We start from the raw sequence: 230,686 nt of genomic DNA, 5'->3' as shown, positions 1-230,686 counted from the left end.
AGTCGCTGCCCGGCGACCCACAGCGCGACGGCACACCCTGGCAGTACGTGAGCGCTGAAGTACGTCCGGACGCCCCCGGCGCCCACACCTACGCCACCCGCTGCGCCTCGTGCCATGGGGCTGACGGCAAAGGCCAGCCCGAGTGGATGCCACCTCTGGCGGGCGCCACTTCGGCCTTGGTCAAGGAAACGGCGTCAGCGATCAACATCACCCTCAATGGCGCACAACGCGTGGTCGCCGCTGGCGTACCGGATGCCTACCGCATGCCAGCGTTTCGCGAGCAGTTGTCCGACCAGGAAATCGCTGACGTGCTGACGTTTGTACGCAGTACCTGGGGCAATCAAGGAGGTGCGGTGGACGCCAAGGCAGTAGGCAAACTGCGCGGGCACACGGACCCGGCGAGCAGCAGTCCGATTATTTTGCATATGCGTTGAGGGTTGCTCTTGTGGCCCTTTCCCCGACATCCAGATCGGTGGATTGACCAAGGCCTGTACCGAAGAATGGGCTTTCAGAGCGCCTCAGGCAGAAAAAGCCTGCGGGCGCTCTGCGGCGTGGGTGTGTGCCGGAGCGGTTGCTGACGGGCAAGCTGGGCCTGAAGCTGCGCGACGGCGTCCAACACCCGCTGCGCCCAGTGCTCGTCCTGGGGGTCTACCACCACCACGCGAAAACCGTGGTCCTGGCCTTCACTGCGCACACCTTCGGAGTCATCCACGTGCAGGTCGATGTCGAACGCCGGTGGGAATTTCGAAGGCGCATTGGACAGCCCGTGCGCCGTGAGGGCGTGGTTATGCAGCACGCTGTTGACCACGCCGTCGACGCGGATGCCGTACAGCATCAGCCAGCGCCGGATATAGGACGGCGTACGCCCGGACGAGGTATAGACCCAGATGCTGCAACCCTGGCGGCGCAGTTCGCGGGTCAGGGAGCGGGTACCGATGCGCAGCGGCTCACCCAGCCAACGGTGCACGCAGGCCGGCAGCCGGCTCGGCTCGACGTCACAATGGTGGAGCTGGCAGGCCAGGGTGTCGTCGATATCGAACGAAATGCGGATACGCGCAGGCTTGAGCAGTTGCGTCGGCAGCAGGCGCTGCACGGCCTGCCCTGCCCTGGCGAACAGGCGAGAACCGCTCATCAATGGCCCCCTTGATAGACGGGCACTGGCCTATCGTTGAGAAAAAATTTCATCGGGTCCGGCGCCTGTTCTTCCAGGAAAGCGGCGTATTTTTTCTTGATCTTGGGCAATTCGTACAACGCCTTGACGCCATGTTTGGCTGAGTTGCGGATGACCGACGAAGGGTTGAAGTAGCCCTCGGCGTTCTCCAGCGACAGCACGAACGGCGGCAACCCCGCACGCATCAGCAAATAGCTGACGATCAGCGAACCGCTGCGGTTGTTGCCTTCAATGAACAACTGCGGCTTGCTGAGGATGCGCACATACACCCCGGCGGCACGCTTCCAGACTGACTCACTGCGGTACGCGCAGTACCAGTTGTACAAGTCCTTGATGCCGCCCTCGACGTTGTTGAAGAAGTGCTCTTCGGTCGCCGCCAGGTGCTGCGCATATTCCAGGCGGCGCGCCGGGTCGCGGCCACAGAGTACGGTGGCGTTGATCTCCAGCATCAGGTTCAACTGCTGAAGGTCAAACAGGTCGACGCCCCGCGCGACATAGTCGTCAATCAGCGCGTAGCCTTCAAGCACGTTGTGCAGCACTTCGTCAGTCAGTGGGTCACGTGGCTCGGTGAAGCCCTGGCTGAGCTCGGCAAAGCGCTGCTGCACCTCACGCAGGGCACGTTCGATCGCAGGCAAATCAAGGCGTTGTGTTGCAGGCATTGGCATTCCCATAAACAGGTAGGCATGCGCGAGCGTCCGTGCCCGCGCAGGATTCAGCTGAACTTGCCGGTGATGTAGTCCCCGGTCATTTGCTCGCGCGGGTTCTCGAAAATCTGCGCCGTTGGGCCCATCTCCACCAGATAGCCAGTGCGCGTGCCCTGGGAAATGTCCACCGAGAAAAACGCCGTGGTGTCGGCCACACGGATGGCCTGCTGCATGTTGTGAGTCACCAGGGCGATGGTGTAGTCCTTCTTGAGCTCCACCATCAACTCCTCGACCCGGCGCGTGGCGATCGGGTCAAGCGCCGAGCAGGGTTCGTCGAGCAACAGCACTTCCGGCTCGGTGGCGATGGCGCGGGCGATGCACAGGCGTTGCTGCTGGCCCCCGGACAGCGACAGGCCGCTGACCTTGAGTTTGTCCTTGACCTCATCCCACAGCGCCGCGCCTTGCAGGGCGTGCTTGACGCGGTCGCCCAGGTCGCCTTTGTAGCGGTTCAGGCGCAGGCCGAAGGCCACGTTGTCGAAGATGCTCATGGAGAACGGGTTCGGCTGCTGGAACACCATGCCGATATAACGGCGCACGACCACCGGGTCCACACCCTTGCCGTAGACGTCCTGCCCGAGGAAATGCACATGGCCCTCGAAGCGGAAACCTTTGACCAGGTCGTTCATGCGGTTGAGGCTACGCAACACGGTACTTTTACCGCAGCCGGAAGGCCCGATGAAGCCGGTGATCTTGTTCTTTTCGATCGGCACATGGCTGTCACGCACGGCCATGAAGTTGCCGTAGAAGATCTTGTCCAGCTTGCAGTCCATGACCACAGGCGCCTGGGTGACAAACGGAGCGGCTATTTGCGCAGTTGATACGTTCAAGATTCAGGTGCTCCCGTTTTCAATACTTTGGCTTGCCGAAAATACGGCTCACGATATTCACGACCAGCACGATCATTACCAGTACCAGCGACGCCGCCCAGGCGAGTTCAAGCTGGTTGTCGAAGGGCATGCCGGAGAAGTTGTAGATCAGCACGGCCAGCGAGGCTGTCGGGTTCATCACCGCCAGGCTGCCGTCGTGGTAGATCCAGTAGTTGCTGAACAGCGCGGTAAACAACAGCGGCGCGGTTTCGCCGGCGGCGCGGGCCACGGCGAGCATCACGCCGGTGAGAATGGCCGGCAGGCCGGTGGGCAGGACGATTTTCCAGATCACCTGGGAGCGGGTGCAGCCCATGCCGTAGGCGGCGTCCTTCATGATCTTGGGCACCATGCGCATCGACTCTTCGGCGGTCAACACCACGATGGGCAGCATCAGCACCGCCAGCGCCACGCCACCGGCCGGGGCCGAGTAGGTGCCGGTGGTCATCACTACCAACGCGTAGGCAAACACACCGGCCAGGATGGACGGCAGGCCGGTGAGCATCTTCGCGGCAAAGCGCGCGGCGTTCGCCAGTTTGCTCTCAGGGCCCAGTTCGGCGAGGAAGATCGCCGCCATGATGCCAACCGGCACCGCAATGGCTGCGGCGATGCCGACCATCACGAAGGTACCGGCCATCGCGTTGCCAAAACCGCCACCGGTCTCAAAACCGGTGGGCGGCAGCTCGGTGAACACTTCAAGGCTCAGGCGTGCCCCGCCGCGCATGATCAGCATGTAGAGCACGGAAATCAGCGGCACGCTGGCCAGCAACGCGCCCGTCCACACCAGGGTGGTCAGCACCAGGCTGCGCAGGGCACGGCCTTCGAACCGGCGTTGCAGGCTGGGCAGTGCGCCGGCGGGGGACGTCAGGTCGGTTGCAGCAGAAAGATCAGTCATCACTTATTACCCCGTTGGGCGTACATCATGATCATGGAGCCGAAGATGTTGACGATCAGCGTGATCAACATCAGCACCAGTGCGGCGTACATCAGCACCTCGATCTCGTTCGGCCCGGCTTCGGGGAAGTTCAGCGCCAGCAACGCCGCCAGGGTGTTGGCCGGTGCGAACAGCGAAAGCGAGATGTTGTTGGCATTGCCCACCAGCATGGCCAGGGCCATGGTTTCACCGAGTGCGCGGCCCAGGCCCAGCACCAGCGAACCGAAGATGCCGGTAGACGCCGAGGGCACCATCACCTTGAGAATCGCTTCCCAGTGAGTAGTGCCCATGCCGTAGGCGGCCTGCTTGGTTTTCATCGGCACGGCGGTGAGGGCGTCCTGGGACACGGCGGCGATGGTCGGCAAAATCATGATGGCCAACACCAGCGCTGCCGGGAGCAAACCCGGACCGCTCAAGGACGTGCCGAAAAAAGGGATCCAGCCGAGTTCGGTGTTCAACCATGCGGTCAACGGCCGAATCGCTGGGATAACCACGTAAATGCCCCACAGGCCATAAACGACGCTGGGGATAGCCGCGAGCAGTTCGACGATGGTACGAAACACCGCCGCCAGCTTCGCCGGCAAAAAATCCTGAGTGAGGAAAATCGCCATGCTGACGCCAAAAACACCGGCGATCAGCAACGCGATAAAGGCACTGTACAGCGTGCCCCAAATGGCCGGCAAAATGCCGTACTTGCCTTGGTTGACATCCCAGACGCTGCCGAACAGCACGTCAAAGCCGTGCTTCTCCATGCCTGGAAGGGCCTTGCGTCCGACTTCGAACACCAGGGCAAACACCAACGCCAGCACCAGGACCACGCCAATCCGCGCAAGCGCACGGAAGGTGCGATCAACCAGGAAATCCTTCGTAGAAGGTGGCTGGCAGGCAGAGTCCGGGTTACCCGGTACGACAAACGGTGTGTTCATTGGCTGATTCCGGAACAAGGGGGTAACTCTCCCGGCTGGGCTGACAGCGCCCGCCGAGAGAGGCCGCACGAGCGTTACTGAATGTTGGCGGACGCTTTGCGAACCTGATCAACCACCGATTGCGGCAGCGGGATATAGCCCATCGAGTCAGCGATTTTCTGCCCTTCGGTCAGGCTGTATTCGACCATTTCACGCATGGCCTTGGCCTTGGCCGGGTTGCCGTTGTCCTTGCGGAAGATCATCCAGGTGTAGGAGGTGATCGGGTAGGACTTGGCGCCGTCCGGGTCCGGCAGCCAGGCCACCAGGCTTTCCGGCATCTTCACCGCAGCCAGCGCTTCGGCACCGCTTTCGGCGTTAGGCACCACGTACTTGCCGGCCTTGTTCTGCAGTTGGGCGAAGTCAACCTTGGCCAGCTTGGCGAAGCCGTATTCGATGTAGCCAATCGCACCTGGGGTCTGGCGTACGGTGGCGGTCACGCCGTCGTTCTTCGGCGATTTGATGAATTTGTCGCTGGCAGGCCAGTTGACGGTGTTGCCTTCACCCAAGTCTTTCTGGAACTGTGGGTTGATGGCCGCCAAGTGCTTGGTGAAGACGGCAGTGGTACCGCTGGAGTCTGCACGCACGACCACGGTGATCGGCATATCCGGCAGTTTCAGGCCAGGGTTGGCGGCGACGATCTGCGGATCGTTCCACTTGGTGATCTTGCCCAGGAAGATGTTGGAGTACACATCGCGTGGCAACTTCAGCTCTTTGGGATTGCCCGGCAGGTTGAACGCCAGCACGATTTCGCCCGCAGTCATCGGCAGCAACTGCACGCCTTCGGCGACCTTGGCGATGTCTTCATCCTTCATGGCCGAGTCACTGGCGGCGAAGTCCACGGTTTTGTTCAGGAAGTCCTGGACACCCGCGCCACTGCCTTTGGATTGGTAGTCAACCGTGACGCCCTCGGTCTTCTTGCTGAAATCCTTGAACCAGGTGAGGTAGATCGGCGCGGGGAAACTGGCGCCAGAACCTGTCAGACGGACGTTCTCGGCAGCAAATACCGAGGTGGCACTAAGAGAAACCGCAACGGCGAGTGCAGCTGACTTCATCAGACGTTTCATTCAGGGAAATCCTTGTGATTACGGGCTCCCGGAACTCTGCATCAGCATTGTTACGCTTTTATGAAAATTGAATGGCAAACCGCTATTTTGTCCCTTCTTTCTGCCACAGCCGCACATTTTGATGTCAGTGGCGCCGGTAACTTTTCTGCCCGGAAGGCGTGAGGCAGAAGACCCCGCCCCGTGGACCGGTGCAGTACGCACCGCTGCCACAACTGCAACTCTGCGAGCGACCTTGCAGCGGCTGCACGGCCGGGCGTGCCAAGCGGTTGCCGGTGTAGGCGGTGCAACTTTTTTTCGAGGCGCTGATAGAGCCGTCGTTGCACAGGAATACATCACCGTCACAACCGGCAATGCCCCCCTTGCGGCCGGAGCAAGGCGTATTGGCCGCCAGCGCGGACAGGCTCGACAGCGTCAAAATGAGGCCCAGGACAAGTACGCGGATAAGGCCAGGAAACATAAGCAACACTCAAGACAAGTGGCCTAATGCTATCACCCCCTATACATAACTGCTGCCCAATATGTTGCCGACCCACAACCCTGTAGTGAGCGAGCTTGCCCCGCGCTGGGCCGCGAAGCGGCCCCAAAACCACCACCTCGATTAATTCTGGCACTCCGCGGCGACCTTATTGGGGCTGCTGCGCAGCCCAGCGCGGGGCAAGCCCGCTCACCACAAGAATGTGGTGGCTCAGTTACAGATGATCCGCTGACAAGCCCATGAGGCACAGGTGAAGGCCGACACCTAACCCTGTAGTGAGCGGGCTTGCCCCGCGCTGGGCCGCAAAGCGGCCCCAAAACCACCACCTCGATTAACTCTGGCACTCCGCGGCGACCTTATTAGGGCTGCTACGCAGCCCAGCGCGGGGCAAGCCCGCTCACCACAAGAATGTGGTGGTTCAGTTACAGATGATCCGCTGACAAGCCCATGAGGAACAGGTGAAGGCCAACACCTAACCCTGTAGTGAGCGGGCTTGCCCCGCGCTGGGCCGCAAAGCGGCCCCAAAACCACCACCTCGATTAATTCTGGCACTCCGCGGCGACCTTATTGGGGCTGCTGCGCAGCCCAGCGCGGGGCAAGCCCGCTCACCACAAGAATGTGGTGGTTCAGTTACAGATGATTCGCTGACAAGCCCATGAGGCACAGGTGAAGGCCAACACCTAACCCTGTAGTGAGCGGGCTTGCCCCGCGCTGGGCCGCGAAGCGGCCCCAAAACCACCACCTCGATTAATTCTGGCACTCCGCGGCGACCTTATTGGGGCTGCTGCGCAGCCCAGCGCGGGGCAAGCCCGCTCACCACAAGAATGTGGTGGTTCAGTTACAGATGATTCGCTGACACACCCCCAAGGCACGTATGGAGGCCAACACCTAACCCTGTAGTGAGCGGGCTTGCCCCGCGCTGGGCCGCGAAGCGGCCCCAAAACCACCACCTCGATTGATTCTGGCACTCCGCGGCGACCTTATTAGGGCTGCTGCGCAGCCCAGCGCGGGGCAAGCCCGCTCACCACAAGAATGTGGTGGTTCAGTTACAGATGATTCGCTGACACACCCCCAAGGCACGGGTGAAGGCCGACACCTAACCCTGTAGTGAGCGGGCTTGCCCCGCGCTGGGCCGCGAAGCGGCCCCAAAACCACCACCTCGATTAATTCTGGCACTCCGCGGCGACCTTATTGGGGCTGCTACGCAGCCCAGCGCGGGGCAAGCCCGCTCACCACAAGAATGTGGTGGTTCAGTTACAGATGATTCGCTGACAAGCCCCCAAGGCACGGATGGAGGCCAACACCTAACCCTGTAGTGAGCGGGCTTGCCCCGCGCTGGGCCGCGAAGCGGCCCCAAAACCACCACCTCGATTAATTCTGGCACTCCGCGGCGACCTTATTGGGGCTGCTACGCAGCCCAGCGCGGGGCAAGCCCGCTCACCACAAGAATGTGGTGGTTCAGTTACAGATGATTCGCTGACACACCCCCAAGGCACGGGTGGAGGCCGACACCTAACCCTGTGGTGAGTTCTTTGCGTTCAAGGTGTCGGTTGCACGTCCTTGAAGACCAGCCCTTGGCTACCGCTCACTTGCCACGGATTGGCGCCGCCGGTCTGACTGAACACCACGTGTTCGAAGCGTGAGTCTTTCAACCCATCGATACGCGCCTTGGCCGCGCCGCTAAAGCGCACGCGTTCGAACACCAATCCCTGATGGTAGGCGTTGTGCACGGCATCGCCCTTGACCTCGATGGCCGCGCCCTGGGCGTTTTCTACGCTGACGTCACTCACGCGGATGTCCTTGAACTGCCCGGCAATCGTGGAGCGTTGGTAGTCCAGTTTGGCGTTGGGGTCGTTGTAGTCGAGGGTGAAGATAAACGCCTGCTTGACCGTGTTGCGAATCGCCGAATCGCGGAACGTCACGTTGCGCGCGCCACCGCCCATGAAGTTGGTGCTTTTCATGCGCAGGCCCGCGTCGGTGCCGTCGGAGACGTTGTCTTCAGCGAGGATGTTCTGGATCCACGCGCCGGTATGACTGCCCGCCACCACCATGCCGTGGCCTTTGCGGAAGTAGTTGTTGAAAATCCACGCGTCTTCCTGAGGCGGCTGGTGCACGGCATTCGCACCGGTGCCGGCGGCGAAGTTGACGCAGTCGTCGCCGGTGTCAAAGAAGTTGTTGAAGACCATCGCGCCTTTGCTGTTGGCGAATTCGATGCCGTCGCCGTTGTTGGCGTCGTAGGTCTTGTGGGTGGTGTTGGCCAGCACCACGTTTTCGGTCTCCAGGTTCATGATCCCGTGGAACGCCGGGTTGAGCACGGTGAAGCCGCCGTAGAACACGTTCTTGACGTTGCGCAGGGTGATCAGCGAAGAACGCATTTGCCCATAGGCATCCTTGACGTTCATGCCCCGCGCCACGGCTTGTTCCACCTGGGCCTTGGCGAGGATGCCGTCCTGGGCATAGCGGGTGTTGTCGCTGGGCAGGTAGAACGGCAGCGGCTGGCCGCGCTCATCAACGACGTCGGCGTTGCGCTTCCAGCCGTTGCCGTCGAGGGTGCCCTTGCCGACGATGCGGATGTTTTCGAATGACTGATGCTGGCGCGGATCGCGGGGCAACGCGTTGATCAGCGAGGCCGGGCGCACGGTGGTGGAATACGGGTATTGGATGTAACCGGCCAATGGGTAATCTTCGGCGCGCTCGGAGCCAAGCAGGGTCGCGCCTTCGGCGATCTCCAGGGTCATGTTGCTCTTGAGGTACAGCGCGCCGCTCTTGTAGGTGCCCTTGGGCAGCAGGACTTTGCAGCCTGGGGTGCAGGCATCGATGGCGTTCTGAATCGCCAGGGTATCGAGGTGGCTGCCGTCGCCTTTGGCGCCGTATTTTTTCACGTCGAACAGCGCCGCGACCTTAGTGGTGCGTTGCTGTACGGGGGCGCTGTCTGCCGATTCCTTGCCGTTGCCGTCCACTGCACGCACGGTGAATCGGTAGGCCGTGTCGGGCTTCAGGCCTTGGGCGGTGTAGCTGTGAATGCCGATGCGATGGTGGAAGTTGGCGGTGTCCTGCCGGTAGAACTGGTCGATATAGGGCTTGGCCGGTGAGACCTGATCGTTGTTGGCGTTGGCGCTGCCCATCAACACGCCGTTGGCGTACACCCGGTAATCCTGGATGGCGCCATGATCGGCAGGCTTGTCCCAGACCAGGATGATTTGCTGATCGTCATAAGCCAGGGTCGGTACTTGCAGTTTCGAGGGTGCTTGCAGCGCCCAGGACAGAGGGCTGCAGCCGAGGGCGATAAGGGCGAGTGCGCAACGCGCTGAGGTTTTTTGCGAGGGTTGATACGGCATGTTGTTCTCCTTGTTTTTGCCGGTATTCACATTGAGGGCTACATCGGCCGCCCGGTTTCTTCGAGGTATTGGCTGCGATTGATGAAGGTTTCGCGGGGCATTTCGCGCACGTCCATAGACAGTGCCTCGACCTGCGGCAGCAACTCGATCAGGGCCGCCAGTGTTGCCGAAGCCAAGCTGCGACGTTGTTCGACCGTGCGCCCGGCGAACAGGTACAGCGCGACATGCACGAAGTCGTCTTCAGTGGAGCCGCAGCGGTAATGGCTGAAGCCGTTGAGGCGCACCTTGATGTCGCCGGGCTTGAACACGCCGAACCCGTCGAGGGTGTCGTGCACGGTGGCCAGCAGACGTTGTTCGCCGATGCGCTGGGCCAGGGTTGCGGGGCAGTCGATGATGCAATGGGGCATTGCGGATACTCCGGTTAATAAGGCTTGTTGCAGGAGCGGGCTTGCCCGCGAAAATCGTCAACGAAAACGCAGCGCCACCCAGTGGCCCGGGCCGTCTGGGCTTTTTTGCGAGCAAGTTCGCTCCTACAGGGGCTTATTGAGCGCCGAGGGACTTGATCAGCACCGCCAGTTGCTCCACTTCATCGGGCAACAGATCGGTCAGTGGTGCACGTACCGGGCCTGCGTCATGGCCCACCAGGCGTGCGCCGGCTTTGACGATGCTCACGCCATAACCTTCACAACGGTTACGAATCGCCAGGTACGGCAGGAAGAAATCGTCGATCAAACGGCCCACCGTCGCGTGATCGTCGGCAGCCACGGCGCGGTAGAAGTCCATCGCGGTTTTCGGGATGAAGTTGAACACCGCCGAGGAGTACACCGGCACGCCAAGGGCCTTGTAGGCGGCGGCATAGACTTCGGCAGTCGGCAGGCCGCCGAGGTAAGTCAGGCGGTCGCCCAGGCGACGGCGGATGCTGACCATGGATTCGACCTCACCAATGCCGTCTTTGAAGCCGATCAGGTTCGGGCAGCGCTCGGCCAGCTGTTCCAGGCTGTCGGCGTTGAGGCGGCAGAGGTTGCGGTTGTACACCACCACGCCGAAATCCACCGAGTTGCACACTTGCTCAACGTGCGCCACCAAGCCCTTCTGGCTGGCTTCGGTGAGGTAATGGGGCATCAGCAAAATACCCGCAGCGCCCAGGCGCTCGGCTTCTTGGGCATACGCAATAGCTTGGCGTGTTGGGCCACCGGCACCGGCGAGGATCGGCACCTGGCCTTTGCAGGTGTCCACGGCAGTCTTGATGATCTGCGTGTACTCCTTGGACTCCAGGGAGAAGAACTCCCCCGTGCCGCCCGCTGCGAACAACGCACTGGCGCCATAAGGCGCCAGCCATTCGAGGCGGCGTGCGTAGGTGTCGGCGCGGAAGTCGCCGGCGGCATCAAAGTCGGTGACCGGAAACGAGAGCAAGCCGGAAGACAGGACTGTTTTTAGTTCTTGTGGCGTCATGTTCGCAAACCTCAAATCGAAAAATGAATGGAATACCTTAAGAGGTACGTCATCGTACAACTATAAAAATATTAATGCCAACCTCTAAACGCCCTTCATGGTGAAAATGGATATAAACCCAATGAAATAGGCGCTTTATCACAACAAACAATAAATAAATCAAAACATAGTCATACGATGACTATGTTTTTTTAGCCAACACGGCGCCGCTCAGACTCCTGACTGAAGTCACGGCTGGCCTGCACCAACATGCGCGTGTAGTCGTGCGCCGCCTGGTCCTGGCTCAGGGCATGACAGTCAAGCAACTCAACGATCTTGCCGTGCTGCATCACCGCCACCCGGTCGCACAAGTGAGTCACCACACCCAGGTCATGGGTAACCAGCAGGTAGGTGAGTTTCTCGCGCTGACGCAGGTCCGCCAGCAGGTTGAGGATCTCGGCCTGGACCGAGACATCCAGCGCCGACGTCGGCTCATCCAGCAGCAGCACCCGTGGTTCCAGGATCAAGGCGCGCGCAATCGCCACTCGCTGACGCTGGCCGCCGGACAACTGGTGTGGGTAGCGAAAGCGAAAACTGTCGTTCAGGCCGACCTTGAGCAGGATCTCGTTAATACGGTCGTCCTTGTCCCCTACCCCGTGGATAATCAGCGGCTCGCGCAGGGCGGTGTCAATGGTGTGCCGAGGGTGCAAGGAACCGTAGGGGTCCTGGAACACCATCTGCACCTTGCGAAAGTGTTCCTTGGGAATCTTGTGCTGCAACGGCGCGCCGGCAATGCTCAGTTCGCCATTCCAATGCCGGTATTGCCCGGCCAGGCAGCGCAGCACGGTGGTCTTGCCCGAGCCGGACTCCCCCACCAGGCCGAACGATTCGCCGTCGGCGACACTCAGGCTCACATCGTGCAGCACTTGGTTGATGGCAGCACCGGTGCCGAAGCTCAGGTTCAAGGCGTGCGCTTGGATCATGGGCATGGTCAGGTTCCTTATTGGGTCAGCCAGAGGGGGTCGCGCTTGAGCACCGGCAGGTGCGCACGGCGGTTATCCATGCTCGGCAACGCGGCCAGCAGGCCACGGGTATAGGGGTGCTCGGCGTAGTGCAGGTCACAGGCGGCCAGGGATTCGACAACACGCCCGGCGTACATCACCAGCACGCGGTCGCAGTAGTTGCGCACCAGGTTGAGGTCGTGACTGACAAAGATCAGCCCCATCTGCTGCTGGTCCACCAACTCTTCCAGCACGTTGAGCACTTGCTGGCGCACCGAGACATCCAGCGCCGAGGTGGGCTCGTCGGCGATGATCACTTCAGGGCGGGTGATCACCATCATCGCGATCATGATGCGCTGCCCCATGCCGCCGGAGACTTCATGGGGGTACAGGTTGTAGACGCGCTGCGGGTCGCGGATGTGCACCTGCTCCAGCATCTGCAACACGCGCTCGCGGGCATCGCTGCGGCTGGCCTTGTGGTGGGCCAGGTAGGCTTCGGCGATCTGGTCGCCGACCTTGACCACCGGGTTCAGCGAGTATTTGGGGTCTTGCATGATCATCGAGATGCGCTGGCCGCGAATCTTCTGCATGGCCTTTTCGCTGGCCGACAACAGGTCGACTTCACCAAACGCCATAGCCTTTGCGGTGATTTTCGCGCTGGGCGGATGCAGCTTTAGCAAGCTGCGGCCCACGGTGGATTTGCCGGAGCCGGACTCACCGACGATCGCCAGCTTCTCCCGGCCCAAGGTAAAGGACACGTCGCGCACGGCGTGGGTTTCTTTCTGGCCACTGACGAAGCGCACGTTAAGCCCTTCGACATTCAGTTTGATGGCGGACATAAGGTGTTCTCCGATTATTCGCTGCGCGGATCAAGAATATCCCGCAGGCCATCGCCCAGCAGGTTGAAGGCCAGGCTGACCAGCATGATCGCCGCCCCTGGAACCGCCACCAGCCACCAGCATTCGAGCATGTAGCGGCGACCGGTCGAAATCATCGCGCCCCACTCCGGCAGCGGCGCCTGGGCGCCCAGGCCGAGAAAGCCCAGGGCCGCCGCGGTCAGGATGATCCCCGCCATGTTCATGGTCAGGCGGATGATCACCGAGGACAGGCACATCGGCACGATATGGCGCAGGATAATCCGCGCGGGCGACGCGCCTTGCAGCTCCACCGCGACGACAAAATCGGCGTTGCGCAAGGACAGGGTTTCAGCCCGCGCCAGCCGCGCAATCGGCGGCCAGGAGGTCAAGGCAATCGCCACCACCGCGTGCTCCAGGCCAGGGCCGAGGGCCGCGATAAACGCCAGCGCGAGGACCAGGCTGGGAAAGGAGATGAAGATATCGGTCAAGCGCATGAACACGGTGTCGACCGCACCACCGAAGTAGCCCGACACGGTGCCGATAAACAGGCCGATAGGCCCCACGATCACCGTCACCAGGCCAATGATGTACAGCGTGATTCGCGAGCCGTAGACCAACCGGCTGAAAATATCCCGGCCATATTCATCGGTGCCGAACCAATGCGCCGAGCCCGGCGCCTGCAAGGCGTTGGCGAGGTTCTGCGCGACCGGGTCGTGGGTGGCGATCCACGGCGCAAAGGCCGCGACTACCACCAACAGCATTGCCACCAGCAGGCCTGCCAGGGTCATGGGGTTGCGCAGCAAGTGGCGCAGCACCCGCAGGCCACTCTTGCAAAAAGCATCGAAGCTGGAGCCTGGCGAGCGATCCACCGGGCGTTTCGCCGCCGATTCGATGGAAGACAGATTGGCATTCATAAGCATCTTCTCTGTGTGAATTCTGGAAGCACTCAACGCTGCTTGTAGACACCCAGGTAACGGGTGGCCTCGGCATCGTCACCGCTGAAGCCCTTGACATCGGCAGCGCTGACCACGGTGTCGGTCATCTGCGAAATCATCAGGATCGGCCCCACTTGCTGGTCGTAGAGGTTCTGTGCCTGGTGGTACAGGCTGACCCGCTGCGCCGAATCACGCGTCACGCCGGCCTGGTCGATCAGGCTGTTGATCTGTGGGCTGAAGAACGAAGCGCGCCAGCCCTGGAAGTTCGGCAGGCCGGCGTCGTCGCTGTTGTTGGGGTTGTAGGCGAACGTGCGCAGGCTGAAATACGGGTGCGGGTAACGCTCGGCGCCCCGGGCCACGATGATCTCGAAATTGCGCGCACGCATCGCGCCGTACACCTGGTTGCCGGTGCCGGTGACAATGCTGGCCTTGATCCCGCCTTCGGCCAGGGTCGCTTGCAGGCGTGCGGCGATATCAATGAACGGCGGCTCCGACAGCGTGCGGATGGTGGTGTTGAACCCCTCGGGGTAACCCGCCTGCGCCAGCAGGGCTTTCGCCTTGGCCACGTCCATGTGATAGCCCGGATCCGGCAGGCGCGCCTCCAGGCCCAACTGCATCGGCTGCTGGTTGAGCTTGCCGTAATACGGCATCACTTGTTGGTCCAGGCCTTTGTAGTCGATCAGGTTGCGCACCGCTTCACGCACCTTGGGCTTGGCAAATTCCGGCTGCTTCATGCTCATGGCCACGTAGTACATGGTGCCGCGTGGCAGCGACTGCACCTGGATCTTGTCCGAGCCGTCGATGGCACGAATGTCCGGCGCGGCCATGCCGTAGGCCAGGTCGAGGTCGCCGCGTTCGAGCATCAGGCGCAGGGACTGGGATTCGGTCATGTGCCGCACCACCACGCGCTTGAGCTTGGCCGCGCCGCCCCAGTAGCCGTCGAAACGGGTCAGCAGCAGTGAATCGTTGGCACTCCATTTGGTCAGCACGAAGGGGCCACTGCCCGCCTCGTTCGTCACCAGCCAACCGGCGCCAAGGTCGCCGTTTTTTTCATGGGACAAGGCGGTCTTGCGGTCCACGATCACGGCGCTGGGCGAGATGGCCAGGGAGTCCACCAACAGCAAGGGATCCATCGTCTGCGGCAGATCGACCACCAAAGTGTGGGCGTCGGTGGCGCGGATCAGCGCCTGGATGTTGTCGACGCTGTAGCCATAAGCCTTCCAGGTGGTGGCCAGGCCGAAGTTGAGTTTCATCACGCGGTACAGCGACCACGCCACGTCCTCGGCGGTCAGCGGGTTGCCCGAATGGAATTTCACGTCCTGGCGCAGATGGAACGTCACCTGCTTGCCGTCCTCGCTGATGTCCCAGCGTTCGGCCAGTTGCGGCAGGTGTTTTTCCGGGTTGCCCTGGTCACGCTTGATCAGGGTGTCGTAAAGGTTGGCGTTGACACCGGACGCATCCAGGCCGGGCGCATTGGCCGGGTCTATGGAGAACAGGTTGACCATGCTCATGCCGACGATCAGTTGATCAGCCGGGGTCTTGGCGTTGGCCAGGGTCATCGGGCCGAGGGCGAGAACAGCGCTCAGCAGGCCAAGGTGCAGTTTCGAAAATGTCATGAAAAATTCCTTCTTCTTATAGTTTTATCGGTACTGCGCTGCGCATTAACGGGTGCGCGGATCGAACACCTTGTACAAGGCATCGCTGATCAGGTTGAGCGCAACGAAAATCAGGCCGATCACCAGCACGCAGCCCATCACCGCATTCATGTCACCGAGCATCAGGCTGCTGGTGAGGTATTGGCCGAACCCCGGCCAGGCGAACACGGTTTCGATCAGCACCGCACCTTCGAGCAGCGAGCCGTAGGCCAGCGCAACCACGGTGAGCAACTGCACGAGGATGTTGCGAAACGCATGCCCCCACACCACTTGGCGCCGGGACAAACCCTTGACCCGCGCCGTGATGATGTATTCCTGGGACAGCTGCTCCAGCATGAAGCTGCGGGTCATGCGGCTGATGTACGCCACCGAGTTCAGGCCCAGGATCAGCGCCGGCAACACGATATGCCGCAGGGCGCTGGCGAAGGCGTCCCAGTCACGGGCAAGCGAGGTGTCGATCAGCAACAGGCCAGTGACCTCGGGCACCATGCCGTCGTAGGCCAGGTCGATGCGCCCCGCGCCACCGGCCCAACCGAGCCAGGCGTAGAACACCAGCAGGCCCATCATGCCCAGCCAGAAAATCGGGGTGGAGTAGCCGAACAGGGTGATCACCCGTGCCACGTGGTCGCCGAGCCGACCTTGGTTGCTGGCCGCACACACGCCCAGCGGCAAACCGATCAGCACGCCGAACAGGATCGCCAACGTCGCCAACTCGATGGTCGCCGGGAACACCCGCAGGATGTCATCGAGCACCGGGTGGCCGGTCAGCAACGCGTTGCCGAAATCACCGTGGAGCAGGTCGTTGAGGTAAAGGCCGAATTGGGTCCAGATCGGCTTGTCCAGGCCCATCGACCGGTACACCTGGTCGTAGGTGGAACTGTCGGCATCCGGCCCGACTACCGCCAGCACGGGGTCAAGCGGCATGACCCGGCCGATGATAAAGGTCAGCGCCAACAGGCCGAGCAACGTCACCAGCACCGTGCTGGCACGCCGCAGGGTATTGGAAGCGCGAGCGCCCATGACAGAGGCAGTCATAACAAACATAGTGAGCTCCTGGTAAATCGATCAGCGCTTTTTGTAGACGTCTTTGTAGCGCGTGGTCGCAGCGGTGTGGCCCTGGAAGTCGGCCACGTCGGTGTACACCACCACGGTGTCGGTCATCTGCGAGACCGGCAAAATAGCCCCGACCTGTTGATCGACCTGCGCCTGGATCTCGCGGTACTGCGTCAGTTGTTTGTCGGCATCCGGTTCGACTTCTGCATGCTCAATCAACTGGTTCAGTTCAGGGCTGTAGAACGAGGTGCGCCAGCCCTGGAAGTTGGTGAGTTTGGCTTCGTCGCGGTTATCCGGGTTGTACACCAGGGTGCGCAGGCTGGAATGGGGGTGACGCTCTGCCCCGCCACCGCCGCGACCGACGATGATGTCGAAGGTACGCTCGCGCATCGCGCCGTAGATCTGGTTACCGGTGCCGGTGATGATGCTGGCTTGGATGCCGGCCTGGGCCAGGGTCGATTGCAGGTTGGAGGCAATGTTGATGAACGGCGGTTCGGCCAGCACACGAATGGTGGTTTTGAAACCATTCGGGTAACCCGCTTCAGCCAGCCAGACCTTGGCTTGCTCGACGTTGAGTGTGTAACCCGGATCCGGCAGGCGCGCCGCCAGACCCAACGGCATCGGGCGTTGGTTGATCACGCCGTAATGGGGCATGACCGTCTGGTTGATGCCTTGGTAATCGATCAGCGACCGCACGGCCTTGCGCACCCGCGCATCGGCGAACATCGGTTGCTTCACACTCAGCGCCACGTAATACAGGGTGCCGCGTTGCAGGGTCTGGGTGCGCACCTTGTCGCTTTTCTGCAGGGCTTCGATGTCCGGCGCGGACATGCCTTTGGCGATATCCAGGTCACCGCGCTCGATCATCAGGCGCAACGACTGCGACTCGGTCATGTTGCGCATCACGATGCGCTTGAGTTTGGCCGGGCCACCCCAGTAACCGTCGAAACGGGTCATCAGGATCACGTCGTTGGCGCGCCAGTCATTGAGCGCGAATGCGCCGCTGCCGGCCGCGTGAGTCACCAGCCAGGCGGCGCCCATGTCGCTGCCTTTCTGGTGTTCGAGGACTTTTTTGCGGTCGAGGATGAACGCACTCGGCGAGGTCGCCAGGGTGTTGAGCACCAACAGCGGGTCGGTCGGCCGTGGCAGTTCGATCACGAACGTGTTGGCATCCGTGGCGCGCATGTAGCGCTCGACGTTTTCGGCAGTGAAGCCGTAGGCCTTCCAGGTGGAGGCCAGCGCGAGGTTGAGCTTGAGCACCCGGTGCAGCGACCAGGCTACGTCTTCGGCGCTCAAGTCATTGCCGGACTGGAACTTCACCCCACTGCGCAGGTTGAAGGTCAGGGTCTTGCGGTCCTCACTGACCTGCCAGCGCTCGGCCAGCGCAGGTACCAGGCGATCTGGCTGGGCGACATCCTGCACGAGCAACATGTCATAGAGGTTGGCGTTGATTTCCGACACGTCCAGGCCGGTGGCGGCCGCCGGGTCGAGGGACAGCAGGTTGATCATGCTCATGCCGACGATCAGTTGATCGGCCGGGGTTTTGGCAAAGCTTGCCGGTACGGCGGTGACGGCCAGGGCGGCGACGAATACCCGCGCCCACAGCGAAGGAAATATGTTCATAGCGAGAGTGCCTTTTTTATATTTATAGGGCTCTCGGCCAGCTCAACGTATGCCGAGCTGACCGTTTACACGTCAGAAGCTTTTAAGCGTATTGGTCTCGATGTAATTGAAATTGATGTCTTCGCCCAGGCCCGGCGAATCGGACAGGTGCACAAACCCATCGTTGTCCATCGGGTCCACCAGGCGGTTGAGGTAGGCCGGCACTTCGTCGTAATCCAGGTACGGGTGCAACAGGCCGCGCTCATACCACGTGCAGTTCTTGATCGCGCCGACCACCGCCAGGTTGGCGGCGCCGTTGCCGTGGATTTCGCAATCCATGCCAAACGACTCGGCCAGGTGGGCGACTTTCAGGCACGGCGCAATACCGCCGACGCCCGCGACACCGGCACGCAAGATATCGCACACATCGTGCTTGACCCAACTGGCGCGGGCCAGGTGTTTGCCGGACAAGGTTTCCGGGCCGAGCACCGGAATATCCAGCTGCCCCGCGAGCCAGGCATAGGACTCGGCGGACTCTTCCATCATCGGCTCTTCAAACCAGGCAAAGTCGAGTTTTTCCAGCTCGCGGCCGATGTACAGCGCCTCGGTGCGGCTGTACCAGTGGTAACCGTCGAGCATCAGTGCGATGTCCGGCCCCACCGCTTCACGCACGGCCGCGCAGGCTTTGACGTCGATGCGCGGGCTCGGGGCGAACGACACCGGCGGCATCCAGGTGTGCAGCTTGATGGCCTTGTAGCCGCGCTGCACCAGGGTCTCGGCGAAGCGCCCGTAATCTTCGGGGGTAGCGAGGCCGCCGGGCAGCTCGTCGCCACACATGGTCGAGCCGTAGGCCGGCACCTTGTCGCGGAAACCACCGATCAACTTGTGCACCGGCACGCCGAGTTTGCGTCCCGCCCAATCCCACAGCGCCTGCTCAACCAGGGCCAAGGCACGGTCGGTCAGTTGGCTGGCACTGCCACGCTGCCAATGGGCGAGGTCTTGCCAGATTTTTTCGCGATCAAAGGCGTTCTGCCCCACCAGCACTTTGCGCACGAACCCATCCAACACATACGGGCGGATCAATTCAGGGGCGCCGAACGCGAAACCCTCCTGGCCGTCTTCAGTCTGGATGCGCAGCAAAGCCATCTGCGCCTGGGTGACATCACCGGGGTGGGCATGGCCAGCGCTGTCGACTGCGCGGCGGGTCGGGTAGGAAAACACCTGGACGTTGACTGCTGTGATTCTCATGGACGTCTTAAGCCTTCTTATTGGATTTGAGACAGGAATGTCGTCTGTTGCGACCGATCATAGGTCATCGTACAACACTTGAAAAGACCCAATAACCCACCCCGCTTCACCATGCATTTCCCGCCAAACCCGGTAAAACCCTTATTTTTAAAGACAACCAAGGAATAACAGCAATTGCTGTAAAGCCCTATTCATATGGCACATATGTTTCAAAGTGTTTCAAATCGACCGATAACCGCTAGACGAGTCATCTTGTCGTACGATAACGTATATCGGCACCTTAGATGAGAGCCACACGCAACAACGCATCGCCGTAGCAACCGTCAAACGACCCTAACAAAAACAAAAAAAAGAAGACCGTATGAACACCACCCTACGCACGCTCGTTACTGCCCTGACCCTCGGCCTGCCGCTGTATGTCAGCGCTGACTCTGCCAGCATCAACTACCGCCACCAGTTCACTGAGGAAGACAGCGCCCACGCTGACCGAATCAAGCTCAACTACCGCCTGGACAGTGGCCTGGGATTTGAAGCGGAAATGAAATACCGCACGGCCGGGGACCGTGAAGACGTGGCCTACGACAACATGGTCAACAACGGACATGAGTTCACCGTGAGCTACAACTACAAGCTCAGCCCGCAATCGACGTTGACCCCGGCGTTCCAGATGGACAGTTCAAAAGACTCGACCACCTACAAGCTGGGCCTCAAGTACAACTACAAGATCAACGACGCCTTCTACGCCGCCACGCGCTATCGCCTGGACACCAAGAAGCTCGACCGCGATCAGGTCAACGAGGACTTGCCCGACCACATCAAGGATGACCAGACCACCCACCGTTTCGAGGGTTGGCTCGGCTACACGCCGGCCAGTAAGTGGGCGTACGAATATCAGTTCATCTATTTCAAGACCGACTACATCCGCTACGACAACAAGAAGAGCGACTACGAACAGAACCTGATCGTCAAATACAAGCTCACCAAGGAATGGGCCCCGTTCATGGAGATTGGTGATGTGAAGGTCAACTCCACCACAGAAGACCGTCAGGCGCGGTGGCGCCTGGGCATCCAATACAACTTCATGTAACGCCCCCCTCCCTGCGACTTGCCTGGCGAACGCGCATCGCTCGCCAGGCAAACCCTTTGCATCCAGCGCTCAATGGAAGACCTGACCATGACCACACAGCCCAAACCCTTCACTCGCATTTTGCTCACCGGCGCGGCCGGCGGCCTGGGGCAGATCCTGCGGGAAACCTTGCAGGCCCATGCCGACATCGTGCGTGCCTCGGACATCAGCGCCATGGCGCCCAGCGCAGGTGCACACGACGAAGTGATCCAGTGCAACCTGGCCGACAAGGCTGCCGTGGCGGCGCTGGTCGACGGCGTTGACGCGATCGTGCACCTGGGTGGGATTTCAGTGGAGCGGCCGTTCGAGGAAATTCTCGACGCCAATATTCGCGGCACATTCCATATTTACGAAGCGGCGCGGCAACAAGGGGTCAAGCGGATTGTGTTTGCCAGCTCCAACCACGTCACCGGTTTTTACCCCCAGGACGTGGAACTGGATGTGCACGCACAGCGCCGCCCGGATGGTTACTACGCGCTCTCCAAGGCTTACGGCGAAGACCTCGCGGCGTTCTATTTTCATCGCTATGGGATTGAAACCGTGAGCTTGCGCATCGGCTCGTCGTTCCCCGAACCGCGCAACCGGCGGATGCTGCACACCTGGCTGAGCTACGCAGACCTGGACCACCTGGTGGCCCGCGCCCTGCTGGCCAAGGACGTGGGGCACAGTGTGGTGTATGGCGTTTCAGACAATAAGGAGCGCTGGTGGAGCAATCGGCATGCCGAGCACCTGGGCTTTGCACCGCAGGACAGCTCGGAGCAGTTTCGCGCCAAGGTCGAGCAGCAACCGCAACCGCCTGCGGATGAGCCCGGTGGCCGGCTTCAGGGCGGCGCGTTCACCGCAGCCGGGCCGTTCGACAATTCGGCGGCGGCCGCTTCATAGGCCCGGCGCATACGCTCGCGGCTGTTAGACAGGTGCAGGCGCATCGCCGCCCGTGCGGCGTCGGCATCACGGCGCAAAATGGCCTTGTAGATGTCCTCGTGCTCGCGACTCAAACGCTCCAGGTAAGGCTCTTTATTGGCGTTGGCCAAGCGCTTTGAGTGCAAGCGCGTACGCGGCAGGATGTTGACCCCCAGGTGCAACATGATGTCGGTGAAGTAGCGATTGCCGGTGGCCAGCGCGATCTGCTGGTGAAACTGAAAGTCTGCCGTCACCGCATAATCGGCGCTCACCGCCCGCGAGTTGAGCGCATCCAGCGAGTCACGCATCACCTGCAATTGCTGGTCGGTGCGCCCCAGGCAGGCCAGGCCGGCAGCTTCTACTTCCAGGCTGATGCGCAATTCCAGCACCGCCAGCACATCCTGCAAGGTCACGATGGTGTCGGGGTCGATCCGAAACCCGCTGGGGCTGGGAATATCCCTCACAAACGTGCCGACACCGTGCCGGGTTTCCACCAGGCCCGAGGCTTGCAGGCGCGAAATGGCCTCACGCACCACCGTGCGACTGACGCCGTGCTCGGCCATCACCTCGGATTCGGTGGGCAGCTTGGTGGCACGCGCCAATTCCCCAGTGCAAATGCGCCGGGAAAGCTCGGTGACCAGTTCTTCGGCCAGGCTGCGGTGCCGGCGGCGAACGGTGGGCTGGACGTTCGGGTAGTCCATCAAGAACACAAATCTCGGTTTGCAAGGGAATGCGTATCATAGCGCATTCAGTTGTACGACAACGTAGACACTCAAACGAATGCCTTCACCTTTCACACGATGGTGACTCAACGGGCAGGAACTGCGGCGTAATAACGCACGGATGGACCTGTACTTCGCGCCCCAGTTACGGCTAAATATCCGCCCCTTTGCGTCGGCGTCATTCATGGCACTGTTCAAACGCATCAGCCCTTGGGTCGCCTGCCTGGCCCTGTTGCTGAACATGCTGGCAATGCCACTCAGTCGCGCCATGCAGACGCCGGATATCGGCTTGATGCTGTGGGGCGGGTTCTGCTCCGGGGGCACGGCACAAACACTGCCGCCCGGCTTCGATAAGCTGCTCGACCCGCTCAAGTCCGGCCCTTCGACCCCCGCGATGAAGCACGGCGATTGCTGCTGTGGCCATGCCGGGCTGGCGGCGCTGCCGAGCGACTATTACCGGCATTTGCTGCCGCGCTACGCCCCCGACACCGCCCTCGACAACCCTGTGTTGCCAACGCTGCACCCCAGGGTGCGCTGGCCCAGCCTGAGCCCCCGCGCCTCCCCTGTCGCCTGATCGTCCCAGAAACCCTGTGTATTTCGCCGCCCCGTGGGGGTGGCTGAACGTCCTTGAAGTTTTTTGTTCATCAGGAAGCGTGCCCTATGCCTGCTCCATTGACTCTGCCTCGCGCAAAGCGCGTCGCTGCGCCTTATTCATTGTTACCCCTGCTTTCGGCGGGCCTGTTTGCAGTCCACCCGTTGCTTCACGCCAGCGAGAACCCGGCCCTGACCCTCGGTACCGTGTCCGTCCAGGGCACTTCCGACGCCAGTGGCCCGCTGAGCACCAGCAGCGTGCTCAGTTCCGTGGATATCCTCGGTGCCGACATCCTGGAAAAGATGCCGGTCAACTACAGCTGGGAGCTGTTCAGCCGTGCGCCGGGGGTGATGCTCACGCAGTTCAACCAAGGCACCACCTCCGGCAAGATCTCCTTTCGCGGCTTCAACGGCGAAGGTGAAGTGAATGCGGTGAAGCTGTTGATCGACGGCATCCCCAGCAACAGCAACGACGGCAACATGCCGTTCATGGACATGATTTTCCCCCTGGAACTGGACAGCATCGAGGTGGTACGTGGCACCAGCGATCCGCGCTATGGCCTGAACAATATCGCCGGCAACGTCAACATGCTGACCCGCACCGGTGGCGAGTACACCAAGGCGCGGGTGCGTTATGGCAGCTACAACACCCAGGAAACGCAACTGGCCAAAGGCATCGAAGGCAGCAATTGGACGCAGAACTACTTCTTCGCCTACCAGAAATCCGATGGCTACCGCGATCATGGCGTTGCAGATAAATTTTCGATGTCCGGCAAATGGTTCTACACCCCGGACGACAACCGTTACCGCATCGGCCTGATTGCCCGCCACTACGAAACCGAGGCGCAAGAGCCCGGCTACTTGAGTGAAGACGACGCCCGCCACCACCCGACCATGACCAACAGTTACAACGCCACCGACAAAGGCACCCGGCGGATGAACCAGCTCAGCCTGCACCTGGACACGGAACTGGCCGACACCCTGTCCTGGTCGGCAAAAACCTACGTCAATACCTTTGACGACCGACGCTGGACCCAATACTGGCGCACCAGCGCCCAGCAGGAACGCGACGCCTACGAAACCCAGTACGGCGCCCTTACCAGCCTGACCTGGCGCCCGCAGGTCAGTGGGTTGTATGACTTTGCCCTGGAAGGCGGCGCAGACATTCAACAGCAACAGAACAAAAGCGAGCGCTACCGCACACACAATCGCGCGCGCCTGGCACAGACCCGCGACCAGCAATTTGACTTCGACACCTACGGCGCCTACGTCCAGGCCGAGATCAAACCGTTCGAATCACTGAAAATCATCCCGGCGTACCGCGTGGACAAGATCCAGGGCGACTTCACCAACGAGATGACCGGCATGGCTTACGACATCAACGACTACGGGCTGATCAAACAACCCAAGCTCAGCGTGGTGTACTCGCCCTGGACGGTCGCCAGCGTCTACGCCAACTGGGGCCGGACATTCCAGGTGGGCACGGGTGCTGCGGCCTACAAGATTCCACCGCGGGACACCGACCTGGCGCCGTCGATCAACGAAGGCTGGGAAACCGGCATCAAGTTCACCCCCGCCGATTGGATCGATGGCCGCGTGGCCTATTGGCAACAGCAAGCCAGTGGCGAAGTCAGCCGCCGGCTCAACGACCCGAGTGGCGAATCGGATAACGTCGGCGAAACCCGGCGCTGGGGCTACGACGCGCAGCTCAACCTGCGCCCCAATGACCGCACCGATATCTGGATGGCCTACGCCTGGCAATACTCGAAAATCCTCAAGCCCAGTGCGACCTTGCCCAATAGCAAAGGCCAGGAAATCGACCATATCCCCCATCACCTCTACAACGCCGGCGTGAGCTACAAAGCCACCCCCGCCCTGCAACTAAGCGCCTGGCTGAACGGCCAGACGAACTACTACCTCGAACGCGAAAACACCAAGGGCACCTACGGCGGCTACGTGTTGATGAACCTCGGCGCCACGTATCAGGTGACGCGGGCGGTCAGTGTCGACCTGCAACTGAAAAACCTCACCAACCGCTACTACGCGTATGCCTGGTATGACCCGGACGGTGCCCGGGCCTCGTTGCATTCGCCGGGCGATGGCCGTGCGCTGTATACCGGGGTGACGCTGGACTTCTGATAGCGAGGGCAGTCGCAGGGACGGTGTTGCGTCCCTGCGACGATGACGTCCATGCGATACCGCTCGGTCGCACGGCGCCCAGCGCATGATTGGATCCGATTCACTGATGGCCACGCCGCAACAGAAGCCGGCCTAGACCGCGACAGAAGGCACAACAATTTGCAGGATTGCCCATCGCCTCTGTTCATGATCGGGCTATGATCGGCCGATATGAACCGGACGCCCGATGACCCATGCCCGTTGACCTGCAAGCTCTCTACCCCAAACTGATCAACCTGATGCTGGATACGGTCTTTGTCGTCGACAGTGACAACCAGATCGTCTTTGTCAGCGATGCCTGCCAGGCACTGCTCGGCTACCGTGCCGACGAACTGATTGGCACCTTGATCACCCGCTACATGCACCCTGAAGACCTCGCACGCACCCGGGCCTCCATTGTCCGTGTCATGAATGGCCAGCCCCATGTGGACTTTCGCAACCGTTATCTGCGCAAGGACGGCAGCGTCGTGCACATTTTATGGGCAGCCTTCTGGTCCGAAGAGGTGGGCGCACGGATCGGTGTCGCACGGGACGTGACTGCCCTCACCCAGGCCGAGGAAGAGTTACGTTTCCTCGCCCATCATGATCCGCTGACGGCCCTCACCAACCGGTCGCTGTTCAATGATCGGCTGGACCGCGCCCTGCAAACCGCACAGGTCCACAACCAGAGACTGGCGTTGCTGTTTCTGGACATCAACGACTTCAAGGGCATCAATGACATGTATGGCCATGCTATGGGCGATCGTGTGCTGTGTGTGATCGCACGGCGTTTGGAGCGTTGCGTACGCGAGAGCGACCTGGTGGCCCGGATGGGCGGTGACGAATTCACCGTGCTGCTGACGGACATCCCATCCCAGGAAGCAATTGCCGCCAAGGTGGCGCAGATCCTCGCAGTCATGGCCGAGCCGCTGAGTGCCGAGTTTGGCGCGGTGAAGATGCCGTCCTGCAGTGTCGGCGTGGCGTTGTACCCGGTAGACGGCAAGGATGCCGACATGCTGCTCAGCCATGCCGACGACGATATGTACCGGATAAAAAGGCAACGCTTTGCAACCGAGTGACAACGGCACCCTGGCCCACACCGCTTAAAAAAACTCTGGCCTCGATGTCAGCAGCGCCTGGACCGGTTGAGGCAAATCGCTCCAGGCACGCTAGGCATTCTGCAGCCTATGCGCCTTACAGCCCCTGAGCGGACAACCGGCAGGCATTGACCGGCGGTACGCGACCACGCCAGGGCTGGGCGCGCTCCAGTTGCGCGGCCAGGGCGAGCAACGTGCTTTCCTCGCCAAAACGACCGGCGAAGTGGGCGCCCATCGGCAGGCCGGCTGCGCTCCAGTGCAAGGGCACTGACATCGCCGGTTGCCCGCTGGCGTTGAACAAGGCGGTAAACGGCGAGTAGCTGTGGAACCGCTCGATCAGCTCATCGAGGCTCAAGCGGTCGTCCTGCAAGTCCAGCTCCCCAATCGGTGCCGGTTCACGGGCCAGGGTCGGTGTGAGGATCAGGTCGTAATCCTGCATGAACACCGCCAACTGCCGGCCCAAACCGTGAATCCACTCCACTGCGCCCGCATACTGAGCCCCGCTGACATGGCCCTTGCTGCGCAAAATAATCCGGGTGCGCGCCTCGAGCTCTTCGGGCTGTACCGCAAAACCGCGCATCTGGCCCAGCACGTCGAGATAGTGACGCGTACTGGCGCCAATGATGGTGAAGACCTGGTCGAGAAATGCCGGCAGTGCCACCGGCAGATTCACCGGCTCAACCCGATGGCCCAGGGATTGGCACAACCGGGCAGCCTCCTGCACCGACGCCAGCGCTTCGCTGGAGGTCGGCCACGGTCCGAGTTGCTCCACCAGCGCGATACGCAGCGGTCGTGGGTCGCGCTGCAACGCCGAAACATAGGGCTGCGCCTGCATCGGTGCGGCATAGGGTGCGCCGAGGTCGATACCCGCCGTAGCATCCAGCAAGGCGGCACTGTCACGCACCGACAAGGTGATCCCATGGGGCGTGCCCATGCCGGCCCAGCCTTCGCCGACCATCGGCCCGGATGGCAGCAACCCGCGACTCGGCTTGAGGCCAAACACCCCGCAGCAGGACGCCGGCACACGCAAGGAGCCGCCGCCATCGTTGCCGTGGGCAAACGGCACGACACGCGCCGCCACCAAGGCGGCCGCGCCGCCGCTGGAGCCGCCCGCACTGTGGCCGGTGCTCCAGGGGTTGCGCGTAGCGCCAAAACGCGTGGATTCGGTGGAGTACGACGTGCCGAATTCGGGCGAGGTGCTGGTGCCTGCAATCACGCAACCGGCACGGCGCAGGCGGGTCACCAGTTCGGCTTCAAAATCTGCGCGAAACCCTCCCAGCGCCTGGGAACCGTTGGTCATTGCCGCGCCGTTGACCGGCGAAAACAAGTCCTTGATCAAAGTCGGTACGCCAGCGAACACGCCTTGGCCGGGCGGCAATGTGCGGGCAGTTTCACGGGCTGACTCGTACAGACGCTCGGCCACCGCATTGAGCTGCGGCTCGACCCGTTCAATCCGATCAATCACCGCTTCAAGCAACTCGCCGGGGTGTACTTCGCCACGGCGGACCCATTCGGCCAGCCCGGTAGCGTCCTCGCGGTCCAACAAATTCTGGATGTCCATGTTCCTCTCCTCTTGATTACGAATGACTTGACCCGAAGGCACCGGGAACCGTTTTGCGGCGGGCGTACAGGCCTGCCAGCGCCCAGATCGCTGCCGAGGCAAAGCTGGCCAGCGCCAGCCACTGGATAGAGGTGCGCAGGTCACCGGCGTAGACACCCAGCAGCGCCACCACCAGCGGGCTGACAAATTGGCCGAAATACAGGCAAGACGTGAACCCGCCCAGGCCGCGCCCACGTGTCCGGGCACTCAAGGCATTCATGACCGGCGCCATCACGTTGGGCACCAACAGCCCGGCGCCCAGGCCGTGAATCAGCACCGCCACCAGCACCGCGTTGTAGCTTTGCCCGCGCATCAGCAACCACAGCCCCAACCCGAGCAGGGTCAGCAATAACGCATTGCAACCGACGATACCGATGCGTCGACGCAGCAATGGCCAGGCCAGCGAACCGCCCAGGGTCGCCAGCAAACCCAACCCCGCCGACAGCCCGATCAACGTGCTGGAGGTCACGCCCAGGCCGACCAGCAGAATCGGTGCCTGGATCGGCACGATAAAACTCAGGACCATCCCGCTGAGGATCAGCAGGTAACCCAGCACCAACGGCACCACGGCTACCCTGCCCTGCTCGGGTTCGTCGAGGGATTGCGGGCGGGTATCCGGCTCCCACAGCACCTTCATCATCAGTGGCACCAGCAACAATGGCAGCAGGTACAGCAGGAACGGCAGACGCCAGGAATGCTCGCCCAGCGCGCCGCCCACTACAAAGAACAGCGAGCCCACCAGGCCGACGGTGACGACCTGCCGATTGATGTAGCGCAAGCGTTCCTCACCGTGCCAATAGTCGGCAATCAGCGTGGCGCAGCAGGTCATCACAGCGGCTTCGGCGCAGCCGAACAACAGGCGAACACCGACGATGGACTGCAAGTTATCCAACAGTGCCGGCAAGGCGCCGAGCACCGCATACAGCAAGGTCGCGATGACCAGCAACGCCTTGCGCCCCACCCGGTCGGCCAACCATCCGGCCAACGGCGCGCACAGGGCAATCGCCAATGCCGGCCCAGTAACCGCCAGGGGCACCAGCAAGTCGGCGCGAGGCTCCAGCGGGCCAAACGTGGCACCAAGCTTGGGCAGGATCGGCGCAACCATGACCGCGCCCATGATGGTCAGGCTGCTGCCGAGCATCAGCACCAACCCTTCACGGCGCCCGGTGGCTTGCCGCGGTGGTGCGCATTCAGAACGTGATGGATTCATGGCCAGCCCCTTAAAAGCTTTGAGAAATACGCAGCGCCACGGTGTAACCCTCAGCACGGTTGCGGGCATCGGTTTCCTTGTAGGCGTGCAGCCAGACCGGAGGCAAGCCGGGCTTGAAGTAACTCACCGCAGGCCCCACCGCCAGCACCCGCGCCCGATTGCCCGACTGCAACCCTGGCGCATCGTCATCGCTGAACTGTCGGTAGTAGTAACCGCCCAGGCCCAGCGTCCACGGCCCCACGTGCTGGCCCACGGCAAACTCATGCCGGTACTCCACACCGTTTTTGTAATCGGTGGCGGGGTTACGGGTGTTGACGTCGACTTCAAAGCTTGAGGAAACCTCGAAGCCACTGTCGGAGAGGTAGGTGGCGTTGACGATCGGCGAGAACGTCCAGTGATTGAGGCCAGGGGAAATCAGACGATTCTTGTCGTAGTCACCGGTCGGCGCCTGGATCTGCAATTGCGTGTTGATGAACAGGTTCGGCGAGAGGTTCCATTGCAGGATCACCGGCAGAAATTGCATGTCGGCCATCCTGAACGGATCGGCCTCCAGGCTCAGCGGCCCGACCGGCGTCGGCACCTTGACGGAAGCGTCCATCTTGAAAAACGGCACCACCACGCCAAACCCATAGTTGGCGCCCAGTACGGTGTGATCGGTCATGCGCATGTAGGCGACGCCAATCGACAAGACATCCAGCGAGAAATGGTTGTCGATCGAGCGGCCGTTGCGATCCTTCTGCACGTTGGCCGAGTAGAAGGCCGTGCGCAGCCCCACCGTGCCGAATGGCGTTGCCGGTGGCATCATCCCTGCGCCGAAGTCATACACACCGACGGCAGTGGTCGGCGCGCCGTTTTCGGTGGCCTGGACGCTGGCGCAGCAACCGAGCAGCCCCAGGGTGAACAGCGTCGTGCGTGCGGCGCCGGCTTTATTGTTATGAATCATCGAATGCCCCTCCCATCAAGTGGTGTGGGTCATCCTAGGCAGGAGCACCGTGGGCGGGTTATCCGTTTTCAGCAGAGTTGCGTGCGGCGCAGCGTCTGCGAGGGGGTTTCGCCAAACAGGGTCCGGTAGTCTCCGGAGAACCGGCTCAAATGCCAGAAGCCCCAGCGTGCGGCCACATCCTGTACACCCTGGGATGGGTGGCTCATTCGCAGTTCACGGCGCACTGCATTGAGGCGCAATGCACGTAAATAAGCCACAGGGTTGATCCCCAGGGTTTCCTGGAAACAGTATTGGAGTTTGCGCCGGCTGGCGCCGATGTGGTTGCACAGATCAAGGATCGACAACGGCTCGTCGAGATGACTCAGCGCGTATTCCCGCGCGCGGTCGACCATTCGTTTGCGGGCAGTGGGGTTGAGCGGGGGTGCCTGGTCCGGTGCAATCAACTCCAGCACGTGCACCATCACCGCATCCCGTATGCCACGCCGGATCGAGTCGTGCCCAAGCAGCGCATCCCGCGCCTGGTCGCAGGCTGACAGCTCTGCGAACAACGCCGCGAGTTCAGGCTGCACAGACGAGTTACCCAAGCGGTAACACTTGGGAAGATCGGTAATTCGAAATTCACTGCCCTGACGCTCCAGCACATGCTCCAGCGCGTGCTCTTCAATGGCCACGCTCAGCAGATCCAGATGCTGGGGCGTGTGCAACTCGGGCAGATTTTCACCGTGGGCAACCAACAGGCTCGGCTCGTGGATCGGATGCCCTGAGCAATACACCGGGCCATCGGCACTCAACGGAATGCTGAAGGTGATTGCACCTTTCCAGGCCATACCACTTTTTATCATGGCCTGGTTAGAGCGGTCGCGGGCCAGTTGCATCCAGTCCGAACTGAACGCCACCAATTCCCCTTCAAAGGCCCCCGCAGACAATTGATCGTAGCGAACCTGCCAGCCATGCATATTGCGGGCGTGCTCATCGATGTCGCTGGTCAGAAAACGCTGGAGGGGTGGCGCCGAGTGGACAACCACCGGAGCCTCGGGCATCAGCCCATTATTGTTGTTCATTGACCCAACCTTTTTCAGTTGCAAGGCTTACCGGTCAGATACAAGGCAAGTTCCATTCCGAACTCAGGTGGTGCAGCGCATATGTGCCGAAAACGGATAGCGGGAGGCGCCAACCGAGGCAAATACGTTTACTTGTTAATTAAATTACAGCCTTCAAGGTTTTATATTTTTCAGCTCGTTGAGCAAGCCCAGCAGTTGCTCCATTTTTTCGGCGCCAAACTGCGCCTCGATTTTCTGGTAGTTGCTTTCCATGCCGTCACTCATGGAGACAAAGCACTGTTGACCACGCTCGGTAAGGGCGACGAAGACCCGCCGCTGATCCTGGCTGGACTTGTGTCGACGCACCAGGCCATCGCGTTCCAGGCGGCTCAACACCCCGGTCATGCTCGGCTTGAGGATGCATGCCTGCTGGGCGAGTTGATGGCTTTCGAGCTCACCCTGCTGGCGCAGGATGCGAATCACCCGCCACTGCTGTTCGGTCAGCTCATGCTGGTTCAGGGCGGGCCGGAAAAAAGCCATCGCGGCTTCACGGGCTTGCAGCAAGGTCAGGGTCAGCGAAGGTCGAGGGTTGGCCATAGCGGCACCAGTTGGAGGGGCGAGTCGGCAGCTTAGTGTCGCGTGCCTGCAGGTGCAAGCCTGTGAAAAGTGCAATCGGTTCTGCGTAAAAGCCATTCTGTCGCAGCGCTGCGCTGGTCATGCTGATCCGTACAAGATCAACAAGACCAAGGCGCACGGCCCATGCCTGGCTTAACGCAAGCCCAGTTGTCGCTGGCGGTACTCCCCCGGAGTGAGCTGTGCGTAGCGCTGGAAAAACCGGCTGAAATAAGCCGGGTCCTTGAACCCGAGCTGGTAGCAGATCTCGTTGGCGGAGCTGCCGGTGAACATCAGCAGGCGCTTGGCCTCTTGCATCAAGCGCTCCAGGATCAGGCGTTTGGACGGCAGGTCGGCGATGCGCCGGCACACATCGTTGAGCCGCGCCTCGGTCACCCCGATGCCTTGCGCATAGCGGGACAACGGCCAGTGCTGCTGGTAGTGCGCTTCAATCAGCTCGTTGAAACGGTGGAAGATCCTCAAGTCTTCGTGCCGCGCAGGCGTGGCCTTCAGCGAGTGCGAGCACAACCGCAACAGGCTGATCATGATCAAGCGCGTCAGGCTCTCCAGCGCCGCAGTGTGCCCTGGGCGCTGGGCGTCGACCTCTTCGCTGAGGGCCTCGAACAGAAAATCCAGACGGCGGATTTCACTCGCGTCATGCGGCCCCAACTGCGCCAGCGCGACACACGCGGCCGGCAGTTGCGCACCGGCCGGCGCCAGGCTGGGGTCGGCATCGATCAGTTGCCAGACCAGTTGCTGGCGCACCGTCAACACATGCCCGTCGCTGTCGGCCTCGGTCACAAAGGAATGCGGCACGGTGGGCGGCGTGAGAAAGAACATCGGCCCCCCCTCGACGTACTGCAGGTCGTCCAGATACACCCGCACCGTGCCGCTTTTGACGTAGTGAACCTGGAAGAACCGGTCATGCCGGTGCACCGGCATATTGCGCCCGAAAAAACCCGCCAGGTTGGCCAACCGGTCGTAATGGACCTGCGCGTCGCTGTAGCGCTGGTCATACACCTGGCCAATGTTGATGTTCGGGATGGGTTGTCGGTCGCTCATCGCACGCTACTCGTTTTTATTCTGGTTGCCGGGGGTACAGCCACGTTCATCCTGCACCGAATCGGGCAGCACAACCACCGCATCGAGAGTGTGCCACGCTTGACGATAGTTAACATCTTAATTATAACTGTTAACACATTAACGAAATACAGGGCCCCGTGGCTCTGCCAGGAGAAAGCATGAGCCGTGCGTTGCATGACGTCGCCACCGGCACCCTTTTTGGTGTGGCACTGAACTACCAGGGGTTGCTGACACAGCGCCTCGCCGAGTTCGAACAGCCGCCGTATCAGAAGCCGCCGCTCAAGCCGGTGCTGTTTATCAAGACGCCCAACACCCGCAACCAGCATGGCGCCGCGGTGGTGCACCCAGGCCAGGGCGAACGCCTGCAACCCGGCCCGGCCCTGGGGGTAGTGATGGGCAAGAGCGCCAGTCGTGTCAGCGCGGCCAACGCACTCGACTACGTGGCCGGCTACACCATCGTCAATGAGTTCAGCCTGCCGGAAGACAGCTACTACCGCCCCGCCGTCAAAGCCAAATGCCGCGATGGTTTCTGCGCCATCGGGCCCGAGCTGATACCCACGGCGCAGGTCTCGAACCCGCACAATCTCGCGATCACCCTGTACGTCAACGGCGAGATTCGCCAGCAAAACACCACGGCCAACTTCGTGCGCAACATTGCACTGCTGATCGCCGAGATCAGCGAATTCATGACCCTGCACGCGGGCGATGTGCTGATCACCGGCACCCCGGAAGGTCGCGTCGATGTGCAGCCGGGCGACACCGTAGACGTTGAAATCAGCGGCCTGGGCCGCCTGGTCAATCACATCAAGGCGCAGGAGCTCTCATGAAACACGCCCGTATTCGCTTTGAAGGTGAAGTCCATTCGGTACAGGTCGAAGCTGAAAACGCCGTACGCCTGGCTGACGGCCGCCTGCTGGCAGAAGACCAGGTGCAGTGGCTGCCACCGGCCACCGGCAGCATGTTTGCCCTGGGCCTGAACTACGCCGATCACGCCGCCGAGCTGGCCTTCACGCCACCCACCGAGCCATTGGCCTTCATCAAGTCACCAGGCACCTACACCGGCCATAACCAAGTGACCTGGCGGCCGGACAACGTCGCCTACATGCACTACGAGTGCGAACTGGTGGCCGTCATCGGCAAGCCGGCACGCAACGTCAAGCGCGCAGACGCCCTGGACTACGTGGCCGGCTACACGGTGTGCAACGACTACGCGATCCGCGACTACCTGGAAAACTACTACCGCCCCAACCTGCGCGTGAAAAACCGCGACGCCACCACACCTGTCGGTCCCTGGATCGTCGATGTGGCCGATGTGCCGGACCCGAGCAACCTGACCCTGCGCACCTGGATCAACGGTGAACTGCGCCAGGAAGGCAGCACCCGCGACATGATCTTCGACATTCCCTACCTGATCGAATACCTGTCCAGCTTCATGACCTTGCAGCCCGGCGACATGATCGCCACCGGCACGCCCGAGGGCCTGGCCGATGTGGTGCCGGGCGATGAAGTAATCGTGGAAGTCGAAGGCGTCGGCCGCCTGGTCAACCGAATTGTCAGCGAAGCGGCGTTCTTCAGCGCCCGTAAAGAGGCTTGAGCAGCATGATCAAACATTGGATCAACGGCCGTGAGGTCGAAAGCAAAGACGTGTTCGTCAACTACAACCCGGCCACCGGCGACGCCATTGGTGAAGTGGCCGCCGGCGGCGCCGAAGAAGTGGCCCAGGCCGTGGCAGCGGCCAAGGAAGCCTTTCCGAAATGGGCGGGCACACCCGCGAAAGAACGTGCGCGCTTGATGCGCAAACTTGGCGAACTGATCGAACAGAACGTGCCCCACCTGGCCGAACTGGAAACCCTCGACACCGGCCTGCCGATCCACCAGACGAAAAACGTGTTGATTCCACGGGCGTCGCACAACTTCGACTTCTTCGCCGAAGTCTGCACACGCATGGACGGCCACAGCTACCCGGTCGATGACCAGATGCTCAACTACACCCTGTACCAACCGGTGGGGGTGTGCGCGCTGGTGTCGCCGTGGAACGTACCGTTCATGACGGCCACCTGGAAGACCGCGCCGTGCCTGGCGCTGGGCAACACCGCCGTGTTGAAGATGTCTGAATTGTCGCCACTGACCGCCAACGAACTCGGGCGCCTGGCCGTTGAAGCCGGCATCCCCAACGGCGTGTTGAACGTGATCCAGGGCTACGGCGCCACGGCCGGTGATGCGTTGGTACGCCACCCGGACGTGCGCGCGATTTCCTTCACCGGCGGCACCGCCACCGGCAAGAAGATCATGCAGACCGCCGGCCTGAAAAAATACTCCATGGAACTGGGCGGCAAGTCGCCGGTGCTGATCTTCGAAGACGCCGACCTGGAACGCGCCCTCGACGCCGCGCTGTTTACGATTTTTTCCCTCAACGGCGAACGCTGCACCGCCGGCAGCCGGATCTTTATCCAGGAAAGCGTGTACCCGCAATTCGTCGCCGAGTTTGCCGCCCGCGCCAAACGCTTGATCGTCGGCGACCCGCAAGACCCGAAGACCCAGGTCGGTTCGATGATCACCCAGGCCCACTACGACAAGGTCACCGGCTATATCAAGATCGGCCTCGAAGAAGGCGCCACCCTCCTCGCCGGCGGCCTGGAGCGTCCGGCCAACTTGCCGGCGCACTTGAGCAAAGGCCAGTTCATCCAGCCGACGGTGTTCGCCGACGTAAACAACACCATGCGCATTGCCCAGGAAGAAATCTTCGGCCCGGTGGTGTGCCTGATTCCCTTCAAGGACGAAGCCCAAGCCCTCAAGCTGGCCAACGAAACCGAGTATGGCCTGGCGTCGTACATCTGGACCCAGGACATCGGCAAGGCGCATCGTCTGGCCTATGGCATCGAAGCCGGCATGGTGTTCATCAACAGCCAGAACGTGCGCGACCTGCGTCAGCCGTTCGGTGGGGTGAAAGGCTCTGGCACCGGCCGTGAAGGCGGCCAGTACAGCTTCGAGGTGTTCGCCGAGATCAAGAACGTGTGTATCTCGATGGGCAGTCATCACATTCCGCGCTGGGGCGTCTGAATACCACCAGAACGCCCTAAGACAACAACAACAATTTCAGGAGCATCATCATGGGCGAAGTCGTCCTGGCAGCGAAAATCTGCCACGTACCCTCGATGTATTTGTCGGAGCTGCCCGGCAAACACCACGGTTGCCGTGAAGCGGCGATTGCCGGCCACAAGGAGATCGGGCGCCGCGCCCGCGAACTGGGCGCCGACACCGCCGTGGTGTTCGACGTGCACTGGCTGGTCAACAGCGCCTATCACGTCAACAGTGGCGAGCATTTCAAGGGCACCTACACCAGCAACGAGCTGCCGCACTTCATCAAGAACATGGACTACGAATACCCCGGCTGCCCTGAGCTCGGCGAACTGATCGCCGCCGAAGCCAACGCGGCCGACATACGCACCCTGGCCCACAACATCCCGAGCCTTGAGCTGGAATACGGCACATTGGTGCCGATGCGCTACATGCACATGGGCGTGCCGGACGATCAAAAACTCAACGTGGTGTCGATTGCTGCCTGGTGCGCCTGGCATCGCCTGCAAGACAGCTTCGCGTTTGGTGCCGCCGTGCGCCGCGCCATCGAAAAGAGCGACCGCAAAGTCGTGGTGCTGGCCTCGGGTTCGCTGTCACACCGGTTCTCCGACGACCGCAATGCCGAAGCCAACATCCATAACTGGACACGTGAGTTCGACAAACAAGTCGACCTGCATGTGGTGGAACTGTGGCGCCAGGGCCGTTGGAAAGAGTTCTGCGCCATGCTCCCGGACTATGCCGAGCACTGTTTCGGCGAAGGCAAGATGCATGACACCGCGATGCTCCTTGGGCTGCTCGGCGGGCCGGACTACGACAAGCCTGCCGAGATCATCACCGCGCCGTTCGGCAGCTCCGGCACCGGGCAGATCAACGCCATTTTCCCTGTTTGACCCTATGGCCGCACGGTCCCTCCGTGCGGTCTGAAGGAGCCGTTCATGCCCCACTTCATCGCTGAGTACACCGACAACATCGAGCAGCAGGCAGACCTGCCCGGCCTGTTTGCAAAAGTCCACGCCACCCTGGGCGACAGCGGCGTATTCCCGCTGGGCGGCATCCGCAGCCGTGGCGTGCGCCTGGACACCTGGCGCATGGCCGACGGCAAGCATGACTACGCCTTCGTGCACATGACGCTCAAGGTCGGCCACGGCCGCGACCTGGTGACCCGCCAGCAAATCGCCGAACAGCTCTTCGACGTGATCACCGAACACTTCGCCCAGCTCCAGGCCCAACGCCTGCTGGCCCTGTCGTTCGAAATGGTCGAACTGCACGAACAGCTCAACTTCAAGCAAAACAACGTGCACGCCTTCCTCAAGGCGCAGCCCGGCTAAACAGACCCTGCCCACTACCGGTACGAGCGTGCCGCGCCAAAAAGCAGCGTGCACCGCCCGTTCAACCCATCGGCCTTCTCAGACAAAAAGTATAAAACCATGAGCACAGCCCAAACCGCCGAGCCCCTCGGCAGCGTCGCCCGCGACCGCACCCACGCCACCATCACCTGGCGGCTGATGCCGCTGTTGTTGATCTGCTACCTCTTCGCCCACCTCGACCGCATCAACATCGGCTTCGCCAAGATGCAGATGAGCGCCGACCTGAATTTCAGCGACACGGTCTACGGGTTCGGCGCCGGGCTGTTCTTTGTGGCTTACGCGTTGTTCGGCGTACCGAGCAACATGGCCCTGGACCGCGTCGGTCCGAGGCGCTGGATCGCCACGCTGATGGTGGTGTGGGGCGCGTTGTCGACCTGCATGTTCATGGTCGACGGCGCCACGGGTTTCTACGTACTGCGCTTTTTGCTCGGAGTGGCCGAGGCGGGTTTCTTCCCTGGCATCCTGGTCTACCTGAACCGCTGGTACCCGGCCGGTCGGCGTGCCCAGGTCACCGCCTTGTTTGCGATTGCGGTGCCCATGGCCGGGGTGGTTGGCGGGCCGCTGTCGGGCGGCATTCTTGAGCACTTTCATGACCTGGGCAGCCTGCGTGGCTGGCAGTGGATGTTCGTCATCGAGGGCACGCCGGTCATCCTGCTCGGGCTGGTGGTGCTCAAGTGCCTGCCGGACAGTTTCGAAGCCGTCACCTGGCTCACGCCTGGGCAAAAACAACAACTGCGCGAGCAACTGCACAGCGAAGAACAGCGCAAATCCATCACCTCGTTCTCGGCCATTTTGCGTAACCACCAGGTGTGGCTGCTGGTGGCGGTCTATTTCGCGGTGATGCTGGCAGTCAACACCCTGGCGTTCTGGATGCCGACACTGATCCACGGCGCTGGCGTCGGCAGCGACGGCAAGGTCGGGTTGCTCAGCGCGGTGCCGTACCTGGCCGGCTGTTTTTTCATGATCGGCTGCGGGCGCTCGTCGGATCGCCAGCGTGAACGCCGCTGGCACCTGTGCGTGCCTTTGCTGATGTCGGCGGCGGGCATTGCCATCGCCGGGCTCGCCCCCGCCAACCCGGCGCTGGTGCTGGGCGGCCTGATCCTCGCCGGCATGGGCGCCAGCGCCGCGTTGCCGATGTTCTGGCAGTTGCCGCCGGCGTTCCTGTCCAACACCACCCAGGCCGCCGGTATTGCCTTGATCAGTTCCTTTGGCAGCATCGCGTCCTTTTTCGCGCCGTACCTGATCGGTTGGGTGCGCGACACCACCCATAGCGCCAGCCTGGCCCTCTACGCCCTGGCGCTGCTCATTGCCCTCGGTGGCCTGCTGGTGCTACGCACCCAGGCGGCCATCGTCAACCCTCACTAAGAGATTCTTGTCATGCTTGATCAACAGCTCATCCAACAAGCCGCCGCGCGCCTGGACCAGGCCGAACGCTCTCGGGAACAGGTACGCCAGTTTTCCCTGGAGCATCCAGCGATCACCCTCGAAGACGCCTACGCCATCCAGCGCGCCTGGGTTGCGCAAAAGATCAAGGACGGGCGCAAGCTGGTCGGCCACAAGATCGGCCTGACCTCCCGCGCCATGCAAGTGTCGTCCAACATCACCGAGCCGGATTACGGTGCGCTGCTCGATGACATGTTCTTCGACGAAGGCACCGACATTCCCTTCGAGCGCTTTATCGTGCCGCGGGTCGAAGTGGAGTTGGCGTTCATCCTGGGCAAGCCGCTCAAAGGCCCCAACGTGACGGTGTTCGATGTACTGGACGCCACCGAGTGGGTGATCCCGGCACTGGAGATCATCGATGCACGCATCCAGCAGGTCGACCCGCACACCAACGCCACCCGCAAGGTGTTCGACACCATCTCCGACAACGCCGCCAACGCCGGCGTGGTCATGGGTGGGCGCGCCGTGCGCCCCACCGAAATCGACCTGCGCAAGGTGCCCGCGGTGCTCTACCGCAACGGCGTGATCGAAGAGTCCGGCGTATCGGCCGCGGTGCTCAATCACCCGGCCAAGGGCGTGGCCTGGCTCGCCAACAAACTGTCCGCCTATGACGTGACCCTGCAACCCGGGCAAATCATCCTCGGCGGCTCCTTCACCCGCCCAGTGGCGGCCAACCCTGGCGATACCTTCCATGTCGACTACGACATGCTGGGTTCGATTGCCTGCCGCTTCGTTTAACCGGAGATCGCTCGATGGATATGCCTATCAACACCTTCAAACAGCGCCTGCGCAGCGGTGAAGCCCAGATCGGCCTGTGGCTGGGATTATCCGATGCCTACTGCGCGGAACTGGCCGCCAACGCCGGCTTCGACTGGCTGCTGATCGACGGCGAACACGCGCCCAACGACCTGCGCGGCATGCTCGGCCAGCTCCAGGCCGTGGCGCCCTACTCCAGCCATCCGGTGATTCGTCCGGTCATTGGCGACACTGCGCTGATCAAGCAAGTGCTCGACATCGGCGTACAGACGTTGCTGGTGCCCATGGTGGAAAGCGCCGCGCAGGCACGGGAACTGGTCAAAGCGATTCACTACCCACCCAACGGCGTGCGCGGGGTCGGCAGTGCGTTGGCACGGGCGTCGCGCTGGAACAGCATTGCCGGTTATCTCGACCAGGCCGATGCGCAGATGTGCCTGCTGGTGCAGATCGAAAGCCGTGAAGGGTTGGCCAACCTGGACGCGATTGCAGCGGTAGAAGGCGTCGATGGTGTGTTTATCGGGCCGGCGGACCTCAGTGCATCCATGGGCTATCGCGGCAACCCTGGGCACCCCGAGGTGCAGGCGGCGATTGAAGATGCCATTGCCCGTATCCGCAGCGCGGGCAAGGCCGCCGGCATTCTCAGCGCCGATCAGGCGTTGGCGCGGCGTTATCTGGAGTTGGGTGCCGCGTTCGTCGCGGTAGGCGTGGACACCACAGTGCTCATGCGTGGGCTGCAAAGCCTGGCGGCGGCGTTCAAGGGTTCGGCAGCACCCGCCAGCGCAGCCGGTGCAATCTACTGAGGACTATTGGGATAGCGATCAAAAAACCCCATGCGCCCCGTGCCCGGATACCGTCTTGGCCCGCACCGGGCGCTTGCCTGGTGAGGGTCTACTGCACTCAGCGCTTCAGGGTTTTGAGCTCATTGAGCAAGGTCAGCAATGTCTGCAACTTCTCCTCGCCAAAGCCCGCCTGCAAACGCTGATAATTGGCCTCCATGCACTGGCTCATCGAGGCAAAACACGCCTGCCCTTTCTCCGCCAGCCGCACCAGCACGCGCCGTTGATCCTGTTGCGCCTTGCGCCGTTCAACCATGCCCGCCGCCTCCATGCGCACCAGCACCCCGGTCATGCTCGGCTTGAGGATGCACGCCAGCTCTGCCAAACGATTAATCTCCAGCTCATCGTGCTGGCTCAGGATGCGAATGACCCGCCATTGCTGTTCGGTCAAACCGTGTTGGTTAAGCGAAGGACGAAAAAACCCCATGGCGGCTTCACGCGCATGGAGCAAAGTGAGGGTCAAGGATTGGCGCGGTTTGGGCATGGGTACAGGCGTCGCAATTGGTTAACAGATTAACAACATTCTAACACCGGCGACTGATCGCCGTGTGCAGCTTTACCGCCTGGGCGGGTTCGTAGTGGAGAGTGGCAGCCAGGGTCAAGACCGACGGCACACAGAATCAAGACACCTACCGCTCGGAAGGCAGTTAATACACCTCAACAGGCACAGAGCTTCTTGTCGGCTCTGCAGTGAGTTCCCCTTCACTTTTCCAGGCTGCGCCATGATCAATATCGAAACGCCGACCTACTACTCGGCAACCAAGAAATACAACCTCAGCTTCCCGACCCTCGAACAGGACGTGGAAGCCGATGTGGTGGTGATTGGTGGCGGTTTCTCCGGCATCAACACCGCCCTGGAGCTTGCTGAAAAAGGCATCACCAATATTGTGGTGCTCGAAGCGCGCTACCTGGGCTTTGGTGGCACGGGCCGCAACGGCGGGCAGATCATGGCGGGGATCGGCCATGACCTGGAGAAGATCAAGCAACAAGTCGGCGACGAAGGCCTGCGCCAGATCTTTGAAATCAGCGAGCTGGGCGCCGGCATCATCAAGGATCGCATCGCCAAGTATTCGATCGACGCCGACTTCTGCCACGGCTACGGCTACATGGGTTTCAACGCCCGCCAGGAAAAAACCCTGCGCGCCTGGGAGAAGGACTTCAAGTCGATCAATACCAAGGACGAAATCCGTTTCATGGCCGGCTCCGAGGTCAAGCAGATCATTGGTTCCGACGCCTACAGCAGCGCGTTGCTGCACATGGGCGGCGGGCATGTGCACTCACTCAACCTGCTACTGGGCGAAGCCAAGGCGCTGGCCGGCCACGGTGTGCGCATCTTCGAGCACAGCCCGGCGCTGGAGGTCAGCTATGGCGAGCGCATCACCGTGCGCACCGGACGCGGCTCGGTCAAGGCATCCAAGTTGCTGTGGGCCTGCGACAGCTTCCTCAACAAACTCGAACCCGAACTGCACAAGACCACCGTCAACACCTACGCCTTCCAGCTGATGACCGAACCGCTGTCGGACGAAATGATCCAGCGCATCAGCCCGATCCGCGGCGCCTACAGCGATATTCGGCCGGTGATCGACTACTACCGTGTCACCAACGAGAACCGCCTGCTGTTTGGTGCCGCCACGCCGTTCGTCGAGCACATCCCACTGGACCTCAAGGCCTGGAACCGCAACCTGATGCTCAAGATCTTCCCGTACCTCAAGGACGTGAAGATCGACTTGGCCTGGGGCGGCCCCATGGCCACCGGCGCCAACCTGTTTCCGCAGATCGGCACCCTCAGCGGTCGCCCCAACGCGTTCTACGTGCAGGGCTACGCCGGTTTTGGCGTGACGCCCAGCCACATCATCTGCAAGGTGTTGGCCGAAGGCATGAGCGAGGGCTCCTCGCGCTACGACCTGATCAGTTCGGTCAAGCATGCGCAAATCCTGGGCAAGGATCATATCCGCCCACTGCTGCTGACCGCCGGCAAAAGCCTTCATCAATTGTCGGGTTACTTCAACGGCCGCCGTTGATTCCCACCCTATCCATCACAGGAGAACTGCCATGCCCGTTACGACGCTCAAGAAAGATATCCAATTAGCCGACCTCGATGCCTGGGGCACGGTTGCCGACCTCGGCTCCGAGATCCTCGAAGGTGAAGTCAAAGCCTTCGGCAAAATGACCTTTGGCGCACCGACCGATCCGGTCAGCAGTGCCTATTTCGGTACCACCCAGGGCAAGTTCCGGATGGTCTACCCGTTCGCCGAACAAGCCACCGTGGTCACCGGCGAGGTGGTATTGACCGATGAAAGCACCGGCCAGAGCACCCGCTACAAAGCCGGCGACAGCTGGTTCGTGACCAAGGGCACCCCGGTGCTGTGGGAGATTGTCAGCGAGAGTTTTGTGAAGCACTATTTCGCGGTTGTCTGATGGTTCTGCCTGCCGGCTGCGGTCGGCAGCGTTTTCTCCGGCGCAGGTGACCGACCATGCACGCCCTCCCCGCTCAGGAAGTCGCCGGCCGCTGCCTGCAGGCTTTCACCCAACTCGTGCCCGCCAGCCAGGCGGCGTTCTACTGTGTCGACCGACAGCTGCAAGCCCGCGACTTCCGGCTGCACGGCATGAGCGGCGAGATGCACCGCGATTACCTGGACAACTACCGCCAATTCGACCCCTTGCAGCCGCGCAATTGCCTGTCCACCGGGCTGGCCGTGGTGCCGCTGGGCTTGGCCATGGCCAGGCAGCCCCTGCGTGACAGCCGCCGCTACCGCGACTTTCTGGCGCGCTACGGTGTGGTCGATGTGGTAGAGATCGTCGCCCATCGTGCCGACCAGCCCCAGGCCGCCATTTCGTTGCTGCGCACTGCGGCACAGGGCGCCTTTACCCTCGACCAACTGACCCAACTCAATGCCCTGCAGGCCTTGCTGCAACTGGCGGTGACCAATATGCAGCCGTGTGACGACGCACTGGCCGGGTTCACCCCCAAAGAGCGCCAGATCGCCTGGTTGCTGCGCCAAGGCGCGAGCAACAAGCAACTGGCCCAGGAGCTGGACGTCGGCCTGCCCACCATCAAGACCCACCTGATTCACCTGTTTCGCAAGGCGGGCGTCAGCAGCCGTACCGAGTTGGTGGCTGCGCTGTTTCTATGACGCCGGCTCAACCATTCGGTTGATAGGCGGGCGCGCTGCTCCACCCCATGCTCCGGGTTGTCCATTCCACCCACCGGAGCCATGCAATGACCCACCCATCCGACTGGATCACCGTAGGCGCGCTCGCCGACGGTTTCGCCCCTGAGGCGTTTATCCTGCCCAACCTTGCCGAGCTCAACAGCAAGACCTTCACCCTGTATTTCGCCAACGGCTGGCAAATCGAGCACCGCTTTGAAACCGAAGCGCTGCACTGGCACGCCACTGACGGCCATTCCAGCGGCTCGGCCGCGTACCGCGCCACCTCGGTGCGACCAGGGCTGTATCTGGTCGACTTCATCAAGCACGAAGCCGGCCAGGCCTGGTCGATCAGCCTGGTGCTGGATACCACCACGGCGTCGTTCACCGCCGTGATCGGGCGCATGCCCAGTCGCGAGCAGACCGAGGAAGGCCTCTACAGCCGCGCCCTGGCGGGCAAGGCGCTGACCTCGGTTGAAGTGGATTTCCTGCACGGCAGCCTGGGCCAACCCTGGCAGCCCGGCCATTGCCCCCACGCGCCGACCCAGGAACTGACCGGCTTGCGCAACCTGTACCGCTACAGCCCCAGCGAAGTCTATGAGCACCTCTACCTGAACGATCAGTTCTACGCCTGGCAGTGCCTCAAGGGCGTGGAGCAAGGCCTGTGCGATACCGACCGCTGCCACTACTACAAGATCGCCGATCAGCTGTACCTGTTCGTCTGGCGCGAAAAAATCATCCCGACGCTGGGCCTGGTACTGATCGACCTGCAACAGCACCGCAGCGACGGCAAGATCTTCGGCTATGCCGGTGCGTCCTTCGATGCGCTGTCGAACTTCCCGATCAGCTCTTACTGCCAAGTGCTCAACCGCACGGAGTATCCCGATGCCTGATCCTCGTACCGTGGTCATCACCGGTGCCGGCACCGGCATCGGTGCAGCCTGCGCCCGGCTGTACGCCGCCGAGGGCGCCAACCTGGTCTTGATCGGCCGGCGTCGCGAGCCGCTGGAGCGCGTTGCCGGGGAAACCGGCGGGCTGATCCTGGTCGGCGATGCGGCCTGCCCGGACACGTGGGAAGGTTTTATCACGCAGATTCGTGCGCGCTTTGGTCGCCTCGATGTGCTGCTAGCCTGCGCCGGTGGGCATGGCGTGGGCAGCGCCACACAGACCCGCCCTGCTACCTGGGAGGCGGCCCTGCGCAGCAACCTGGACAGCGCGTTCTACAGCGCCCGTGCCTGCCTGCCACTGTTGATCGAAAGCGCCGGCAATATCGTCCTGCTCGGCTCTATCGCTTCCCTCGCCGCCGGGCCTGAAGTCTGTGGTTACACCACCGCCAAGCATGCGTTGCTCGGGCTCAATCGCTCCCTGGCACGGGACTACGGGCCACGCGGGGTGCGAGTCAATGCCGTGTGTCCGGGGTGGGTTACCACGCCGATGGCCGATGAAGAAATGCAGCCGTTGATGAACGCCTATGGCGACACGCTGCCACAAGCCTATGCCCGCGTGTGCGCCGACGTGCCGTTGCGACGGCCTGCCAGTGCTGACGAAATCGCCAAGGTGTGCCGCTTCCTCGCCAGCCCTGATGCCTCGATCATCACCGGCGCAAGCGTAGTCGCCGACGGCGGTTCGAGCATCGTCGATGTGCCGACGCTGGCCTTTGCCCATCTGGAGAGCGCCCATGCGTGAAGACTTGAATTTCAGCGGCAAAACCGTGCTGGTCACCGGCGGCGCCCAGGGTATTGGCCAAGCCATCGTCGAAGCGTTCGCCTGGCGTGGTGCACGGGTGATGATCGCGGACCTGCGCCTGGCACAAGCCCAGGCACTGGCCGACGGCTTGTGTGCGCGAGGCTGCGTGGTCGAAGCCATCGCGCTTGACCTGGCGGACGCCAGTGCCGTGTTCGACGTGATCAAGGGCATCGACCAGGGCTGGGGTCGGCTGGATGTGGTGGTACACAACGCCGGCTATTTCCCGTTGACCGCCTTTGCGCAGATCACCCCTGCGGTGCTGGAACGCACGCTGGCAGTCAACCTTTCGGCGCTGTTCTGGCTGACCCAGGCCGCGCTGCCGATGTTTGAGCGTCAAGGCGGTGGCTGCGTGCTGGTCACGTCATCGGTCACAGGGCCACGGGTTGCCTATCCGGGGCTCAGCCACTACGCGGCGTCAAAGGCCGGGGTCAACGGGTTTATCCGCAATGCCGCGCTGGAACTGGCGGCTTACCAGGTGCGCGTCAACGGCGTGGAGCCAGGAATGATCGCTACGCCGGCCATGAGCAACCTGGGCGACGACGACGTCAACGCCGATATTGCCAGCCGCGTGCCCCTGGGACGACTCGGTGCCGCTCAGGATATTGCCGGGGCGATGCTGTTCCTGGCGTCGGACCTGGCGACCTACATCACCGGGCAGACCATCGTGGTGGATGGCGGGTCGACGTTGCCCGAGGTGAAATAACCTCAGCCGAATCAAATATGGGAGGGGCTTGCCCCTCCTACCTGTTGATCATGTCCGCGTGCAATAGCGCTCGGCGCTTTCCAGCATCGACAGTGAATCACTGAACACCCGCGACAACGCCGCAAGCCGTCTGACGTAGCCCTCGGCGGTCGAATAGATCAACTCCACATGCAGGCTGTCGACGATGCCCAGGTAGGCGTCACCAAACACCTCAAGCGCCTCGGGCTGTACCGTGCTGTATCGACCTTGCGCCGCCGCCTGAAAGTCTTGGCGTATGCAGGCCAGGTAACCCTCAAACCCTGCGGTGATGACGCTGCGAATCTGCGCCGGCGGAAAGTACGCCGTGCGCAATAGAAAACGCAGGTGCGCCGAGCCTTCGTAGCGCCCGATCAAGCGTTCAAGGTGCACGTGCCCCGGCATCCCCGAGTACCCCGCCTCCTCCTGGAAACAGCGCGCGATGTGCTGATGCTCATGGTCCAGGGCAATCTGGAAGACCGTCTGGAACAGGGCATCCTTGCTCACAAAGTGTGCATACAACGAGGCCTTGCGCATGCCCGCCCCGGCTGCGATTTCGCTCAGCGACGAGGCGTCGTAGCCGTGGTCGGCGAAGTGTTCGACCGCCACCGCACAAATGTTACTGGCCGACAGGCTGAGCGCTTTCATTGATCGACGCAGAACCTATGCCGCACCGACCGCTTGCTGCAGGTGGGTCGAACGAAAGTCCTTGGGCGACAGCTCGAATTGTTTCTTGAACGAACGGCTGAAGTGCGCTGAATCGGTGAAGCCCCACTTGTAGGCGATCGAGGTGATCGACTCACTCTTGAGAAACGGGTTGGTCAGATCATCCGCACTGCGCTTGAGCCGTGCTCGCTGGATATAGCGGCAGACGCTGTCGTCCTGCTCTTCGAACAAGCGGTACAAATGCCGCACCGAGATATTCAACCGGTTGGCCAGGCCCACGGGGCTCAAGCCCGGTTGGGTCAGGGACTCGTCGATGACTTTCTGCACGTAGCTGCGCAGGTTGCTGCCTTGCAACGATGCGCTGCTGTCACCCTGGGTGTCCTGCATGTCAAAGGCCGAACCCAGCAAAGACACAAAGGCCGCCTGCAGGGCCTGCGCTTCTTCCATCGAATCCTGGCCTTGCAGCCCTTCCCTGCACAGTTGGTCCATCAACACATGGAGCATCCGCCCACAGGCTTTGCTCGACGAGATCTTGCCGAAGGTTTTCGAGGCGTTGCCCAGTTGCTTGCACACTTCGTTACGCGAGAGCGACAGCGACGCATGCTCGATCAGGCCAAACGGGCTGATCTCGATGGAGCCGGTGGAGTCCATCAGCAACATGTCACCTGGGGCCAGTTGGATGACCTCGCCGTTCTGGGTGATCTGGCAGTAGCCGCTGCGCTGGCTGACGAGGAAACAATGCTGGTCGATGTCGTGATCGGCGTTGGGCCGTCCGCGCTTGATCAGGCCGGCATTGGTGCGCAAGGAGGCCAGTGACAGGCAGCCCCGGGACAGCGTGGACACCTCACCGATGAACAGCGAACGGTTAAAGGCCAGTTCCGTCTCGAAATGGCCGCAGGCCGCTCGCAGATCCTGAGTCCAGGTGTCCAATCCAGGGTGCGCAGATTGATAGGTGCTCATGGCAACTCCACAGTGGCTTCTTGTTTTTGTCGGCCAATAGTTAACATGTTATCTATATAGGCGCAACAACTACGTAGTGCCGACTGTAGAAGCAGTAATGATGCCAAGTCGCCGAAAATCAGAATGCGCCCAGCACTCGCCGCAACCCGGTCAGGACTTCGAGCAAAGCCACACGTTGCGGACCGCTCAGGGCGATGTAGCGACGAAACGCCGGCATACGGTTGACCACCTCGCTGCCGCCCATGTGCTCAAGCCGAACCTGCCATTGCTGGCTGCCCAGTTCGATGCGCAAATGCTTGAAGTCCAGCACCATCAGCGCTTGATGCAGCGCCTCATCGTGCGTCAACCCAGCCTCAAGCCTGGCCAGCAGCGCCGGCTCTCCAGCCCGTTGCCGACACGCCAGCCCCGTGCGCCGGATCGACCCACGGTGGTGCAGTTCAAAGCGCGCATTGCCCTGCTCTGAAGCGGGTAGCTTGAGCACGAATTCGGTCATGACCAGGTGCATCAGCAATTGCGTTTCGGTGCGCTCGGCAACCGTCACCTGCAGGTCATCGTCCAGCTCAAACACCGCACTGCTCTGCCCTGTCGAGGTGAAACTCGCCAGGCCCAGGTTGCGCCGCAGGTACTCCAGCGTGACGCCGGGCCGGTACCCAGCCGGCGCGCGTTGGGCACTGAACAGCTCAGACAGCTTTTGCAGCATGCTCGATATAGCGGTTGTGAGGGTTGCCCGGCTCATGGGAAAACTCCTTGGCCAGTACGTCTTCAACGCAAGCCGGCTTGAATGGATTGACCTTCTGCACCACCAGTGTCCAGAACAGGGCGTAGGTGGCGGTGATGCCAAGCATCACGCCAAACGGCACGTAGATGTCGGCGGGGTTCATGCCCGGTGGCGTGATGAACCACATGCCCAGCAAGATGCCAACGCTGGACAGGATCTGCGGCAACGGGAAAAACGGTGAGCGATAGGCCCGTGGCAAGTCAGGACGACGAATGCGCAGGATCACCACCGACAACGTCACCAGCAGGTAGGAAAAACTCCACGCACATACCGCCGCCAGCACCAGGTGCATGATGTTGTCAGTGTTGCCGCCCAACCACAGGGCATACAGGCACGGGATCAGCATTGCCACCAGGATGCACAACAGCGGCGTCTTGAAGCGCGGGTGCAGGTAGGTGAATACCTTGGGCAACGCACCGTCCACGGCCATGCCGTACAGAATCCGTGGCACACCCGCCATCAACGTGTTGATGGTGGCGGCACCGGCAAACAGAAAGCCGATGCCCAGCCACAGCGGGCCGACCTGCCCCATGACCTGCTCGGCAAACCGGGGAATCGCCATGGGCGTATCGAGCAGATGCACGCCCGTGGCGGCATCCAGCAACACGTTTTCGACCTGGCGTTTCATCGCCGCGCCATAGATGAACATGCAGGTCGCCACGCTCAACAAGCCGAAAATCATCGCCTTGGGCATAACCTTGGCCGAGTTGCGCAGGTCCGGCGCCAACGGCGTGACGAACTCGCAGCCAACGAACATGAACATCGCCATGCCCACCAGCGACAGAATGGTGATCAGGTCGGTGCCCACCAGCGACACGCCGAACCAGCCCTCCAGCTGCACCGCCGGTGCCGCAATCAGGCCCATCACGCCAAACACCATCAGTGTGGTCCACATGCCGAACGTCAGGATGATCTCGGCCCGGCCGAAAGCGCTGACGCCAAAGGCATTGAGGATGCCGAACACCACGACGAACCCGACACCCAGCAACCAGGAACCGCCGGCCGATTCCGCCAGGGTATTGAGGTGCTCGAAGTTCACCAGCGCCATCACCCCGGACAGAATGGTCTCGGCCGTACCCGCAAACACATGCACGATCAGGTACGCGGACAACGTGCCGGTGATCGCAAAAAAACGGCCCATGCCGCAGTTGATGTAGTCGTAGACCGAGCCGGTGGTCGGCAGAATCGAGGCCGCCTCGGCAAAGGTGGTCGCCTGGGCCAGCATCATCACCACGGCGATCAGCATGGCCACCGCGAAGGCGCTGCCGCCGATGCCGAAACCCATGGTGGCGGTGAGAATCACCGGGCTGGCCATGATCAGGCCAATGGTGCTGGCCAGCGCGGTCGGAAAGCCGACGCTGCCTCGTTTCAAATGCTGCGTGAGCCGGTCATTGATCGACATGGTGCGGATCCTCGAAAGCGGATTTCTTAGTGGATGCATCGAGCCGTACAAGGAGCCGGCGATAACGCCCTCCCCAGCCAGTCCTTGATCGAAACGGCCTCGAGCGAAATCACTGTGCGCCTTGAGCGCGCCGGGCGTCTTGCCCGTGTCTGCCGTCAATTTTGTTGCTGCCTGCCAAGGCATGCGGCTTGGCGGACAGGGTCAAATACGTGGCACGCAGGGCAAAGACTTAGCCCGCCCCCGGTCACCTTAATGCGCCCTCGTCCTAACCATGCTGGGGAATATAACAATGGAGCACAGACTGAAACCGCACACGCAGTCCTTGGCCGTCGGCCTGGGCATAGCCCTCTTGATCACTCACTCATCGGTCCAGGCGTATGAACTTTACGCCGACGATGACACCCACCTCAACGCGGATTTCCTGGCGGTCTACGGGATGCTCAACAGCCGCCACAACTATGACGGCACACCGGGCGGCTCGAGCTGGCGCGAAGGCTTAATCAAGTACGGAGTGAGCGGCGATCAGGGCCTGGCCGGGAACGGCACGGCGTATGGCGCACTCAATTGGGTCAGCTCCGGCACCTGGGGCGACGGCGACGCCGGGGGCAATACCGTGGGGTCGGAACGCACCACCAAAATTGAAGACGCCTACCTCGGGTGGCGCTCGGCCGAGTTGTTCCCGGCGCTGGGCAAGGACGGCGTGGATTTTTCCGTCGGTCGCCAGGTGGTCAAGCTCGGGCGCGGCTTCCTGATCAACGACGACGGCCCCAACCTGGGCAAGGGCCCGGCTGACGGTACGCTGAATCGCGGTGGCGGCTTCTACCTCGGGGCGCGGCACGCCTTTGACCGTACGGCGGTGCTGCGCCTGGGCGGCCAGGACGGCGTGCATGGTTCGGTGCTATGGCTCAAATCGGACAACCGCGCCCAGGCAGAAACCGAGCTGGCAGCGGGCACCCTCGACTACACGGCTGCGGCCGGTACGCTGGGGTTGACCTGGGTTCACGGCATTGGTGTCACCAACCAATGGGCAAACGATTTTCAAAAACAGCGTGACGGCCTGGATACCTACAGCCTGCGCGGCGAAGGCAGCGCGGGCATCGAAAACGCCAGTTTCGCCTTCGAATACGCCTGGCAGGACAAAGACGCCGCGGCGCAGAAAGCCTGGTACGGCGAAGCCGGCTACACCTTTGCCGACGCCAGCTGGGCGCCGAAGCTGACCTACCGCTACACCCGTTACTCACAAAACTGGGACCCGCTGTTCACCGGGCTCAGCACCGGCTACGGCACCTGGGTGCAGGGTGAGGTGGCGGGCAATTACGCGGGCCCATTCAACAGCAACACGGGGATCCACCATGTCGGCCTCAAGGCCACCCCGTTGGAAAACCTGACGATTGCCGCGCTGTATTTCGACTTCAATACCCTGCGCAAACACGATGCGCTGAACCTGGACGCCCGGGAGCTGGACCTCTACGCCGAATGGGCGGTCAACAGCCACCTGATCATCAGCCCGCTGGTGGGCATCTACCAACCGAAAAAGAGTGCCGACAGCGGCGGTAACCAAGTGGGCGGCAACGGCACCAACCTCTACAGCCAACTGACCGTCGCCGTGCCCTTCTGACTGCCTGCAGGAGCTGCCCGGCGCAGCTCCTCACGCGCTTTACGATTTGTGCTGGTGCAGCATTGTCTGAATCTGATGAGTCGCCTGGCGGGTGTTTTCCGCCAGCTTGCGCACCTCATCGGCCACCACCGAAAACCCCCGGCCCACCTCACCCGCCCGCGCCGCTTCAATGGCGGCGTTCAAGGCCAGCAGGTTGGTCTGGTCGGCGATGCCCTTGATCACACTCACCACCGTGGCGATCTGGCCGTACGTCGCCTGATTGTGCTCAAGCAACTGACGGTGGGTGGTCTTGGCCGACTGCTCGTCACTGATGTCCCGTACCGCACCGATTACCCGCGTCAAACATCCCTGTGCATCCCGCACTGCCCTGCCGCGTTCGCGGCACCAGATATAGTCACGGGTCTTGTGGCGCATCCGGTATTCAAATACGTACTCGCCGCTGCCACGGGGCGCGAGGATTTCCCGGTCGAAGATCGCCATGATCTTGGGTAAATCCTCGGGATGGGTGACGCTCACCTGGGCGTCCCAGCCGTCGGGCAACTCATGAGGGGCATAGCCGAGGAGCAGGCGGAACTGATTGAAAATCCGCATCTGGCTGCCGGGGTTCTGCACGTCACCGTTGACCACCGTGATGTCCCAGCAGCCTTCGGTCATGGTTGAGAGCAACAGTTCCCAGATCTGCGTCTCCTGTTGATGCTGCTCGCACAGCCGCTGGTACTGGTGCAATTCGGTACCCAGTGCAGCCTCATGCTGTCGGGCCTGCTCCAGTTGGTGGCGAAGGGTTTCCAGGGTCTGCTCGCTGAGGGCTTGTCGAGCGGCCTGGTCCGTGGCGGCGGCCTCGGCCAGCAGCCGTTGGTGGTCCGCCTGGGAACGCTGTTGAGCGAGCTGTTGCGTGAGAGACTCCGCGAGGTCCTGCATCAGCTTTTTTTTCTTGAAGAACATCGGTCTGTCCTTTGCGCATCGGGTCGAAACCCTGGATCTGATCGCAAACCGACCGTGATTGCTTGTACGAGCCTGCAAGGCGACTTGCGCCTGGCTGCCACACGCAACGCCAAACTAAATGTGGGAGAGGGCAAGCCCCCTCCCACATTTAGTTTGGCTGTGTCTGCTAGACCGGTGAACTGCTCACCCGCTCATCAGCACTGGCTGATCAACTGCTTCAACACCCCCTTGAACGTGTCGATCTGGTCCTGGCTGAACGCAGCGAACACCTTCTCCTGCTGTTCCCGTGCAATCGCCCAGAGGGCTTCGGTCTGCTCGACGCCGGCCGCCGTCAGGCGCACGCCCTGTTCATCGTCGTCGACCAGCCCCTTGCGCTTGAGGTTCGCCACCGCATCATCGATTTCCCGTACCGGCATCGCCACTTCCCGCAGCAGGTCGCTGGCGCTCAGGCGCGCATCATTCTCCAGCACCATGAGCATCCGCGCCTCGTTGGTGCGCAGGCCGGTGGACAGTTGCCGGGGCTGATAGCTGGATTGATACGCGCGCACCGCCTGGGTCATCAAGTAGTAAAGGTTGTGGCTCAAGCGCCCCTGGAAATGACTGCTCGGCGGTTGGCTGTCGTCACGTTTGGTCATGCGCGTATGGGGCAGGACCATTGAGTAGGCGCCTTGATGGTAGAGCAACGGCGCACGGCCGAAATCGTCGAAGGCCACCACCTTGCCGATCATGATCCAGTGGTCGCCACCGTCCACCTGCTGGTAATGCTCACAGTGAAACCGCGCCGAGCAATCGGCGAACACCGGCGCTCCGCCCTCCCCCGGTTCGTACTCGATCTCGGCGAAGCGATCGTCCTTGGGCCGGGCAAAGGTGTTCGACAGGTCGATCTGGTCCGCCGCCAGCACGTTGACCGCAAAATGGCTGGCCTGCGCGAACACTTCATGGCTGTTGGAGCGTTTGTCGATGCTCCACAACACCAGCGGCGGGTCGAGGGACACCGAGTTGAAACTGTTGGCGGTAACGCCCACCTTGCGCCCGCAAGCGTCGGCGGCGGTGACCACGGTCACGCCCGTGGCAAAGTTGCCCAGGGCGCGACGAAAGGCCCGTGGGTCGAAGGTCGATTCAGACATGCAAGACTCCCGGGCTGCGTCAGGCGCAGCCCTGATTGTTGTTATCAAAAACGGGTTCAGATCATGCTCGGATCGGGTTCCAGGCCCATCAGCTCGCGACCGAGGATCTGCGCACAGACGTCGTAGTCGGTGTAGGCATGGGCACCGGTCATGTGCGAATCGCGAAACAGGCGCTGCATCTCGTTGTGTTCGAACCAGGCATTGCCGCCGGCAGCCTCGAACAGGCGGTCCACTGCCTGGATGCACATCTTGGTGGCGTACGCCTGGTTGGTGCGCCAGAACGCCAGGGTTTCACGGCTGGGGTAGCGCTGCTGTTCACTGTGCTCGGCATGCTCGGCCCAGGTCTTTTCCAGAAAGGCCCGCGCAGCGCCCACCTGATGCGTCGATTCGGCCAGCCGCATCAACGCCGGGGTGGCCGCACCGACCGCCGCACCGGTGTAGGCACGCACCCGCGTCTTGGTCTTTTCGCGAAAGACCTCCAGCATGCGCTCGGCGACGCCCAGGCTCACCGTGGAAAAACCGCTGGCGAAATAGGGACGGTACGGCGAGTAGAACACCTTGCTGTCGGGGTACAAGCCAAAGCCTGCGGACTTGCCTTCCATCATGTCCTTGGCCTTCTGGATACGGTGCTCCGGCACCCAGGCCTTGTCGATGATCAAGGTCTTGGTGCCACTGCCTTTCATGCCCGCCGCAAACCAGTCATCGCGGATCTGATAGTCGCTGCGCGGCAGCACCGCGAAGCAGTAATCCTGAGTGCCTTCGGCATTGGGCCGACGGAACCCGACAATCGCCCATTCGGCGTGGTCACAGCCGCTGCTCCAGCCCATCTCGCCGCTGAACAACACTCCACCCTCGACCGCCTCGGTGCGCCCGAACGGCGCGATGCTGCTGCTGGCGGTGGCGTTCGGGTCGTCGCCCCAGACTTCCTGCTGCAATTGAGCCGAGAACAGTGCCAACTGGTGACTGTGGGTACACAGCAAACTCATGGCCCAGGCAGTGCTGGCACACGCGCCGGCGAGCAAGGCAATGCAGTCGGCAAACTGTGGCAGCGACAACTCCATGCCACCGAACGCCTTGGGTTGGAACGCACGGTGCAAGCCGATGCCTTTGAGCAGCGCAATGTTCTGCGCGGGTACTTTGCGGTCCTGCTCAGCCTGCAAGGCATTGGCGGCGATGGTCGGCAACACGGACTTGAGGTCTTCGAGGAGCGGGTTTGGCTTTTTCATGGATGGCCCTGCTTATTATTGGATGTCCGACTCACCCCAACAAGCGAGGCGTGGCGCCGGATGCAGGGCCAGTATGGAGCGCGGCTTCTTGGTCGAACATGCACCTTCCAGAGCCAAGATTGTACTTTTCAAAGGGCTGGCAGCCACAGACATAGCGCGCGGCAGGCACAGTCAAGCCCGACATTCCCGTGAGGATTAACCTCGGGGCTTTCTTTGTTCACGATCAGGAAAACCCCATGAGCGATATTCCACTGCTGCCCCAGGTCGACGCGTTCCTCGCTCGACAACACGCGCTGTTTATCGACGGTGGCTACGTGCAAAGCCACTCCAGCCAGACGCTGGACGTGATCAACCCAGCGACCGGCCAGGTCATCGCCCAGGTCACCGACGCCGCCCCGGCCGATATCGATGCCGCGGTGGCGTCGGCGCGTCGTGGCTTCACACAGTGGTCGCAGGTGGCACCGGCAGTGCGCGGCAACGTGCTGCTCAAACTGGCCGACCTGCTGGAGCTGCATCGCGAAGAACTGGCCCAGATCGAAACCTGCCAATCGGGCAAGATCATCCAGCTTTCCCGCGCCTTCGAAGTCGACCAGGCCGCCCACTTCCTGCGTTATTACGCCGGCTGGGCCACCAAGATCAGCGGCCAGACCATCACCCCGTCGCTGCCCTCCTTCGCTGGCGAGCGCTACACCGCGTTCACCCTGCGCGAGCCGGTCGGGGTTGTGGTCGGTATCGTGCCGTGGAATTTCTCGACCATGATCGCCATCTGGAAACTCGCCTCAGCACTGGTGACCGGTTGCAGCATCATCATCAAGCCCAGCGAATTCACCCCACTGACCATCCTGCGCATCGCCGAGCTGGCGATTGACGCCGGCCTGCCAGCCGGTGTGTTGAACGTACTGACCGGCGGCGGCCTGGTCGGCAAAGGCCTGATCGAACACCCCGGCACCAACAAGGTGTCGTTCACCGGCTCGGTGCCGACCGGTATCGCCGTGGGCCAGAGTGCCATGGGCGCCGGGCTGACCCGCGCCACCCTGGAACTGGGTGGGAAAAACTGCGCAGGCTTCCTGCGCGATGTGGACCTGGACAAGGCCGTCAACGGCATCATCGAAGCGGGTTTCCTGCATTGCGGGCAAATCTGCGCGGCGGCCGAGCGCTTCTTTGTGCATCGCTCGCAGGTCGACGCGGTGATGGACACCCTGGCCCAACGCCTGAGCACCCTGAAGATCGGCTCGCCCCTGGATGAGCGCACCGAATTCGGCCCGGTCACCAACCGCCAGCATCAACTCAAGCTCGGCGAGTTCTTTGCCAAGGCCCGCGCCGAAAACAACACCATCATTCATGGCGGCAACCTGATCGACCGGCCGGGCTGCTACGTCGAACCGACGATCATCCTCGCCAACAGCGTCAATGACACCTTGCTCAACGAAGAGACCTTCGGCCCCATCGCCACATTCTTCCCGTACGACACCGAAGAGCAATTACTGGCGTTGATGAACAACTCGCCCTACGGCTTGAGCGCCAGCCTGTGGACCAACGACCTGGGCAAGGCCCTGCGCATGGTGCCCGCCATCGAGGCCGGCACGGTGTGGGTGAACATGCATACGATGCTGGACCCGGCGGTGCCGTTTGGCGGCAACAAATCCTCAGGGATAGGCCGGGAGTTTGGCAGCGCATTCATTGAGGACTACACCGAGCTGAAGTCGGTGATGATTCGCTACTGAACCCAACCTCGACATTTTTCGGTTTTCGTGTGACGGCCTTTACGGTTCTGGCGATCAAACAACGCTAGGGTATTTGCTGTCGCACATAGGGAATTGACAGATGTTCATCGGACGACTCGCCGAACTGACCGGTTGCACCCCAAAAGCCATTCGACTGTATGAGCAGATGGGCCTGATCAACGAGCCGGAGCGTGAGGGGCGGTATCGCCGCTACAACGCTCATCACCTGGAAATCGTCCATCTCATCCGCAAGGCGCAGCGGGCCGGGTTCAAGCTGGCCGAGATGAACCCGCTGATTGCCGCAAAAAACCAATTGAAGGCCTTTCCGCTAACGTTGGCCAACCAGGCCGTGGACGACAAGCGCCGGCAGGTCCAGGACCGGATCGCGCAGTTGCAGGCGCTTGATCTTCACTTGATCGAACTCAAGCGCGAGATGAACTCACTGTTTGCACCGCAGCCTGTGGCAGGTCTTCATAAGGCTGATGCGCCTGCCTGTACAGATAGGCAAACGCTTGCTGCAAGGCCACCTCGGGCGACCGTGGGTTGAAACCCAATTCGTTTTTAGCCTTGGTGATGTCGTACTCCTGCGCCACGTTGTGAAACAGGCGCACCTGGCTCAGGAGCAACTGGGCGGGTTTGCCCACACACCGCGCCCAGCGTTCCTGCAGCCAGGCCACGCCCAGCAGGAGCCAGCGTGGCGCTGAAACGGGTTGGCGATACCCAGGCGTGTGGGTGTTGGCGGCCGCAATCAGATCACTGAGCGGCGACGAACGCACATTGGCCAGGATGTAGCGCTGCCCGGCCCGGCCCTTTTCGGCGGCGCGGATCATCCCGTCGGCCACGTCGCGCACGTCCACGAAGTTGAACCGAAACCCAGGGTCAAAGGGCATCTGCCGCTGCCGAACCGTCTGAAGGAACCCCATAGTGTCCGTGAGGGAACCGGCATTGGGTCCCACCATCGCCGAAGGCAATACCGACACCATGTTCAAGCCCAGCGCCTCAGCGCACTGCCAGGCTGCCTGCTCGGAGAGAATCTTCGACTTGTAGTACGCGTTTTCGCTTTCCGTATTCCAGTGCGTCTCATCCAGCGCCGTCCCATCATGACCCACGGCAGCCACCGAACTGACGTAGACCACACGCTGCACACCCGCCCGTGACGCCGCCTCGAGCACACGCCGCGTGCCCACAAGGTTGGGCTCGACAATCTCGGCCTCTGGGTTACGGGCCCAGTGCTTGAATACGGCAGCCACTTGAAACAACACCTGTACGCCCTCCAGCGCTTTGTCCAGGGCCGAACTGTCCAGCAACTCGGCATACACCAACTCACAGTCCAGCCCGGCAAACGGTGCGTGATTACCGATATCACGCACCCCGGCCCGTACGCGATGCCCCTGGCCGAGCAGCGCTCGCACCAAGGTATTGCCAAGATGGCCGTTGGCACCTGTCACCAGACATAAACCGTTCAAAGGAACTCCTTGTTCGAAGGGCGCACGGGCGTGCGCTTGGCAAAAGCATACGAGGTGCCCTATGGGACAGAGTCAAGTAACGATTGAACGGGGGGTGGAAGGCTGTTGTTGCGCGCCTTCGAGAAAGAGCATGAAAAATGGATCCATTAAAATCGAATCGTTCGATAATCGCCCAACAAATAAGCAATAACAGATTGACTCATCCTGAATACGCCCATTTAATGGATCCATTAAATAAAAATAACACCCAGCCTGGAGAGTCACCATGTACCCCAAGAACACGTGGTATGTCGCCTGCACCCCCGATGAAATTGCACAAAAGCCCCTGGGTCGGCAGATCTGCGGTGAAAAGATGGTGTTTTATCGTGGCCAGGAAGGCGCCGTGGTGGCAGTCGAGGACTTCTGCCCCCATCGCGGCGCGCCGCTTTCGCTGGGCTATGTCGAAAACGGCAACCTGGTCTGCGGCTATCACGGGCTGGTCATGGGCGGCGATGGCAAGACCGTCGACATGCCCGGCCAACGGGTACGTGGCTTTCCCTGCAACAAGACCTTTGCGGTGGTGGAACGCTACGGTTTCATCTGGGTGTGGCCCGGCGATCAGGCCCAGGCCGACCCCGCGCTGATCCATCATCTGGAATGGGCCGTGAGTGACGAGTGGGCCTATGGCGGCGGGCTGTTTGATATCCAGTGCGACTACCGCCTGATGATCGACAACCTGATGGACCTAACCCACGAAACCTACGTACACGCCTCCAGCATCGGCCAGAAGGAAATCGACGAAGCAGCGCCCGTCACCACGGTGAACGGTGATGAAGTGGTCACCGCCCGGCACATGGAAAACATCATGGCCCCGCCGTTCTGGCGCATGGCCCTGCGCGGCAACAACCTGGCCGACGATGTGCCGGTGGACCGCTGGCAGATCTGCCGCTTCACCCCGCCCAGCCATGTGCTGATCGAAGTCGGCGTGGCCCATGCCGGCAAGGGCGGCTACGACGCCGCGCCCGAGCACAAGGCTGCGAGCATCGTGGTGGACTTCATCACCCCGCAGACCGACACGTCGATCTGGTACTTCTGGGGCATGGCGCGCAACTTCAACCCCCAGGATGAGGCGCTGACTGCCAGCATTCGCGAAGGCCAGGGCAAGATTTTCAGCGAAGACCTGGAGATGCTTGAACGCCAGCAACAGAACCTGCTGGCCCACCCGACGCGCAACCTGCTCAAGCTGAATATCGACGCTGGCGGCGTACAGTCGCGCAAGATCCTGGAGCGCCTGATCGCCCGGGAACGCGCTGGAGAGCCAACATGATCGAGGTCGTGGTGACGTCCCGGCGCACAGAAGCCCAGGACATTTGCAGCTATGAACTGGCCCGCGTCGACGGCGCGCCGTTGCCACCTTTCAGTGCCGGCGCGCACATCGACGTGCACCTGCCGGTTGGGCTGACCCGCCAATATTCGCTGTGCAATCACCCTGAGGAACGTCATCGCTACCTGATCGGCGTGCTCCACGACCCGGCGTCACGGGGTGGCTCGCGCAGCCTGCACGAACAGATCAACGAAGGCAGCCACTTGACCATCAGCGAACCGCGCAACCTGTTCCCCCTGGCCCACGAAGCCCGGCGCAGCCTGCTGTTTGCCGGGGGTATCGGCATCACGCCGATCCTGTGCATGGCCGAGCGCCTGGCCCATTTGGAGGCCGACTTCGAACTGCATTACTGCGCCCGCGCCAGTGAGCGGGCGGCGTTTGTGCAGCGGCTCAAGGCGTCGCCGTTTGCCGAACGGGTGTTCCTGCATTTTGATGAGCAGCCCGACACGCTCATGAATGCCGCGCAGCTATTGGCCGCACCGGCGGACGATGTGCACCTGTATGTCTGCGGCCCTGGCGGGTTCATGCAGCATGTGCTCGACAGCGCCCGGGGCCAGGGTTGGCGGGAGGACTGCCTGCATCGCGAATACTTCTCGGCGGCGCCGGTGGACAGCAGCCTAGACGGCGGGTTTTCAGTGAAGGTCGCCAGCAGCGGCCAAGTCTTCCAAGTTCCCGCCGACAAGAGCGTGGTCCAGGTCCTGGAAAGCCACGGCATCGAGATCGCGGTGTCCTGCGAACAAGGGATTTGCGGCACCTGCCTGACCCGCGTGCTGGAAGGCATACCGGAGCACCGCGACCTGTTCCTCACCGAGCAGGAGCAAGCCCTGAATGACCAGTTCACGCCTTGCTGTTCACGGGCGAAAACGCCCTTGCTGGTGCTCGATATCTGAACCGGGTCACGACGCGGGCAGGATCACTTTCATGCGCGCGTCGGCGGTGGCGCAGCTGAAGATTTCGGCATAGCGCAGGGTCGCGTTGGCATGTTCGCGCATGATCGCTTCGGCCCGTGCGCCCTGGCGGTTGACCAAGGCGTCGAAGACCGAATGGTGCTGCATGTGGGCATAGTTGAAGCGCCGGTATTCGCGGGCCATGTCCTCGCGGTCCACCGCCAGCGCAGTCACCGAGGCGAATGGCAGGTGGTCATTGCGTGCCAGGGCGTCGGCGATGGCCGGGTTGTGGCTGCCCGCGACGATGACCTGGTGAAAGCGCATGTTCAGGTCGTGATAGACCTCAAGGTCATCCTCGGTCACATAGCCCTTCTCGAACAGTTGATCGCCCTCGACCAGGCAGCGCTCCAGCGCGATGCGTGCCTCGCTGGACAGCCCAAGCTCGGCGGTTTGACGCGCAGCCAGGCCTTCCAGCACGCCGCGTACTTCCACCGCGCCGGCGATGTCGCTGGGGCTGACCGAACGCACCTGATACCCACGCCCGCCAAACGGCACCAGCAGCCCTTCCTGCTCAAGCGTGCGGAACGCCATGCGCACCGGCATGCGCGACACGTCGAAACGTTGCGCCGTGGGGATCTCCATCAGGCGTTCGCCCGCGGCCAGCTCCCCGCTGGCAATCATCTTGCGCAGTGCAACCAGCACCAATTGACCGGGCTTACTCATCCAGGCAACTTCCAGAAAACGTGGGCTGCCATAGTACCGCAAGCGCCTGCCGCCGTCAGACGAACGCCAGCGCCGCCCGCGCAGCGTCTATCGCGCCCAGGTGCTGGGCCAGCCGCGATGGCAGGTAATCGAAAAAGAACCCGGCACTTTGCAGCTTGGCGGCGCGCAACGGGTCTGCTTCGGGCAACGCCCTGGACACCCGCGCCGCCCGCGCCCAGGCAAAGGCCAGCAGCGCCACGCCACACAACTGGAGGAAATCCGGCGCGGCGCGATAAGGGTATTCGCTGTCTTGCCGGGCGCGTTCGCGGATGGCGCTCACCAGCGTATCCAAGGCATCGCACAAGCTGCCCAGTGCCAAGCAGAACGCCGCGCATTCAAGGTACTCGCCGCCCTGCGCGGCCTCGGCACGCAACTCGGCCAACAGCAGGCCGAACGCCCGGCCGTCATCCCCCAGCACCTTGCGCAGCAACAGGTCATTGGCCTGGATCTCATTGCTGCCCTCGTAGATCATCGCGATGCGGCTGTCGCGCAGGGTTTGCTCGATGGCGAACTCGGCGACGTAGCCGTAACCGCCGAAGACCTGCAAGGCATTGCTGGCCTGACGAAAACCCTGCTCGGTGAAAAACGCCTTGATGATAGGGGTCAGCAACTGCGCCAATGGGTCGGCCTGGTCCAGCAGGTGCGCCGCCCAATAACCGATGGCGCGCATGCCCTCGCTGGTGGTGCGCAGCTCCAGCAGTACACGGCGCATGGCCGGGTGATAATGGATCGGGTCAGCCACCTGGGCTGCTGCAGATTCAGGCCGTGAGGGTGCGCGCATCTGTACGCGCTCGGCGGCGTACTGCCGTGCGTTCTGCCAAGCCGCCTCGACATGCCCCAGGCCTTGCAGGCCCACGTGCAGGCGCGCCGAATTCATCATCACAAACATCGCCGCCAGACCCCGGTTGGCCTCGCCGATCAGCCAACCCTGGGCGTCTTCGAACACCAGGGAGCAGGTGGCGCTGCCCTTGATGCCCATCTTGTGTTCTATGCCGTCACAGCGCACGCCATTGGCCTGGCCGTTATCGCGTTGCTTGGGTACCAGGAACAATGAAATCCCGCGACTGCCTGGCGGCGCATCGGGCAGGCGCGCCAGCACCAGGTGCAGGATATTGGCCGTGAGGTCATGTTCGCCGCCAGAAATAAACAGCTTGCTGCCATTGAGGCGATAGCTGCCATCCGCCTGGGGTTCGGCGCGACAGCGCAGTAAACCGACATCGCTGCCGGCCTGGGGCTCGGTCAGGCACATGGTGGGCAAGGCGTGGCCGCTGACGATGTCGGGCAAATAGCGCGCCTGCAACCAGGGCTCGCCGTGGGTCTTGAGGCACAGGTAGGCGCCGTGGGCGATGCCGGTGTACATGGCCCAGCCGTGGTTGCTGGCATAGAGCATTTCTTGCAGCGCGGCGTCGAGCAGCTGCGGCAAGCCCTGCCCGCCCAACGCCTCGGCGCACGCCAGCCCCGGCCAGCCACCGTCGACATAGGCCTGATACGCCTGGGCAAACCCGTCCGGGGTACTGACCTGGCCCGCCTGCCAACGGCAGCCCTGACGATCCCCACTGCTGTTCAACGGCGCCAGCACGCCCTGGCTGAAGCGTGCGGCTTCCTCCAGCACCTGCATCGCCAAGGGCAAGTCCAAGGCCTCCCACGCAGCGGGCGCCTGTAACCAGTGTTCAAGGACAAATTGCATATCGCGCAGGGGCGCCTCATAGCTCCACATCGGGACACCTCATCGAATAAAAACAGTCTGTTCAAGCGCGCCAGGCAGGGTTCTCGATCAGCAACGCCATGCCCTGCCCGCCGCCCACGCACGCAGCGGCAATGCCGTAGCGCAGGTTGTGCTGACGTAGTTGCCGGGCCAGGCTCATGACCAGCCGCAGGCCGCTGGCAGCCAAGGGATGCCCCAGCGCGAGGGAGCCGCCCAGGAGATTGAGCCGGGCGCTGTCCAACTCCAGCTCTTGAGCCACCGCCAGCACTTGGGCGGCCTGGGCTTCATTGATCTCGAAGCGGCCGATATCGCCCAGGCTCAACCCGCTGCGGTGCAGCAACAGGCGGATGGCCGGCGCCGGGCCGATGCCCATGACCTCTGGGGCCACGCCGACTACCGCGCTGGCCACCAACCGGGCCAGGGCCGGGCGCGTGCCGTCTGAGGCACGGCCCACCAACGCCGCCGCCGCACCGTCGACCACCGCACAGCTGTTGCCGGCGGTCTGCACCCCATCGGCGTGCACGGCACGCAATCGTGCCAAGGCTGCGAAGTCGGTGGGCCGTGGATGGCTGTCCTGCGTCACCGCAGCGGCCCGGTGTGCAAGGGTCAGGCGCCGGGGTTGATAACCGTCAAGCTCGAACACCTGGTTATCGACGCTGACGATCTCTTCAGCCCAGGCCCCATCACGTTGCGCCTGCAACGCGCGCTGATGGCTGTCACAGGCATACCGGTCCACGGCCTCGCGACTCAGGCCATAACGGCGCGCCAGGTTATCGGCGGTGGCAATCATGTCCAGGCCCGGCGCCGGGTCGTAGAGTGCTTCCCAGAGAAAATCCTTGAATTGCACCTCGCCCCCCAGGCGAAACCCGCCCCGGTGGGTGTAGGCGGCAATCGGGTTGCGCGACATCGATTCGGCCGCGACGCACAAGGCCAGCTGCACCTCATCGCGCAGTTGTTCAGCGGCCTGGCGCAACAGCTCGAAACCAGTGGCGCAGATGCGCTGCACCCCCAGCGCCGGGACCGATTGCGCCACACCGCTGTACAACCCGATATGCCGTGGCAGCAAGTAGGCATCGAAACTGGCCTGGGCCATAGAGCCGGCCAATACGCTGTCCACTGCCTGCGGATCGATACCGCACCGGGCCAGCACTTCCCGGCCGACCTTGATCCCCAGGTCGATGGGCGACACCTGGGACAGTGCCCCGCCGAGGTCGACCCACGGCGTGCGCACCGCGTCGAAAATCGCCGCGTCGGCAAACGCCGAATACTGCCCGGCCCCGCTCAAGGCTTGGGCCCGGCGCGCAGGATGGTGGGGTCTTCACCGCGATACAACGCCTCGACCTTGGCCGCGCGCCATTGCAGCACGGCACGTTGGTTGATCGACCCCTTGTCGGTAATTTCCCCACGGTCGATGGACGCCGGCTCGTCGAGCACGGCAATCCACTCCAGGCGACTGGCATTGCCGGTGGCCTCGCGATTAAGGCGCTGCAACCAGTCGCCGAACCATTGGCGCACCGGCGCGCTGGCCAGCACCTCGGCGTCGCTCGCGTCAGCGCTCAAGCCCGCCAGACGGCGGCATTCATAGGTTCTGGGAAACACCAGCGCGCCCAGGCATTCGCGGTCCGGCGCGGCAATCACCAGGTCCTGCACGTAGGGTGAGCCTTCGAGCACTGCGCGATTGCGCAACGGGCCGACGCTGACAAACACCCCGGAAGACAGCTTGAAGTCTTCGGCAATGCGCCCGTCGAACATCAGCCCCAGTTGCGGCTGATGGGGATCGGCAAGCTTGATCGCGTCACCCGAACAGTAGAAACCCTGCTCATCGAACACCTCGGCGGTTTGCTCGGGTGCCCGCCAGTAGCCCGGCATGATGTGCGGCCCGCGAAAGCGCCCTTCGAACTTGCCGTCCACCGGCACCAGGCGCACCTCGCACCCCGGCGCGGGCAAACCGATGTAACCGGCCATGGACAACGGCCCGGTAGTGAAGGTGCAGGACGGCGCGGCTTCGGTCATGCCCAGCCCGGCCATCATGCGGATGCGTTCACCGCAGTGCCGTTCGGCCACCCGGTCGAGGCGATCCCAGACGCTTTGCGACAGCCCCGCAGCGGCGAAGAAGAACAGTGTCATCCGCGCAAAAAACCGCTCGCGCAACTCGGCGTCCTGCTCAAGGGCGCTGACCAGTTCTTCCCAGCCCTTGGGCACGGTCAAATAGGCCGTCGGCGAGATCTCCTTGAGGTTGCGCAGGGTCTCGGCAAACCCTTGAACCGTGGGCTTGCCATCGTCGAGGTAAAAAGTACCGCCGTTGTAGAGCACGATGCCGACGTTGTGGCTGCCGCCGAAGGTGTGGTTCCAGGGCAGCCAATCCACCAGCACCGGCGGCTCCTCGCCGAACACTGGAAAGGTCTGCAACAGCATTTGCTGGTTGGCGCAGAGCATGCGTTGGGTGGTGATCACCGCCTTGGGCAGTTTGGTCGAGCCCGAGGTGAAGAGGAACTTGGCGATGCTGTCCGGGCCAGTGGCGCTGAAGGCCGCATCGGCTTCGGCGCGACCCGGCGTTTGCAACAGGCTGGCAACGCTGACCTGGGTGCGCCCAGGCACGTTGCCGCGCACGGTGATCAGCGGGGTTTCGGCGGGCAATACCGCCTCGATGGCGCGCTGGTAGGCCGTTGCATCACTGACGAACACCAGCCCCGGTTGCAGCAGGCCACACACATGCCGCAGCTTGGCGAAATCCTGGGACAGCAGCGAATACGCCGGCGATACCGGGCAGTAGGGAATGCCGGCATACATCGCGCCCAGCGCCACCTGCAAATGCTCGATGTCGTTGCCCGACAGCAGTGCCAGCGGCTTATCCGCCGACAGCCCGAAACTCAATAGACCCTGGGCAATCGCGCGCACACTGTCGAGCATCTCGCGGTAGCTGACGCGGCGCCAATCACCACCGGCCTGACGGGCCGCGATGAACGTCTGCTCGGGCCGCACCTGGGCCCAATGCACCAGGCGATCGAGCAAGCGTGGCGGCAACTCGGCCAATGGCTCCAGGGAGCGCATCTGCAGCACGCCGTGTTCTTCAGTGACCGCCACCGGTGCGTGGCCGATGGCGACCTCGCGGTAGCGCGGTGCCGGCTGGGGTTGCGGTCTGGATTCGGAACTCACAAGGGTGTCCTCCATCAAGGCGGATCAACGCCGCCTCGTTATTGTTATGTCGCGGCGCCTGCTCAGATCGGGTAGTGCCGTGGCCCGTTCTGCAAGGTCACCCAGCGCAATTGCGTGAAGTGTTCGATGGAGGCCTTGCCGCCGAAGCTGCCATAGCCGCTGGACTTGACCCCACCGAAGGGCATCTGCGCCTCGTCATGCACGGTCGGGCCGTTGATATGGCAAATGCCCGATTCCACCCGCTGGGCCAGGGCCAGGGCGCGGCCGGTGTCACGGCTGAAAATCGCCGCCGACAGGCCGAACTCCGAATCATTGGCCAGGCGCAGCAACGCTTCGTCGCCGTCACCGCGCAGCAACACCGCCACCGGGCCGAACGATTCTTCGCGGTACAACCGCATGTCTTCGGTGACGCCATCGATCAGCGTCGGTTGCAGGATGCTGCCGTCCAGTTGCCCACCGGCCACCAGCCGCGCACCTTTGCCCAGGGCATCGTCGATCAGGGCCTTGATGCGGGTACCGGCGCTGGCGTCCACCAGGGAACCCAGCACCGAATCCGCCGCAGCGGGGTCGCCGGCGCGCAGGGTCGCTACCTTGGCCGCCAGTTTGGCGACAAAGGCATCCGCCACCTTGGCGTCGACAATCAGGCGCTCGGTAGACATGCAGATCTGCCCCTGGTTGAAGTAGGCGCCAAAGGCCGCGGCCGATACGGCGGCGTCCAGGTCGGCGTCATCGAGCACCAGCAACGGCGCCTTGCCGCCCAGTTCCAGCAAGGCCGGCTTGAGGTGGCGCGCCGAGAGTTCGCCGACGATCCGCCCGACATGGGTCGAACCGGTGAAGTTGACCCGCCGCACGGCCGGGTTGGCGATCAGTCGCTCGACAATCGCCGCCGCATCCGCCGGGGCGTTGCTGATGACGTTGACCACGCCATCGCCCAGGCCGGCGTCCTGCAACACCTGGCCGATCAAACGGTGCACCGCCGGGCTCAGCTCCGAGGCCTTGAGCACCACGGTATTGCCGCAGGCGAGCGGCATGGCAATGGCGCGGGTGGCAAGGATCACCGGGGCATTCCACGGCGCGATGCCCAGCACCACGCCGCACGGCTGACGCAGGGCCATTGCGAAGCTGCCGGGCACATCGGAGGGGATGACATCGCCAGTGATCTGGGTGGTCATCGACGCCGCTTCGCGCAGGATGTTGGCCGCGAGGCGTACGTTAAAGCCATACCAGTTGGCCATCGCGCCAGTCTCGCCGGCGGCCGCGATAAATTCGGCGCTGCGCGCCTGCAGTTGCTCGGCAGCAACGAGCAAGCGGGTGCGGCGCTCGTTGGGCGCCAGTGCGGCCCACGCGGGGAACGCAGCCTGGGCAGCGGCCACGGCGGCGTCGGCATCTTCCAGGGTGGCGGCGGCGACCCGCGAGACCACTTCACCGGTCACCGGGTTGCGACGCTCGAAGGTTCGGCCGTCGCGCGCGGGGCACGACTGGCCGCCAATCAACAGGGGCACGTCCAGCATGGTGATTCCTCTTTATTGTCTTTATCGGGAATACGTTCAAGCAGGGTGAAAACGGTGCGGCCCGCAGGCCGCGTCCTTCAGCGTTTATACGCCTGCAAGCCAGGCTTGATGCTCTTGTCGTCGAGGAATTGCTTCATGCCCTGCTCGCGACCGCCTTCGGTGTCGAGCAAACGCGACTGGTCGAGCTTGGCGTAGAGGTAATCCTCGTTCTGCTCCCAGGTCAGCTCGCGGCAGCGTTTGAAACCATGCTTGGCGGCACGCAGCACCACCGGGTTTTTCTCCAGCAGGTTGCGCGCCAGTTCGATGGTGACTTCGCGCAGTTGCGCCAGCGGTACGCTTTCGTTGACCAGGCCCATTTCAGCGGCTTTCTGCCCGCCGAAGGTCTTGCCGGTCATGATGTAGTACAGCGACTGACGATGGCCCACGGTGTCGGCCATCGCCTTGCTGACCAGGTTGCCCGGCGGGATGCCCCAGTTGATTTCCGAGAGGCCGAAGGTGGCTTCGTCGGCGCAGATCGCCAGGTCGCACGCCACCAGCGGGCTGAAGCCGCCACCGAAGCACCAGCCATTGACCATGGCGATGGTCGGCTTGGCGTACATGCGCAGCAGCTTCCACTGCCATTGCGAGGCTTCGCGGCGGATTTTTTCCTGGAGGATTTCCGGGCCGGCGTCGACTTCGCGAAAGTATTCCTTAAGGTCCATGCCGGCGGTCCACGCCTCACCGGCACCGGTCAGCACCAGCACACCGGCGGCGGGATCCTGCTCCAGGGTTTCCAGCACGTCGATCATTTCCCGGTTCAGGGTCGGGCTCATGGCGTTGCGTTTTTCCGGGCGATTGAGGATGACCCAGGCGATGCCTTCCTCGATCTCGACTTTGACGGTGCTCCAACGGCCTTCGTAATTGCTCATGGCGGTACGCTCTTGTTCTGGGTGTGAAGATGATTCGAAATTAAACCGCAAATATAGTTATGTCAATTAACCATTAATCTGAATAACCAATATTTCACTGCTGTGAAAAACCAGCGTAGCCACAACGCGCCAACCCCGGCAAACTAGATAGCCTTCTTAACCGCTACCTTCTGAGGATTGCACTGCTAATGGCCAAGCCTTCCAACATCGCCGCCGCCAGCCAGGCCCTGCCCGACAATGACGAGGTACAGCCACCGCTGGATTCGGCCCTGGACGATCTGATCGGTTACGCCATGCGTCGCGCCCAGCTCAAGCTGTTCCAGAACCTGATCAGCCGGCTGTCCGACCATGACCTGCGCCCGGCGCAGTTCTCGGCCCTGGCGATCATCGAGCAGAACCCCGGCCTGATGCAGGCCGACCTGGCACGCGCCCTGGCCATCGAACCACCCCAGGTGGTGCCGTTGCTGAACAAGCTGGAAAGCCGCGCCCTCGCCGTGCGCGTGCGCTGCAAGCCGGACAAGCGCTCCTACGGGATCTTCCTGAGCAAACCCGGCGAAGCCTTGCTCAAGGAACTCAAGGACATCGCCGCGCAAAGCGACCTGGACGCCACCGCAGCCCTGGACGTCGAAGAACGTGCAGAGCTGCTGCGCTTGCTCAAGAAGGTCTATCAGGACCGCTGATCTACCACAGCGCCACGGTGTAGAGCACCAGGAAGCGGGTCTGGTTTTCATCGCGAAAAGCCGCCCCGCCCGGGAAGTCGTTACGGTAGATCGACTTGCGCGCCATCAGCCCGACGTTCTTCAGCGGGCCGCTCTGAATCACGTAGCCCAGCTCCATCTGGAACTCGCGCTCCTTGCGGTCCTCGGCATTGAAGGCCGCCAGCTCGATGTTGTCGCCGCGCACATAACGCAGCCGGCTCTTGAGCCCCGGCACACCCGATGCCGCAAAGTCATAGTCATAGATGGCCTGCCAGGTGCGCTCCTTGGCGTTGAGAAAGTCCGAACTCATGGTCAGTTCGCTCATGCCCATCAACTCGGTGCCGGAGATATACGGCGTGGCTGTATCCCCGCTGGAATGCATGTAGCCCAGGCTGACGCGATGCCCACCGAAGCGGTAGCCGAACAGCGCCGAGAGGTTGCGGTTATCCACCTTGCCGGCCTTGGCGCTGCCGTCCTCGCGACTGAAAAAGCTGCGCACATCACTGGTGAGCACACCATCGCCCACCGGCAGGTTGTGCAGCAGCGCCAGGGTGTCCTGCTGGTAGAGGTCCGCGACTTCGGCATGATAGGCGCGCAGGCTGAGGTCTTTGTTGACCTGGTAATCACCGCCGACGTACGCCAGGTGCGAGGTGGTCGCGGTCGCGTTGAAACGCCGGTTGGGCGACGCGATGGTCATGGCCTGGTAGTCGGTGGAATCACGCTTGTTGATGCGGTCGATATAGCCGGTGTTCAGGGTCAGCCCGTCGATGTCCTTGGAGCTCAACGTGGCGCCGCGAAAGGTCTGCGGCAGCAGGCGCGACGGGCTGGCAAAGGCGAATGGCAGGAAGATCGAGACATCGCCGGCCTTCACCGTGGTTTGGGCAAACCGTAGCTTGGCGGTGGGCGCCAGGCGCGAGTATTCATCGGCGGCGCGCTTGTCGCTGGCCGACACCGGCAGCAGCTCGGTGCCACTGCGGTCTGGCGAGGAGTCGAGCTTGACCCCCATCAACCCGCGTACATCCAGGCCAAAGCCCAGCGGGCCTGGGGTGTAGCCCGATTCCAGATTGAGGATGAACGCCTGGGCCCATTCCCGCGCCGCCGTCTTGGCGCCGTCGTCCTTGTAGTCACGGTCCAGGTAATAATTGCGCAAGGTCAGGGTGCCGTGGCTGTCGTCAATAAACCCCGCTGCCCACAGTGGAGTGGGCAGCACACCGAGCATCAGCAGTGCACTGAGCAGGCGTGGAGTGCTATTTGACACACAGCAGGCCGCCGCGACGGCGCCCGTGGGGAGTTTTGGCATGTTCGATGTCCATTTTTTGTTGTTGTTTTTGGGGTGTCAGGCGTTTGGCCCAAGCGGTCTTGCGAGCAGAGAATGGAAACAGCCGGAGGCACTCGTCAACTGCATGTGACCGATAATCGAACGTTAATAACATTATCTATTTTGGATTTTTCTGCGCTGACCCATCTCAAACAACTGGGTTAGACGGCTTGCACGATGATTTGCGCAGCAGATTTGGCGCCGTTCTTTTTATAGTTATATTTGTTATCTTAATTGCCAGCAGCCGGTCAGGCTCGCCATCACAACAAAAACAACAATGAGGGTTGCCCATGAACAGTCCATCGCGTCGTTCGACGCTGACGATCGCTTTGTGTTTCATCGTTGCGCTGATCGAAGGGTTCGATCTGCAGGCCGCCGGCACCACCGCTGCCGGGCTGCGCCACAGCTTTGCCCTGGACCCGAAAATGCTCGGCTGGGTATTCAGCGTCGGGATCATCGGCCTGCTGCCGGGGGCGTTCTTTGGCGGCTGGATCGCCGACCGTATCGGCCGCAAGAAAATCCTGGTGAGCGCGGTGCTGCTGTTCGGGCTGTTCTCCCTGAGCACTGCATTTGTTGAGAGTTACTCAAGCCTGTTGCTGGTGCGCTTCCTGACCGGGCTGGGCCTGGGTGCGGCACTGCCGAACCTGATCGCGTTGTGCGCCGAAGCCGTCAGCGAACGCAATCGCGGCACCGCCATCAGTGTCATGTACTGCGGCGTGCCGCTGGGTGGCGCACTGGCCGCCGTGGTGGCGATGTTTTCCAGTGAACACTGGCAAACCACCTTTATCATCGGCGGCCTCGCGCCGTTGCTGGCCGTGCCGCTGATGATCCTGCTGCTGCCCGAGTCCAACGCCTTTCGCCAACAGGTCGAACACACCCACAACCCTCGTCCCTCCACGGGCCAGGCGCTGTTCGGCGAGGGTCGCGCCCGCACCACGCTGGCGCTGTGGCTCAGCTACTTCTTCACCCTGACCGTGATGTACATGCTGCTCAACTGGTTGCCGTCGTTGTTGCTTGAACAAGGTTTCAGCAAACCCCAGGCGGGCATGGTGCAGATGCTCTTCAATATCGGCGGCGCCCTCGGTTCGCTGCTCGGCGGTGTGCTGCTGGACCGATGCAACGCGCTAAAAGTGGTGCTGTCCGTGTATGCGGGGTTGCTGGCGGCGTTGGCCGGGGTCGGCCTGTCGGTGGGCATCGTGCCGATGGCCATTGCAGGTTTCGCCGCCGGCTTGTTCGTAATGGCCGCGCAACTGGTGCTGTACGCCAGCGCCCCACCCGCCTACCCCACTGCGGTGCGCGCCACCGGCGTGGGTGCGGCCGTGGCCATCGGCCGGTTGGGCTCGGTGGCCGGGCCGCTGGCCGCCGGGCAACTGCTCGCGGCCGGCGCCGGTACCGCCGGCGTGCTGCTGGCGACTTCCCCCGGCGTGGTGATCGCCGCGCTCACCATCATCAGCGTGATGGTGCGTGCGGCGCCGCTGAACCTGCCTAGAACTGGTGCAACCAGTTAAACACCAGCTTGTTGCCCTGGGTGCGGTTCACCGCTTCCTGCTCAAAATACGCGTTCACTGACAGGACATTCTCCTTGTTGAACGCGTAGACCAGGCCTGGGCCAATGGCCCAGACCTTTTCCCGCCGCCCACTCACCGCATGCCCCTGCACCTCGGTGTCGGTGATCTGCTTCAACCAATAGCCATTCAAGCCCACGCTCAGTTGCTGGTCGATTGCGTACTGCAACGTCAGGTTGGCATGCAGCGCCTGCCCGGCCTGGGTGTCGGAGACATCGCCGAAACTGGCCGACGGTTGGTCATTCTTGCCGTTCCACAGGTACATGAATCGCCCGCTGGCCGACCACTTCGGGTTGAACCAGTAGGTCGCTGCGTAATACGGGTTAAAAGACCAGAAGTTGCTGCCGGGGTTGATCGAACGCTTGCGGTCGTAGGCACCTACCGGGATCGCCACATCAACTTCGACCCGCTGGGTCAACAGCGGGCTGCCATCGGCGCGGCTCAGGGTCGGCAGTTGCAGGAACGGACCAACAACCAAGTCGCCCAGGCCGGCACGGGAACTCAACGCCGCGTTATTCAAACCGTCGTCCACATCCACATAGGCCAGGGACGTGTTGATCACGGTGAATCCGGGCATCGCACCGTTGGCCAGGGGCTGGCCAACGTAGATGATCTGTGTGGTAGGCGCCACCACTTCCACGTCCTGCCTGGGCAACGCCAGCTTGTTGCCGTTGGCATCATTGAAGCGGCTGGCGCGTGAATAGGTCAGGTATTCCTCCAGGTACCAACCGGGCCCGGCCGGTGCCGGTGAGCCGTCGTAGAAACTGGTGCTGCCCAGGTTGAGTCCGGGCAAGTCGTAAGCGTATGCAGTGGATGACAGCGCAACAAACGTCATGGCCGCAACCGGCCGCAAGATAGGCTTGAGCATCTTGGATGTCCTGTATTTTTGTTGTTGTTCAAGACCCCCGGCGCGGTGGATCCGCACCGGGGCATAGCGCTGTAGCGCGCCCTACACGTAGGTGGCCGCCAGCCCGCCGTCCACCGGCAGGTTGACCCCGTTGACCCAGCGCGCCGCGTCCGAGCACAGGAACGTGATTACCGAAGCCACCTCATCGGCCAGGGCCGGACGGGTCATGCGCTGGCTGTCCTGGGCCACCCGCTCCGGCCCGAGCATGCTGACAAAATCGCCCAGGATCGGCGTGAACACCGGCCCCGGCGCAACGCAGTTGATGCGCACCGAATGGTCGCGAAACCAACCCTGGGATTGCTGCAGGCTCCAGACGATGAGCGCCTCCTTGAAGTATTGATAACACTCGGCCTGTTCGACCGGATTGGCCGCCAGCCACTGCTGCCCGGCCCTGAAGCTTTCGGTCGCCGCCAGCGCTTTGTGCAAGGCCAACCGCTGCGGCCACTGCGCGCCAAGCACCGAGGCCACATTGACGATGCTGCCGCCCTTCGACAGGCGTGGCAGCAGTGCTTGGGTAAGACAGCGCAAGCCCAGGTAATTGACCTCGGCCACCGTTTGCACCGGCGCCGTACCGGGCACGCCGGCAATGTTGCACAGCGCATCGACCCGCTGCGGCAGACGCGCCACCAGTGCATCGATGCTGGTGGGATCGCTCAGGTCGGCATGGAGAAAGCCATCGAGTGTCAACTGCGGTTCATGGCGATCGACGCCGATCACGGTGGCGCCCTGGAAGCGCGCCAATCGTGCGACTTCCGCACCAATGCCCGACGCCACGCCGGTCACGATCAAGGTTTTGCGGTACAGGTTCATGTTCAAGCCCTCTTATTGTTGTATAGGCATGCGTGAGCCGGGGCTCAGAAGGGATAGTTCGGCGGCGTGTTTTTCACGGTGACCCATTGCCACTGGGTGTATTCGTCCCAGTCGGCCGGCCCGCCCACGCTGCCGCCATTGCCCGAGGCACCGCGCCCGCCGAAGGGGTTGATGCATTCGTCCGCCACGGTCTGGTCGTTGATGTGCAGCAGGCCGCACTCCAGCCGCTCGCCAATGGCCATGGCACGCCCCACCGAGGGCGAAATGATCGCGGCCGAGAGGCCGTATTCTGTGCGGTTGGCCAATTCGATGGCCTCCTCGTCCGTGGCAAAACCGACCACCGCGGCCACCGGCCCAAACATTTCATCGTCAAAGGCGCGCATGCCCGGCCGCACCCCGCTGAGCACGGTGGGTTGGTAGAACAGCTGGTCGTATTCGCCGCCCGCCTCCAGCCGTGCGCCCGCCGCCAGGCTTTCGCTGACGATCTCGTGCACGCGCTGCAACTGGCGTTGGTTGATCAATGGACCGAGCGCAGCTTCACCGCGGGCGGCGTTGCCCACGGTGAGCGCCCGGGCCTTGTCCACCAGCTTGCGGGTGAGGCTGGCGGCGATGGATTCATGGGCCAGAATCAACCCGGTCGCCATGCAGATCTGCCCTTGATGCAGCCAGGCGCCCCAGGCCGCATTGCTGGCGGCCAGGTCGAGGTCGGCGTCCTCGAGAATGATCAACGGGTTCTTGCCGCCCAGTTCCAGCGCGACTTTTTTCAGGTGGCGCCCAGCGGTTTCGGCGACTTTGCGCCCCGCTGCCGTGGAGCCAGTGAACGCGATCATCCGCACATTGGGGTCGCGGCACAGCGCTTCACCTGCCGGCGCGGCGCCGGGTAATACGTGCAGCAGGCCTTTGGGGAGGCCCGCTTCTTCGAAGAGCCGGGCGATCAGAAAACCACCGCTGACCGGGGTCTGCGGGTCGGGCTTGAGCACCACCGCGTTGCCCGCCGCCAGGGCCGGTGCTACCGAGCGCAGCGACAGGATCAGCGGAAAATTGAACGGTGAAATCACCCCGACTACGCCGTGGGGCTGACGCCGTGCATAGGACAAGCGCCCCGCTGCGCTGGGCAGCACCACGCCGTGAGGTTGAGACAACAGGCCCGCCGCCTGATGCAGCAGCACAATGGCTTCACGCACTTCGTGTTCGCCCTTGAACAACGCGCCCCCGGTTTCCCGTGCGACGTACAGCGCCAGCTCGGCAAAGGACTGCTGCGCCACATCCGCCGCCTTGCGAAACACCTCGGCGCGCTCCCGTGGGCCGAGTGCGGCCCACGCCGGTTGGGCCAGGGCGGCGCTGCGGCTGGCCACGGCGATGTCGGCCGGGCTGGCCATCGCGCTGCGCATCAGCGGTTCGCCGGTGGCGGGTTCAAGCACGGGGATCACGGACCCCGAGGCCGGTATCCAATCGCCGTTGAACAGGCATTCGGACTCAAGGGCCCGCTGTAACAGGTGGGTGGTTTCAGACACTGACATGGCAACTCCCGGTTCTTGTAATTGTCATCGCCTGCACGAGTGCAAACGCCGCATCAAGCCTTGAGCAAAGGCTGTGCCGCTTGCACAGGGTGACACTGACATAAACCGCCGAGGGCTCTGGACCGGGGCCTTCCAGCTGCCGCACAACCTTCACCGGGTGGTCCGCGGCAAAAACCGCCACCGGGCGACTTGTTCAATTGATAAGGTTATGTTTAATAACTATCTGAGCAGCTACTCATATCGTTCATTCGCTTTGCAGGGGCATAACAATGACTAATCCCCACACCGCACCGCTCCCGCCACGGGGCGACAGCCGCCAACTCAGCGACAGCAGTTCGCCGACGCCTGCCGAGCTGACCGACTGCCTGTTCTTCTCTCCCGAAGACGGGCGTATCTGGCTCAACGACCAACGTATGTTGCTGCTGCACAGTTCCTCGTTCGGTGCCCTGCGCGGGGAAGTCATCGAGCGCCTGGGGCTGGAACTGGCGCGTGGTCTGTTTACCCGTACCGGCTACGCCTCCGGCGCCAGGGATGCCCGGTTGATCCGCGAACGCTGGCCGCAGGCCGACGCCGCCGCGGTGTTCCGCGCCGGGACGCACCTGCACACCCTGGAAGGCATGACCAAGGTCGAACCGCTGCACTTCAAGTTCGATGCCGACTCGGGTTTTTATGAAGGCGAGTTTCTCTGGCACCACTCCTGCGAGGCGGATGAACATGTGGGCGCGTATGGCATCGGCCAGGACCCGGTGTGCTGGACGGAGACCGGCTATGCCATCGGTTTTGTCAGCGGCCTGTTCGGGCAGTTGGTGATTTTCCGCGAAGTGGAATGCCGGGGCATGGGCCACAGCAGTTGCCGGGTGATCGGCAAGACCGCCGAACAATGGGGTGACGTCGAGCAGGACCTGCGTTACTTGAATGTGGCCCAGGCCGTCAGCAGCCCCACCACCGTCGCCCCCCGCCCTGGCCCGGCGTTGAATGCCGCGCTGGCGCCACAACCCTTGGTGGGCGCCAGTGCGGCATTCAACGCCGCGATGCAAGCGCTGCAACGGGTAGCGCTCACGCCCGCCACCGTGCTGATCAGCGGTGAGTCTGGCGTGGGCAAGGAAATGTTCGCGCGCCAGTTGCACCAGCTCAGCCGTCGCCACGACAACCCGTTCGTGGCGCTCAATTGCGCAGCCATCCCGGACAACCTGATCGAGGCCGAACTCTTCGGCGTCGAACGCGGCGCGTACACCGGCGCCACCCACGCTCGGCCCGGACGCTTCGAACGGGCCCAGGGCGGCACGCTGTTTCTGGATGAAATCACCTGCCTCAGCCTGGCCGGGCAAAGCAAACTGCTGCGAGCGTTGCAGGAGCGCGAGATCGAACGGGTCGGTGGCGTGCGCGGCATCAAGGTGGATGTGCGCGTGGTGGCCGCCACCAATATCGACCTGCGTAAAGCGGTGGCTGACGGCACGTTTCGCGAAGACCTGTTCTACCGGCTGAACGTCTACCCCATCGCCCTGCCGCCGTTGCGTGAACGCCGCGATGACATCCCGCTGCTGATCAACGCGTTCCTCACCCGCTTCTGCCAGGAATATGCGCGCACGCCCGTGGGCCTGACCATGCGTGCGCTGAAGGTGCTGCTGCGTTACGACTTCGCGGGCAATGTGCGTGAGCTGCAAAACCTGATCGAACGCGGCCTGATCGCCAGTGAAGAAGGCCAAGCCATCGACCTGGTGCACCTGTTTCGCAATGAGCCGATGCCCGCGAACCCGTACGGTGTGGATGACCACGGCAGTCTGTCGAATACCGCGCCAACGTCCCGCCCTGCACTGCTGGACACCCTGGGGCAATTGGACCAGGGGTTCTCCATTGAAGGCCTTGAGTCGCGCCTGATCACTGAAGCGCTGCAACAGAACGCCGGCAACCTGGCGGCGGCTGCCAGGCTTGTGGGGCTCAGCCGGGCGCAATTTGCCTATCGATTGAAGAAGCACCAGCGGCAAACCCGCTAGCGCCAGGGTTTCCAGAACACCACCATCGAACAGATCGCCAGCCAGCCAGGCGTATTACCGAGCCGTCACGGGGACGAGGCGCCCGTGGCACCGTCAAAATGACTAACTCCTCCCGCCATTCTTGAGCGTCGACGGGTTGATACCGAACTGCTTGCGAGCATGGAACAAGCCTTGTTCGCAGACGTCACCACAGCGCTCAGGACTTGAGGTTCTTGATACTGGCAAACGTCGACTCGCCGCGCGCCTGGTCCAAAGCGCTCATCGGCATCGGCGTCGGCACGGCGTGAATCATCAGCTTGGGCGCGAGCGTCCGTTCGCTGTCCGTCACCAGACGCTCGTCGCTGGGAGGCACGCCAAAATACTCCCGGTAGCATTTGGAGAAGTGCGGCGTGGACACAAAGCCGCAGAGGACGGCCAGTTCCACGATGGAGATGGGGGTTTGCTTGAGCAACTGGCGCGCACGAATCAGCCGCAACCTGAGGTAGTAGCGCGACGGGGAGCAGTGCAAATACTTTTGGAACATTCGCTCCAGCTGACGGCGCGACAGGGCCACATACTCCGCCAACTGGTCCAGGTTGATCGGCTCTTCCAGATTGGCCTCCATCAACGCAACGACTTCCTGCAACTTGGGTTGTTGAGTGCCCAGCATATGCTTGAGCGGCACGCGCTGATGGTCTTGCTGGTTGCGCATACGCTCGTACACAAACATGTCGGAGATGGCCGCTGACAACTCGTGCCCATGATCACGGCCAATCAAGTGCAACATCATGTCCATTGGCGCGGTGCCGCCGGAGCTGGTGAGGCGGTCCCGGTCAAGGGTGAACAAGCTGGAACTGAGGCTCACCCGAGGAAAGGCTTCCTGCATGGCTGCCAGCCATTCCCAGTGCACACTGCATTCAAATCCGTCGAGCAACCCCGCCCGCGCCAATACCCAACTGCCGGTACAAATGCCGCCCAGGCGCTTGGAGTAACGCGCCTGGGTGCGCAGCCATTTCACCAGCTCGCGGGTGACGGTGCTTTGGATACCCGTGCCGCCGCACACGAACACAATATCGGCGCAGGGCACAGTGCCGATCGAACCGTCGGGCGTGATGGGCATGCCATCGCTGGCCCATACGGGGTTACCGTCGCAGCTGGCGGTGTGCCAACGATAGAGTTCCTGGCCCGACAGCTGGTTGGCCATGCGCAGCGGCTCAACCGCCGATGCCAATGAGATCAGGGTGAACTGATCCAGCAGCACAAACACCACATGGGTAACAGGCCGCACCTTCATGGACGCGAGGCGACAGGGAGCGGGTCTTGCACGGGGCCGGGCTGGCGTGCCGTGATGACGCCAATCAGGGAAATCAACAGCGCCAAGACAATCGTCGACGACACCTCAAGGCGATGCTCGGGGGTCAGCAGCATAACCGCCAAGGCGGCGCAGATAAACACGATGACCACCCACGTCAGCCAGGGAAACAGCCACATCTTGAACGTCAGCTCGGCGCTGCGACGTTGCAGGATCTTGCGCATGCGCAGTTGTGAAACGGCGATCACCAGGTACACCAGCAAGGCGATGGCGCCTGAGCTGGCCAGCAGAAACTGAAACAACCCGGCCGGCATGAAGTAACTGAGCAAGGTCACGCCAGCCCCGAGTACCGTACTGGCGATCACGGCGGCCCTGGGCACGCTCGCCGCCGAGGTCTTTTTCATCAGGGTTGGCGCATCGCCGCGCTTGCCCAGGGAATAGAGCATGCGCGACGCAATGTAGATGGATGAGTTCATGCAACTGGCCACGGCGATCAACACCACCACGTCCACCAATAACTTGGCATGGGGTATGTTCATCAGCTCCAACGCGCGCTGATAAGAGCCGACCGATGCCAGCAGCGGGTCATTCCAAGGCACCACGGAAATCACCACGAAGATCGACAGTACGTAGAACACCCCGATGCGCCACATCACCGAACGGGTCGCCCGGGCGATATTCTGCGCTGGGTGACTGGACTCGGCAGCGGCAATGGTGACGGCTTCAGTGCCGATGAAACTGAACATGATGGTGATGAAGGCGCCGACGACCGCCGACAAGCCGTTAGGCGCGAAGCCACCATGTTCTTCCATCAGGCGCCCAAGGCCACTGGCCTCGCGCTCGGGAATCCAGCCCATCAGTACCGCGCCGCCCAGGCCGATAAAACCGATGATCGCGATGACCTTGGCCATAGCAAACCAGAACTCGAACTCGCCGTATTTGGAGACGCTGAACAAATTGGTGATCACCAACAAAAAGATCGACAACAAGGCAAACAGCCAAGCGTCGATCTGGGGAAACCACTGGTTGAGGATGTGCCCGGCGGCGAGGGCCTCGATGGGAATCACCAGCACCCAGAACCACCAATACAACCAGCCGATGGTGAACCCCGCCCAGCGGCCGATGGCTTGATCGGCATAGGTCGAGAAGGAGCCGGTGTCCGGGTTGGCCACCGCCATTTCCCCCAGCATGCGCATGACCAGCACCACCAGCAAGCCGGAAAACAGGTAGGCCAGCATCACGGCCGGGCCTGCGGCCGCAATCGCGTGGCCCGAGCCGACAAACAACCCCGCGCCGATGATGCCGGCAATCGAGAGCATGGTGACATGGCGCGGCTTGAAGCCTTGCGCCAGTTGGCCGTTGGAATCCTTGGTACTCAGGCTATTCATCGTTGTTTTTATTCTCTGTGATCGACGTTAAGACGTACTGACTGGAGGGTCAGGCGATCATCATTTCTTAATGACGGGTCACAGTACGCGGCATGCCTTGCGCGAAAATAGCCTCATTGCGGCACGAGGGTGCTCGATATCGACATTGAACGAGAGGGGTCTGGAGCAGCTTTGAGGGGGTGGGCCTGGGAATCCAAGCACCCACCCCAGATATCCTGCGTGGTGCCCAGGCCAGAGCGAGCTTGCTATTGCAGCGCCTCCCTCACTACCATCGCCGACCTGTGGCATCAGATAATCGCGCATGTCAGTCCTGCAAACACTCCGAAAATCAATCGCGCGCTGGCTGATTCGTCTGTGGGCAGACCGGCGTCCGACAACGGCTGCATCGAGCGGCCGCTTGCACATCGTGGTGCCCAGATGGGATGCCAAACTGGGTGACTCGATCGTCTCGTCCTTCTTCTTTCGTGAAGCCCGACAGTTGAACGCGCACGTCACGGTGTTGACGGTCGCGCAACTCGCGCCGCTGCATTTAGAAGCATTCGGCGTGGACCGGGTTATCGTCACCGATGCGAACCCCGGTTTTACGCAACTGCGCGACATTGCGGCTCAACTCGGCCCGGTGGATGTTGTTGTGCACTTGGTCGGCAGGATCCAACCCGCAGAGATTATGTTTGTGCATTGGCTGCGGCCTTCACGGGTGTATTCCCTGGATGACGGCTTACGCTGTGTCAACCGAAAGCTGGGGGCCGCGACGGCGGGTCTCAGCGTGCCTGAACGCTTTGAACGGGTGTTGCGTGACCTGGGTGCAAAGGCGGTTGAGCGCAAGTACATCGTCCCGCTTCCTGGGCATTTTCCCGGGGCATCCGATGCGCCACAGATACTGGTCAACAGCTATGCAAGCCGCCCGGATAAAAGCCTGTCGTTCGATAAGGCCGTCGCGCTGTTGCAGGCCGTAGCCGATGCCTACCCGCAGAAGTCTGTCGCAATCCTGTGCAGCCCCGATTCGCGAACAGACGCACAACACGTGGAGGCCGCTGTCGCCAGGCGCAATGTCCAAGCGTTGAAAGACCTCAACACGCCCACGGACGCCGCAGGCTATATACATTGCGCAGAGGCCGTGATCAGCGTCGACACCGCGATCGTACACATGGCGGTTGGCCTGGACACTCGGCTGGTTGCCATCTACCCCTCGATGGGGGACGAGCCCAATCCCTGGTTGCCGCCGCTCTCAAGCAAAACCAGAGTGATCTACAGCCATCAAGACGTGCAGCAGTACCGCCGCACGGGCCAGAAGAACATGAACGCGTTCGCCGTCGAAGAGGTCCTCGCCGGCCTGGACGGGCTATTGTCCACCGATTCAGAACCCGACACGCTCATTACACGCCAGGCACAAATCGTGTCGGGGCTCGGCGTCGCCACCCTCGCCCGCCAACCGCCCCTGATCAGCCAGGGTCTTCGTGCAGACGCTGTGGCACCGACTTGAAATAACGCGTCATTGCTCGCAACGCTCGATCAGTCGAGAAGCCTGGGCAATCCAATACGTCAGGTCGGGCTCGATATGCAGGAATAGCTTGGCCATCAAGGTGCCCCCTGCGAGAAAGTCTGCAACGGACTCAATATGGTGGGTCGTACGGCTGAAGTACGTGTTGTAGAGCTTGATCATCGCGATATCAGCCAATAGAAAATCAGCCACCGCCACGTCGCATCGACGCATCACATCACAACTGCCGAAGTTGTAGCGCGGCTGATAGCCGGGGTCGACAACGCTCGGCGCAATCAGCACCAACTCGTCGGGCTCACGCTGCACTAACTCTTTTATTCCACCTGGATTACCCCAGGCATGTACACCACCATCCAGGCCTGCCTCCAGCGCTTGAGCCAGCAACGTATTGCCCGCCCTGGACGCGAAGATGCACTCGCTGTACCAGTGCAGCTTGCGGGTCAGCCCTGTCGGAAACAACGCGCTCGTTGGATCACGGAAAAAAATGCTGTCGGCGTCCACCCAAGCGCCGCCATGCTGATGAACGAACGCCATCCGTATGAGATCGCTTTTGGCAATGATGGCCTCGACACCTTCCGCCAGGTCGAACGACAGCGGCTCAAACCCCCAGCGCTTGCCAAGGATGCTCGGGTCAATGAAGCCTGCAACCGTACGGGGCGTGAGCAGTAAAAATCTGTCACCGAGCGCCCGCTGGATCGACACAAGCGCCAACGCAACATAGGGCGGCATCGAACGCCCACGGGCGGTTTCCCAATAGCTCACATAGCGGATACCCCCCGCTTCGCCGCCACTCACTGCCAGACCGCCATGCCGTTGGGCTGCAGCAAACCGGCGTCAGTCAGATAGCGCTTGAGCGTTGCCAACGACGGCGCACACTCAGGTTGCCCGAGAAATTCATTGCCCAACGCTGCCTTGTACAGGTGCAGCCAGTTTTGTAAGGGGACGCGTGGCAGGAATGCGGCCAACTCCCCTCGGTTGCTCTGGCAAAACACCAGGCGCAGCGTTCGCAGGATTGGTTGGTAGTTCGGCTCGGACAACAGGGCCGCAAGGGTGTCGTCGAGGCGATTTTTGATCACCACCTTGTTCAAGCGCTCCTCCACCGAGGCATCGACCAGCGCTACTTGCGGATCGATCGCCACGGGGTACAGCGCCTGGAACGACTTCGCGCCGCTGAGCATGGACTCGTACAACACTTTGTCTGCAGTCGAACCGGTGACCAACACGTCGTCGCCAAAGATCACATGCACCCCGCTCCAGCGGTAGAAGTTCTCGGCGGGAATCACATGGTCCTGAACCAGATTGACGCGTTCGCGCTCTTCAGTGCTCAGGCTGGCGTAATTCTCACAGGGCGCAGCGATCCTCGGCAGTTTGACATTAATGATGGTGGGCAAGCTCATGTGCGCCAGCTTGACGTTGATCTCGCTGACCACGATCTCGTAGAGAACATTTGCCGTAGACGGCACGTTGCGCCAACCGGTGGTCATCATCACCACATGGTCGCCACAGGCCTTGGCCGTCTGAAACAGCCGTGCCCAATGAGACTCCGGTTGGTCCAACCGCGTGCACAAATATTCGATAACCAGCCTGGCCAGGTGCTGAATATCTCGAATGCTCCCGTATTTGGCCCGGCTGTAGATCGCCACCAGTGCCGAAGCGTCGGCACCGGTGGCCATGTTGCTGAACGAACCTGAGCCATTGGGCGTCAAGCAGTTCAAGGCATGGCCACCGAATACCGAAACGTATTGCGCCATGCTGATCAGATCGCGCGACAGCAGGTCGGCGGCGAATGCACGCAACCCCAGCTTTACATCCTCGTGGCGGATCTGTACCCGAGCCTGTTCAAACGCGTTCAATTGGGTGTCTACGGGCGCCTTTGCGATTTCGCTCCAGGCGCTCGAGCGCGGTGTTTCGGTCATTGGCATGTTCACGGTCAGGTCAATCCATCGGTAGCAGGCACACTGCAGAGCAGCGTATTCACAGGTACATCGATTCTGCGACGACGTTCGTAATAGCTGATCGTCTGCAAGCCCAGCGGCTTCAGGGTTGCGAGCATTTCCCCAATCCCCGCGCCGGCATCTCGCGGGTCGTGCGTATCAGAACCGACGGTAAAGGTCGCCTGGTGCTCGATCAATTGGGGTAACAGGCTAAGGGACGGGTAGCTCCAGACCCCGTGCACCTCACGCCCCGACCCAGCGTCCAGACTCGATTTGCGAATGCCGGAAGCATTCAGTTCATAAGCGACACCATTACGCGCGAACAGCGGCAACAAAGGTTCGAAGCGGCGCTGGACAACGTCTGCGTCGACGCCCCGCAACAGCGTGTCGGCATGCCCGACAGCGTCGAAGAGACCGCTTTCCAACAAGGCTTGCAGGTCGGCGAAATAACGATCCAAAAAAGCCTGCGCAGCCAGGCGTGGCAGCTCCCACACCTTCACCATCGGCTCACCGGGCACTTCGACGTAGTGGATAGAGCCGATGACAAAGTCCAACTCATACTGGGCCAGCAGCGCACGGTTGTAGGTGTCGGAGTTCGGCATATAGTCGAACTCCAAACCGCGCAGGATCGTGATTTCACCTTGGTACGCCTTCTGCGCACGCTCGATATCGGCAAAGTAACGGTCGAGCTCGCACACCAGCAGCCGGTTGTTGGCGTCCACCGCAAACGGGGCGTGATCGGTGATGGTCAAGATCTTCACACCCGCCTTGATCGACGCACGAACCAATTCATCAACCGTGCCAATCGCATGTTTTGAATAGAAGGTATGGCTGTGGGAGTCGATCATGCGGACACCATCTGCTCAAGCAGGCCCTCGTGATTGGCCAACTCTTTGACCAGCCAGTAAGGATTGTTGGCCTTGACGAGGATCGACTGCACAAGCGCCGTGTCGTCACAGCGGGCCAGCAGGTCAGTCAGCGGTTGGGTATACAGCGCCCGAGCCAATGGTGTTTCGCGGATATGGGTGGCCAGGTGTTCCCAACGCACTCGATCAAAATGGATATTGCCCAGCCGCTGATTTTCGATGCCGTAAAGGTACAGGTCGCCGTTGGGCTTTACCGTGAGGTCCATGCCGTTGGCTTGCGGTGGTTTGTTCAGGCTGCCAAAGGTAAAGCGCTTGTTGATCTTGGCTTCGATGGCCTCGATGTACCCGTGCATGTCCAGGTATTTGTGCGCAGTGTCAGCGTCGGGATGCACCAGGTTTTTGTAGTCGATGCCAAAGCGCTGACCGTCCACGACCAGCACATCTTCAAGTGGCCCCAGGGGAACAATGTCGGCGTCGAGCCCCCAACGCTTGGCTTCCTCCACAAGGTACTCGCGGGTGAAATGCCGGTCGGTGTCGATCGAGCGGAATGAAAAACTCAACGCCGATGGTTGACGATGCTTCAGGTAGTCCAGGCTGAAGCCATGCGCGCGCCATTTCACCTTCTCGATATGGTGGCTGTCGGCACTTAGACGGATATTGCAGACGTCACCGTTGGCGGCAACGATGCGGTCCGTCTCCTCGTAGAACGAGGCCATTTTTTCGTGCGGGAAAAACCCACTGGTAATGAACTCGAAGCGCCGCCCCCCATTCGACAAACCAAGGATTTCATGGAATACCTTGGCATTGTTGAGCGGCTCGCCCTCCCCGCTGATGGAAATCCGCTTTACCGAAGGCGCGTTGATCAGCGCAGCAAGGTTCTCGCGCGCCAGCGTCGACAGTTCCATGCTCATGCCTGTCTTGTGTTTGTCGGCGTACATACAGAATGCGCAGCCGATACCGCAAATCTGGGTGATGTCGATGTACAGCAGGTGCCCGTGAAGTTCCATATTCATTGCCCTATTGGCCGGCCACTCGATGGGCAGGCGCCTCTATTTTTAATCTCGACCTGGGCGGTCGGTGTTCAAGCCCAGGCCGGGACGCTGGCGATCCGCAGTCAGTAGGGAATGTTGATCTGCAATTGCTGGATCTGTACCGAATGCGGATGAATGATGTGGCTCAGCAACCGGCGCTCCTTGACTGCGAGCTTTTCCGGATAGTCTGCAAACCGGTCATTGCTGACGATGTAGATACCCTGATCGAACTCTGCCGCCGCAAGGATGCCCTCGTCCGCTTTCGCTCCGCTGCGCATGACGAGCACGGTAGCCTCAGGGAACAGTGCGCGCAGCCCGGCATCATTCATCGACAGACGGCTGCGAATCCCTGGGTCGAAAATCAGCGTTACCTTGTAGGTTTGGCACAGGTGCGGTACCAGCGCGTTCAACACAGCCAGGCCAACAAACCTGGACTGGCCGTTTTCCGTGGGTGAGTAGCAGAGGTTGTTACCATCCAGGACCAGCGCGTCGACGTGTCGGTCCAGAAGCCGTGCGATATCCTGCAAGCGCTCCTCAAGCTTCAGCACATCGCGCTCTAGCTTGCGCCGCTTCTTGGTCAGTTCACTCAGCACAAGGCCTGGCTTGCTGTTATCGAAATGGAGCGCGCACGCTTTGTGTATCTGCGCCTTCTCTCGTGAGCTTTGAGCACTGGAAAGCGCCTGTTCAAAATCTTGCGCGGTGCCAATGTCGTTCTCGATCTTCGCGAGTTGACGTTGCTGGAGCTGCCACTCACGGGAAACCTCTCCCGCCATTGCATCCCAACGTTCACTGGCGTTGCGGGTGTCTTCGATCAGTTGCTGAAGATGGATGAGTTCTTCATTGCACCCAACGATCGTTGCCTGAGCCTCCAGCGGATTAAATGTACGATAGCGACGCAAATCCGCCGACAACCGCTGTTCTTCAGGTTCATGGCGGGTTAATTCAGCGTGTGCTTCACTCCGGGACCGCGTAAGAATCGCAAGACGCTTGTCCAGTTCGGCGACCTGATGTTGCGCCACCTTCTGCTCACTGGACCGCCACAGATTGGCGAGAAACCCACCCGCAGTCCCCATGCGTACAATTTTGAGCTGGCTGCTTGCTTGTATCTGTGCAGTCAGCAAGTTGAGCCGCTGTTTGATGCTGAGGGTAACCCTATTGCAACGGGTCACTTCGGCGCTGACGTGCTCGGCATCGAATGCAGCAAACCACTGCATGTCGAGGCTACTGTTCTGAATGTCCAGGCTGATCGAACTTACTTTCTGGTTCAGGGCGACCAAGCGGGCCGCATGCTCATTGGTGTACATGATTATTCCTTCAATTCACTTGGCCATGCCGCAGTTCGTCAATCGCCCGTAGCACCAGTTTTTGTGCCGCAATGCCCACAGAATCGGCTGGATGCGTCGACAGGGGTACCGCACGCAGAGCACGCCCTGGACAACAACATCTTTTGCCGCATGTGGCCGATCTGGATCACACATGGCACGGTGACGCGATAGGCCGGGCTGGCGAGATCGAATGCTGTCCATAGACCCGTGATCGCCCAACCGACGGGCCCCGCAAGCACAGCCAAGCCTCGACCCAGACCGGCGCTACCGGCCAACATGACCCCCCGCCCAACCAGGCTGCTCATGGTTGCGCTGGCCACTATTGCGGCAAGACGGTAAGACGTCAGGCCAGATGCACTCAGGCTGGTAATCAGACTGGCCAAGGCGCCCGGCCCCATTCCTGGCCGATAGCTCGCGCCGACAGACTCGAAGAAAGTAGCTTTGTCTTCATCGCTCATACGCCCAACGGACTGCTCGACGACCTTTGTGATAATGGCCATCTCCATCTTCGCGCAGTCGCCCAGGCCGCTTTTGCCCACACCGATATGCGAAGCCACATCACCCAACAGCTCCTTGTAGGGCACGCCGCTGCCACCGCGAAACACATTCATCAGCGAGTTGCCGCCAAACCGCATGAGCTCCTCTGCCACCAGGCCCCGCTCAAAATCCGTGATCGCGCATTCCCGTGCCGAAGTCAGCTGACGGCAGACCGTCGACGACAATGAAATGCGGCCTTTGCCATTGTCGGTAATGACATCGATCAGCAGCCCAATATCATCCGCGCTCGCGCTCATCAGCACTTCAGCAAGATCTGGGTCTTGAATCATTGACATACGTTGCTTCCTTAAGTGATCAGCGCTTCAGTCGGTGATAGTTGGGTTATGCGGTGTACTGCGATTGACCAATGCGCCGGCAATGGCTGCCAGCCAAGCGCGAGGCTGAGCGGAGCGCACGTGACGCAACATCAGTGCATCAAGCTTCAGGCAACTACGCCGCCGCCATTCATCTCTGGCATTGACCCGGCTGACCTCTGGTGACGCCCCCACCCCGATGGGGCGGGCGTCAGGATGCACCTTGCACTCACGCAGCACTTTCTCGACCGGGTTGCCTTGATCGAGCTTCCCTTCACTTTGCAGCTTCACCGCAGCAGCCAGATAATCGGCGCTGTCGCCAACGGCTTGGCCCAATGCAAGCCAGTCTTGAGGCCTCATCAACAGGAAAGCCGGAGGTACGCCCAAGGCGTGCGCAATACGATTGAGTGTGTGCAGGTCGGGGTTGGGGTCGAGCTCTGTTCGAGTCGACGTCAATGCCCTCAGGGTGCTGCGAGCAATACCCGTTTCACGGTGCATGCAGGTTGCCGTAACAGGACCTGGTGCGCCGCTCTCACGCTGTCTGCCGCCAATAGCCAGAGCGGCGCACAGGTTCTCGCCAAAATACTGCCCCAAGGACTTTGCGCAGGCGTCAGGTGTATGGCTGTCCATGTTGAATCTTCCGTAGTGCGATGACGGAAGATTAATCCTGGCAATGTGCCATCTCAACCCAAAATGGAGCGCTGGCACTCCACACATATATGACGATGGAGCGTAGATACTCCAATCAGGGCGATTTGGGCGGCGCGACAACGTCGAGATCGCAGGTGGGGTGCTGGTTGAACCGGGGGCGACATTTTTCGGCCACGGTGAAGGCTTTGCGCTTTTCGAGGGTGCTGAGGATGGCCATCAGGTCGTGGCAGATGAAGCTGTTGAAACGACAAAAGACGCCGCAGCGTCTTTTTCGGGAACCTGGCTTCAGGCTGCTTCGCAGACCATCGTTTTCAACGTTTCCTTAACCGGCGCAAGACGCGCCCTGAAGAGGAATCATTGTCTGGCTTGGCGAATCACAAGCTCAGTCAGACGGCTCTTAACTCGGAAGCAAAACTCGCGAATTTGAAATTGATAAGCCGGCATCACCATCTCGTTAATATCAGGGCTTATTGAGTCTTTAACTTCCATGTATTTACCCGTTTTGCTGGCAATGACCTGGTATTCCGCCTCGTACTTGTTGTAAGACGCTTTGTTGTAAACCTTTAAAACATCCAGCTCTTTGCGGCATTGCTCAGCGCTGTATGTGTTCGAGTTTGCCTCTGGTTTTGGCTGGCCGGCATGCGTCGAGACAGGAACTGGGGCGTCAGATTCATATCGCACCGTATATCCCTCAGACGGATTCGCGGGTGCCGCAGGGGCGACTTCAGCGGGTGCTTGATGGACGACGACGGGAGCTGGAGTCACGCTAGGTTCTTCTGGAGTTTTCGTAGCGCATCCCGAGAGGGCGAGTCCTACCGATACAACGATGCCACAAATTTTATTCATCGGTTTCACCAAAGAGGCAATTATAGTTGGCTGAGTCGTTACGTTCTGGGTAAGCGCTCATTCAATGATCAAGTGTAAAGTTTCTACCAGCCTCAAGGCGCTCAGCCTCTCTTCCTTGAGCGTGCAGCTAGGCGATAATAGTAAAAAAACAACAAGATGACGAGGAAAAGCTCTTCAAAAAACCCCAGGGTCCCTTTCCAGCAGCAGCGGTTGCAGGTCAATAACCCACGCAACGTGCTTGAGGAGGACGCCTTGGCGATTTATACCGCGGCGTATTGAGAGGCCGGCGCTGTAGCCTTCTTCGGGAGCGCCCTCAATTCCGGCGTAAGAGGGTATTTGGCGCGATGCCGAATGCCTTGCGAAACGCATGGCTGAAATGGGAGAAGTCAGAAAACCCGAAGTCCAGCGCCGCCTGGAACCGGCACTGACCCGCTTCCACTACACCGAACAAGTGCGCACCGCACGCCAGGTACAGCGCGACTACACCTTCACTCACCCGCGCTACAACCAGCAACACACCGCCACCGGCGACCAGGACCTGAACAACCCGCACAAGGGCTACCCACCAGAACGGCCCTGCGCCACACAAACGATCCATTCCTTTGTGCTAGAGCCCCCCGCCGTCCCCATAAAGCAATAAAAAACCATCTTGAGCATTTACTCCAGCGCCAACACAACTGATAATGATTCTCACTACTTAAGCTTAACAATTCTTAACTGAGCATTTTCCCCAACGCTTGGTACAAGACCCCCCTGCCTCTACCCCACACTAGAAAGGAGTTCTTCATGCGTGTTCTGGTGGTCGAAGATGACAGCTCAGTCAGTCACTGGCTTGGCAGCAAACTGCATGCCTACGGCCATAACTGTCGGTTGATAGACAACGGCGAAGGCGCGTTGCAGATCCTCAAGAACGAAGCCTTCGATGTGGTGATCCTCGACCGCATGCTGCCGCGTATGGATGGGATAGAGGTACTTAACCGCCTGCACGGGGTGGCGCGCCCGCCGATCCTGATCCTGTCGGCCAACGACCAGTCCAGCGACCGCGTGGAAGGCCTGCGCGCCGGTGCCGATGACTATCTGGGCAAGCCCTTCGACTTCACCGAGTTGCTGCTGCGCTTGGAGTTACTGGCCCGGCGTCACAACCAGACCGCCCAGGAAGACTGCATCCAGGTCGAAGACATGCAGATCGACCTGGCGCGGCGTGAAGTCACGCGGGCCGGCCGGCGCATCGACCTCACCGACAAGGAGTTCAAGCTGCTGCAAGTGCTCGCCGAGCATGTCGGCCAGACCGTGACGCGGGGCATGTTGCTGGAGAAAGTCTGGGGTTATCACTTCGACCCGCAAACCAACCTGATCGATGTCCACCTGTCCAAATTGCGCAACAAACTCGACAAGGGCTTCGAGCGCGCAATGATCCGTACCGTTCGGGCAATCGGCTATGTATTTGGTTAACCGCAACCTGAAACTGCTGCTCAACACCAGTAACTTTCGCCAAGCCACCACCATTGCCTTCATCTGCCTGCTGGTTGCCCTGGCATCGATCATCCTCAGCAACCAGTTGCTGGTGGTGGTGATGCGCAGCCATGTGCGCGACATGATCCTCACCGATGTGCGCACCCAGCAGTATCACGGGCGCTTGAGCGACGCCCGTGAAGCGGCGCGCAATCTGCTCAATGGCCAAGCCTTGGAAGTGCGCAAGGACCGCCATTCCATTGTCTTTGACGAAGCCGGCAACGCCCTGTTCGGTGACGCCAGCCTGTTGCCGCCGATGGACTGCCCCGCCCCCTGCAATACCAACTGGCGCCACGGCACACTGCTCACCGCCAAGGGCCGTGAGGCAGACATTCTCGGCCTGTTGATGCCCTTGCCGGGCGGCGGCCAGTATTTCAGCGCCTACGACTTGCGGCCCATGCTCGAACGCACCCGCATGATTCCGCTGATCGCCGGTGCGGGCCTGCTGGTCATCCTGCTGTCCATCGTGCTGATCAGCCTGCCGTTCAGCATGCGCAACCTGTACCGCATCAACAGCATCCGCGATGCCCTGGCGCGTTATGCCGGGGGCGATCACAGCGTGCGCGTGCCCTACGCCCAGCAAGGCGACGAATTCGACCGCCTGGGCCTGGAGATCAACCAGGGCCTGGTGCGCATCGACAAGCTGATGGAAGAGGTGAAGAACATCACCACCCACATCGCCCATGAACTGCGCACCCCCCTCACACGCCTGCAAAGCCGCCTGCTCAGCGCGGTGGACATGGTCGATGGCCAGGCACGCGTTGAGTTGCTGCAAGCGGTACAGGACAGCGAACGGATCCAGAACCTGTTCCGCGCGGTGATGCGCGTCGCTGAAGTGGAGACCGGGCGTCTGGCCTATCAATTCGAAACCTTCGCGGCCCACGGCCTGCTCAAGGATGTGGTCGAGTATTACCTGCCGCTGGCCGAAGAACGCTGCTGCCCGCTGCTGATTCAAGCCCCCGCCGACTGCTGGCTCTACGGCGACCCGGCCCTGCTGTTCCAGGCCATGGCCAACCTGATCGACAACGCCCTCAAATATGCCCCCGCAGGCCTGCCCATAACCCTCAAGGCCTTCCAGAGCCTGGATTACTGTTACCTGTGTGTCGCCGACCTCGGCCCCGGCATTGCCGCCGCCCAGCGCACCACCGCAGTGGAGCGTTTCCAGCGCCTGGACACCAGCGGCGGCACACCGGGCAATGGCCTCGGGCTGACCATGATCCGCGCCATTGCCGAACTGCATGGTGGAGACTTGATCCTGGAGGACAACCAACCTGGATTACGCGCCGTGATCCAGCTGCAAAAGCGCCCGACGGCCTGAAATAACGGCGTTCCTTAAGCATTCTTAATAATTCGGCTGTTGCTTGCCAATTGAGAATAAATCTTAATATCGCCACTTCGCCGGGCGCGCCTTTGCTCCCGGCACCTCTTTGATTTCAGCCCTTCAGGAGCCTCACCATGGCCAACCGCCTTAAAGCTTTTCTCGCTGACGAAAGTGGTGTGACCGCAATCGAATACGGCATCCTCGCCGCTGCCATGGCCGCTGCGATCGGCGTGATCTTTGGCTCCGAAGGGGTGTTCGTCACCGCGCTCAAGGAGCGTTTCGCTTCCATCGCCGACCAGATCACCAACACCAGCAATCCCGGTACCAGCAAGTAAGCGCAAGCGCCGGAGAGAGTCATGCCATCCACGCTTGCCATCTTGGTGCTGATCCCGGCCCTGTGCTGGGTCATCTGCACCGACCTGCTGTACCGGCGCATTCACAACACCTTGGTGCTTGTCCTGATCGCCCTGTGGGTCGCCTTGCCCGTAATGGCATTGCTCGGTCAGGGCCCTTGGGCCACGTTCGAGCGCAGCGCGGTCCTGCATGAGATCACCGGCTCCCTGACCGGTGCCGCCATCGTGCTGCTGGTGGGCTACGGCTTGTTCAGCCTCGGCCGTGTCGGTGCCGGGGACGTCAAGCTGATGGCGGTGATGTGCCTGTGGATCGACTGCGACGACCTGATGGCGTTCCTCATCGTCACCGCCCTCGCCGGCGGCATGCTGGCCCTGGCACTGCCATTGCTGACGCTGGTGGAAAACACCTGCGCACAGGGCTGGCTGAAGGTCGGCCGACGGTACCCGCAACTGAATATTGCGGTGCCCACGGTGCTGACGGCAGATCGTCCGCAAGGCATTCCGTACGGCTTGGCCATCGCCAGCGGCGCGTTCTACACCTTGCTGTTTCCTATTCACTCTTGACCTCGGGCTGACCCCATGAAAACCCCCTCCATTCTTCTGCTGGCCGGTGCGCTGGTCGTGGCCGGCGGCGCGGCCCTGCTCGCCCGGGCCTTGCTCGCCACCCCGCCGCAACCGCCGGTGGTGCAACAGGTCGCGGCGCCGGTCGTCGAGCCCGAGCCCAAGCAGGCGATTCTGGTGACCTCCCGCGACATCAAGCCGGGCGAATTCATCGACACCGCCAGTGTGCAATGGCAAACCGTCGACCAGAAGCACTCGCCCCTGCAGTACTTCCTGCGCGACCAGGACACCATCGACGTGGTGCTCGGTGCGACCGTGCGCCACCCCATCGCCAAGGGCCAGCCGCTGATCAATAACCTGGTGGTGCGCCCCGGCGAACCCGGCTTCGTGGCCGCCGTGCTTAAACCCGGGATGCGCGCGATTGCCGTGCCGACCAATGCCGTGGCCAGCAGCTCCGGGCTGGTGTCGGCGGGTGATCGGGTCGATGTGATCCTGAGCCTGAGCCTTGCCACCGAAAACAACAAAACCACCGGCGCCAGCGACGGCCTGCCAAAACTGGCCTCGCAAACCCTGCTGCGCAACGTCCGTGTACTGGCCCTGAACAACGTGGCCCGCAGCGAGATCAGCCTGCGCGAAAGCCCGGCTGACCTGGCCTTGCGCAAGAAGCAACGCCGCGACACCGAGTTCTACGAAACCGTGACCCTTGAAGTGCCACCGTCACAGGCCGAACGCCTGGCCCTGGCGCGGGAAATCGGCACGTTGCAACTGGCATTGCGCGGCATCGCAGAAACCTCCAACGGTCGCCCGCAACAGGGCAATGACCAGGCGATCACCTTGCGCCAGGCCACCCAGGTCTACGACGGCTTCAACCCGCCGATCCAAGCGTTCCGCGGCGAAAAATTCGAAATGGTCAAAGTCAACTAAGCCGACCTTCACCCCTATTCCCAGCCAGCCCTGGTGCTGGCCGTAACCGCCCATTCGGAACCCGACACCATGAAGTTCGCCTCGAAGACTCCGGCGTTGACGCTGGCGTGCGCCCTGAGCATCAGCTCGGCCTGGCCCATCATCGCCCTGGCCGAAGAACCTGCCCAGGATTTCCCCGAAGACCAGATCATCGGCCCGGTACATCCGGACACCCCCGAAGATGCCCTGGCCGACCGCGCCGAGCAGGGTTTCTACACCCCGCCGGCCCCGCGCCCACGCCTGCCGGCCAAGCTCACCGAGGTCAAGGAAACCGAAGACGTGCAGTTGCTGGTCAAGCAAGGTCGCTTGCTGCAACTGCCGCGTGCGGCGGCCAAGGTGCTGGTGGCCGATCCCAAGATCGCCAGCTTCCAGATGCCCTCCAGCAGCAGCGTGTTCCTGTTTGCTGAAGGTGCCGGCACCACCACGCTGTACGCCCTCGACCATAACGACGATGTGATCGCGGCCATTCGCCTGGTGGCCCACCATGACCTCGCCGCCCTCAGCGAGCAGATCAATAACGAGATCCCCGGCGCCCACGTCGAGTTCGGCCCCTCGTCGGGCAATGGCCTGATCGTGCGCGGCCAAGTGCGCACCCCGCAGCAGGCCAAGCAAGTGATCAGCAGCGTGCAGGCCTACCTGGGCTCCAGCGACGACAAGAACGGTGGCCAAGGTGGTGGCGGCGGCGGTGGTGGTGGCGGCGCGGGCGGTGACGCACCGCCGCCACGGGTGATCAACCAACTGAAGGTCGAGCTGTCGGCCCAGGTCAATATCAGCGTGCGGATCGTCGAAGTATCCCGCAGCCTCAGCAGCCAACTGGGCATGAACTGGGAAGCCACGCTGAAGAACAACAACTACTTCTTCAGCAACGCCAGCAGCCTGTTTACCGCCACCAACAACGGCATCACCCCGCTACGCACGGCCACCAATGCGGTCGCGGGCGGCTCCCATACCCGTGGCTCCACCAGCGTCGCCGGGCTGCTCACTGCACTGTCCGAAGACGGCCTGGCCACGGTGCTGGCCGAACCCAACCTCACCGCCATGTCGGGCGAGACCGCAGGCTTTGCCGCTGGCGGTGAAGTGCCGATCGTGATCATCACCAACAACAACGTGAGCATCGAGTACAAACAGTACGGCGTGATCATGCGCATGACCCCTACCCTGCTCTCGCCCAACCGCATCAGCCTGCACGTGGCCCCGGAAGTCAGCGACCTGTCGGATGAAGGCGCCGTGACCCTGGAAGGCAACGTGATCCCGGCATTCAAGGTGCGTCGCGCCGACACCACCGTGGAACTCGCCAGCGGCCAAAGTTTCGCCCTGGCCGGCATGCTGCGCAGCAACATCAACCAGAGCGTCACCGGCGTGCCGGGGCTGAAAAACATCCCAGGCCTGGGCCGTCTGTTCGAAACCGAGACAAGCGACCAGCAAGACACCGAACTGGTAATCATCGCCACCGCCTACGTGGTCGAGCCCACCAGCCCCGGCGACCTGCAGACGCCCGGACGCGGCATTCGCGCCCTCGACACCCAACTGCCGAGCCAGGCGTCCGCCGGCTACCTGTACTGAGTCACGGAGAGATGCCCATGTCTGCGATCAAACCCTTGCTGTCCGTGCTGGCCGGCGCCCTGCTGCTGAGCGGCTGCGACCACCAGGTCCACAAGATGCGTGAAAGCCGCTTCCAGCCCTATAACCAAGCGCAAGCGCCCAGCGTCAAGCCGCAAGCCCTGATGGCCGCGCTGCACACCAGCCCCGGCGGCAGCCTCACGCCCGATTCCCTGGCCAACCTCAACACCCTGTTGCGCAGCCAGGGCCGTCTGCATAACCAGACGCTGACGCTGCGGCCCTTCACCCCGGCCGGTGAAACGGTGAGCAAGCGCCTGGCCACGGTCCTGCGCGAACTCGGCACACCGGCCCAGCAGATCATCGTCGCGCCGGTGCAATTGCGCACCGGCAACGCCACTGACGAAGACCTGCAAGTGGTCTCCGAAGCTATGGTGGTCACGGTGCCCGATTGCGCGGTTGCCGACGGCCAGAACTGGACCGTCAAACCGTTCCAGGCCACCGGCCAGTTGGGCTGCGCCAACCGCGCCAATATTGCGCGCATGGTCGCCGACCCCCGTGACCTGGCCCGCGCCCAGGCCCTGGACAGTGGCGACGGCAACACCGCCGTCAACAGCGTGACCCGCTACTACGACGATGAGCCGCGCGAACTGCTCGACATCGACTTCAGCAAGAACTGACCCGGGAGCCACGCCATGAACCACTCGCAAACCCCAGGCAGCCTGCCGGACCTGCTGCTGTTCGCCGCCAACCCCGAGCAAACCCGGCTCTACGGCGAGCACTTGGTGCGCCTTGGCTACCCAGCCGAATGCGCGCGCGCCGGGGGCGTTGCCGCCGCCATCAAATGGACCCGTGCTCACCCGGTCCCCGCCTTGTTGCTGGTCGACCTGGATGACGAAGCGTTGCCGTTGCACGCGATCAACGAACTCAGCCAGAGCTGCGACCCCGCCTGCCAGATCATCGCCTTGGGCAGCCGCCAGGACGTCAACCTGTACCGCACCTTGCTGCACCACGGGCTGTTCGACTACCTGATCAAACCGGTGCCGCTGGACCAGTTGGCCGATACCCTGACCCGCGCCGCCGGCAGCGAACAACACCTGCCCGCGCGTACCGGCCGCACCATCGCCGTCACCGCCGCCAGTGGCGGCGCGGGCACCAGCACCGTGGTCAGCGGCCTGGCGCGCCTGCTCTCGGAACAACGGCATACCCACTGCGCCGTGGTCGATTTCGACCGCGCCAACGGCGACCAAGCGTTGCTGCTCGGTTACGAAGGCGAAGCCGGACTGACCGCCGTGCTGGGCAGTGAAGAAATCGACACACGCTTCCTGCAACGCTCCATGGGCCAGATCAACGAACGCCTGTTCCTGCTTGCCCAGGAAGCCAACTTGCAGCCCGCGCCGGCGCTGGACACCGACCACCTGATGAACCTGGGCGGCAACCTCTGCCACATGTTCAACCAGGTGCTGTGGGACTTGCCCGCCGGGCGTCCGTCGGGTGCCCTTGAGGTGCTGGCCAACGCCCAGACCCGCATCATCCTCACCGACCTCACCGTGCAGGACGCCCGCCACACCCTGCGCCTGCTGCGCGAAATCGGTGATGAGAGCAGCGGCCAACACCTGTTGCTGGTGGTCAACCCGACGCGTAATGCCGGGGCGGGCCTGATTGACCGGGCGCAGTTCGAAGCCTTCGTGGGGCGGCGCATCGACCTGGTGCTGCCCCATGTCGGCACGGTGTTGAGCCAAAGCCTGTTGCGCGGGCCATTGAGCCTGGCGGGCGTACCTGCGTTCGAAAATGCCCTGCTCGACCTCGCCGACCTGGCCTGCGGCCGCCCACCGGCAAAACGCTCCGGCACCCCGCTGAGCATCATCAACCGCTTGAAGCACGCCCTCGGGCGCCCGCGTACAGCGGCCTGAGCCGAGGAGACCCGAGCATGCTCATCCGTCAACCGAAAAAACCCCAGGCGCGCCCGACCCCAACACCGGTGGCGGCGCCCACCCAGCAGGAAGTGCGCGCCACCAGCGTGCAGCGCAACCACGCAAGCAAGGCCGTGGACCTCACCGCCATCGCCCATCGCAAGCTGATTCGCAGCCAGCTGTACGGCCAGATCGACCCCCTCAAGGCTGCCAGCCTGGGCCGCGACAAACTGCGCGTGCAGATCGAGTCGGTGATCCGCCGCATCTGCGACGACAACCGCTTGCAGCTGTCGCGCCAGGAAGAAGAAAGCATCGGCGAAGAGATGCTCAACGAAATGGTGGGCATCGGCCCGATCCAGCCGTTGCTCGCCGATGACTCGGTCAACGACATCCTGGTCAACGGTGCCGGCCAGGTGTTTGTCGAACGCTTCGGCAAGCTGGAGCTGTCGCCCATCACCTTTATCGATGAAGAACACGTGTTCAACACGGCCCAGCGCATCGCCGCCGCGGTGGGCCGGCGTATCGATGAAAGCCACCCGATGGTGGATGCGCGCCTGGCCGACGGCAGCCGGGTCAACGTCATCACCTACCCGCTGGCCATTGACGGCACCACCATCTCGATCCGTAAGTTCATGCGCCGCAACATGTCCCTGGAGATCCTTGCCGAGCGCGGCGCCATGTCGCCGCAAATGGCCGAGGTGCTGCAACGGGCAATGCTGGCCAAGCTCAATATCATCGTCTCGGGTGGTACCGGCGCGGGCAAGACCACCTTGCTCAACGCGTTGTCACAGAAGATCAGCGACGCCGACCGCATCATCACCATCGAAGACGCCGCTGAACTGCAACTGCAACAGGTCCACGTAGTGCGCCTGGAAACCCGCCCGGTCAGCGCCGAAGGCACCGGCAAGGTCGACCAGCGCGACCTGGTGCGCAACGCCCTGCGGATGCGCCCCGACCGCATCATCCTCGGCGAAGTGCGCGGCGGTGAAAGCTTCGACATGCTCCAGGCGATGAACACCGGCCACGACGGCTCGCTGTGTACCGTGCACTCCAACACCCCGCGCGACGCCATCATGCGCATGGAAAACATGGTGATGATGGCGAGCATGCAACTGCCCCTGGAAGCGATCCGGCGCCAGATCGCCAGTGCGGTCAACCTGATCGTGCAGATCGAGCGCATGCGCGACGGCGCCCGACGCGTGGTGTCGATCACGGAAATCTGCGGCATGGAAAACGACGTGATCCAGACCCAGGAATTGTTCGGTTTCAAGACTACCAGCGTCGACGCCAAGGGCACCCTGGTCGGCGAATTTGTCGCCAGCGGCCAACGCCCTCAGTTCTACACCAGCCATGCTCACTTGTTTGAAGGGCACTATTGATGGACGCCCTTCTCGACCTGTTCACCCTGCTGATATTTGTGTTGGTGCTGCTGGGCTTCCTGGTGGCGCGTAGCCTCAACGGCAAGCGCCAGAGCGCCGAGGCCAACCGCTTGCGCCTGGAACGCCTCAAGGCCCTGTTCGACAGTCATGAAGCTTTGGCCGCCAGGTCTACCGGGCAACTGGCCGAGGCCGAAGACGTGCTGCGTGAACTGGAAAACCCGCCGCTCGCCAACCTGCCACTGCTCGGCCCCGCCATTGCACGAGTGTGGCTCGACCTGCGGGTACTGGGATGGCACAAGACCTTGCGCATGCGCATTATTTTGCTGAGTTTGTGCAGCCTGATGATCGCCGTTGTTCTGGGCCGCGACACCCCAATGCCGCTGCTGTTCGGCAGCCTGTTCGGGCTGCTGGCATTCTTTGGCATCGGCAATGTGCTGTACCGCAACGCACTGGGCAAGCACCTCAAGGAACTCAAGTTGAGCCTGCCCCAGGCCATCGACGCCATCACCCGCACCGCCCGTGCCGGCGTGCCGATCAGCAACGCGTTCACCCTGGTGGCGGAAAACATCCCCGGCCCGCTCGCGGTGGAATTTGCCCTGATCGACAACTGGCTGCGCCTGGGCGTACCACTGCGCCAGGTGATGCAGGACTCGACCCTGCGCGTACCGCTGAACGAGTACCGGTTTTTCGCGGTGATCCTGATCATCAACCAAGAGGCCGGCGGGCGCCTGGGCGAGACCCTGGATCGGTTGTCAGCCACCCTGCGCGAGCGCCATGAGTTGCAACTGAAGATCCAGGCCAAGACCTCCGAAGCCCGCGCCTCGGCGAAGATTGTCGGCGCACTGGTGCCACTGTCCCTGGGCTACATGTACGTCAATTCACCCAAGGACTTTCACTTCCTGCTTAACGACCCCACCGGCAACAGCGTGCTGTTCTATGCGTTCGGCAGCGTGACCCTGGGCCTGTTGATCACCCACATGATGGTGCGCAGAGTCCTATGAACCTACTCGATGATCCCTTCGCCCAAGGCGCCCTGGGCCTGCTGTTGTGCGGTGTGGGCGTTGCGCTGATCGGTGCTTACCGTCAACAGCGGCCCGATGGTTTGGCGCTGCGCCTGGGCAAAAAGAACGCCGATGCCGCAGCGGTCGACGACACCATTGTGCGCGGCCAGGGCCTGCAACTGTCACCACGCCTGCGCGCGTTGCTTGTGCCGGTTGCCCGAGTCGGCGACCAACTCGCCGGCACCGCCAGCGACCGCGAACACTTGCGCCGCCTGCTGGGCATGGCCGGTTTTCGCAGTCGCGAAGCCCTGGGCCTGTTGATGAGTGGCAAATACACCTTGGGCCTGGCGTTGCTCTGCGGCGTGCTGTTCGGTGTGCTGGAACCCGGCTCGCGCATGAGCCTGAACGGTATCGCCGGCGGCCTGATCGCGTTGTTTGTCGGCGCCACATTGCCGGAGTTGTGGCTCAAGGTTCGCGCCGGCCGCCGTGGCGCACGCCTGGACCGCAGCCTGCCGGACGCCCTGGACTTGATGGTGATCTGCGCCGAAGCCGGCCTGCCGCTGGGCCGTGTGCTGCAAGTGGTGGCCCGCGAGATCAGCCTGTCCGCCGTGGAAATGGCCGATGAGCTGCGCTACACCCAGGCCGAACTGCAGATCCTCAGCGACCGCCCCAAAGCCTTGCTCAACCTCGCCGAACGCACTGGCGTACGCAGCGTGGAAGTGATGGTCGCGACCCTGATCCAGGCCGAACGCTACGGCACGCCATTGTCCCAGGCGCTGCGCACGATTGCCGATGAAAGCCGCAAGACCCTGATCCTCAACCTTGAAGAAAAGGCCGGCAAGTTGCCGGCGCAACTCAGCGTACCGCTGATGACCCTGATCCTGCCGCCGATCATCGCGATGATGGGCGCCCCGGCGATGGTTCGCATCATCCGCCTGCTGGGCAGTTGACCTTGTTTTTTCGGAGCCCTACCGCCATGTCCCGTGCCCTGCCCGCCGCGCTGTTGCTCAGCCTGTTGACCCTCAGCGGTTGCAGCAGCCTGCCCTCCCTTCACCGTGATACCGGCGCCGTCGCCAGCCTCGACAGCAAAGAAGCCAAGGAAGCCCTGCGCCTGGCCCGTGTGCTACGCGACAACGGGCGCCTGCCGGGCGCCTATGAAATCTATGAGCGCATGGACCAGCGCCAGCAGCTCAAGGGCGTGTACCTGATCGAATACGCCAGCGTTGCGGCCCAAGTACGCTCGCCACGCGAGACCTTCGCGCTGTACGACCGGGCGCGCCAGGAACTGGGCGGCAACCTGCAAGCCATGCCCGGCGACCAGCGTGTGGCCCTGTGCAGCGGCCTGGCCCGTGCGCGCCTGGCCATGGGCGGCGCAGCGCTGGCAGCCAAGGACTTCCAGTGCGCCCTTGATGTCGAGCCCGACAACCCGCAAAACCTCAACGGCCTGGGCGTAGCGCTGAATATCCAGGGGCAGAACCAGGCCGCACGCGACGCGTTTGAAAAAGCCTTGGCCATCGACCCGTCGAATGTCGCCGCCACCAATAACCTGGCCCTCAACTGGCTGGCCAGCGGCGACAGCGCCAAGGCCATCGGCCTGCTCAACCAGCCCCGGGAAAGCCGCGAAGCGTCGCTGAAACTCAACCTGGCCCTGGCTTACGTGCTGGAGGGTCACGACGACACCGCCCGCCGCGTGCTGCTGGAAAGTCTTGATCCCAGCTACGCCGAACCGATCCTGCGCGACTTTCAGGCCACCCGCGAGCGCATCACCCACGGCGCGCCGCTGGCCAGCGAACTGCTTGCCGCCAGCCAGCGGCCCCTGGTGCTGACCGAGCAACGCTGATGGCCAATGCCTTGAGACGTCTGTGGCGCGGGCAGGACGCTGTCACCTCCACCGAAACCGCGTTCATCCTCCCCGTGCTGTTGTTTGCGGTGATGATCCTGTTCGAACTGGCGCGCATTGCGATGGTGATCGGTATCGGCAGCCTGGCCCTGGAACATGCGGTGCAGGATTTTCGTGCCGAGAAAAGCTTCTACCTGAAAAGCGCCGACACCCTGCAAACGGATATCGAGACGCGCATGCTCAGCTACTCCTATGGCTTTCTCACCGAAGACAACCTGGAGATTGACGTGCTGCCCTTCGACAACCTGCACCTGTTCGGCCAGAACCGCCAGAGCGCCACCGCGGAAGAACAGAAGGAACAGGCGCAAAATTTTAAGTCGCCGCCGATCCTGAGCATCACCGTCGACCTCAGCCAGACCTTCATCACCCCGCTGCCCAGCCTCTTCGGGCTGGGCAGCGGCTTCCAGTACCAATACCGCCACCTGCTGGGCAACCTGCCCAGCGAAGACCCGACCGAGGATGACAGTTGATGCGCAACCTGCCCCGCCGCCAACGCGGCGTTGCCATGATGGAGGGCATCCTGGTGTTGCCCCTGCTGATCGGCACCGCCCTGGTCAGCGCCGACCTGTACAACGTGCATCAGGCACGGGCCTATATGGAACAGTCGGCCCACAACATCGCCTCGGTCCTCGCCGCCCAACCCACACTGGACAGCGACGGCCTCGACGCCCTGCTGCGCCAGGCGGCTTCGCCAAAGATCCTGGGTGATTATCAACTGGTGATCAGCAAGGTCTCGCTGGACCGCAACATGACCTGGAAGCCTCTGCAACGCGGCAGCGTCACCGGGATCTGCCCCAGTTACAGCCAGGGCAAGCATTACGTCGGCGGCTTGCCCGAGGAACAGCTGCCGAGCGATGACGCCAATGGCAACACCACCACAAGCGTGCGCTCATTGGTGGTGGTGCAGTTGTGCCGTAATACCAACACGTTGCTGCTGGGCAGCGGGTTGTTGATGGACAAGGACATCGAGGCACTGGCGTTCAGCCGCATGCTGTATGACGAGCCGGAGCTGGACAAGCAATTGGCCCGGGAGGCGGGGTTGGATGAGGATGCGGGTTGAGTGTGATCGTTCTCACGCTGTCCCTGAAAAACGCAGATCCAAATATGCACGGGCCGCCACGCTTTCACTCCCCGTATTAAGCATTCTTAATGAACCAGTGATTGCCCGATGTTGGGAATAGTTCTTATCTTTGCCGCCACTTGCGCAGCCCACGATGAGCCCCCGATGACACGCCCGCTTTCCCGGTTCCCCACTCAATGGTTGTTGCGCCTGCTGGTCAACGCGGGCCTGGCCTACGAAGGCCTGCACCTGCCCTGCGACGTGTTGTCGGTGGTCAAGCCCAAATGAAAAACACCCTCAAGCGCCTCTGCCGCGATCAACACGGCGGCGTTGGACCGTTCATGGTATTGGCCATCGGTGGCGCCCTGCTCGCTACTGCCTACGCCATCGACCTGTTGCGCATGACCAACAACGCCGCCCAGGTCAAACGCGCCACCGACGCCGCCGCCATCGCCATCGGCAACCAGCAGTTGATGGACAGCCGCAGCACGCCGGCCGAGTTGAAAAAAATCGCCTGGGGCTACGTGCAGAACAACCTGGGCATGGACAGCGACCTGTTCGAGCAACTGGAGTACGACTCGCTGAAGGTCAGCAGCGCCGGCGGTGGCGATGAAAAGCCTCTGACCTTGCGCGTGGAAGTCAGCCTGCACGCCCAGGCCGTATTGATCGGTGGCGAGCGACGCCAGCAGCACGTGCATTCCACCGTTGAAGTGGTGTCACGGCCCACCGAAGTGGCGCTGATCCTGCCCACCACCCTGAGTGAAACCACGCCCAACCTTGCCGCCCTGCGTCGCCTGGGCAAATCCTTCGCCGGTAACTTGCTGGGGGAAGACAGCAACGAAGACAGCGACGCCAAGGTGTGGCTGTCACTGATCCCCTACAGCCAGTCGGTCAACGTCTACGACCCCAAGGACCCGCAGCGCATCAACCGCTGGGCGGCGCCGGGCGCGCTCAACCCGATTGAACTGCGCAGCCTGTTCCGCACCGGCTACAGCAGCCTGGCGGACCGGCGCATCCCCGACCGGCGTGCCAACCTGCTGTGTGTCTACCGCGGCCTCGGCCTGGGCCAGAATTACTACTGGGATCAACCACCGGCCGGGCAATTCAAGATCCACTACCGCCACGACCTGCCGGTCAATGGCAGCCCGGGCGCGCCGGCGATTTCCTGGCGTGGGCCCAACCCGGATTTCGGCCAGGCCGACGGCGTGGTCGATACGCGCTTCATGGTCGCCGATAGAGGCTGCCCCAATGCCGCCCTGTTGCCCCTGACCCAGGACCGCGAAGAAATCGACAAACGCCTGGACTTGCTCAGCACCCGCTTCAACACCAACTACGCGATCGCGATGGGCTGGGCCGGCTCGGCCTTGTCACCGAACATGCGCGGCGCCAACGGCTGGGGCGACAACGAATTGCCCCTGGACTTCAACGAAGACGGCAATGCCGACAACGTGAAGATCATCGTGATGCTCGCCAACACCACCGGCGACTGGTTCGACACCGACAGCTACAACGCCGAAGTCGGCCAGGCCATCGACGGCGAGAGCAATACCACGCCGTCCACGGAAGTCGCCGGGCGCCGCTTCACGCGCCTGTGCGACAGCTTTCGCCAGCGCAACCTCAAGTTCTACTTCATCGGCGTGCGCCCCGGTGACCCGCAGAACTTCGGCCGCCAACTGTTCGACCGCGTCGCCGGCCCCGGCCTGCGGGTCTGCACCAACGGCGACAAGAACATGGTGTTCGCCGACGCCGAAGACTTCGCCGAAGGTGAGGACCAGATCGACACCCTGCTCAAGAACATCGCCGACAAGATCAAGCATGAGCGTTATGCGCGGCTGATCGAGTAATGCCCACGCCTCCATTTTCCGCCAAGGATCTCGCCATGACCGCGCCCACTCTGCCCCGCTCCCCACGCCCGCACACCCTGGCGCTGGCCCTTGAACCCCGGATGATGTTCGATGCGGCGGCAGTCGCCACGGCGGCCGATACCTCGGCCCAGGCCGAAGCGCAAAACCAGGCGCCGACCCTGAGCGCCGACGCCAGCCATGCCACCTACACGGTGGGCACCGATGACGCGAACGGCGTGCAAGTGTTCAAGAACGCCAGCGCGTCCACGGTAGAAAGCGACCAGCATTTCGACAGCGTGCAGATCAGCGTGGACAGCAGCAACAGCAAGGAAGCGCTGGTGATCGACGGCAAGACCATCGAACTGGCAACCGAGGTCAGCAGCGCAACCACACAAAATGGCTACAGCTACAGCGTCACCACCAGCGGCGGCCAGACCACCATTACTCTCAGCCTCGCCTCCTCGACCACCGCCGCCGACACCGCCGCAGACCTCAAGACGCTGGTCGACAACATTCGCTACAAAGCCTTGGACACCAGCATCGACAGCGGCGCGCGGACCATCACCCTGACCAGCGTCAAGGACGACGGCGGCACCGCCGATGGCGGCAAGGACACCACCGCCCTGGCGGTCAGCTCCAGCATCAGCCTGGTCAACGACACCAACCGCGCTCCCGTACTGGCCGATGCCGGCGTGCCCGACCTGGCCCAGGCCGCCACCCTCAAGGACCTGGGCACCAGCAAGGAAATCGCCTACTCCAGCGACGGCAAGCACCTGTACGCCGCCGGCACCTCCGGCACGCTGGTGACTTTTGCCGTGGACGAGCATGGCAACCTGAGCAGCGAACAGGTGCTCAAGGGCGTGGCCAACCTGAGCAGCGTCAGCGACCTGAGCCTGAGCGCCGACGGCAAATCGCTGTATGTGCTGTCGGGCAATAACCTTATCACCCTGGATGTGACGAGCGACGGCACCCTGGGCAATGCGCGCAGCACCTCGACCAGCAGCGCGATCAATATCGCCCTGTCAGCGGACAGCCAACAGCTGTACCTGACCACCCAGTTCGGCGGGATGCAGGTGTTCAATCGCGACACCGCCACCGGCAACCTGACCAGCCTCCAGACCCTCAATGAAGGCACCCTGGGTGGCGGCCGCAGCCGCACGATCTACAGCACCGGCGACTATGTATTTGTCGTCTCCGGCACGAGTCTGGTCACCCTGCAACGCGGCAGCGACGGCACGCTAACCAAGCTGTCCCTCGGCACCCTGAGCGTAGGCATCACCAGCTCCACCGCCACTGCCCTGACCGCATCAAAGGACGGCCAGTTCATCTACCTGAGCGATGCCAGCCGCGGTCTGATCCAGAGCTTGCAACTGCGCGACAGCAGCGACGGCAAGGAATTGGTGCTGGTGGACAGCGACAGCCTCACCGGCGTCAGCAGCCTGGCCTTGTCCAGCGACGGCAGCCGCCTGTTCGCCACCTCCAGCAGCGCCGGTACCTTGAGCGTGTACCGCGTGGGCGCCGACGGCAGCCTGACGCTGAGCGGCACCCTGGCCGATGTGCCGGGGGCGGCCACGGTGAGTGCGTCGCCGGATGGCCAGTCGGTGGTGGTCGGCGGTACGGCCCTCAACCGCTTCAGCGACCTGCCCAACTACCTCACCGGCACTGACGCAACGGTCGCCAGCGGCGTGAACCTGACGGATGCCAACCTCGACCGCCTGAATGCCGGACAGGGCAACTACGCGGGTGCAAGCTTCACCCTGCAACGCAGTGGCACCGCCGACAGCGCCGACAGCTTCGGCCTGGCCAGCGGCAACGGCCTGACCTTGTCCGGCAACCAACTGCTCAAGAACGGCCAGCAGGTCGGTACCTTCAGCCAGAGTAACGGCGTGCTCACTGTCAGCTTCAGCGACCAGCTGACCAGCGCCGAAGCCAATGCCGTGCTGCATCAAGTCACCTTGCGCAACAGCACGGTCGCCGATGGCAGCGTCATCAGCCTGAGCCTGTTGGCCAGCGATGGCGCACTCACCAGCCAGGCGCTGACCCTGGCCCTGCTGGCCGGCAAGAACAGCGCACCAACCCTGAGCACCAGCGTGGTCACGCCGGTACCGTACGACACCGCCAAGACCCAGACTGCACTGTTCAGCGATACCGCCGTGAACACCGGCGAAGTCGGACAAACCCTGCTGTCGCTGGAGGTGAATGTAACCGGCGTGCAGAACGCAACCCATGAGTACCTGATCGTCGACGGCAGCCGCATCGACCTGTCCACATCGGCCAACGGCACTACCACCAGCGGCTACAGCTACAGCTACGTGAGCAGTGGCGACAGTGCCACCCTGCACATCAGCCGCGACAGCGGTATCAGCAGCACCGCCGTGCAAACCCTGGTCAACGGCCTGCGCTATGTGAACGACAGCAGCGACGCCGTCAGCGGCAGCCGTACGTTCACCCTCGGCACCCTACGCGACAACGGCGGCAGCGCCAATGGCGGCGCCGACAGCCGCGACCTGGGCATCAGCAGCACCCTGGCCATTGCGGTGAACAACGCGCCCACCGCAGCGGTGGACCTGAGCGTCGACACCCGCCTGTACTACTTCAACGGCAGCCTCAGCGGCTACAGCGATTACGTCAGCGGCGTGAGCCTATCCAGTGACGGCAAGACCCTGCTGGTGCTCGGCACCAGCGGCAGCAACAGCAGCGGCACCAGCTATTTGCGCGTGTACACCCGTGACCTGCTGACCGGCGCCTTGAGCCTGGCCCAGACCTTCACCCAAGGCACCAGCGATGACCCGGCCACCGCCGCCATCGAGGTCGATGGCCTGAACACCATGAGCACGCTGACCGTCTCGGCCGATGGCAGCGCGGTGTACGTGGCGGGCTCCGCCGGCGCCAGCGCCAACCTGTTGCTGTTCCAGCGCGATGCCAGCAGCGGCCTGCTGAGCTTCAATTCGATTGTCGCCAGCCAAGGCCAAGGCACCAGCGGCCTGGACGCGGCGGTCAGTGAGATCGTGCTGTCGGCCGACGGTAAGTCGCTGTACACCATCAACGGCGTCAACGGCCATGATGCGAGCACCGGCAAGAGCGAAGTGGCGATGTTCAGCCGCGACACCACCACCGGCGCCCTGACCTTTATCGGCTCCTACGTGGGTGGCAGCGCGGCGCTGGGCCTCAACGCCCCTACCGGCATCGTGGTCTCCGCCGATGGCCAATCGGTGTACATCAGCAACGCCAGCAGTTCCATGCTCACCGTGCTCAAGCGTGACACCAGCAGCGGCGTGCTCACCTACGTCGGCGTCGTCAACCAGGCGAGCATCGCCGCCAGTGCCGAGGCCGCCAACCAGCCCAGTGACACGCGCTACCTGCAAAACCTGCAGGATGTGGTGATTTCCCCGGACGATAAATTCGTCTACGTCACCTCGGGCAACTTCGCCTTTGTCTCGATCTTCCAGCGCCAGGCCGATGGCAACCTGAGCTACGTGGGTTCAGTGAATGGCTACCCGCTGGCCAATTCCCTGGCCCTGCGTGAAATGGCATTGTCCGCCGATGGCTCAGTGCTGTACGTGAGCACCTATGGCGGCCAGTCGTTGCTGGTGTTCAGCCGTGATACGCAAACCGGGCAACTGACCTTTGTGGAAAACCTCAAGGGCAACAAGAACTACAACCACCTGGCGGTGAGCAGCGACGGGCTGAATATCTACACCGGCACCTCGTCGTTTATTGCCGGGCTCGACGTGCTGAGTGCCAAGGCCAGCAGTACCTACATCGAGCAACAGGCCAGCCCGTTCGCGACGAACCTGAGCTACAGCGATGTCGATCTCGACGCCCTCAACAGCTACCTGGGCGCAAGCATCAACGTGGTACGCAGTGGCGGTGCCTCGGCGGATGACGTGTTTGGCCTGAGTGCCGGCAACGGCCTGAGCCTGGTGGGCAACCAGATCCTGTTCAACGGCGACGCCATCGCCGAGGTCAGCAACAACGCCGGCACCTTGAACGTGACCTTCACCGCTGCGGTGGACAAGGCTCAGGTCAACCGCGTGCTGCACCAGTTGACCTATACCAACGGCGCCGCCAGCGAACCGGCGCGGGTCGACTTGCAAGTGACGTTCAGCGACGCCAGCAAAAGCGTCAGCACCGCGCTGGTGCTGTGGCGCACCGAGGCGCCGGTCGACTCGGCGCAACTGCCGAGCATCGGCGGTGCCTCGGGCGCCCTGGACTATGCCGGCACCACCCAAGAAAGCGTGCTGGCCGGCACGCGGGACAGCGTGGCATCCAGCGATGGCAAGTTTGTGTACCTGGTGAGCATTCCTTCCGAAGGTGCATCCTCGGTCAACGTGTTCAGCCGCGCCGCCGATGGCAGCCTGACCTTTGTGCAGAACCTGGCGGACACGTCCATCGCCGGTCTGGCCGGTGCGCTCAAGGTGCACCTGAGCGGCGACCAGAACAGCCTGTATGTGATCGGCAGCGACGCCAACAGCCTGGTGGTGTTCAACCGCGACAGCAGCAGCGGCAAGCTGACCCTGGCGTCGACCCTGGCAGGCAGCGACGGCCAGACCATCACCGCGGTCTCCAGCCAAGGCAGCCTGGTGTTTGTCGCCGGCGCCGATGAGCTACGCGTGTATCAACAAGACAGCAACGGCCAATTGAGCCTGCTCACCACCTACACCGACGGCGTCGCCGGCATCGACGGCCTGCAAGGCGTGGCACAACTGCTGGTGTCGGCCGATGGGCGCTTCCTGTTTGTCGGCGCCAACGGTGACAACAGCATTGCCACGGCCTTCGCGATCAACAGCGACGCCAGCCTGAGCCTGATCAACAGCCTGGCCGGCAGCAGCGCCGACAGCAGCTATTTCATCAAGGCGCTGAGCCTGTCTGCGGACGGCAAGAGCCTCTATGCGCTGAACAACGACACCGAGCAAACCCTGCAAGTGCTGGCCATCGGCGCAGATGGCCGGCTGAGCCTGGCCGGCAGCGTGGCCCTGGATGGCAGCGTCACCGACATCCAGGTGTCCGCCGACGGCAGCGCAGTATTTGCGGTCGGTAGCCAGGTGCAACTGTTCAACCGTGACAGCAGCGGCAACCTGAGCCTGCGCCTGAGTGTCGACCGCTGGGAAAACCCGTGGAACATCAGCTTCGCCGACCTCACCAGCGTCAGCCTCAGCGCCGACGGCAAGCAGCTGTATATCAGCGGCACGGTGAATTGGACCGAGACGTTGCTGACGCTCGACATCGGCCTGCCCGACGCCACCTACACCGAGGGCGACAGTGCCGTGGTGCTGTTGCCCAGCGGCCACCTCGCCGACGCGCAACTGGACGCCGCCGACGACTACAAGGGCGCCAGCCTGACCGTCACCCGCGAGGGCGGCGCCAACGCTGCAGACACCTACACCTTCGCCGACGGCAACGGCCTGAGCCTGCTCAACGGGCAAATCTTCAAGGGCGGCGTGGCCATCGCACGCTTCAGCGAGGCCAATGGCGTATTGAGCGTAACCTTTGTCGCCAGCACCTCGGCGGCAGATGCGCAGAACGTGCTGCGCCAGATTGCCTATTCCAACAGCAGCCAGGACCCCGCCGGCGCCGGCGGCAAGCCGAGCTTTGCAATGGTGCTGAACGACGGCGATGGCAACAGCGCCACCGTTTTGGTGAAGGTCAACCTGATCGGCATCAACGATCCGGCGATCCTCGACAGCACCGTGCTCGACCCGACCCTGCACGAAGACGACGAGTTCGTCAGCCTGTTCAAGGACACCACCATCGACACCATCGAAGCCGATCAAAAGATCTGGCAGGTGGTACTCACCCTCGACGCCGCCAAGGCCCATGACCTGCTGCGCGTAGCCGGCGAAAAAATCGACCTCGACACCGCCACCAGCGGTACCCGCCAGACGCCGAGCGGGTTGTCCTACAGCCTATCCATCAGCGGCAACGTCACCACGGTGACCCTGTACCTGATGCGCTCGGCCAGCGACACCGCCACCGTCATCGATAGCATCGGTTTCAACAACAGCGGCAGCGACTTGAGCGGCACCCGCACCATCAGCCTGACCCTCAACGAATACACCGGCGAGACCGGGCCAACCCGCACCACCCTGGGCGAAACCGTCAAGGTCAGCCTGGCCGGCCCAAGTGAACCCAACACCGCACCGACCCTGGGCAACAGCGGCAACGCCAGCTACACCGAACGCGGCGACGCGGTGGCGATCGCGCCGAATGCCGTGGTGCACGACGCCCAGATGGACCGCTTCAACAACGGCCTGGGCAACTACAACGGCGCGACCCTCAGCGTGACGCTCAGTGGCGCCACGAGCCTCGACAAACTCGCGTTTACCGCCGGTAACGGCCTGACCCTCAACGGTACGGCCCTGCAAAAGGACGGCGTGACCATCGGTGAACTGAGCAATGCCAACGGCGTGCTGAGCATCCGCTTCAACGACGACGCGGGCGCCATCCCCACCACCGCCGACGTGCAGAACGCGTTGCGCCAGATCACCTATGCCAGCGACAGCCACACCCCAGCGGCCAGCGTCGCCATCAGCGTGACCCTGAGCGATCGCAGCCTCAGTTCCAGCGTGCTGGCGCTGACCTTGAACATCACCGCGATCAACGACACGCCGGTAGTGGGCAAAGACCCGCTGCTGTCCCAGGGTGACCTGGCAATCGTGCAGAACCTGACCCAGGTGCCCGGCCTTGGCAGCCTGACCGGAGTAAGCCTGTCGTCCGACGGGCGCAGCGTCTACGTGAGCGATGGCAGCGGCGCCATCGCCCTGCTCGCCCGTGACCCGGTGACGGGCAGTGTGAGCTTCGTGAAAACCCTGGCCAACAGCGGCCTGGACTCGGTCAAGCAACTGCTGGTCTCGGCCGATGGCAACCAGGTCTACGCATTGGGCGGCAACAGCGGCAACACCCTGGTGGTGCTGCAACGCGACACGATCACCGGCGAACTGAGCGTAAAGCAAACCCTCACCAGCGACGACAGCAACAACTATTCGCTGTTCAACCCCATCAGCGTGCAGGAATCGGCAGACGGCAAGAACGTCTACCTGCTGACCGATAACGGCGTGACCATCCTGAGCCGCAGCAATGGGCAGTTGAGCTACCTCAACAACCTGGGCAACGATGCCTGGTCCGCGCCTTACCAGCATCAACCCGTGGCACTGGTGACGGCTGGCGACTATGTGTTTGTGGTCACCGACCCCAGCTCCGACAACTTCGCCAATACCCTGATCGCCTACAAACGCGGCGCCGATGGCAACTTGAGCGTGGCCGGCTTCGTGCGCGACACCCAGGCCGACAGTGCTGGCAAGACCGTGTCCATGGCCGATCCAAAGCACCTCGCGGTGTCGGCCGACGGTCAGCTGATCTACGTGGCCGGGGCCAATTCGGTGCAGGTGCTGCGCTTCAATGCCGCCGACGGCAGCTTTACCGACCTGGGCATCCGCGCCAGCGGTTTGGCCACGGTGACTGACATGGCGCTGTCGGCCAACGGTGAGTTGCTCTACGTGAGCAGCAGCGATGCCAGCGTGCAGCGCTACAACACCGCCAACCAGCAACTGAAATTGATCAACACCGTGGGCGCCGGCGATGCGCCGGCACTGGTCAATGCCGGCGCCATCGGGCTGTCGGCTGACGGCGGTGTCGTGGTGCTGGGCAGTGGCATCGCGGTGCTACACGCCGAGGCGATGGCGCCGATCCCTTATGAAATCGGTACAGCGCCGGTGGCCTTCACCGAGCACCTGTTGCTATCGGACGCCGAACTGGACGCAGCGAACAATTACCAAGGCGCGAGCATCAGCGTCAGCCGCAGCCCGAGCGCGGTGGCCGATGATCACTTCGGCTTTGCCGACGGCAATGGCATCCGCCTGGTGGACGGGCAACTGCTGCAAGGCGCGCAGGTGCTAGGGAGTTTTGTCGACAGCGGCGGCACGCTGACCCTGACCTTCAGCGCCGCTATCAGCAGCGCCCAAGCCCAGGCAATCCTGCATCAACTGACGTACAGCAACAGCGCAACCACCACCGCCAACGGCGCCCTGGTGCTCAGTGTGGTGCTGAACGACGGCGCGCAGAACAGCCAGGCGCAACAGGTGACGCTGCAGGTCAATAACCCCGAGGCAAACCTGCCGCCAGTGGTCAGCCCCGACGGTTATGTACCGCCGAGCGCCGAGGCCGGTAAGCCGTATCAGGTGGTGTTGCCGACAGGGCTGTTCAGTGACCCGCAGGGCGACGTGCTGACCTGGCGCGTGGACGGCCTGCCCGACGGGCTGCAATTCGATCCGGCCAGCCGCACGCTGTCCGGCACCCTGGACACGGTGGGCACGTTGCGCCTGACGGTGGTGGCCAGCGACCCGTCCGGCGCCAGCGCGTCGCGTGCGCTGGTGCTGGAGGTCAAGGCGGCAAGCGTGATCCCGGTCGTGGCCGAGCCAATCAATACGGTGACACCGGTAGTCCCCGGCCAACATCCCGGCTGGATCGCCCCCACGCCCCAGCGTGGGCAGCCAGCCGCTGACATGGACCGCGCGCTACAAACCCGCTTTGTGACGGCCCCCAGCGAGCCGCCGGCACTGCCGACCTGGCTCGGCCTGGGCACGCTCAATGGCTTGCAGGACCACGACCTCGCCGGCCTGGAACGCGCCCGCCTTGCGCCGACCCTCGATGCCCTGCGCCCAGTCGAGCGCGGCGCCCTGCTGACCCGCTTCCAACTGCCCGACAGCGTGGCCGGCCATACGGCCGCCACCTTGCGCCAGGCCGACGGCAAGCCGTTGCCGGCGTGGATTCGCTTTGACAGTCGCAGCGGCCAGATCCAAGTCGAAAGCCGTCACCTGGCCGAGTTGCAGCGCTTGAAGTTGCGCCTGGAAACCCGCGACAGCCAAGGCAACCGTGTGCAAGTCCCAGTGGAATTGCAAGTGCATGACGACGGCAACGTGAGCGTCGAAACAGCGCCCACGCCAGCACCCGAGGCCCAGGCCCAGGCCGCACTCAGCGAGCACCTGCACGCCAGCGGCCAAAGTGGCCTGTTTGCACGCAGCCAGGCGCTGCTGCGTGCGCTGTTCGGCGGTGATGACAAAAACGCCGCCTGAAACGACCGGGTTCATTAAGCATTCTTAATGAACCCGGCATAGCTGATATTGCGAATAATTCTTATCTTTGCCGCCACTGCGTCACGCCACGCCAAGATGGCGGCCTGCACCGCACTTTTTCAGGGGAATACATGTGATCAAGCAGCAACCGCTCGCCCAACGCCTGCCGTTACGTCTCGCCATCGGCCTGGCCGCACTCACGCTGAGTGCCTGTGCGGTGACACCCGAGCCCGAGACCCTGGACCAGCAGATCGCCCAGGCCAGCGCCGACCGCGCAAACATGTTCAACGGCCAGGAGCCGGTCACCCGCCCGATCAGCCTTGAAGAAGCCATGGCCCGCGCCGTGAAGTACAACCTGCAACAACGCCTGGGCCTGATGGAGCGCGCACTGGAAGATAACCTGCTGGACGTGCAGAACCTCGACATGCTGCCCAAGCTCGCCGCCCGTGCGGGCTGGCGTGGCCGCGACAATATTTCCGCGTCCTCCAGCGAGTCGATCCGTACCGGCAACCAGTCGCTGGAACCGTCCACCAGCCAGGACCGCAGCAGCCGCAGCGCCGACCTGCAAATGTCGTTCAACGTGCTCGACTTCGGCCTCGGCTACTTCGGTGCCAAGGCCCAGGCCAACAAAAGCCTGGCGGCCGAAGAGCGCCGGCGCCGGATCGTCGCCGACATCATCGCCCAAGTGCGCAGCGCCTACTGGGAAGCCGCCACTGCCGAACGCCTGAAGCCTGAAGTACAGCAAGCGCTGGTAGAGGCACGCAGCGCCCTGGCCAACGCACGCCAAACCGAACAACAACGCCTGCTGGCCCCGCTGGACGCGCTGCGCTTCCAGAAAGGCCTGCTGGAAATGGTGCGTCAACTGGAAGCGGTAGACGGCGAATTGGCCAGCGCCAAATCACGCCTGGCCGCCCTGATGAACCTGCCGCCGGCCAGCGACTACCGCCTGGTATTGCCAACCGATCAACAGATGCACCAGCCGACCCTGGCCTACAGCCTCGACGATCTGGAAGCCTTGGCCATGGTCAAGCGCCCGGAAGTGCGCGAGGAAAGCTACCTGGCGCGCAACGCCGTGCTCGAAACCCGTTCGGCCCTGCTGCGCCTGCTGCCGGGGGCCTCGCTGTTCGTCGGCAGCAACTACGACAGCAACAGCTACACGGTGAACAATCGCTGGGCCGATGCCGGGGTGCAGGTGAGTTGGAACCTGATGAGCGTGCTTTCCTACCCCGCCATCACTCGTGCCGGCGAAGCGCGCAGCGCGGTGGCCGATGTACGCCGCCAGGCCCTGCGCATGGCGGTGCTGACTCAGGTCAACGTGGCGTGGCAGCAGTATCAGCAGGCCAATACGCTGTTTGATCGCTCCAACGAATTGCAGCGCATCCAGCGCGGCATCCTGCACCAGACCGAAAACGCCGTGCAAAGCGACGCCCAGACCCTGGTCGAGCGCGTGCGCACCCGCACCGAAACGGTGTTGGCCACGCGCATTCGCGACCGCAGCTACGCCCAATTGCAAAGCGCTTATGGCGCGGTGTACCAGGCTGCCGGCCTCGACCCGCTGCCGGAGCGTCTGGCCGACAACAGCGTGGCTGCATTGAGCCAGGCGATCTTCGACAACAGCGTCGCACTGGCCCAGGGCAAAACCGTCGTGCCGCATCTGCCGGGAATCAATCAAAGCCGTGCGGCGGTTGCGACTGCGGCGCCGACCGTGTCACGCCCGGTGAGCGCACGGGTGCAGACCGTGGATATGTGGAACAGCCTCGGCTCGCTGCAAGGCGCGCCTGTAGTGCCCGTTACCCAAAAACGTTGATTGCCACCCCGGCCACCGCAAGGCCGCCGGGGTTCTCCCCGATTTACCGAGACCCTCCGCCCCATGCGTAGCCTTCGCCCTATCACGTTGCCCCTGTGCCTGTTATTCCCCGCCATGGCGGCTTGCGCCTCGGAGCCCGCGCCGCTGCAAGCGCCCTCCAGCCAGGCCGACAACACGCCGCAACTGCGCGTGCAGCTCAGTGCCAGCCGGCGCACGGTGCTGTCCAGCGAACTGGCGGGCAAGGTGCTGGAACTGGACGTCAAGGAAGGCGCTAGTTTCAAAAAGGGCCAGCGCCTGGTGACCTTCGATTGCGCGGTGCATCGGGCGCAGTTGAACCACTCCGTCGCTGCCGAAGCCGCCGCCAGCAAGAAGCTGGAGGTGGCGCGGCGCTTGGACAAGTTGCAGTCGATCAGCGTGTCGGACCTGTCCCAGGCCCAGGCGGAAGCGAACATGGCCCGGGCGCAGAGTGGCGTGGGCCAGGTGATGGTGCAGCGTTGCGCGATCAATGCGCCGTTTTCCGGGCGGGTCGCCGAACGCAAGGCACAGCCCGGCGAATACGTGGCAGAAGGCAAGGAGCTGCTGGCGATCTACGACGACAGCTCATTTGAAGTGGAGTTGATCGTGCCGTCACACTGGATGGTCTGGCTCAAGCCGGGGCATAAATTCCAGGTGCGCCTGGAAGAGACCGCCCAGCAATATCCCGCCGAAGTCACCCGCCTGGGCTCGGTGATCGACCCTATCAGCCAGTCGATCAAAGTGTTCGGGCGCATCACCAGCAACGACCCCACGCTGCTGCCCGGCATGAGCGGTAATGCCCTGCTCGCGCCACCGCAATCATGAGCCCCAACAACGTCCTGGCGGACCTGTTGCAGCTTGAACAACGCCTGCGTGCCGCCAGCAGCCTGGAGGCCTTGGGTTTCTTGCTGGTCAATGACACACGCCTGTTGCTGGACTATCGCCAGGCGCTGCTGTGGCACTGCCACGATCAACGCTGGCAAACGCTGTCCGGGCTGGCCGTGGTGGAGCGGGACGCGCCCTTCACCACCTGGCTCGGCCAACTCTGCCGCCAGTGGCAAGTTGCCGATAACGCCGCCGTGATCCACGCCATCGACCGCCACGCACTGGCGGCCGCCGACGCGCAGATCTGGGCCGAGCACCTTCCCCACCTGCTGCTGTGGCTGCCGATCAAAAACCCCAAGGGCGAGTTGCTTGGCGCGCTGCTGCTGGCGCGGGAACAGCCCCTGAGCGATGCCCAACAGCAACTGCTGACACTGTGGCTGGACGCGGCCGGGCACGCCTGGCAAGCGTTGCTCAACCCCGGCACCCGACGCCTGCGCCCCACCGTCAAGCGGCGCCCGTTGCTGATCGGCCTGGGCCTGTTGCTGGCGCTGCTGCTGATTCCGATTCGTCAGTCGGTGCTCGCGCCGGCAGAAATCGTTGCCCTGCACCCCAACGTGCTACGTGCGCCGATGCAAGGGGTGGTAGAACGCGTGCTGGTGCAGCCGAACGAAAACGTGGGCGCCGGCCAGCCGCTGGTACAGCTCGACGCGCGGGAACTGCAAAGCCGCCTGGAGTCGTCGCGCCAGGCGTTGTCGATCAGCGATGCGGAGTTTCGCCAAGCCCAGCAACAAGCCCTCAGCGACGAACGCAGCAAGGCCAGCCTCGCAGTGTTGCAGGGCCGACGTGAACAGGCGTTGAGCGAAGTGGCCTTCCTCCAGGAAAACCTCAAGCGCACCTTGATCACCGCGCCGCGCGCCGGCGTGGCGGTGTTCGACGACCCCAGCGACTGGGTCGGACGCCCAGTGTCCCTGGGCGAACGCATCATGCTGGTCGCCGATCCACAGCAAACCCAATTGGAGATCCTGTTGCCGGTGGCCGATGCCATTGAGCTGCAACCGGGCGCCGCCACCTTGCTGTTTCTCAACACCGACCCGTCGGCACCGTTGCCGGCCACCTTGCAGCGCCTGTCCTATCGCGCCAGCCCGACGCCCGACGGCGGCATGGCGTACCGCCTCAAAGCCGCGTTCGACAGCGCCGACCCGCGCCTGCGCGTCGGCCTCAAAGGCACGGCCAAGGTCTACGCCGGGCGTACCAGCTTGATCTTCTTTCTGCTGCGCCGCCCGTTGGCCACTGCGCGTATCTGGCTGGCGCTGTGAAGCTTGCGCCGCTGCGTGAGGAATTGCGCCTGCACGAGGGCCCGCAGAACCGCGACGGTTCGCCATCCTGGACCCTCGAAGACCCGGCTCGCGGGCAGTTTTTTCGCCTGGGCTGGGCCGAGGTGGAGATGCTCGGGCGCTGGTCCTTGGGCGACGCCGAGGCCATCGCCCAAACCATCAGCCAAACCAGCACCCTGGCGCTGGACAAAAGCGATGTCGAACAGCTCAAGGGCTTTTTGCAGCACAACCAATTGCTGCACAGCGTAGGCGACGAAGACAACGCACGGCTGGCACGCATCGCCGACGGGCAAAAGACCGGCTGGGCCCGCTGGTTGCTGAAGAACTACCTGTTCGTGCGCATTCCGCTGGTACGCCCTGACCGCTTTCTCTCCCGCACCCTGGCGTGGGTTGAGGTGTTCTACAGCCGCGTGTTCATGTACCTGACCCTGGGTGCCGCGATGCTCGGGCTAGCGCTGGTGGCGCGGCAGTGGGACAGTTTCATCCATACCTTCCTGCACTTTTTTACCCTGGAAGGCGCTGCCCTGGCCGGTCTGACGTTGCTGCTGACCAAGGTGCTGCATGAACTGGGGCACGCCTACACCTGCAAGCGCTACGGTGGGCGGGTGGCGACCATGGGCGTGGCGCTGCTGGTGATGTGGCCGGTGCTCTATACCGACACGTCGGGTGCCTGGCGCCTGCGCAGCCGGCAACAACGCCTGGCCATCGGCGCCGCCGGCATGCTTGCCGAACTGAGCCTGGCGGCGTGGGCCACCCTGCTATGGAGTTTCCTGCCCGATGGCATGTTGCGCAGCGCCGCCTTTATGCTGGCGACTACCACCTGGGTGCTGACCCTGGCGATCAACCTCAGCCCGTTCATGCGCTTTGACGGCTACTTTTTGCTGTCGGATCTGCTGGAGGTACCCAACCTGCAACAACGGGCCTTTCGCCTGACACGCTGGCGCGTGCGCGAGTGGTTGTTCGCCTTCAACGAGCCGCGCCCGGAGCGTTTCGAGCCGTGGCTGGAACGGACCTTGGTGGGCTATTCCATCGGCACCTGGATCTACCGCTTCTTTTTGTTTCTGGGCATCGCGCTGCTGGTCTATCACTTTGCCTTCAAGCTGCTGGGCATCCTGCTGTTTATCGTCGAAATCCTCTACTTCGTGCTGCTGCCGATCTTCAATGAACTGCGCGAATGGTTCGCGCGCCGCAAGGACTACCGCATGAACCGTCATGGCCTGACCACCTTGCTGGTGCTGGGCAGCGTATTGCTGCTGGCCTGCATCCCCTGGAGCAGCCGCGTGCACGCCCCGGCCCTGCTGCGCGCCGAACAACAGGCCGGGTTGTACGTGCCGATGGCAGCGCGCCTGGAGCGCATCGACGTGTCGCCAGGGCAGCCGGTGCACGTCGGCCAGGCGCTGTTCCAGCTGCAAGCGCCGGATTTGCGCCAGGAGCTGCAAAGCCTCGACCGCCGCATCCTGACCCTGCAATGGCAGGACAGCTTCCAGGTGCTCAACCGCGAGACCGCCGCCAACTTGCTGGTGGTGCGCCAGGAATTGGCCGCCGCCCGCGAGCGTCAGCAGCTACTGCGCCAACAGATGCGCCAGCTCACGGTGTATGCCGCCTTTGACGGGGTGCTCGCCGACCTGGCCGAGCCGCTGGAGCCCGGCGAATGGCTGGCCGCCGGGGAATGGCTGGGCACGTTGGTGGGCACTCAAGGTGGACGCGTCGAAGCGTTTGTCGAGGAACAGGACCTGGCACGCCTGAGTACGGGCAGCCAAGGGCGCTTCTATCCGGAAAACCTGGCCCATCCATCCCTCGACGTGAGCCTGGAAAGCCTCGGCCAAACCGCCGTGCGCCGCCTGACCTCAACACCGGAACTGGCCTCGGTGTATCAGGGTGCCATTGCCGCAACCCTGGATCACGAACGCCTGCCCCAACCGGAAAAAGCACTGTACCGCGCCCTGCTGCGCCCCGCGCCAGGCAGCCCGGCGCCCAACATGGCCTTGCGTGGCACGGTGGTGCTGGAGGGCCAATCGCAGAGCCTGGCGATGGGCGTCTGGCGCCGGGTGTTGGCTGTGCTGATTCGCGAATCGGCGTTCTAGGCGCTTGCATGAAGCGTTCTTAATGGTTGCGCGATTGTCGGCAGAGTGCTCGGTTCGCCATGCTTCGCACCTCTTGAATCGACAGGTGCCAACATGACCACCCCGCCACTTGAAACGTCGCGAGCCAAGCGCATCAAGGCCGCCACCACCCGCGACCACGACAACGTCAACGACCTGGTGATGCAGGCCCGCCCCTTCGACAGCCGCGAGCGCTACGCCCAGTTCCTGCAACTGCAGCATGCGTTTCATGGTGCCATCGACGGGCTGTACACAGACGCCGAGCTTAACCAGCGCCTGCCGGGCCTGAGCGAACTGCCGCGCTTCGAAGCCGTCAAGCGCGACCTGCTCGACCTCGACCAAGCCGTGCCGCAAAAGCCGACCCCGGCCCAGGTCAACGGGCCCTTCGAAGCCTTGGGCTGGCTGTATTGCAGCGAAGGCTCCAACCTGGGCGCGGCGTTTTTATTCAAGGAAACCCAGCAACTGGGCCTGAACGAAACCCACGGCGCCAGCCACCTGGCCGCCCACCCAGGCGGGCGCGGCTTGCACTGGCGCCAGTTCATTGCCCTGCTCGACAGCCAGGAGATGGACGCAGAACAAGAGCAACAGGCCGTACAAGGCGCAATAAATGCGTTTGATTTTTACCGGGCGAAGGTGCGCAGCGTGTTAGCGCCGGATGCTGGTCCGCAGGCCCTAGGAGAGCCAGCCACACTACGAACTCGAACCGCCCCGTAATGTTGCACTTAACCCTGTACGTGTTCGTACAGGACTACCCTGGACTCCAGCGATTTTCCGCAGAAACGAAACACGACGCCGACACGTCTGTTGCGTAAATCACAGGTGTGCGCATGCCAGTGGACGGTGGACATTCGTGCGTCATGCCGGGCCTAACTTGACTCAAGATGAAGCAACATGCGCCACGCGGACGGTACAGTCCGCTCTTAACTGCGCAGGCTGTGCAGTCGTCGCAAATGATGGACTTTCAATTCCCGTCGACTCCAGACCAAGGGCCAGTACATGAACCGTCAGCAATTGAAACTTTGAAAAACTTTACTCAATTAAGTATTTTATCGAGATCCTAGGGGCGCCCTCTCGTCCGATAATTGTGTGGCAAGGAATCTTTCAGTGAGCGGATTGCGTGAACGTCAAAAAGCCGAGCGTCGCGAAGCTATCAGTAAGGCCGCGATCGAGCTGTTCGAACGTCAAGGTTTCCAGAGCACTACGATCGAGCAGATCGCTCACGTAGCGGGGGTATCCGCGCCCACCGTGTTCAAATACTTCGGTAACAAGCAGGAGATCATCCTGGAGATCCTGCAAGACGCAGACAAACGCGCCCTCAAGGACACCCGCAGTCGGATTCCGGACATGGAAGATCCCGTGGACGCCTTGTGCTACCTGGAAAGCCTGCTGACCGGATACGCACTGCAGGTCATGCACCCCGACCTCTGGCGCGAATTGTTGCCAATGATTCTGTTTGGCGGGGACAGCGGATTGCCGCAGCGTTATCGCGCCATGAATGAAGCGCTCAAAGCAGAGATCTGCGGCTTGCTTAGGGAGCTGCAACAGGCGGGCAAGCTGCACGCCGACCTCGATGTCGAGTTGGCAGCCTTCCTGCTGAACGACTATTCCCACTTACAGCTGTTTCGACTGGTCAATCAACAAGAGCCGGACATAGCATCACACTCGGCCCAGGTTCGACAGATCACCGAATTGCTGTTTCGCGGCATGCGGGTGTGACGAGAGCAAGCGTCAAGAAAAGCGGTAGCAACAGATGACTACCTGGTCTACCGCAGGGTAGAAAACCTGGCCGATGAAACTGCCTCGTGAAAGCCACGCCAGGCGCCCGTTGGGCACTTGAAACGTGGGGGTGCAGGTGCACCGGTATTCGGTTTCGGGAAGCGGCCAATGGCCCTCGCGCTCCAACCGACGACCGTGCTCGGTCATGTTCAACACGCCCACGTTGTGAACGTTGAGGATCTCTCCCTGGTCACTCGCCAAGCTGTAGCGCGCATCCAATTGGCCGGTACCGTCAGGCCGCAGCAGGAAAAAATCCTCACCGCCACCCAGCACCCGCCCCTTCAGATCCAGCCCTTCGAAGTCACCTCCGAGGATAGAGTAATTGCAGCGCAGGCCGTCACTGCACGCCCCCACTATCAATTCGCTGCCGATACTGACACGCAAGGTCAGCACCCGCTGCAGGCTGGGGTTCGCGCCCATCAATGGTAAAGGCTCAGGCATGCAACACACTCCCAAGCCCGACGAAGAGCATTCGTCGGGCTCATTGATCAATGATTGGTCTTGATGCTGGTCCAGATGCGCGTGCGAACCCGTTCGATAGCGGCCGACACGGGCTCCAGGGCAAACAGGGTTTTGCGCGCCTCATCCGGGACATACATGTTGGGGTTGTCGCGGATAGACGCATCGACCAGGGCCGTCGAATCCTTGTTCGGGTTCGGATAGCCGATCTTGTTGCTGATGCGGGCGATCACATCCGGACGCAGAATGTAATTGATAAACTCATAGGCCTCTTTGGTGTGTGGCGCATTGGCCGGCACCATCATCACGTCCGACCACATCGGTGCACCCTCCTTCGGCAGTGCCATCTCCACCTTCACCCCTTTGCCACCGGCATCGGCGAGCTGCTTGGCCAGCGCCATACCGCCAGACCAGCCAACGGCCACGCAAATGTCACCGTTCGCCAGGTCCATGCCGTAGCGTGAGGAGTTGAAATAGGTGATGTAGGGACGAATCTTCATCATCGCTACCTGCGCCTGGGGGTAGTCGTCACGCTTGGCGCTGTTGGGATCCAGCCCCTGGTAGTGCAAGGCAATCGGGACAATCTCGTTGGCCGCATCGAGGAAGCCGACGCCGCAGCTCGCCAGCTTGGCCAGATTTTCCTCCTTGAAAATCACGTTCCAGGTGTTCATCTGCACATCGGCGCCGAGCGCCTTGTGGACCTTATCGACGTTGTAGCCAATCAACGTGGTGCCCCATAGATACGGCACGGCGTAGCGGTTGCCCGTATCGCCAGCGGCCTCCAGGGTTTTCATGAACTCCGGGTCAAGGTGCGGCCAGTTCGGCAGTTGGCTACGGTCCAGAGGCTGGACGGCGCCGGCCTGTATCAAGTGACTGACATTTGAACTGCTCGGGTAGACGACGTCATACCCCGAGTTGCCGGTCAGCAGCTTGGACTGCAACGTTTCAACCGAATCGAAAACGTCGTAAATCGGCCTGATACCGGTCTCCTCCTGAAAACTTTTGAGAATCTCCGGCGGCAAATACTCGATCCAGTTATAGATGCGCACCGTCCTTTCTTGCGCCATGCACGCACCGCTGGCCAGCACAGCTACCAAAGCGCTCAGCAAGGTATTACGCAAAAACATGTTCATATTGAAAGACTCCAGCACGGCCACCAGGGCACGCGATCGTTAATAGCGATAGGTGAGATAGAGTTCAAGCGCGCTGAACTTCTGGTCATCACCAAAGACTTGTTTGGCGGCGGCCATGGGCTTGACCCAGTTGTAGGAGAGCGAAGAGATAAACGACTTTGAGGGCGCCCACTCCAGGAATACGACGCTCTCGTCGGCAAACCGGCGGTCACTGACCGCTGCGCCGAAGTAGTTCTTTTCGTCCAACCAAAACTGGTAATGAATGGCGCCGAGCCGAAGGGTTTCGCTGAGTTGCGTCTTGATCGAAAACTGCTGAACATTCTCGTTGCTGTTGTAAAGCAAGTAGTTGCCGACAACATCCCCCACCAGCCATGTTCCCCAGTCGACGAACCCCTTACTGAGAGAGTCCCAGGATTTCTGGCGGTTGTCGGAAAGGTTGTCATCGCCGGAAAAACTGGCGTAGCGATAACCAATGATCGGCGTCAGGGGTAAGGCTTCAAACACGTAGTCCGCTTGGCCGTACCAGGCGCGGGCGTCATAATCGACGCCTTCACCACTGCCGCGCTGCACGGCGTATTCGCTGTTGAGTGTCAGCGCCGACACGCCCGGCACTTTGGCATTCAACGCGCGAAGGTTGTAGACCTGCATCCCGTCGCGCCGCAGCGGCGTAGCACCCTGAGGCCCCAGCGACTTGACCTTCATCGCCATGGCGCCCAGGGTCACTTGGTCATCGAGGGTGTAATCGAGGTTGACCCCGGTCATCCGAAAGTCACCCAAGTCATCGTCGGTACGCAAGGTGAACGCTTGGGATTTCAGTGCGCCGTGATCCCACGCCAACACGGCGGAGTCTTCAAACGCGGTCCTGGGGCCGAGCCAGTACGCCCCATCCTTGAATTGATCAAGGTTACCGTCCATAACAATAAAGCCGCTGCCCACCATGTAATTTTGGCGCCCGGCGGTGAACGTCCACTCCCCTGCCCGAAACCCAGCGTAGAGTTCTTCAGCGGCCACATCACCGTCCGAGCTGCGCGTGTAGCCGCCGGCATCGCCGTCGCCCAACGTCGTGGCCGCCACGAAGGAGCTGCCGGCCAGCAGGCTGAAGTCCGGTTGAACGGCGTACTCCAGCTTGATGCCCGGCTTGACGAAGAACTCCTGCCAATCAATATTTTCGCCGCCATTCTTGCCACTGCGAAGGTCGACCCGGCCACTGCCGAAGTTGACATTGCGCGTGGAAATAACGGCGGCGCTGGCGCTCAGGTTCACTTCCCCCTTGAGGTTGCCGTCTTCGAAGGTGTAGCCCGCCACGGCTGCCTGCGTAGCCAGGGGTAACCCGAACGCGACTAACGTTCGAGACAAACGCATGGTGAAAATCATATAACGCTCCTGCTTGGTTTTTGTTATTACAGGGCAGTGATTGGCGGCACACAGCGCCGCACAAACCTGGCTGGGCCAGGTGGAAACAACAGTGATTTTTTAGGAATGAGGGGCAGTGGCAAGGTGCGCGGCAATGGCGTGAAGCATGCGCACAGTGTCCGCATCGCAGGGGCTCGCCGCCTCGTCAAGCGAGGATTGCTTGACGATGACCACGCCGGATTTTTTGTCGATGAACAGGTACTGGCCATGGATGCCACCGGCCATGATCGCCGGGCGCGGGCCGTTGAACACGTACCACTGGCTGCGGTAAGACGCGCCTGGCGTCCAGGCTGAGAAGTCGGGTGAATCGGCGTACAGCGCCGGCTCTGCACCTGCGGCGATGCGCGCCAGTGTCTGGCTCGACAGCAGCTGATGCCCGTTGTGGCGACCGTCGTTGGCGAGCAGGCGGCCAAAACGCGCCATGTCCCGCAATGAAGCGCTGAAACCCGCACCCGCGACGCTGCGCCCCCAAGGATCAGCCAAGAAGTAGCCATCACGCTCACAGCCTAACTGAAGCCAGATATCTTCCAGCATCTGGTGACAGGGCTTGCCTGACGCACGCTCCATGACCCAGGCGAGCGCTTCGGTGGTCGCGGTCACATAATGGAAAAAGCCACCATGGCTACCGCGCTTTTTAAGCGATGGCAGGTACTGATACAGCGACTCGAACTGCGCGTACTGTGCCGGTGCCGGTTGGAAACCGCAGGCATAGCCGTACTGCGAGCTTTCTGAATCCGGATCTTCGTACACTTCGCTGTATTCGATACCTACCGCCATGTCGAACAACTGGCGCACCGTGGCGTCGGCGAATGCGCTGCCCTCGAACTCCGGCACGTAGTGCGCCGCGAGTTTGCCCGGGTCCAATATCCCATCCGACACCAATTGCTCACCCAGCGTGCCGATCAGCGATTTGGTCACCGAAAACATGATGTGCCGATCATGGGAGCGTTGGCCGTTGAAATAGCGCTCGAAGAGTACATCGTCACCCTTGAGCACCACAAAGGCGTCGGTCTGACTGGCAATCAGGTGATCGATAACGCTGATGCTCAGCCCACATTCGCTATCGAAATGCAGTTGATCCAGCGGCAGCGGCGCAGGGTTGAACGGGCTTACAGGGCCAACGCCAGCGCGCACATCAATCGCCGGACGCAAACGCGCCAGGTTGCGAAAGCCCCACTGATTGAACGGCGGCGTCATCCAGTTCCGCCAGGTCACGCGGTGTGCCGAACCTGCGGGAAAGCCCTGCATGAAGGGGGTTGCGATGGGTGCGTCAAGTGACGACTCGTGAGCCTCAAGGTAGAGGTTGGCCAACAGCGGCGCGGTGTTCTGAGACATCGGGTTGCCCCTGAAAAATGACTCTGCGTAAAAGCAGATGCATAAAAATCATTACTCACTATTTTTATTTAGTCAATAAAGGATTTTTGCATTTTTCAGCGTCTTGAGCTTTCAGGGTTTGCGCTCAAACGACTAATCCAACGCGCGGCTGGTGATAAAGTTTTTCACGTGTTCAACGAACGCCACAACCTTGCGGGTGGATCGATGATGGCTTGGGTACACCGCCACAAGGTTGGGTCCGAAGGCTTCAGGATCAATCAAATAATCGGGCATGACATGAACCAGCAGACCTTGAGCAATCAGAGGCGCAGCACTCCATTGCGGCACAATCAACAGACCGCATCCGGCCAGTGCCTGGGTCAATAAAAAATCGTAATTGTCGCATTCCACAAGGGGCTTCTTTGGGAAGGGGAACTTGAACTGCTCGCCTAGATAACTGGCACGCCAATAGCTTCTGCTCAACAGCGGGTTTCTGTAGAGCAACCAATCCTGGGTGTGCACATTATCGGGATTGATGGTGACGTTTTTACGCGCCAGGTAAACAGGACTGGCGCAGAGAAAAACCGTATTGCGCGCAATCACTTTTGAAATGATTCGATCACTCTCGCCCATCCTGAGTGCCAGGTCGTAACCCCCTTCCTCAAGGTTTATGGGCACGTCCCCGAGGGTCACGCTCAATTGAATATTGGGATAAATGGAAATGAAATCGGCACAGGCATCGGCGAGAAAGGCCTTCCCGAAAGCCATCGGAGAAGCAATGCGCAGCGACCCGTTTATACCTGCGCGCAGTTGACTGATTTCTTCCTCCGCTTCCTCCAGGCTCAGCACCAGTTGCCTGGCGGTCTTGAGGTAGATAAAGCCCGCATCGGTCAAGGTGGTGTGGTGCGTGCTGCGCACCAAAAGCCTTACACCGAGCTCCTCCTCAAGATGACTGATTGTTTTTGTGATCGCCGACGGCGTCTTGCCTAGCTGTTTGGCCGCGCGGCTAAAACTGCCACTGTCAGCGACGGCCAAAAATGTACTGAACGCACCCAATTTATCCATGGTATTTCCGTTTTGGAAAAAGCATTGTGAGCAAGTCCAGCCTTCACGGTGATTTTTTCTCTTGTACTATAGCCACACCTTGTACACAACCGACCGGGGCGTGCAACACACCAGATGCGAGATGATGCTTCAATAATTATTGGTTCCCCCCATCAAAACAAGACCTTTATACAAGGCAACTCACATTGATAACACTTAGAAGCGACTGCCAAAAAACCTCATGAACAACCTGTACAAGGTAGGCACGAGGTAAAACCGACCCAACTGTGTTGGTTATGTTTATTTTTGCACGCATGCTTCTTCGCCGTTCAATGAGCAATACACCCGTAAAGCCGTGGCGAAAGAAGAACAATAATAATCCTTACAGGCGACTAATTATGACGAACCGCATGAGTGCTGGGGCCGCTGTTATGCTGTCCTTTACAGTATGGGGCAGCGCAGCGTATGCGACAGAAAGTGGCGTTCCAACTACCGCCTATGGCGTGTACGATTTCGGTGCCGGCTTTTTACCTCCTCCCACACCCAATGGGACAATTGCCGGCCGGTCTGCTTTCTATAAAACAACCTTGCAGAAAGATGGTCATGGTAAAGACACCGGCAATGACTTTTCCGTCAGTGTGCTGTCTTTTTCGATGGCTTATTTGCGCATGACCGATGCGACGATTCTCGGCGCCAACTACGGTTTTGGCGCGGTGGTGCCATTTTTCAAGATGAATGGCGACTTGAAAGTCAATGCCGGTGGGCAGACCGTTTTCGAAACCAAGTCGGACGTCTTCAGGCAGGCGGATATATCCATTCTGCCAATTATGCTTCAGTGGCATGTAGCGCCGAATATAGGCATCAATGCGCAACTGCAAATTCAAGCGCCCACCGGGGATTATGATAAAGACCGTTTTATGAACCCCGGGGTCAATCACTGGACAGTGTCTCCTCTTCTCAACGGCACTTGGATTTCTGAACACGGGTTGGAAGTTTCATCAAGTTTCCAGCTGGACTTCAATACCAGGAACCCTGACACCGATTATAAATCCGGCGTGGAGTATCGCCACGAATTTGCCGTGGGCCAGCATATCAACGACTGGACAGTAGGCCTCGGTGGTTATTATTACCGTCAGCTCAGTGATGACAATGCGCCCAACCTGGAGAATGGCAATCGCTCTAGAGTCATTGCTGTCGGCCCCGCCATTTCTTACTTCAAGCTCGGTAACATTCCCGTCTGGTTTCATGTTTACAAGGAATTCGACGCCGAAAATAGAGCGCAGGGTTATACCGCGGCCATCCGCCTCTCCCATTCATTTTAAGTCGAACGCTTGCTCTTAAAACTCCATACACTTTGACTCTTGAGAATATTATGAACAGACGCCAATCACTGTCGGCTTCATTGGCTGCGCTTGTTACTTCGTTCTGGCTGTCGACTACCCTTGCTGGGATTGCGCCCATCAATAGTGTCGAGGATGCCGTCCAGTTTGAATCCTCGCTGTTTATTCCCACCGGGAAATTCTGGGACAAGCCTACGGGAGCACCGGGCGCGTCAGGTCAGTTGATCCGCTCGGAGCAGGCTGAGAACTACCAGCTTCCCAAAGGCGCATCCGCCACCCGCATTCTTTATTGGTCCAACGACCTGTATCAGAACCCGACAATCGCTTCGGCCGTGCTGATCAAACCGGCCGGCGCGGCGCCAAAGGGCGGCTTCGAGCTGGTGGTTTGGGCGCACGGGACCATGGGCGTAGGGCAGATGTGCGGCGCCTCGAACTCGGTGAATCTGGGCTACAACGTCATGCCACTCCTGGCACAGGGCTTTGCCGTGCTGGCCGTGGACTATGCAGGTTTGGCCACCGAAGGCGGCCACGGCTACATGAACAAAATCGTCAACGCCACAGATGTAATCAACGCGGTACCTGCGGCTCAGGCGGCGGTGAAAGGCATCACGCAGAAATGGGTCGCGATTGGTCACTCACAAGGCGGTCAGGCGGTGTGGGGGGTTGCCGAGCAGCAAGCCTCGCGCAAGGATCCCCATTACCTGGCTTCCGTGGCTCTCGCGCCGGCGGTTGGCGGCGCCGATCTGCTTGAAGCCAACGCCCAGCAACCGGGTGCCTTGTTCTACCCCGTCTACATGGCCCGGGCGATCAAGCAGCAGTTTCCAAGTTTTGACATCAACTCGATGCTCACTCCCGACGCGGCAGCCCGGTACGACGACTTGGTGAACAAGGGTTGTTACTTCTATGCGCAAGCGGCGTTTGCCCAGGCCAAACCCGGCAGCGTGCTGAAGACAGACTGGTCAAGCCAACCCTATGTGTCTGATTTTTTTGCGATCAACCAAGTGGGCAACAAGGCCATTGCCGGCCCCTTGCTGGTAGCCATCGGCACAGCTGACGAGGCCACGCCGCCTGCGGTGACTGAAGCTCAGGCCAGGAAGGCTTGTGCAGCTGGCAACACCCTCGTACTACGTTCGTACCCTGGCGATCACGTGGGGATGCTTCAAACCTCACTCGCCGATGTGACGGCGTGGATCAAGGACAGGTTCGCCGGCAAGGCCGTAGCCCGGACCTGCGCCAACTGACGTCCCGCTGCAACCGAGGACGAAGCACTGTGCGGCTTCGTCCCTCCCCGCTTGCTCGAACGGAGCTTGTATGCGCCAGACTGCTGAATGGGTGATCACCAACGCAAAAATCCACACGATGGACGTCAATAACCCGCGGGCTCAAGCCATCGCGGTGCGCAACGGGCGCATTCTCGCGGTGGGCAGCAATGCAGATATCGAGCGCCTCACGCATGCCCGCACGCAGCGCATTGATGCCCAGGGCCGCGTCGTGCTGCCAGGTCTGCAAGACACCCATGTGCACTTTCAATTGAGCAGCGCGGATTTCTATCACAGCGCTTCGCTGTATGAAGCTCAAAACCTTGAAGACCTGCTTCGTCTCATCAAGGCATTTGCCGACGCCCACCCGCACAAACCATGGATTCGAGGGGTCGGTTTTTCCTCCTCGCGGTTCAGCCCACACCAACTGACTAAAGAGGTATTGGACAGCGTCACCGGCAGCCGCCCGGCGCTGATCTTCGCCAATGATTACCACAACGGCTGGGCCAACAGCGCCGCGTTTGCCCTGGCCGAGGTAAAGCCAGGCAGCCCTGAACCGGAAAACGGCCACTACCTGCGTCTGCACGACGGCAGCCCCCAGGGCTGGCTGAGTGAAGATGCGATTTGGGCCATGCATCGTGTTGCTCCGGCCTACAGCGAAGAGGACTACCTGGTTGCGATGAAGCACTACAGCCGCGTCTTCAATAGCCGAGGTATCACCGGCGTTCTGGATGCGATGGTGAACCGCAACCTGTTGCAGAACTATCAGACCGCGCATGCGCGCGGCGATTTGACCTTGCGTGTCTGCGGCACCGCGAAGGTTTTCGCGCACAGGCCGTTAGCCGAGCAGGTCGAAGAATTGATCTCACTGAGAAACACCTACCAAGGCGACTGGGTCTCGTTGCATTCGGCCAAGTTTTTCCTCGACGGAGTGCTCGAAAACGGTACCGCCGCGTTGCTTGACGCTCGCTGCGATACCGGCACAAATGCGGAGCTGATGTTCAGCCAGGCGCAGATCAACGAATACTTCACGGCGCCGGACCGGGAACGGTTCCAACTGCATGTGCACACCATCGGCGACCGCGCGGTACGCTCAGCGATTGACGGCATCGAATACGCGCAGCAGCGTAATGGGCCGTGGGATGCCCGGCATCAACTGGCCCACCTTCAAGTGGTGAACCCCGCAGATATTGCGCGCTTCAAACGCCTTGGCATTTATGCGAACTACCAGACATTGTGGGCTCAGCCCAACCCGGACCTGGACCCTTTGGTCAGTGCCATGCTGGGCCCGCAACGCAGTGAATGGCTCTACCCCATCGGCGCGTTCATCCGCCAAGGTGCCGTCTGCATGCTGAGCAGCGATTGGGGCGTGAGTACCTATGACCCCTTCCACATCATGCAATGCGCCGTTACCCGCCAGAGTGAACAGGGCAACGACCAATCCCCCGTCCATACCCCCCAGCATCGGATCAGCCTCGAAAACGCGGTGAAGGGTTACACCCTCAATGCTGCCAGCGCGGCCTGGAGAGAAACCTGTACCGGTAGCCTGAGCGTAGGGAAATATGCGGATCTGATTGTGCTCGACCGCGACCTGTTCACTCTCTCGCCCTACGAAATAGGGCAAACCCAAGTGCTGCTCACCCTGCTGGCAGGCAAGGAAGTGCATCGACACGCATCGTTTGATGCATGATCAGATGCTCTCGCTGACATCTATCTGTATGGGCACTATCAACCTGGCGACAAGGCTGGGGTCCGAGGCCGCCGCGACCAGTGCCTTCACGGCTTGCTCCGCCACCTCCACTACGGGATGAGAAAGGACCGCCTGCACCAGATCGGCTTTCAGCGCCTCCCGGGTCAGTGGCGTCAAGTCATGACACACCACCACCGGTAGCCGGACCTGCTGCTGTTTGAGTTCGCGCAACGCACGCAGTACCCCGGCGACACCACCGCCCGCCACGTACAAGGCGGCGAGATCGGGTTCCCCGCTCAGCAAGTCCAGTGCATTGCCGTAGGCAAAATCATCGTCCTCAAGGGTCAGGCGCGACGCGAGCAACTCCCAATCAGGCGAATGATTCGACAGGTAGCTGCGAAAGCTCAGCTCGCACAACTCCTGGCACTGGAACCGCTGACTGCTGAGCATCACCGCTGCCGAGCCCGGCTGCCTCGCCAATCGGGTGACGAACCACCCCGCCGTGCGCCCCATCAACCGATTATCCAGGCCAACGTAGGCGGGACCGGCCAGTTCCGAGATCAACGCGACCACAGGAACGCCCGCGTCCTGCAAGCGGGCGATGGCCTCACGCACCAGCGGATGATCAACCGCCACCACCCCGACACCGTCGACTTGATCCCCAAGCGCCAGGATGCGTTGCGCCACCGTCGCCGGGTCAAGGTCGTCCAGATAACCGATGACCACACGGATACGCGCCCGCGCGAACGTGGCCGAGGCGTTGGACAGTGCTTGCGCGAGCCCCTGGTAGAACGCCACGCCACTCTTCTGCAACAGGAACCCCAGCCGCACCGTCGGCTTGTCATTCACGACGTGTTGTTCGATGACGCCTTTGGCATGGAAGCCCAAGCGTGCCGCCGCGGTGGCAATGCGATGCGCCGTGTCGGTACGCACGTCTGCACGCAGATTCAGCACACGGTCGACGGTGGAGAGGCTGACGCCCGCTTCGCGCGCGACATCGGCCATGGTGGGGCGCAGTTTTCGCCGAGGTACTTCTGACATGTTTTGACATCTCTTTTTCGCAATCATGAAGGGTTTTGACAGAGTTATCCAGCCTCCCGTAGCCGTGCTCCACCCCCCTGAAATAGCATCGTCCCAGGCTAGACAGCCCACTCATAACAACAACACCGGAGTGAACCGATGACCATCCACATCTCTACGGCACCCTGCTGCTGGGGCGTTGACGATGTAAAAAATCCTTATCTGCCCGCGTGGCGCGACGTGCTCGGCGAAGCCAATGAAGCGGGCTATCGCGGCATTGAGTTAGGCCCCTATGGCTACTTGCCGCTGGACGCCACGGTGGTGGCAACAGCCCTTGGCGAAAACCGCCTGCATGTGGTGGCCGGCACGATTTTCGATGACCTGGTCAACCCCGCAAACCTGCCGTCGCTGCTGAGTCAAACCCGCGATATCTGCCAATTGCTCAAACAACTGCCGCCCATCGACAAGGAGCCTGGCCAGCGCTTTGCCGGCCCTTACCTGGTGATCATCGATTGGGGCCATGAGGACCGCGACTACGCTGCCGGCCATTCAGAGCTGGCGCAACGCCTGGACGATGGCGCATGGCAAACCATGATCGAGCACATCCGGGCCATCTGCCATATTGCCTGGCATGACTACGGCATTCGCCCGGTTATCCACCCACACGCCGGCGGTTACATCGAGTTTGCCGACGAACTGGCGCGGCTGGTCGAGGACATTCCCCACGACGTTGCCGGGCTCTGCCTGGACACCGGGCACCTCTACTACGCGGGCATGGACCCTGCGGCGTCTTTGCGCGCCTACGCCGATCGGCTGGACTACATCCATTTCAAAGACATCGACCAACGCGTATTCGACGAGGTGATGAAGCAACGCATCAAGTTCTTCGACGCCTGCGCCAGGGGCGTCATGTGCCCCATCGGACGCGGCGTGATCGATTACCCGAACCTGTACCGGCTTATCCAAACCCTGGGCTACGAGGGCTACATCACCGTCGAGCAGGAACGCGACCCTCGCAACGCCAATGGCAGCCTGGAAGATGTGCGATCCAGTCGCACCTACCTGGCAACCGTCGGATTCTGACCCCACACGAGGCACACCCCATGATCAACGGCAGCAAACGTATCTCCCAACCTATCCGCTGGGCAATGGTCGGCGGCGGCAGCCAGAGCCAGATCGGCTACATCCACCGTTGCGCCGCACTGCGTGACAACACCTTCGTGCTGGTGGCGGGCGCATTCGATATCGATGCCGCACGTGGCCGCGAATTCGGCGAGCAACTGAGGGTCGATCCCGAACGCTGCTACGCCGACTACCTGAGCCTGTTCGAACAGGAAGCCCAGCGGGCAGACGGCATTCAAGCGGTGTCGATCGCCACGCCCAATGGCACGCACTACGCCATTACGAAGGCGGCGCTTGAAGCCGGGCTGCACGTGGTGTGTGAAAAGCCGCTGTGTTTCACGGTCGAGCAGGCCGAAAACCTGCGCGAACTTTCGCATAAACATAACCGCATCGTCGGTGTGACCTACGGGTATGCCGGCCATCAACTGATCGAACAAGCCCGGGAAATGATCGCCGCAGGTGAGTTGGGCGAGGTGCGCATGGTGCGCACATGCAGTTCGCCCACGGTTTCCACAGCGCACCGGTGGAGGCCCAGAGCCAGGCGACGCAATGGCGTGTCGATCCGCGTCAGGCGGGGCCGAGCTACGTGCTGGGCGATGTTGGGACGCACCCGCTGTACCTGTCGGAAGTGATGCTGCCGGACCTGAAAATCAAACGCCTGATGTGCAGCCGGCAAAGCTTCGTCGCCAGCCGCGCGCCCCTGGAAGACAACGCCTACACCTTGATGGAATACGAAGGTGGCGCGATGGGCATGGTGTGGTCGAGCGCGGTCAATGCAGGCTCCATGCACGGCCAGAAAATCCGCGTCATTGGCTCGCGTGCCAGCCTCGAATGGTGGGATGAACGCCCTAACCAATTGAGCTTCGAGGTCCAAGGGCAGCCCGCGCAAATACTGGAGCGCGGCATGGGCTACCTGCACCCCAATGCACTGCTCGACGATCGCATTGGCGGTGGCCATCCCGAAGGTTTGTTCGAAGCCTGGGCCAATCTTTATTACCGCTTTGCCCTGGCCATGGATGCGACTGACCGCGCCGATACCCAAGCCCTCAGCGCAGTGCGCTATCCGGGCATCGACGCGGGCGTCGAAGGGGTGCGCTGGGTCGAGCGCTGCGTGCTGTCGGCCGACAACGACTCAGCCTGGGTCGTCTATTGAGGATCTGCCCGCGTTAACACCGAACAGAACAACGACCAGAACAATAATGAAAATCGCCCTTGACCCCTACATGCACCGCCACCTGAGCCTGCCGGACCTGTGCCGCAAGACCGCCGAACTCGGCTATGAATACATCGAGCTCTCGCCCAGGGACGACTTTCTGCCCTGGTGGGTCCGACCCCGTGCCCACAAGGAGCGCATCACCGCGTTCAAGAAGGCCCTGCGCGACCACAATGTGCAGCTCGCTTCATTGCTGCCCATGTACCGCTGGGCCAGCCCCCACGAGGATGAACGTCGCGCCGCAGTGAATTACTGGAAAGAAGCAATACAGATCGCCGTGGAGATGGGTTGCACCACCATGAACTCGGAATTCGGCCGTGGCCCCTCACCGGATCGGGGGCACAAGGTCAGTTGCTGCGGCGGTTCCCACAGCCACGAATCCAGCGAAGCCGCCTGGTGGCGTTCCATGGAAGAACTGGTGCCGATATTTGAGAAAGAAGGCGTGACCCTCAACGTCGAGCCCCATCCCGAGGATTGGTGCGAGACACTGCACCCGGCGTTGGACATGCTTAAAACCATCAACTCCAACAACGTCAAGTTCCTGTACTGCACGCCGCACACCTTTTACTTCGGGGACGACATGGCGCAGATGATCGCCGATGCGGGCTCGATGATCGCCCACGTGCACATTGCCGACACCTATAACCACAAGGCTTCGTCAGGCCTGCGCTATATCGTTAACCCGCCTGGCGCGAAAGTGACGGTGCATCAGCACATGGACATGCATCAGGGCGAAATCGACTGGGATGTGTTTTTCAGTGCTCTGGCCAAGACCGGCTTCGACGGCATCGTCACCGCCTGTGTCTTCGGCTGGGAAGAACGCGCGGATGCATCCGGGCGCTTCATGCGCCAGGAGATCCAGTCTTACGTTGACAAGCACTTCAAGTAGCCTTCAAGTAGCGAGAATGCTCCACGCGCAAAAAGGGCGGGCCGGTTATACCGAGCCCGCCCCTTGAGCAGATTCACATTGCCAGTCACTCGAACTGCTGGCGATTCTCCGGGGTAATCAGCTGGAACGGCACCCAGATAATCGGCGCCTCCAACCCATCGCCACGGGCCAGATGAACAGCCGCCTCAACCGCCCCGCTCGCTTGACCCACGGCATCCTGGAACACACTGACCGCCATTTTCCCATCCGCCATGAGCTTGAGCCCATCCGACGTACCGTCGATGCCGCCGACCCAGTAATCCTTGGCCTGTTTGCCGGCCTTCTCCAGGCCCATGATCGCGCCGATTGCCATCTCATCGTTATTGGCGGCGACAATCGAGAAATCGACGCCCTGCTTCACCCAGTCCATGACCACCGTGGCGGCCTGGCTGCGCTCCCAGTTGGCGACTTTTTTCTGCACGACTTTCATGTCCGGGTATTTGGCGACGACTTTCTCGACGTCCTCGGTGCGCATCAGGGAAGACGCATTGGCGGGGTCGCCGACCAGAATCACCACGTTGCCCTTGTAGCCGGCACGGCGCGCCAACTCTTCCATCTGCATCGTGCCTGACTCCAGTTCGTTGGAACCGACAAACGCCGCGCGTGCGGTGAGCTTTTCAGGCGATGGGTTACGGTTGACGAACACCAGTGGAATATTCGCTTCACTCGCCAGGCGCATCATCTGAGCCGTGCTCTTGCCATCGACCACGGCCACGATAATCGCATCGACTTTGGAGTGGATCAGGTTGCGGAACTGGCGCATCTGCAATTCAGCATTGTCCTGCCCATTCTCCATAAAGATATCGATATCCATCGCCGCCGACTTTTGCTGCACGCCATTGCGCAGCAAGGCCTGGAAATTATCGTCGTACTTGGCCATCGCCACGCCCACCAGCGGCGTGGCCGCCTGGGCCTGCCCACTGGCCAGCAACGCCGCCCCCAGGAAACATCTCAACCATGCGTTCATTTTCTAGCTCCCGAGGATCAAACGCTGAATTGATGAAGCAATTCACGCTGCACTTTGGCCATGCTCGACAAGCGCTGGCTGCTGCTGGCCGATTGTTCGGCGCCTTGCGCGGTCTGCTGTGCGGAGTCATTGATCTGGATGACCATGCGGCTGGTCTGCGCCACCGTAGCGCTCTGCTCCTCGGTGGCGGCAGCGATCTGAATATTCATGTCGCGAATCGTGCCCACCGCCTCACTCATCGAGTGCAGCAATTCCCCGGCACCGGAGGCCAGGTTCACGCAATGGCTCGATTGCAGCTGACTTTCGTTCATCACCTGGACAACGGAGTGAATCGTTTCCTGCATTCGCCCGATCATGTCCTGGATTTCGCTGGTTGAGGTCTGGGTGCGACTCGCCAGGGAGCGCACCTCATCGGCGACCACGGCAAACCCTCGGCCCTGCTCGCCCGCGCGCGCCGCTTCGATGGCGGCATTGAGCGCCAGCAAGTTGGTCTGTTCGGCGATGGTACGAATGGCAACCACAATGCCCTCGATCGTGTGGCCGTACTTCTGCAACTCGTCGGTGACTGCTGTGGCTTTGTTCACCTGCTCGGCCTGACGGCGAATATTGACGATGGTCTCGGCCACACGCTCCTGCACCTCGTTTGTGAGGTCACTGGTGTCGTCCACCGCCTTGCGGGTGTCCTGGGCGCGCCGCGCGACCTCTTCGACGGTGCTTTCCATTTCAGTCATGGCCGAGGCCGCCGAATGCAACCGGTCCTTTTGTTCATCCACCACACGGGTAGTCTGCTCGCTGTTCAAGGCATTGTTGTCCGCCGTGGTCGCCAGGGCGTCGGCGGAGCTGATCAGCTCACGGAAGGTTGTGCGCAGGGCAATGGTCAGCTCGTTCAGGTAACCGCCCAGTTCTCCAAACTCATCCTTGCGCGAGACGTCGAAACTGACGCGCATGTCCCCCGCCGTCAGTTGTTTGAGCACCTCGCGGAACGCAGCCAGCGGCCGGCGCAGGCTGAACGCCACCCAGAGCCCGATCAGCACCGCGGCCAGCACTGCCAGTACACAGGCGATCAACAACAGGCTGCGGCTGGTGCCAATGGTGGCGTTGGCAGCGTCCCTGGCTTGATTGGCGACCTCAAGGGATTGGCTGCCAAACTCGCCAATCTTGCCAAGGGTCGATTGCAGCGCGGCTTCCACCGCATTGCGTTGCTGCATGACCTGGGCACCCAGTGTTGCCTCTGCCTGGTAGGCATGGAACACACCGTCGGCTCCGGTCAGGTCCGTGAGCAGGCGATTGACCATCACGGCGGCAATCCGTCCACCTCGTGGGTCGACGGCCAACAACGCCTGAAGGCGTGTGCTGATGACTTCGTCCTGCAGGTTCAGCACCCGTTGCAGGGTCTCGATGGCGGGCGTGGCAGCATGCGCCGCCAGGCCGTCATAGGATTTGTTGACTTCCAACAGCAGCTTTTCAGCTGCCGCGACCTGTTGGTTATCGCCGGCACTGCGGGCGCGGGCAATCTCGTCACGCAAATAACCCGTCAACTGCGAAGCCTGGCTACTGCTGTAGCCTTGCAGCACACGCGTCAGCGCGAGTTGCTGCACATGCTCACGGTGCGAGGCCATCAGGGTTTGCGCCTGTTCGGCATAGGCGTTCACCCACTGGCGCTGTTGAGCGAGACTGGCCTTCAACTCGTCCCGGTCGACGACGTACACCGCGGTGCTGTCGAGTAACCGATTGAACTGGTCGAGGCTATCGGTGAACGCTTGCTTGCCGGCGTCGATCTGCTTGAGATCGTTGCTGATCAGTATGGCCAGCAACGCCTGATTGGCGCGCAGGATATGCACATAGAGCTCACTGGCCGCGCGACTCAACGGTGCCGACTGGCCGGTGATAATGCCCAGGCGCTCACTGATGGAATGGGTGCTTTGATAACTGATTCCGGCCATGGCCAGCAGCAACAGCACAAGCACCGCAAAGCCCCCGATCACCCGCTGTAAAATGGTCATGGCTACCCTCTTTAATTATTTTTGGTGAGGCTGTCTGGAGCATGGGCGTACGTCGAGGGAGACTGCTCGCAACGCTAAGGCATATATCGGCCGGGAAGCAGGAACCTTGAAGGGTCAATACACAGATTGGTCGCCGTTATCGCAGCCACCGATAGGTACTCGGTGGATGGCTACGCTTGCATGGCTCTAACCAAATATCGGCACCGTCCCGGAGGGTGAACGCCGGTCCCCCGCGTCCGACAATTGGCGCTCAAGCTCGCGGATGCGCTGTTCGCCTTTGATCAGCGCCTGTTCGCTCGTATGGACCGAGTAGTAACCCAGGTGCAAGTCATAGGGATGGGGCACCGCCGACCCCACGACCAGCACTGCCCCCTCGACCTCTGAAACGAGACTCGTATCTGGCGTCCGACTCATTGAAATCTAAAGGGTTTCCGTCATTCCTAAAACAGGAATGGACTTGATTCTGGACTTGTTTTTAAGCTGTATCAAGAACAAAAGAAGTAGCAACTCCAAGCCACGCTGTCGAGTTCTATGGACAGCCAATCGAGGGGAGCAGTGAATAGATTGCCGATACCTGAATGGTAAAGACAGGCCAGGCCTATCAAGGGGAACCATTCGTACGCCTGGGCTCATTCGTTCTTGAACAGCGAGCTGCGGATGTCAGTTGCCCCAGCCTACCACGCCCTTGATCTCGAGGAAGTCGTGCCCCCCCCCCAAGCCGCGCACTAGCCGCCATTGCCAGACTGCTTGTAACCACCGAAGGTCGCAAAGATATCCCCGCTCGCATAGTTCAGCCGAACCGGCACGCATGCGCCCCGCCACTGCGCGGGCATGCTGGGTACCACTTGACTGCTAATAGGCCGCCAGGCCTTAGACGGTGTCGTTGGCAATTTCGATGACCTGCTCTTCATTGTCATAGGGAATGATCGCCAGCACCGGGTCGAAGATTTCCTTACGAGCAACGGTCATCTGCGCGGTCAGGATACTTCAATTACCACGCAGTGCAGGGTTGCTCCAAACAACCTAGCGATAATGTCGGCGTCCAAGATTACTAAGTGAATCGCTGTGCCACCCAATCATTTTAGTGCCAAGCCCGACTCCGAGAAAACGAACTCAACATGTACCCTCGATTTGGAACCGTAAAAAATCTTTGTATAAACATATAAATTATCGACTGATATTTTAGTGCATTTCTAGAAATGAAAGGGACGACTTCGAAAGGAAGCGCAAGCCATATAGGCATTGTTCATTTACTGGAGGGGCTGTCCTTCTACACAGGAGGAACCGCCATGCACGTAAACTATAGCAATGATGATTTAAACCCCTTTACAAAATTATTCTATCGCCCTATAGAGGCGGCTATACGCTGGTGTAATCTGATGCCCTATGAAAGCCAGATTCTCGAAGCAGAATGGAACCACCCGGAGTTACTTTCACTGACTTTCCCCCAATGGCCATGTCTTCCAGCTAACACCGAAAAAATCTTCGATGCCATCCTTAATCATGAGCTTCCCTACGGTATTTTCGGGTCGCCAACTACTTCAGACAACCTCCTCGACCGTAGACTTCTTACCGTGAGGCACATAGACCTTAAATGGTGGATGTTTCATTATTACCCAGATCAACGGCCAGCATTTTTATTCGGCGGGGTTTCAGCGGATAACCAAAAAATTAGCATTAGTACTTACTTGACGTTAAAAGCAGATCGAGACGCGTTAGAAATAGAGCTGGACACGATCAAGACGGCGTACCGTGAGCTTATGGAGCAGCTAAAGACCGTTGGCATCGAGCAAGAAAACCTACTGTCTTGCCCTGCGAAAGGATGCCCTGAAAGATAGAGAACTCGACCTCATTCGCAAGACGGGCTGGACCATCATCGATTGCACTTCATCATAGGCTTTGTTTTTTCGACATTTGCTGACGCAATCTCGCACCGGGTAATTTCAGGAGGATAACTCCAGTGCTGCGCATCGATAACCTTCCCTCAAGCACCCGCTGGATTATCCGCCAGGCGATGCCCGACGATGTTCACGCATATTGATCGAACTGGATACCTACGCAACTTCCCTCTGCACTCGTCACGTCTTTATCTATGAAGCCGTCTTTCGTCAGCAGTGCCTGATAGCAATCGATGCCGGACATTGCGTAGGCTATCTGGTACTCACTCACGACTTCTTCAACCACGCTTTTGTGGCGCTGATGATCGTGTCACCGGCTCATCAGCGTCTGGGTGTGACGTCTACGGTCTGCAGCCGAAGCCATGAGCAAAACACCCAAGCTGTTTATTTCAACCAATGCCTCCAACAGCACTTCACAAGCGCTGATTGCAAAGGCCGTTTTTATGCCGAGCGGACGAATCGAAAATCTTGACGAACATGATCCTGAACCCGTGTGCGTCAAGTTCCTTCGGGATGAAGAGCTGACAAGAGAGGGCGGGAGCAAGATGCCAAAAGGATGTATTCCTGCGTAAAAGACGCCTCTTGCCGACCATCTCCGCCGCACCTCAGGCAACGCGTGAAGTCCACGCATTTAGGGCAGCCCGAGCTAGATGGACCCAAGCAAGAAGCGACATCCGTTATCACAGCACGAAAACAGCACCTCAGCTTGAACCCAGCGCACTGCAAACGATTCGCACAGTCACGTCGAAATTCTCCAGAGTGAGCGCATCGATTGGCGAACGACCCTTAAATCGCTCATGAGGCTCACAGACCGTCCGATAAAGCCGCCACGCATCGACATCCGGAAACCGCTCTAATGCAGCAAGTACCAACTTGTGCCGCAATGGATCAAGCTGCCAATCGGGAATGCGCTGACCGCGATTCCCCAGGCTCAGCGACAGCAGGCGCCGAGCCTTGATATCGCGGTTGATCTGATCTCTGGATTTGCCTGCCAGTTTGGCGAAGACAAGCAGCGGCAAATTATTCAAAGCTTCATAGGTGGCTAGCATCTCGGCACGTTCGCGCTGGATGTCAGACACGTGAGATTGGTGCGGTTTTTCAGTCGGCACCGAAAGAGGTACGACAGGCGACTGGTGCGACGCGACAAGAGCCGGCTCGTTGTTAATCGACGCCTTGGACGCCGAGACGGTTGTCATTGGAGAGGTGACGTTGAACTGAATGGAATTCGCGCTCGCGTTTTCAAGCGACGGCAACGAAGGGGCCCCTTCCAAACGGATGGTAAGCGGAGAGCTTGCCGCTTTCAGCTGGCCCTGCCCCCACAGATCCAGACGGTTCGCCCAATCCTGCATCATGGTCCGGCGCTGTTCGACATATTCCGCGTGATTGTAGGCCGCACTCACCTTGTCCGGATCGGCATGAGAAAGCTGAGCATCCACCCAAACCTTCGGGTATCCGATCTCGTTCAACGCCGTCGAGATCGTCGCCCTCATACCATGCCCGGTAAGTTGATCGGCGTACCCCATGCGACGTAACGCGCCATTCAGCGTGTTCTCACTGATACGCTTGCTCAGGTCGCTTCGATGCGCAAACAAGTAGCGCTGTGCGGGGACAACCTGGTCCAGCAAGTGACGCACGATCTCCAGCGCCTGAACTGACAGCGGCACTATATAAGGTGGTACATTTTGAGTCTGCTTACCAGGCTTCCGCATCGCTAGCTGGAGTTGTTTCACCACTTCCGCCGGTATGACCCACAAGCGCTTCTCCAGATCGAACTGGTCGGGTGTCGCCAAGCGCAATTCGCCCGTGCGGACACCGGTCAGCAACAACAACCGAAGGCCAAGCCGAGTTTGGTTGGCGCCACCGTAGTTTCGAAGAGCAGCCATCAATGCCGGAAGCTCATCCATTCGGAGAAATGGATTGTGCGTCACGGGAGGTTTTGGAAGTGCGACCACATCAAGGTCTGAAGCTGGGTTGTGTTCCAGCCCCTCGATCTTCACCAGCGCATAGCGGAACAACTGGTTGAACCAGGTCCGGCATTTTTCGGCGGTCGTTAAGGCCTTGCGCTGCTCAATCCTGCTCAGCAAATCCAACAGATCGTGACGATTGATATCGTAGATGGACCGCCCACCCAGCGTGGGCAGGACGTCTTTATTGAAGATTCTCAAGATTTGCGAGAGCGTGCTCTGGCGGCCTTCCTTCAGGCTCAGTTTGCGAAATTCCACCCACTGATTGAACACGGCCTCGAAGGTATGCTCTGCCGCAAAACGAACAGCACGACGCAGTTGTTTACGGTGCTCATAGGGATTGATGCCTTGGGCGACCAAGGCGCGCGCCTCGTCACGTCGAGTACGGGCTTCTTTGAGACTGATTTGCGGATAACTGCCGAGAGACATGCGCTTCTGCACACCCGCCCAGTAATATCTGAAACGCCAGATTTTCCCGCCGCGCGCGGTCACGTTGAGCGCGAGCCCATCCGTGTCGCCTATCGTGTAGTCATTGCCGGTGATTCGGGCTTGCCGAACGGTGGTATCTGAGAGTGCCATCGCGAGCTCCTGAACAGAGTCAGGGCCAGATGCTCGTCTCGCTATCCAAGCTGCTCCAGCAAAAAACCGATTCAGTGCACATCCAAATCCAAGATCCTCATTCGGGACTTAAATCGGGACTTAAAAGCACTGGATGGAGCTGGATTTTAGTGGTTCCCGCTGGAACGAAAAAAGGGCCTAAAGGCCCTGATTTCAATCACTTACAGAATTCAGTGAAACTCTGTAGCGCAATATTTGGAGCGGGAAACGAGACTCGAACTCGCGACCCCGACCTTGGCAAGGTCGTGCTCTACCAACTGAGCTATTCCCGCTTGGTGATGCGCATTCTATAGAATCCTGAGCACCCGTCAACCTCTTGATTCAAAAAAGTTTTATTTCTTTTCAACCTCGGTACGCAGATGCGGCCAGGCAGCGCGTAGATATTGGAGCATGGACCATAAGGTCAAGCCAGCAGCGATGAGCAGCAAGGCGTAGCCCAGCAGGACCCAGAAGGTGAAGTCCGACGGGTTGGCCAGCAGGATGACCAGTGCGAGCATTTGCGCAGCGGTTTTCCATTTGCCCATGTTGGACACGGCTACGTGGGCACGGGCGCCGATTTCGGCCATCCATTCGCGCAGGGCCGAGACGACGATCTCGCGGCCGATGATCACCGCAGCCGGCAGGGTCAGCCACAGGTTGCCATGTTCCTGTACCAACAGGACCAGGGCGACGGCCACCATGAGCTTGTCGGCCACAGGGTCGAGGAACGCGCCGAACGGCGTGCTCTGTTCCAGGCGACGGGCCAGGTAGCCGTCGAGCCAGTCGGTGGCGGCCGCGAAGGCGAACACTGAGCTGGAGGCCAGGTAGCTCCATTCGTACGGCAAATAGAACAGCAAAATAAAAATCGGGATGAGCAAGACGCGTAGAACGGTGATCAGATTAGGGATATTCATCGGCACAACTGGCTACGAGGTGGAAAGGCATTCTATTCGCTGTGCAGATTGGCATAAATCAGCTCAGCGAGCTTTTTACTGATACCGGGTGCTTTGGCTATCTCGTCAATGCTGGCACGGGACAGCTCCTGCAAGCCACCAAAATGTTTAAGCAAGTCGCGACGTCGCGTCGGGCCGACCCCTGCCACCCCTTCCAGGGTTGAGGTTCGCCGGGTTTTGCCACGGCGCGCGCGGTGGCCGGTAATGGCGAAACGGTGGGCTTCGTCGCGAATCTGTTGAATCAAATGCAGCGCGGGCGAATCGCCCTTCAAAGTGAACTCATGGGCGGCATCATTCAAGTACAACGTCTCGAAACCGGCCTTGCGCGTAGCGCCCTTGGCGACGCCGAGCAGGATCAGGTCCGGCACGGCCAGTTCGTTGAGCACGTCACGGGCCATAGACAATTGGCCCTTGCCGCCGTCGACCAGGAGGATATCCGGCAACTTGCCCTCGCCGTCCTTCAACTTGCTGAAGCGGCGTGTGAGGGCCTGGTGCATGGCGGCGTAGTCATCCCCGGCGGTCACGCCTTCGATGTTGTAGCGTCGGTAGTCGGACTTGATCGGCCCTTCCGGCCCGAACACCACGCAGGAGGCCACGGTGGCTTCACCACTGGAGTGGCTGATGTCGTAGCACTCCAGGCGCTGTGGCGGCTCGTCCAGGTTGAGGACTTCGGCCAGGGCATCGAAGCGTGCGGCCACATGCTGTCGGTTGGCCAGGCGCGCGCTCAGGGCTTGCTCGGCATTGGTCACTGCCAATTGCTGCCAGCGCGCGCGGGTGCCGCGTACGCGGTGGCTGATGTCCAGTTCGCGGCCGCGCAGTTCGTGGATCGCTTCAATCAACGTAGGAAAGTCTTCGTGCACCACGTTGACGATCAGCTCCGATGGCAAGTCGCGCTCAGGGCTGCTCACGTAATACTGGCCCAGGAAGGCGGCCATGACTTCGGCCACCTCCTCGTCGATACCGGTCTGCGGGAAAAAGTTCTTACTGCCCAACACACGCCCACCGCGCACGCTGATCAAGTGCACACACGCGCCGCCGGGGTTGACGAACGCGGCGATCACGTCGACGTCGCCGGTGCCGCCTTCCATGCTTTGCTGGTCCTGGACCCGGCGCAGCAGGGAGATCTGGTCGCGCAGCTCTGCGGCCCGCTCAAAATCCAGGGTGCTGGCAGCCTGTTCCATGGCCGTGGAGAGCTCGTCGGTGAGCGCGTTGCTGCGTCCTTCGAGGAACATCACCGAATGGCGTACATCCTCGGCGTACTCCGCCGGCTCCACCAGCCCCACGCAGGGCGCCTTGCAACGTTTGATCTGGTATTGCAGGCACGGCCGAGTGCGGTTCTTGTAGAAGCTGTCTTCGCACTGACGCACAAAAAAGGTTTTTTGCAGAAGGCTCAGGCTTTCCCGGATCGCGCCAGCGCTGGGATAAGGCCCAAAATACTTGCCCTTCGCCTTCTTCGCCCCACGGTGAATGCTCAGGCGTGGGAAGTTACCGTCGGATAAAAACACGTAGGGGTAGGATTTATCATCACGCAGCAGGATGTTGTAGGGCGGCCGCCACTCCTTGATCAGCGTCTGCTCAAGCAGCAGCGCCTCGGTTTCATTGGCGGTGATGGTGGTTTCGACCTGGGCGATGCGCGCCACCAATGCGGCGGTTTTCGGCGCGAGGCCGCTCTTGCGAAAGTAGCTCGCCAGGCGGTTCTTCAGGTTCTTGGCTTTGCCGACGTAAAGCAGGCGAGCCTCGCTGTCGAACATGCGGTACACGCCGGGGCGGCCACTGCAGGTTGAGAGAAAGGCACTCGGATCAAACGGTGTGGTCATGTCAGGCGCTGGCGTCCACCATGCCGTGGCGCACTGCGAGCAGGGTCAATTCAACATCACTGCTGATGGCGAGCTTCTCGAAAATGCGATAACGGTAGGTGTTCACGGTCTTGGGTGACAGGCAGAGCTTGTCAGAGATAGTTTGGACTTTCTGGCAGCCGACGATCATCAAGGCGATCTGGATCTCCCGCTCAGACAGCGCATCGAACGGCGAGTCGCTGCTGGGCTGGAAGGATTTGATTGCCAACTGCTGTGCAATTTGCGGGCTGATGTAGCGCTGACCGGCAAACACCAGGCGAATGGCTTGCACCATTTCGGCCAGGCCCGCGCCCTTGGTCAGATACCCCGCAGCGCCTGCCTGTAAGAGACGGGTCGGAAACGGGTCTTCTTCACATACGGTCACCACCACGACTTTGATGTCCGGATGGCTGCGCAGCAATTTGGTGGTGGCACCAAGACCGCCGATTCCAGGCATCTTCACGTCCATCAGCACCACATCGGGTTTCAGCTCCCGAGCCTTGATCAGGGATTCCTCTCCCGACTCGGCCTGGCCGACTACTTGCAGGCCATCGATGTCAGCCAGCATTCGTGTAATGCCTGTACGAACGAGATCATGGTCATCGACTACTAGCACCCTAATCAAGCAGACACCTCGCGAAATGGTCTTATAGGTTGCTGAACACCTTAGCAAAAAACCAAGGCGCAGACCTAGCTGCAAGCGTCATATATATAGAGTTTGGATGAGCAGCAGCCACCCGCCGGAAGGCGGACGGCTCAATTTGCTGGATGACGAGTCAGGAATCCCTGGGTTGCGCCTTGGCTTTTCCATTCTGAGAAACGGAATGTTCGGCCAAGGTCGACGTCAGGCGGCGAATCGCATCCTGGTCTTCCTTGAACATCGCGCGGTAATCCCCGAGGACCTTCTCTTCGAGCTGGCTCAGATTTTCCAGTTGAATCGGCGTGGCCGTACCGGTCAGCACGAACAGCACATCCACTCCTTTTTCGGCGACACGGGACAAATAGTCGGCTTTGGGCGCACGCCCCCCGCTTTCGTATTTACCTTGTGCGTTGGCTTCAACGCCGCCTATTTCACCAAATACTTTTTGCGACAGACCAAGTCGCTCTCTTTCTTGCCTCAAACGCGAACCGATTCCACTCATTTGGATGTATGATCCTATTTGGCACACCCCAAGAGGTGACACACTCATCTCTTAGTTAAACAAACTTGAACGGTTTTGAACTATGCCCGGAATCCGCACTGCTGCACAAGCCAAGGCCTGGCTGGAACATCAAGGAAAGTCAGTTCAAGCGTTCGCCCGTGAACATGGCGTTGATCCGGCAACCACCTATCAAGTGCTCGCTGGGCGCAAAAAGGGACGGCGTGGAGAGGCCCATAAGGTAGCGGTCCTTTTGGGCATGAAAGAGGGGATCATCCTTCCTGAGACTGATGGCCAAAACAACGAGCAGGAAGTCAGCTCCTGAGCACAGTATGCGCTTATTAGGATTACACGCATGGTTTAGCTCGAGCGGCAGATCCGTTCCATACGCCAGAAACAATCCTCCTCACCCACGATACTGAGCCCCATACGCTGATAGAGCCGCCTGGCCGGATTCGCCTTGAACACAGTCAAGCGCAAAAGACCCAGCGCCTGCGCCTTGAGCGCCATCTCCTCCAACACCCAACCCCCTGCGCCAAGCCCTCGGCACGCTTCGAGCAGATGCAACTCGCGGATATACAGCGCCCGGCTGTCACGACTCAGGCTGATGAAACCCAACACACTGTCGTCACGGCAAATCAGCCAGTTCTGCCTACCTGCCCAGGCGGTGTCGAAGCCATCGTTGGACCACCACAACCCGTACTGCACGTAGTAACGCTGCATGGCCTCATAGGTCAGCGCCCGCGCAAACGGCAGGTCCTGGTCCGTCGCTGCACGCAAGTGAAAGGCCATTTAGAGGGCTACCACTTGGCCGGCCCACACGCCGTCATCCCGATGGGCAACCACCAGCGCATCGCCTACGCCTGGTACAGCCGCAAGCAAACGGCCGTCAGAGGCCCAGATTGCACTGCGGCCGGCACAAGCCCAGCCACCGGATGGGCCACCATGATTAGCCATTAACACCAGCAGCCCATGTTCAGCGGCCAAGCCTTGAAGCATCGCGCTGTCCGTGGCGTAACCGCCCTCACTGATCAACACGCCGGCGGCGTAAACCGTTGCGCCCGCTTGCACCGCAGCGCGCGAATGACTGGCGTGGGAAAAGTCTGCACACACCGCCAGTGCAATTCGCTCACCCTCAAGTTCAAGGGCCGCACCGCCCTGCCCCGCGACGAACGCAGCTTCCTCGCCGTCATGCAAATGCTGCTTGGTGTAGACCGCCAGGGAGCCGTCCGCCCCGAGCACCAGCGCGCCAATGACTACGCCGGCCCCTGGCGCCAATCGGAGCGGCGCGCCCACTACAGCTGTCAGTCGCAGCGACTGCGCCATTTCCCGCAGCGGCGCCAACAACGCATCGTCGGGGGCAATCGCCAAAGTAGCCGCCAGCGAAGGTTCATAGCCCGTCAAGGACAACTCTGGGAACACCAGCAACTGCACACCGTGCTGCACCGCCGCGTGCATGAATGCCAAGTGCCGTTGGATGTTGGCCGGCACATCGCCTGCAATGGAAATGGATTGAGCAGCAGCAATGGTCAGATCAGTCATGGTCGCGTCCAAGCAATAAGTATCAACGTGTGATCAGCATATCGGCACGCCCCCCATAGCCGTAAGTCCCCTCACGCAATAGAAATTACTGATTGAATCTCCCCGTGTGCCTCTAGTAAGCTCCCCCCATCATTTGGAGATACACCATGTTGCAACTCACCCACACTCAGGTTTGCCCTGCTGCCAGCGCCACGCGCTCGGTATCGGCTACCCGCGTGAACGGTTCGAGCGCAGCTGCCAGCTTTTATTTTGGGTATTGGTTTAGCCACTGGCGCGCCTGATACCTGAAATCGGCGCCCACTGTTCAAGGGGTCGCCTACCAGAGAAATCTAACCCCCGGTCGGCTCCCCGACCGGGGGTTTTGTTTTTCAGGTCTCCATACACTTTTTAGCTTGATCAAGAACACTTAAAGGAATCACGACATGAACTACGCCACTTATTACCGCTACGACACTTCCACCGCATGGCGATTTAGCAAGCTCCGCTCGGGACAGCCTGCCGCCTCCGATCGGTCACCTATTGGTGGCAAGCCAACACACGTAGCCAGTACGGCCAATTGTCGAACACCCCAGTAGGCCAAGCGCGCGGGAACCGCCCGCCGCTTGCCCAGGAAGCCTTGAATATGAACTCCTCCGTCGCCGCTCTGCCCCGTACAGCCATGAACAGCGCCCTGACCAGCGCCAATGAAGCCCTGACCCAGCGCCTGCCCAGCGCCCTCGAACTCAAGCACAAGCTGCCCCTCAGCCCGTTCCTCAATGAACAGATCCACGCCCATCGCCAAGCTGTGCGCGCCATCCTCAATGGCGACGACTCACGCTTACTGGTGATTGTCGGCCCGTGCTCGATCCATGACCCGGAATCGGCCATGGAATACGCTCGCAACCTGAAGAAGCTGGCCCTGGAAGTCGGCGACCAGATGCTGCTGGTGATCCGTGCCTACGTCGAAAAGCCGCGCACCACCATCGGCTGGAAAGGCCTGGCCTATGACCCGCACCTGGATGGGAGCGATGACATGGCCGCTGGCCTGACCCTGTCCCGCGAGTTGATGCGGGAAACGCTGCGCCTTGGCCTCCCGGTCGCCACTGAGCTGCTGCAACCCATAGCTGCCGGCTACTTCGATGACCTGCTCAGTTGGGTAGCGATTGGCGCGCGCACCACCGAGTCGCAGATCCACCGCGAAATGGCCAGCGGCCTGAGCATGCCCGTAGGCTTCAAGAATGGCACTGATGGCGGCGTTGCAATTGCCTGTGACGCCATGCGCTCGGCGTCTCACCCGCACCGCCACTTCGGCGTCGACAGCCAAGGCCACCCGGCGATCATCCAGACCTGCGGCAACCCCGACACGCACCTGGTGCTGCGCGGCGGTCACCGTGGGCCGAACTACGATGCCCAAAGCGTGGCGCAGGTTAAGCATGACTTGGCGAAGTCCAAGGTGGCCCCCCGGATCATGGTCGACTGCAGCCACGCCAACAGCGGCAAAGACCCGCTGCGCCAGCCAGCGGTGTTCAACGAGGTGCTGGAGCAACGCTTGCACGGTGACACCTCGCTGATCGGCATGATGCTCGAGAGCCATCTGTTCGAAGGTTGCCAGCCATTGAGCCCGTCGATGAAATACGGCGTATCGGTGACCGATGGCTGCTTGGGCTGGGAAGGTACCGAGCACCTGTTGCGCAATGCCGCCGAGCGTTTGCGCGCCCAGGGCTGATCAATCAAGGCGCCGCCACAGCGGTACGGCGCCTCATCGCAAGCGCCAGGGCACCGGCCATTCGTGACGTGCAGTAAAGAGTCATTTTCGGATTCGGCGGTTTTTCCGAAGGAACGACGCGCCGATACTCAACTCCATTGCCTACAACCCCAATGGAGTTTCCAATGTCTATTCCTACACAGTCCATCCCCGCCTTCGGTCTCGGTACCTTTCGCCTGCAAGGCCAGGTCGTCATCGACTCCGTCAGCAATGCCCTGGAACTGGGCTACCGCGTCATCGACACCGCACAGATCTACGAGAACGAAGCGGACGTTGGCCAAGCCATCGCCAACAGTGGCATCCCACGGGATGAGTTGTTTATCACCAGCAAAATCTGGATCGCCAATTTCGCCGAAGGCCGGTTGATCCCAAGCCTCAAGGAAAGCCTGCGCAAGCTCCAGACCGACTACCTGGACCTGACCCTGATCCACTGGCCATCGCCGGAGGACCAGGTGCCCGTCGCCGAATTCATGGGCCAGTTGCTGGAAGCCAAGCGCATGGGCCTGACCCGCCAGATCGGCATCTCCAACTTCACCATCGACCTGATGAAGCAAGCCATCGAGGCTGTGGGCGCCGAGCACATCGCGACCAACCAGATCGAACTGCACCCTTACCTGCAAAACCAACACGTGGTGGATTTCGCCGCGGCCAATGGCATCCAGATCACCTCGTACATGACCCTGGCCTACGGTGAAGTGCTCAAAGACCCGGTGATCCAAAAGATCGCCGAACGCCACCAGGCTACCCCGGCACAGGTCGTGCTGGCCTGGGCCATGCAACGCGGTTATGCGGTGATCCCCTCATCGACCAAGCGCGCCAACCTGCAAAGCAACCTCGAGGCCCTGCAACTGACCTTGAGCGCTGCCGAACTGGCAGACATCGCTGGCCTTGAGCGCGGCCACCGCTTGACCAGCCCCAAGGGCATTGCCCCGAAGTGGGACTAAACCCCGGTCACCGGCCTGCGGGACAGTTCCCGCAGCCACGGTAATACCCGAAGGCCCACGGCGGCCTCGGGCGGGTCGATGATATCCATGAAGTGTTCGAGGTTGACGTTGTCCGGCACGCCCGGCAGGCGAACCAACACCTGCGGCGTTGCATCCGGCGGTGCGCCCAGGTCCAGATGGTCATAGACCAGCACATGCCGTGCCTGGGGTTGGGGCCCGCAGGCATGGACCGTCAGCCCGGCGTTGATGATCAGTACATCAAAGGGCTCGGCCGGGATAGCCGTGAGTATCTGGACTTCGTCGAAGGTTTGTACCGGGACAACTCGGTGATACCCCAACTGGTTAAGCATTTTTTCGATGTACAACCGTTGCAGGTGCTGTTCATCGGCAATCAGGATGGTCAGTGCTTTGTTCGGCATGGCAAATCCCTGGGTAGGCGGCGCTCGTCGGTGAGCGCCCCATTTTCCAGACATATCCCGCAGACAAAATCAGGCATGTTCCCCCTTCATGTAGGAGTTCTCCCAAATCCATCGAATGACCATCTATCCCCGTCATGCCTGATTGCAGTATCGGGCCAGACTGTGATGCAAGTCATCGATAGCCGCCCCTAACGCCTCGACCGTAGCGCCCAGCGCATCGCCGTCCTGTCGTTCACACACGCCTTCCAAGGTCTCGCACCCGTTGGTCAGCGCCTGGGCCTTGACCATGCGTGCGCCCCCTTTGACGCGATGGGCCAAATCATAGAGTTTGGAAAACTTCGCCTGGCTCGCCAGTTCAGGTAGCAACGCACGGTCGTCGGCGAGGCTGGTGAGCAGCGGCATCAGCAACTCCTCGAGCGCGGCCTTGTCGCCCTCCGTCAGCGTGATCAGCGAACTTAAATCAAACGCGGCGCCCTCTATTTGCACCTGGACGTCGGCCGTGCGCGATGCCAGCACCGCCCGCAAGTCTTCAAGCCCGGTAGGCTTGAACAGGCAACCATCCATGCCGGCTTGTCGGCAGCGCTCGGTTTCTTCGGGTTGGGCATTCGCGGTGAACCCCAGTAACAGGCAGGGTTTGAGCCCATGCTGACGTTCTTGCGCACGAATATCACGCGCTAACGCATAGCCATCCTTAAGCGGCATATTGCAATCGGTGATGACGCCATCGAACTGCCCGGCCTGCCACAGTGCAAAACCCTGGATGCCGTCTTCCGCCGCAACAATGCTATGCCCCAGGAAGCCCAATTGCCGCGCCAGCAGCAGACGGTTGGCCGGGTAATCGTCCACCACCAGAATGCTCAGCGCACGAGCGGGCGGGATCTGCGGCACCGGCGACGAGGCCGGCACCGCAGCAGTCAGCGCCAAGGCCAACGTCACATCCACGCGCGTCCCCTGGCCCAGCGTACTGCTCAAGTGCAACTGACCGCCCATCATCTGGCACAGGTTGCGGCTGATCACCAGGCCCAGGCCCGAGCCGCTGCGCGAGGATTGCTCGTTGTTGCTGCCTTGGATAAACGGATTGAACAGTCGCTGTTGGTCCTGGGCACTGATGCCAATGCCAGTGTCTTGCACCCATAACCGAAGGTGCAGGTGCTCGCCCGCAAACGCCAATACGCCCTGGGCGCCCAGTCGCACCTCGCCGGTGACGGTGAACTTGATGGCATTCCCCAATAAATTGGAGACCACTTGCTTAAAGCGCAGCGGGTCGATCAGCACCGGACGGTCGATCAACGGGTCAATCTCCACGTGCAGGGCCAGGCCCTTGTCCCGTGCCAGCCCCTCGAACACCCGTGCCACCGAGACCAACAGCTCCTTGAGATTAGCCGGCTCCAGGCTCAGGGAAAGATGGCCAGATTCGATCCGCGCTATATCGAGGATATCGCCGATCAACTCCAGCATGCCCCGGGACGCCACCGACGCGACCTCCAGTGCATCACGGTCAGCCCGGCCCTGCTCGGCATTTTTCAGGGCCAGTTCGATCATGCCGATCACCGCGTTCATGGGGGTACGGATCTCGTGACTCATGGTCGCCAGGAACGTGGTTTTGGCACGGTTAGCGGCGTCGGCCTCTTCCTTGGCCTCCTGCAACTGCCCCAACAAGCGCTGGCGTTCGCTCACGTCTACCCAGCCGGCGATCATGCCTACGACCTTTTCGTCGCCATCACGGTACGGCAGCATCCACTGGTAGATGGTCAGCACATCGCCGTTGGGCACCTTGAGCAGGCGATCAAGGATCTGCGGCTCGCCCTGCTCCATCAAGCGCAAGTAATCGGTATGGAACGACTCGGCCTGGGGAGGGTTGCCGGTATCGGTCTCCACCACGGTCCTGCCGATCACGTCTTCGAGCTTGTAGCTGAACACATCCAGGTAAGCGTTATTGCAAGCCATCAACCGGCCTTGGCGATCGCGCACGTAAATCGGGTGGGGCGTACCGTCGATCAGCACGCTCATAAACCGCATCTGGTCGCTCAAGGCGCGCTCGGCCTGGGCGCGCTTGCGAATCAGGTTGCGCAGGTAGAACACCCAGCCGAGGGTGATCAACAGCAGCAACGCAGCCAAGCCAAACCCTCGGATGATGACGTTGCGATGACGTATCCAATAACTGTCTTCGATGATGATCTCGCTGCGCCAATGATTGGTCAGCTCGTCCATTTCTTCGGGTGAAATGCTCAGCAACGCCTTGTCGAGGATCGAATACAGCTCCAATTGGCTGCGGCTGACCCCAAAAGTAATCCGCGCAGGTTCTGCGCCGACAGTGCTGGTAATACGCAGGCGGTCGCGGTAATGACGGGCAATTTTGTAGCGCGCACTGATCAGCAAGACCGCGGCTGCATCGACATTGCCATTGGCTACCAACTCCATGGCTTGCTCAGGGTTCACGACATCGACAAACCTGATGTCGGGGTAGTCCCGGCTGATTTGCGCAGCAAGGCTATCGCCGCGGATCAATGCCAGACGTTTGCCAGACAGGTTCTCCGGCGTAACCACGCGCTCATCGTCGGCGCGCACCACCAGCACATAAGGATTGGACAGGTAAGGCCGGGTGAACCGGATCTTGTCGGAGCGCTCGGCGCTCGGCGTGACAACCGCCATCATGTCAACGAGGCCGACATTGGCATTGTCGATTTGCCGAGGCAGCGAACTGTCCTGCTCGATATCAAACTTCAAACCCGTACGCAAGCTGATGCGCGACAGCACTTCGGCGCTCAACCCTTCAAACTGCCTCTGCTCGTTGAAAAAAGACAACGGGACAAATTTGTCGAGCACGGCAACTTTTACCCGCGGATGCTTCTCCAGCCAGCGCTGCTCACGGCCACTCAAGCGCAGTCGATCGGCCTCCAGAAACCCGCTGCTGCCGGCACTCCAGCGGCGCAGAATATCCATCTGCTGGTTGGCCGGAACAGCGGCCAGCGCGGTGTTGATGATGCGCAGCAAGCGCGTGTTGTCCTTGGTGAAGGCGAACCCGAACGGGTTAACCTCCAGCGCGGAAAAATCCGCCATGCGCACATTATTGAGGTGATTCTTGTTGATCAGATAGCGGGTGCTGATGGCATCCCCCAGGTAGACATCCGCCTGGCCGAACGCAACGGCCCCGATGGCTTCGAAGGTCGAGGCAAACAACAGCAATTGCGCATGAGGGTAGAACGCCCGGACCACATCAGGCTGCATGTAGTGGTAGAGCATCGCCACGCGCTTGCCCGAAAGATCGCTGCTTAACGCGTGACTGTCTCCTACGCGTGTCACCAGCGCAGGTTGATCATTGGCGTAGGAGCGCGACAGCACCAATTGTGGGTCGGCCGCCTCATACCCATTGGCCGACCCGACAAAATCCACGGTGCCCGCCTTGAGGGCTGCGATTACATCATCTCGGGTGTCATAACGTCGTACCTCAATGACGATATTCAACGCCTGGCCGATCAACGCCGCATAGTCGGCGGTGATGCCTTCGAACTCGTGATTATTGTTGCTCAGGTCAAAGGGCGCGTAATCGGGCTTGGACACCCCCATCGCCAGCACCCGCCGCTCGCGCAACCACTGCCAGTCGGCTTCGTCCAGTGCCAGCGAAGGGTTTTCAAGCGCGGAATGGCCCAGTAGTTTCAGGTTATGCGGTTCATCCAGGGCCATTACCACTGCGGGCAACAACCCCATCAGCAGGATGGCCGTGAGTGTCATCAGCCGGGAGGTGGTCATTTCAGATCAAATGATTGCGCTGGGCGAACTTGGACAGATGCACCACCGACGACATCCGCAACTTCTCCTTGAGCCGCGTCTTGTAGGTGCTGATCGTCTTGTGGCTCAGCAACATGTCCTCGGCGATATCCTTATTGCCCAGGCCCAGGGCCAGCTTTTGCAAAACAGTCAATTCACGGTCAGAGAGCGCCTCCACCATCTCCTGCTCGGTGGACTGCAGATCGTCGCGGCGCACCGAGCTGGTAGGCAGGCTGGGAAAGCAACTGTAGCCAGACCTGATTGCCCGGATTGCCTTTTGCAACTCGTCAAGCTCACCGGTCTTGGCGACAAAACCCATCGCACCGGCACGCATGCAGCGGGTAGAAAAAAACACCGCCAGATACGAGGTCAGCACCAGGATTTTACAGGGTAGGTCCAGCGCCTTGATCCGGCTGATGACCTCCAGGCCGCCAAGTTTGGGCATCGCCAGGTCAAGGATGACCAAGTCGGGACGCAGCTCCCGAGCAAGCTGCATGGCGTCGGCACCGTTACCCGCCTCGTAGATGGTGTCGAAGCCTTCCTGCTTCAGCAGATACTTGACCGTGGCGCGTATAAAAGGGTGATCATCCACAATTAAAGCTTTGTTGCTCATAAGACTCCCCTGGGAAGATCAGTACGCTTACATATCACGCGAGACCTAACTACCTGTGAAAAGTAACAGTTCCGACAAACGGTACTCATTACTTCCTACGACATTTCAGGCAGTACAGGCCCCTCCTTTTGAAAAACCGATAATTACGTAAACCGCGCCTTATTCCTGGGCAGACGCAAGTGCGCAACCTTAACAACCGGGTGTTTTTTCAAAGGAAGGGATAATCTCGCGTATCTGTAGGACTTTTCCTCAGCAAGGCAACCCTATTCCACAACGCTACTCCGTGGTGCTCGGGCTCCAGAACGCTTGCACCACCAGGGTCGACCTGGAAATTCGCGCCACTAGAGCGTCCAGTTCATCGCCGTCAACCGACGTCACTGCCAATGTGGCCTCGATTTCCACTTCCTCAGCGCCGAACGGCCGCACGTCGACATCACTGGCTGGATAGTTGCAACGCGCCAGTTCCGCTTCCAGCAACGCCAGCACTGCAGTTTGCTGGGTACGCCGGGCGATCACATAGAGAATGTTGGTGACCTCCGCCGACACCACATCCAGCGGCTGGCGGTTGATGTTATTGACGATCGGCCGCAGCAGTGTGTTGGCCGCCAGCACAAACAATGTCCCCAGCAGCGCTTCAAGCACCAGGTCGGCACCCGCGCACGCGCCCACTGCCGCCGACGCCCACAGCGTGGCGGCCGTGTTGAGCCCGCGCACATTGCCTTCCTCACGCATGATCACGCCGGCGCCGAGAAAGCCGATGCCCGACACCACATACGCGACCACCCGCACGGCGCCTTCTGCGCCACCGAGGCGGTTGGCCATGTCGACAAATATCGCCGCCCCTACCGCTACCAGCACGTTGGTACGCAGGCCCGCCGTGCGTTGGCGGTACTGGCGTTCGAAGCCGATCAACCCACCGAGGATAAACGCAGCGGTAAGGCTGACCAGGGTGTCGATCAGGGAATTGAGGTTGATGTTGTTGATTGCTTGCATAGGAAATCGTCCCTGCTCATTGCCAGCCAAACTTACGGATGTAGTAGCCCTTCACCGCCTGGGTCAGCGCCATGTACGCCAGCAGAATCACCGGCAAAAACACAAAGTACAGCGACGGCAGCGCCTGCAATTTGAAGTAGTGCGCCAGCGGGCCCATCGGCAGGAAAATCCCCACAGCCATGATGACGCCGGTCATCACCATCAACGGCATCGCCGCACGGCTTTGCAGGAACGGGATTTTCGGCGTGCGGATCATGTGCACGATCAGCGTCTGGGTCAGCAGCCCCACCACGAACCAGCCCGACTGGAACAGCGTCTGATGGTCTGGCGTGTGGGCATCAAACACGTACCACATGAGTGCGAACGTGGTGATGTCAAAGATCGAACTGATCGGCCCGAAGAACAGCATGAAACGGCCCACATCCCCCGGTTGCCAGCGTTGCGGCTTGGCCAGCATCTCCTCGTCGACGTTGTCGAACGGAATCGCAATCTGGGAAATGTCATACAGCAGGTTTTGCACCAGCAGGTGCATTGGCAGCATCGGCAAAAACGGGATAAACGCACTGGCCACCAGCACCGAGAACACGTTGCCGAAGTTAGAACTGGCGGTCATCTTGATGTACTTGAGCATGTTGGCGAAGGTACGGCGGCCTTCCAGCACGCCCTCCTCCAGGATCATCAGGCTCTTTTCCAGCAGGATGATGTCGGCCGCTTCCTTGGCGATGTCCACCGCGCTGTCCACCGAGATGCCGATGTCCGCCGTGCGCAGCGCCGGCGCGTCGTTGATGCCATCGCCCATGAAACCCACCACATGCCCGTTGGCCTTGAGCAGCCGGACGATGCGCTCCTTGTGGCTGGGGGTCAGCTTGGCGAACACATTGGTCATTTCCACGGCCTTGGCCAGTTCGGCATCGGTCATGTCCTCGATGTCGTTGCCCATCAACAGGCCTTGTTGCTCCAGGCCCACTTCGCGGCAGATCTTGGCCGTCACCAACTCGTTGTCGCCGGTCAACACCTTGACCGCCACACCGTGGGCTTTCAGGGCCTTGAGCGCAGGCGCGGTGCTTTCCTTGGGCGGGTCGAGAAACGCCACGTAGCCGATCAGCGTCAGCTTGCTTTCATCCGCCAGGCTGTAGGTATCGCGCCCGGGTGTCATGGGTTGTGCCGCCACGGCCACCACGCGCAGGCCTTCTTCATTGAATGCCGCCGTCACCTGGCGAATGCGCGCCAGCAACTCATCGGTCAGTGCCTCGCTGGTGTCGCCATGGCGCACGCTGTTGCACACCGAGAGAATTTCCTCCACGGCGCCCTTGCAGATCAACAGGTGCGGCAAGCCTTGCTCGGCGACCACCACCGACATGCGACGGCGGTTGAAGTCGAACGGGATCTCATCGACCTTGTGAAACGCGGTGCCGACTTTCAGCTCGCGATGCACCTCAACATGCTCCAGCACCGCCACGTCCAGCAGGTTTTTCAGGCCGGTCTGGTAGTAGCTGTTGAGGTAGGCCATCTCCAATACGTCGTCGGACTCTTCGCCCCACACGTCCACATGCCGCGCCAGGAAAATTTTGTCCTGGGTCAGGGTGCCGGTCTTGTCGGTGCACAGCACGTCCATAGCGCCGAAGTTCTGGATCGCGTCCAGGCGCTTGACGATGACCTTCTTGCGTGACAAAAACACCGCGCCCTTGGCCAGGGTGGACGTGACGATCATCGGCAGCATTTCCGGGGTCAGGCCTACGGCAATCGACAGCGCAAACAGCAGCGCCTCGGTCCAGTCGCCCTTGGTGAAGCCGTTGATGAACAGCACCAGCGGCGCCATTACAAACATGAAGCGGATCAGCAGCCAACTGACCTTGTTCACGCCTTGCTGAAACGAGGTGGTCGCACGGTCGGTGGCGGTCACACGCTGGGCCAGGGCGCCGAAATAGGTGCTGTTGCCGGTGGTCAGGATCACCGCCGTCGCCGCACCCGACACCACGTTGGTGCCCATGAACAGGATGTTGTCCAGGTCCAGCGGGTTGCGGGTGTTGGCGTCTTGCTGCTGGGCGAACTTCTCCACCGGCATCGATTCGCCGGTCATCGCCGCCTGGCTCACAAACAAATCCTTGGCACCGAGCACGCGGCAATCGGCGGGGATCATATCGCCAGCCGACAGCACGATCAGGTCGCCGGGCACCAACTGTTTGATCGGCAACTCGATGCGCTTGGCTGCATCGCGGCGCAGCACCGTGGCGGTGTTGCTGACCATGGCTTTCAAGGCATCGGCAGCCTTGTTGGACTTGGCCTCCTGCCAGAAACGCAGCAGCGTCGAGAGCACCACCATGGAGAAAATCACCGTGGCGGCCTTCATGTCTTCGGTCAGCCAGGAGATCACCGCCAGCAACGTCAGCAGCAGGTTGAACGGGTTCTTGTAGCAGTGCCACAGGTGTACCCACCACGGCAACGGCTGCTCGTGCTCGACCTCATTGAGGCCGTATTGCACGCGCAGGGCATCGGCTTCCTGAGTGTTCAAGCCTTCGGCATGGCTGCCCAACGTGCCGAGCAACTGCACGGTGCTGCTGTTGGCCGCGACCACCAGGGTGTGCGCCAGGGTCGGCGGTACTTCGCGGCTGACGCTGGCGTCGGTCACGGTTTCGAGCATGGCCAGGCGACGGAAGTGCCGGGCAATGTGCCGGGTCCGCAGGAAGCCGGCGAAGAACTCTTTCAACAGAGTCAGGTTCATGGTGTTACTCCTGCGCGAGGAAAAAACCGTCGTGCAGGTACTGCCCATCCGCACCGTGCCTGTCAGACAGGCACAGCCGGCTTGGCCCGCCCGCCGCAAAAAGGCAGGCGCGTCCGTAGCATCCCGAGGTCAGTCAGGTGCTGGTCAGCGTCGATGAGAGAGGATCGAAACAGTGCCAGGACTGGCCGCTGCCTTGATGCCGCTTCTCGCTTTGGTGGCGAGACAACGGCATCGGATAAATGCGCGTTACCTTGCCAAGCCGGTGCCGGTTACCGAAACCGGCCGACTACTGTCACTCGAACAAGTACCCACTGAGGGTCTCCGCTATTGATGAAAACGCGCGAAGCTTACGCCCCGATTTCAGGAGAGTAAACCGTAGGAAAGTTTCCGCATGGTGAATAAGAAGATTCTTCAGGAGGGGTTCAGGAACCGGCTCTGGACACGCAGAAAATCAAATGCAGGAGCTGGCTTGTCGAATGGTGGCACCGCTGCGATAGCCTTAGGTATCCACACAATTTTAAAATTGAAAAGCCTCCCTGTGGTGAGCGGGCTTGTTGTGGTGAGCGGGCTTGCCCCGCGCTGGGGCGCGAAGCGGCCCCAATAAGGAAGGCCATCGCGATAACCCAGCTAAACCACGGAGTCTGATTTTAGGGCTGCTTCGCAGCCCGGCGCGGGACAAGCCCGCTCACCACAACAGCCCATTCGCCATAGATTCTTCGCTCACCGGCAGTTGTCTAGGGTGTGCCTGGTCGATCCCGCTCAACCAACGCCAGGTAGTCCTCAACCCTCCCACCCGCCAACGCCTTGATCTGAATCGACACCCTGTTAACCTGCCGCCCCATCGCAACCCCATCACGAGTGCGCACCGGTACATACCCAAGCTTGGGCCAGAAGCGCTCGGCGCAGGTATTGCCCACCACCACCGTCAACCGCAGCCATTGGGCGCCGTTCTCTATCGCCCAGCGCTCAAGGTCCGCATGCAGGTGCTGCGCAAGGCCGCTGCCATGCCGGCGCGAATCGACCAGCAGCAGGCCGATGTGCCATACCCCCTGCGCGAGCAAATCCGCCGCGATATTGACCACGGCGACCAAGCGATCCTCAGCGTCTCGATAGCCAAACCAGTACATCCGACTGCACGTCCACCCCGCCGGCAACGGCCCCAGCAACTCGTCGCGTGCTTCAGTCGGCGTGGCAGGCTCGCCGTTGACCGCGATGAAGTAAACCGGCGCCCGCTCGAAAAAATGCTGTAGCTCGACATCGTCAGCCACGGTAAGCGCCACGACTCGAATACCGGGGAAGGTGCTCAGAGGAAGTTGAGTCATGCAAGCCATATCCATGAGGTGCTGTCCTTACAAGCGACTAATCCACAATCCTGAGCTTCACCTGTGCGCCGTCAGGCAAATCCTTGATCTCGCGCGCCAGATCACCGCAGAACCGAAGCTGCTCGACATGATCAAGTCGACGCACATTCTCGATGGCGTATTCGCCGCCCAAAACCGGCGAAATAACGAAATGGTAAACCTCACCCTGCGCTAACGGCCCCAGCATCTCCTCGGCCTGATCCACCATCGGTTGCAGGTACCAGTCGTGCAGAAAGACCTGATCTTTGGAAACTTCATCCAGGGCCTCGCGGGTCTGGGCGATCACTTCGCAGGAAAGCGCCTCGGGGCACACTCGCCAGTAGCGGCCCTGTTCGTCCCTGACCATCAAATTGCCGAACGCCGTAGCGCCTACGACCTCAACAGGGTCGATGCCCGCCCAACCCCAGCTGTCGCGCATTGCGTGAAGTATGTCCATGCAGCCTCCTTGTGTCGAAACGATTCAATCATCCCGCGTCAGCACTTCCAGCAACTCAATCTCAAAGCGCAGATTGCTGTTTGGCTTAATATGCGCGCCCATTGAGCGCTCGCCGTAAGCCAGGTGCGCCGGCACGAACAACATGCGCACACCGCCCACCTGCATGCCCATCAAGCCTTGGTCCCACCCCTTGATGACACGACCGGTGCCGATCACACACTGGAACGGTTTGCCCCGTTCCCACGACGAATCGAACACCGTCCCATCTTCCAGAGTGCCGGTGTACTGGGTGGTGATCAGCGCGCCCTTGACCACGGCCTTGCCGTCGCCCAGGCGGATGTCGGTGATCTGGAGTTCGTCGTCGTGCATGGGGGTTCTCATTGAATACGCAAAGGCTGGGGTTTTCCCAGAATCGCTCGGGTTTGGCAAGTGCGAGACAACTGAAGACACCGCGTACTGACTGAAGGAGTGCCGGACAACCGTCAGTCGCCGTTGATGGCTGACCACCTACAACAAACCACGACATTCCTTAACCCAAAAGCACCGCCTGCTTATTTTCAGGCACTGGAAAACACGTACACGCTAAAAGGACTTCATTAGTTAAAGACAGGCACTATCAAGATGACCATCGGAACCGGCTTCAATTATCCTGCCGACGTTGCCAATCAACACCACAGAGGGAAACGCTCGACGAACAATAAATGGAGAGCCACATTCCCTAACCCGCCGGACTTGTGCTTTGACTATCGAACCCTCGTAGAACAGGAAAACGGAGTTGCGCAAGCTACCGACACAGGTCATAAAATAGGCATTATTGGTGCCGGGATTACAGGTTTAACAACTGCCCGAGAATTGCACAGGTGCGGACTCAAGAATATCACCTTGTTTGAAAAATCGAAGCATATTGGCGGCAGACATTTAACAGCCCTTGGAAACAACAATACTGAAACTACCGGCAGCCCCTCTTTTGAAATGGGCGCCATGAGAATGCCTTTTTTCAACACGTCAAAACAGCATCCAAAAGATGGACGTGCACTGATGGCCTACTACGCTAGCGAATTTGAATTAGTCACTTCAGACTTCCCAACCCCTGGCAGCGCAGCCGTTCGATCTACTGGAATATGTCTACAAGAAGGGAAATAGAGAAACTGTCTCCCTACATCGGACACGAACAAGCCATCGTTCAGCGTTGGATGAACGACAAACATGCCCTGGGTTGTGCAAAGCTCTACCGTGCAGGCACCTATTATGACGCGGTAAACCTGATGAAATACAACAGAGACTACGCTTACAAATCCGGACTGTATCTTTGCGGCGAGTTGTTTTCGGTCGATGCGGGATGGACTGAGCCTTGTTTCAGGGGAGCTATCGACACGGTCATAAATATCTGCGACAAAACCCACGCCCATTTCAACGGTGGTTTTACTTTGCAGGACTATCCCGAATATCAAACCGATCATTAACAAACAAGAGAATCAGACTACAAAGCAGTGGGAAGCATCCGACTGCCCATTAAACACCGCATCGCCTCTTATAAACACTCAACCACCGTCGGTTGCATAACAATAAGAGGTTACTTCCATGATGGAACCCATCAGCCCTGCGCGAGTTGCTGTCATTCAACTTGACCCTCAGGTAGGCATCGCAAACCGCGCCAATAACCTGCGTCAAAGCCTTGCACTTGCGACGGAGGCCGCAAACGGCGGCGCCAGCCTGATCGTGTTGCCCGAACTTTCCAATTGCGGATATTTCTTCAGCAGTCGCCAGGACGCCTTCGATCATGCCGAAGCGGTTCCGGAGGGCACCAGTGTAAGCGCGTGGGCAGATTTTGCTCGCGAACATCAAGTGTACCTGGTCGCCGGACTGAGCGAGATCGAGGGTAGGCAGCTGTTCAATACCGCAGTGCTAATGGGACCTGAAGGATTTATCGGCAAATACCGAAAGGCTCATTTATGGAACATGGAAAAGCTTTGGTTCACCCCAGGCAATACCGGTTTTCCAGTGTTTGAAACGCCGATTGGGCGCATCGGCCTGTTGATTTGCTGGGATATCTGGTTCCCTGAAGTCCCTCGTATTCTCAGCCAGCAAGGCGCGGATATTATTTGTAGCCTGAACAACTGGGTGTGGACCCCTGCGCCGTTGTTCGATGAGGCGGGCAAATGCATGGCGTCCTACCTGACGATGACGGCCGCCCACGTTAACAATGTATTTATCGCTGCCGCCAGCCGCATTGGCGAAGAACGAGACGCCCGCTACCTGGGATGCTCGTTGATCGCGGGAACCAATGGCTGGCCCATAGGTGCTGTCGCTTCGGCCAATCGCCAGGAAATCCTGTTCGCAGATATCGATATCACCAGTGCGCGTAGTGCGCCTATATGGAACAGCCTCAACGACCTGCAACGTGACCGACGCAATGACATCTACGATCAGATGCTTGGGTACTCCCGACACCCTGCCCTGCCGCGCTAACCGGAGGGCGCATAATGGAGACGTCATTTACCAAGACTGCATCTATTCGTTCACGAGCGGATATCACGGCCCTCGTTTTAGGCTCGATAAGCTTACTGCTGGTCATTTGGGTCTTAATCACCTATGAGGGTTCTTGGCCGGCGTATAGCGAGATGTTGGCAAACCTACCCCATCCGGCCGCATGGCTGCGCTGGGTAGTGGGGGATATCAGCGAAGTAGCGTTCTATAAGCACGAACTCGCTTCCCTTGGACTTATATCGGGTGCCTATCTGGCCTGGTGGGCTGGAAAACGTGGCAAAGCCTGGCAAGGCTTTTCCATTTCCTACGGCACAGGGCTGTGGCCTTGGCTGATAACCAGTTCACTCTTGGGGCTGCTGCTGAGCAACTTGCTGTGGGGTTGGAGCGTCACCGCTGAGACTTGGCAACCGACGTTCGCAGCATTCGTTTCATTGCCGGCGGCGATGGTATTGATGTTCGGTGGGGGTTGGAAAGTTGCGCTCAATGGTGCGATGTTAGGGGCAGTGCTGGTGACCCCAGCGTGCCTATTGATCGTAAACTATGTGTGTATACCGCTGGAGTTGCCGGTGGTCATTGGCAATGTACTGGGTATGGCATTCGGCAGCGTTATTGCGTTTTTAGTCTGCCGACGCATCCCCGCACTGGTGCGCTCCGATTACATCACACCGAACAAACCGCCCCCCACCAAACCACCCACTTACGGTGTGGTATGGAGCCTGCGTCGGGTGTTGGCGGACTTTTCCGAAGCCCCGTTCTTTGGTAATGAACTGGCGAGTCTCGGCTTATTGGTGGGTGTGTTACTGGCGTATTCGCTCAACCCTTTGAGCCCTGGCTATGGTTCAGGCCTTATCTTGCACCTGGTCGGCGCGCAAGCACTGACATCTGCAATCGGTGTTGTGATCTGGCGACATCAATGGATCAAGCACGGCTGGTATCCAACCTATGTGCCACTGGTTTCGGTGGTACCTGCGGCGGTGTTGACCTACGGCGGAAGTTGGATAGTGGTGGGCTCTAGCGCGCTGCTCGGCGCATTGATTGCACCGCCGTTGGCATACGCCATAGCTGGACGATTGCCCGCACACTTTCATCCTTACATCGGCAATGTAATTTCAATGGCGTTGAGCACATTGATCATTGTGCCTCTGGTGGGCCGATTGGCCGCATAACGTAAAGCTTGCCTGTTGCAGTGGCTCCGTAGACCTGCACATTTATAGGCCGGGAGTCGTCTATCACAGGCAAGCCATACCTTCTTAAATATGCCCCCCAGGCACTGCCGCTTCAAAGGTAGAGTGCTGGGGGCTGGCGTTTTGCTGAAGATCAAACGCGGCATCCTTGCCGCACATTCAGATCACGCCAACGGCACCCGACGCGTCGTCAACGCAATACGCCCCACAAAGAAACTCAGCACCACGCCCAACAGCAGCATCGCCAGGGTGCTCCAGGCCGCGCGGGACAGTTGCTTGGCCGCCACTTCACCCGCCTCACGGGCCTTCTGCTCAGCCTGTTGCTTCAGCTCATCAACCTTCTGCATGGCTTGCTGATACGCCTGGGCATAGTTGTCGACAATCTGAGTGGCCTCAGCCTTGCTCTTGCCGGTACGCGCGGCAACGATGTTGACCAGCGCGTCTTTATCGGCCGCATTCAATGCCGGCTCGCCCGACGCTTTAACGCGCTCGAACCACTGCTTCAACTCGTCACCGGCTTGTGCGGGATTGGTCGCTGCATCCGTCGCCGACTGCTTGCCATCCGCTGCCGCCTGGTCGGTTTTCTGCTCCACATTCGCAGGGTCCAATTCGGCCTTGCCGCTCTGCTTGAGCAGCGTATCAAGCTGACCTTGCAGGCTGTTCCAGTCCAGTTGGATGCCTTGCTCATTCAACTGCTGCTTGATGCTGTTGCCGATCCCTGGGGCGGCGGCGGCAATACCACTGCCGGCAGCGGAAAGGCCCTTGCCCACCACATTGCCGGCGGTCCCGACCACGCTGGCAGCCAGGCCGGCCAACAGCCAGGTGGTGAGCAAGGTGGTGAGGGTCCAGGTTAGTACGCCATGCAGGCCGCCTCGATCTGGGGCGGTGCGCCCGGCCACGAAGGCACCCAAGCCGATAGCCACCAAGGTCGACACAAACAACCAGATGCCGGCGCCCGTGCCGAAACCACTCAGCGGGTTGCCCGCCTCCATCGGGTTGACAGCGCTGGCGCCGATGGCGGTGCCGAGCACACTCAAGACCAGGTAGGTCACCAGTGCAATTGCACTACCGGCCAATACCGAACTCCAGGACACGCGAAACAACGAACGGTTTGTTTCATAGACAGTGGTCATACAAAGGTCCTTCACAAGTGATGGGAGCAAGGCAATGCGCCTTGATGGGTGTGAGTGTGGCGAAACGACATCCGTTCAGTCGTGGCCCATATGCACCAGGCGAACTGGTGCATTCGCACCCCAGCCATCACGATTTCTCTGCACTATCCTGAAGCCCGGATGTCGTACTCCCATGCGCCCCACTCCCCCCAAAAGAACGCGGAGAATCCATGACCCAGGATGTGCTTGCCAAAGAAACCAACCGTCGCCAGTTGCAGCAGATCATTTCCGGCCTGTCCGACGGGATCATCCTCGCGGAAGTCGACCAGACCATCCTGTGGGCCAATGAAGCGGCGCTGACCATGCACGGTGTGGATGATGTCCAGGCACTGGGCGCCAACACCCAGGCATACGCCGAGCGTTTTGCCCTGCGTTATCGCAATAACCACCCCCTACAGCTGGATAACTACCCCCTGGCCCGCGCCGCGGCGGGGGACGAATTCAGCGACGTGGTGGTGGAAGTCACGCCCACCGCCGACCCGGACAGAACCTGGGTCCACCGCTTGCGCAGCCTGGTCATCACCGACTCCCACGGTGAGCCGGAGTTACTGGTGCTGATCCTCAGCGACGCCACCGAATGGGCCAGCGCCGAGCAGCGCTTCGAAAAAACCTTCAACGCCAACCCGGCACCCGCGGTGATCTGCCGCTTGAGCGACCTGCGCTATATCAAGGTGAACCAAGGCTTCCTGGAGATGACCGGCTACAACCGCGACCAAGTCATCGGCAAGTCGGTGTATGAGCTGGACGTGCTGGAACAGGCCGAGCGCAAGGACCTGGCCATCCAGCGCCTGGGCGAAGGTTCGACCATCCCGCAGATGCAAGCCGAACTGCGCCTGCCGGATGGGGGTAGCAAACTGGTGATCGTCGCCGGCCAGCCGCTGGACATGAACGAAGAGGATTGCATGCTGTTTTCGTTCACCGACCTGGAGCCGCGACGCAAGGCCGAAGTGGCCCTGCGCCAAAGCGAAGAGCGCTTCGCCAAGTCGTTCCGCCTCACGCCGGTGCCGACGCTGGTGTGCAATGCCGCCAACCGCCAGGTGGTGGACGTCAACGAAGCCTTTATGAGCATTACCGGCTATATCAGTGAAGAACTGATCGGCAAATCCATCGAAGACATCGACTTTATCGACAGCCCCCAGGCCTGCACGCAGTTGTTCACCACGCTGGAAAAGGCCGGCAACCTCGACGGCCAGGACCTCAAGGTGCGCAAGAAGGGCAACGAGGTGATCGATTGCGTGGTGTCCGCCGACACAGTGAGCATCGAGGACGTGCCCTGCTACCTGCTGGTGCTGATGAACATCACCGAACGCAAGCGCTCGGAGCTGGAGTTGGTGGCGGCCATCGAGGAAGTGATGCAGGACGCCTCCTGGTTCAGCCAGACCCTGATCGAAAAACTGGCCAACGCCAAGAGCGTCAACAGCCCCAACCTGCCAAACATCAGCTTCACCGACCTCACCGCCCGCGAGCGTGATGTGCTGGGACTGATCTGCGAAGGCCTGGCCGACAAAGAGATCGCCTCGCGCCTGAAACTGGCGCCCAACACCGTGCGTAACCATGTGGCCACGGTGTACTCCAAGCTGGGGGTGCACAGCCGCAGTGCCGCCATCGTCTGGGCCCGTGAACGCGGGCTGTTTGCCGGTGAACTGCGCCTGAAAAACAAGCCCTGAACATGCAAATGCACTAGTGCAGCTAGTGCGAATTCGCCTTATGGCGCGGGGATGCAGTCAATAACCTTTAGGTCATCGACCCGAATGCCCTGAAGGAACCAGCATGTTTACCCTCGCCCAACTGCGAAACTGCATCGAAGAAGGCCTGTCGCCGCTGACCTGCGAGTTCACCCTGTGCCGGGACGCGTCCTTGACCCTCAAAGTCTACGACGCCAATACCGGCCGGGTTGACCTGGTCGTGACCGGGATCAGCACCAACCGGCTGCAGACCCCGCAGGAAGTGGAAAAGATGGTGGAAGAATTACGCTACGAGCTGCAATGCAACACCATGGGCAAACTCACGCTGGAGGATTTGCCTTCAACGACGAACCAATGAAATAGAACACCCCGCCCGCCACAATAAACGCCCCGAGCATGTAGAACATGCTGTGTGCTGGCAGGTTGGCCAGCGCCAACCCACACAGCACCGGCCCCAGCGCGGCACCGAGGTTGGACAGGTTCTGCGCCCCGTAGTACATGCCTCGCAGGTGGTCCGGCGCGATGCGGTCGATAAACATGTACTCGGCCGGAAACACCACAATCTCCCCCACCGTGAACACCGCCATCGCCAGTACCCACCACAGCACGCTGGTGGACAACGCAAAGCCGATCAGCCCGAGCATGAACATGCTCAAGCCGAAGATGAGCCACTGGCTGAGGTGACGGTGGGAAATGCGACGACCAATCACGTATTGCAAGGCGATCACCATCACCGCGTTGGTCGTCAGTACGGCGCTGATTACGGTGTAGGTATATTGCGCCGTGGTAGTGGTCACCAGGTACTGCGACAGGTAGGCGGTGAACTGGCCGAACACCACTGCACTGAACACGCCGCCCAGCGTGAAACAGACCAGCCGACGGTCGAGCAGCAATACGCGGCCAACGGCGAGAAACGACACCGGTTTTTGCGCCACGTCGACAGTGGTCAACGTGCGATCACCCCAACGCCAATACAGCAGGAAAAACCCCGCCCCCAGTAACGCCGACAACATAAACGGCAGGCTGATATCCAACTTGGCGACCATCGCCCCGAAAAACGGCCCGACCGCGTAGCCGATATTGGTGAGGGTGTACTTGATGGAAAACACTTCACTGCGCGCATCTTCCGGCAGCAGGCTGGCAAAGCCGGCCTTCACCGCGATATCGATGACTGCATAGGCCAGGTTGATCAGGATCAGGCAGCTGTAAAACGCCCAGATGTTCTGCGCCAGCAGCGTGCCGACAAACCCCAACACGAACAGCACGCTCATCCAGAGCAATAAGCGATAGCTGTTGATGCGGTCGACGAGAAACCCGCCATAGACACTGAGCAACGAACCGACAATCAGCGAGCTGCCGATCACTAGGCCAACCTGGGTGATGTCGAGGGCGAAATGGTGGGTGAGGTAGATCACCAGGTACGGAAACGTGATGGCCTTGGCCAACGTCAGCAGCAATGTGGCGCACAGCAACAGGTGTACGGTGCGGGGGTAGTTTCTTATTGTGGCAAGCATCCTGCTCTCATTCTTTGAAGGTAACGCGACCATTGCGGCCGGTTACCTTAACGCAAGAACAAGGCAAAAAGGAGGGTCACTTCTTGACGGGCGTGATCTCCAGAATGGTGCCGTTGGTGGTCTTGAGCAGCACGTACTTATCGCCTACCCGTGTCCATTGGCTTTCGTCTTCTGGCTGCTTGAGACCGCGTTTTTTCCAGTCACTGACGGCCGATTCCTTGCGCATCAGAATATCCGGGGCGCGGTCGCCTTCCTTCAGGTCACGGGTGTTGATGTTTGAAGGTTGCACGGTTTCCTGGGGCGTATCACCGGCCTGTACCACAAAGCTGGCGGTGGACAGGCTGGCGGCGACCAACAGGCAGGCAGCTAGGGTTTTGGACTTCATGGGTGCTCCTTCAATGAATGACGCGTACCCAAGTTCCGACCGCGGGGGCGCAGAATCATTCACTTGCTCGCTCGCTACAGGGGTGTGCCTTTCAATCTTGGCCACCCATTGCCCTTGTGAAATTTTTGCTGTAATTTTTCATGAAATTTAAAGACATAATTTTCATGAACCAACAAGAAGAACTGGCCACCCTCGCTGCGCTGATCCATGACCTGCGCAAGCACAAGAAGCTCACCCTCGCCCAACTCGCGCACAAGATTGAGCGTTCGGTGGGTTTCCTGTCCCAAGTGGAGCGTGGCCTGTCGCGCCCGACCGTGGCGGACCTCACTGCCATCAGCCACGCCCTCGACGTGCCCACCACCTATTTCTACAGCCAACCCAAGCCCAAGGCCGTGGACTGGATCACCCGCCCCAACGAACGGCGCACGGTGTATTACGCCAATGGCATCACCGACATCCTGGTTTCCCCCAGCATGAACGGCGCCTTTTCGATGCTCGACAGCCTGTTGGCGCCCGGTGCCAACAGCGGTGAACAGACCATGAGCGACCGCGGCGAGCAGGCCGGTTTTGTGCTGGAAGGCGAACTGACGCTGTGGGTCGAAGGCGAGGCCGACTCGGTCACCCTCGGCCCCGGCGACAGTTTCCACCTGGCCAGTTTCGCCCATTGCCGCTACGCCAACCTGACCGCCCTGCCCGCCCGCGTGTTGTGGGTTTACAACTAGGAGCTGCACCCGTGAAAAGCCATGCCGCCACGTTACTGGCCGAAGTACGGACCTTTCGCCAGAACCATCCCGATGTGCGTTACGTCGACCTGATAGCCCTGGACATCCCGGGGCATTTCTACGGCAAGCGCTACCCCATCGAGATGTTGGAGAAGGTCGCCGCCGGGAGCCCGCTGAAGCTGCCGCAAAATGCCGTGCTGCTGGGGGCTCAAGGCGGGCTGTTCAAGATCGGCGATTACTGCTTCAACGACGGCGATCCGGACGCCAACCGCCGCCTGGTGCCAGGCACGCTCAAGCCAGTGAGCTGGGAATCGCAACCCTTGGGCCAGATGCTGATCACCTCCGACGGCACCGAGGCCCCCATCGAATTCGAACCTCGGGAAGTGCTGGCCAAGGTGCTGGAGCGCCTGCATCACAAGGGCATCCACCCGGTGGTAGCGTTCGAACTGGAGTTCTACCTGTTCGACAAGAAACTCGACCACGGCCTGCCGCAATTCGCCCGCGACCCGCTGAGCGATGACGCCGACGACCAGCCCAACCTGCATATCGAACGGCTGTCGCGCTTCGGCGACGTGCTCGACGACATGGCCCAGACCGCCAAGGACCAAGGCATCGACATCACGGTGATCACCGCCGAACTCGGTCCGGGCCAGTTCGAGATCAACTTCGGCCACCAGGGCGACGGCCTGCGCGCCGCCGACTGGGCCGCCCTGTTCTGCCGCAGCACCCGTGGCGTGGCACTCAAGCACGGCTATCGCGCCAGTTTCATGGCCAAGCCCTACCTGCAATTCCCCGGCAGTGGCATGCATGTGCATGTCAGCCTGTACGACGGCGCCGGCAATAACCTGCTGGCGGCGCATCAGCAGCAACCGCTGCGTCACGCCGTGGCCGGTTGCCTGGAACTGCTGCCGCACTGCATGCCGATTTTCTCGCCCAACCACAACGCCTTCCGCCGATTGGGCGGCACGGTCAACGCGGCTACCCGCGCCTGCTGGGGCTTTGAAGACCGCGACGCGTGCGTGCGCATCCCCGAGTCCGACCCGCGCAACCTGCGCATCGAACACCGCCTGGCCAGCGCCGACGCCAATCCGTATTTGGTGCTGGCGGCGATCCTCGTCGGATTGGAACATGGCCTCGAAGCCAAACAGGAGCCCATCGCGCCACTGAACGAGGACCGCGCCAGCGGCACCGACTTCCCTGTGGAAATGCTCGACGCCGTGCGCGCCATGCAGCATCAAGCGGTATTGCGCGATAAGCTGGGCGCCGAATTTGTCGACGTGTACTGCGAGAACAAACGCCAGGATCACCTGGCCTTCCAGCAAGAGATCCACGCCCGCGAATACCGCTGGTTTCTCTGACTCAACCGCCATGGAATCACCGATGACCGACCAAAGCGCCCCGGCCCTCAAGGACATCTTCAACGTCGAACGTCTGCAACACATCGCCACTGAAATGACGGCGGTGTACCCCGCATTCGACGCCAGAGGCTTCCTCAAGCACGCCACTGCCGGGCTGGCCGAGCTGTCGGTGATGCAACGTATGGCGCGGGTCAGCGAAAGCCTGCACGCAGTGATCCCGCTGGATTACCCGCAAAGCCTCACGCTGCTCTACGCCCTGGCGCCGCGCCTGAACAGCGGCTTTGTCAGCCTGTTCCTGCCGCACTACGTGGCGAGTTACGGCCTGGCCGACTTCAAGCGCTCCATGGCTGCGCTCAAGCACTTCACCACGTTCGGCTCGGCCGAATTCGCCATTCGCCATTTTTTGCTGCACGACTTTGCGCGCACCCTGGCGGTGATGCAGCAGTGGTCGCGGGATGACAACGACCACGTACGCCGCCTGGCCAGCGAAGGTTCGCGGCCGCGTTTGCCGTGGTCGTTTCGCCTGGCCAACGTGCAGGCCAACCCCGCGTTGTGTGCCTCGATCCTCGACAACCTCAAGGCCGACCCGAGCCTCTACGTGCGCAAGTCCGTGGCCAACCACCTCAACGACATCACCAAGGACCACCCCGACTGGGTGCTTGGCCTGATCGAAGGCTGGTCGCTGGATAACCCCCACACTGCCTGGATCGCCCGCCATGCGTTGCGCAGCCTGATCAAGCAAGGCAACACCCGCGCACTGACGCTCATGGGCGCGGGGGCCAGAGCTGAAGTGAACATTCATCATCTGAGCGTGACGCCGGCGGTGATCAGGCTGGGGGAACGGATAAGCCTGTCGTTCAACCTGGAATCCACGGCGGCCACTGCACAGAAACTGGTGGTGGACTACGCCATCGACTACGTCAAAAGCGCCGGGCACAGCGCGAGCAAAGTGTTCAAGCTCAAGGCGTTTACGCTGGGGGCCGGGGAACAGCAGCGCATCAGCCGCGAGCAGCACATCCGTGAACTGACCACGCGCAAGCACTATCCTGGTCGGCATGTGGTGCATGTGATGGTGAATGGCGAAAGGCTCGGCAGTGCTGCATTCGAATTGCGCGATTGAACCAACAGCAGAGGCCCCATGTGCGGGCTTATCCCCGATAGCTATAGGTATCTACACAGCTCTTAAAGGCAGACACATAACGCTGTGGTGAGCGGGCTTGCCCCGCGCTGGGCTGCGCAGCGGCCCCAAAACGTTCACTTCGATTGATTCTGGCACTCTGCGGCGACTTTGTTGGGGCTGCTGCGCAGCCCAGCGCGGGGCAAGCCCGCTCACTACAACAGCCCATTTGCCATAGATTCAGCATCCACGGGAAGTTCGATAGCCGTAGGTATCTACACAACTCTTAAAGGCAGATACATAACGCTGTGGTGAGCGGGCTTGCCCCGCGCTGGGCTGCGCAGCGGCCCCAAAACGTTCACCTCGATTGATTCTGGCACTCTGCGGCGACCTTGTTGGGGCTGCTACGCAGCCCAGCGCGGGGCAAGCCCGCTCACTACAACAGCTCATTTGCCATAGATTCAGCATCCACGGGAAGTTCGATAGCCGTAGGTATCTACACAACTCTATAAAGGCAGATACATAACGCTGTGGTGAGCGGGCTTGCCCCGCGCTGGGCTGCGAAGCGGCCCCAAAACGTTCACCTCGATTGATTCTGGCACTCTGCGGCGACCTTGTTGGGGCTGCTACGCAGCCCAGCGCGGGGCAAGCCCGCTCACTACAACAGCCCATTTGCCATAGATTCAGCATCCACGGGAAGTTCGATAGCCATAGGTATCTACACAGCTCTTAAAGGCAGACACATAACGCTGTGGTGAGCGGGCTTGCCCCGCGCTGGGCTGCGAAGCGGCCCCAAAACGTTCACCTCGATTGATTCTGGCACTCTGCGGCGACCTTGTTGGGGCCGCTGCGCAGCCCAGCGCGGGGCAAGCCCGCTCACTACAACAGCTCATTTGCCATAGATTCAGCATCCACGGGAAGTTGTGTGGACACCCATGCCCCGATGGCGGTGGTTCAGTTGGAACATCTGTGACAGACACCCAGCCATCGGGGGCAAGTCGAATCGTCGCACCGCCGTCCCACATTTTTCACCCGGTTTCTTCAGTCAAGGTTCGCCCAGCAGCAACCCCTGCTCCCGCGCGCACAGCTCCACCACGTAGTCCCACAACACCCGCAGCCGCACCGATTTGTGCAGCTCCCGACGCGAACTGATCCAGTAGCTGCGCTGGATGCCCTCCCCCGGCAGTAACGCTACCAAATCCTTGTCGCCGGCGGCCATAAAGCACGGCAGCACTGCAATCCCCAACCCGGAGCGCGCCGCTTGATGCTGGGCGATCACGCTGGTGCTGTGGAACACCACCTTTGGGTTGCGGCAAAAACTGCTGAGGAATTTCAGTTCCTGGCTGAACAGCAGGTCGTCCACGTAATCGATCCATGAATGGGCGGCGAGGTCTTCGCGCTTTTCGATCGGCGGGTTGCGTTCCAGGTAGGCGCGGCTGGCGTAGAGCGCCAGGCGGTAGTCGGTGAGCTTGCGCGTGACCAGTTGATCGACGCTGGGGCGTTCCAAATGGATGCTGATTTCCGCTTCGCGATTGAGGATGCTGACAAAACGCGGCACGGCGACCAACTCCACTTCCAGCCCTGGGTATCGCTCAAACAACCCGCCCATGCGACTGGCCAGGAACATCACCCCCAGGCCTTCGGCTACGCCCAGGCGAATCTTGCCCAGGGGCGCGGCGGAATGGGTGAGTTCGTCTTCGGCCAGCAACGCGACGTTTTCCATGGCTTCGGCGTGCTTGAGCAAGGCTTCGCCGGAAGGCGTCAGCTCGTAGCCCTGGGCATGCTGCACGAACAACGCGGTGCCGAGGCTTTTCTCGATGGCCTCAATGTGCCGGGCCACCGTGGCGTGGGTGGTTTTAAGGCGCTGCGCGGCCGTGAGCAGCCGGCCGCTGCGCTGCAGCTCGAGAAAGTATCGCAGGTCGTTCCAGTCGAACATGTCGCCTCCATTCCATCAGCCAGGGCAGCGCTGTTTAAAAACGCACAGCAGCTGGGCAAAAACTAACATTTTTAAGACGAAAACTAACAACTAGGATGGAACCAATAAGAAAAACAAGCGAGACCTTCAGATGCCCCTTGCAACTGCTGAATACGATTACATCGTGGTAGGCGCCGGCCCCGCTGGCTGCCTGCTGGCCAATCGATTGTCCGCCAACCCCGCCCACCGCGTGCTGCTACTCGAAGCCGGTGGCCGCGACAACTATCCCTGGATCCATATCCCCGTCGGCTACCTGTTCTGCATCGGCAACCCGCGCACCGACTGGTGCTTCAAGACCGAAGCCCAGGAAGGCCTGCAAGGCCGTGCCCTGAGTTACCCACGGGGCAAAGTGCTAGGCGGTTGTTCATCCATCAACGGCATGATCTACATGCGCGGCCAGGCCCAGGACTACGACGGTTGGGCAGCAGAAGGCAACCCAGGCTGGGCCTGGAAAGACGTGCTGGCGCTGTTCAAACAGAGCGAAAACCATTTTGCCGGCGCTTCGCAGTTCCACAGCGATGGCGGTGAATGGCGTGTCGAGCAACAACGGCTGTCGTGGCCGATCCTGGATGCCTTTCGCGAGGCGGCGGCGCAGAGCGGCATTGCCAATATCAACGACTTCAACCAGGGCGATAACGAGGGCTGCGGGTACTTCCAGGTCAACCAGAAAGCCGGGGTGCGCTGGAATGCAGCCAAGGCGTTTCTCAAACCGATTCGCCAACGCCCCAATCTCACGGTCCTCACCGAAGTGGAAGTCGACCGCGTGGTCCTGGAAAACGGCCGCGCCTCGGCAGTGGTCGGGCGTCAAAGCGGCCAGCAAATGAGCTGGAAGACGCGCAAGGAGATCGTGCTGTGTGCCGGCTCCGTGGGCTCGCCGGGTATTGTGCAACGTTCCGGCATCGGCCCCTCCAGCGTGCTCAAACCGCTGGGCATTGATGTGCTGCATGAACTGCCGGGCGTTGGCGGCAACTTGCAGGACCACCTGCAACTGCGCCTGATCTACAAGCTGGAAAACGCCCGCACCCTGAACCAGATCGCCGGCACCGTATGGGGCAAAATGGGCATGGGCCTGCGTTACCTGTATGACCGCAGCGGCCCGCTGTCGATGGCGCCCAGCCAGCTCGGCGCATTTGCCCGTTCGGGGCCGGAGCAGACCTCGGCCAACCTCGAATACCACGTGCAGCCACTGTCCCTGGAGCGCTTCGGCGAACCGCTGCACGCATTCCCGGCGTTTACCGCATCCGTCTGCGACCTACGTCCGCAAAGCCGTGGCCGCATTGATATCCGCTCGGCCAACCCGGCGGACGCACCATTGATCCGGCCCAACTACCTCAGCCACCCGCAGGACTTGCGGGTGGCCGCCGATGCCATTCGCCTGACCCGACGCATCGTCGCCGCGCCGGCCCTGAGCCAGTTCAAGCCGGTGGAATACCTGCCCGGCGATTCGCTGCAAACCGAAGAAGAACTGCACGAAGCCGCCGCTCGTATCGGCACGACGATCTTCCACCCGGTGGGCACCTGCCGCATGGGCAGCGACAAAGACGCCGTGGTCGATGCGCAACTGCGCGTGCATGGCGTACCCGGCCTGCGTATCGCAGATGCCTCGGTTATGCCGCGCATCACTTCCGGCAACACCTGCTCACCCACGCTGATGATCGCGGAGAAAGCAGCGCAGCTGATCCTTTCACCGAACACCGTAGGAGCGAGCTTGCTCGCGAAAAACGCAACAGCACCGCGCTCATCCAGGTTCCCCGCGTAATCGTTGACGATTTTCGCGAGCAAGCTCGCTTCTACAGAGGAACGGAAACAGACCGGCGCCGAGGTTGGCGCCGACAGTGGAACAACAATAAATAATCACTGTGAGGGCTACCCGATGTCAGAACATGCTCAAACCCTGGGCTCGACGGTCAACACCGCGAGCACTGCCAACGATTCAAAAAAAGTCATCTTCGCCTCGTCCCTGGGGACGGTGTTCGAGTGGTATGACTTTTTCCTCTACGGCGCCCTGGCTGCCGTGATCAGCAAACAGTTCTTTGCCGGGGTCAACGACACCACGGCGTTTATCTTTGCCCTGATGGCCTTTGCCGCCGGCTTTGTGGTGCGCCCGTTCGGCGCACTGGTGTTCGGGCGCCTGGGCGACATGATCGGGCGCAAGTACACCTTCCTCGTCACCATCATCCTGATGGGCGTCGCCACCTTCTGCGTCGGGCTGCTGCCGACCTACGCGAGCATCGGCATCGCGGCGCCGATCATCCTGATCGTGCTGCGCATGCTGCAAGGCCTGGCGCTGGGCGGCGAGTACGGCGGCGCAGCCACCTACGTGGCCGAACATGCGCCGGCCGGCAAACGTGGCCTCAACACCAGTTGGATTCAATCCACGGCGACCATCGGCCTGTTGCTGTCGCTGCTGGTGGTGCTGGCCTGCCGTTACTTCACCGGTGACCAGTTCGAAGTGTGGGGCTGGCGGATTCCGTTCCTGTTTTCCATCGTACTGCTGGGCATTTCCACCTGGATCCGCATGAGCCTGCACGAGTCACCGGCCTTTCTGAAAATGAAAGAGGAAGGCAAGGCCAGCAAGGCACCGATCCGTGAGTCGTTCGGCAAATGGGAAAACCTCAAGGTGGTGCTGATTGCGCTGTTCAGCATCAACGGTGGGCAAGCGGTGACCTTTTACGCCTCGCAGTTCTATGTGCTGTTTTTCCTCACGCAGTTCCTGAAGATGGACCCGGCGTTGGCCAACATGCTGCTGATTATCAGCGTAGTGATCGGCGCGCCGTTCTTCATCTTCTTTGGCTGGCTGTCGGACAAGGTCGGGCGCAAGCCGGTGCTGATGCTCGGCCTGCTGCTGGCGACCGTGTTGTACTTCCCGATCTTCAAGAGCCTGGCGCACTACACCAACCCGGCGATGGACCAAGCCAGCCAACAGGCACCGATCACCGTGCTGGCCGACCCAGCCACCTGTACCTTCCAGTTCGATCCGGTGGGCAAGGCGAAATTTGACAGCCCGTGCGACAAGGTCAAGACCTTCCTGGTCAAGCAAGGCCTGCCCTACAGCAGCGCCGCCGCACCCGCCGGCAGCCCGGTGCAGGTGAGCGTGGGCGAAGTGCGTATCGACGGTTTTGACGAAAAAGCCCTGCGTGGCGCCGTGACCCTGGCCGGTTACCCGACTTCGGCGGATGTGGCCCAGGTCAACAAAGTCATGGTGGTGGTGCTGATCGTGGCGCTGATCCTGATCGCGGCGATGTGCTATGGCCCGTTGGCGGCGCTGATGGTGGAATTGTTCCCAACGCGTATCCGCTACACCTCGATGTCCCTGCCCTACCACATCGGTAACGGCTGGTTTGGCGGGTTCCTGCCGACGGTGTCGTTTGCGCTGGTGGTGTACACCGGGGATATCTTCTATGGCTTGTGGTACCCGGTGGTGATTACCGGGGTGAGCCTGATCGTGGGGTTGTTCTGCCTCAAAGAAACGCGGCACGTGGATATTGATAATAATTAAGCAGCTACAAGCGGCAAGCTACAAGCGGCAAGCTACAAGCGGCAAGTCAGAGCGAATCGGCATTGACTTGCGGCTTGTAGCTTGAAACTTAAAGCTGTACATCCATACAGATAACGGTTGATCAATTCCCTTCTTATGCCCATCCTGCTCTCCATTCAACTGTGTAAAGAATGGGCTGACCATGCGGCTGTACCTCTGTGAAAAACCCTCCCAGGCCAAGGATATCGCGGCCGTGCTCGGCGCCAGTCGCCGGGGTGACGGCTGCTGGCTGGGCAATGGGGTCACTGTCACCTGGTGCATCGGTCACCTGCTGGAAACCGCCCCGCCCGACGCCTACGACGCCAAGTACAAACGCTGGGTGCTGGCCGACCTGCCGATCGTCCCGGAAAAATGGAAAATGCTGGTCAAGCCCAAGACCGCCAGCCAATTCAAGGCGGTCAAGCGCCTGCTCGGGGAAGCCCAGGAACTGGTGATCGCCACCGATGCCGACCGTGAGGGCGAGATGATCGCCCGTGAACTGGTGGAGCATTGCCGCTATCGCGGGCCGATCCAGCGGTTGTGGCTGTCGGCGCTGGACGATGCCTCCATTCGCAAGGCCCTGGCCGCGCTCAAGCCCGGCGCGCAGACCTTCAGCCTGTATCACTCGGCCCTTGGCCGCTCCCGCGCCGACTGGCTGATCGGCATGAACATGAGCCGCCTGTTTACCCTGCTGGGGCGTCAGTCCGGCTATCAAGGCGTACTGCCGGTGGGCCGGGTGCAAACCCCGACCTTGCGCCTGGTGGTGGACCGCGATCGCAGCATCGCCGATTTTGTGCCCGTGGCGTACTGGGCCATCGATGTGGACCTGCGCCACGACCGCATGACATTCACCGCGCAATGGCGCGCTGCCGAAGACGCCTGCGACGATCAAGGCCGCTGCCTCAACCCGCAACTGGCCCGTGAAGCCGCCGACGCCATGACCAACGCCGCCAGCGCACGCCTGGTGAAACTTCGCACCGAACGCATGCGTGAAGTGGCGCCGCTGCCCTTCGACCTGGGCACCCTGCAGGAAATCTGCTCCAAGAAACTCGGCCTCGGCGCCCAGGAAACCCTGGATATCGCCCAGTCCCTCTACGAAACCCACAAGGTCATCACCTACCCGCGAAGCGACTGCGGCTACCTGCCCGTGAGCCAGCACAGCGAGGCACCGAAGATTCTTGCCGCGCTGGGCCGCGCCGACGCGGCGGTCAACGAGCTGATGCCCCATATCGACCCCCAGCGCCGTTCCAGGGCCTGGAACGACGCCAAGGTCAGCGCCCACCACGGCATCATTCCCACCGGCGCCGGCAAAGATGTGGGGCAGCTCACGGGCAAGCATCGTGCGGTGTACACGCTGATTCGTGCGCGCTACCTGGCGCAGTTCCTGCCCAACCATGAATACGACCGCACCCAGGCGGATTTCGACTGCGCTGGCTTTGCCTTGCGCGCGGTGGGCAAGGTGGTGATCGAAGCGGGCTGGAAACGCGCCCTGCCCGAAGCACTGGCGCCGACCAAGGGTCGTGAAGCGCCCGCACCACAAGCCTTACCCGCCTTGGGACAGGGCCAGGACTATGCCGTGGCCAAGGTCCATCTCAAGGACTTGTGGACCCAACCGCCCAAACCCTTTACCGAAGGCGACCTGATCAAGGCGATGAAAAATGTCGCCAAGCTGGTGGAAGACCCGCTGCTCAAGCAAAAACTCAAGGACACCACCGGTATCGGCACTGAGGCCACCCGCGCCGGGATTATCCAAGGGCTGCTCGACCGAGGTTACCTGGTGAAAAACGGCAAGGCGCTGTCGGCCACACCGGCGGCGTTCAGCCTGATCGACGCTGTGCCCAGGGCCATTGCCGACCCTGGCACCACCGCCATCTGGGAACAGGCGCTGGACATGGTGCAAAGCGGTGAAATGAGCCTGGAAGAATTTGTCGCCAAGCAGGCGGCGTGGATGAGCAAGCAGGTGGCGCGCTGCAATGGCATGCGCATGACCATTAGCGGCCCGGCCAGCCCGGCGGGTAAAGGCGCCGCACCGTGGAAAAAGAAGCGCAAGGCCGCCCCACGCAAGGCCGCCGCCAGCTCCAAGCGAGCTAAAAAGCCGACAAATGCTGGGTAAACACGGAAAAAATCCGGCGAATGACGTTTTTCGACGGGTTTAGCGCCGCTTTGGACCTTGCGGTGCCGCAGCCCGTCTAGGATTCTGTAGGTGACCCGCTGACGTCCCAATAACAACACCGGAGTGGCTGCCATGAAAACCGTCGCACAATTGCTCAAAGCCAAGGACCATAAAAACCAGGACGTCCATACGATCAAATGGGACCACACCGTGTTTGAAGCGCTGGTGCGGATGTCGGAAAAAAACGTCGGGGCCTTGCCGGTCGTCAAGGACGACGTGGTGGTGGGCATCATCAGCGAACGCGACTACGCACGTAAAATCATGCTCAAGGGGTTGTCGTCGGTCACCACCAAGGTCCACGAGGTGATGAGCTCCCCGGTGATCACCGTCGACACCCACAAAAGTGTCGAGGAATGCATGAATATCATGACCGACAGCCACCTGCGTCACTTGCCCGTGGTCGAGGACGGCAAACTGCTTGGCCTGTTATCCATCGGCGACTTGGTCAAAGAAGCCATCGCCGAGCAAGCCGACCTGATCAAGCAGCTGGAGCAATACATCCGCGGCGAATAGGGGATCCCATGCTCGACAGCCTGGAACATCAACAAGACCACCTCGACACCCTGCACCGCGCCATGGCCGAACGGCGCTTTCTGGTATTGACCGGTGCAGGTATCAGTACGTCGTCGGGCATCCCCGATTACCGCGACAATGAAGGTGTGCGCCGTGGCAAGGCGCCGATGATGTACCAGGAATTCCTCGCCACCGCGCAGGCACGCCGCCGCTACTGGGCGCGGGCGATGCTGGGCTGGCCGAGGGTGCGCATTGCCGAGCCGAACAAGGCGCACCTGGCGTTGGCGACGCTGCAACAGCATCAGCGCATCAGCGGGCTGATCACGCAAAACGTCGACACCCTGCATGATCAGGCTGGCAGCCGCGACGTGATCGAACTGCACGGCAGCCTGCATCGGGTGTTGTGCCTGGATTGCCAGCAACGCAGCGAGCGCGATGTGATCCAGCGCCTGATGGAAGGCCAGAATCCCTACCTGGCTGGCGTCGATGCGGTGCAGGCACCGGATGGCGATACCCTGCTTGATCCTGCGTTTGAAGCGCGCTTCCAAGTCCCCCACTGCCCCCATTGCAATGGCCAGCGGCTCAAGCCGGACGTGGTGTTTTTTGGCGAAAACGTCACCCAGGCCACAGCAGCCAAGGCGATGGCTGCGGTAGAGCACGCCGAGGGATTGCTGGTGGTGGGTTCATCGCTGATGGCGTATTCGGCGTTTCGCCTGTGCAAGGCCATGGTCGAACAAGGCAAACCGGTAATCGCCATCAACCTCGGCAAGACCCGCGGGGATGATTGGTTGCAGGTAAAGATCCAAGCGTCGTGCGAGCGGTTGTTACCCCTGCTTGCCGAACGATTGCGCTGACCAGCCGCAAGCCCGCTCGCCCCAAAGGCCCATTTACGGGTTGACCATTACCTCCAAAAAATGACGCCCAAGTCACGTTCTTCCGCATTCCCCCGTCCCCACGACAATTTATGTAGTGACAGAAAATATTCACTACATAATCGTTGACGTAACCTTTTTGTCCTTGCATTATCGAGACGTCTCCCGCATCGGGAGCGTTGGTAACACGTGTTTTGAAAGCGCTCGTCTGACCGCCGAGCTGTTTTTTCCGGATGTGCACTGCCCACAAGGCAGATTGATGAAGCTGACCTGCCCCGCAAGGGATGGGTACAAGGAGCTCAAACGCTGCTTGTCTTCGTTATGAAACCATGGCGTAGCCGTTCATTAGCAAGACTACATGCATCAGGTTCAAGACCCTGCCCGTATTCGGCAGACCGTCACTGACGCCCGGTTTTCAGAACCGGAGACAACTAAGCAGTTTTAACGGAATCAACTGATAGATCGCCAACTGGTCAAGGGGCTTACACATGAATCTGAACAACCAACCAACTATCGATGAATTGGCTGAGATGTTCGCAGCGCAGAAAGACACACTCGACGACCATATCCTGTGGATTGGCAAATCGGGCGAAGTGCAACTTGACTGCCTGGCGCCCAACACCGAAGAAGCCGAGTTTGACCGCACCAACCGTGAACTGGCAGCGCGCCTGAAGGTGTACCGCCGCGGCCAGGGTTATGTCGGCAAGAAGGCTGCGGCTGATCGCAACTTTATCGAGCAGGTCTTTCACACACTCAATACTGAATGGCAGAACCTTAAAGGCCATTCGCAGGTTAAAGTGATTGATAGATACTGCTGATCACTCAGCATTAAACATTCAAGCCCGCTCGTTAGTTCGAGCGGGCTTTTTAACTACCGTTTTATGACAATGCCGGAAACCGCCCCTTCCCCGCTTCATCTCGAAAAATATCAAACAACACTTGCGCCGCCGCCGACAACTCATGCCCCGGCTTGGTCAGCACACCAATCGGCCGCTCAATCACCGGACTGTTCAAGGTGATGCAATGGGCCCCCGCCTCTTCCATCTGTCGTGCACACAATGCAGGCACGGCACTGACGCCCAGGCCACTGGCAACCATCTTGCCCACCGTTGCCAGTTGATGGCTTTCCAGCGCCACGGGCAGTTTCATCTGCAAGGCGCCCAAATGCTCTTCCAGCATCACCCGGACTGTGGAGGGTCGCTGCAAGGTGATGAACGGCTGTTCCAGCAAGGTCGCCCAATCAATCTCGGCACACTGCGCCAGCGGTGAGTCGCCGGGCACCACTGCAATGAAGCGGTCCAGGTACAGTGGGGTAAACGCCAGTGACGAGCCTTCCGACGGCTCAAACGCGACGCCCAGCTCCACCTGACGGTCGCGCACCATCTCCAGTACCTGTTCATTGATCAAGTCGTGCACCGTCACATTCACCTGAGGGTAACGTGCACGGAATATCTTCAGGATCGGCGGCAGCAAATTGCCAGCAAACGATGGCATCGCCGCCACCGTGACCCGTCCACGTTGCAGGGTGAAGCGCTGACGCAGTTCGTCCTCGGTATTGTCCCAATCGGCAATCAGCCGCCGCGCCAGGGGCAACAGTGACTCGCCTTCCGGCGTCAGCGCGACGTTACGGGTGTTACGGCTGAACAAGCGGCCACCCAAGCCTTCTTCCAGGCCCTTGATGGTCAGGCTCAGCGCCGATTGAGAGAGGTGCAGGCGCTCGCAGGCGGCGGCAAAACTCAGGCTTTGGGCCACAGCGAGAAACGCACGCATCTGCTTAACGGTCATGGCGCTACTCCGAACGGCAATGGACTATGCTGTTTTCTAAATCAATCAACCTTAAAAAACAACTTAACAAATCAATCCGTCGGCGCAACACTCGATCCATTGGCAGACCCACACACAATAAATAGAGGTGCATATGGCAGGTTTCGATAAACGCGTGGCGTCCTACGAGGAAGCGCTGGCAGGCCTGGAAGACGGTATGACCGTGCTCTCCGGTGGTTTTGGCCTGTGCGGCATTCCAGAAAACCTCATCAATGAGATCAAGCGCAAAGGCACCCGCGACCTGACCGTGGTTTCCAACAACTGCGGCGTCGACGGTTTTGGCTTGGGCGTGCTGCTGGAAGAAAAGCAGATCAGCAAAGTGATCGCCTCCTACGTGGGTGAAAACGCCCTGTTCGAGAAGCAATTGCTCAGCGGCGAAATCGAAGTGGTGCTCACCCCTCAAGGCACCCTGGCAGAGAAAATGCGCGCAGGCGGTGCGGGCATCCCGGCGTTCTTCACCGCCACCGGCGTCGGCACACCGGTTGCCGACGGCAAGGAAACCCGTGAATTCAACGGTCGCCCGTACCTGATGGAAGAATCCATCACCGGCGACTTCGCCATCGTCAAAGGCTGGAAAGCCGACCACTTCGGCAACGTCATCTACCGCCACACCGCCCAGAACTTCAACCCGCTGGCCGCCACCGCCGGCAAGATCACCGTGGTCGAAGTCGAGGAAATCGTCGAACCGGGCGAGCTGGACCCGGCGCAGATCCACACTCCTGGCATCTACGTCGACCGGATCATCTGCGGCACGTTCGAGAAGCGCATCGAACAGCGCACCGTGCGCAAATAATCCGCCCCCAGCCCGAACAATAAGGACTCATAAAATGGCTCTTACCCGCGAACAAATGGCTCAACGCGTCGCCCGCGAAATGCAGGACGGTTTCTACGTAAACCTCGGCATCGGCATTCCAACCCTGGTGGCCAACTACATACCCGAAGGCATGGAAGTGATGCTGCAATCGGAAAACGGCCTGCTCGGCATGGGCCCGTTTCCCACCGAAGACACCATCGATGCCGACATGATCAACGCCGGTAAACAGACCGTCACCGCACGTGTCGGCGCCTCGATCTTCTCCTCTGCCGAATCCTTCGCGATGATTCGCGGCGGCCACGTCGACCTTACCGTACTCGGCGCGTTTGAAGTCGACGTACACGGCAACATCGCCTCGTGGATGATTCCCGGCAAATTGGTCAAAGGCATGGGCGGCGCCATGGACCTGGTGGCCGGCGCCGAAAACATCATCGTGATCATGACCCACGCGTCCAAGGACGGTGAGTCCAAGTTGCTCAGCCAATGCAGCTTGCCACTGACCGGCGCCAACTGCATCAAGCGTGTATTGACGGACCTGGCGTACCTGGAGATCGAAAATGGCGCTTTTGTCCTCAAGGAACGCGCACCTGGCGTCAGTGTTGAAGAGATTGTGAGCAAGACCGCCGGTAAACTGATCGTCCCGGACCACGTTCCAGAAATGCACTTCCAGTGAGGACAGATTCCATGCAAGACGTCGTGATTGTTGCTGCCACCCGCACCGCCGTGGGCAGCTTCCAGGGTTCACTGGCCAGCATCCCGGCGCCGGAACTGGGCGCCGCCGTGATCCGTCGCCTGCTGGAGCAGACCGGCCTGGACCCGGCCCAAGTGGATGAAGTGATCCTCGGCCAGGTGCTCACCGCCGGCAGCGGCCAGAACCCCGCGCGCCAGGCTTCGATCCTCGCCGGCCTGCCCCATGCGGTACCTGCCCTGACGCTGAACAAGGTCTGCGGCTCGGGCCTCAAGGCCTTGCACCTCGGCGCCCAGGCCATCCGTTGCGGCGACGCAGACGTGATCATCGCCGGTGGCATGGAAAACATGAGCCTGGCCCCGTACGTATTGCCCGCCGCGCGCACCGGCTTGCGCATGGGCCACGCCAAGATGATCGACAGCATGATCACCGACGGCCTGTGGGACGCGTTCAACGACTACCACATGGGCATCACCGCCGAGAACCTGGTGGACAAGTACGGCATCAGCCGTGAAGCCCAGGACGCCTTCGCTGCCGCCTCCCAGCAAAAAGCCAGTGCGGCCATCGACGCCGGGCGCTTTGCGGACGAAATCACACCGATCCTTATCCCCCAGCGCAAGGGTGATCCAGTCGCCTTCGCCGTGGATGAACAGCCTCGCGCCGGCACCACCGCCGACTCCCTGGCCAAGCTCAAGCCGGCCTTCAAGAAAGACGGCAGCGTCACCGCTGGCAACGCCTCCAGCCTTAATGACGGCGCCGCCGCCGTGCTACTGATGAGTGCCGACAAGGCCAAGGCACTGGGCTTGCCGGTACTGGCGCGCATCGCCAGCTACGCCAACGCCGGCGTCGACCCGGCGATCATGGGCATCGGCCCAGTCTCGGCCACCCGTCGTTGCCTGGATAAAGCCGGCTGGAAGCTCAGCGACCTGGACCTGATCGAAGCCAACGAAGCCTTCGCCGCTCAAGCATTGGCCGTGGGCAAAGAGTTGGAATGGGACGCTGAGAAGGTCAACGTCAACGGCGGCGCGATCGCCATCGGCCACCCCATCGGCGCCTCAGGCTGCCGCGTGCTGGTGACCCTGCTGCATGAAATGATCAAGCGCGATGCCAAGAAAGGTCTGGCAACGCTGTGCATCGGCGGTGGCCAGGGCGTAGCCCTGGCTCTGGAACGCAGCTGATATTGACGATCGTGCGTGTGTGTTGAAGGGCTTGTTGTGGTGAGCGGGCTTGCCCCGCGCCGGGCTGCGTAACGGCCCTTTTCACAAGAGCAACACACGAAAGGCCCGGTTCCACAAAAACCGGGCCTTTCCTTTACACAGCTTTCCTGAAGAAACACACTCCAAATGTGGGGTGGGGCTTCATCACCTGTCAGATTGAGGCACGGCAAACACCGCATTCGCCCGCGCCACTACCTTCTCCCCCACCTGCAAACTCACCGTCCCAAACGCCATTTGCCGCCCTCGCTTGTGATGCTCCAACCGCACCACAATCCACTCCCCAACCTGCACCGCCCCCAGGTAATCAACCGTCATACTCGCCGTAATCAGCGGCAACGGCGGCTCACTGGAAAACGCCATCGCATAGCCCATGCCAATATCCGCCAACGTCGCCAGTACCCCGCCATGTACCGTGCCGCGACCGTTGGCATGGCGATTGTCAGCCCGCAAGCCGACCTCCAGTTGCAGGCCTTCCCCCCGGCAATACGCCGGGCCAAGCAGATCAAGCAGCGGGCTACTACGGGGCAGTGGGACAAAGCCTTCGGGCACGGCGTGGGCAATCATGGCGGGTTCTTCCTTGGCGTCAGGCCTGAGATGTACCCCAGCCCTTCTGCGGTAGCCATCACCATCAGCCGTGCAAATCTTGCACGATACTTTGCGTTAATCCGCCAGACCCGCTTTAATCGCCGCCCATTTCCCCGCACACCTCAAGGAACTGCAATGCGCCATCTGGACGGCAACCTTCGCCCGCTTCGCGTGCCTCTCGTGTTCTTGTTGACCAGCCTGCTACTGGTCGGCTGCTCACCAAAGGACCACTCCCGTGCCGCCGCGTTCAGTGGCGAACAAGGCCGGGCCGGCGCACAACTGGCCTATGAGCATGAACTCACCCTGGCCCTGCCCGGCACCCTGCTTGCACCGCGCATGCAGGCCACCCGCGAAGCCTGCGAGACTGCACGCTTCGGCGCCTGCAATATCCTAGGCATTACCGAAGATGGTAATGGTGGCGAGATCATCCTGCGCATCGCGCCCACCGGTGTAGAACCAATGGTCGCCATGGCGGCGGAAGGCGGCACACTCGGCCAGCGCATCACCACCGCCGAGGACCTGGCCGATGCAGTGTCCGATGTCCATCGCCGCCAGGAGCGCTTGCAAGCGCAGCAGCAACGCCTCGACGAACTGGCCAAGCGCAAGGACATCACCGTCAGCGACCTGATCGCCTTGAGCAAGGAACAGGCCGGGATCGAAAACGACCTGCAGGCACTGGCCCAGATTGCCGCTGGCCAGCAGCGCCGCCTGGATACCAACCGCGTCACCCTCAACTTCCGCTCTTCGGACGGCGCGAACCAACCGTCACGCTTGAGTCGGATGTTCAGCAACCTGGGCACGAACATGGTGGAAGGCACAGCCGACGCCCTGGAGCGCGCCAGCTATGTACTGCCCTTCGTGATCCTGGCGTTCCCGGTGGTGTGGTTGTGGGTATGGCTGTGGCGCAAGTTTGTGCGGCGCCGCCCCTGATCAGCGCTTCATACAGCGCTGATAGCGCTCATCCACGCGCTTGGCGAACCACGCCGTGGTGAGGTTGCGGGTGATCTTCGGGCTTTTGAGTACGATGCCCGGCAGGATCGCCCGTGGCATTGGCTTTCCATTCGCCTTGTCGGCCAGGGCAAACACACGCGTGTAAAGCGTGGTGTCCTCAAAACCCAACTGATCGCCGCGCTCCAGCTGGCTGCGGATACTGGGGTTACGCATATCCAGCTTGGCGCCCAAGGCGCGCACCGCCAATTCGGTGGTGCCGGGCAGCAGTGAGCCGTAGCGAATCAAATCCCCATCCAGCGCCAACTCGGTGCCCGAAGCGCGGCTGACGGCAGCCTGGAACGCTGCATTGCGGCTGGCATACCAGCCCGCATTGAAGTCGGCAAAGCGGTACAGCGGCTGGTCGTAGTGCACTGGGTAACCGAGCAAGTGCGCGATGCCGAAGTACATGCCGCCGCGCCGAGTGAACACCTCACGACGAATCGAGCCATCCACCGTGTAGGGATAGCCCCGCGCCTGCTTCTGTGCAAACTCGATGCTGACCTGCATCGGGCCAGCGGTGTGCACCGGGTTGAAACCAGCAAACAGTGTATTGCCCAGCGGCACCATGCTGATGAAGTCGTCGAAGATGCCACTGAGGTCTTTCTCGGTGCGTGCGGCACTCAACCGGTCGGCGTAGGACTTGCCGCTGGGCGACTTCAATTGCAGCGCGCTGCGCACCACGAAGGCTGGCACATGCACCTTGCCGGCGCGGCGCAGGATTTCGTCCTGGGCGATCTTGCCCAAACCGGGCACGGGCGGATCGACCTGATAGGTGGACTCCTGCTCCGTCACCGCCAGCACAGCGCAGATATTCTCGGTGCTGGGGTAGATTTTCTGGGTGTCGAAAGCCGTGTAGATATCCTGAACCCAACCATTGCGATCAGCCACCTTGGCCGGGAGCAGGCGCACAATCTGCGCCTTCACCTCGGCCTCGCTGCGTTCCGGTTGTTGCGGACCGCGTGAGGTGGAGCAACCGGCCAGCACCCACAAGGGGATAAGGCACAGGATCAGGCGGCGTGAGGACATGGGGCTTTCCTTGAAGAGCAATGGGCCGGGCGTTGCGGATATGGACCGGTAAGTCTAACGCGGGTTCGCCAACCTGCCCTCTCGCCAGCGCGGGCCGAACGTGACAGGATCTGTCATCGCTCATTCGTACAAGGCGTTTGAATGCGATGCTCAGCCTGAACTTCCTCATCACGTGCCTGATCGTCGTGCGGATCCCCGGCACAGGCGTGATCTACACCATTTCCACAGGCCTGACCGCCGGCAAGCGTGCCAGCGTATACGCGGCTCTCGGCTGCACTGGCGGGATCATTGCGGGTGCAGAACTGGTTGCGCCGCAGTTTTGCAGCAGCGTTTGCCGGGCTGGGGTTGAATTTGGCGCTCGCACAGCGCTAAAGGTTTTGAGGCTGACGAAAGCCGCTGAAACCTCCCACATAAGCGTCAGATGAGCTCTACATCCCTGCCCTGAAAACCTCTGCAAAGTCCCTCGCCTGAATACACAGTGCGAGGGATTGCAGATGGTTGTTTTCGTAAAAAACCTGGTTAGTACGATGCAGGACGTGGCGACAAATCCCAAGGGGGATGCTGTTGCCGCCTCGGATAAGACCTTGACTAACGGACGCCTGGTGTCGACGGTCACCGGCGAAGTATTGCTCACTCTCGTCGATGGTTCGTTGGACGGAATTTTGCCGTTCGAGTGGACCCGGCTGTACTGCACCCGTGCGGTGGAAGTGGATGCGGGGCTGGGATTCGGCTGGCGTCATTCGCTGGCGCATCGGCTTGTCGTCTCAGGCGATGCTGTGGTGTGGACGGACCACGAACATCGCTCCATCACCCTGCCCTCGCCCACTGTTTCCAGACCGGCGATCACCAATAGCCTGGCGCAAGCAGCGATTTACCTGGGGGCTTTTCCAGATGAATTAGTGCTGGCCCACGCATCGCGGTTTTATCACTTTCGCGACGAGGTGTTGGTCTCGATCAGCGATGCGTATGGCAACCGGCTGCGGATTTACCGGGATTATTTAGGGCGTATTGAGCGGCTGGACAACGCCGCGGGGCGCTCGCTGTTCTTGCGTTATGAATCAAGCCGCATCGTGGCGGTGGACTACCAGGTCCAACGGGCCAAGGAACATGAACCTTGCGCCTGGGTCACCAGGCAGCGTGTTGTTTCCTACACCTATGACGACATCGGCCGACTGGTTTGTGCAACCAATGCGATAGGCGAAAGCGAGGTGTATCACTACGACGATCAGCACGTCATTCTCGAGCACAGGCTGGCCGGTGGGGCGAGTTTCTTTTGGGCGTGGGAACGGTCTGGCAAGGAGGCGCGATGTGTCCGGCATTGGGCCAGTTTTTCGCAGATGGACACGCGGTATGCCTGGGGGGATGACGGCCGCGTTATCGTTCATAGCGCCGATGGCAGTCAGGAAGTGCATGTCCATGACAACCGGGCGCGATGGGTACAGCGCATCGATGCAAACGGCGCCCAGCATTTCAAATCCTACGATGACAAGGGTCGGTTGACGGTCGAACAGAATCCACTAGGCGCGGTGACAGCGCATCAATACGACGAAGCTGGGGGCTTGGTGGCGCTGTTTCCGGGAGACGATGAGCCGACGTGCTACGAGCATGACAACGGTTTCGTACGGGTTGTGCGGCAAGGTTCAGCGGTTTGGACGTATGAGCGCAATGATCAGGGCGACGTTACACGTAAGACCGACCCTGATGGCCATATCACCGACTATAGCTACAACCGATATGGGCAACTGGTTGGCGTTTGGTATCCCGATCACAGTTGTCAGCGGTTAGTGTGGAATGAACGCGGCCAGTTGGTTGAAGAACAACTGCCCAATGGCGGCCTCAAGCGTTATCGCTACGACGACCTAGGCCGGCAGATTGCCTACGAGAATGAACAGGGCGCGCTGACTCAGTATAAGTGGGACAGCGTAGGTCGGTTAGTTCGCATCGTGCTTCCCGGCGGTGCAACGCGGGAATACAGCTACAACCCCTACGGAAAAATAACCACCGAACGCGATGAACTGGGCCACGTCACCCGCTACGAATACGCCGACGGCCTGCACCTGATCAGCCGCCGCATCAACGCTGACGGCACCCAGGTCAAGTACCGCTACGACAACGTGCAGTTACTGCTGAGCGAGATTGAAAACGAAGTTGGCGAAACCTACCGACTGGATTACCACCCCAACGGCCTGATCCAACAGGAAATCGGCTTTGACGGTCGGCGCACAGCCTACGCCTACGACCTCAACGGCAACCTGCAGGAAAAAACCGAATATGGCGACGATGGCAGCCAGCTAATAACCCATTACCAGCGCGACCACGCCGGTCGTCTCGTAAGAAAAAACCTGCCCGACGGTAACAAAATCGACTACACCTACGACCGGCGGGGAAACCTGCTTAGCGTTGACGACGGCCACTGGGCTCTCGCCTACGAATACGACACCCAAAACCGCCTCATCGCCGAGCACCAAGGCTGGGGCACCTTGCACTACGGCTACGACGCTTGCGGCCAGCTTCAACACCTGCGCCTGCCGGACGACAATCGTCTCACCTTCAACCATGACAAAGGCGGTTATCTCGCCACCGTCGAGTTGAATGGCAAAACGCTCACCTCGCATCTGTTCAACGCTGGCCGTGAACACCAACGTGGTCAAGGCAAGCTGCTCAGCGGTTACCAATACGACAAGCATGGGCGCCTGTTCCATCACGGAGTCTGCAACGTCGAAGGCGCTCTGTACCGCCGCCACTACAGCTACGACAACTCCGGCAACCTCACCCGCCTGTTCGACACCCGCAAAGGCGACCATCACTACCACTACGACTCGCTCAACCGCCTGACCCGCGCCGACCACTCACAAGACCTGCAGGAACGCTTCGGCCACAACCCGGCCGGCAACCTGCTCATGCAAGACCGCCCCGGCCCCGAGATTGTCACCGGCAACCGCCTGATGATCCAAGGCGACCGGCACTATGACTACGACGCGTTCGGCAACCTGATCAGTGAACGCCGAGGCAACGGCCATCAACTCGTCACCGAGTACCACTACGACTGCCAGCATCGGTTGATCGGCCTTACCCAACCCAACGGCCAAACCGCCCGCTACCGTTACGACCCGTTTGGGCGGCGCATCAGCAAGACCGCTGGCGATTTAACAACGGAGTTTTTCTGGCAAGGCGACAAGCTGATTGCCGAGCATCAAGCGGATCGTCATCGAAGCTTTGTCTATGAGCCAGACAGCTTTCGCCCCTTGGCTTTGCTGGAAGGATTTGGCCCGGACGAAACCCAGCCCTATCACTATCAACTCGACCACCTCGGTACACCGCAGGAACTCACCGACCCACAGGGCAAGTTCGTCTGGTCCGCCCACTACCGCGCCTACGGCCAGATCAGCCGTCTGGACATCGAGAAAGTCGACAACCCACTGCGCTTTCAAGGCCAATACTTCGACCTGGAAAGTGGGCTGCATTACAGCCGCCATCGCTACTACGATCCAGGTTTGGGTCGTTACTTGACGCAGGGTCCAGTGAAGTTGGCCGGCGGGATCAACGTGTACCGGTACGCGCCCAACCCGACGGGATGGGTGGACCCGTTAGGGTTGAGTTGCTGATCTCAACAGTGCTTGCCGAAAACCAAGAAAAAAAGCAAACGGCTCAACGTAGAGGATTAACAGGCAGGGCGAACGACCCACGTTGCTCGCCCTACCTGTTAAGTGCCGCCCTTAGATCCCAGCCAATGCCAGATCCATCGCAAAGTACGTAAAGATCAGGTCCGCACCCGCGCGCTTGATCGATCCCAAGGTCTCACGCACTACGCGATCTTCATCGATCGCCCCAGCCTGGGCACCAAACTTGATCATCGCGTATTCACCGCTCACCTGGTACGCCGCCACCGGCAGGCGTGAGGCTTCGCGGATGTCGCGGATGATGTCGAGGTAGGCACCGGCCGGCTTGACCATCAGCGCGTCTGCGCCTTCCTGTTCATCGAGCAGCGATTCACGCACGGCTTCGCGGCGGTTCATCGGGTTCATCTGGTAGCTTTTGCGGTCGCCCTTAAGCGCGCTGCCGCCGGCTTCGCGGAACGGGCCGTAGAGGGCCGAGGCGAATTTGGTGGAGTAGGCCATGATCGGAATGTGGGTAAAACCGGCGTCATCCAGGGCACGGCGGATGGCCTGGACCTGGCCGTCCATCGCAGCCGACGGGGCGATCACGTCGGCGCCGGCGCGGGCCGCGGCCACGGCTTGTTTACCGAGGTTGACCAGGGTCGCGTCGTTGTCGACATGGGCGCCGTGCATCACGCCGCAGTGGCCGTGGTCGGTGTATTCGCAGAAGCAAGTGTCGGACATGACGATCATTTCCGGCACAACGTCCTTGATGATCGAGGACATGCGCGAGACCAGGCCGCGCTCTTTCCAAGTGTCGCTGCCGCTGGCGTCCAGGTGGTGGGACACACCGAAGGTCATCACCGACTTGATGCCTGCACGCGCATAGCGCTCGATCTCGGCGGCCAGCTTCTTCTCGGGAATGCGTTGCACGCCCGGCATGCTGGTGATCGGCACGAAATCGTCGATTTCTTCTTCGACGAAAATCGGCAGCACCAGGTCGTTGAGGGTGAACTCGGTTTCCTGGAACAAGCCACGCAGCTCCGGAGAGCGGCGCAGGCGGCGTGGACGGGCTTGAGGGAACTGGCTGGTCATGGTTTTCCTGGCATTAAAGACTAAAACTTTGGGGCGAAAGCTTATGCCCCCAGGCCCCGGCAGCACAAATGCCAAGGGGCCAACAGTGTATTGCGAGGCTCGCAATAATGTATTGATCTAGAGCTGTAGACGCCCTTCGATGCACACCGCGACGGCCCCGCCGATCCAGATCTCATCGCCCTGGCGCTCGACGCTGATACGCCCCGCGCGCCCCATGGCCGTGCCCTGGCTGACCACGTAGCGCTCCGGCGCCAGCCCTTCACCTAACAACCATTGGGCAACGCCAGCATTGAGGCTGCCCGTGGCCGGATCCTCCGGAGCGCCGTCGCCTGCGACAAAGCCACGCACTTCAAATTGGGTATCCACGTCGTCGTCAACAGGGTTGCAGGGCGCAATCACCCCAACGGCCAGCCCTTTGAGTTGTGAATAATCCGGCTGCAACGCCAGGACCTGATCACGATCAGCCAACATCACCGCGAGCCACCCCGCGCCATTGTCGACCCATTGGCTGCGCACGATACGGCCCGGCGCCAGGCCCAACCCCAGACGCACACGCTCCAGCACGTCGTCTTGCACTGGACCGGAACGCAACAAGGGCGGCGCGATAAACGCCAGCTCATCGCCTTGACGTCGGATCCGCACCAGGCCGATTTCACACTCCTGGATGATCTCCTCGCCTTTGGGCACCCCACCTGCCGTCAGCCATGCATGGCAGCTGCCCAGCGTAGGGTGCCCGGCGAATGGCAGTTCATGCACCGTGGTGAAAATTCTCACTCGGTAGTCAGCGCGAGGATCGCGCGGCGTCAGTAAAAACGTGGTTTCACTGAGGTTGGTCCACTTGGCGAAGTCCGCCATCTGTTGGTCGCTGAGGCTGTCGGCACCCAGGACCACTGCCAGCGGGTTGCCCTTGAGCGACACACGGCTGAAGACATCCAGTTGTTTGAAATCGAAAGTCGGCATGCGTCAGCTCGGAATATTCAGGCCACGGATCACTGCTGGCCGGGCAACAAAGCCGTCCAGCGCGCGCAGTACGTTAGGGAAGTCGGCAATGCCGACAATATCGCCCGATTCATAAAAACCAATCAGGTTGCGGACCCACGCAAAGGTCGCAATGTCCGCGATGCTGTAGTCATCGCCCATGATCCAGGTACGGCCGAGCAGGCGTTTTTCCAGCACTTGGAGCAAGCGGCGGGATTCGGCGGCGTAGCGGTCTCGGGGGCGTTTGTCTTCGTAGGCCTTGCCGGCAAATTTATTGAAAAAACCCAACTGGCCAAACATCGGCCCGATGCCGCCCATCTGGAACATCAGCCATTGAATCGTTTCATAACGTGTCGCCGGATCTTCGGAGAGCAACTGGCTGGTTTTTTCTGCCAGGTAGATCAGGATCGCGCCGGACTCAAACAGTGCCAACGGCTGGCCGGCCGGGCCGTCGGGGTCGATGATCGCAGGGATTTTGTTGTTGGGGTTCAGGGACAAAAACTCGGGGGACAACTGGTCCTGGGTCTCGAAACTGACCTTGTGCGCCTCATAGGGCAGGCCCAGTTCCTCCAGCATGATCGAGACTTTTACCCCATTGGGCGTGGGCAACGAGTACAGTTGCAAGCGCTCTGGGTGCTGAGCAGGCCATTTGCTATTAATCGGGAACGCGGCGAGTGGGTTCATCGGGAAGTCCCTGGCTAGGCAGAAAGTCCCCATGATAGACATCTGCCCGGTGTCCTGCTTGGGTCATCAATGCGCAACATCAGCGGGCTATTATCCCGCATGGGCGAACCAATACGCCCGCGTGCACTCATAAGTGCGCTTGAACGGTGAATGGAGGCACCTCGCTATATCGACAGGGAACACCGCAGGACGCCCCGGGCGTCATTGGGGCCAGGCTTGTCCGCCTTAACGCGACGCACGAAGACTCGAACCTACAATGACGATCAAGCCTCTTCGCCTTGTGCAACGACTCAAACGCTATTCGTACATCATGTTGCCGCTGCTGCTGGTGAGTGGCGCCATGGTTGCTGCCCTCGATGCCCGTGAAAGCCGCGCCCAACCGGTAGACGGCGTGCAAACCCTGGTGTTCCTGCGCCACGGCGAAAAACCGGCCGGCGGCCTGGGCCAACTCAATTGCCAGGGCCTGAACCGCGCAATGAACCTGGCCACCCTGCTGCCGGAAAAATTCGGCAAGGCCAACTTCGTGTTCGCCGCCAACCCGACGCGCAATGTCGAGGAAGGCGAGCTGGATAACTCCTACAGCTATATTCGCCCACTGATGACCATCAGCCCCAGCGCCATCAAGTTGGGCCTGCCGGTGAATATCCAGTTCTCCGCCAATGACACCAGCGACCTGGCCGATGAACTGGTCGAAGACAAGTATCACAACGCCACGATCTACACCGCCTGGTCCCACGGTTACCTGCCGGAGTTGATCAACAAGGTGGCAAGTGAAGCGTCCGGTGAAAAACACACCATCACCGACGACTGGTCCGGCAGCGACTACGACACGCTGTACGTGCTGACGCTGACCTGGCACAACGGCAAGGCCTCGCTGCTCAGCCGCAACTACAAGCAGGGCTTGAACGGCGGCGAAGAAAGCTGCCCGGAACCGACGCAGGTGAGCGCCGATAGCTGACAGCGTATGATGCGTGGCTATTGACTCATCGGCGGATCATCAGCATGTCTAACCTCTCCTCCACCCAGCCCGTCCGGGGCTGGTCGTTCTGGTGGAAACCAGCGTTGTTCCTGCTGGTGGCCTGTGTAGGCCTCTACTACGTCAAGTGGTCGCCCTACTACTTCAAGGCGTTTGTCGCCGCCGATAACCACAGCATCGGCGCGTCGATTCTCAATGATCAGCAAAACTCGCCCCTGGCGGCGGCACTGGCGTATGCCCAGGTGTATTTCCTGGCGATCTGGAAAGCCGCTGTACTGGCGGTGATCCTCGGCTCCCTGCTGCAGGTATTGATCCCCCGCGACTGGTTGCTGCGCCTGTTCGGCCGCGCAGGGCTGGGCTCGACCGTGCGTGGCGGGCTGTTCGCCTTGCCAGGGATGATGTGCAGTTGCTGCGCAGCACCGGTGGCAGCGGGCATGCGCCGCCAGCAGGTGTCGGTGGGTGCGGCGCTGGCGTTCTGGATCGCCAACCCGGTGCTCAATCCGGCCACCCTGGTGTTCATGGGCTTTGTGTTGGGCTGGGGCTTTACCGCGTTGCGGCTGGTGGCGGGGATTGTGCTGGTGGTGGGCGTGTCCCTGGTGGCGCAGCGTATTGCGCGCCCGGACCAAGTGCCAGAGGCCGCGCTGGACGCTGTCGCCGACGCCAGCAACGTAGAGTCGCAACCGTTCCTGAGCCGCTGGTTGCGCACCCTGTGGCAGTTGTTCTGGAGCACGATCCCGATCTACATCCTGGCGGTACTGATCCTGGGCGCGGCGCGGGTATGGCTGTTCCCCCATGTGGACGGTGCCATGGCCAACAGCCTGGTGTGGTTGGTGCCGCTGGCGATCGTCGGCACGTTGTTTGTGATTCCTACCGCGGCAGAGATCCCCATCGTGCAGACCATGATGGCCCTGGGCATGGGCACCGGCCCGGCCGTGGCCTTGCTGATGACCCTGCCCAGCGTGAGCCTGCCGTCGCTGCTGATGCTGCGCAAGGATTTCGATGCGCGGGTGCTGGTGACGGTGGCCGTATTGACCATGTTGGTGGGCGTGGTGTGCGGGTTGATCGGGGCGGTCATTCTTTAAGTTGAAGCGTCTCGATCAGCCGCGCCGAGCCCCACGCTCGCGCAAATATTGCACCACCGCTGCCTGCTCTCCAGAGAACTCAATCCGTGCGCCTTTCTTCTCATGCTGAAAGGCGTACATCGGATCGTAATACTCACGCAGCCCGACGATCCAACCGCGATGCAAGTCCACACTGCCGCTGCGGGCCTGCTCTGCCAGCGCCGCTTGCATCAGCCCATGCAAGCGCTGATAGCGCTCGCCACCCAACCGCTTGTGTATATTGGCCAGGCTCTGGGTCAAACGCTCGGCAAACAGCTCGAAACCCGACTCGCCAAACGCTGTATTGAACTGTGCACTCAGGTCGGTCACGTACTCGCGCAAGACCCGCTCGACGCGGTTTTCCAGGCTTTCTTCCAGCCACACCATCGGATACACCTGCATGCCTCGGTGCAGATTCAGCGGCAACGCGCAGCTGCCGATCATGCGGCTTTCATCCTCAAGCACAAACTGCTCGATACCTTTTGCGCGTTTTTTCAGAACGTCCACCGCCAGGCGGTTTTCGAAGTCGATGTTAGACGGCTGGCCCGTAGCGCGTTTGCCAAAGCTTGAGCCCCGGTGATTGGCGTGACCTTCCAGGTCCAGGCCATTGTTCAACTGATTGATGACCTCGGTCTTACCACTGCCGGTCAGGCCGCCCAACAACACGAAATCACACTGTTCGACCGCCTGGTCCACGGTCTCCAGCAGGAACGTGCGCATGGCCTTATAGCCACCGCCGACCCGCGGATAGTCGATGCCTGACTCGTCCTTGAGCACCTGTTTCACCAGTTGCGAGCGCAAGCCACCCCGAAAGCAATACAGGTAACCGTCTGGATTGGCACGGGCAAATGCCGTCCAACGTGCCAGCCGCTCTTCAAGCACCTTGCCACTGACCAACTGATGCCCCAGCTCAATCGCCGCCTGCTGGCCTTGCTGCTTGTAACAGGTGCCGATGCGCTGGCGTTCGTCGTCGTTCATCAACGGCAGGTTGACCACGCCCGGGAACGCGCCCTTGATGAATTCCACCGGCGCGCGGGTATCCATCATCGGCCGGTCGTTGAGGAAAATGTCGCGGTAATCGGTGATGTCAGTTGCCATCAAAACACCTCTACCGCGTTGGTCTGTCGCTCAACCAGTGTGCCGATCGGCTCCAGGCTCAGGCCCAGTTCAACCGCCACGGAGTGGAACTCGGCGTCGCCCTCAGGGGTGACGGCGATCAGCAGGCCGCCACTGGTCTGCGGGTCGCACAGTACGCGCTTGTGCAACTCCTGGATTCGCCCGAGCTTGCTGGCGTAGCTGTCGAAGTTGCGCAAAGTGCCGCCGGGCACACAGCCCTGGTCCAGGTAGTACTCGACCCCCGGCAAGCGTGGGACTTTTTCATATTCGATACGTGCGGTCAGGCCACTGCCGTCAGCCATTTCCACCAGATGGCCCAACAGGCCGAAACCGGTGACGTCGGTCATAGCGGTCACGCCGGCCAACTTGCCGAAGCGGCTGCCCGGTTTGTTGAGGGTGCACATCCAGTCGCGCGCGAGGCCGATATCGGCTTCGCGCAGCTTGCCTTTCTTTTCGGCGGTGGTGAACACGCCGATACCCAAGGGCTTGGTCAGGTAAAGCTTGCAGCCGGCGGTGGCGGTGTCGTTACGTTTCATATGGCGTTTTTGCACGATGCCGGTCACGGCCAGGCCGAAGATCGGCTCCGGCGCATCGATGGAATGGCCGCCTGCCAGGGGGATACCGGCCGCGTCGCACACCGAGCGGCCACCTCGGATCACTTCCCGGGCAATCTCCGGCGCCAGCACGTTCACTGGCCAGCCGAGAATGGCAATGGCCATCAACGGGTCGCCGCCCATCGCGTAGATATCGCTGATGGCATTGGTGGCGGCAATGCGGCCGAAGTCGAAGGGATCATCGACAATCGGCATGAAAAAGTCAGTGGTGGAGACCACGCCGCGCTCGTCGTCGATGGCGTACACCGCCGCATCGTCCCGCGAGGCGTTGCCTACCCAGAGGTTGGGGTCGAGGTTCTGTGCGCCGCTGCCGGCGAGAATCACTTCCAGCACCTGAGGCGAGATCTTGCAGCCGCAACCTGCGCCGTGGCTGTACTGAGTAAGGCGAATCGGCTCGTTCATGGTGGACCTCAAGCTATCAAGTGCGCGGATTCTAGCAGACAGCAAAAGGCCGGCTGGGCTCTTGTGAGCGCAGCCGGCCTGTTTGTACTTGCGCGATTACTGGCGGGCGGCGAGCAAACGCTTGTGGCGATTGCGACGTGCGATGTTCAGGCACTCGATGGCCGCCGAGAAGGCCATCGCCGCATACACGTAGCCTTTAGGCACATGGGCACCAAAGCCTTCGGCGATCAGCGTCATGCCGATCATGATCAGGAAGCCCAGGGCCAGCATCACCACGGTTGGGTTGTCGTTGATGAACTTGGCCAACGGCTCAGCCGCCACCAGCATCACGATCACCGAGGTCACCACGGCAATGATCATGATCGGCAAGTGCTCGGTCATGCCCACGGCAGTGATGATGCTGTCGATGGAGAACACCAGGTCAAGCAACAGGATCTGCCCGATCGCGGCGGCGAAGCCGATGGCCACGGTGTTGCCGACCGTTGCCTTCTCTTCGGGCTCCGGGTCCATGCTGTGATGGATCTCGGTAGTGGCCTTCCACACCAGGAACAGACCACCGGCGATCAGGATCATGTCCTTCCACGAAAACGCCTGGCCGAGCACTTCGAACACTGGCGCCGTCAACTGCACGATAAACGCGATGGTGCTCAACAGGCCCAGGCGCAATACCAAGGCCATGCTGATCCCGATGCGGCGTGCCTTGGCCCGGTGCTGCTCGGGCAACTTGTTGGTGAGGATCGAAATAAAGATCAGGTTATCGATGCCCAGCACGATTTCCATGACGATCAAGGTGGCCAGTGCGACCCAGGCGGTGGGGCTGGCGGCCAGTTGTAAAAGGTAATCCATAGGTCAGTCCTGAGGTTGTGCCGGGAAATTAAGCTTCTTTACTGTTCGAGTCAGACTCTTTTTCTTCCTGTTCGTCCTTTTTTTGCGGACTGATCAGGCCTTGTGTCGCTTCACTCAATGCCTGCTCGGCGGCCTTGTGGGTGTCATCAATGGCTTGCTTGGCCGACTCGGTAGCCTTGCCCAACACTTGCTGCGCGCTTTTCTCGACCTGATCGCAACCGCTGATCATCACCAATGAAAGCGCAAGCAGCGATGCCGCGCCCAGGGAATTGAGCTTCATAATGTATTCCTCGTTAGAACCATTGGGTCCAAATAGTGGCCCCGCGATAGCGAGGCATTCTATGCAGGCGAACACTTCAGTAAAATTCGTATTTTTCTCGCGTATACTTCGGTTTTTACGAAGTGACGACCTCCAATGCTCAATTACCGACAGTTGCATTACTTCTGGGTCGTGGCCAAGACCGGCAGTATTGTGCGCGCCTGTGAGCAACTGAATCTCACGCCACAGACCATCAGCGGGCAGATCAGCCTGCTCGAGCAAACCTTCGGTATCGCGCTGTTTCAACGGGTCGGCCGCCAGTTGGAGCTGACCGAAGCCGGGCGCCAGGCCCTGCCCTACGCCGAGCAGATGTTCCAGACCGGCAATGAACTGGAAGCGATGCTGCGCGCGCAACCCAATGAACAGCAGATTGTGTTCCGGGTTGGGGTGGCGGATGTGGTGCCTAAATCCATCGTCTACCGGCTGATCGCGCCGACTATGGAGCTGAGCGAGCCCCTGCGCATTACCTGCCGCGAAGACAAACTCGAACGGTTATTGGCCGACCTGGCAATCCAGCGCCTGGACTTGGTGATCTCCGACAGCCCCATGCCCTCCCACCTGGATATCAAGGGCTACAGCCAGAAACTGGGGGAATGCGGCATCAGCTTTTTTGCCACCCAGGCACTGGCTGACCAACATGGCGGCGATTTCCCACAGTGCCTGCACGGCGCGCCGCTGCTGATTCCAGGTGCAGAGACCGTCGTGCGCAGCCGTTTGCAGCGCTGGTTCGCCGAGCAGCAGATCCAGCCCAGGATCATTGGCGAATTCGACGACAGTGCCCTGATGCAGGCGTTTGGCCAATCCGGCAGCGGGATTTTTATCGCCCCCAGCGTGATCGCCGATGAGGTGGTGCGCCAGTACGGCGTGGCGCTGATTGGCCAGACCGATGCAGTCACCGAGTCGTTCTATGCGATCTCGGTGGAGCGCAAGGTCAAGCACCCCGGCATCGTAGCGATTACCGAAGGGGCAAGGCGCGAATTGTTTACCGCCCTGCCCTGACGGCTAGGTGGCACAGGTCGACCCCGGTTTAGCGGTCATCAGCCACAGCGCCAGCAGGATCGACACCAGGATAAACCCAGACGCCGCAAAGCCCAGGCTGCCCAGGCCCAAGGTGTCGATCACATGCCCACCGACCAACGCCCCCAGGCCAATCCCCAGGTTGGCGCCGGCAATGTTCAGCGACGCGGCGAATGCCGGTGCGTGAGGCGCAGCCTTCATCAGCCGGACATGGCTGACCAGGAACATGGCCGCCTGAGTCACGCCCCATACCGCCATCGCCGCTGCAAGGCCGACGGTGGAGTGAATCGCCGGCACCAGCGCCACCATGCCGGCGATCATGAACCCGCAGAACACCATCGACGCGATCAACGGATGGCGGTCCACCGCGCGGCCGCCCAGGGAATTGCCGATCAGCCCAACCGCACCAAAGCCCATCAAGCACCAGCCCACCAGAGTGCCATCGAAGCCAGCCAGGCGCTCAAGGATGTCGGCCAGGTAGGTGTAGGCGGTAAACATGCCGCTGAACACCAGGATCGACAGCAGGATATGGCCCTGCATCAACGGGCTGCGCAGGATCTTGAACTGCGAGCGCAGCGTTACTTCATCGTTCTTCGGCTTCGTCAGCGGCAGATAGATAAACAGCAGCAAAGCCTTGGCCAGCGCCACCACGGCAAGGATGGCAAACGCGGTGCGCCAGCCGAACATATCGCTGATCAACGTGCCTACCGGAATGCCGAACACCGTGGCGCAGACGATGCCGAAGCCGATCTTCTCAATGGCGCGCCCGGCGTATTCGGGGCCGACGATGTCCACCGCCGTTTCACTGGCCAAGGCCCAGAACACCGGCAGGCCCAAGGCGGGGATCAGGCGCGCCACGGCCATTACCCAGATATTCGGCGCCAGTGCCGCGACGGTATTGGCCGCTGCGAACATGATCAGGATGGTGATAAACAGGCGCTTGCGTGGGAAACGGGCGCAGTACGCTGTCAGAAACGGCCCGAATGCCGCCACGGTGAAAGCGAACAGCGTCACCAGCAGCCCGGCCTGGGACACGCTGACGTTCAAGTCCCGGGCAATCGCCGGCAACAGGCCGACGATAATGAATTCTGTGGTCAGCACGGTAAAGCCGGCGGCCGACAGCAGCAGGATGGGAAACAGCATGAAAACTCCAGAAACAACGACATCAACGGCAGCCCGAAAGGCCCGCTGACAGATAGGAAAGATGAGAAGCGCGAATATTAACAGAGTCTGTCCAGACATGACCAAGGCCCAAAGGCGCGGGTGACGGAATGCCGCACCAAACGGGACACGTCCTACAACATGCTAGACTTCGCGCCTGCTTCCTACAGCGCTTTCGCCTGCAATGCTGCGTCCTACTAAAAAAACTAGAGACAACTGTTTATGACTGCTGCCCCCTCCCTGTTGCAACGACTTATGCGCGTCAGCCTGGTTACCCAAATCGTTATCGGCCTGATCGCCGGTATCCTGCTGGCCCTGCTGTTGCCCGAGGCCGCCCAGGCCACCGGGTTTATCGGCAAGGTGTTCGTCAGCGCACTCAAGGCCGTGGCGCCGATCCTGGTGTTTGTGTTGGTAATGGCCTCTATCGCCAACCATAAACACGGCCAGGAAACCCACATCAAGCCGATCCTGTTCCTGTACCTGCTGGGCACCTTCGCTGCCGCCGTGGTAGCGGTGATTGCCAGCATGTGGTTTCCGTCGTCGCTGGTGCTCGCGACCCACGACGTGACCGTCACAGCCCCCGGTGGCATCTCTGAGGTGCTGCAAAGCCTGCTGCTCAGCGTGGTGGATAACCCCGTCAGCGCGCTGATGAACGCCAACTTCATTGGCATCCTGGCCTGGGCCATCGGTATGGGCATCGCCATTCGCCACGCGGGCGAAACCACCCGCACCGTGCTGGATGACCTGTCCAACGGCGTGACCCTGATCGTGCGTGTGGTGATCCGCTTCGCCCCCCTGGGCATTTTCGGCCTGGTCGCGTCGACCCTGGCCACGTCCGGCTTCGGCGCCCTGCTCGGCTACGCGCACCTGCTGGTGGTGCTGATCGGCTGCATGCTGTTCGTGGCACTGGTGATCAACCCGGCCATCGTGTTCTGGAAACTGCGCCGCAATCCATACCCACTGGTGTTGATGTGCTTGCGCGAGAGCGGCATCACCGCGTTCTTTACCCGCAGCTCTGCAGCGAACATCCCGGTAAACCTGGCGTTGAGCAAACGCCTGGGCCTGCATGAAGACACCTACTCGGTGTCGATCCCGCTGGGTGCCACCATCAACATGGCCGGCGCCGCGATTACCATCACGGTCTTGACCCTGGCCGCCGTTCACACGCTGGGCATCAATGTCGACCTGCCGACCGCCGTGCTGCTCAGCCTGGTCGCAGCCATCTGCGCCTGCGGCGCATCGGGTGTGGCCGGTGGTTCACTGCTGCTGATTCCATTGGCGTGCAGCCTGTTCGGTATTCCGAGTGAAATCGCCATGCAGGTGGTGGCCGTGGGCTTCATCATCGGTGTGTTGCAGGACTCGGCAGAAACCGCGCTCAACTCCTCTACCGATGTACTGTTCACTGCTGCCGCGTGCCTGGGCAAGGACGAACAGCCGGCCTAAACGCCAGCTGCAAAAAAGCCCGGGGTGGTTCTGAATGAACCGCCCCGGGCTTTTTTGCGACTGGGTGCTTAGAAAGCGCCCATGTAATCACGCTTGCCCACTTCCACACCGTTGTGACGCAGCAAGGCGTACGCGGTGGTGACGTGGAAGAAGAACTGCGGCAGGCCGTAGGTCAGCAGGTAGGACTGGCCGCTGAAGCGCTTCTCTTTCGGCGTGCCTGGGCGGGTGATGATCTCGATACCTTCCTTGCCGTCGACCTGCTCAGGCTTGATGGTGTCGACAAAGGCCAGCACCTTGGCGATCAGTGCTTGCAGGTCGGCGAAGGTCACTTCGCTGTCTTCGTATTTAGGCACTTCAACCTCGGCCAGGCGCGCAGAGACGCCCTTGGCGAAGTCGACAGCGATCTGCACCTGGCGCACCAGCGCGAACATGTCCGGGAACAGACGCGCTTGCAGCAAGGCGTTGGGTTCGATGTTCTTGGCGGTGGCGTGGGCTTCAGCCTTGTTCAGCACATCGCTGAGGGCGTTGAGCATTTGCTTGAAGACTGGGATGGAGGCGGCGTACAGGGAAATAGTCATGACAGTCTCATCGGTAATGGCAGGGTTGGAACCAGCGGCGATTATAGCCATGCCCGGCGCTTGTCTTTTATTTTTTCAGGATTACGCTGGCGGGGGCGTTCTCAATGAGTTTCCCCGCCGCGCCGGGAAAACTCATTGAGAACGCCCCCATTCACTGCATAGGGAACGCGCGATGACCGCCGAGCACGACACCGACACCCCTGAGCCGCGCCTGAACAGCACGGAAATCCGCATCTTGGGCTGCCTGATCGAAAAACAGGCGACCAACCCGGAAACCTATCCCCTGACCCTCAACGCACTGGTGCTGGCGTGCAACCAGAAAACCAGCCGCGAGCCGGTGACAAACCTCAGCCAGGGCCAGGTCGGCCAAAGCCTGCGTGCACTCGAAGGGCAAGGTTTTACCCGCCTGGTGATGGGCAGCCGTGCCGACCGCTGGGAACACCGCGTGGACAAGGCCCTGGAGCTGGTGCCGGCCCAGGTGATCCTGATCGGGTTGCTGTTTTTGCGTGGCCCACAGACCGTCAATGAGCTGCTGACCCGCAGCGGGCGCATGCATGACTTCGAAGACGCCGAGCAGGTCGTGCATCAGCTCGAGCGCCTGATTGCACGCGGGCTGGCGCTGCTGGTGCCGCGTCAGGCTGGGCAGCGGGAAGACCGTTACACCCATGCGCTGGGTGATCCGGCAGACATCGAGGTGATCATCGCAGCGCGGGGGAATCCGGTGGAGCGTGGGACGGGCGTGTCTGTAGACCGTATTGAAGAGCTGGAAGCGCGAATTGCCGCGCTTGAAGAGCGCCTCGCACAACTGGAACAGGCATAACGTAGTAAACAATGTGGGAGGGGGCTTGCCCCCTCTCACATGTTAATTTCGGGCAAAAGCCACGGCTTTTTCAAACTGATCCTGGGTTGGCCGCACCCCGGTATAAAGCACAAACTGCTCCAACGCCTGGATTGCGATCACTTCCAGCCCGGTAATGACACGCTTGCCTTGAGCCCGCCCACGCACGATCAATGGCGTTTCGGCGGGGATCGCTACCACATCGAACACCGTCTCGGCCTTATCCACCGCATCCGCTTCAAACGCCAACGCATCCGCCTCAGCCCCACCAGTCATGCCGATCGGCGTCACGTTGATCAACATCTGCGGGCGCAACTCGCCCAGGTCTGCCTGCCACGCATACCCCAAGTGCTGCGCCAGCGCCCTGCCCGCTGCCTCATTGCGCGCCACGATCACGCCATTGGCATAACCGCCGTCACGCAGGGCGCTTGCCACGGCCTTGGCCATGCCACCGCTGCCGTGCAGGGCGAAGGTCGAGTCTTTCGGCACAGCGTGCTTTTTGAGCAGTTGCTCGATGGCTATGTAGTCAGTGTTGTAGGCCTTGAGGTGGCCGTTGGTGTTGACGATGGTGTTCAGGGACTCGATGGCTTTGACCGACGCGTCGAGTTCGTCCACCAAGGCAATCGCGGCCTCTTTGAACGGCATGGAGACCCCGCAACCACGCACCCCCAGGGCACGGATACCGCCGATCGCGCCGGGCAAATCCTGGCTGCTGAACGCCTTATAGTAGAAGTTCAGACCCAACTGTTCGTAAAGATGGTTATGAAACCGCAGGCCAAAATTCCCGGGGCGGGCCGACAGTGACATGCACAGTTGGGTGTCCTTGTTGGGGTGCATCTGCATGGATAACTCCTTTGAGTAAGCAAATCGGTACAGACCTTACACAACCTTTACCTAGCGGCCGTGCTGTTTTTCAGAAATACGTTGTCTTAAAAGTATCCCCGCGACATTACTTGAGTCTATTGACTGCAGACCACAAGCGCAGGGGCCAACCGAGGAATGAACATGATTCGTAAAATCCCCAAGATCGCCTTGCTCGTTGGTGCACTCGCGATGGCAGGCCAAGCCTCCGCCCACGGTGGTGGATGGGGTGGCCCGGCCGTCTTGGGCGCTCTGGTCGGCGCTGCCGTGGTGGGCTCCGTGGTTGCCAGCCAACCCCGTGAGGTCTATGTGCAACAGCCGGTGTATGTGCAGCCGCAACCGGTGTATGCCGCACCGCCGCCGGTGTACTACGCACCGCCGCCTCCGGTGTACGTACAGCAAGAGGTTTATTACCGCCCGGCGCCAGTCTATTACGGCCCGCCGCGTGGGTACTACGGCCCTCCCCATGGCTACTACCGCCGCGGCTGGTAAGCCTCGAGCCTTATGCCTGAAACAGGCCTCGCCCCTGCGCGAGGCCTTTTTTTTGCGTGCGAAGTCTGGATTTATCGTGCCAAGGTCGTTCTGAGGACAATGGTCTGACGGCAATTGCACATGATTAACGTCGAAAGTCTACTTGCCCGACGGGGGCTCACGCTGTCATGTTTGTGCCACGACACACCCCCACTATCGATCCTGTCCACTCAATAACAACAAGGACGACTGACCATGCCCACACAAAACCCGCACCGCACCGCTGGCCTCTGTACGTCGAGCAAGGTCTACAGCGCCCTGACCGAACTCAAGCACCTGGAAGGCCACCGCAGCGCAAAATTCCTGGCGTTGCTGGCAGAAAACCTGGTGCGCAAGGGCCTGCTCAGTGAGCAGGAAGTGGTGAGCATGCTCGATCAAGTGGTGGATTGACGCCTTGCATTGATGTCGACTATCGAGCCAGGTGATTTTTCCTGAGGCACCCGGCCCCGTAAAGTTGCCTCCATAGCGATAGGAGGTATCTATGCCCACTGTACACATCATGTCCGTCATCGGCAGCGCCGTCCCTGCCCCGCTTCGCGCGTTGGGTTTACTTGCGTGCTGGTACTTGGTACGCGACGGCGAAGCCATCAAAGGCCCGTTCAAGAGCAGCAAAGAAGCAGCGGCAAGCCTCAAGCTACAAGCCTGAAGCGGCCCTCTACGGCAACGGCAACTTGACCCGTGGCTTGCTTTCGACAAACAGCGCCCAACTGGACATGAACAGCGCTGCAACCAGCGGCCCGATCACGAACCCGTTGAGACCGAACACCGACAGCCCGCCCAGGGTCGAGATCAAAATCAGGTAGTCCGGCATCTTGGTGTCCTTGCCCACCAGGATCGGGCGCAGCACGTTGTCCACCAGCCCGATCACAAACACCCCAAACAAGCCCAGCACCACGCCTTGCCAGATCGAACCGCTGAGCAGGAAGTAGGCGGCCACCGGCCCCCACACAATCCCCGCGCCCACCGCCGGCAGCAACGACAGAAACGCCATCAACACCGCCCAGAGCAACGCACTGGGAATATCCAGGAACCAGAAGATCAAACCACCGAGCGCGCCTTGGGTCACGGCCACCAGTACGTTGCCCTTGACCGTGGCACGCACCACCCGATTGAACTTGAGCTGCAACCGGCGCTTTTGCGGCTCGGCCAAGGGCACCGCCGTGCGCACCTTGCGCACCAGCTCGGGGCCGTCGCGCAGCAGGAAGAACAGCAAATACAGCATGATGAAAAAACTCACCAGGAAATCGAACGTGCCCTGGCCAAAACTGAAGGCCTGGGTGGCGAAGAACTGACTGCCCTGCATCGCGCTCTTGACGATCTTTTCGCGCAGCCCTTCCAGGTTGCCCATGCCAAAGCGGTCCAGCAAATGCTGGAAGTATGGCGGTAGGAAGTTCTTGAACTGCTCGATATAAGCGGCCACATCCAGCTTGCCGCTCTCGACGTTTTTATAGAGCGTGGCGCCCTCTTGCACCAGCAAGGCACTGGTGATGATCACCGGCAGAATCGCGATCACCAGACACACCATCAAGGTGGTCAGGGACGTGAGGTTGCGGTTCCAGCCGAACCGTTGCTGCAAGCGCCGTTGCATCGGCGCAAAGATGATGCCCAGGATCACCGCCCAGAACACCGCGCCGTAGAACGGCAGCAATATCCAGATAAAGGCGACGGTCACCAGGACCAGCAACAACAGCAGGGTTTTGAATTGCAGGTTGGTTTGATTCATGTTCGGTCCATGTCAAAAAAGCAGGGCGCGCGTTTGCGTCCCGGTGCTTAGTCCGCCGCAAATCCTGGGAGTGCCATCTTTGTTGCGCTAAGCGTAGACCCAGATCAATAAAGCCCTGCGCTGCCTCGACTACCCTCGCGCCTTTTTGCGACCCACGCCCATGCCTCCTGTCATCGCCCCCGAACTGCTCGCCCCCGCCGGCACCCTGAAAAACATGCGCTACGCCTTCGCCTACGGCGCCGATGCGGTGTATGCCGGACAGCCGCGCTACAGCCTGCGTGTGCGCAATAACGAATTTGACCACGCCCACCTGGCCCTCGGTATTGACGAGGCGCATGCTCAGGGCAAGCGCTTCTACGTGGTGGTCAATATCGCGCCGCACAATGCCAAGCTCAAGACCTTCCTCAAGGACCTGGCCCCGGTGATCGCCATGGGCCCGGACGCGCTGATCATGTCCGACCCTGGCCTGATCATGCTGGTACGCCGGCATTTCCCGATGATGCCGATTCACCTGTCGGTGCAGGCCAATACGGTGAACTGGGCCAGCGTAGAGTTCTGGCAGCAGCAAGGAATTTGCCGGGTGATCCTGTCGCGGGAGCTGTCACTGGAGGAAATCGAAGAAATCCGCCAGCAGGTGCCGGCCATGGAGCTGGAAGTGTTTGTGCACGGCGCCCTGTGCATGGCCTATTCCGGGCGCTGCCTGCTGTCGGGCTATATGAACAAGCGCGACGCCAATCAGGGCAGTTGCACCAACGCCTGCCGCTGGAAATACCAGGCCACGCCGGCAGTGGAGAACGCCACGGGGGATATCGTCCAGGAATATCAGCCAACCCTCGGGATCGGCACGCCGACCGACCAGGTGTTCCTGTTGCAGGAAGCCAACCGCCCCGATGAGCAGATGCCCGCCTTCGAAGACGAACACGGCACCTACATCATGAACGCCAAGGACCTGCGCGCAGTGCAGCATGTGGAGCGCCTGAGCCACATGGGCGTGCATTCGCTGAAGATCGAAGGCCGCACCAAGTCGCACTTCTACTGCGCACGCACCACCCAGGTGTATCGCCAGGCTATTGACGACGCAGTGGCCGGGCGGGCGTTTGATCGCGGTTTGATGACCAACCTGGAGTCCCTGGCCCAGCGCGGCTACACCGAAGGCTTCTTGCGCCGGCATGTGCACGACGAATACCAGAACTACCAGAACGGCAGCTCCGTGTCCGAACGCCAGCAGTTTGTGGGCGAGTTGACCGGCGAGCGCCGGGGCGAGTTGGCCGAGGTCAAGGTGAAGAACCGCTTTGCCGTGGGCAATCACCTGGAGCTGATGACGCCTGCGGGCAACGTCCACTTTGACCTGGCCACCTTGCACAACGCCAAGGGCGAGGCCATCGAGGTGGCGCCGGGGGATGGGCACACGGTGTATGTGCCCCTCCCGGCCGAGATGGACCTGCGCTTCGGTCTGCTGATGCGCGACGTTTAAATCCGGAACTGGCCGACCAATTGCCCGAGTCGCTGGCCCAGGTCCGCCAGGCTGCGGGAGGTCTGGGCGCCCAACTGGGTTTCATCGGCGACGCTGTCCACCGCCACGGCAATCTGATGCACGCTGCGGTTGATCTCTTCAGCCACGGCCGTCTGTTCTTCAGCGGCGCTGGCGATCTGAGCGTTCATCGAGTTAATGGTGCCGATCAACTGGGCCATCGTGTCCAGGGACGCGCCGGCTTGGTTGGCCTGGGCCGAGGTGCCGTCCCCGGCATCGCTGGAGCGACGCATGGCGTCCACGGCGGCAACCGTGCCTTTTTGCAGGCGGTCGATCATGCCCTGGATTTCCTGGGTGCTGGTCTGGGTGCGGCTGGCCAGGGCGCGCACCTCGTCGGCGACCACCGCAAAACCACGGCCGGCTTCCCCGGCCCGTGCGGCTTCGATGGCGGCGTTGAGGGCCAGCAGGTTGGTCTGCTCGGCAATCGAACGGATCACACTCAACACGCTGACAATCGACGCCACATCCTGCTGCAAGCTGTCGAGGGACACGCCGCTGCTGCGGATATCGCTGACCAGCGCATGGATCTGCGCAATGCTGCCATCCACCACGCGCTTGGCGGCCTGGCCTTCTGCGTCGGTCTGTTGCGCCGCCACGGATGCGCCCTGGGCACTGCGCGCCACTTCTTGCGCCGCCGAGGACATCTGGTTGATCGCAGTGGCCACTTGGTCGGTCTCGTGGCGCTGACGCTCCATGGCCTGCTCCGAGCGCTGGGCCTGGTCAGAGACCTGGCCGACCAGCCCGGTCAGTTGCGCGGTCATTTCGGTGATCTGGCGCACCAGGCCGTGGATCTTGTCGACAAACCGGTTGAACGCGCCCGCCAGATCGCCCAGCTCATCCTGGCTGGTGATGGCCAGGCGACGGGTCAAATCGCCTTCACCGGCGGCGATGTCATCGAGGTTGGCTTTCATCAAGTGCAACGGACGCAGGATGGTATTGGCCAGCAACATGCCCACGGCCGCGATCACCAACAGCACCACGACGGCCACGCCGAGGATGCTCAGCAACACGCCTTCCATGCGTTTTTCCACCTTGGCCTCGACCACCGCCACTTGGGCTTCGATGCCATCGAGGTTCACCGACGTACCGATGACCATGTCCCACTTGGGCAGGTATTCGGTGTAGCCCAGCTTGGGCACCAACTCGGTCTGGCCGGGCTGGGTCGAACTGTATTGCAGGTAGTGGCTACCGTCTTTGCCGACCTTGACCAGGTCACGGTTGACGTAGACGCCGTTGGGGTCGCGGTTGTCCTTGAAGCTCTTGCCCACGCCGTCGGGGCTGTTGCCCTTGAACAGGCGAATGGTCTCGGAGTCGTAGCCGAAGAAGTAGCCGTCCTTGCCGTAACCGGTATTGGAGAGCAGCTTGACCACTTCGGCACGCGCCGCGGTATCACCGGGAGCGGCCGCGTCGTAGAGCGGCTTGATGGTGCTCATGGCCACTTCCACATAACTTTGCAGCGTGGCCTTGGCATCATTGAGCAGGCGCTGGCGGGTTTCATCGACTTCGTTGCGCGCCTGGCCCTGGAGGATCCACACAGTGGTCAGGCTGATCACCACGGCAAACAGCAGCACCGGCACGATCGCGAGGGACAGGACTTTGGCCTTCAAACTCAGACGCATGGCTTTTCTCTCTTATTAGGCGACTTGAGAGGTTATCGGCCACTTGCATGGGTTCTGTAGGCCCCACGCTCACTACAAAAACCCCATCAGTTGGGATCAGAGGGTCATCGCGGCCAGCCAGCCAAACGCCAGCAATGGCAGGTTGTAGTGCAGGAAAGTCGGCACCACGGTGTCCCAGATATGGTGATGCTGGCCGTCGATGTTCAGGCCGGAGGTCGGGCCGAGAGTGGAGTCCGACGCCGGCGAACCTGCGTCGCCCAGCGCGCCCGCCGTGCCGACGATGCACACGATGGCCATCGGGCTGAAGCCCAACTGCACACACAGCGGCACAAAAATCGCTGCCAGGATCGGCACTGTGGAAAACGACGAGCCGATGCCCATAGTCACCAACAGCCCCACCAGCAACATCAACAACGCACCGACCCCACGGCTGTGGCCGATGAACGCCGCCGAGGTTTCCACCAGCGAGCGCACGTCGCCCGTGGCCTTGAGCACTTCGGCAAAACCTGAGGCGGCGATCATGATGAAGCCGATCATGGCCATCATCTTCATGCCTTCGGTGAACAGGTCGTCGGTGTCGCGCCAGCGCACGATGCCCGACACCGAGAAGATCAGAAAGCCGGCCAGGGCGCCGATGATCATCGAGTCCAACCACAGTTGAATGATGAACGCCGAGGCAATCGCCACGCCGGCCACCAGCAGGGTCAGCGGGTTGTACTGCACCGCCACTTGCTCGACGCGTTCAATTTTCTCCAGGTCATACACGCGTTTTTTGCGGTAGCTGATGAACACCGCCACCAGCAGGCCGACCACCATGCCCAGGGCCGGCAAGCTCATGGCGTGGGTCACGTTGACCTGGCTGATGTCCACACCGCTGCTGGCGACGTTGGCCAACAGGATCTGGTTGAGGAAGATATTGCCGAAGCCCACCGGCAGGAACATGTACGGCGTAATCAGGCCGAAGGTCATCACGCACGCAATCAGGCGGCGGTCCAGTTGCAGCTTGGTCAGCACATAGAGCAGCGGCGGCACCAACAGCGGGATGAACGCAATGTGAATCGGCAAGATGTTCTGCGACGCGATCGCCACCATCCACAGCAGGCCGATCAACAGCCACTTGACGTGGCTGCCGCCGCTGGCGTCCTGGCGGTCCACCAGCAACAGGGCCTTGTCCGCCAGGGCGTGGGCCAGGCCAGACTTGGCGATCGCCACCGCGAAAGCGCCGAGCAAGGCGTAGGACAACGCCACGGTCGCACCACCGCCCAAGCCGCCATTGAAGGCTTTGAGCGTGGCCTCGATGCCCAGGCCACCGGTCAAACCGCCCACCAGGGCGCCGACGATGATGGCGATGACCACATGCACGCGGGACAAGCTGAGCACCAGCATGGTGCCGACCGCGGCGATGACTGCGTTAATCATGGTTACCTCAAGCAGAAACTTAAAAAACAGGCATGCCCGCGCCCAGGTGGCCATCAAGTGGCAACCCGCGTGCAGGCTTCAAGGAGGTCTTATTAGAGGGCGCGCACTTTGCAGCAGCTGGAGCCGCATGTCAAAAAACGACGCCGATTCTGGATTTCAATTGATTGTTTGAATAAAGAAGCCCTCAAAGCAGCCGATAACCTGGGTCTATATGTTTTCAGGTTAAGGATGTCCCGATGTCGCTCAGGCAGCTCTCCATTCAATGGAAAATCACCCTGCTCGCCGGCCTGTGCCTGCTGGGGATCGTGACCCTGTTGGTGGGGTTGTCGCTGTATCGCATGGCGCAGAGTTCGGAGCAGGTCCAGGCGTCCAGCATGCAGATGCTCAACACCTCCGCCCAAGCGCGCATCGAGGCCCAAGGCGAAGCGCAAGCACTGGGTATTCGTCGGCAGTTCATGGACGCCTACCAATACGGCCACGGGTTTTCCCGCCAGGTACTGTTCCTGCGTGAACAGGCGGAAAAGCGCTTCCTGGACGCCTTCGACACCCGCGAAGACCTGACCCGCCAGGTCAAGGCCGCGTTGCAGGCCAACCCTGACCTGCTGGGTATATCCCTGGTGTTCGAAGCCAACGCACTGGATGGCAAGGACGAGTTGTTTACCGATCAGGCGGAGCTGGGCAGCAACGACAAAGGCCGCTTTGCCTTGTACTGGTCGCAACCCACGCCGGGCACGCTCACTTCGATGGCGCTGCCGGAAAGCGACATGGCCGACACCCGCATCGGCGCCAGCGGTGAGCCCGCCAATGCCTGGTTCACCTGCCCGCGCACAACGCTCAAGCCCTGCGTGATCGAACCCTACTTCTATATGATCAACGGCCAGAACGTGCTGATGACCAGCATCGTGTTCCCGCTCACGGTCAACGGCAAAGTCATCGCGTCGCTGTCGGTGGACATCAACCTCAACAGCCTGCAGGCCGTGAGCCAACAGGCCAGCCAAAAACTGTACGACGGCCAGACCCAGGTCAGCATCCTCAGCCCCACCGGTTTGCTGGCCGGCTACAGCGCGGATGCCACTCAGTTGAGCAAACGCCTGGATCGGGTCGACACCGTCAGCGGCGCGCAAGTGCTCAGCGCGCTGGCCAGTGGCCCACAGACCCACAGCCTGCGCACCGACCATCAGTTGAAGGTGCTGGCACCGTTCGCGCCGATTCCCGACGGCAAGCGGTGGGGCGTACTGCTGGATGTGCCGGAACAGGTCTTGGTCGGCCCCGCCGAAGCCCTAAAGGCGCAGCTGGATGCTGACAATGCCCGCGGCACCCTACTGGAACTCGGCCTGGGCCTGCTCGCGGCGGTCATCGGCCTGGCCCTGGTGTGGCTGATGGCCCGCAGTGTGACGCGACCGATCCTCGGCGTGGCGCACATGCTCGAAGACATCGCCAGCGGCGAAGGCGACCTGACCCGGCGCCTGGCCTACGACAAACACGACGAACTGGGGCAACTGGCCGGTTGGTTCAACCGCTTCCTCGACAAGCTGCAACCGATCATTGCCGAGGTAAAACGCTCGGTGCAGGACGCCCGTGGCACCGCCGACCAATCCGCCGCGATTGCCACCCAGACCAGCGCCGGCATGGAGCAGCAATACCGCCAGGTCGACCAGGTGGCGACTGCCTCCCATGAAATGAGCGCCACCGCCCAAGACGTGGCCCGCAGCGCGGCCCAGGCCGCACAAGCCGCACGGGATGCCGACCAGGCCACCCGCGAGGGCCTGACCGTGATCGACCAGACCACCACCAACATCGGCCACCTGGCGGCAGATATGAGCACCGCGATGGCCCAGGTCGAAGGCCTGGCCGCCAATAGCGAGAAAATCGGTTCGGTGCTGGAAGTGATTCGTGGCATCGCCGAGCAGACCAACCTGCTGGCACTCAACGCCGCCATCGAAGCTGCCCGCGCCGGTGAGGCCGGCCGTGGTTTTGCGGTGGTGGCCGATGAAGTGCGCAACCTTGCGCGGCGCACCCAGGAGTCGGTGGAAGAAACCCGCCTGGTGATCGAGAAACTACAAAGCGGCACCGAGGACGTGGTCGGCTCCATGGGCAATAGCTATCGCCAGGCCCAGGGCAGCGTCGAACAGGTCGGCCAGGCCGTTACCGCCCTGCGCCAGATTGGCGATGCGGTCACGGTGATCAGCGACATGAACCTGCAGATCGCCAGCGCCGCCGAGGAGCAAAGCGCAGTGGCCGAGGAGATCAACAGCAACGTGGCGACCATTCGCGATGTGACCGAGTCGCTGTCGGAACAGGCCAATGAATCGGCGCGGGTAAGCCAGGCGTTGAACAGTCTGGCGAATCAACAGCAGGGGTTGATGGATCAGTTCCGCGTCTGATCTGAATCAGCCGTAGATACCGTCTTGACGCTCACCGGGCAACTGCAAGTTAGGGTCGTAGCAGTTGCCGAGCGCAAACGAGGCTGCGTTGGCGTCCCCGCGGGTCGCGGGGTGTCAATACGTCCGCTACGGGTAGCCAGATCTAGCGGTGCGGTAACTCGATCAGCACCTTGAGCCCACCCAACTCACTCTCCTGCAACTGCAACACCCCGCCCCACACCTCGACGATATCGCGCACGATACCCAGCCCCAGGCCATGGCCGTGAATCTGTTCATCCAGGCGTGCGCCCCGGCTGAACACCTGGTCGCGCTGGGCCTCGGGAATACCCGGGCCATCGTCTTCCACCGCCAGCAGGTAACGGTGCTCAGTTGCAGCGACCGTCAGGCGCACTTCGGCATCCGCCCATTTGCAGGCGTTGTCCAACAGGTTGCCGAGCAGTTCCAGCAGGTCTTCACGGTCCCACGGCAGTTGCAGGCCTGGCGCGACGTGGTAGCTGAGGTCCAGGTGATCACCGTGGATCATGTTCAGCGTGGCTAGCAAACCGGGCAGTTCTTTTTCACAGTCGAACAAGGCGCCCGGCAGGGTTTCGCCGGCCAGGCGTGCGCGGTTGAGCTCCCGGTTGAGGCGTTGTTGTACCTGCTCCAGTTGGTCGCGCAGCAGTTTGCTCAGTTCGGGGTGCCCCTTGAGCGCCTCGCTCGACGCTGCGCTCAACAGCACCGCCAGCGGGGTTTTCAGCGCATGGCCGAGGTTGCCCAGGGCATTGCGCGAGCGTTTGAGGCTGTCTTCGGTGTGGGCCAGCAGGTGGTTGATCTGCGCCACCAGCGGCTCCAGTTCCAGCGGCACTTGGGTGTCGAGTTGCGAGCGCTGGCCCTGCTGCAACTGGGCGATCTGATTGCGCGCCGTTTCCAGCGGGCGCAAGGCTCGGCGCACAGTGACCCGTTGCAGGATCAACACCAGCAGCAACGCTGCCAACCCCAGTACCAGGCCAATCTGACGCATCAGCCGGAAGCTTTCCCGCACCGGCGTGTAGTCCTGGGCCACGCTGATGGAAATCGATTGGCCGAAGCGCTTGTAGTCCGAGCGCAGCACCAGCAGTTGCTGGCCTTCCGGGCCCAGTTGCAGGTTGCCCTTGAGCCCGGCTTCTGGCAGTTGGGGCAATTCCTGGTCCCACAGCGAACGGGAACGCCAATGCTTGTCGGAAAAATCGATACGGAAATAGTGCCCGGAAAACGGCCGCTGATAGGCCGGCGACAAGCGCTGTTCATCCAGCTGTACGCCGTTGGGCCCGCGCACCAGCGCCACCAACAGGTTTTCGGCGTCGTTGCGCAGCCCGGCTTCCAGGTAGCGCTGCAAGCCCGCTTCGAACAGCCACAGGCTGGTTTGTGCCAGCACCACGCCGACGATCACCATCACGCTGATCAGGCCCAGGCTAAGGCGGCGCTGAATCGACTTCATGCAGGGCCGGCGCCAAACCGGTAGCCCTGGCCGCGTCGTGTTTCGATCACGCTGCGCCCCAACTTGCGGCGCAGGTGGTTGACATGGACTTCCAGCACATTGGAATCGCGCTCAGTCTCGCCGTCATACAAATGCTCAGCCAGGTGGCTCTTCGACAGGATCTGCTCGGGGTGCAGCATGAAATAGCGCAACAGGCGAAATTCGGCGGCGGTCAACTGGATCTCGGCGCCATCACGCAATACGCACTGGCGGCCTTCATCCAAGTGCAGGCCAGCGGCTTGCAACGTGGGCTGGTTGGCCTGGCCGTGGGAGCGGCGCAACAGCGCCTGGATGCGCAGGTGCAACTCTTCAGGGTGAAAGGGTTTGCTCAGGTAGTCGTCGGCACCGGCCTTGAGCCCTTCGATACGCTCGGCCCAGGAATCGCGGGCGGTGAGGACCAGCACCGGGGTAGCCAATGCGGCGGCGCGCCATTGCGCAAGGACTTCAAGGCCAGGCAGGCCAGGCAGGCCAAGGTCGAGGATGATCAGGTCATAGGGCTCGCTGCGGCCCTGGTACGCGGCGTCGCGGCCGTCTGCCAGCCAATCGACGGCGTAGCCCTGGCGTTGCAGGCCCGCCAGTAGTTCATCGGCCAGGGGTACATTGTCTTCCACCAGAAGCAGGCGCATCAGTCTTCCTCGTCTTTGATCAGCACACCGTTGGTCGCGTCCAGCTTAATTTCACGCACCACGCCGTCGGTGGTCACCAACTCCACTTCATATGCATATTGGCCGTGTTTCTTTTCCAGTTCGGCTTCCAGCATGCGAGAGCCCGGATACCGTGCCATAGCCTGCTGCAACAGCTGCTCCAGCGGCAGAATCACGCCTTGCTGACGCAGTGCCAAGGCTTCGTCCTGGTTGAGGTCGCGGGCCTGCAAACCCGAGCAGAAGACCACCAGCAACAAAGCAACTCGACTGCCGGTGCGTAAATTTACCTTCATTACGTATCCTGATGATTCTTGAGAACCTGCCCGGTGAGCGCGTCCAATTCAACGTCCCACTCAATGCCGTCGCGATCTTCCAGCTCGACCTCATAAACGTACTTGCCGTATTCCTCATCCAGATCGGTGTCCACCAGCGTCGCACCTGGGTGCAAGGCCAGGGCAGTGGCTTCCAACTGATCGAACGCGACAATTGTAACAGTGGCGGGCACGGTCAGTGGTTTGTCAGGGTCCACGGCTCCGGCCTGGGTCGCCAGGGAGGTGATGATAGCGGCGGCGACCAGAGCTGTGAGGCGTTTCATGATAAGTCTCCGTTACACGATGTTATTCCTACGCTGGCCACGGTACCCGCTGCAACTTAACTGAAACTGAATTGCCACCATGGCAATTTCATGCCGATGCAATGGACTACGGTGTTTATTCCGGATTCACGCGTTATCGTTGACGTTTTTCGCGAGCAACTTGCTCCTACACCTCGTTTCAATAGAGACCGGTATGACAGCCATCCACATCAAGTTTCCCGCGCTGACGCTCAAGGCCGGCAAACGTGCCTTTACGCGCATTCGCGAACAGGGCCTCAAGCCTGCCGACGTCGGCATCCTCCCCGGCGCCGCCGGTGGCCCCAAGGCGCTGGGCATCCAGGGCCTGGACCTGGCACTGTTCGGCGACTGGCTGTCCCGGGCGCCACGGGAACGGGCACTGATCGGCGCCTCCATCGGCTCCTGGCGCTTTGCCAGCGCGTGCCTGCCCGACCCGGTGCAAGGCCTGCTGGACCTCGGCCGCCTGTACAACGAACAAAGCTTTGCCAAAGGTGTGACGATGGCCGACGTCAGCCAGAGTTGCCAGCGCATGCTCGACGACCTGCTTGCCGGTCGCGATGCCAGGGTGCTGGACAACCCCGGCTACCGCCTGAACATCATGGTGGTCAAAAGCCACGGCCTGCTCGCCGATGACCACCGTGGGCGCCTGGGCCTGGGCCTGTCGTCGGTGATCGCCGATAACCTGCGTGGCCGCGCGCGGTTGTCGCGCCACTTTGAACGGCTGATCATCCACGACCCACGCCAGCTGCCACCGGTGCATCCGCTGGAGGATTTCCCGTCGCGTTTTCTCGCGTTGAACATCGGCAACCTGCGTCAGGCGCTTCTCGCCTCAGGTTCGATCCCCATGGTGATGCAAGGCGTGCGCGACCTGCCTGGCGCAGGCGCAGGCACCTACCGCGACGGCGGCCTGCTGGACTACCACCTCGACCTGCCCTACCACGGCAATGACATCGTGCTGTACCCGCACTTCACCGACCGGGTCATCCCCGGCTGGTTCGACAAGGGCCTGCCCTGGCGGCGCAGCAATCAACAGGGGTTGCAGGATGTGTTGCTACTGGCACCGTCCAAGGACTACCTGGCCCGCCTGCCCCACGGCAAACTGCCAGACCGCAGCGACTTCAAACGCTTTTTGGGCGACGACAAAAGCCGCAATAAGTACTGGCAGACCGCAATGAGCGAAAGCCAGCGGCTGGGGGATGAATTTCTGCAACTGGCGGATAACGCAGGCCTGGGCGAGCGCTTGCAGGCGCTTTGACCCAGCGGTATGCGCGGCGCGTGATCAAGCGGTTAAACGCGTCGCCTGCCAGATACCTGACCGAGCTGAAAATACTGTGAAAATCCCTTCGCAGAACCCAGTACACCAGGAACAGTTTTGAGAGATGGCCGAATCTCAAAGAAAGATTGCCCCTACCTCAAGCCCAGCCCGCCGGGCGCGGGCTATCTGTTTAAAACCTGAAGCAGGTAGCGGAGCGGCAAGAACACGACATATGAATAATCCACCCGACAACGGCGTGGCGAGGTATCCCTATGGCTATCGCAGAAAATATTGATCGTTTCCTGCGCCGCGACGAGGTGCTGCGTACCACTGGCCTGGGCCGCCATACTGTTTATCGACGGATCAGGGAGGGCACATTCCCAAAACAGGTTAGAATAGGCCCCAATTCGGTCGCCTGGCGCCAGTCGGCTATCGCTGAATGGATGACCGCAACAACGCCCAGCAACGACCAATCAGTACATTGATCAGTACACCAACTACTGACAATATCCCCAAAGCCACGCAACACAAGCCCTACAGGTCACACCGTGGAAATCTTCAAAGAGTTTACGTTCGAGTCCGCCCACCGCCTGCCACACGTGCCGGATGGCCACAAATGCGGGCGCCTGCATGGGCATTCGTTCAAGGTGGCGATCCACCTGAGCGGCGACCTGGATCCCCATACCGGCTGGATTCGCGACTTCTCGGAGATCAAGGCGATTTTCAAGCCGCTCTATGAACGCCTCGACCACAACTACCTAAATGACATCCCTGGCCTGGAAAACCCCACCAGCGAAGTGCTGGCCAAGTGGATCTGGAATGAACTCAAACCACTGTTGCCAGAGCTCAGCGCGATTCGCATCCATGAGACCTGCACCAGCGGCTGTATCTATCGCGGCGAGTAAGCCTGCGCTGTAAAAAAACACCCTTGCGGTTGACTTGTGGCGAGTGAGCTTGCTCCCTCGCCACAGATTATTTTCTGATCCATTTTGTATCACCCCTGCACTGCTTTCGTGCCCCACTGGGCATCACGAACACTCCCTCCTGCATTTCCTCCCTGTTTGGCTATAAATGTTGTGCACGGTGCACAGCGCCCACCGTGCGCGCGTCACTGCTGCGGACCTGGCACGCGCGGTGCAATAGGCCAGCGTCACTCATTCAGGGAGTAAGGCACATGACGCAGCAAGAACCAGGCAATGACTACCCGTTAAGCGAAGTCCCCATGCATGCGCGCAAGGGCCTGGCGTCTACCGCCATGGTGCTGCTGGGCTTTACATTTTTTACCGCGACCATGTTCGCCGGCGGCAAACTGGGGGTGGCGTTCAGTTTCACCGACATGCTCGGCGTGGTGGCATTGGGTAACCTGCTGTTGGGTATTTACGCCGCAGGCCTGGGCTATATCGCGTTCAAGAGCGGCTTGAACTCAGTCTTGATGGGGCGTTTCTGCTTCGGCGAAGTGGGCAGCAAACTCAGCGACTTGATCCTCGGCTTTACCCAGATCGGCTGGTACGCCTGGGGCACCGCCACCGCCGCGGTGGTACTGGGCAAATATTTCGAGTTAAGCCAAGGCAGCGTATTGGCGCTGATGGTGGTGTTTGGCCTAATGTTTTGCGCTACGGCCTACGTGGGTTATCGCGGCCTGGAAATTCTTTCCTACATCGCGGTGCCGGCTATGGGCCTGTTGCTGTTTGTGTCGATGTGGGTCGCCACGATGAAAGTTGGCGGTTGGGACGGGCTGCTGGCGGTGGTGCCGACCGCTGAACTGGACTTATCGACGGCAATCACCTTGGTGTTCGGTACTTTTGTCAGCGGCGCAACCCAGGCCACCAACTGGACGCGGTTTTCCCGCTCGGCCAGGGTGGCGGTATTGGCCAGCCTGATCGGCTTCTTTATCGGCAATGGCCTGATGGTGTTGGTCGGGGCCTATGGCGCCATCGTCTATCAGCAACCGGACGTGGTCGAAGTGTTGCTGCTGCAAGGCTTTGCCATGGCCGCAATGGCCATGTTGCTGCTCAATATCTGGAGCACCCAGGACAACACCATCTACAACTTCGCCGTGGCCGGTTGCAATCTGTTGCGCACCAAGCGCCGCAAGACCGTCACCCTGGCCGGCGCCGTGATCGGAACGTTGCTGGCCTTGCTCGGCATGTACGACCTGCTGGTGCCCTACCTGATCCTGCTGGGTACGGTGATTCCGCCGATTGGTGGCGTCATCATGGCGGACTTCTTCTACCGCTACCGCGGCGAGTACCCACGCCTGGCCGACGCGCGCCTGCCGGCGTTCAACTGGCCTGGGCTGGCGGCGTATGCCGTGGGCACCGTGCTGGCATTCAACTCGCCGTGGGTCGCGCCGTTGGTGGGGATCGCTGCCGCGTCGCTGACCTACATCGCGCTGAGCGCCGCATTGCGCGTGCGCGCTCCACTGGCTGACGCCCAGGCATGAGCCTGACCGTCGCCGATGTGCTGGCCTTGCCTGGTCTGGAATCGATGCGCCTGCGCGCTGGCCAGGACGGTCTGGATAACCGCGTGCGATGGCCCTACGTGGCAGAGAACAGTGGGATCGCCGAGTGGGTGCTGGGGGGCGAACTGGTGTTCGTCACCGGCATCAACCACCCGCGCGATGACGCCAATCTGCTGCAACTGCTGGAAGAAGCCTGTCAGCGCCAAGTGGCCGGCCTGGTAATTCTCACCGGGCCGGCGTATATCCAGCTGATTCCCCAGCGGTTACTGGACGCCGCCGAAGCCGCGGGCATGCCGCTGATCGAGCAGCCCTACTCGCTGAAAATGGTGCTGGTGACCCAGGCGATTGGCTCCGCGCTGATCCAGTCCGAGCAATTGGGCCGTTCGCGCCATGATGTGCTGGAACGTTTGTTGACCGGTGACTACCAATCCCTGGAGGTGCTGTTGCACCGCGCCGCGCAATTGGATATGCCGCTGGCCGGGCATTGGCAGGTTGTGCAGTTGCAACTGGAGGGCAGCGAATCGTTGTTCGCTCAAGGCGATACACCGCAGGTAGAGGCGCAACTGGCCCGGCAACACGACAGCATCGGTCGTCGCTTGCGCCAGCTGTCGGCAGCATTACCGGTGCTGGGCCGAGCCGGGCAATGGACTCTGCTGCTGCCAGCCTCGGATGCTGGCGCCGCCTTGGCCAACCGCCAGCAATTGGCGAACTGGCTGAACCCACTGAACCTGCGCCTGGCGCCGCTCAAGTTGTTTGTCGGCCTTAGCGCTGCCGCGCACCCTCCTGCGCGGCTGGCCCAGGCGCAGGATGAAGCACGCCAGGCGTTGGCCGCCGCGCGACGGTTCAGCGAGCGCGCCGGGCTGTGCGTGTATGACGAACTGGGCGTGCTCAAGTTGCTCAGCGGCGTGCGTGATCGTGCGCTGCTCGACCAATTTCTGAATGAGCGACTGGGGCCGTTGCTGCGCCACGACGCGCATCATGGCCCCAGCTTGATGCCAACCCTGGAAGCCTGGTTCCACGAGAATGGTAACCTGATGGCCGCCGCCCAGCGCCTGGCCCTGCACCGCAATACCATGACCCACCGCGTCCAGCGCATCGAAGCCCTGTGCGGGCTGACGCTGGATAATTCATATGACCGCCTGGACATCGGCATTGCCCTGATGATCTGGCGGCTGTCTGCCTGACTTTTTAGCCAAGAGGAACTTGCCCATGCACATCATCAACGCCCGCCTGCGTAACCGTGAAGGCCTGCATGATCTGCACCTGGAAAACGGCCGGATCGCCAGCATCACCCCACAGGCGACAGCGCCTGTATTGAACGCCGACGACCTGGACGCCGCCGGCAACCTGGTCATCCCGCCCTTCGTCGAACCGCACATCCACCTCGACGCCACCCTTACCGCTGGCGAACCGCGCTGGAACATGAGCGGCACGTTGTTTGAAGGCATCGAATGCTGGGGCGAACGCAAAGCCACCATCACCTTGGAAGACACCAAGACCCGCGCCAAAAAAACCATCCAGGCCCTCGCCGCGCACGGCATCCAACATGTACGCACACACGTTGACGTCACCGATCCAGGCCTCACCGCGCTCAAGGCCATGCTGCAAGTCCGCGAGGAAAGCACGCACCTGATCGACCTGCAAATCGTCGCCTTTCCTCAGGAAGGCATCGAGTCTTATCGCAACGGCCGCGAACTGATGGAAGAAGCCATCCGCCTGGGCGCCGACGTGATCGGCGGCATCCCCCACTTCGAATACACCCGCGACCAAGGCGTGAGTTCGGTGAAGTTCCTGATGGACCTGGCCGAGCGCACCGGTTGCCTGGTGGATGTGCATTGCGATGAGACCGATGACCCCCATTCGCGCTTCCTCGAAGTGCTGGCTGAAGAAGCCCGCAGCCGCGACATGGGTGCCCGCGTCACCGCCAGCCACACCACGGCCATGGGTTCTTACGACAACGCCTACTGCGCCAAGCTGTTCCGGCTGCTTGGGCACTCCGGTATCAATTTCGTCTCGTGCCCAACCGAAAGCATCCACCTGCAAGGCCGCTTCGACAGTTTCCCGAAGCGCCGTGGCGTGACTCGGGTCAACGAATTGCTCGAAGCCGGCATGAACGTGTGCTTTGGCCAGGACTCCATCGTCGACCCCTGGTACCCACTGGGCAACGGCAACATCCTGCGGGTGCTGGAAGCCGGTTTACACATCTGCCATATGCTCGGCTACCGCAACCTGCAAACCGCTCTCGACCTGGTGACCGACAACAGCGCCAAGGCCCTGGCCTTGGGTGATCGCTACGGCCTGGAGCCCGGACGCCCCGCCAACATGCTGATCCTCTCGGCGGACAGCGACTACGAGGTGATTCGCAGCCAGGGCCTGCCGTTGTACTCGATCCGCAACGGCAACGTGTTGATGAAACGTCAGCCGGTGCAAGTGGAGTTTGTGTGAACGCCCTGATCAGATAATGGCGTCGAAATCCCCCGGGGGCGCCCCGCCACAACGTACGTGGCGGGTGCGTTCAAGACGCCTCATTGCTGAGGCCGTGCGACCCCGAACAGACTGACGCTCAGCAACCTGTCGGCCTCTGTATGCAAACGCACTGGCGCAGTCCCCCCCGGCATCACCACCGCGACTTCGCCTGCGTCTACCCAGCCCGCTCGCCACGCTGCGCAAGCTACGGCACTGGCGCTGGTGCCGGAGGACGCCGTGGGGCCTTCTCCCCGCTCGAACACCCGCGCAACCACGCTATTGCCGGCTTGCCTGGCGGCCCATTGCAAGTTCACCCCGGCCACACAGGGCTGGCCGCTTCCCGCCGGTGGCGCAAAGGCGACCGCCTGCAATGCTTCGAACAGAGCGGGTTGCAACATCTGCGAGTTGTCTGGCAAGGCCGACGCGTACTCGACCAAGGTCACACAATGAGGATTGCCCACGCGCACAAACTGGCAGTGCGTCCACTGCGGGTCGATTGCCGCCAACGCGCGCACATGGCTCAGTTCAATGCCCTCCCGGAACGCATGGCCGACGCCCTCTGCGCCCACGGCCCTTGGCCCGAACTCGGGCAACCCCAGTGCCAACCAAAATCCCGCGACATGCTCATAAACAGCGGGCTCGATCCAGGTCGCCACCGGTGACGCCGTGGCGGACGCAAGATGGTGCACCCGAAATTCACATGCCTGGGTCATCAACCCTTGATCGGTAAGCGCCTGGGCGAAGATCGTCAACCCGTTACCACTGCGCTCGGCCAGGGAGCCGTCGGTGTTGACGATCAACAGGTCAAACGGTGGCTCGGCCTGGAACGGGCCGACCAGCAAGCCATCACATCGGTGAGCCTTGGCAGCATCCGGGCGCGGTATCGAACCCCAGTCACATTCGGACGTTATAGCCGAAGCGACCCAATCTGCGTGTGCCTGCGCGGCCTGGGCGGCGCTTTCGGGCACGTTGATGCCCTGGGTGCGTAAAAAGGCTGGGGTGGCCACGCCATAAATATTTCCCCGCGCATCGTAGAAGCGGGTCATGGTGCCACCTGCCTGAAAATCTTCATCGGTCAGTCCGTTCAATGGCCAATACACTGGGCCAACAGCGTATTACACAATGTCCGGGGGAAGCAGCCTGGAAGGTGGTAATCCACTACGAGAGTCCCGGGGTTCACCAGTTCCCACAGGGAATACGCACCTTCCAAACGCTTCTTGCGCACTTGTGCCCCCAGTGTGTGGTCAGCGACGGCCATTGCGTTCCCAAGGTGTACAAAGAAATTCACGGCCTGAGCCCCCGTCACGGAACCCGGCTCGCTCCACACGGCCTGATGTGCAAGGATGTCGCGCCGGACATCGTTCGTAGAACGCAAAACCAAGGATTTTTCATGACTGCCATCCCCACCTCAGCGCCCGTGGTTCCCGGGCGGCTGGAGCAAATGTCGACCCGTATTGCCTTTTTCATCGCTGGGTTCGGCATCGCGGCCTGGGCGCCTTTGGTGCCGTACGCCAAGGCACGCGCACAATTGAATGAAGGCACCTTGGGGCTGCTGTTGCTGTGCCTGGGCGTGGGTTCGATTATCGCGATGCCTGCAGCGGGAGCGCTGGCGTCGCGCTTTGGGTGCCGGCGCGTGCTCACGGCTGGCACGATCATGATCTGCCTGGCCCTGCCGATGTTGGCCACGGTCAGTTCGATTCCACTGCTGATGGCCGGCCTGTTCCTGTTTGGCGCGGGCCTGGGCACCGTCGATTCCACGGTGAACCTACAGGCAGTGATCGTGGAAAGGGCCAGTGGCAAAACCATGATGTCGGGGTTCCATGGTTTGTTCAGCCTGGGAGGCATCGTCGGCGCGGCGGGCGTCTCAGGGTTGCTGGGATTGGGGCTGTCGCCACTGCAAGCAACCTTAGTCGTGATCGTCATCATGGCGGTGGCGCTGCTCAAGGCCGGGCCACACTTGTTGCCCTACGGCAGTGAAAGTTCGGGCCCGGCGTTTGCGATTCCACACGGCGTGGTGCTGTTTATCGGTTGCCTGTGTTTTATCGTGTTTTTGGCCGAGGGCGCCGTACTTGACTGGAGCGCCGTATTCCTCAGTGCCGAACGTGGCCTGGATGAAGCCTACGCAGGCCTGGGTTACGCAGCCTTCGCCCTGACCATGACCGCCGGACGCCTGACCGGTGATGCCATTGTGCGGCGGCTGGGCGCGACCCGCGTGATTGTGATCGGCGGCGCATTGGCCACTGTGGGAATGTTGTTGGCGACGCTCTTGCCTGCTTGGGAAACCGCGCTGCTGGGCTATGCACTGGTAGGTGCAGGCTGTTCGAATATCGTGCCAGTGCTCTACACCGCAGTCGGCAAGCAAAAGGTCATGCCGGAGCATATTGCCGTACCCGCGATCACCACCTTGGGGTATGCCGGGATTCTTGCCGGCCCCGCAGTCATCGGCTTTATCGCCCACGGCAGTAGCCTGAGCACCGCCTTTGTGCTGATAGCACTGTTGCTGGCAGGTGTGGCCATCAGTGGCAAGATCCTCAAGGTGTAATACCGCAGCGCGTTACCGGGCTTTGTTCACCTTCTCTTGCTTGAGCCACCGCTCAAGGCTTTTATTGCTGAGCCAGCCTTCTTTGCTCACAAGGCCGCCCAACCCATTGGCCGCCGCTCGCTGCAGGGAGCTCAACAAGCCGGGGCGCTCCAGAATATTCCTGACTGTGTAGACACAATGCTCGCTGTATAACTTCCTGGGGAGCCCGGTTGACGCCTCCAGCACCAGCGAGCCCTGCGAGTCGAGCTCATTCGGGTCAGCCATCACGGCTGCGAGCGCGGCGATCTCGACAAACTGGTATTTTTCGAAGAACACCGTCCGATCCTTGGCCTTGTCCCTCAACCGGTCGAACTCACCTTGAAACGCCTGAACAACCAGAGCGTTGCCCTGGGAATGAAAAGGGTCCTCGCTGAAGTCGCTCGGCGCACTGTTACCTGTCATAACCTGGGCCGCATACCTGAGGCTGTCACGGGTGATATAACCGTCGCCATTGATGATCGCGTCGTTGAGTCGCGGACGACGGAGTATCTCGTTCACCGCCAGAATCATGGAATCGAGCCTGTCACTCTCCCCCAGCGCGCGCGCGGCAAGGTGTTGCAGGGATGACTGCGTCAGTTGTCCGAACTTCAAATAGGGATGCAGCAACCCGAATCCATTTTCCAGGACCGTCGCCAGTTGGCTGTCAGTCGAGTGCGCGCCAGGCGGCACATGGTTCGCACGCACCACTGGCAAGCTCTGCAAGGCCAAGGACCGCAATGAAGACACGGTAGGCCGTCGCGACGACAGTGTGCCGGGTGGCGTGGGCGACTCTTCAGGGAGAGGATGAACATGGGGGGACGGCGGCGTCTCTTGCGCCTGCGCCCCCACCACGGCCAGTGGCCGCGCGGGAAGAGTTGAAACATCTATTGTCATGCATAATCTCCAACCTTTCCGGATTCGCGCTTACCTGATGGACATCGCCACGGTGATCGAACAGATTCAATCGACTCCAGGAAAGCAAACTACTGATGAGTGGCGTGACGCAATCGACAGTTCCGGGCAGCAGAACAATAGCAATGACATAATGTAAAACTGGCTCGCTCATTTGCACGTGTGTGTGAGGCCGGTTTTAACCTCTCGCCCACTGCACAAGACTCTCAAACCCGACCATCACCGACTCCAGGGCACCACGGACGTGCACCCGTGGCTCAGCGCTCTCATTACGGTCCTGTCCGACTGCCAGCATGCCTCGCGCAAAATCGTCGGCCAACGGTGCCTGGAACCGGCGTCGACCGGCAAATTCCTTCATGCGCTGGATTTCGCGGGCATGGCGTATTTGCGAGCAGTCTGTTTCACAAGCCGTCTCTGAAACCTCTGCAGGACGTTGAGTGCCGGCAGCCCGGCATTCAGGTTGGCAAGCGTTAAATGACGCCGTAGTCATAGGGCCTCCAGGGAACACGCCACGACGGGGTCGTGGTGACTAGCCTGTTCAAACAATCACGCGCCGATACGGTTGTATCAACGGGACATCTGGCGCTGCGTGTCCGGTGAGTGGCGGGCCGATCCGATCCAGTTCCTTAAAGTTGCGTCAGATTGGTGACCGCGCCTGTAAGAAAGTGGAGCAGCCTAAAAAATCGCAGCATTGCGCTGCGACTTTCCCTACGCGCCCCGGTTAGAAACCAACACTGGCCTGCACAAAGAACGTACGCGGCTCGCCCAGGTATAAACCGGCATTGTTATCGCTGGAACGGGTGTAGTGCTGCTGGTCAAAGACGTTCTTCACACCCACCCCCAACTTCAGGTTCGACAGCTGCTCGCCGAAGTCATAACCGCTGCGCACGTTGACCGAAACATAACCCGGGATATCACCGAACTGGCCATCCGCTGTGCCCTGGGTGATGTAGGTGCTGGTAGTGCCCGGCGCACGCTGGCCGGACTGGGCGTACACATCCAGGTTGTGGGTCCAGTGGTTGACGTCGTAACGCAGGCCCAGTGTTGCCACCTCACGGGAGTACAGCGGCAGGTCGCGCCCTTTGAACGGTACGTCACCTTCCGAGGTGGCCTTGGTGTAGGTGAAACCGGCATTGGCCGTCAGGCCGTCGAGGCGCGGGTCCAGGTTAGACAGGTCATAGTGGGCCGACGCTTCGATACCTGTGTGCTTCGTGGCGCCAAGGTTGGTCCAACCCACGGCATTACTGACGTATTGCAACTCATCCGAAAAATCGATGTAGAAGTACGTCAGTTCGCCGCCCCATACGCTGTCGTTGTAGCGGGTACCCACCTCGTAGGTCTTGGCTTTTTCCGGGTTCAGGCCGTTGGCCGTCTGGTCGCCGCTGCCGCCCTGGCCCAGTTGAAAATACTGCAGGCTGCCGAAGGACGTTTCGTAGTTGGCGAACAGTTTCCAGGCGTCAGAGAGGTGGTACATCACGCTCAGTGCCGGCAGCGGTTCGGTGCTGTGGACTTCGCGGCGTTTTTCCAGGGTGCGCGGGCCGAGCAAGGGGACAACCGGGCGGTCGTGCCATTCGGTGCGAATGTCTTCAAAACGGATACCCGGCGTGATCGTCCACTTGCCGATATCGATCTTGTTATCGACATAAAAAGCGTTGGCCTCGGTAGCGCCCGTGCGGTCCTGGTAGACGTGACCATCGCTGCGGCCACCCGGCGTCGGTACGTTGTTGACCAGGTTCAGGCTGGTGGCCTGCTCATGCATGCCTTCTTTGAGGTAGCGGTAACCGACGCTGACTTCCTGGGTGCTGGGGCCCACGTCGAACACATGGGACACCCGGGGTTCGATACCGAACGTGTAGTAGGTGCGCGGGTAGGACCCGAGCGTGCCGAGGTCGCGGTTAGCAATATTGCTGCCACGGAAACTGTCGGAGTAGTAGGTCAGCACTTCGGCCTGGGTACGGTCGTCGATCTGGCGGATGTACTTGAAGGACACGTCCTTGCGGCGCCCGCTGAAGTTGTCCCAGTCGCGCACCGACTGGTACGGGTTGGCGTCGAACTGCTTCTGGGTCAGGCCGCCGGGCATGTCGGCGCTGGCGTCGTAATAGTGGAAGTTCAGCGAGAAATCATCTTGATCGGTCGGCGCCCAATGGGTCTTGAAGATCACGTCGTCGATATCGTTGGCGTTGTTGCTGTTGCGATAACCGTTGCCATTGACCCCGGAGTACAGCAACGCGGCGCCGATGCCGTTGTCGGCCGTGCCGCCGATGAAGGCGTTCTCGATGTGCTTCCAGCCGCCGTGGGCTGAGGTTTGCAGGGTGGTACCGACTTCGCCGGAAAATCTCTCGGGGATCGCACGGGTCACGAAGTTGATCACGCCACCGACGTTCTGCGGCCCATAACGCACGGAACCGGCGCCACGCACCACGTCGATGCTGTCCAGGTTGCCCGCGGAAATCGGCGCCATCGACAGCTGTGGCTGGCCATAAGGCGCAAACGCCGCCGGTACTCCGTCGATCAGCACCGTGGAGCGTGGCGACAGGCGTGACGTCAGCCCACGCACCCCAACGTTGAGGGAAATATCGCTGCCGCCGGTGCCGTTGGACTCCTGCACCTGTACACCCGGCACACGGCGCAGCACGTCGCCGACGTTCATCGCGCCCTGCTCCACCATCGCTTCGCGACGGATCACCGTGCGTGCGCCGGGGTGGTTCTGCACCACTTCGGCATTGGCATCGCCCAGCCAGTCGCCGACCACCCGAATGTCGGTGGCACCCAGCTCCAGCGGCGAACCGCTTTCTCCAGTGCCACTGTTCAGCGGGCGCAAGGTCACGGAGCCGGCGTCAATCTGGTAGTCCAGGCCACTGCCTTGCAGCAATTGGCGCAGGGCTTGTTCAGGGGAAAGATTGCCATCTACCGCAGGTGCCTGCTTGCCGGCGACCAAGTCGGGGCTGAAGAACACTTGCAGCGACGTCTGCTGGCCCAGTTGGCTCAGCGCGGCGCCCAGCGGCTGGGCCGGGATATGCACAGCGTCGCCAGCATAGGCCGACGGCACGGCGGCACTGACCGCAAGGGCTAGCGCCACAGGCGCCCAGCGGGAAATTTTATTGTTGTTGATGGCGAGTTTTTTCACGTCGAGCCTAGTCCTGTGATCGCAGAAGTGTGCGGCTGTTAATGCAAACCAGTTGCAGTTGCAGGAGAAGACGAAGAACTCGAAAAAAACCTGAATCTCAGCGTGAAATAATTTCCTGGCTGCCATCCGGCAGGGCGCGCACGGCCACGGGCAGAATGTGCGGCAAGGCCTTGAGCAAAGCGTCGGTGTCATTGGCCTTGAACACACTGG

The 230,686-nt window shown here is 61.2% G+C and carries 200 protein-coding genes, 1 tRNA gene and 7 pseudogenes (2 of these 208 only partly in view); 100 read left to right on the top strand and 108 right to left on the bottom strand.

All coding sequences use genetic code 11. The annotated features are described in order from the left end of the window. Positions 1-434, top strand: the final stretch of a protein-coding gene (locus PspS35_RS11745; RefSeq protein ID WP_159934591.1) for a cytochrome c. The gene continues 907 nt to the left of window position 1, outside the view; only the last 434 of its 1,341 coding nucleotides appear in the window; its start codon lies beyond the left edge, outside the window; it ends in the stop codon at positions 432-434. Positions 435-508: 74 nt separating this feature from the next. Here PspS35_RS11745 and PspS35_RS11740 read toward each other — a convergent pair whose 3' ends face one another. The 17 genes from PspS35_RS11740 to PspS35_RS11660 all read right to left on the bottom strand — a co-directional run bounded on the left by PspS35_RS11740 (position 509) and on the right by PspS35_RS11660 (position 19,296). Next, on the bottom strand, positions 509-1,132 hold the full coding sequence (locus PspS35_RS11740) for a hypothetical protein (RefSeq protein ID WP_159934589.1): 624 nt from the start codon (positions 1,130-1,132) through the stop codon (positions 509-511). Continuing rightward, positions 1,132-1,830 carry a hypothetical protein gene (locus PspS35_RS11735; RefSeq protein WP_159934587.1) on the bottom strand — a complete coding sequence of 233 codons (699 nt, stop codon included), beginning with the start codon at positions 1,828-1,830 and terminating at the stop codon, positions 1,132-1,134. The genes PspS35_RS11740 and PspS35_RS11735 overlap by 1 nt, the downstream gene beginning before the upstream one ends. A 53-nt stretch (positions 1,831-1,883) precedes the next feature. After that, the gene (pstB, locus tag PspS35_RS11730; protein ID WP_217284518.1) at positions 1,884-2,645 is read right to left on the bottom strand and encodes a phosphate ABC transporter ATP-binding protein PstB; all 762 of its coding nucleotides are present in this window, start codon (positions 2,643-2,645) and stop codon (positions 1,884-1,886) included. A 76-nt stretch (positions 2,646-2,721) separates the two neighbouring features. Continuing rightward, positions 2,722-3,633 carry a phosphate ABC transporter permease PstA gene (pstA, locus tag PspS35_RS11725; RefSeq protein WP_099584524.1) on the bottom strand — a complete coding sequence of 304 codons (912 nt, stop codon included), beginning with the start codon at positions 3,631-3,633 and terminating at the stop codon, positions 2,722-2,724. Beyond that, complete coding sequence (gene pstC / locus PspS35_RS11720; RefSeq protein WP_159934585.1) at positions 3,633-4,598, bottom strand: phosphate ABC transporter permease subunit PstC; 966 nt, start codon at positions 4,596-4,598, stop codon at positions 3,633-3,635. The genes pstA and pstC overlap by 1 nt, the downstream gene beginning before the upstream one ends. 74 nt (positions 4,599-4,672) lie before the next feature. Beyond that, positions 4,673-5,701 (bottom strand): phosphate ABC transporter substrate-binding protein PstS, encoded by a 1,029-nt coding sequence (gene pstS / locus PspS35_RS11715; protein WP_159934583.1) that lies wholly within the window; start codon positions 5,699-5,701, stop codon positions 4,673-4,675. A gap of 124 nt (positions 5,702-5,825) precedes the next feature. Then, positions 5,826-6,158, bottom strand: a complete 333-nt coding sequence (locus PspS35_RS11710; protein WP_159934581.1) for a hypothetical protein — start codon at positions 6,156-6,158, stop codon at positions 5,826-5,828. Positions 6,159-7,714: 1,556 nt separating this feature from the next. Continuing rightward, on the bottom strand, positions 7,715-9,514 hold the full coding sequence (locus PspS35_RS11705) for a glycoside hydrolase family 28 protein (RefSeq protein ID WP_159934579.1): 1,800 nt from the start codon (positions 9,512-9,514) through the stop codon (positions 7,715-7,717). Between the two features lie 38 nt (positions 9,515-9,552). After that, on the bottom strand, positions 9,553-9,921 hold the full coding sequence (locus PspS35_RS11700; protein ID WP_159934577.1) for a 5-carboxymethyl-2-hydroxymuconate Delta-isomerase: 369 nt from the start codon (positions 9,919-9,921) through the stop codon (positions 9,553-9,555). A gap of 133 nt (positions 9,922-10,054) precedes the next feature. After that, positions 10,055-10,966 (bottom strand): 5-dehydro-4-deoxyglucarate dehydratase, encoded by a 912-nt coding sequence (gene kdgD, locus PspS35_RS11695; RefSeq protein WP_159934575.1) that lies wholly within the window; start codon positions 10,964-10,966, stop codon positions 10,055-10,057. 191 nt (positions 10,967-11,157) lie between these two features. After that, the gene (locus PspS35_RS11690) at positions 11,158-11,934 is read right to left on the bottom strand and encodes an ABC transporter ATP-binding protein (protein ID WP_159934573.1); all 777 of its coding nucleotides are present in this window, start codon (positions 11,932-11,934) and stop codon (positions 11,158-11,160) included. An 11-nt stretch (positions 11,935-11,945) separates the two neighbouring features. Beyond that, positions 11,946-12,785, bottom strand: a complete 840-nt coding sequence (locus PspS35_RS11685) for an ABC transporter ATP-binding protein (protein ID WP_122308271.1) — start codon at positions 12,783-12,785, stop codon at positions 11,946-11,948. 14 nt (positions 12,786-12,799) lie between these two features. Continuing rightward, on the bottom strand, positions 12,800-13,717 hold the full coding sequence (locus tag PspS35_RS11680) for an ABC transporter permease (RefSeq protein WP_159934571.1): 918 nt from the start codon (positions 13,715-13,717) through the stop codon (positions 12,800-12,802). Positions 13,718-13,749: 32 nt separating this feature from the next. Beyond that, complete coding sequence (locus PspS35_RS11675; RefSeq protein WP_159934569.1) at positions 13,750-15,354, bottom strand: ABC transporter substrate-binding protein; 1,605 nt, start codon at positions 15,352-15,354, stop codon at positions 13,750-13,752. A 45-nt stretch (positions 15,355-15,399) separates the two neighbouring features. Then, the gene (locus PspS35_RS11670; protein ID WP_099584516.1) at positions 15,400-16,437 is read right to left on the bottom strand and encodes an ABC transporter permease; all 1,038 of its coding nucleotides are present in this window, start codon (positions 16,435-16,437) and stop codon (positions 15,400-15,402) included. 21 nt (positions 16,438-16,458) lie between these two features. Further along, positions 16,459-18,069: an ABC transporter substrate-binding protein gene (locus tag PspS35_RS11665; protein WP_159934567.1), complete on the bottom strand. Its 1,611-nt coding sequence runs from the start codon at positions 18,067-18,069 to the stop codon at positions 16,459-16,461. A gap of 72 nt (positions 18,070-18,141) precedes the next feature. Beyond that, positions 18,142-19,296: a mandelate racemase family protein gene (locus PspS35_RS11660; protein ID WP_159934565.1), complete on the bottom strand. Its 1,155-nt coding sequence runs from the start codon at positions 19,294-19,296 to the stop codon at positions 18,142-18,144. A 361-nt stretch (positions 19,297-19,657) separates the two neighbouring features. Here PspS35_RS11660 and PspS35_RS11655 point away from each other — a divergent pair, with 361 nt between their 5' ends. Together PspS35_RS11655 and PspS35_RS11650 are read left to right on the top strand one after the other, a co-directional pair. Continuing rightward, a complete protein-coding gene (locus PspS35_RS11655) occupies positions 19,658-20,383 on the top strand; it encodes an oligogalacturonate-specific porin KdgM family protein (protein ID WP_150676215.1) in 726 nt (241 codons plus the stop codon). 87 nt (positions 20,384-20,470) lie between these two features. Next, a complete protein-coding gene (locus PspS35_RS11650) occupies positions 20,471-21,304 on the top strand; it encodes an NAD(P)-dependent oxidoreductase (RefSeq protein ID WP_159934563.1) in 834 nt (277 codons plus the stop codon). On the opposite strand, the gene PspS35_RS11645 is transcribed toward PspS35_RS11650, so the two are convergent. Beyond that, entirely contained in the window at positions 21,244-22,023 is a 780-nt protein-coding gene (locus PspS35_RS11645) for a FadR/GntR family transcriptional regulator (RefSeq protein ID WP_159934561.1), read from the bottom strand. The genes PspS35_RS11650 and PspS35_RS11645 overlap by 61 nt on opposite strands. Positions 22,024-22,228: 205 nt before the next feature. Between PspS35_RS11645 and PspS35_RS11640 the strand changes: the two genes are divergently transcribed. The 3 genes from PspS35_RS11640 (at position 22,229) to PspS35_RS11630 (ending at position 25,871) form a co-directional block, all read left to right on the top strand. Beyond that, the gene (locus tag PspS35_RS11640) at positions 22,229-22,618 is read left to right on the top strand and encodes a DUF2946 family protein (protein ID WP_159934559.1); all 390 of its coding nucleotides are present in this window, start codon (positions 22,229-22,231) and stop codon (positions 22,616-22,618) included. Positions 22,619-22,704: 86 nt separating this feature from the next. Further along, positions 22,705-24,774 carry a TonB-dependent receptor gene (locus tag PspS35_RS11635; RefSeq protein WP_159934557.1) on the top strand — a complete coding sequence of 690 codons (2,070 nt, stop codon included), beginning with the start codon at positions 22,705-22,707 and terminating at the stop codon, positions 24,772-24,774. A 233-nt stretch (positions 24,775-25,007) separates the two neighbouring features. Continuing rightward, positions 25,008-25,871, top strand: a complete 864-nt coding sequence (locus tag PspS35_RS11630; RefSeq protein WP_159934555.1) for a sensor domain-containing diguanylate cyclase — start codon at positions 25,008-25,010, stop codon at positions 25,869-25,871. 115 nt (positions 25,872-25,986) lie between these two features. On the opposite strand, the gene PspS35_RS11625 is transcribed toward PspS35_RS11630, so the two are convergent. The 6 genes from PspS35_RS11625 to hpaA form a co-directional block, all read right to left on the bottom strand. Further along, positions 25,987-27,450, bottom strand: a complete 1,464-nt coding sequence (locus PspS35_RS11625; protein ID WP_159934553.1) for an amidase family protein — start codon at positions 27,448-27,450, stop codon at positions 25,987-25,989. 16 nt (positions 27,451-27,466) lie between these two features. Further along, positions 27,467-28,699 carry an MFS transporter gene (locus PspS35_RS11620; protein WP_159934551.1) on the bottom strand — a complete coding sequence of 411 codons (1,233 nt, stop codon included), beginning with the start codon at positions 28,697-28,699 and terminating at the stop codon, positions 27,467-27,469. Between the two features lie 10 nt (positions 28,700-28,709). After that, the gene (locus PspS35_RS11615; protein WP_159934549.1) at positions 28,710-29,642 is read right to left on the bottom strand and encodes a transporter; all 933 of its coding nucleotides are present in this window, start codon (positions 29,640-29,642) and stop codon (positions 28,710-28,712) included. Positions 29,643-29,710: 68 nt separating this feature from the next. Continuing rightward, the gene (locus PspS35_RS11610; protein ID WP_159934547.1) at positions 29,711-30,703 is read right to left on the bottom strand and encodes a helix-turn-helix domain-containing protein; all 993 of its coding nucleotides are present in this window, start codon (positions 30,701-30,703) and stop codon (positions 29,711-29,713) included. A 153-nt stretch (positions 30,704-30,856) separates the two neighbouring features. Further along, positions 30,857-31,279, bottom strand: a complete 423-nt coding sequence (gene hpaR, locus PspS35_RS11605) for a homoprotocatechuate degradation operon regulator HpaR (protein ID WP_159934545.1) — start codon at positions 31,277-31,279, stop codon at positions 30,857-30,859. Positions 31,280-31,450: 171 nt separating this feature from the next. Next, positions 31,451-32,356 (bottom strand): 4-hydroxyphenylacetate catabolism regulatory protein HpaA, encoded by a 906-nt coding sequence (gene hpaA, locus PspS35_RS11600; RefSeq protein ID WP_159934543.1) that lies wholly within the window; start codon positions 32,354-32,356, stop codon positions 31,451-31,453. A 179-nt stretch (positions 32,357-32,535) separates the two neighbouring features. On the opposite strand from hpaA, the gene PspS35_RS11595 reads away from it, so the two are divergent. The 8 genes from PspS35_RS11595 to hpaI all read left to right on the top strand — a co-directional run bounded on the left by PspS35_RS11595 (position 32,536) and on the right by hpaI (position 39,821). After that, positions 32,536-33,204 carry a fumarylacetoacetate hydrolase family protein gene (locus PspS35_RS11595; protein WP_159934541.1) on the top strand — a complete coding sequence of 223 codons (669 nt, stop codon included), beginning with the start codon at positions 32,536-32,538 and terminating at the stop codon, positions 33,202-33,204. Further along, entirely contained in the window at positions 33,201-33,971 is a 771-nt protein-coding gene (locus tag PspS35_RS11590; protein ID WP_159934539.1) for a fumarylacetoacetate hydrolase family protein, read from the top strand. The genes PspS35_RS11595 and PspS35_RS11590 overlap by 4 nt, the downstream gene beginning before the upstream one ends. A 5-nt stretch (positions 33,972-33,976) precedes the next feature. Beyond that, positions 33,977-35,437: a 5-carboxymethyl-2-hydroxymuconate semialdehyde dehydrogenase gene (gene hpaE / locus PspS35_RS11585; RefSeq protein ID WP_159934537.1), complete on the top strand. Its 1,461-nt coding sequence runs from the start codon at positions 33,977-33,979 to the stop codon at positions 35,435-35,437. A gap of 50 nt (positions 35,438-35,487) precedes the next feature. Beyond that, positions 35,488-36,345, top strand: a complete 858-nt coding sequence (gene hpaD / locus PspS35_RS11580; RefSeq protein ID WP_159934535.1) for a 3,4-dihydroxyphenylacetate 2,3-dioxygenase — start codon at positions 35,488-35,490, stop codon at positions 36,343-36,345. A gap of 45 nt (positions 36,346-36,390) precedes the next feature. Further along, on the top strand, positions 36,391-36,783 hold the full coding sequence (locus PspS35_RS11575; protein ID WP_159934533.1) for a 5-carboxymethyl-2-hydroxymuconate isomerase: 393 nt from the start codon (positions 36,391-36,393) through the stop codon (positions 36,781-36,783). Positions 36,784-36,882: 99 nt separating this feature from the next. Next, positions 36,883-38,187 (top strand): MFS transporter, encoded by a 1,305-nt coding sequence (locus tag PspS35_RS11570; protein WP_159934531.1) that lies wholly within the window; start codon positions 36,883-36,885, stop codon positions 38,185-38,187. Between the two features lie 12 nt (positions 38,188-38,199). Beyond that, positions 38,200-39,003: a 2-oxo-hept-4-ene-1,7-dioate hydratase gene (gene hpaH / locus PspS35_RS11565; protein WP_159934529.1), complete on the top strand. Its 804-nt coding sequence runs from the start codon at positions 38,200-38,202 to the stop codon at positions 39,001-39,003. A 14-nt stretch (positions 39,004-39,017) separates the two neighbouring features. Next, the gene (hpaI, locus tag PspS35_RS11560) at positions 39,018-39,821 is read left to right on the top strand and encodes a 4-hydroxy-2-oxoheptanedioate aldolase (protein ID WP_159934527.1); all 804 of its coding nucleotides are present in this window, start codon (positions 39,018-39,020) and stop codon (positions 39,819-39,821) included. Positions 39,822-39,918: 97 nt separating this feature from the next. Here hpaI and hpaR (PspS35_RS11555) read toward each other — a convergent pair whose 3' ends face one another. Continuing rightward, positions 39,919-40,341 (bottom strand): homoprotocatechuate degradation operon regulator HpaR, encoded by a 423-nt coding sequence (gene hpaR / locus PspS35_RS11555; protein WP_099584498.1) that lies wholly within the window; start codon positions 40,339-40,341, stop codon positions 39,919-39,921. A 238-nt stretch (positions 40,342-40,579) separates the two neighbouring features. Between hpaR (PspS35_RS11555) and PspS35_RS11550 the strand changes: the two genes are divergently transcribed. From PspS35_RS11550 to PspS35_RS11525, 6 genes are all read left to right on the top strand, one after another. Then, complete coding sequence (locus PspS35_RS11550; RefSeq protein WP_159934525.1) at positions 40,580-41,878, top strand: FAD-binding oxidoreductase; 1,299 nt, start codon at positions 40,580-40,582, stop codon at positions 41,876-41,878. Between the two features lie 31 nt (positions 41,879-41,909). Continuing rightward, the gene (locus PspS35_RS11545) at positions 41,910-42,275 is read left to right on the top strand and encodes a cupin domain-containing protein (RefSeq protein ID WP_159934523.1); all 366 of its coding nucleotides are present in this window, start codon (positions 41,910-41,912) and stop codon (positions 42,273-42,275) included. A gap of 56 nt (positions 42,276-42,331) precedes the next feature. Continuing rightward, the gene (locus PspS35_RS11540) at positions 42,332-42,991 is read left to right on the top strand and encodes a LuxR C-terminal-related transcriptional regulator (protein WP_159934521.1); all 660 of its coding nucleotides are present in this window, start codon (positions 42,332-42,334) and stop codon (positions 42,989-42,991) included. Between the two features lie 86 nt (positions 42,992-43,077). Next, positions 43,078-43,899: a molybdenum cofactor biosynthesis F family protein gene (locus PspS35_RS11535; protein WP_159934519.1), complete on the top strand. Its 822-nt coding sequence runs from the start codon at positions 43,078-43,080 to the stop codon at positions 43,897-43,899. Further along, positions 43,892-44,692: an SDR family oxidoreductase gene (locus PspS35_RS11530; RefSeq protein ID WP_159934517.1), complete on the top strand. Its 801-nt coding sequence runs from the start codon at positions 43,892-43,894 to the stop codon at positions 44,690-44,692. Before PspS35_RS11535 ends, PspS35_RS11530 begins: the two co-directional genes overlap by 8 nt. Then, a complete protein-coding gene (locus PspS35_RS11525; protein ID WP_159934515.1) occupies positions 44,685-45,455 on the top strand; it encodes an SDR family oxidoreductase in 771 nt (256 codons plus the stop codon). The genes PspS35_RS11530 and PspS35_RS11525 overlap by 8 nt, the downstream gene beginning before the upstream one ends. 48 nt (positions 45,456-45,503) lie before the next feature. Here PspS35_RS11525 and PspS35_RS11520 read toward each other — a convergent pair whose 3' ends face one another. The 4 genes from PspS35_RS11520 to PspS35_RS11505 all read right to left on the bottom strand — a co-directional run bounded on the left by PspS35_RS11520 (position 45,504) and on the right by PspS35_RS11505 (position 49,276). Further along, positions 45,504-46,118: a TetR/AcrR family transcriptional regulator gene (locus PspS35_RS11520; RefSeq protein WP_159934513.1), complete on the bottom strand. Its 615-nt coding sequence runs from the start codon at positions 46,116-46,118 to the stop codon at positions 45,504-45,506. Positions 46,119-46,133: 15 nt separating this feature from the next. Beyond that, on the bottom strand, positions 46,134-47,096 hold the full coding sequence (feaR, locus tag PspS35_RS11515; RefSeq protein ID WP_159934511.1) for a transcriptional regulator FeaR: 963 nt from the start codon (positions 47,094-47,096) through the stop codon (positions 46,134-46,136). A 118-nt stretch (positions 47,097-47,214) separates the two neighbouring features. Continuing rightward, positions 47,215-47,796: a DUF3156 family protein gene (locus tag PspS35_RS11510; protein WP_159938031.1), complete on the bottom strand. Its 582-nt coding sequence runs from the start codon at positions 47,794-47,796 to the stop codon at positions 47,215-47,217. Beyond that, positions 47,777-49,276, bottom strand: a complete 1,500-nt coding sequence (locus tag PspS35_RS11505) for an APC family permease (RefSeq protein ID WP_159934510.1) — start codon at positions 49,274-49,276, stop codon at positions 47,777-47,779. The genes PspS35_RS11510 and PspS35_RS11505 overlap by 20 nt, the downstream gene beginning before the upstream one ends. A 289-nt stretch (positions 49,277-49,565) precedes the next feature. Here PspS35_RS11505 and PspS35_RS11500 point away from each other — a divergent pair, with 289 nt between their 5' ends. Next, positions 49,566-50,894 (top strand): hypothetical protein, encoded by a 1,329-nt coding sequence (locus PspS35_RS11500; RefSeq protein ID WP_159934508.1) that lies wholly within the window; start codon positions 49,566-49,568, stop codon positions 50,892-50,894. Positions 50,895-50,933: 39 nt separating this feature from the next. Here PspS35_RS11500 and PspS35_RS30520 read toward each other — a convergent pair whose 3' ends face one another. From PspS35_RS30520 to PspS35_RS11485, 3 genes are all read right to left on the bottom strand, one after another. Beyond that, positions 50,934-51,836 carry a methyl-accepting chemotaxis protein gene (locus tag PspS35_RS30520; RefSeq protein ID WP_159934506.1) on the bottom strand — a complete coding sequence of 301 codons (903 nt, stop codon included), beginning with the start codon at positions 51,834-51,836 and terminating at the stop codon, positions 50,934-50,936. A gap of 194 nt (positions 51,837-52,030) precedes the next feature. Beyond that, positions 52,031-52,963, bottom strand: coding sequence for a p-hydroxyphenylacetate 3-hydroxylase reductase component (locus PspS35_RS11490; protein WP_159934504.1), 933 nt, complete (start codon positions 52,961-52,963; stop codon positions 52,031-52,033). 56 nt (positions 52,964-53,019) lie between these two features. Next, positions 53,020-54,189: a p-hydroxyphenylacetate 3-hydroxylase oxygenase component gene (locus tag PspS35_RS11485; protein ID WP_159934502.1), complete on the bottom strand. Its 1,170-nt coding sequence runs from the start codon at positions 54,187-54,189 to the stop codon at positions 53,020-53,022. Between the two features lie 236 nt (positions 54,190-54,425). Here PspS35_RS11485 and PspS35_RS11480 point away from each other — a divergent pair, with 236 nt between their 5' ends. Then, positions 54,426-55,913 carry an aldehyde dehydrogenase family protein gene (locus PspS35_RS11480; RefSeq protein ID WP_159934500.1) on the top strand — a complete coding sequence of 496 codons (1,488 nt, stop codon included), beginning with the start codon at positions 54,426-54,428 and terminating at the stop codon, positions 55,911-55,913. Positions 55,914-56,013: 100 nt separating this feature from the next. Then, positions 56,014-56,322: pseudogene (locus tag PspS35_RS11475) on the top strand (MerR family transcriptional regulator); the annotation flags it as partial. A 13-nt stretch (positions 56,323-56,335) separates the two neighbouring features. On the opposite strand, the gene PspS35_RS11470 reads toward PspS35_RS11475, so the two are convergent. Next, positions 56,336-57,379 carry an NAD-dependent epimerase/dehydratase family protein gene (locus tag PspS35_RS11470; protein ID WP_159934497.1) on the bottom strand — a complete coding sequence of 348 codons (1,044 nt, stop codon included), beginning with the start codon at positions 57,377-57,379 and terminating at the stop codon, positions 56,336-56,338. A gap of 265 nt (positions 57,380-57,644) precedes the next feature. On the opposite strand from PspS35_RS11470, the gene PspS35_RS11465 reads away from it, so the two are divergent. Both PspS35_RS11465 and PspS35_RS11460 read left to right on the top strand, forming a co-directional pair. Beyond that, the gene (locus PspS35_RS11465; RefSeq protein WP_159934495.1) at positions 57,645-58,685 is read left to right on the top strand and encodes an aromatic ring-hydroxylating dioxygenase subunit alpha; all 1,041 of its coding nucleotides are present in this window, start codon (positions 57,645-57,647) and stop codon (positions 58,683-58,685) included. Beyond that, positions 58,682-59,632 carry a PDR/VanB family oxidoreductase gene (locus tag PspS35_RS11460; protein ID WP_159934493.1) on the top strand — a complete coding sequence of 317 codons (951 nt, stop codon included), beginning with the start codon at positions 58,682-58,684 and terminating at the stop codon, positions 59,630-59,632. The genes PspS35_RS11465 and PspS35_RS11460 overlap by 4 nt, the downstream gene beginning before the upstream one ends. Positions 59,633-59,638: 6 nt before the next feature. Here PspS35_RS11460 and PspS35_RS11455 read toward each other — a convergent pair whose 3' ends face one another. From PspS35_RS11455 to PspS35_RS11430, 6 genes are all read right to left on the bottom strand, one after another. After that, positions 59,639-60,352 carry a GntR family transcriptional regulator gene (locus PspS35_RS11455; RefSeq protein WP_159934491.1) on the bottom strand — a complete coding sequence of 238 codons (714 nt, stop codon included), beginning with the start codon at positions 60,350-60,352 and terminating at the stop codon, positions 59,639-59,641. Positions 60,353-60,407: 55 nt separating this feature from the next. Continuing rightward, positions 60,408-62,108 carry an acyl-CoA dehydrogenase family protein gene (locus PspS35_RS11450; RefSeq protein ID WP_159934489.1) on the bottom strand — a complete coding sequence of 567 codons (1,701 nt, stop codon included), beginning with the start codon at positions 62,106-62,108 and terminating at the stop codon, positions 60,408-60,410. 31 nt (positions 62,109-62,139) lie between these two features. Then, positions 62,140-63,381 carry a thiolase family protein gene (locus PspS35_RS11445; RefSeq protein WP_159934487.1) on the bottom strand — a complete coding sequence of 414 codons (1,242 nt, stop codon included), beginning with the start codon at positions 63,379-63,381 and terminating at the stop codon, positions 62,140-62,142. Beyond that, a complete protein-coding gene (locus PspS35_RS11440; RefSeq protein WP_159934485.1) occupies positions 63,378-65,252 on the bottom strand; it encodes a feruloyl-CoA synthase in 1,875 nt (624 codons plus the stop codon). The genes PspS35_RS11445 and PspS35_RS11440 overlap by 4 nt, the downstream gene beginning before the upstream one ends. Positions 65,253-65,314: 62 nt before the next feature. Further along, positions 65,315-66,763 carry an aldehyde dehydrogenase gene (locus PspS35_RS11435; RefSeq protein ID WP_159934483.1) on the bottom strand — a complete coding sequence of 483 codons (1,449 nt, stop codon included), beginning with the start codon at positions 66,761-66,763 and terminating at the stop codon, positions 65,315-65,317. A 77-nt stretch (positions 66,764-66,840) separates the two neighbouring features. Continuing rightward, positions 66,841-67,671, bottom strand: a complete 831-nt coding sequence (locus PspS35_RS11430; protein ID WP_159934481.1) for a p-hydroxycinnamoyl CoA hydratase/lyase — start codon at positions 67,669-67,671, stop codon at positions 66,841-66,843. Between the two features lie 188 nt (positions 67,672-67,859). On the opposite strand from PspS35_RS11430, the gene PspS35_RS11425 reads away from it, so the two are divergent. Next, positions 67,860-68,351 carry a MarR family transcriptional regulator gene (locus PspS35_RS11425; protein ID WP_159934479.1) on the top strand — a complete coding sequence of 164 codons (492 nt, stop codon included), beginning with the start codon at positions 67,860-67,862 and terminating at the stop codon, positions 68,349-68,351. A 1-nt stretch (position 68,352) separates the two neighbouring features. On the opposite strand, the gene PspS35_RS11420 is transcribed toward PspS35_RS11425, so the two are convergent. After that, a complete protein-coding gene (locus tag PspS35_RS11420; protein WP_159934477.1) occupies positions 68,353-69,669 on the bottom strand; it encodes an OprD family porin in 1,317 nt (438 codons plus the stop codon). 308 nt (positions 69,670-69,977) lie between these two features. Here PspS35_RS11420 and mhpT point away from each other — a divergent pair, with 308 nt between their 5' ends. Continuing rightward, on the top strand, positions 69,978-71,195 hold the full coding sequence (gene mhpT, locus PspS35_RS11415; protein ID WP_159934475.1) for a 3-(3-hydroxy-phenyl)propionate transporter MhpT: 1,218 nt from the start codon (positions 69,978-69,980) through the stop codon (positions 71,193-71,195). Here mhpT and PspS35_RS11410 read toward each other — a convergent pair. From PspS35_RS11410 to PspS35_RS11400, 3 genes are all read right to left on the bottom strand, one after another. Further along, the gene (locus PspS35_RS11410; RefSeq protein WP_159934473.1) at positions 71,173-72,120 is read right to left on the bottom strand and encodes a transporter; all 948 of its coding nucleotides are present in this window, start codon (positions 72,118-72,120) and stop codon (positions 71,173-71,175) included. The genes mhpT and PspS35_RS11410 overlap by 23 nt on opposite strands. A gap of 81 nt (positions 72,121-72,201) precedes the next feature. Beyond that, the gene (locus PspS35_RS11405) at positions 72,202-72,969 is read right to left on the bottom strand and encodes a coniferyl-alcohol dehydrogenase (protein ID WP_159934471.1); all 768 of its coding nucleotides are present in this window, start codon (positions 72,967-72,969) and stop codon (positions 72,202-72,204) included. A 44-nt stretch (positions 72,970-73,013) separates the two neighbouring features. Next, positions 73,014-74,489 (bottom strand): benzaldehyde dehydrogenase, encoded by a 1,476-nt coding sequence (locus tag PspS35_RS11400; RefSeq protein ID WP_159934469.1) that lies wholly within the window; start codon positions 74,487-74,489, stop codon positions 73,014-73,016. Positions 74,490-74,758: 269 nt separating this feature from the next. On the opposite strand from PspS35_RS11400, the gene PspS35_RS11395 reads away from it, so the two are divergent. Next, positions 74,759-76,483, top strand: coding sequence for a sigma-54-dependent Fis family transcriptional regulator (locus PspS35_RS11395; protein WP_159934467.1), 1,725 nt, complete (start codon positions 74,759-74,761; stop codon positions 76,481-76,483). 196 nt (positions 76,484-76,679) lie between these two features. On the opposite strand, the gene PspS35_RS11390 is transcribed toward PspS35_RS11395, so the two are convergent. Both PspS35_RS11390 and gabP read right to left on the bottom strand, forming a co-directional pair. Further along, entirely contained in the window at positions 76,680-77,756 is a 1,077-nt protein-coding gene (locus PspS35_RS11390) for a GlxA family transcriptional regulator (RefSeq protein WP_159934465.1), read from the bottom strand. Then, positions 77,753-79,162: a GABA permease gene (gene gabP, locus PspS35_RS11385; protein WP_159934463.1), complete on the bottom strand. Its 1,410-nt coding sequence runs from the start codon at positions 79,160-79,162 to the stop codon at positions 77,753-77,755. Before gabP ends, PspS35_RS11390 begins: the two co-directional genes overlap by 4 nt. Before the next feature lie 301 nt (positions 79,163-79,463). Here gabP and PspS35_RS11380 point away from each other — a divergent pair, with 301 nt between their 5' ends. After that, positions 79,464-80,645 carry a glycosyltransferase family 9 protein gene (locus tag PspS35_RS11380; RefSeq protein WP_159934461.1) on the top strand — a complete coding sequence of 394 codons (1,182 nt, stop codon included), beginning with the start codon at positions 79,464-79,466 and terminating at the stop codon, positions 80,643-80,645. Positions 80,646-80,654: 9 nt separating this feature from the next. On the opposite strand, the gene PspS35_RS11375 is transcribed toward PspS35_RS11380, so the two are convergent. From PspS35_RS11375 to PspS35_RS30280, 9 genes and pseudogenes are all read right to left on the bottom strand, one after another. Then, positions 80,655-81,458 (bottom strand): hypothetical protein, encoded by an 804-nt coding sequence (locus PspS35_RS11375; protein WP_159934459.1) that lies wholly within the window; start codon positions 81,456-81,458, stop codon positions 80,655-80,657. After that, positions 81,455-82,585, bottom strand: a complete 1,131-nt coding sequence (locus PspS35_RS11370; protein WP_159938030.1) for a hypothetical protein — start codon at positions 82,583-82,585, stop codon at positions 81,455-81,457. Before PspS35_RS11370 ends, PspS35_RS11375 begins: the two co-directional genes overlap by 4 nt. An 8-nt stretch (positions 82,586-82,593) precedes the next feature. Then, complete coding sequence (locus PspS35_RS11365) at positions 82,594-83,445, bottom strand: histidinol-phosphatase (RefSeq protein WP_159934457.1); 852 nt, start codon at positions 83,443-83,445, stop codon at positions 82,594-82,596. Next, a complete protein-coding gene (locus PspS35_RS11360) occupies positions 83,442-84,470 on the bottom strand; it encodes a radical SAM protein (protein WP_159938029.1) in 1,029 nt (342 codons plus the stop codon). The genes PspS35_RS11365 and PspS35_RS11360 overlap by 4 nt, the downstream gene beginning before the upstream one ends. 107 nt (positions 84,471-84,577) lie before the next feature. Then, positions 84,578-85,798, bottom strand: coding sequence for a hypothetical protein (locus PspS35_RS11355; protein ID WP_159934455.1), 1,221 nt, complete (start codon positions 85,796-85,798; stop codon positions 84,578-84,580). Positions 85,799-85,836: 38 nt separating this feature from the next. Continuing rightward, on the bottom strand, positions 85,837-86,652 hold the full coding sequence (locus PspS35_RS11350; protein WP_159934453.1) for a zinc ribbon domain-containing protein: 816 nt from the start codon (positions 86,650-86,652) through the stop codon (positions 85,837-85,839). A gap of 27 nt (positions 86,653-86,679) precedes the next feature. Further along, the gene (locus tag PspS35_RS11345; RefSeq protein ID WP_159934451.1) at positions 86,680-87,300 is read right to left on the bottom strand and encodes a helix-turn-helix transcriptional regulator; all 621 of its coding nucleotides are present in this window, start codon (positions 87,298-87,300) and stop codon (positions 86,680-86,682) included. Positions 87,301-87,675: 375 nt separating this feature from the next. Beyond that, positions 87,676-88,167 (bottom strand): hypothetical protein, encoded by a 492-nt coding sequence (locus tag PspS35_RS30285; RefSeq protein WP_238786033.1) that lies wholly within the window; start codon positions 88,165-88,167, stop codon positions 87,676-87,678. 313 nt (positions 88,168-88,480) lie between these two features. Then, positions 88,481-88,606, bottom strand: a pseudogene (locus tag PspS35_RS30280) (helix-turn-helix domain-containing protein); the annotation flags it as partial. 347 nt (positions 88,607-88,953) lie between these two features. Here PspS35_RS30280 and PspS35_RS11325 point away from each other — a divergent pair. The 23 genes from PspS35_RS11325 to PspS35_RS11220 all read left to right on the top strand — a co-directional run bounded on the left by PspS35_RS11325 (position 88,954) and on the right by PspS35_RS11220 (position 120,401). Continuing rightward, positions 88,954-89,619: a response regulator transcription factor gene (locus PspS35_RS11325; protein WP_159934447.1), complete on the top strand. Its 666-nt coding sequence runs from the start codon at positions 88,954-88,956 to the stop codon at positions 89,617-89,619. Continuing rightward, positions 89,606-90,997, top strand: coding sequence for a HAMP domain-containing sensor histidine kinase (locus PspS35_RS11320; protein ID WP_159934445.1), 1,392 nt, complete (start codon positions 89,606-89,608; stop codon positions 90,995-90,997). Before PspS35_RS11325 ends, PspS35_RS11320 begins: the two co-directional genes overlap by 14 nt. 137 nt (positions 90,998-91,134) lie before the next feature. Continuing rightward, positions 91,135-91,335, top strand: a complete 201-nt coding sequence (locus PspS35_RS11315; protein ID WP_159934443.1) for a Flp family type IVb pilin — start codon at positions 91,135-91,137, stop codon at positions 91,333-91,335. 21 nt (positions 91,336-91,356) lie between these two features. Then, the gene (locus PspS35_RS11310) at positions 91,357-91,917 is read left to right on the top strand and encodes a prepilin peptidase (protein ID WP_159934441.1); all 561 of its coding nucleotides are present in this window, start codon (positions 91,357-91,359) and stop codon (positions 91,915-91,917) included. Between the two features lie 15 nt (positions 91,918-91,932). Next, positions 91,933-92,838, top strand: coding sequence for a Flp pilus assembly protein CpaB (gene cpaB / locus PspS35_RS11305; RefSeq protein ID WP_159934439.1), 906 nt, complete (start codon positions 91,933-91,935; stop codon positions 92,836-92,838). A gap of 69 nt (positions 92,839-92,907) precedes the next feature. Next, positions 92,908-94,440 carry a type II and III secretion system protein family protein gene (locus tag PspS35_RS11300; RefSeq protein WP_159934437.1) on the top strand — a complete coding sequence of 511 codons (1,533 nt, stop codon included), beginning with the start codon at positions 92,908-92,910 and terminating at the stop codon, positions 94,438-94,440. Positions 94,441-94,457: 17 nt separating this feature from the next. After that, on the top strand, positions 94,458-95,114 hold the full coding sequence (locus tag PspS35_RS11295; RefSeq protein WP_159934435.1) for a CpaD family pilus assembly lipoprotein: 657 nt from the start codon (positions 94,458-94,460) through the stop codon (positions 95,112-95,114). Between the two features lie 15 nt (positions 95,115-95,129). Further along, the gene (locus PspS35_RS11290; RefSeq protein ID WP_159934433.1) at positions 95,130-96,347 is read left to right on the top strand and encodes a histidine kinase; all 1,218 of its coding nucleotides are present in this window, start codon (positions 95,130-95,132) and stop codon (positions 96,345-96,347) included. 17 nt (positions 96,348-96,364) lie between these two features. Further along, positions 96,365-97,726: a CpaF family protein gene (locus PspS35_RS11285; RefSeq protein WP_159934431.1), complete on the top strand. Its 1,362-nt coding sequence runs from the start codon at positions 96,365-96,367 to the stop codon at positions 97,724-97,726. Continuing rightward, complete coding sequence (locus PspS35_RS11280) at positions 97,726-98,727, top strand: type II secretion system F family protein (RefSeq protein ID WP_202982126.1); 1,002 nt, start codon at positions 97,726-97,728, stop codon at positions 98,725-98,727. The genes PspS35_RS11285 and PspS35_RS11280 overlap by 1 nt, the downstream gene beginning before the upstream one ends. Next, positions 98,724-99,677: a type II secretion system F family protein gene (locus tag PspS35_RS11275; RefSeq protein WP_159934427.1), complete on the top strand. Its 954-nt coding sequence runs from the start codon at positions 98,724-98,726 to the stop codon at positions 99,675-99,677. The genes PspS35_RS11280 and PspS35_RS11275 overlap by 4 nt, the downstream gene beginning before the upstream one ends. Positions 99,678-99,703: 26 nt before the next feature. Then, entirely contained in the window at positions 99,704-100,567 is an 864-nt protein-coding gene (locus tag PspS35_RS11270) for a tetratricopeptide repeat protein (protein ID WP_159934425.1), read from the top strand. Further along, positions 100,567-101,097 (top strand): TadE family protein, encoded by a 531-nt coding sequence (locus PspS35_RS11265; protein WP_159934423.1) that lies wholly within the window; start codon positions 100,567-100,569, stop codon positions 101,095-101,097. The genes PspS35_RS11270 and PspS35_RS11265 overlap by 1 nt, the downstream gene beginning before the upstream one ends. Then, positions 101,097-101,687 (top strand): pilus assembly protein, encoded by a 591-nt coding sequence (locus PspS35_RS11260; RefSeq protein ID WP_159934421.1) that lies wholly within the window; start codon positions 101,097-101,099, stop codon positions 101,685-101,687. The genes PspS35_RS11265 and PspS35_RS11260 overlap by 1 nt, the downstream gene beginning before the upstream one ends. A gap of 165 nt (positions 101,688-101,852) precedes the next feature. Continuing rightward, the gene (locus PspS35_RS30515) at positions 101,853-101,975 is read left to right on the top strand and encodes a hypothetical protein (protein WP_275113844.1); all 123 of its coding nucleotides are present in this window, start codon (positions 101,853-101,855) and stop codon (positions 101,973-101,975) included. Continuing rightward, positions 101,972-103,531 (top strand): Tad domain-containing protein, encoded by a 1,560-nt coding sequence (locus tag PspS35_RS11255; RefSeq protein ID WP_159934419.1) that lies wholly within the window; start codon positions 101,972-101,974, stop codon positions 103,529-103,531. Before PspS35_RS30515 ends, PspS35_RS11255 begins: the two co-directional genes overlap by 4 nt. Positions 103,532-103,566: 35 nt before the next feature. Then, the gene (locus PspS35_RS11250; protein WP_159934417.1) at positions 103,567-112,602 is read left to right on the top strand and encodes a beta-propeller fold lactonase family protein; all 9,036 of its coding nucleotides are present in this window, start codon (positions 103,567-103,569) and stop codon (positions 112,600-112,602) included. A gap of 133 nt (positions 112,603-112,735) precedes the next feature. Beyond that, the gene (locus PspS35_RS11245; RefSeq protein ID WP_159934415.1) at positions 112,736-114,409 is read left to right on the top strand and encodes a TolC family protein; all 1,674 of its coding nucleotides are present in this window, start codon (positions 112,736-112,738) and stop codon (positions 114,407-114,409) included. 63 nt (positions 114,410-114,472) lie between these two features. After that, positions 114,473-115,249 carry an efflux RND transporter periplasmic adaptor subunit gene (locus PspS35_RS11240; protein WP_202982125.1) on the top strand — a complete coding sequence of 259 codons (777 nt, stop codon included), beginning with the start codon at positions 114,473-114,475 and terminating at the stop codon, positions 115,247-115,249. Beyond that, positions 115,246-116,565, top strand: a complete 1,320-nt coding sequence (locus PspS35_RS11235; protein ID WP_159934413.1) for an HlyD family efflux transporter periplasmic adaptor subunit — start codon at positions 115,246-115,248, stop codon at positions 116,563-116,565. The genes PspS35_RS11240 and PspS35_RS11235 overlap by 4 nt, the downstream gene beginning before the upstream one ends. After that, a complete protein-coding gene (locus tag PspS35_RS11230; protein ID WP_202982124.1) occupies positions 116,562-118,667 on the top strand; it encodes an HlyD family efflux transporter periplasmic adaptor subunit in 2,106 nt (701 codons plus the stop codon). The genes PspS35_RS11235 and PspS35_RS11230 overlap by 4 nt, the downstream gene beginning before the upstream one ends. 93 nt (positions 118,668-118,760) lie before the next feature. Continuing rightward, positions 118,761-119,399, top strand: coding sequence for a biliverdin-producing heme oxygenase (locus PspS35_RS11225; RefSeq protein ID WP_159934411.1), 639 nt, complete (start codon positions 118,761-118,763; stop codon positions 119,397-119,399). 390 nt (positions 119,400-119,789) lie between these two features. Then, positions 119,790-120,401, top strand: a complete 612-nt coding sequence (locus PspS35_RS11220; RefSeq protein WP_159934409.1) for a TetR/AcrR family transcriptional regulator — start codon at positions 119,790-119,792, stop codon at positions 120,399-120,401. 12 nt (positions 120,402-120,413) lie between these two features. Here the strand turns inward: PspS35_RS11220 and PspS35_RS11215 are convergent, their stop codons facing one another. The 5 genes from PspS35_RS11215 to PspS35_RS11195 form a co-directional block, all read right to left on the bottom strand. Continuing rightward, positions 120,414-120,902, bottom strand: coding sequence for a DUF3237 domain-containing protein (locus PspS35_RS11215; protein ID WP_159934407.1), 489 nt, complete (start codon positions 120,900-120,902; stop codon positions 120,414-120,416). Between the two features lie 47 nt (positions 120,903-120,949). Next, positions 120,950-122,053 carry a polyamine ABC transporter substrate-binding protein gene (locus PspS35_RS11210; RefSeq protein WP_159934405.1) on the bottom strand — a complete coding sequence of 368 codons (1,104 nt, stop codon included), beginning with the start codon at positions 122,051-122,053 and terminating at the stop codon, positions 120,950-120,952. A 39-nt stretch (positions 122,054-122,092) separates the two neighbouring features. Next, positions 122,093-123,427: an alginate export family protein gene (locus PspS35_RS11205; RefSeq protein ID WP_159934403.1), complete on the bottom strand. Its 1,335-nt coding sequence runs from the start codon at positions 123,425-123,427 to the stop codon at positions 122,093-122,095. Positions 123,428-123,526: 99 nt separating this feature from the next. Beyond that, a complete protein-coding gene (locus PspS35_RS11200; RefSeq protein WP_159934401.1) occupies positions 123,527-124,801 on the bottom strand; it encodes a serine hydrolase in 1,275 nt (424 codons plus the stop codon). A 132-nt stretch (positions 124,802-124,933) separates the two neighbouring features. Beyond that, positions 124,934-125,845: a LysR family transcriptional regulator gene (locus tag PspS35_RS11195; RefSeq protein WP_159934399.1), complete on the bottom strand. Its 912-nt coding sequence runs from the start codon at positions 125,843-125,845 to the stop codon at positions 124,934-124,936. A gap of 389 nt (positions 125,846-126,234) precedes the next feature. Between PspS35_RS11195 and PspS35_RS11190 the strand changes: the two genes are divergently transcribed. The 3 genes from PspS35_RS11190 to PspS35_RS11180 all read left to right on the top strand — a co-directional run bounded on the left by PspS35_RS11190 (position 126,235) and on the right by PspS35_RS11180 (position 130,113). Next, entirely contained in the window at positions 126,235-127,146 is a 912-nt protein-coding gene (locus tag PspS35_RS11190) for a transporter (protein WP_238786070.1), read from the top strand. 50 nt (positions 127,147-127,196) lie between these two features. Continuing rightward, entirely contained in the window at positions 127,197-128,405 is a 1,209-nt protein-coding gene (locus PspS35_RS11185; RefSeq protein ID WP_159934395.1) for an alpha/beta fold hydrolase, read from the top strand. Between the two features lie 70 nt (positions 128,406-128,475). Continuing rightward, positions 128,476-130,113, top strand: a complete 1,638-nt coding sequence (locus PspS35_RS11180) for an amidohydrolase (protein ID WP_159934393.1) — start codon at positions 128,476-128,478, stop codon at positions 130,111-130,113. Here PspS35_RS11180 and PspS35_RS11175 read toward each other — a convergent pair whose 3' ends face one another. Then, positions 130,114-131,154, bottom strand: a complete 1,041-nt coding sequence (locus PspS35_RS11175; protein WP_159934391.1) for a LacI family DNA-binding transcriptional regulator — start codon at positions 131,152-131,154, stop codon at positions 130,114-130,116. A 138-nt stretch (positions 131,155-131,292) separates the two neighbouring features. On the opposite strand from PspS35_RS11175, the gene PspS35_RS11170 reads away from it, so the two are divergent. The 3 genes and pseudogenes from PspS35_RS11170 (at position 131,293) to PspS35_RS11160 (ending at position 134,357) form a co-directional block, all read left to right on the top strand. Further along, positions 131,293-132,216 (top strand): TIM barrel protein, encoded by a 924-nt coding sequence (locus PspS35_RS11170; RefSeq protein WP_159934389.1) that lies wholly within the window; start codon positions 131,293-131,295, stop codon positions 132,214-132,216. Between the two features lie 20 nt (positions 132,217-132,236). Continuing rightward, a pseudogene (locus PspS35_RS11165) lies at positions 132,237-133,408 on the top strand (Gfo/Idh/MocA family oxidoreductase). Between the two features lie 46 nt (positions 133,409-133,454). Continuing rightward, positions 133,455-134,357 carry a sugar phosphate isomerase/epimerase gene (locus PspS35_RS11160; protein ID WP_174244800.1) on the top strand — a complete coding sequence of 301 codons (903 nt, stop codon included), beginning with the start codon at positions 133,455-133,457 and terminating at the stop codon, positions 134,355-134,357. 85 nt (positions 134,358-134,442) lie between these two features. On the opposite strand, the gene PspS35_RS11155 is transcribed toward PspS35_RS11160, so the two are convergent. From PspS35_RS11155 to PspS35_RS30275, 4 genes are all read right to left on the bottom strand, one after another. Continuing rightward, positions 134,443-135,363: a substrate-binding domain-containing protein gene (locus tag PspS35_RS11155; RefSeq protein ID WP_159934387.1), complete on the bottom strand. Its 921-nt coding sequence runs from the start codon at positions 135,361-135,363 to the stop codon at positions 134,443-134,445. Positions 135,364-135,380: 17 nt separating this feature from the next. After that, on the bottom strand, positions 135,381-137,366 hold the full coding sequence (locus PspS35_RS11150; protein WP_159934385.1) for a methyl-accepting chemotaxis protein: 1,986 nt from the start codon (positions 137,364-137,366) through the stop codon (positions 135,381-135,383). A 186-nt stretch (positions 137,367-137,552) separates the two neighbouring features. After that, complete coding sequence (locus PspS35_RS11145) at positions 137,553-137,732, bottom strand: hypothetical protein (protein WP_178123089.1); 180 nt, start codon at positions 137,730-137,732, stop codon at positions 137,553-137,555. A gap of 504 nt (positions 137,733-138,236) precedes the next feature. Continuing rightward, positions 138,237-138,335, bottom strand: coding sequence for an aldehyde dehydrogenase family protein (locus tag PspS35_RS30275; protein WP_238786032.1), 99 nt, complete (start codon positions 138,333-138,335; stop codon positions 138,237-138,239). A 320-nt stretch (positions 138,336-138,655) separates the two neighbouring features. Here PspS35_RS30275 and PspS35_RS11135 point away from each other — a divergent pair, with 320 nt between their 5' ends. Both PspS35_RS11135 and PspS35_RS11130 read left to right on the top strand, forming a co-directional pair. Next, positions 138,656-139,204 carry a hypothetical protein gene (locus PspS35_RS11135; protein ID WP_159934383.1) on the top strand — a complete coding sequence of 183 codons (549 nt, stop codon included), beginning with the start codon at positions 138,656-138,658 and terminating at the stop codon, positions 139,202-139,204. 176 nt (positions 139,205-139,380) lie between these two features. Then, a pseudogene (locus PspS35_RS11130) lies at positions 139,381-139,836 on the top strand (GNAT family N-acetyltransferase). A 129-nt stretch (positions 139,837-139,965) separates the two neighbouring features. Here the strand turns inward: PspS35_RS11130 and PspS35_RS11125 are convergent. The 6 genes from PspS35_RS11125 to PspS35_RS11100 all read right to left on the bottom strand — a co-directional run bounded on the left by PspS35_RS11125 (position 139,966) and on the right by PspS35_RS11100 (position 145,755). Beyond that, on the bottom strand, positions 139,966-141,807 hold the full coding sequence (locus PspS35_RS11125; protein ID WP_159934381.1) for an integrase arm-type DNA-binding domain-containing protein: 1,842 nt from the start codon (positions 141,805-141,807) through the stop codon (positions 139,966-139,968). Between the two features lie 235 nt (positions 141,808-142,042). Continuing rightward, positions 142,043-142,118 (bottom strand) — tRNA-Gly (locus PspS35_RS11120). Positions 142,119-142,178: 60 nt separating this feature from the next. After that, entirely contained in the window at positions 142,179-142,739 is a 561-nt protein-coding gene (pgsA, locus tag PspS35_RS11115) for a CDP-diacylglycerol--glycerol-3-phosphate 3-phosphatidyltransferase (RefSeq protein ID WP_099585065.1), read from the bottom strand. Between the two features lie 32 nt (positions 142,740-142,771). Beyond that, positions 142,772-144,595 (bottom strand): excinuclease ABC subunit UvrC, encoded by a 1,824-nt coding sequence (gene uvrC / locus PspS35_RS11110; protein ID WP_159934379.1) that lies wholly within the window; start codon positions 144,593-144,595, stop codon positions 142,772-142,774. A 1-nt stretch (position 144,596) separates the two neighbouring features. Next, positions 144,597-145,238, bottom strand: coding sequence for a UvrY/SirA/GacA family response regulator transcription factor (gene uvrY, locus PspS35_RS11105; RefSeq protein WP_159934377.1), 642 nt, complete (start codon positions 145,236-145,238; stop codon positions 144,597-144,599). A gap of 151 nt (positions 145,239-145,389) precedes the next feature. Continuing rightward, entirely contained in the window at positions 145,390-145,755 is a 366-nt protein-coding gene (locus PspS35_RS11100; RefSeq protein ID WP_159934375.1) for a helix-turn-helix transcriptional regulator, read from the bottom strand. A gap of 82 nt (positions 145,756-145,837) precedes the next feature. On the opposite strand from PspS35_RS11100, the gene PspS35_RS11095 reads away from it, so the two are divergent. Continuing rightward, positions 145,838-146,077 (top strand): DNA-binding protein, encoded by a 240-nt coding sequence (locus tag PspS35_RS11095; protein ID WP_159934373.1) that lies wholly within the window; start codon positions 145,838-145,840, stop codon positions 146,075-146,077. A 35-nt stretch (positions 146,078-146,112) separates the two neighbouring features. Here the strand turns inward: PspS35_RS11095 and PspS35_RS11090 are convergent, their stop codons facing one another. Both PspS35_RS11090 and PspS35_RS11085 read right to left on the bottom strand, forming a co-directional pair. Beyond that, entirely contained in the window at positions 146,113-146,544 is a 432-nt protein-coding gene (locus PspS35_RS11090; protein ID WP_159934371.1) for a GNAT family N-acetyltransferase, read from the bottom strand. Beyond that, positions 146,545-147,294: a carbon-nitrogen hydrolase family protein gene (locus PspS35_RS11085; RefSeq protein ID WP_159934369.1), complete on the bottom strand. Its 750-nt coding sequence runs from the start codon at positions 147,292-147,294 to the stop codon at positions 146,545-146,547. A gap of 622 nt (positions 147,295-147,916) precedes the next feature. Here PspS35_RS11085 and PspS35_RS11080 point away from each other — a divergent pair. Next, entirely contained in the window at positions 147,917-148,999 is a 1,083-nt protein-coding gene (locus tag PspS35_RS11080; protein WP_159934367.1) for a 3-deoxy-7-phosphoheptulonate synthase, read from the top strand. A 164-nt stretch (positions 149,000-149,163) separates the two neighbouring features. Then, on the top strand, positions 149,164-149,982 hold the full coding sequence (gene dkgB / locus PspS35_RS11075) for a 2,5-didehydrogluconate reductase DkgB (RefSeq protein WP_159934365.1): 819 nt from the start codon (positions 149,164-149,166) through the stop codon (positions 149,980-149,982). Here dkgB and PspS35_RS11070 read toward each other — a convergent pair. From PspS35_RS11070 to PspS35_RS11035, 8 genes are all read right to left on the bottom strand, one after another. Further along, positions 149,979-150,401 (bottom strand): chemotaxis protein CheY, encoded by a 423-nt coding sequence (locus PspS35_RS11070; RefSeq protein WP_159934363.1) that lies wholly within the window; start codon positions 150,399-150,401, stop codon positions 149,979-149,981. The genes dkgB and PspS35_RS11070 overlap by 4 nt on opposite strands. Positions 150,402-150,533: 132 nt before the next feature. Continuing rightward, positions 150,534-154,151, bottom strand: coding sequence for a transporter substrate-binding domain-containing protein (locus PspS35_RS11065; protein WP_159934361.1), 3,618 nt, complete (start codon positions 154,149-154,151; stop codon positions 150,534-150,536). A 1-nt stretch (position 154,152) separates the two neighbouring features. Then, positions 154,153-154,782, bottom strand: coding sequence for a response regulator transcription factor (locus tag PspS35_RS11060; protein WP_159934359.1), 630 nt, complete (start codon positions 154,780-154,782; stop codon positions 154,153-154,155). Positions 154,783-155,058: 276 nt separating this feature from the next. Next, the gene (locus tag PspS35_RS11055) at positions 155,059-155,775 is read right to left on the bottom strand and encodes an MgtC/SapB family protein (protein ID WP_159934357.1); all 717 of its coding nucleotides are present in this window, start codon (positions 155,773-155,775) and stop codon (positions 155,059-155,061) included. Positions 155,776-155,791: 16 nt separating this feature from the next. Continuing rightward, entirely contained in the window at positions 155,792-158,497 is a 2,706-nt protein-coding gene (mgtA, locus tag PspS35_RS11050) for a magnesium-translocating P-type ATPase (protein ID WP_159934355.1), read from the bottom strand. A 734-nt stretch (positions 158,498-159,231) separates the two neighbouring features. Then, positions 159,232-159,834, bottom strand: a complete 603-nt coding sequence (locus PspS35_RS11045) for a GNAT family N-acetyltransferase (protein WP_159934353.1) — start codon at positions 159,832-159,834, stop codon at positions 159,232-159,234. 22 nt (positions 159,835-159,856) lie between these two features. Beyond that, a complete protein-coding gene (locus tag PspS35_RS11040; RefSeq protein ID WP_159934351.1) occupies positions 159,857-160,294 on the bottom strand; it encodes a DUF1851 domain-containing protein in 438 nt (145 codons plus the stop codon). Positions 160,295-160,318: 24 nt separating this feature from the next. Further along, the gene (locus PspS35_RS11035) at positions 160,319-160,663 is read right to left on the bottom strand and encodes an FKBP-type peptidyl-prolyl cis-trans isomerase (RefSeq protein ID WP_159934349.1); all 345 of its coding nucleotides are present in this window, start codon (positions 160,661-160,663) and stop codon (positions 160,319-160,321) included. A gap of 252 nt (positions 160,664-160,915) precedes the next feature. Between PspS35_RS11035 and PspS35_RS11030 the strand changes: the two are divergent. The 3 genes and pseudogenes from PspS35_RS11030 to PspS35_RS11020 all read left to right on the top strand — a co-directional run bounded on the left by PspS35_RS11030 (position 160,916) and on the right by PspS35_RS11020 (position 163,947). Beyond that, positions 160,916-161,757: pseudogene (locus PspS35_RS11030) on the top strand (FAD-dependent oxidoreductase). 118 nt (positions 161,758-161,875) lie between these two features. Then, a complete protein-coding gene (locus PspS35_RS11025) occupies positions 161,876-162,763 on the top strand; it encodes a nitrilase family protein (protein ID WP_159934347.1) in 888 nt (295 codons plus the stop codon). A gap of 14 nt (positions 162,764-162,777) precedes the next feature. Beyond that, complete coding sequence (locus PspS35_RS11020; protein WP_174244799.1) at positions 162,778-163,947, top strand: hypothetical protein; 1,170 nt, start codon at positions 162,778-162,780, stop codon at positions 163,945-163,947. Positions 163,948-164,129: 182 nt separating this feature from the next. Here PspS35_RS11020 and PspS35_RS11015 read toward each other — a convergent pair whose 3' ends face one another. Then, positions 164,130-165,098, bottom strand: coding sequence for a hypothetical protein (locus PspS35_RS11015; RefSeq protein WP_159934345.1), 969 nt, complete (start codon positions 165,096-165,098; stop codon positions 164,130-164,132). Between the two features lie 209 nt (positions 165,099-165,307). Here PspS35_RS11015 and PspS35_RS11010 point away from each other — a divergent pair, with 209 nt between their 5' ends. Both PspS35_RS11010 and PspS35_RS11005 read left to right on the top strand, forming a co-directional pair. Beyond that, the gene (locus PspS35_RS11010; protein ID WP_159934343.1) at positions 165,308-166,804 is read left to right on the top strand and encodes a helix-turn-helix transcriptional regulator; all 1,497 of its coding nucleotides are present in this window, start codon (positions 165,308-165,310) and stop codon (positions 166,802-166,804) included. Between the two features lie 103 nt (positions 166,805-166,907). Then, entirely contained in the window at positions 166,908-167,180 is a 273-nt protein-coding gene (locus tag PspS35_RS11005; protein ID WP_159934341.1) for a DUF1652 domain-containing protein, read from the top strand. On the opposite strand, the gene PspS35_RS11000 is transcribed toward PspS35_RS11005, so the two are convergent. Further along, positions 167,143-168,336 carry an MFS transporter gene (locus tag PspS35_RS11000; protein ID WP_159934339.1) on the bottom strand — a complete coding sequence of 398 codons (1,194 nt, stop codon included), beginning with the start codon at positions 168,334-168,336 and terminating at the stop codon, positions 167,143-167,145. The two genes, PspS35_RS11005 and PspS35_RS11000, sit on opposite strands and share 38 nt — an antisense overlap. Positions 168,337-168,412: 76 nt before the next feature. Continuing rightward, positions 168,413-168,721 carry an RcnB family protein gene (locus PspS35_RS10995; protein WP_159934337.1) on the bottom strand — a complete coding sequence of 103 codons (309 nt, stop codon included), beginning with the start codon at positions 168,719-168,721 and terminating at the stop codon, positions 168,413-168,415. Positions 168,722-168,885: 164 nt separating this feature from the next. Between PspS35_RS10995 and PspS35_RS10990 the strand changes: the two genes are divergently transcribed. Genes PspS35_RS10990 through PspS35_RS10980 form a run of 3 tightly spaced genes read left to right on the top strand, consistent with a single transcriptional unit; the run spans position 168,886 to position 171,921 of the window. Further along, positions 168,886-169,443: an XRE family transcriptional regulator gene (locus tag PspS35_RS10990; protein ID WP_159934335.1), complete on the top strand. Its 558-nt coding sequence runs from the start codon at positions 168,886-168,888 to the stop codon at positions 169,441-169,443. 11 nt (positions 169,444-169,454) lie between these two features. Beyond that, positions 169,455-170,801 carry a glutamine synthetase family protein gene (locus tag PspS35_RS10985; RefSeq protein WP_159934333.1) on the top strand — a complete coding sequence of 449 codons (1,347 nt, stop codon included), beginning with the start codon at positions 169,455-169,457 and terminating at the stop codon, positions 170,799-170,801. Positions 170,802-170,823: 22 nt separating this feature from the next. Then, positions 170,824-171,921: a DNA alkylation repair protein gene (locus tag PspS35_RS10980; RefSeq protein ID WP_159934331.1), complete on the top strand. Its 1,098-nt coding sequence runs from the start codon at positions 170,824-170,826 to the stop codon at positions 171,919-171,921. 1,042 nt (positions 171,922-172,963) lie between these two features. On the opposite strand, the gene PspS35_RS10975 is transcribed toward PspS35_RS10980, so the two are convergent. Then, a complete protein-coding gene (locus tag PspS35_RS10975; RefSeq protein ID WP_159934329.1) occupies positions 172,964-173,854 on the bottom strand; it encodes a LysR family transcriptional regulator in 891 nt (296 codons plus the stop codon). Between the two features lie 130 nt (positions 173,855-173,984). Here PspS35_RS10975 and PspS35_RS10970 point away from each other — a divergent pair, with 130 nt between their 5' ends. The 6 genes from PspS35_RS10970 (at position 173,985) to PspS35_RS10945 (ending at position 181,786) form a co-directional block, all read left to right on the top strand. Further along, the gene (locus PspS35_RS10970) at positions 173,985-175,652 is read left to right on the top strand and encodes a GMC family oxidoreductase N-terminal domain-containing protein (RefSeq protein WP_159934327.1); all 1,668 of its coding nucleotides are present in this window, start codon (positions 173,985-173,987) and stop codon (positions 175,650-175,652) included. Positions 175,653-175,766: 114 nt separating this feature from the next. After that, positions 175,767-177,392, top strand: coding sequence for an MFS transporter (locus PspS35_RS10965; RefSeq protein WP_159934325.1), 1,626 nt, complete (start codon positions 175,767-175,769; stop codon positions 177,390-177,392). 181 nt (positions 177,393-177,573) lie between these two features. Continuing rightward, positions 177,574-179,523: a DNA topoisomerase III gene (locus PspS35_RS10960; protein WP_159934323.1), complete on the top strand. Its 1,950-nt coding sequence runs from the start codon at positions 177,574-177,576 to the stop codon at positions 179,521-179,523. Positions 179,524-179,655: 132 nt separating this feature from the next. Beyond that, positions 179,656-180,096 (top strand): CBS domain-containing protein, encoded by a 441-nt coding sequence (locus PspS35_RS10955; RefSeq protein WP_159934321.1) that lies wholly within the window; start codon positions 179,656-179,658, stop codon positions 180,094-180,096. A gap of 8 nt (positions 180,097-180,104) precedes the next feature. Further along, complete coding sequence (locus tag PspS35_RS10950; RefSeq protein ID WP_159934319.1) at positions 180,105-180,950, top strand: NAD-dependent protein deacetylase; 846 nt, start codon at positions 180,105-180,107, stop codon at positions 180,948-180,950. Positions 180,951-181,456: 506 nt separating this feature from the next. Next, positions 181,457-181,786, top strand: coding sequence for a hypothetical protein (locus PspS35_RS10945; protein WP_159934317.1), 330 nt, complete (start codon positions 181,457-181,459; stop codon positions 181,784-181,786). Between the two features lie 61 nt (positions 181,787-181,847). On the opposite strand, the gene PspS35_RS10940 is transcribed toward PspS35_RS10945, so the two are convergent. Beyond that, complete coding sequence (locus PspS35_RS10940) at positions 181,848-182,753, bottom strand: LysR family transcriptional regulator (RefSeq protein WP_159934315.1); 906 nt, start codon at positions 182,751-182,753, stop codon at positions 181,848-181,850. Positions 182,754-182,886: 133 nt separating this feature from the next. Between PspS35_RS10940 and PspS35_RS10935 the strand changes: the two genes are divergently transcribed. From PspS35_RS10935 to PspS35_RS10925, 3 genes are read left to right on the top strand one after another with little or no spacing between them, the layout of a single operon-like run. Continuing rightward, the gene (locus tag PspS35_RS10935) at positions 182,887-183,585 is read left to right on the top strand and encodes a CoA transferase subunit A (protein ID WP_159934313.1); all 699 of its coding nucleotides are present in this window, start codon (positions 182,887-182,889) and stop codon (positions 183,583-183,585) included. A gap of 34 nt (positions 183,586-183,619) precedes the next feature. Beyond that, positions 183,620-184,279: a CoA transferase subunit B gene (locus tag PspS35_RS10930; RefSeq protein WP_159934311.1), complete on the top strand. Its 660-nt coding sequence runs from the start codon at positions 183,620-183,622 to the stop codon at positions 184,277-184,279. A gap of 11 nt (positions 184,280-184,290) precedes the next feature. Then, on the top strand, positions 184,291-185,472 hold the full coding sequence (locus PspS35_RS10925; protein WP_159934308.1) for an acetyl-CoA C-acetyltransferase: 1,182 nt from the start codon (positions 184,291-184,293) through the stop codon (positions 185,470-185,472). 183 nt (positions 185,473-185,655) lie between these two features. Here the strand turns inward: PspS35_RS10925 and PspS35_RS10920 are convergent, their stop codons facing one another. After that, positions 185,656-186,075: a PaaI family thioesterase gene (locus PspS35_RS10920; protein ID WP_122310145.1), complete on the bottom strand. Its 420-nt coding sequence runs from the start codon at positions 186,073-186,075 to the stop codon at positions 185,656-185,658. A 156-nt stretch (positions 186,076-186,231) separates the two neighbouring features. Here PspS35_RS10920 and PspS35_RS10915 point away from each other — a divergent pair, with 156 nt between their 5' ends. Continuing rightward, on the top strand, positions 186,232-187,026 hold the full coding sequence (locus PspS35_RS10915) for a DUF4349 domain-containing protein (protein ID WP_159934306.1): 795 nt from the start codon (positions 186,232-186,234) through the stop codon (positions 187,024-187,026). On the opposite strand, the gene PspS35_RS10910 is transcribed toward PspS35_RS10915, so the two are convergent. Beyond that, positions 187,027-188,112: a DUF1615 domain-containing protein gene (locus tag PspS35_RS10910; protein WP_159934304.1), complete on the bottom strand. Its 1,086-nt coding sequence runs from the start codon at positions 188,110-188,112 to the stop codon at positions 187,027-187,029. It abuts the gene before it with no gap. 146 nt (positions 188,113-188,258) lie between these two features. Here PspS35_RS10910 and PspS35_RS10905 point away from each other — a divergent pair. Further along, positions 188,259-188,402, top strand: a pseudogene (locus PspS35_RS10905) (LysE family translocator); the annotation flags it as partial. Between the two features lie 246 nt (positions 188,403-188,648). After that, positions 188,649-191,711 (top strand): annotated as a pseudogene (locus PspS35_RS10900) (RHS repeat-associated core domain-containing protein); the annotation flags it as partial. A 117-nt stretch (positions 191,712-191,828) separates the two neighbouring features. Here the strand turns inward: PspS35_RS10900 and hemB are convergent. The 3 genes from hemB to PspS35_RS10885 form a co-directional block, all read right to left on the bottom strand. After that, positions 191,829-192,803, bottom strand: a complete 975-nt coding sequence (gene hemB, locus PspS35_RS10895) for a porphobilinogen synthase (protein ID WP_159934302.1) — start codon at positions 192,801-192,803, stop codon at positions 191,829-191,831. A 117-nt stretch (positions 192,804-192,920) separates the two neighbouring features. Next, on the bottom strand, positions 192,921-193,763 hold the full coding sequence (locus PspS35_RS10890) for a PhzF family phenazine biosynthesis protein (protein WP_159934300.1): 843 nt from the start codon (positions 193,761-193,763) through the stop codon (positions 192,921-192,923). A gap of 3 nt (positions 193,764-193,766) precedes the next feature. Next, positions 193,767-194,465 (bottom strand): glutathione S-transferase N-terminal domain-containing protein, encoded by a 699-nt coding sequence (locus PspS35_RS10885; protein ID WP_159934298.1) that lies wholly within the window; start codon positions 194,463-194,465, stop codon positions 193,767-193,769. Positions 194,466-194,721: 256 nt separating this feature from the next. Between PspS35_RS10885 and PspS35_RS10880 the strand changes: the two genes are divergently transcribed. Together PspS35_RS10880 and PspS35_RS10875 are read left to right on the top strand one after the other, a co-directional pair. Beyond that, positions 194,722-195,423 carry a histidine phosphatase family protein gene (locus tag PspS35_RS10880; RefSeq protein WP_159934296.1) on the top strand — a complete coding sequence of 234 codons (702 nt, stop codon included), beginning with the start codon at positions 194,722-194,724 and terminating at the stop codon, positions 195,421-195,423. A gap of 44 nt (positions 195,424-195,467) precedes the next feature. Next, positions 195,468-196,523, top strand: coding sequence for a permease (locus tag PspS35_RS10875; RefSeq protein ID WP_159934294.1), 1,056 nt, complete (start codon positions 195,468-195,470; stop codon positions 196,521-196,523). A 15-nt stretch (positions 196,524-196,538) separates the two neighbouring features. On the opposite strand, the gene mnmH is transcribed toward PspS35_RS10875, so the two are convergent. The 4 genes from mnmH to PspS35_RS10855 all read right to left on the bottom strand — a co-directional run bounded on the left by mnmH (position 196,539) and on the right by PspS35_RS10855 (position 199,799). Next, on the bottom strand, positions 196,539-197,639 hold the full coding sequence (gene mnmH / locus PspS35_RS10870) for a tRNA 2-selenouridine(34) synthase MnmH (RefSeq protein ID WP_159934292.1): 1,101 nt from the start codon (positions 197,637-197,639) through the stop codon (positions 196,539-196,541). After that, entirely contained in the window at positions 197,639-198,673 is a 1,035-nt protein-coding gene (selD, locus tag PspS35_RS10865; protein WP_159934290.1) for a selenide, water dikinase SelD, read from the bottom strand. The genes mnmH and selD overlap by 1 nt, the downstream gene beginning before the upstream one ends. Positions 198,674-198,769: 96 nt before the next feature. Next, positions 198,770-199,519: a TerC family protein gene (locus tag PspS35_RS10860; RefSeq protein WP_159934288.1), complete on the bottom strand. Its 750-nt coding sequence runs from the start codon at positions 199,517-199,519 to the stop codon at positions 198,770-198,772. A 28-nt stretch (positions 199,520-199,547) separates the two neighbouring features. Then, a complete protein-coding gene (locus PspS35_RS10855; protein WP_159934286.1) occupies positions 199,548-199,799 on the bottom strand; it encodes a hypothetical protein in 252 nt (83 codons plus the stop codon). A gap of 135 nt (positions 199,800-199,934) precedes the next feature. Here PspS35_RS10855 and nhaR point away from each other — a divergent pair, with 135 nt between their 5' ends. Further along, positions 199,935-200,837: a transcriptional activator NhaR gene (gene nhaR, locus PspS35_RS10850; protein WP_159934284.1), complete on the top strand. Its 903-nt coding sequence runs from the start codon at positions 199,935-199,937 to the stop codon at positions 200,835-200,837. 3 nt (positions 200,838-200,840) lie between these two features. Here the strand turns inward: nhaR and PspS35_RS10845 are convergent, their stop codons facing one another. Continuing rightward, positions 200,841-201,998, bottom strand: coding sequence for an MFS transporter (locus tag PspS35_RS10845; protein ID WP_159934282.1), 1,158 nt, complete (start codon positions 201,996-201,998; stop codon positions 200,841-200,843). A 240-nt stretch (positions 201,999-202,238) separates the two neighbouring features. Between PspS35_RS10845 and sstT the strand changes: the two genes are divergently transcribed. Continuing rightward, positions 202,239-203,459 carry a serine/threonine transporter SstT gene (sstT, locus tag PspS35_RS10840; RefSeq protein ID WP_159934280.1) on the top strand — a complete coding sequence of 407 codons (1,221 nt, stop codon included), beginning with the start codon at positions 202,239-202,241 and terminating at the stop codon, positions 203,457-203,459. 68 nt (positions 203,460-203,527) lie between these two features. Here the strand turns inward: sstT and PspS35_RS10835 are convergent, their stop codons facing one another. Beyond that, the gene (locus PspS35_RS10835; RefSeq protein ID WP_159934278.1) at positions 203,528-204,037 is read right to left on the bottom strand and encodes a DUF1993 domain-containing protein; all 510 of its coding nucleotides are present in this window, start codon (positions 204,035-204,037) and stop codon (positions 203,528-203,530) included. A 172-nt stretch (positions 204,038-204,209) separates the two neighbouring features. On the opposite strand from PspS35_RS10835, the gene PspS35_RS10830 reads away from it, so the two are divergent. Beyond that, the gene (locus PspS35_RS10830; RefSeq protein ID WP_159934276.1) at positions 204,210-204,857 is read left to right on the top strand and encodes a DUF480 domain-containing protein; all 648 of its coding nucleotides are present in this window, start codon (positions 204,210-204,212) and stop codon (positions 204,855-204,857) included. Between the two features lie 42 nt (positions 204,858-204,899). Here the strand turns inward: PspS35_RS10830 and PspS35_RS10825 are convergent, their stop codons facing one another. Further along, positions 204,900-205,718: a shikimate 5-dehydrogenase gene (locus PspS35_RS10825; protein ID WP_159934273.1), complete on the bottom strand. Its 819-nt coding sequence runs from the start codon at positions 205,716-205,718 to the stop codon at positions 204,900-204,902. Between the two features lie 156 nt (positions 205,719-205,874). Between PspS35_RS10825 and PspS35_RS10820 the strand changes: the two genes are divergently transcribed. The 3 genes from PspS35_RS10820 to PspS35_RS30035 all read left to right on the top strand — a co-directional run bounded on the left by PspS35_RS10820 (position 205,875) and on the right by PspS35_RS30035 (position 206,913). Further along, positions 205,875-206,228, top strand: a complete 354-nt coding sequence (locus PspS35_RS10820; RefSeq protein WP_159934271.1) for a hypothetical protein — start codon at positions 205,875-205,877, stop codon at positions 206,226-206,228. 234 nt (positions 206,229-206,462) lie between these two features. After that, positions 206,463-206,657 (top strand): hypothetical protein, encoded by a 195-nt coding sequence (locus tag PspS35_RS10815; protein WP_034137721.1) that lies wholly within the window; start codon positions 206,463-206,465, stop codon positions 206,655-206,657. A gap of 91 nt (positions 206,658-206,748) precedes the next feature. Beyond that, positions 206,749-206,913 carry a hypothetical protein gene (locus PspS35_RS30035; protein ID WP_174244798.1) on the top strand — a complete coding sequence of 55 codons (165 nt, stop codon included), beginning with the start codon at positions 206,749-206,751 and terminating at the stop codon, positions 206,911-206,913. Positions 206,914-206,922: 9 nt separating this feature from the next. Here PspS35_RS30035 and PspS35_RS10810 read toward each other — a convergent pair whose 3' ends face one another. Beyond that, positions 206,923-207,990 (bottom strand): AI-2E family transporter, encoded by a 1,068-nt coding sequence (locus PspS35_RS10810; protein ID WP_159934269.1) that lies wholly within the window; start codon positions 207,988-207,990, stop codon positions 206,923-206,925. A gap of 160 nt (positions 207,991-208,150) precedes the next feature. Here PspS35_RS10810 and yegQ point away from each other — a divergent pair, with 160 nt between their 5' ends. After that, positions 208,151-209,464 (top strand): tRNA 5-hydroxyuridine modification protein YegQ, encoded by a 1,314-nt coding sequence (yegQ, locus tag PspS35_RS10805; RefSeq protein WP_159934267.1) that lies wholly within the window; start codon positions 208,151-208,153, stop codon positions 209,462-209,464. Here yegQ and PspS35_RS10800 read toward each other — a convergent pair. Together PspS35_RS10800 and PspS35_RS10795 are read right to left on the bottom strand one after the other, a co-directional pair. Further along, positions 209,461-211,140 (bottom strand): methyl-accepting chemotaxis protein, encoded by a 1,680-nt coding sequence (locus PspS35_RS10800; RefSeq protein WP_159934265.1) that lies wholly within the window; start codon positions 211,138-211,140, stop codon positions 209,461-209,463. The two genes, yegQ and PspS35_RS10800, sit on opposite strands and share 4 nt — an antisense overlap. A gap of 96 nt (positions 211,141-211,236) precedes the next feature. Then, positions 211,237-212,556: a Na+/H+ antiporter NhaC family protein gene (locus PspS35_RS10795; RefSeq protein ID WP_174244867.1), complete on the bottom strand. Its 1,320-nt coding sequence runs from the start codon at positions 212,554-212,556 to the stop codon at positions 211,237-211,239. Between the two features lie 239 nt (positions 212,557-212,795). On the opposite strand from PspS35_RS10795, the gene PspS35_RS10790 reads away from it, so the two are divergent. Beyond that, a complete protein-coding gene (locus PspS35_RS10790) occupies positions 212,796-214,943 on the top strand; it encodes a methyl-accepting chemotaxis protein (RefSeq protein WP_159934261.1) in 2,148 nt (715 codons plus the stop codon). Between the two features lie 142 nt (positions 214,944-215,085). On the opposite strand, the gene PspS35_RS10785 is transcribed toward PspS35_RS10790, so the two are convergent. Genes PspS35_RS10785 through PspS35_RS10770 form a run of 4 tightly spaced genes read right to left on the bottom strand, consistent with a single transcriptional unit; the run spans position 215,086 to position 217,677 of the window. Then, the gene (locus tag PspS35_RS10785) at positions 215,086-216,399 is read right to left on the bottom strand and encodes a sensor histidine kinase (protein WP_159934259.1); all 1,314 of its coding nucleotides are present in this window, start codon (positions 216,397-216,399) and stop codon (positions 215,086-215,088) included. Next, complete coding sequence (locus PspS35_RS10780; RefSeq protein WP_159934257.1) at positions 216,396-217,064, bottom strand: response regulator transcription factor; 669 nt, start codon at positions 217,062-217,064, stop codon at positions 216,396-216,398. The genes PspS35_RS10785 and PspS35_RS10780 overlap by 4 nt, the downstream gene beginning before the upstream one ends. Continuing rightward, entirely contained in the window at positions 217,064-217,375 is a 312-nt protein-coding gene (locus PspS35_RS10775) for a PepSY domain-containing protein (protein WP_159934255.1), read from the bottom strand. Before PspS35_RS10775 ends, PspS35_RS10780 begins: the two co-directional genes overlap by 1 nt. After that, complete coding sequence (locus PspS35_RS10770; RefSeq protein WP_159934253.1) at positions 217,375-217,677, bottom strand: PepSY domain-containing protein; 303 nt, start codon at positions 217,675-217,677, stop codon at positions 217,375-217,377. The genes PspS35_RS10775 and PspS35_RS10770 overlap by 1 nt, the downstream gene beginning before the upstream one ends. Positions 217,678-217,870: 193 nt before the next feature. Between PspS35_RS10770 and PspS35_RS10765 the strand changes: the two genes are divergently transcribed. The 6 genes from PspS35_RS10765 to codA all read left to right on the top strand — a co-directional run bounded on the left by PspS35_RS10765 (position 217,871) and on the right by codA (position 223,856). Next, positions 217,871-218,950, top strand: coding sequence for a patatin-like phospholipase family protein (locus PspS35_RS10765; protein ID WP_159934251.1), 1,080 nt, complete (start codon positions 217,871-217,873; stop codon positions 218,948-218,950). A gap of 272 nt (positions 218,951-219,222) precedes the next feature. Continuing rightward, the gene (locus tag PspS35_RS10760; protein WP_159934249.1) at positions 219,223-219,435 is read left to right on the top strand and encodes an AlpA family transcriptional regulator; all 213 of its coding nucleotides are present in this window, start codon (positions 219,223-219,225) and stop codon (positions 219,433-219,435) included. 63 nt (positions 219,436-219,498) lie between these two features. Continuing rightward, positions 219,499-219,855 (top strand): 6-carboxytetrahydropterin synthase QueD, encoded by a 357-nt coding sequence (gene queD, locus PspS35_RS10755; protein ID WP_003173033.1) that lies wholly within the window; start codon positions 219,499-219,501, stop codon positions 219,853-219,855. A 269-nt stretch (positions 219,856-220,124) separates the two neighbouring features. Continuing rightward, the gene (gene codB, locus PspS35_RS10750; RefSeq protein ID WP_159934247.1) at positions 220,125-221,393 is read left to right on the top strand and encodes a cytosine permease; all 1,269 of its coding nucleotides are present in this window, start codon (positions 220,125-220,127) and stop codon (positions 221,391-221,393) included. Beyond that, the gene (locus PspS35_RS10745; protein ID WP_159934245.1) at positions 221,390-222,595 is read left to right on the top strand and encodes a PucR family transcriptional regulator ligand-binding domain-containing protein; all 1,206 of its coding nucleotides are present in this window, start codon (positions 221,390-221,392) and stop codon (positions 222,593-222,595) included. Before codB ends, PspS35_RS10745 begins: the two co-directional genes overlap by 4 nt. A gap of 25 nt (positions 222,596-222,620) precedes the next feature. After that, positions 222,621-223,856, top strand: a complete 1,236-nt coding sequence (gene codA, locus PspS35_RS10740; RefSeq protein WP_159934243.1) for a cytosine deaminase — start codon at positions 222,621-222,623, stop codon at positions 223,854-223,856. Positions 223,857-223,936: 80 nt separating this feature from the next. Here codA and PspS35_RS10735 read toward each other — a convergent pair whose 3' ends face one another. Beyond that, positions 223,937-224,923: a diaminopimelate epimerase gene (locus PspS35_RS10735; protein WP_159934241.1), complete on the bottom strand. Its 987-nt coding sequence runs from the start codon at positions 224,921-224,923 to the stop codon at positions 223,937-223,939. Positions 224,924-225,267: 344 nt separating this feature from the next. Here PspS35_RS10735 and PspS35_RS10730 point away from each other — a divergent pair, with 344 nt between their 5' ends. Beyond that, the gene (locus tag PspS35_RS10730) at positions 225,268-226,419 is read left to right on the top strand and encodes an MFS transporter (RefSeq protein WP_159934239.1); all 1,152 of its coding nucleotides are present in this window, start codon (positions 225,268-225,270) and stop codon (positions 226,417-226,419) included. A 12-nt stretch (positions 226,420-226,431) separates the two neighbouring features. Here the strand turns inward: PspS35_RS10730 and PspS35_RS30270 are convergent, their stop codons facing one another. The 3 genes from PspS35_RS30270 to PspS35_RS10715 all read right to left on the bottom strand — a co-directional run. After that, the gene (locus PspS35_RS30270; RefSeq protein ID WP_238786031.1) at positions 226,432-227,331 is read right to left on the bottom strand and encodes a type III secretion protein; all 900 of its coding nucleotides are present in this window, start codon (positions 227,329-227,331) and stop codon (positions 226,432-226,434) included. A gap of 739 nt (positions 227,332-228,070) precedes the next feature. Next, positions 228,071-230,476 (bottom strand): TonB-dependent receptor, encoded by a 2,406-nt coding sequence (locus PspS35_RS10720; RefSeq protein WP_159934237.1) that lies wholly within the window; start codon positions 230,474-230,476, stop codon positions 228,071-228,073. Between the two features lie 97 nt (positions 230,477-230,573). Beyond that, positions 230,574-230,686, bottom strand: partial view of a FecR family protein gene (locus PspS35_RS10715; protein WP_159934235.1) — the final stretch only. Its footprint extends 841 nt past the window's final position; only the last 113 of its 954 coding nucleotides appear in the window; the start codon falls outside the window, past its right edge; its stop codon occupies positions 230,574-230,576.

Source organism: Pseudomonas sp. S35, from assembly GCF_009866765.1.
GTDB lineage: Bacteria > Pseudomonadota > Gammaproteobacteria > Pseudomonadales > Pseudomonadaceae > Aquipseudomonas.
Note: the sequence above shows the minus strand (reverse complement) of the source record. Positions and strands in the feature narration are given on the sequence as shown.

Bases quoted from the DNA above. Each gene is read 5' to 3' on its own strand.
- PspS35_RS11740 (WP_159934589.1), bottom strand. From the start codon at position 1,132: ATGAGCGGTTCTCGCCTGTTCGCCAGGGCAGGGCAGGCCGTGCAGCGC.
- PspS35_RS11735 (WP_159934587.1), bottom strand. From the start codon at position 1,830: ATGCCTGCAACACAACGCCTTGATTTGCCTGCGATCGAACGTGCCCTG.
- pstB (WP_217284518.1), bottom strand. From the start codon at position 2,645: ATGGACTGCAAGCTGGACAAGATCTTCTACGGCAACTTCATGGCCGTG.
- pstA (WP_099584524.1), bottom strand. From the start codon at position 3,633: ATGACTGATCTTTCTGCTGCAACCGACCTGACGTCCCCCGCCGGCGCA.
- pstC (WP_159934585.1), bottom strand. From the start codon at position 4,598: ATGAACACACCGTTTGTCGTACCGGGTAACCCGGACTCTGCCTGCCAG.
- pstS (WP_159934583.1), bottom strand. From the start codon at position 5,701: ATGAAACGTCTGATGAAGTCAGCTGCACTCGCCGTTGCGGTTTCTCTT.
- PspS35_RS11710 (WP_159934581.1), bottom strand. From the start codon at position 6,158: ATGTTTCCTGGCCTTATCCGCGTACTTGTCCTGGGCCTCATTTTGACG.
- PspS35_RS11705 (WP_159934579.1), bottom strand. From the start codon at position 9,514: ATGCCGTATCAACCCTCGCAAAAAACCTCAGCGCGTTGCGCACTCGCC.
- PspS35_RS11700 (WP_159934577.1), bottom strand. From the start codon at position 9,921: ATGCCCCATTGCATCATCGACTGCCCCGCAACCCTGGCCCAGCGCATC.
- kdgD (WP_159934575.1), bottom strand. From the start codon at position 10,966: ATGACGCCACAAGAACTAAAAACAGTCCTGTCTTCCGGCTTGCTCTCG.
- PspS35_RS11690 (WP_159934573.1), bottom strand. From the start codon at position 11,934: ATGCCCATGATCCAAGCGCACGCCTTGAACCTGAGCTTCGGCACCGGT.
- PspS35_RS11685 (WP_122308271.1), bottom strand. From the start codon at position 12,785: ATGTCCGCCATCAAACTGAATGTCGAAGGGCTTAACGTGCGCTTCGTC.
- PspS35_RS11680 (WP_159934571.1), bottom strand. From the start codon at position 13,717: ATGAATGCCAATCTGTCTTCCATCGAATCGGCGGCGAAACGCCCGGTG.
- PspS35_RS11675 (WP_159934569.1), bottom strand. From the start codon at position 15,354: ATGACATTTTCGAAACTGCACCTTGGCCTGCTGAGCGCTGTTCTCGCC.
- PspS35_RS11670 (WP_099584516.1), bottom strand. From the start codon at position 16,437: ATGTTTGTTATGACTGCCTCTGTCATGGGCGCTCGCGCTTCCAATACC.
- PspS35_RS11665 (WP_159934567.1), bottom strand. From the start codon at position 18,069: ATGAACATATTTCCTTCGCTGTGGGCGCGGGTATTCGTCGCCGCCCTG.
- PspS35_RS11660 (WP_159934565.1), bottom strand. From the start codon at position 19,296: ATGAGAATCACAGCAGTCAACGTCCAGGTGTTTTCCTACCCGACCCGC.
- PspS35_RS11655 (WP_150676215.1), top strand. From the start codon at position 19,658: ATGAACACCACCCTACGCACGCTCGTTACTGCCCTGACCCTCGGCCTG.
- PspS35_RS11650 (WP_159934563.1), top strand. From the start codon at position 20,471: ATGACCACACAGCCCAAACCCTTCACTCGCATTTTGCTCACCGGCGCG.
- PspS35_RS11645 (WP_159934561.1), bottom strand. From the start codon at position 22,023: ATGGACTACCCGAACGTCCAGCCCACCGTTCGCCGCCGGCACCGCAGC.
- PspS35_RS11640 (WP_159934559.1), top strand. From the start codon at position 22,229: ATGGCACTGTTCAAACGCATCAGCCCTTGGGTCGCCTGCCTGGCCCTG.
- PspS35_RS11635 (WP_159934557.1), top strand. From the start codon at position 22,705: ATGCCTGCTCCATTGACTCTGCCTCGCGCAAAGCGCGTCGCTGCGCCT.
- PspS35_RS11630 (WP_159934555.1), top strand. From the start codon at position 25,008: ATGCCCGTTGACCTGCAAGCTCTCTACCCCAAACTGATCAACCTGATG.
- PspS35_RS11625 (WP_159934553.1), bottom strand. From the start codon at position 27,450: ATGGACATCCAGAATTTGTTGGACCGCGAGGACGCTACCGGGCTGGCC.
- PspS35_RS11620 (WP_159934551.1), bottom strand. From the start codon at position 28,699: ATGAATCCATCACGTTCTGAATGCGCACCACCGCGGCAAGCCACCGGG.
- PspS35_RS11615 (WP_159934549.1), bottom strand. From the start codon at position 29,642: ATGATTCATAACAATAAAGCCGGCGCCGCACGCACGACGCTGTTCACC.
- PspS35_RS11610 (WP_159934547.1), bottom strand. From the start codon at position 30,703: ATGAACAACAATAATGGGCTGATGCCCGAGGCTCCGGTGGTTGTCCAC.
- hpaR (WP_159934545.1), bottom strand. From the start codon at position 31,279: ATGGCCAACCCTCGACCTTCGCTGACCCTGACCTTGCTGCAAGCCCGT.
- hpaA (WP_159934543.1), bottom strand. From the start codon at position 32,356: ATGAGCGACCGACAACCCATCCCGAACATCAACATTGGCCAGGTGTAT.
- PspS35_RS11595 (WP_159934541.1), top strand. From the start codon at position 32,536: ATGAGCCGTGCGTTGCATGACGTCGCCACCGGCACCCTTTTTGGTGTG.
- PspS35_RS11590 (WP_159934539.1), top strand. From the start codon at position 33,201: ATGAAACACGCCCGTATTCGCTTTGAAGGTGAAGTCCATTCGGTACAG.
- hpaE (WP_159934537.1), top strand. From the start codon at position 33,977: ATGATCAAACATTGGATCAACGGCCGTGAGGTCGAAAGCAAAGACGTG.
- hpaD (WP_159934535.1), top strand. From the start codon at position 35,488: ATGGGCGAAGTCGTCCTGGCAGCGAAAATCTGCCACGTACCCTCGATG.
- PspS35_RS11575 (WP_159934533.1), top strand. From the start codon at position 36,391: ATGCCCCACTTCATCGCTGAGTACACCGACAACATCGAGCAGCAGGCA.
- PspS35_RS11570 (WP_159934531.1), top strand. From the start codon at position 36,883: ATGAGCACAGCCCAAACCGCCGAGCCCCTCGGCAGCGTCGCCCGCGAC.
- hpaH (WP_159934529.1), top strand. From the start codon at position 38,200: ATGCTTGATCAACAGCTCATCCAACAAGCCGCCGCGCGCCTGGACCAG.
- hpaI (WP_159934527.1), top strand. From the start codon at position 39,018: ATGGATATGCCTATCAACACCTTCAAACAGCGCCTGCGCAGCGGTGAA.
- hpaR (WP_099584498.1), bottom strand. From the start codon at position 40,341: ATGCCCAAACCGCGCCAATCCTTGACCCTCACTTTGCTCCATGCGCGT.
- PspS35_RS11550 (WP_159934525.1), top strand. From the start codon at position 40,580: ATGATCAATATCGAAACGCCGACCTACTACTCGGCAACCAAGAAATAC.
- PspS35_RS11545 (WP_159934523.1), top strand. From the start codon at position 41,910: ATGCCCGTTACGACGCTCAAGAAAGATATCCAATTAGCCGACCTCGAT.
- PspS35_RS11540 (WP_159934521.1), top strand. From the start codon at position 42,332: ATGCACGCCCTCCCCGCTCAGGAAGTCGCCGGCCGCTGCCTGCAGGCT.
- PspS35_RS11535 (WP_159934519.1), top strand. From the start codon at position 43,078: ATGACCCACCCATCCGACTGGATCACCGTAGGCGCGCTCGCCGACGGT.
- PspS35_RS11530 (WP_159934517.1), top strand. From the start codon at position 43,892: ATGCCTGATCCTCGTACCGTGGTCATCACCGGTGCCGGCACCGGCATC.
- PspS35_RS11525 (WP_159934515.1), top strand. From the start codon at position 44,685: ATGCGTGAAGACTTGAATTTCAGCGGCAAAACCGTGCTGGTCACCGGC.
- PspS35_RS11520 (WP_159934513.1), bottom strand. From the start codon at position 46,118: ATGAAAGCGCTCAGCCTGTCGGCCAGTAACATTTGTGCGGTGGCGGTC.
- feaR (WP_159934511.1), bottom strand. From the start codon at position 47,096: ATGAGCACCTATCAATCTGCGCACCCTGGATTGGACACCTGGACTCAG.
- PspS35_RS11510 (WP_159938031.1), bottom strand. From the start codon at position 47,796: ATGCTGCAAAAGCTGTCTGAGCTGTTCAGTGCCCAACGCGCGCCGGCT.
- PspS35_RS11505 (WP_159934510.1), bottom strand. From the start codon at position 49,276: ATGTCGATCAATGACCGGCTCACGCAGCATTTGAAACGAGGCAGCGTC.
- PspS35_RS11500 (WP_159934508.1), top strand. From the start codon at position 49,566: ATGGAGCACAGACTGAAACCGCACACGCAGTCCTTGGCCGTCGGCCTG.
- PspS35_RS30520 (WP_159934506.1), bottom strand. From the start codon at position 51,836: ATGTTCTTCAAGAAAAAAAAGCTGATGCAGGACCTCGCGGAGTCTCTC.
- PspS35_RS11490 (WP_159934504.1), bottom strand. From the start codon at position 52,963: ATGTCTGAATCGACCTTCGACCCACGGGCCTTTCGTCGCGCCCTGGGC.
- PspS35_RS11485 (WP_159934502.1), bottom strand. From the start codon at position 54,189: ATGAAAAAGCCAAACCCGCTCCTCGAAGACCTCAAGTCCGTGTTGCCG.
- PspS35_RS11480 (WP_159934500.1), top strand. From the start codon at position 54,426: ATGAGCGATATTCCACTGCTGCCCCAGGTCGACGCGTTCCTCGCTCGA.
- PspS35_RS11465 (WP_159934495.1), top strand. From the start codon at position 57,645: ATGTACCCCAAGAACACGTGGTATGTCGCCTGCACCCCCGATGAAATT.
- PspS35_RS11460 (WP_159934493.1), top strand. From the start codon at position 58,682: ATGATCGAGGTCGTGGTGACGTCCCGGCGCACAGAAGCCCAGGACATT.
- PspS35_RS11455 (WP_159934491.1), bottom strand. From the start codon at position 60,352: ATGAGTAAGCCCGGTCAATTGGTGCTGGTTGCACTGCGCAAGATGATT.
- PspS35_RS11450 (WP_159934489.1), bottom strand. From the start codon at position 62,108: ATGTGGAGCTATGAGGCGCCCCTGCGCGATATGCAATTTGTCCTTGAA.
- PspS35_RS11435 (WP_159934483.1), bottom strand. From the start codon at position 66,763: ATGCTGGACGTGCCCCTGTTGATTGGCGGCCAGTCGTGCCCCGCGCGC.
- PspS35_RS11430 (WP_159934481.1), bottom strand. From the start codon at position 67,671: ATGAGCAATTACGAAGGCCGTTGGAGCACCGTCAAAGTCGAGATCGAG.
- PspS35_RS11425 (WP_159934479.1), top strand. From the start codon at position 67,860: ATGGCCAAGCCTTCCAACATCGCCGCCGCCAGCCAGGCCCTGCCCGAC.
- PspS35_RS11420 (WP_159934477.1), bottom strand. From the start codon at position 69,669: ATGCCAAAACTCCCCACGGGCGCCGTCGCGGCGGCCTGCTGTGTGTCA.
- mhpT (WP_159934475.1), top strand. From the start codon at position 69,978: ATGAACAGTCCATCGCGTCGTTCGACGCTGACGATCGCTTTGTGTTTC.
- PspS35_RS11410 (WP_159934473.1), bottom strand. From the start codon at position 72,120: ATGCTCAAGCCTATCTTGCGGCCGGTTGCGGCCATGACGTTTGTTGCG.
- PspS35_RS11405 (WP_159934471.1), bottom strand. From the start codon at position 72,969: ATGAACCTGTACCGCAAAACCTTGATCGTGACCGGCGTGGCGTCGGGC.
- PspS35_RS11400 (WP_159934469.1), bottom strand. From the start codon at position 74,489: ATGTCAGTGTCTGAAACCACCCACCTGTTACAGCGGGCCCTTGAGTCC.
- PspS35_RS11395 (WP_159934467.1), top strand. From the start codon at position 74,759: ATGACTAATCCCCACACCGCACCGCTCCCGCCACGGGGCGACAGCCGC.
- PspS35_RS11390 (WP_159934465.1), bottom strand. From the start codon at position 77,756: ATGAAGGTGCGGCCTGTTACCCATGTGGTGTTTGTGCTGCTGGATCAG.
- gabP (WP_159934463.1), bottom strand. From the start codon at position 79,162: ATGAATAGCCTGAGTACCAAGGATTCCAACGGCCAACTGGCGCAAGGC.
- PspS35_RS11380 (WP_159934461.1), top strand. From the start codon at position 79,464: ATGTCAGTCCTGCAAACACTCCGAAAATCAATCGCGCGCTGGCTGATT.
- PspS35_RS11370 (WP_159938030.1), bottom strand. From the start codon at position 82,585: ATGCCAATGACCGAAACACCGCGCTCGAGCGCCTGGAGCGAAATCGCA.
- PspS35_RS11365 (WP_159934457.1), bottom strand. From the start codon at position 83,445: ATGATCGACTCCCACAGCCATACCTTCTATTCAAAACATGCGATTGGC.
- PspS35_RS11360 (WP_159938029.1), bottom strand. From the start codon at position 84,470: ATGGAACTTCACGGGCACCTGCTGTACATCGACATCACCCAGATTTGC.
- PspS35_RS11355 (WP_159934455.1), bottom strand. From the start codon at position 85,798: ATGTACACCAATGAGCATGCGGCCCGCTTGGTCGCCCTGAACCAGAAA.
- PspS35_RS11350 (WP_159934453.1), bottom strand. From the start codon at position 86,652: ATGTCAATGATTCAAGACCCAGATCTTGCTGAAGTGCTGATGAGCGCG.
- PspS35_RS11345 (WP_159934451.1), bottom strand. From the start codon at position 87,300: ATGGACAGCCATACACCTGACGCCTGCGCAAAGTCCTTGGGGCAGTAT.
- PspS35_RS30285 (WP_238786033.1), bottom strand. From the start codon at position 88,167: ATGAATAAAATTTGTGGCATCGTTGTATCGGTAGGACTCGCCCTCTCG.
- PspS35_RS11325 (WP_159934447.1), top strand. From the start codon at position 88,954: ATGCGTGTTCTGGTGGTCGAAGATGACAGCTCAGTCAGTCACTGGCTT.
- PspS35_RS11320 (WP_159934445.1), top strand. From the start codon at position 89,606: ATGTATTTGGTTAACCGCAACCTGAAACTGCTGCTCAACACCAGTAAC.
- PspS35_RS11315 (WP_159934443.1), top strand. From the start codon at position 91,135: ATGGCCAACCGCCTTAAAGCTTTTCTCGCTGACGAAAGTGGTGTGACC.
- PspS35_RS11310 (WP_159934441.1), top strand. From the start codon at position 91,357: ATGCCATCCACGCTTGCCATCTTGGTGCTGATCCCGGCCCTGTGCTGG.
- cpaB (WP_159934439.1), top strand. From the start codon at position 91,933: ATGAAAACCCCCTCCATTCTTCTGCTGGCCGGTGCGCTGGTCGTGGCC.
- PspS35_RS11300 (WP_159934437.1), top strand. From the start codon at position 92,908: ATGAAGTTCGCCTCGAAGACTCCGGCGTTGACGCTGGCGTGCGCCCTG.
- PspS35_RS11295 (WP_159934435.1), top strand. From the start codon at position 94,458: ATGTCTGCGATCAAACCCTTGCTGTCCGTGCTGGCCGGCGCCCTGCTG.
- PspS35_RS11290 (WP_159934433.1), top strand. From the start codon at position 95,130: ATGAACCACTCGCAAACCCCAGGCAGCCTGCCGGACCTGCTGCTGTTC.
- PspS35_RS11285 (WP_159934431.1), top strand. From the start codon at position 96,365: ATGCTCATCCGTCAACCGAAAAAACCCCAGGCGCGCCCGACCCCAACA.
- PspS35_RS11280 (WP_202982126.1), top strand. From the start codon at position 97,726: ATGGACGCCCTTCTCGACCTGTTCACCCTGCTGATATTTGTGTTGGTG.
- PspS35_RS11275 (WP_159934427.1), top strand. From the start codon at position 98,724: ATGAACCTACTCGATGATCCCTTCGCCCAAGGCGCCCTGGGCCTGCTG.
- PspS35_RS11270 (WP_159934425.1), top strand. From the start codon at position 99,704: ATGTCCCGTGCCCTGCCCGCCGCGCTGTTGCTCAGCCTGTTGACCCTC.
- PspS35_RS11265 (WP_159934423.1), top strand. From the start codon at position 100,567: ATGGCCAATGCCTTGAGACGTCTGTGGCGCGGGCAGGACGCTGTCACC.
- PspS35_RS11260 (WP_159934421.1), top strand. From the start codon at position 101,097: ATGCGCAACCTGCCCCGCCGCCAACGCGGCGTTGCCATGATGGAGGGC.
- PspS35_RS30515 (WP_275113844.1), top strand. From the start codon at position 101,853: ATGACACGCCCGCTTTCCCGGTTCCCCACTCAATGGTTGTTGCGCCTG.
- PspS35_RS11255 (WP_159934419.1), top strand. From the start codon at position 101,972: ATGAAAAACACCCTCAAGCGCCTCTGCCGCGATCAACACGGCGGCGTT.
- PspS35_RS11250 (WP_159934417.1), top strand. From the start codon at position 103,567: ATGACCGCGCCCACTCTGCCCCGCTCCCCACGCCCGCACACCCTGGCG.
- PspS35_RS11240 (WP_202982125.1), top strand. From the start codon at position 114,473: ATGCGTAGCCTTCGCCCTATCACGTTGCCCCTGTGCCTGTTATTCCCC.
- PspS35_RS11235 (WP_159934413.1), top strand. From the start codon at position 115,246: ATGAGCCCCAACAACGTCCTGGCGGACCTGTTGCAGCTTGAACAACGC.
- PspS35_RS11225 (WP_159934411.1), top strand. From the start codon at position 118,761: ATGACCACCCCGCCACTTGAAACGTCGCGAGCCAAGCGCATCAAGGCC.
- PspS35_RS11215 (WP_159934407.1), bottom strand. From the start codon at position 120,902: ATGCCTGAGCCTTTACCATTGATGGGCGCGAACCCCAGCCTGCAGCGG.
- PspS35_RS11210 (WP_159934405.1), bottom strand. From the start codon at position 122,053: ATGAACATGTTTTTGCGTAATACCTTGCTGAGCGCTTTGGTAGCTGTG.
- PspS35_RS11205 (WP_159934403.1), bottom strand. From the start codon at position 123,427: ATGATTTTCACCATGCGTTTGTCTCGAACGTTAGTCGCGTTCGGGTTA.
- PspS35_RS11200 (WP_159934401.1), bottom strand. From the start codon at position 124,801: ATGTCTCAGAACACCGCGCCGCTGTTGGCCAACCTCTACCTTGAGGCT.
- PspS35_RS11195 (WP_159934399.1), bottom strand. From the start codon at position 125,845: ATGGATAAATTGGGTGCGTTCAGTACATTTTTGGCCGTCGCTGACAGT.
- PspS35_RS11190 (WP_238786070.1), top strand. From the start codon at position 126,235: ATGAGTGCTGGGGCCGCTGTTATGCTGTCCTTTACAGTATGGGGCAGC.
- PspS35_RS11185 (WP_159934395.1), top strand. From the start codon at position 127,197: ATGAACAGACGCCAATCACTGTCGGCTTCATTGGCTGCGCTTGTTACT.
- PspS35_RS11180 (WP_159934393.1), top strand. From the start codon at position 128,476: ATGCGCCAGACTGCTGAATGGGTGATCACCAACGCAAAAATCCACACG.
- PspS35_RS11175 (WP_159934391.1), bottom strand. From the start codon at position 131,154: ATGTCAGAAGTACCTCGGCGAAAACTGCGCCCCACCATGGCCGATGTC.
- PspS35_RS11170 (WP_159934389.1), top strand. From the start codon at position 131,293: ATGACCATCCACATCTCTACGGCACCCTGCTGCTGGGGCGTTGACGAT.
- PspS35_RS11160 (WP_174244800.1), top strand. From the start codon at position 133,455: ATGAAAATCGCCCTTGACCCCTACATGCACCGCCACCTGAGCCTGCCG.
- PspS35_RS11155 (WP_159934387.1), bottom strand. From the start codon at position 135,363: ATGAACGCATGGTTGAGATGTTTCCTGGGGGCGGCGTTGCTGGCCAGT.
- PspS35_RS11150 (WP_159934385.1), bottom strand. From the start codon at position 137,366: ATGACCATTTTACAGCGGGTGATCGGGGGCTTTGCGGTGCTTGTGCTG.
- PspS35_RS30275 (WP_238786032.1), bottom strand. From the start codon at position 138,335: ATGACCGTTGCTCGTAAGGAAATCTTCGACCCGGTGCTGGCGATCATT.
- PspS35_RS11135 (WP_159934383.1), top strand. From the start codon at position 138,656: ATGCACGTAAACTATAGCAATGATGATTTAAACCCCTTTACAAAATTA.
- PspS35_RS11125 (WP_159934381.1), bottom strand. From the start codon at position 141,807: ATGGCACTCTCAGATACCACCGTTCGGCAAGCCCGAATCACCGGCAAT.
- pgsA (WP_099585065.1), bottom strand. From the start codon at position 142,739: ATGAATATCCCTAATCTGATCACCGTTCTACGCGTCTTGCTCATCCCG.
- uvrC (WP_159934379.1), bottom strand. From the start codon at position 144,595: ATGACCACACCGTTTGATCCGAGTGCCTTTCTCTCAACCTGCAGTGGC.
- PspS35_RS11100 (WP_159934375.1), bottom strand. From the start codon at position 145,755: ATGAGTGGAATCGGTTCGCGTTTGAGGCAAGAAAGAGAGCGACTTGGT.
- PspS35_RS11095 (WP_159934373.1), top strand. From the start codon at position 145,838: ATGCCCGGAATCCGCACTGCTGCACAAGCCAAGGCCTGGCTGGAACAT.
- PspS35_RS11090 (WP_159934371.1), bottom strand. From the start codon at position 146,544: ATGGCCTTTCACTTGCGTGCAGCGACGGACCAGGACCTGCCGTTTGCG.
- PspS35_RS11085 (WP_159934369.1), bottom strand. From the start codon at position 147,294: ATGACTGATCTGACCATTGCTGCTGCTCAATCCATTTCCATTGCAGGC.
- PspS35_RS11080 (WP_159934367.1), top strand. From the start codon at position 147,917: ATGAACTCCTCCGTCGCCGCTCTGCCCCGTACAGCCATGAACAGCGCC.
- dkgB (WP_159934365.1), top strand. From the start codon at position 149,164: ATGTCTATTCCTACACAGTCCATCCCCGCCTTCGGTCTCGGTACCTTT.
- PspS35_RS11070 (WP_159934363.1), bottom strand. From the start codon at position 150,401: ATGCCGAACAAAGCACTGACCATCCTGATTGCCGATGAACAGCACCTG.
- PspS35_RS11065 (WP_159934361.1), bottom strand. From the start codon at position 154,151: ATGACCACCTCCCGGCTGATGACACTCACGGCCATCCTGCTGATGGGG.
- PspS35_RS11060 (WP_159934359.1), bottom strand. From the start codon at position 154,782: ATGAGCAACAAAGCTTTAATTGTGGATGATCACCCTTTTATACGCGCC.
- PspS35_RS11055 (WP_159934357.1), bottom strand. From the start codon at position 155,775: ATGCAAGCAATCAACAACATCAACCTCAATTCCCTGATCGACACCCTG.
- mgtA (WP_159934355.1), bottom strand. From the start codon at position 158,497: ATGAACCTGACTCTGTTGAAAGAGTTCTTCGCCGGCTTCCTGCGGACC.
- PspS35_RS11045 (WP_159934353.1), bottom strand. From the start codon at position 159,834: ATGGATATGGCTTGCATGACTCAACTTCCTCTGAGCACCTTCCCCGGT.
- PspS35_RS11040 (WP_159934351.1), bottom strand. From the start codon at position 160,294: ATGGACATACTTCACGCAATGCGCGACAGCTGGGGTTGGGCGGGCATC.
- PspS35_RS11035 (WP_159934349.1), bottom strand. From the start codon at position 160,663: ATGCACGACGACGAACTCCAGATCACCGACATCCGCCTGGGCGACGGC.
- PspS35_RS11025 (WP_159934347.1), top strand. From the start codon at position 161,876: ATGATGGAACCCATCAGCCCTGCGCGAGTTGCTGTCATTCAACTTGAC.
- PspS35_RS11020 (WP_174244799.1), top strand. From the start codon at position 162,778: ATGGAGACGTCATTTACCAAGACTGCATCTATTCGTTCACGAGCGGAT.
- PspS35_RS11015 (WP_159934345.1), bottom strand. From the start codon at position 165,098: ATGACCACTGTCTATGAAACAAACCGTTCGTTGTTTCGCGTGTCCTGG.
- PspS35_RS11010 (WP_159934343.1), top strand. From the start codon at position 165,308: ATGACCCAGGATGTGCTTGCCAAAGAAACCAACCGTCGCCAGTTGCAG.
- PspS35_RS11005 (WP_159934341.1), top strand. From the start codon at position 166,908: ATGTTTACCCTCGCCCAACTGCGAAACTGCATCGAAGAAGGCCTGTCG.
- PspS35_RS11000 (WP_159934339.1), bottom strand. From the start codon at position 168,336: ATGCTTGCCACAATAAGAAACTACCCCCGCACCGTACACCTGTTGCTG.
- PspS35_RS10995 (WP_159934337.1), bottom strand. From the start codon at position 168,721: ATGAAGTCCAAAACCCTAGCTGCCTGCCTGTTGGTCGCCGCCAGCCTG.
- PspS35_RS10990 (WP_159934335.1), top strand. From the start codon at position 168,886: ATGAACCAACAAGAAGAACTGGCCACCCTCGCTGCGCTGATCCATGAC.
- PspS35_RS10980 (WP_159934331.1), top strand. From the start codon at position 170,824: ATGACCGACCAAAGCGCCCCGGCCCTCAAGGACATCTTCAACGTCGAA.
- PspS35_RS10975 (WP_159934329.1), bottom strand. From the start codon at position 173,854: ATGTTCGACTGGAACGACCTGCGATACTTTCTCGAGCTGCAGCGCAGC.
- PspS35_RS10970 (WP_159934327.1), top strand. From the start codon at position 173,985: ATGCCCCTTGCAACTGCTGAATACGATTACATCGTGGTAGGCGCCGGC.
- PspS35_RS10965 (WP_159934325.1), top strand. From the start codon at position 175,767: ATGTCAGAACATGCTCAAACCCTGGGCTCGACGGTCAACACCGCGAGC.
- PspS35_RS10960 (WP_159934323.1), top strand. From the start codon at position 177,574: ATGCGGCTGTACCTCTGTGAAAAACCCTCCCAGGCCAAGGATATCGCG.
- PspS35_RS10955 (WP_159934321.1), top strand. From the start codon at position 179,656: ATGAAAACCGTCGCACAATTGCTCAAAGCCAAGGACCATAAAAACCAG.
- PspS35_RS10950 (WP_159934319.1), top strand. From the start codon at position 180,105: ATGCTCGACAGCCTGGAACATCAACAAGACCACCTCGACACCCTGCAC.
- PspS35_RS10945 (WP_159934317.1), top strand. From the start codon at position 181,457: ATGAATCTGAACAACCAACCAACTATCGATGAATTGGCTGAGATGTTC.
- PspS35_RS10940 (WP_159934315.1), bottom strand. From the start codon at position 182,753: ATGACCGTTAAGCAGATGCGTGCGTTTCTCGCTGTGGCCCAAAGCCTG.
- PspS35_RS10935 (WP_159934313.1), top strand. From the start codon at position 182,887: ATGGCAGGTTTCGATAAACGCGTGGCGTCCTACGAGGAAGCGCTGGCA.
- PspS35_RS10930 (WP_159934311.1), top strand. From the start codon at position 183,620: ATGGCTCTTACCCGCGAACAAATGGCTCAACGCGTCGCCCGCGAAATG.
- PspS35_RS10925 (WP_159934308.1), top strand. From the start codon at position 184,291: ATGCAAGACGTCGTGATTGTTGCTGCCACCCGCACCGCCGTGGGCAGC.
- PspS35_RS10920 (WP_122310145.1), bottom strand. From the start codon at position 186,075: ATGATTGCCCACGCCGTGCCCGAAGGCTTTGTCCCACTGCCCCGTAGT.
- PspS35_RS10915 (WP_159934306.1), top strand. From the start codon at position 186,232: ATGCGCCATCTGGACGGCAACCTTCGCCCGCTTCGCGTGCCTCTCGTG.
- PspS35_RS10910 (WP_159934304.1), bottom strand. From the start codon at position 188,112: ATGTCCTCACGCCGCCTGATCCTGTGCCTTATCCCCTTGTGGGTGCTG.
- hemB (WP_159934302.1), bottom strand. From the start codon at position 192,803: ATGACCAGCCAGTTCCCTCAAGCCCGTCCACGCCGCCTGCGCCGCTCT.
- PspS35_RS10890 (WP_159934300.1), bottom strand. From the start codon at position 193,763: ATGCCGACTTTCGATTTCAAACAACTGGATGTCTTCAGCCGTGTGTCG.
- PspS35_RS10885 (WP_159934298.1), bottom strand. From the start codon at position 194,465: ATGAACCCACTCGCCGCGTTCCCGATTAATAGCAAATGGCCTGCTCAG.
- PspS35_RS10880 (WP_159934296.1), top strand. From the start codon at position 194,722: ATGACGATCAAGCCTCTTCGCCTTGTGCAACGACTCAAACGCTATTCG.
- PspS35_RS10875 (WP_159934294.1), top strand. From the start codon at position 195,468: ATGTCTAACCTCTCCTCCACCCAGCCCGTCCGGGGCTGGTCGTTCTGG.
- mnmH (WP_159934292.1), bottom strand. From the start codon at position 197,639: ATGGCAACTGACATCACCGATTACCGCGACATTTTCCTCAACGACCGG.
- selD (WP_159934290.1), bottom strand. From the start codon at position 198,673: ATGAACGAGCCGATTCGCCTTACTCAGTACAGCCACGGCGCAGGTTGC.
- PspS35_RS10860 (WP_159934288.1), bottom strand. From the start codon at position 199,519: ATGGATTACCTTTTACAACTGGCCGCCAGCCCCACCGCCTGGGTCGCA.
- PspS35_RS10855 (WP_159934286.1), bottom strand. From the start codon at position 199,799: ATGAAGCTCAATTCCCTGGGCGCGGCATCGCTGCTTGCGCTTTCATTG.
- nhaR (WP_159934284.1), top strand. From the start codon at position 199,935: ATGCTCAATTACCGACAGTTGCATTACTTCTGGGTCGTGGCCAAGACC.
- PspS35_RS10845 (WP_159934282.1), bottom strand. From the start codon at position 201,998: ATGCTGTTTCCCATCCTGCTGCTGTCGGCCGCCGGCTTTACCGTGCTG.
- sstT (WP_159934280.1), top strand. From the start codon at position 202,239: ATGACTGCTGCCCCCTCCCTGTTGCAACGACTTATGCGCGTCAGCCTG.
- PspS35_RS10835 (WP_159934278.1), bottom strand. From the start codon at position 204,037: ATGACTATTTCCCTGTACGCCGCCTCCATCCCAGTCTTCAAGCAAATG.
- PspS35_RS10830 (WP_159934276.1), top strand. From the start codon at position 204,210: ATGACCGCCGAGCACGACACCGACACCCCTGAGCCGCGCCTGAACAGC.
- PspS35_RS10825 (WP_159934273.1), bottom strand. From the start codon at position 205,718: ATGCAGATGCACCCCAACAAGGACACCCAACTGTGCATGTCACTGTCG.
- PspS35_RS10820 (WP_159934271.1), top strand. From the start codon at position 205,875: ATGAACATGATTCGTAAAATCCCCAAGATCGCCTTGCTCGTTGGTGCA.
- PspS35_RS10815 (WP_034137721.1), top strand. From the start codon at position 206,463: ATGCCCACACAAAACCCGCACCGCACCGCTGGCCTCTGTACGTCGAGC.
- PspS35_RS30035 (WP_174244798.1), top strand. From the start codon at position 206,749: ATGCCCACTGTACACATCATGTCCGTCATCGGCAGCGCCGTCCCTGCC.
- PspS35_RS10810 (WP_159934269.1), bottom strand. From the start codon at position 207,990: ATGAATCAAACCAACCTGCAATTCAAAACCCTGCTGTTGTTGCTGGTC.
- yegQ (WP_159934267.1), top strand. From the start codon at position 208,151: ATGCCTCCTGTCATCGCCCCCGAACTGCTCGCCCCCGCCGGCACCCTG.
- PspS35_RS10800 (WP_159934265.1), bottom strand. From the start codon at position 211,140: ATGCGTCTGAGTTTGAAGGCCAAAGTCCTGTCCCTCGCGATCGTGCCG.
- PspS35_RS10790 (WP_159934261.1), top strand. From the start codon at position 212,796: ATGTCGCTCAGGCAGCTCTCCATTCAATGGAAAATCACCCTGCTCGCC.
- PspS35_RS10785 (WP_159934259.1), bottom strand. From the start codon at position 216,399: ATGAAGTCGATTCAGCGCCGCCTTAGCCTGGGCCTGATCAGCGTGATG.
- PspS35_RS10780 (WP_159934257.1), bottom strand. From the start codon at position 217,064: ATGCGCCTGCTTCTGGTGGAAGACAATGTACCCCTGGCCGATGAACTA.
- PspS35_RS10775 (WP_159934255.1), bottom strand. From the start codon at position 217,375: ATGAAGGTAAATTTACGCACCGGCAGTCGAGTTGCTTTGTTGCTGGTG.
- PspS35_RS10770 (WP_159934253.1), bottom strand. From the start codon at position 217,677: ATGAAACGCCTCACAGCTCTGGTCGCCGCCGCTATCATCACCTCCCTG.
- PspS35_RS10765 (WP_159934251.1), top strand. From the start codon at position 217,871: ATGACAGCCATCCACATCAAGTTTCCCGCGCTGACGCTCAAGGCCGGC.
- PspS35_RS10760 (WP_159934249.1), top strand. From the start codon at position 219,223: ATGGCTATCGCAGAAAATATTGATCGTTTCCTGCGCCGCGACGAGGTG.
- codB (WP_159934247.1), top strand. From the start codon at position 220,125: ATGACGCAGCAAGAACCAGGCAATGACTACCCGTTAAGCGAAGTCCCC.
- PspS35_RS10745 (WP_159934245.1), top strand. From the start codon at position 221,390: ATGAGCCTGACCGTCGCCGATGTGCTGGCCTTGCCTGGTCTGGAATCG.
- codA (WP_159934243.1), top strand. From the start codon at position 222,621: ATGCACATCATCAACGCCCGCCTGCGTAACCGTGAAGGCCTGCATGAT.
- PspS35_RS10735 (WP_159934241.1), bottom strand. From the start codon at position 224,923: ATGACCCGCTTCTACGATGCGCGGGGAAATATTTATGGCGTGGCCACC.
- PspS35_RS10730 (WP_159934239.1), top strand. From the start codon at position 225,268: ATGACTGCCATCCCCACCTCAGCGCCCGTGGTTCCCGGGCGGCTGGAG.
- PspS35_RS30270 (WP_238786031.1), bottom strand. From the start codon at position 227,331: ATGACAATAGATGTTTCAACTCTTCCCGCGCGGCCACTGGCCGTGGTG.